Origin of the sequence: Bradyrhizobium sp. sBnM-33 (genome assembly GCF_032917945.1) — a bacterium.
Lineage (GTDB): Bacteria > Pseudomonadota > Alphaproteobacteria > Rhizobiales > Xanthobacteraceae > Bradyrhizobium.
The window spans coordinates 7,591,930-7,818,407 of sequence record NZ_CP136624.1 but is presented as its reverse complement, the minus strand read 5'-3'; the positions used below and the strand labels follow the sequence as shown (position 1 = coordinate 7,818,407).

Sequence of the window (226,478 nt, the reverse complement as noted above, 5' to 3'; positions counted from 1 at the left end):
ATGACGAGGGACGCCAGCGCGAAGATTTCGCGGCGCTCGAATGGTGCATGGCGAGCGGCTTGAAGACCATCGAGAACCGCTTTGCGGAAATCCTGGCCAATCTGCCGAACCGGTTTGTCGCTGTGATCCTGAAATTCCTGATCCAGCCGTTCGGTGCGCGCGTGCTCGGCCCGTCTGACCGCGTCGTGCATCAATGCGCGCAGCTCGTGCTGGAGCCGTCGGCGGCGCGGGAACGGCTCACCTCCGATCTGTCAGCAGTCGATGATGACGGCGGCATCGCGCGGCTGGAGAAGGCGTTCCGGCTGGTGGCGGCTGCGGACGACGTCGCAAAGCAGATGCGCGCCGCGCGGCTGCATGACTGGAAGGAGGCGGTGAAGAAGGGTGTCATCACCCAGGCCCAGGGCGAGAAGTTGCAGGCTGCACATGAAGCCGTTGCCAAGGTGATTGAGGTCGATGATTTCGCCCCCGAGGCGTTGTCGCCGATTTACAGGAAGGGCGCCGACGTGCATCAGTTCTTCCAGGAACTGGGTGAACAGAGGGCGGCAAGCTGATGGCGCGACCGGTCTTTATCGTCGACGGCAGCCGGACGCCGTTCCTGAAAGCGCGCTCCGGCCCGGGACCCTTCACGCCGGTTGATCTCGCCGTTCAATGCGGGCGGCCGCTGTTGGCGCGGCAACCCTTTGCGCCATCGGCGTTCGATCAGGTCATTCTCGGCTGCGTTAACGTCATCGCCGACGAGATGAATCCGGCCCGTGTCGCCGCGCTGCGGCTCGGCATGGGCGAGAAGATGGTCGCCTTTACCGTGCAGATCAATTGCGGCTCCGGCATGCAATCGATCGACACGGGTTATCGTTACATCCGCGAAGGCGTCTCCGACCTGATCCTGGCAGGCGGCGCCGAAGCGCTGAGCCATGCGCCGCTGGTGTGGCCGCAACAGGGCGTGCGCTGGTTTGCTGGTCTTGCCGGCGCCAAAGGCATCGGCGCCAAGATCATGGCGGCGCTGAAGGTAAAGCCCGGTTATTTCAAGCCGATCATAGGGCTGGAGCGCGGGCTGACCGATCCCATCACCGAACTCAATATGGGTCAGACCGCCGAAGTGGTCGGGCATCTCTTCGGCATCACCCGCGCGCAATCTGATGCCTATGCTGCTGAAAGCCACAAGCGGCTGGCAAAGGCGCAATCGCAGGGCTGGCTCACAGACGAAGTAGAGACCGCATTCGCGCGCGACGGAAAGTTCTACGATCATGACGACGGTGTGCGGCCCGACTCAACGCCGGAGTCGTTGGCAAAACTGAAGCCGGTATTCGAGCGTCCCTGGGGCAAGGTCACTGCCGGCAATTCCTCGCAGATCACCGACGGCGCGTCCTGGGTGATCCTGGCGTCCGAAGAGGCTGTGGCCAAACACGGCCTGGCGCCGAAGGCGGTCATCCTTGACAGCCATTGGTCGGCGCTCGACCCTGGCATCATGGGGCTAGGGCCGGTGCTGTCGGCGACAGAGCTTCTCAAGCGCAACGAGCTGACGCTTTCCGATATCGAGACCTGGGAACTGAACGAGGCGTTTGCGACCCAGGTGCTGGGCTGTCTCGCCGCCTGGAACGACGAAAAGTTCTGCAAGGAGATTCTCGGCCTCGACGGCGCGGCCGGCGAACTCGACCAAAGCAAGCTGAACGTCGACGGCGGCGCGATCAGCCTCGGTCATCCCGTCGGCTGCAGCGGCAACCGCATCGTGCTGCATTTGGTGAACGCGATGAAGCGATTGGGCACCAGACGCGGCATCGCCACCGAATGTATCGGCGGCGGGCAGGGCGGCGCGATGTTGATAGAAACGGTGTGAGCATGGATAGCCAGATCATGAACGTTCTCGGCGATCGCGTGCTCGAGCTCGGGCCGAAACCTGACGCTGATAGCCCGTACAAGAATTTCCGACTGACCCGCGATGGCGACGGCGTCGCCTGGCTGTTGTTCGATCGCGTAGGCACCAGCGCTAACACACTGTCCGCCGATCTGATCGAGGAATTGGACAAGGTGCTGGCAGAGCTGGAAAGCCGCCGTCCCACGGGCCTTGTCATTCGTTCCGCCAAAAAATCCGGCTTCATCGCCGGCGCCGACGTCAACGCCTTTCGCGGCGCGAGCGACGTGGCGGCAGTCGAGACAGAGATCGGTCGCGCGCATGCTGTGATCGACCGCCTCGAAGCCTTGCGCGTTCCGAGTGTGGCCGTGATTCACGGCTTCTGCCTCGGCGGCGGCTTAGAGGTGGCGCTGGCCTGCCAGATGCGAATTGCGATCGAGGACGCGCGGTTCGGCTTTCCCGAGGTGATGCTCGGCCTGCACCCCGGTCTCGGTGGCACCGTGCGCTTCACGCAGCTCGTCAATCCGATGCAGGCGATGCCGCTGATGCTGACCGGCAAGACCATCGATGCCCGCCGCGCAAAATCGCTCGGGCTGGTCGACGCCGTGTCGCAGGAGCGGCATGTCCTCAATGCGGTGAAGGACGCGGTGTCCGGCCGGTTGAAGCGCGCGAAGCCCGGGCTTCTCAACTCCGTTCTCAGCCTCGGCCCGGTCAAGGGCTTTCTCGCCTCGCGCATGCGCCGCGAGGCCGGCAAGGCGGCGCGGGAGGAGCATTATCCCGCGCCTTATGCGCTGATCGATCTCTGGGAAAAGCACGGCGGCGACCGGCGGGCGATGCTGAATGCGGAGAAAGCGTCTTTCGCCCGACTGATGGTGACGCCGACCGCGCAGAACCTGATCCGCGTGTTCTTCCTGCGCGAGCAGATGAAAAAGCTCGCGGGATCCGGCAATAGAATCGAGCATGTTCACGTCATCGGCGCCGGCGCCATGGGTGGCGACATCGCCGCCTGGTGCGCCGGCCAGGATTTGCGGGTGACGCTCGCCGACATGAAGCCGGAGCCGATCGCAGGCGCGATCAAGCGCGCCGCCGATCTCTACGGCAAGATCCTGCGCAAGCGGACTGCCGTGCGCGATGCGTTGGACCGGCTGATGCCGGACATGCAGGCCGAGGGTGTTCGCAACGCCGATCTCATCATCGAGGCAGTGCCGGAAAAACTGGAGCTGAAGCAGAAGGTCTATGCCGGGATCGAGCCGAAAATGAAGCCGGGCGCGATCCTCGCGACCAACACGTCGAGCATTCCGCTGCAGGACCTGCGCACCACGCTGCAAAAGCCCGAGCGGCTTCTCGGCCTACACTTCTTCAACCCGGTGTCGCGGCTGCAACTCGTCGAAGTCGTCAGCCATGACGGCACCGACGCGCAATTGCTGAAAGAAGCGCTCGCCTTCGTCGGCGCCATCGACCGGCTGCCGCTACCGGTGAAATCATCGCCCGGCTTCCTCGTCAACCGCGCGCTGACGCCCTACATGCTGGAAGCGATGCTGATGCTGGACGAGAAGATCGACAAGACTGTCATCGACGCCGCTGCGAAAAAGTTCGGCATGCCGATGGGTCCGATCGAACTCGCCGACCAGGTCGGCCTGGATATCTGTCTCGATGTCGGCGACATGCTGCGCTCGAAGTTCGGCGACATGCTGCCGCCGACGCCGGCCTGGCTGCGGGAAAAGGTCGCCAGAGGCGAACTCGGCCGCAAGTCGGGCAAGGGCTTTTACACCTGGAAGGAGGGCAAGGCCGACACCTCATCCGGCCTGCCCGCGACATCGGAACCATCTGGGGAAATGATCGACCGGCTGATCCTGCCGATGTCGAATGTCTGCGTCGCCTGCCTGCGCGAAGGCATCGTCGACGATGCCGACGTGGTCGACGGCGCCGTCATCTTCGGCACCGGCTACGCGCCGTTCCGCGGCGGTCCTCTGAACTATGCGCGAATCCGAGGGGTTGAGAACGTGGTCTCGACGCTGCGGGCGCTCACGGAAAAATTCGGCGGAAGATTTGCGCCGGATGCCGGCTGGGAGAATTTCAAGTGAATGAACCCCGTCTGCACGCGCCGGTCGCGACCGAGATCGAGACGCGCGGCGATCTCTGCATTCGCACGTTGGCGATGCCGGCCGACACCAACGCCAATGGCGATATCTTCGGCGGCTGGCTGCTCAGCCAGATGGATATCGGCGGCGGCGTGTTCGCTTCCAAGATCGCGAAATCGCGCACGGTGACGGTTGCGATCGAGGCCATGAATTTCCGCAAGGCCGTCTATGTCGGCGACCTCGTTTCAGTCTACGCCAATCTGGTGCGGGTCGGACGCACCTCGATCACGGTGCATCTCGAAGCCTGGGTCGTACGCCGCAGGGAGTTGCAACAGATCCTAGTGACCGATGGCAACTTCACCTACGTCTCGATCGACGATAACGGCCGCCCGCAGCCGGTTAGCCCGGACGGCGTTATCAAGACCTAGCAATTACGGGCAGGGACGCTCATAGCCGTCACGGCCGATGAAGGTGCCGCGGCGCGGGTCATAAGTCTGCGAGCGCATGCAGCGCGGTGTATCGTCGTAATACCGGGGCGGCGGCGGTGCGTATTGCGCCTGGACGCCGCAATAGCGCGGCGAAACTGCGACCCAGCCGTCAGGCTGTTCCATGTAGCAACCGCCCTGATACCAGCGATAGCCGCCGGGCCGCGGCTCGCCCTGGGCGCCGATCGCAGCACCCGTGGTCGCCCCGACGATCGCGCCAACCGCCGCACCGCGGCCGCCGCCGAGCGCGCCGCCGACGATGGCGCCCGCCGCGCCGCCGAACAGCGCCCCGCCGAGCGTGCTTTCCTGCGCCGCAGCCTCCTGGAGCGGTGCGCAAGCCGCAAGGGCAACCAGCATCGAGAGCGCGAATTTCGGCATCATGTCAGTTCTCCGGCCATTTGGACGATTCGCTTTGTTCCGGGACCAGCTTTGGCACAGCTCAGCCCCGCGGCGCAATGGTGGCAGCAGGAACAATTGCAGGTGCAACCCGTTGTAGGCCCGGAATAAATCTGAGGCTGGGCCATGTCGGATACCTACATCATCGAAGTCGGCTCGCAGCCGGCAGGGATCATCGTGCGCGCTCCCGGCGGCTATCGGTTCTTCGCCGCCTCGCATCGTTTCAACCGGCTGGAAGGACAGATATTTCGCAACGCGCGCGAGGCCGAGCGTGCAGCCTACCGTCTCGTCAGCGGGATGACGCTGGCGGCGTAACCGCCAGCGCCGGTCTTCCGGCGGTCAGAGCTTGGTGGCCGACCGCGACAGCAGCTTCCAGTCCGAACCCTGTTTCTGCCAGTTCATCAGGACGTGCAGGTTCTGCGGAACCTTTTTGCCGTCGGCCGCAAATTCCTGCTCGCCAACAAAATTGAAGCGCACGATGGCGGCCGGGCCGACGACACGGATGGTGGGGTTCTTGTATTCAAGCGAGGTCCATTTGTATTTCGCATTCTTGACGCCCGCCAGCAGGGCCGCCTTATCGTCGACAGCTCCGCTGGAGTGGCTGTAGCTGAGTTCTTCCGCGCAGAGCGGGGCGATCCCTTCGGCATCGCCGACCGCCTGCGCTGCACGGAAGGCTTCGACATTCTTCGCGATGGCATCCTCGTCCGCGCCGGCAAAAGCGGGGACCACGCCCATGAGACCCAGTGCGAGTACAGGCAAAGCGAGCTGACGGCGATCGATGTTCATGGTTTCCTCCATTCGTTTTTAGTTGTGATAGTAGTGTTGCAGCCACAAATTGCTTTGTCGAGCGGTCGCGCATGACGTGGCTCGCATGGCTTCGGGGCCCTAACCAGGTTCGTTGTTTCGCTCTGCCAAACGCCTCCGCAGCCTATCTACCTCGTTGACCGCGACCCCAATCAGCCGCACCATAACGGCAACTTTGTGCCCCAAGTCCATATCGCGAGGGAGCCAGCCGTGGCCGGACTGTCCCACCGTCAGACTGAAATCCTCAACATCGCCCGCGCGTTTGGTCGGGTGATGGTGGAAGACCTCGCCAAGCGGTTCGAGGTTTCGGCGCAGACCATCCGCAAGGATCTCAATGACCTCTGCGATCAGCGCTCGCTGACCCGCATCCATGGCGGCGCCATCATCGCCTCCGGCGTGGAAAACCTCGCCTACGAGGCGCGGCGCTTCGTGGCGGCGGAGGAGAAGCGGGCGATCGGCATCGCCGCGGCGTCGCGGATTCCGAACGGCTGCTCGCTGTTCATCAACATCGGTACCACGACCGAAGAAGTCGCGAGCGCGCTGACCTCGCATGAAGATTTGCTGGTCATCACCAACAATCTCAATGTCGCGATGCTGTTGTACCGGCATCCGCGCATCGAGGTGATCGTGGCTGGAGGAGCCGTGCGCCGCGCCGACGGCGCCGTGATCGGCTCGACCGCGATCAGCCTGATCGGCCAGTTCAAGGTCGATTACGCCATCATCGGGGCGTCGGCGATCGACGAGGAGGGCGCATTGCTCGACTTCGATTATCGGGAAGTGCAGGCCGCGCAAGCGATCATCGCCAATGCGCGCAGCGTCATGCTGGTCGCGGATTCCACAAAACTCCGCCGCAGCGCACCGGTGCGCATCGCCCATCTCAGCCAGATCCAGACATTTGTGACTGACGCGCCGTTGCCGGCGGGTCTTGCTAGCATCTGCAGCCACCGCGGCATCGAGGTGGTCGAGGCGATGGAAAAGCCGGCGGCGGATATCGACGAGCCTGCTACCGAGCCTACCGCGGCCACGACCGCAACGCCTATCCGCTTGCGCTAGTTTCTGGCCACGGCGCGGCGTCGCCGCTGTTTTTCGCGATTGCCGCACCCGTTCATGCTGCACCATTGCCGGCGCTGACTCTTGCTCGTGTCGAGGTAGTAGACATCGCAATCAGCGGCAGCGCATTTTCGGATTCTCGTGCACTCCTCGTCGACCAGTAGAGATTCGATCGCCAGCGCGCAGGCATGCAGCGGAATTTCGGGTGTCCACGGCGAACACCAGCGGTATCTGACCAACCCGCCGGACCGCGAAGCGACCAGCGTCCGGGCTGCGTGGGCGGCCTTGATCGCGGCAGAGAGGGCGTCCAGGTCTGGCTGCCGCCCCGGCCGTCCAGAGACTTTCGCTTCCAGGATATCGTGAAGGTGCTCGCGAAGTCTGCGCGCGCCTTTCACGATGCGACCAAGCGCCGGACCACGCCGCAGCCGCTTAGCAATCGGTGGCTCGATAAGTCCAGCCAATTCAGCGAACCGTACCAGGTCATGGTAAGTCGCAAGATTTTCGATCGGTTCGTCAGAGGGCCGCTCATCCAGCGTATTCACGAAGTCGAGGGCTGGATGTCCACCACTCCATTCAAAACCATCGCCGCGGTTGTTCATCTCGTCCTTGTTCGGTGGTTCGCTTTGGCGTAACGGTTAAAATGCTACATTCAGGTTATCATTCCTGCGACCTTAATGGAAGTAGATCATGTTCGAGTTGGCCGCCGATCGGCGCGTGCCCGGGAATTACGTTCGCGGGGCTCTCTACGGGCTCGCGGCCGTAAGTATCTGGTCGGGTTGGATCGTTGTGGCTCGGCTCGGGCTAAAGACGAGTCTTACGCCGTGGGACATCGCTGCGCTTCGTTTCGTCGTGGCCGGCGTGCTCCTGCTGCCTTATGTCCTGCAGAAGGGTCTCGCGTTCGAACGCTTGGGCTTGATCGGATTGACGGCAATCGTGCTTGGCGGTGGCGCTCCCGTGCTGCTCGCCAACACAGGTCTGCTGTTCGCCCCTGCAGCCCATGCCGGCGCCCTGTTTCCCGGAGTGATGCCGCTGGCGGTCGCGGTTCTGGCTGCGGCCTTCCTGCACGAGGCGTTCACGGGCGCGAAAAAGATCGGTTTTGCGCTGATCATGATGGGCATCGTCGGCATCGCATGGGGCACGGCCGGGGCGATAGATCCGAGGCAGACGACGGGACACGCGCTGTTCCTCGCGTCCGCGTTTGCCTGGGCCTGCTACACGGTGGCAATGCGGCGGGCGCGGCTTGATGGATTGCATGCTGCAGGCATCGCCGCAGTCGGCGCCTTGATGCTCTATGTCCCCGTCTACTTTCTTGCGGAGGGCACAAGCCTTGGCAGGGTGTCTTTGGGTGACGTTGCTCTTCAGGCATTTGTCCAAGGTGTTCTGACGGCGATTGTTTCACTGGTTTTTTATGGACGCGCTGTCAGTCTGCTGGGCGCCTCAAGCGGGGCCGCCTTTGCCTCACTATCCCCAGTCATGACGGCGGTGATGGCTATTCCGATTCTCGGGGAATGGCCGGTGACGTTGGACTGGATTGCTATCGTCTCGATCTCGGCCGGTGTTTACGTCGTGAGCGGCGGGCCGCTGCCGCGACGGGCCTACTCGGCTTCTGCGCGGGCCAAATGATTTCGGTATGCTCCTCGTTTTCGTCTTGCTTTCATTGTCATGCTGGTCGCAGATTCTACAAATCTCCGCCGCAATGCGTCGCTGCGTATCGCTCAGCTTACCAGATCCAGACCTGTGTGACTGACGCGCCGTTGCCGGCGGGTCTGGCCAGCATCTGCAGCCACCGCGGCATCGAGGTGGTCGAGGCGATGGAAAAGCCGGCCGCGGACATCGACGAGCCCAGCGGCGAAACGGCTGCGACGGTGGTGCGGCTGAAGTAGCTCGCGATCATCCCTGCGAGCCGAGCAGCGATCTCGTTTTCAGGAACTCCCGACACTTGGCGAGGCCAGGCCAAACGACAAGAGAAGCCTGCGCATGGGGTGAGAATGCCTGGTGCAAATTCAGCACCTCCGCATGCATTCCCGGGTAAGGGCCCGGTCCCGGACGCAGAATCGCATCCAGCGCGCCGCTTAACAGGCTCGCTACATCATCGGTCGAGGTTATCAGAACATACTCCGGCGCCTGTTCTGTGTTCGCCAGTTTCGCCAACAGACCATGCGGGTCGGCCGTCAAGTTCGGAGAGACACCAAGCCGTAACGCCTTTGTCGGCAATTTGCGCGCGACGGCATCCGCAGCCGCAGACATTCGTTCGAAGGCATCGCTGATGGTGGGCAGCATTGCCTCCCCATGGCCGGTGAGGGTGAGGCCGCGCGGCATGCGCTGAAACAGCGGAACTCCCAAGATCTGCTCCAGATGCTTGATCTGCTGGCTGACGGCGCCCGGTGTTACCGAAAGCTCCTGCGCAGCCAGTTTGAAGCTGAGATGGCGGCCGGCAGCCTCGAAGGCTCGCAGTCCGTTGAGTGGAGGCAATCTGTAGCTCACTAGGATCCATCCATAGGCGTTAGGCGCGCGCAGATTAGAAAATCTAACTCAACTGTCTAGGAAAAATGGTTTGTGCGCGACGGGTGCAGCGGTGCACGAGGTGATGTTTCGAGGACAGGAGAAACCAAATGCACATCCGCCGCATCAATGCCGAAACAGTAACCGTTCCGACGACGGGCTACAGCCAGGCGCTTGAGGTCAGCGGTCACACGCGTCTGCTTTTTGTAAGTGGCCAGATCCCGCTCGGCATCGATGGCACTGTGCCTGAGGGGTTTGAAGCGCAGTGCAGGCTCGCCTGGCGAAATGTCGAGGCTCAGCTCAAGGCAGCCGGCATGACCCTCGACAATCTGGTCATGCACCGAACCTACCTTGCCGACCGGCGGTACGCCCTTCTCAATCGCTCCGTGCGAAACGAGGTGCTTGGTGGACGGGAAACAGCGCTGACGGTGGTTATCGCTGGAATCTTCGACGAAGCGTGGCTTCTCGAAGTCGAGGCCATGGCCGCGGGCTGATGCCGAGACCAATGCGCCGCGGTCTGCCGCCGGTGGCGCGGACCTGTGCGGTCAAGTCTGGCCTTACTCTCAAGTAGGAGACCCGGTTCCCCGCTTTCAGCTTGCTTTCGTTTTTCTTTGTGATTAACTCCCATACGAAAGCAAAATCGCCGAAATGAAGAGGCGATTGCCGGGGGAAGCGTTTCGTTGGATCGGATATTCGACCTCGCCATTATCGGAGGCGGCATCAATGGCTGCGGCATCGCGCGCGATGCCGCGGGCCGGGGCAATTCCGTTTTCCTTTGTGAAATGAACGACTTGGCCAGTGGAACGTCGTCCTGGTCGACCAAGCTCGTGCACGGGGGCTTACGCTATCTCGAATATTACGAGTTCCGCCTGGTCCGCGAGGCGCTGATCGAGCGCGAAATCCTCTGGCAGATCGCGCCCCACATTATCAGACCTTTGCGTTTCGTTTTGCCGCACCACGCCGGCTTGCGGCCGGCTTGGCTGCTCAGGTTAGGGTTGTTCTTGTACGACCATATCGGTGGCCGGCATCTGCTGCCGCCGACGCGCTCGGTCAATCTCCTCCATGACGAGGTAGGCAAACCCTTGATCGCCAACCGCTACCGAAAAGGCTTCGAATATTCCGACTGCTTCGTCGATGACGCGCGCCTGGTCGTGCTCACGGCGCGGGACGCGGCCGATCGCGGCGCCGAAATTCACACCCGCTCGCGCGCGGTCGAGATACGGCAGGTGGACGGCATCTGGCACGTGACCGTCGAGAAGGCCATCAGCGGCGGGCGCACTACCATCCAGGCGCGCGCGCTGGTCAATGCCGGCGGCCCCTGGGTCGAGCAGGTGCTGTCGTCGGGCTCAGGCGTCAACGCGCGGGCAAAGGTGCGGCTGGTGCAAGGCTCCCACATCGTGGTGCGCAAGCTCTATGAGCACGACCGTGCCTACATGTTCCAGAATGCCGACGGCCGCATCATCTTCGTCATCCCCTACCAGGACGATTTCACGCTGATCGGCACCACCGATCGCGATTACGATGGCGACCCCGCCAAGGTGAAGGCCTCGCCGGAGGAGATCCAGTATCTCTGCGCCTCCGCCAGCGAGTACCTGAAAAAAACTGTGCTGCCTGCGGATGTGGTCTGGACCTATTCCGGCGTTCGCCCGCTCTATGACGATGGCGCCAGCGAAGCGAAAGCGGCGACCCGCGACTACGTGTTCGAACTCGATACGCCCGGCGGCGCGCCGCTGCTCTCGATCTATGGCGGCAAGATCACGACCTACCGGCGGCTCGCCGAAGAAGCGCTGGAACGGCTTGCGTCCTATCTGCACAGCGCAAAGGAAAAGGAAGGCTGGACCGGCAAGTCGCCGCTGCCCGGTGGCGACATCGACGTTTCGGCGCTCGGCGCGCTGGCCGCGGAACTGACGCAAAAATATCCGTTCCTCACCCCGGCGCATGCCAACCGGCTGGCGCATGCCTACGGCACGCGCGCGACAAAGTTGCTCGGCAACGCGAAATCTTTTGCCGATCTCGGCCAGGCGTTCGGCGCTACGTTGACGGAAAGCGAGGTCAGGTACCTGATTGCGAACGAATGGGCCCGCACCGCCGAAGACGTCGTGTGGCGCAGGTCCAAGCTCGGATTACGGTTGTCGGCAGACGAAATTGCCGTGCTCGACGAATGGATCAAAGCCAACAGCGGCTCCGGTGAACGTCCCTTGCGTGAGGCGGGAGGGCGGTCATGAGCGTCACACTCGAGCATGTCACGCGGACCGTGGACGGCATCCCGACTATCCGCGATGTTTCGCTGACGCTCGAGCGGGGCACGCTGAGCGTGCTGCTGGGACCGACGCTGTCCGGCAAGACCTCGATCATGCGGCTGCTCGCCGGTCTCGACAAGCCCACGACCGGCCGCGTGCTGGTCGACGGCAAGGACGTCACCGGCGCCGACGTGCGGCAGCGCTCGGTTGCGATGGTCTATCAGCAATTCATCAATTATCCCTCGCTGACGGTTTATGAGAACATCGCCTCGCCGCTACGCGTGCAGGGCAGGCCGCGGGAGGAGATCGACCACCGCGTGCAGGACGCCGCGAAACTGCTGCGGCTCGAGCCCTATCTGAAGCGCACGCCGCTGCAGCTTTCCGGCGGCCAGCAGCAGCGCACCGCGATCGCGCGTGCGCTGGTCAAGGGCGCCGACCTCGTGCTGCTCGATGAGCCACTCGCCAATCTCGATTACAAGCTGCGCGAGGAGCTGCGCACCGAACTGCCGCGTATCTTCGAGGCGTCGGGCGCGATCTTCGTTTACGCCACCACCGAGCCCTCGGAGGCGCTGCTGCTCGGCGGCAACACGGTGTGCATGTGGGAGGGCCAGGTGCTTCAGGCCGGCAATACATCGCAAGTCTATCGCCGTCCCGACACGCTGCGCGTCGCACAGGTATTCTCAGATCCGCCGCTCAACATCGTCGGTCTTGAGAAGAAAAATGGGTCGGTGCAATATGCCGGCGGCATCCAGGCGCCGGCCACTGGGCTCTATGCGCAGCTTTCCGACGGCCCCTATCGCGTCGGCTTCCGTGCCCACCAGCTCGAAGTGGCGAACGGCATCGCTGGCCGCCACGCCTTCCACGCCACCGTCACCGTGACCGAGATCACCGGCTCGGAAAGTTTCGTGCATCTCAGCCGCGACGCTTCCAACTGGGTTGCCGTGTTGCCGGGCGTGCATGAATACGAGCCCGGCCAGACGCTCGATGCCGTGCTCGATCCCGACAACGTCTTCGTGTTCGACGCCGCCGACCGCCTGGTCGCAGCGCCAGCCGTCGCGTTTTCAGGCGAAGCGCGTGGTGGTTCGCTTGAAAACGCGTCAATAAAGAAAAGCATGTGAGGGAGATGCGATATGGCCCGCATTGACCTCGTCGATCTCGCGCATTCCTACGGCGGCAATGACGCTGCGCCCGAATCCTTTGCGTTGAAGCCGGTGACCATGACCTGGCGGCAGGGCGGGGCTTACGCGCTGCTCGGCCCCTCCGGCTGCGGCAAGACCACGCTGCTCAACCTGATCTCCGGCATCGTCACGCCGTCGCGCGGAAAAATCCTGTTCGACGGCGCCGATATCACGCCGCTGTCAACCCAGAAGCGCAATATCGCGCAGGTGTTCCAGTTTCCGGTGATCTACGACACGATGACGGTTGGGCAGAACCTCGCATTCCCGCTCAGGAATCGCGGCGTGCTGAAGGCCGAGGTCGAGGCGCGGGTGAGGCAGATCGCCGATCTCCTCGATCTGACGTTCTATCTTGACCGCAAGGCGACGCGCCTGACCGCGGACGCCAAGCAGAAGATTTCGCTCGGTCGCGGCCTCGTCCGCTCCGACGTCGCCGCCGTGTTGTTCGACGAGCCGCTGACGGTGATCGACCCCGAGCTGAAATGGCAGTTGCGCTCGAAGTTGAAGGCGCTGCACCGCGAGCTCGATCTCACGATGATCTACGTTACGCACGACCAGACCGAGGCGCTGACCTTTGCCGACACGGTGGTGGTTATGCATGACGGCCGCGTGGTGCAGAGCGGCACGCCGGCCGAATTGTTCGACAAGCCCGCGCATACGTTCGTGGGTTACTTCATCGGCTCGCCCGGCATGAACATCGTGCCGGCTGTCGTGAGTGGGCATGAGGCGCGCATCGACGGTCACATCATCGGCCTGCACCGCAATTACGGCGTGCTGCCAGCGGATGCGAAGATCGAGATCGGCGTGCGGCCGGAGTTCGTCAATATCGCAGCTCCCGCATCCGGCCTTTTATCGGCCACGATCGAACGGATCGACGATCTCGGTCGCGCCCGCTTCGCCCGCGTTCGTATCGGCGATGCCAAGTTTGCCGCGCGCGTGCCGCCCGGATTCTCCGTTCCCGACAACATGGTCGGGCTGGTGTTCGATCCCGCGCATGTTCACGTCTATGCCGACAGCCGTCTGGTCGAGGGGGTTGCCTGATGGACAAGATCGTCAACCAAAAAGCCTGGTTTCTGGTGCTGCCGGTATTCGCGGTGGTCGCGTTCTCCGCGATTCTGCCGCTGATGACGGTGGTGAACTATTCGATGCAGGACACGTTCGGCAACAACCAGTTCTTCTGGAACGGCGTCGGCTGGTTCAAGGAGCTGCTCGATCCCTCGACCGATCTCGGCGGCCGCTTCCTGGCCTCGCTCGGCCGCAATTTGTTGTTCTCGGCCATCATCCTCGCGATCGAGGTGCCGCTCGGTATCGTGGTGGCGCTGTCGATGCCGCGCGAGGGCTGGACGGTTGCCGTCTGTCTCGTCATCCTGGCGCTGCCGCTGCTTATTCCGTGGAACGTGGTCGGAACGATCTGGCAGATTTTCGGCCGGCCCGATATCGGCCTGCTCGGCTATACGCTCAACAGCCTCGGCTTCGACTACAACTACGTCTCCAACGAGTTCGACGCCTGGGCCACCGTCATCGTGATGGACGTGTGGCACTGGACCAGCCTCGTGGCCCTGCTGTGCTACGCCGGACTGAAGTCGATCCCGGACGCGTACTACCAGGCGGCTCAGATCGACGGCGCCTCGCGCTGGGCGGTATTCAAGGCGATCCAATTGCCGAAGATGAACCGCGTGCTGCTGATCGCCGTGCTGCTGCGCTTCATGGACAGTTTTATGATCTATACCGAGCCGTTCGTGGTGACCGGCGGCGGACCCGGCAACTCGACCACCTTCGTTTCGATCGAACTGGTCAAGATCGCGCTCGGGCAATTCGACCTCGGCAAGGCTGCCGCTCTCTCGCTCGTCTACAATTTGATCATCCTGATCGTGTGCTGGGTGTTCTACACCGTCATGACCAACGCCGGGGCCGAACGCCCCGCCAAGAAGGGAGGTGCCTGATGCATTCGATTCCCGGCCGCCGCCTCATCATCTCGCTGTTTTTGATTTTCCTGCTGTTGCCGATCTACTGGCTCGTCAACATGAGCTTCAAGACCAATGCCGAGATCGTAACCACGATGACGCTGTGGCCGCACCAGCCGACGCTGGAAAACTACAAGCGCATCTTCACCGACGAGAGCTGGTATTCCGGCTACATCAACTCACTGACCTATGTGCTGATCAACACCGTGATCTCGATCGCGGTGGCGTTGCCGGCCGCCTATGGCTTCTCGCGCTATCGTTTCCTCGGCGACAAACATTTGTTCTTCTGGCTGTTGTCGAATCGCATGGCGCCGGCCGCTGTATTCGCGCTGCCGTTCTTCAACCTCTATTCGGCACTCAACCTGTTCGATACGCCGTGGGCGGTCGCGTTGGCGCATTGCATCTTCAATGTGCCGCTTGCGGTCTGGATCCTCGAAGGCTTCGTCTCGGGCGTGCCGCGTGAGATCGACGAGACCGCATTCCTCGACGGCTATTCGTTCCCGCGCTTCTTCGTCAAAATCCTGGTGCCGCTGATCGCTAGCGGCATCGGCGTCGCCGCGTTCTTCTGCTTCATGTTCTCCTGGGTCGAATTGCTGCTGGCCCGCACATTGACCTCAGTCAATGCCAAGCCGATCTCTGCCATCATGACACGCACCGTCTCGGCCGCCGGCATGGACTGGGGCCTCTTGGCTGCCGCCGGCGTGCTCACCATTATCCCCGGTGCGCTGGTGATCTGGTTCGTCCGAAACTACATCGCGCGCGGTTTCGCGCTGGGCAGGGTGTAGCCATGGAGAACATCGCATGGATGGCCTGGACACTGCCGACCGCGATCTTCTTCGTCATGCTGGCGCTGGCGCTCGGCGTAATGACATGGCTTGGAATCGCGTATCCCGAAGCCGAGCGCGTCGGCATCCTGCGCATTCCGACCACGCGCGGCGACCGGCTGTTCATTTCGCTGGTGCTTGCCGCCGTCATTCATTTGCTGTGGATCGCCTTCGTCGGCACCGATCCGGTCGCCACTCTGCCGATCGGAGAGGGCGTTGAGATTTCGAGCCTGTGGCTCGCAACCCTGATTTCGCTCGTCTCGGCCGTTGCGATCTTTCGCACGGTCTGAAACGGCGGAAAAAGACAGATCCGGGATCAACCCGGGCCTGAATATGTGTTTATCGCTGCAACCGGAGGATCCAACATGCGACGCTTGAGAGGAAGAAACGGTCCCTTGACCAAGGAGAGCTTTCTGACAATGACCAGCGCGGCTGCGCTGATCGCCGCATCCGTGACCATTGCCGCACCTGTGCGTGCCGATGACGCCGTCAATCAAAGGTGGATCGACAGCGAATTCCAGCCCTCGACACTGTCGAAGGAGGAGCAGATGAAAGAGCTGCAGTGGTTCGTCAAGGCCGCCGAGCCCTTCAAGGGCATGGAAATCAACGTCGTGTCGGAAACGATCACGACGCACGAATATGAATCGCGGACGCTGGCGAAAGCTTTCACCGAGATCACCGGCATCAAGGTCAAGCACGACCTGATCCAGGAAGGCGATGTCGTCGAAAAGCTGCAGACCCAGATGCAGTCCGGCAAAAACGTCTATGACGGCTGGATCAACGATTCGGACCTGATCGGCACCCACGTCCGCTACGGCCAAACCGTGATCCTGTCGGACTACATGACCGGCGAGGGCAAGGACGTCACCAATCCGCAGCTCGACGTCAACGACTTCATCGGCAAATCCTTCACCACGGGTCCGGACGGCAAGCTCTATCAGTTGCCCGACCAGCAGTTCGCGAACCTCTATTGGTTCCGTTACGACTGGTTCTCCAATCCGGAATACAAAGCCAAGTTCAAGGCGAAGTATGGCTACGAGCTCGGCGTTCCCGTGAACTGGTCCGCCTATGAAGACATCGCCGAGTTCTTCACCAACGACATCAAGGAGATCAACGGCGTCAAGGTCTATGGCCACATGGACTACGGCAAGAAGGATCCCTCGCTCGGCTGGCGGTTCACCGACGCCTGGCTGTCGATGGCCGGCAACGGCGACAAGGGCATCCCGAACGGCCTGCCGGTCGACGAATGGGGCATCCGCATGGAAGGCTGCCGTCCGGTCGGCTCGTCGGTCGAGCGCGGCGGCGACACCAACGGTCCGGCTGCGGTCTATTCGATCACCAAGTATCTCGACTGGATGAAGAAGTATGCCCCGCCGCAGGCGCAAGGCATGACCTTCTCCGAAGCAGGTCCGGTGCCGGCGCAGGGCAACATCGCCCAGCAGATCTTCTGGTACACCGCCTTCACCGCCGACATGGTGAAGCCCGGTATCCCGGTCGTGAACGCGGACGGCACGCCGAAGTGGCGCATGGCGCCGTCGCCGCACGGGTCGTACTGGAAAGACGGCATGAAGCTCGGCTACCAGGACGCCGGCTCGGCGACGCTGCTGAAGTCGACCCCACCCGATCGCCGCAAGGCGGCCTGGCTCTATCTGCAGTTCATCAACTCCAAGACGGTCAGCTTGAAGAAGAGCCATGTCGGCCTCACGTTTGTGCGTGAATCCGACATCTGGGACAAGTCGTTCACCGAGCGCGCGCCGAAGCTCGGCGGCCTGATCGAGTTCTACCGCTCGCCCGCCCGCGTGCAGTGGACGCCCACCGGCAACAACGTGCCTGACTATCCGAAGCTTGCGCAATTGTGGTGGCAGAACATCGGCGATGCGTCGTCCGGTGCAAAGACGCCGCAAGCTGCGATGGATGCGCTGGCCGCAGCCCAGGACTCGGTGCTCGAACGTCTCGAAAAGAGTGGCGTGCAGAAAGAGTGCGGGCCGAAGCTGAACAAGAAAGAGACCGCCGAGTTCTGGTTCGCCAAGGCCGAGAAAGACAAGACCATCGCGCCGCAGCGCAAGCTGGCGAACGAGAAGCCGAAGGGCGAGACGGTCGACTACGACGCGCTGATCAAGTCGTGGCCGGCTACGCCGCCGAAGCGGGCCGAGGCGAAGTGACATCGTAGATGTCATGGCCGGGCTTGACCTGGGCATCCACGAACAAAACCAAAGGCCGGGAGCGATCCCGGCCTTTTTCTTTTGTCATTGCGAGCCAACGGGTCGGCGCGAAGCGCCGCCCGATGACAGGCTCCGCGAAGCAATCCATCTCGCCGCTTGCTGAAGCATGGATTGCTTCGTCGCTTCGCTCCTCGCAATGACGGAGAGAAAGCTTAGCAGCCTCACTCCGCCGCTTGCGCCGCCGCCAGCGTCGGATAATCCGTATATCCCTTCGCGCCGCCGCCATAGAACGTCGCCTTGTCCCATTCATTCAAGGGCGCGCCCTTCTTCAATCGCTCGACCAGATCGGGGTTCGAGATGAATGGCTTGCCGAACGCGATCAGGTCGGCGGCGCCGGCCTCGAGCACTTTTGTCGCGAGGTCGAAGTCGTAGCCGTTGTTGGCGACATAGGCTCCGCCAAAGCGCTTACGCAAGGACGCGTAATCGAACGGCGCGATATCGCGCGGCCCGCCGGTGGCGCCTTCGATGACGTGAATGTAGCTCAGCTTCAGCGCGTCGAGTCCATCCACGATGTGATCGAACAGCGGCTGTGGATTGGAATCGGACACATCGTTGGCGGGCGTCACCGGTGAAATGCGGATGCCGGTGCGCTCGGGGCCGGCAATCGCGGCCACCGCCTGCGACACTTCCAGCATCAGCTTTGCGCGGTTCTCGATCGATCCGCCGTAGGCATCGGTGCGCTTGTTGGTGCCGTCTTTTGCAAATTGATCGAGCAGGTAACCGTTGGCGCCGTGGATCTCGACGCCGTCAAAACCGGCGGCCAGCGCGTTCTCGGTGCCGCGCTTGAAGTCGTCGATGATCCCTGGAATTTCCGACAGCTCCAGCGCACGCGGTTCGGATATCTCGGTGAAGGTGCCGCCCACAAACGTCTTGCCCTTGGCGCGGATCGCCGACGGCGCCACCGGCTTGCCGCCGCCGGGCTGCAGCGTGGTGTGCGAGATACGGCCGACATGCCAGATCTGGATGAAGATGCGCCCGCCTTTTTCATGCACGCGATCGGTGACCTTGCGCCAGCCCTCGACCTGCTCTTTCGAATAGATGCCCGGCGTATCCTGATAGCCCTGACCCTGCTGCGAAACCTGGCTGGCTTCGGTGATGAGCAATCCGGCGGAGGCGCGCTGGCCATAATAGTCGATCGCAAGCGGGCTCGGCACCATGCCCGGAGGCACCGCGCGGTTGCGGGTCAGCGGCGCCATCACAAGGCGGTTGGGCAGCGCAATCGGGCCAAGCTTGAGGGGCTCGAACAGTTTGGTCTGGCTCATGTCGGGGATGTCCGGATCAATCATGATAGGGAAGAGTTGGGCATTGCCGCCAATTCTCGCAATCCCCGAGCCATTCGGCTTGCGTAGACGAGCTGCGCGCGGTCCCGGCCGCACGGCCGGCGTCGCGCAACAGCGAATGCGCGCCGGCGTAGGATGATTCATTCGAAATCGGCAGCGGCGCAGCATAGGCGATCTGCCGGCCGGTGCCCTGGCGGCCGAACGGCACTGCCGGCGCGCGATCGAGCCGCGACAAGCTAATGCGCGGCAAATCCCATGCGCCTGTTCTCCAATTCCGCGATCGGCCCCGCGGAATCGACCTGCAGCAGCTCGAACGTCAGGCATTCGCAACCGATCGAGCGAAGCACCTGGCTGGCGGCCTTCTGGACGCTGTTGCCAAAGCTCTGGTGGTCCATCTGAATTTCGAGGCGCGGCTTTCGGCTGCACACCGCCTTCACGACCGACTGCAGGCGTATGCAGACCTCGTCCCGGTAATTCTGCGTGCTTTCGAAAGCGGCCCGGGGGTCGACGATCTGGATGCGCGCGACATAGACGAGGTTGACCGCAAAGCGGTCCGCGGAGACTGCGCCTTGCGTGAACCGTAACACCTCGGGCCGCAAATCGATCCGCGCCAGTTGGCGGCTGCCGGCGCGGATGCGGTGCCGGCCGGGTGTCAGGGCTCTTTCAAAACGCCCGTTCCGGTAGAGCAGCACGGTTTCGAACTGCTGGACGCAGACCGCATCGAAGCCGAGCAGCGCCATGACCCCTTTTCTGAACAGCGTCGAAATCCAGGTCCATGCGCCGGCGATTAGTGCGATTACAATCAAAGAAAAAACGATAGAGCCCAGAAGTTCACCCACTTTTATCCTTCCCTGCCGTGTTTTTATCTCGTTGGCGATACCGCGATATCCGTTCTTCTCTTGGCTTTCGCTGCGTCGAAAATAAGTCATTGCTATCTGAAGTAGAATGAAAAATCGACAAAGCCGGACTCTTTCCCCGTCATTTGGATTTCCGATCGGCGCATTATGACGACGGATCGTTGGTCTTGCCCCGTCGTCCCTGAATCCTCCGCTGTCATCGCCGGGTCGACCAGTACGCCGCGCCTATCCACGTCATTGCGAGCGAAGCGCAGCAATCCATGCTTCCGTTTTGCCGCGAGATGGATTGCTTCGCTGCGCTCGCAATGACGGGGAGATAGCGACGCCCACCACTGTCATCCCCGCGAAGGCGGGGATCCAGTACGCCGCGGCTTCTCGGTTCAATCGCTGGCGTCTCTGGAATACTGGATCGTCCGCCGGAGCCTGTCATCGGGCGCGCATTCGCGCGACCCGTTGGCGGACGATGACAAGCGAATGTGAGGCGGCATTCTCGCGACACACTGTGCCCGAGCTTTGCTACCAACCTCCCACCCTCTCCAATCAGAGGGCGCAGGGAAGACCGGGTGCTTGCTGCACCCGCGGTCTCGTGTGCAGGTGAGCATAGGAAGCGCGCACACGAGCATACAGGTACAGCGGGAGCATCCCGGCCTTCCCTGCGCAATGGCTTTACGGCTACTTCGAGCTCTTCCCGGAGAACGGCTTTCTTGCCTCCGTCGCCCCTGAGAAGTTTGCTTCTCAAGAGCTTAACGCCAGCACCGCGGCGCCCGAACCACACGACTTCGCCGTACGCTTTGTGCGCCTACGTCTTGCGCCTTCCGCGTCCATCGCATCTCACCGCGCGTTCGTGACGATGGCCGACGCCCCTCATTCGCCGTGAGACGGGCGGAGTTATGCCGATGATTTGCTCTCGAAGTTAAGCGGAATATTTTTGCGAGAGGGACTGGACAGGTTTTTGCTGATTTGCCCGTCGTGCCAGTTTGTCGCACGCGCGCAAGCGAGATTGCGCTTGCGCGCGAAACAAATCAGTCCGCAGCCCAATACAAGGGTGGGCAAAGGCGCAAAGCGCCGTGCCCACCAATTCAGCCGTGCTCATGACGGTGCGCCCGCTTCCGCCTTCGCTCTTCGAGCTGCGGCGAGACAGGTCCGCTTTGCTGACGCTACGCTCTGTTCGACCTAGCTGTGCGCGGGAATGTCGGCCCCATCAGTCGCATACTGCCGGATCTTGTTGCGCATCGTGCGCACCGAAAGTCCGAGCACGCGCGCGGCATGAGTGCGATTGCCGTGGCAGCGCGCCAGCGTCTGCAGCACGAGCTCGCGCTCGATCGCCTCGACGGTGGAGCCGATCAGCATCGGCACGATCTGGTGGGGTGAAAGGGCCGGAGAATCCGGCAGCGGAATCTCGCTCGCGCGGTCGCACGCCGCGCCAATGTACACGTCACCAAGGTACTCCCGGGGCATCAACACCTCCCGACTCAACGCTAGCTCCGAAACGCGGAGCTGAAGCATCAGGAATCAACGGCCCCCTGCCGTAGAGAAGGGTGGACGCGTATGGTTAATGAAAGGTTAATGGGGGACTGAAAGGTTTTGATGACGCTTTGTTACATCCTGAAGTAAACGCTCAACAGCAGGCAGATAGGCGCGTCGGCGCGGCCTCGTGGTTTCTCGTTTCTCTAACGCAGGGACGTCGACAGCCACCGCTCTTCGTTGTTGGTGGGATCCGTAGCGGGCATGTATCGAGGTTTCGCTTATGTGCGGGGAACGACGCAGCCAGCTCAGGGCCGTAGCCCGCATGAGCGTAGCGATATGCGGGATGGTTTGAACTCCGGATGTCGCCTCATCCGGGCTACGCATGCTAACGTGTCGGCTCCTTGGTCCGTTCTTCGGTTGCGGTCGATTGTGCAGGCTTGGTCGAGCGAACCATCAGAAATGTTCCAGACCACCCAGTGCCTGGCAGCCGCCAGCGCCCATCGATTTCCGTGGCGTCAGCATTGACCACGCCTTCATAAGTGACCTTGTCATAGCCGTAGCCGGGCGGCTCGTAACGCTTGACGAATGAAACCGCGCTGCCGGATCGATGACCCGCAATCGAAGCGTTGTGGATGCTCAACGGGCAACCGGGCGTGATGCAGGGTTCGGTCACGTTTCCTCCGAGCGCGCCACCAGTCTCGATAAGCGTCGCCAGAAACGTGACCATTCCAACGCGCGGCTGAACATAGGTGCCGTCCCAGACACCGGTCAGATTGTTGGTCATTGCGGTCTAGGTGAGTGCGCAGCCTCACAACACCCGATTGCTCTCCTTCACTTTCTCCGCATCCAGGTAGAGATCGCTTCCCATCTCCTTGAACTTGGCGCTCATCGCAGCCATGCCATCCTCGATCGTACCACTCACCGACATCCCCACACCCGCCGGATCGTTCAGCGTTGCCGCATAATCCCGCACGTCCTGGGTAATCTTCATCGAACAGAACTTCGGCCCGCACATCGAGCAGAAGTGCGCGACCTTGTGGGCTTCCTTCGGCAGCGTCTCGTCGTGGAAGCTTTTTGCGGTGTCCGGATCGAGGCCGAGGTTGAACTGGTCGGTCCAGCGGAAGTCGAAGCGGGCGCGGGAGAGCGCGTCGTCGCGGAGCTGGGCGGCCGGGTGGCCCTTGGCCAAGTCAGAGGCGTGGGCGGCGATCTTGTAGGTGATGACGCCGGTCTTCACGTCGTTGCGGTCGGGCAGGCCGAGATGCTCCTTCGGCGTGACGTAGCAGAGCATGGCGCAGCCGAACCAGCCGATCATGGCCGCGCCAATGCCTGAGGTGATGTGGTCGTAGCCCGGCGCGATGTCGGTGGTCAGCGGCCCCAGCGTGTAGAACGGAGCTTCGCCGCATTCCTTGAGCTGCTTGTCCATGTTGATCTTGATCTTGTGCATCGGCACATGGCCGGGGCCTTCGATCATCACCTGGCAGCCCTTGTCCCATGCGATCTTGGTCAGTTCGCCGAGCGTCTCCAGCTCCGCAAATTGTGCGCGGTCGTTGGCATCGGCGATCGAGCCGGGGCGCAGGCCGTCGCCGAGCGAGAACGAGACGTCATACTTGCGCATGAGGTCGCAGATCTCGTCGAAATGCGTATAGAGGAAGCTCTCCTTGTGATGCGCCAGGCACCATTTGGCCATGATCGAGCCGCCGCGCGAGACGATGCCGGTGACGCGGTTGGCGGTTAAGTGGATGTAGGGCAGGCGCACGCCGGCGTGGATGGTGAAATAATCGACGCCCTGTTCGCATTGCTCGATCAGCGTGTCCTTGTAGAGCTCCCAGGTCAGCTTGACGGGATCGCCTTCGCACTTCTCCAGCGCCTGGTAGATCGGCACGGTGCCGATCGGCACCGGCGAGTTGCGCAAGATCCATTCCCGCGTGGTGTGGATGTTGCGGCCCGTCGAGAGGTCCATCACCGTGTCGGCGCCCCAGCGGATCGCCCACACCATCTTGTCGACTTCCTCTTCGACCGATGAGGTGACGGCGGAGTTGCCGATATTGGCGTTGATCTTGGTCAGGAAATTTCGGCCGATGATCATCGGCTCGAGTTCGGCGTGGTTGATGTTGCAGGGGATGATGGCGCGTCCGCGCGCGATCTCGGAGCGGACGAATTCCGGGGTGATGAAGGCGGGGACCTCAGCGCCAAAGCTTTCGCCATCGGCCAATGCCGCTTCCGCGCGCTCGAGCTGTGCTTTCCGGCCGAGGTTTTCGCGCTCGGCGACGTAGATCATCTCTTTCGTGATGATGCCGGCGCGGGCGAATTCGAGCTGCGTGATCTTGTGGCCGTCGAGGCCGCGGATCGGCTTGTGATGCGCCGTGAAGGCCTTTGCGGCATGCGAGGCGCCGACATTGCCGTTGTCCTCCGGCTTGATCTCGCGGCCCTCATATTCCTCGACGCCGCCGCGCTCCTTGACCCAGGCGAGGCGGTTTCGGGGGAGACCGGCGTTGACGTCGATAGTGACGGACGGATCGGTGTAGGGGCCGGAGGTGTCGTAGACGGGGAGGTTCGGCTCGCCCGCGGCTTCGGAGAGGATGATTTCGCGCAAGGGCACGCGCAGGTCGGGCGCGGCATCGGGTGTGGCGAAGATTTTTCGCGACGAGGGAAGGGGGCCGGTGGTGACGGCGGGCAGGGTGGTGTCGGGGTTGGAGCGAATGTTCATCTCGTATCCTCCTTTATCTTGTTGTCATTCCGGACGGCCGCACGGCGGATCCATCCGGTAGCGAAACTTGTGGCGCGAGCCCCACCCGTCGCGCGCTGACGCGCGCCACCCTCCCCCGCAAGCGGGAGAGGGTAACAAGGGCGCGCTGCGCTCCTTCCTGCGTAGACGGGACGGGTTGACCAAGCGCTCGCTGCGCCCCCTCTCCCGCTTGCGAGGGAGGGTCGGGGGTGGGGGTGCCTCCGCGAGCGCTGATGTCTCCTTCGCGATCGCGAGTTTCCTCCGTCATTGCGAGGAGCGAAGCGACGAAGCAATCCATTGTCACCGATTGCGCAGTGCCAATGGATTGCTTCGCTTCGCTCGCAATGACGGCTGTGGTTGCTTCGCAAATCCATCACGCTGTCTCCGCGCCCTGGCCCAGCCATTGCCGCACCCGCGCGTCGGGATCGGCGCTCTGGGTGACGTCGCTGACGACGGCGATGGAGTCGGCGCCGGCGGCGTAGATCTCGGCTGATTGTTCGAACTTGATGCCGCCGATCGCGACCAGCGGGATATTGCCGATGCGCTTTTTCCATTCGGTGATCTTTGGAATGCCCTGCGGCGCAAAACGCATCGATTTCAGCGTGGTCGGGAAGATCGGACCGAGCGCGATGTAGTCGGGCCTGGCGGCGAGCGCAGTCGCCAGTTCTTCGTCGTCATGGGTGGAGATGCCGAGCGTCAATCCGGCTTTGCGGATTTCGTTGAGATCGGCGCCGACGAGGTCTTCCTGGCCGAGATGCAGGTGTTTTGCACCGGCGACGATCGCCGCGCGCCAGTAATCGTTGACGACGAGCTTGGCATCGGTGCCCTTGATGACTTCAAGGGCGTCGGTCACGATCTGCAGCGCCTCGGCGTCGTCGAGATCCTTGGCGCGCAGCTGGATGGTGCCGGCGCCGAGCAGCGCCAGCCGCGCCACCCAGGCGACGCTGTCGACCACGGGGTAGAATCGATCAGGATACGGCATGCCAGAACGGGGTCCCAATCACAGGGGTGGAGGGAGAGGCGAAGTCGCGGGCTTCCATCAAGCCGGCTTCATAGGCGGTGCGGCCGGCTTCGACGCCGAGGCGGAAGGCGTTGGCCATCGCGACGGGATCGGCGGCTTTTGCCACCGCGGTGTTGAGCAGCACGGCGTCGTAGCCGAGCTCGAGGGCGTGGGCAGCATGCGAGGGGGCGCCGAGGCCGGCGTCGACCACCAGCGTGATATCGGGCAGGCGCTCGCGCATCAGCTTTAGCGCATCGCGGTTGGTGATGCCTTTTGCACTTCCGATCGGCGCGGCCCAGGGCATCACCACCTTGCACCCCGTTTCGACCAGCCGCATCGCCACCGAAAGATCTTCGGTGCAATAGGGGAACACTTCAAAGCCGTCCTTGATCAGGATGGCGGCGGCTTCAACCAGGCCGACCACGTCGGGCTGCAGCGTGTCGTTGTCGGCGATCACTTCGAGCTTGATCCAGGGCGTACCGAACAGTTCACGCGCCAGCTTTGCGGTGGTCACCGCCTCGCGCACGCTGCGGCAGCCGGCGGTGTTCGGCAGCACCGTGACGTCGAGTTCGCGGATCAGCGACCAGAACGCATCGCCGGTCTTGCCGCCGGCGGCCTCGCGCCGCAGCGACACGGTCACGATGTTGGCGCCAGAGGCGCGGATCGCGTCCTGCATGATCGCCGGCGAGGGATAGAGCGCCGTGCCGATCAGGAGGCGGGAGGAGAAGGTTTTGCCGTAGAAGTTCAGCATGTTCACGGTGTTTCCTCAAATGATCCTGTCATCCCCGCGAAGGCGGGGATCCAGTACGCCGGGACGGCTGTGATCAACCCGACAGGCCGCGGCGTACTGGGTCGCCCGGTCAAGCCAGGCGATGACAGCGGAGTGCGAGGCGCGCTTCGCAGGGACGACGGGCGGAGAGTGCGCGCGTTCATCCTCCTCACCCTCCCTGCCGCGGGGTGATGATCTCGATTTCGTCGCCAGCTTTCAGTGCGGTCTCGGCCCAGCGGCTTTTCGGCAGCACGTCGTAATTCACGGCGATCGCGAAATGCGTGCCTTCGTATTCGAGCTCGGAGAGCAGCGCGTCGACGCGCTTCGAGGCGATCTCACGCTGTTCGCCGTTGATGGTCACACGCATCGCATCACCTCATTGTCGATCGCGCCGCGCTGCACGTAGGCGAGCGTCAGCTCGGCCAGCGCGGGCGCCACCAGAAAACCGTGGCGGTAAAGGCCGTTGACCGCGATCTTGCTCTTGCTGATCGTGATCCGCGGCAGATTGTTTGGGAAGGCGGGACGCAAGCCAGAGCCGAACTCGACGATGCGCGCCTCGGCGAAAGCCGGATGCACGGCATAGGCCGCACCTAACAGCTCCAGCGCCGAGCGCACGCTGACGCCGGTGTCCTCGGCCTCGATCGTGGTCGCGCCTAGCATGAATTTGTTGTCGCCGCGCGGGATGACATAGAGCGGCCAGCGCGGATGGATCAGCCGCACCGGGCGCGAGAACTCGACCTCCGATGTCTCGATGATGATCATCTCGCCCTTGACGCCGCGCAACTCCCGCTGCTCGTCGCGGGCCGACAGCCCGCGGCAGTCGATCACGATGCCGTCGAGATTTTCCGCACTGACGTCGCAATCGAACTTGATCGTGCCGCCGGCGGCTTCGATGCGCGCATGCAGCTCCGGCAGCACGCGCCGCGGCTCGACATGGCCTTCGCCTGCATAGAACAGGCCGTCGCGAAAGCGGCCGTCCAGCGAGGGTTCGAGCCGGCCGACGCCGCTTGCGTCGAGCCTGATATGGCCGGTGGTGAGTTTGGCAAACCGCTCGAAATCGGCGCGGTCGCGCGGATGCGCCACCACCAGCGAACCGTTGAACGGGGTGTTGGGAAAGAGCTCGCGCCACAAATCGAGCGAGCGGGTGCCGAGCCGGCCGATCACAGGCTCGGAGGTCTCAGCCTCGCACCAGGGGGCTAGCATGCCGCCGGCCCAGTGACTGGTGGAAAGCGTCATATCGGCGTCACTGCGCTCGTACAACGTGACGGCATGGCCGGCCTGTGCGAACAATAGCGCCTGCCACGCGCCGGCAATGCCCGCGCCGATGATGGAAACGGGAGAATCCCCCCGCAGATCTGACTTCTGGTACATCCCTGTCCCTTCGCCGGCATGACCCGGATCAGGTTCAAAGGGTCACCGCGGTCCCAGGACTCCACCTTTTGAGGTGACTGCCCAAGCTTGCGGTATCTCAGCTCCTCGTCGGAGCACCCCTCGGAACAGGACTAATGTAGGCGGTTGGGCGGAGGTGTCAACGCGGCTTTGCGGGAACTTGCAATGCTGCCCTGCCCCGGACGCAGCGCAGCGCGTTAGCGGTGCGCTGCTGAGCCGGGGCCCAGACGGCCAGCATGGGTCCCGGTTCTGCGGAGCAGCGCAGAATCGGACGATGCTTCGCATCGCCTAGGCTGCACCGCGCCCGGGACACGAGTTTCGCTGTTTGGACTTAGCTATTTGGCGGTCTGCAGCGCGTTCGCCTCGGCCGGCGTTCTCGTTGTCGCAACCGGCGCGGCGACGATTTTCGGCGTCGCACCGCTCGCCAGCACCGGCGCGATCTGCAGCGGCTTCTCCGGCCGCTGGCGCTTTGCGGCGTAATAATAGCCGCTCGCATAGTAACGCACGGCGCGGCCATGATCGCCATTGGCAGCGCGATAGGCGCCGGCGAGATATTTGATGCCCCAGGCGAGATTGGTGTCGGGATTGCGCAGGCCCGCGGCGTCGCCGGTGTAGCCGAGGCCGCGTGCGGTCGGGAGCTTGATCTGCATCAACCCGATGGTGCCGCCGCGTCCGACCAGGTTCGGATGATACTTGCTCTCGCGCACGATGACCCGGTGCACCAGCGCTTCCGGCACGTTGTTGGCGGCGGCATGGGAGGCGACCATGCTTTCATAGTGCGCGCGGCTCTGCGCCATTGCTGAGGGCGAGCCCATGAGCGTGGCTACGGCGGCGAGCCAGATGAACTTTGATAGATTTTTCATAAAACAATCTCGGCGGGCACATTAACGATTTTCGCGTTCTCGATTATTGTGGCCGCCCGGCCAAGATGTGGCGGAAAACGGACGACATCGCGGCGAGATGTTTGCGGCTCATGCACGTGTTGGCTCATGCACGTGTGAACGAACGCTTCCAGCGTGACGCTAACGTTGTGCGTGCAATGCATCGCGTTGAGCGACGCGAATCTGCGTCACGCGGACGCGCACGAATGTCGTGCAAATGATGCAGTCAAGGTGTAAAGAGAATTCCGCGATAAAAACCACTTCATTTCATTCCGACAGCAAACCTGTCTCATTCAACGACATAAGCAATTTGACATAAGCAAGCAGCGAGACGTCGCACGACGTCCGAAGTCTAAGGGAGATGCGCCATGGCTCGACTCGATTCCGGCTACTTGCCCCGCGGAAATCCCTGCGCCCAATGCGGCAAGCCGATTCCGAGACCCGACTGGGTCGAAAGCAGCCCGGGTCGCACCTCCTTCCTCTGGTTCTGCCGCGCCTGCGACTATCGCTTCGAGGCGATCGCGATTTACGAGGAAACGGATCCCGACGCGCTCGCGGCCTGACAGCGCACGCTTCATTCGACGGTACGATATCGGCATCGCCAGACAGGCGCTGCCCAAGCCTCGTGCGTTTCGCCATTTCCGAATAGGGCAGGCCGGCTGCCGTAGAGCGGAACCAGCCGGACGCAGCCACGTTGATTCCTCACTCATACGTGGAGGGTCCGATGGCAAGTGAGGTGATGGCCAAGCCACATCCGCTGATCGCGAGCGACCGCGTCGAGGGGACCGCGGTGCGCCGGCCGAACGGGGACATGATCGGCCATATCGAACGGCTGATGATCGACAAGATCACTGGTAAAGTATCGTATGCAATCCTGAGTTTCGGCGGGTTTCTGGGCGTCGGAGCCAACCTGATTCCGCTGCCCTGGGGACGGCTTAGCTACAACACGAAATTCGAAGCCTACGAACTCGACATCGACGATGAAGAGTTGAGGCGCGCGCCGTCATTCCGTGCGGACAAGGATTTCGACTGGGGCGATCGCGCAAAAGAAGCCGAGCTGCATCGCTATTACGGCATGCCGCCTTACTGGGGCGGCTTCTGATGCAGCGTCGAATCGACGTGTTTCATACGAAAACGGGTGGAACTCTTGTTGAAGTGCCGGGTTTTCTCAAAGCGTTTCTGAACTGAGGAGAACCAATATGTTAACGAAAACTGCCGTTGCCGGCCTCGCGGCGTCCGCGTTGCTGGCGAGTGTCGCGTTTGCGCAAAATCCTCCGGCAACGACTGACACCGCAAAGACCGCCGCGCCAGCGGCTGCATCCGATACCTCGTCGTTCAAGGGTACCTGGCGGGCTTCGAAGCTGGTCGGCCTGAACGTGTACAACGATAGCAACGAAAGCCTCGGATCGATCAACGATCTCCTGACCGACAAGAGCGGCGATATCAAAGGCGTGGTGATTGGCGTCGGTGGCTTCCTCGGCGTCGGCGAGCATCTGGTTGCGGTGCCCATCGACAAGGTGAAGTTCGTCGATGAACCGATTGCCTATACGGGCACCGCTGGTGCGCCCGCGACAGGCGGCGCACGGCCTACGACAGGCACAGGCGGCACAGGAACGACGACGGGTGCTGCGACAGCGCCTGCCGCGCCGAAGAAGAATCCGTGGTACCCGGATCACGCCGTGTTCAGCGCGACGAAGGATCAGCTCAAGGCGATGCCGGAGTTCAAGTACTCGACCGAATAAGGCCGCGGTCCCAACACCAGGCTTCCTCAAAATGGCCGGACGGCGTGATGCCGCCCGGCCATTTGTGTGTATGGAGCGCGCAGATGGGTAAACGCCGGTCATGGTGCAGCGCATCCTATCAGCGCGCGCTCCCCGATGTTAGTTTGTGTGTCCCGGCAGGAGCACCTGCCTCCTGCCTTGCACAGACTCTTGCATCAACGGGAGGACGACATGGCTGATAGCGTCTACAAGGTCATCGAGTTGATCGGCACCAGCACGGAATCCTGGGAGAAGGCCGCTGCAAGCGCGGTCAGCCGCGCTGGAGAGTCGCTGCGCGATCTGCGTGTCGCCGAGGTCGTGAAGTTGGATCTGCAACTGGACGCCAGTGGCAAGGTCGAAGCCTACCGCGCCAAGCTGAACCTCTCGTTCAAGTTCGAGGGGTCGTAGCAGCCGGCATGATGCGTAGGGTGGGCAAAGCCACCGGGTCGCGCGAATGCGCGCCCGATGACAGGCTCCGCGTGCCCACCATCCATGAACGGATCGCAACGTGAATGGTGGGCACGCTATCGCTTTGCCCACCCTACGGACCTACACTTCTGTCAGACCTCATCCTGAGGAGCCGCGCAAGCGGCGTCTCGAAGGATGAATGGCACTAGCCGGGCCTCGTGGTTCGAGACGGCGCTGCGCGCCTCCTCACCATGAGGGTTAACAGTTGCTGCAATCTGCTCGTTGCATCACAACGCCGGCAGCGCGCTGACGTAGACATTGATCGAGCCTTCCGCTTCTGCGATCACGCGCAGCGTTTTGGAATCGAACGCGATGCCGGCGAGCCGCAGCTTGCTGATCTCGGCCGAGACCCGCACGCCGTTCTCGTTCTTCTGAAGATCGGCGATCGCTGCTGCAATCTTCTTCTGCGCATTGCCGGCGAACGGCTTGAGGTCGACAACAGCCTTCTCCGCCAGCGTCTTCTGCAGATGCGGGATGGCCGCGCGCGCAGCAGTGCCCAACAGCCCGAAGGCAGCCTCCGACTCGACGGCGAGCTCGATGTCGGTCAGCCGCAGCGTCTGCTCTGCCTGATCGAGCACCGGCTTGCCCCAGATATGCACATTGGCCTCGCCGCCGAGGCCCAGGAAGCTCTTCTTTTCCCTGGCGCTGACCAGAAGCGAGATCAGCAAGCCGTTGCTGGAAGCGGCCACGCTGGCGCGCTTGACGGTGACGTCGACCGCGCCCGAACCGTCTTCAGGAAAAGTCTTCCCGGCGAACTGCGCCTCCACGATCTTGTTGATCTCGGTAAACGGCATGTCGATCGGCACGCCGATCGCGACCCGTCCCGGCGTGGGCGGCACCATGGCGATCGTGGCGGGGAACGGGCAGGACGGCTTGGTTTCGCTCGGTGTGACCTTGGTTTCCGCCTCGATGCCCAGCGTCAGCGTCAGGTTCGAAGCATCGACACGCGGCTGCGCGGCAATCGCCCGGGTGGGACGCAATTCCAGCCACAGCGCCGGCATCGTCGAACCGGCTGTCGTGCCCTGCAGCGGAATCGAACGGCAGGCCCTGGCCCACTGCATCCGCGCATTCCGTTCGAAGGTCGGATCGTTGCGCATGCGCGCCTGCACCAGCGCGATCTGCTCGGCGACGTTCTGGTCAATCAATGGCTTCACCTGCGCGGGCACGTTGACGCGCGCGCCGGCCACGCTGAGGCTGGTGTCGCCGAGATTGACCTGCGCTGCGAGATTAGGCTCGATGCGCCAGTTCGCGGCGATCTGTGGTCGCGCCGATATGACAACGTTGCCCTTGATCTCGGCGCTGGCGTTGAGGTTCTTGATGTTCACGCTGCCGATCTGCTTGGCGACGTTGCCGCCGAGCAGGCCTCCGAGCGCTTCGCCGACCGCACCCGTCGCCTTGGCCGACAGCGAGCCGGTTACGCTCAGTGTGCCCGTCAACGGCGTCGCCAGCGACAGCACATCCTGCGCGCCGGTAGCTACGATCGGCCCGCGCGAGGCAGTCCAGCCGATGTCGGCATTCTGCAGGATCTGCGAAATTGGATTATCGGCTTTGCCGGCAAAATTGCGCGGCGCGCCGCGATCGGCGGCATCGCGGATCGCCGAGAGCGCAACCGCAATCGGCGCCATCACCGTGGATGCGCGCGCCGCCGGCGGCAGCGGCGGCAATTCGGCGAGCGTGGGCGCGCTGTTCGTGGCGCGAGGCGCGACGAAGTCCATCACCTTCAGGCTGACGGCAAACGAGATGACGATGACCGCAAGCGCGATTGCAATCGTCTTGACCCGCATCGGCAGACGCATCGTCCCCCGGACCCCAATGAATCGCCCCACAACGTTTTACAGGGGTGGCGAGGGGGACGCCACTGCACATTGCCGCGACCTTAGGTCAACGCAAAACGGCCCTGGCAAGCGCCGGGCCGCTTCTCGCATTAAGAAATGCTTAATATCTCAACGGATGGTCCGGCCGAGATCGGCGCGGCGATCCGTCATCGGCAGCACGATCACCTTGGTTCCGACGCTGACCCGGGAATACAGATCAATGACGTCTTCGTTGGTGAGGCGGAGGCAGCCTGAGGAAACACGGGTGCCGATCGTCTCCGGCGCGTTGGTACCGTGGATGCGATAGATGGTGCCGCCGAGATACATCGCGCGGGCGCCGAGCGGATTACCCGGGCCGCCGGTCATGTGGCGCGGCAAATAGGGCTGGCGGGCGATCATTTGCGGGGGCGGGGTCCACGCCGGCCATTCGGCCTTGCGGGTGATGGTCTGGGTGCCCGACCAGGTGAAGCCGTCGCGGCCGATGCCGATGCCGTAGCGCATTGCCTGGCCGTTGCCGAGCACGAGGTAGAGATAGGTGTTGGGCGTGTCGATGATGATCGTGCCCGGCGCCTCGCGGGTATAGTAGTTCACGACCTGGCGGCGCAGGCGTGCCGGCAACTCGAAGCGCTCTTCCTCCTGGGGCGCAGCCGCAACCGGCGGCGGGGCCGCTTCGATCTGCGGCAGGAAAAACGGAAACAGCGGCAGCGGGGCCGCGGCGGCGGGTGCGGAAAATGCGGTTGCGCCGATCGCCAGCGCGCCGAAAGCGGCGGCCGCGAAGCGGCTCAGTATCGATAAATTGGACATGGTCGTCCCCCTGTTGGTCGCACCAGTTCGGCGCGTCGTTGGGGAAACCTGTACCGATGAACCGTTTCAGGACATTTGCACGAAATCGCCAAAATGGTTTCGTCGCGTTAGGGAATTGTTTCGTTAAGGTTTCGTTGATGGGCGGTGGGTGTGCCGCGCGCAATCTGCTCGCGTAGGCCGAGCTTCAATGGGTTCAAATAGGAACCCTTTGGGTCTGGCGCCGTTGGAGTTACGGTCTAGAGATAAGCGAGACCGCCATGACGAGACCAACGCTTTTAGTTGGCGCCGTTGCGTTGTTACTCCTGTCCGTTCCTGCCAATCCGGCGTCGGCGCAGCACGTAATTACTAATCCGGGCTGGTGCGCCCAGTTTTATCCGAACGCAAACTGCCAGAACTATGGGCCGGGTAATCCCTACACGAGCTATGGCTGGCGACGAGCGGGACATCGTCACTATTGGGGCCATCGTCATCATCGCCGCCACTGGCGCTGACGCCAACCAGCGGGAAGAACGCCCGGCGCGGGTAAATCCAATCGAAGGAAGGAAAGACTGGCTGGAATCAGCTCTAACCGGCGCGCATCCGCGGCGCGTCGGCCGCGCCGGCGCCAGCGAGCACCGCGCGGCGGTCGGCGACGGCGTGGTGGAATTGTTCGAGCGCGAGAGCAATCACCGACAGGTCGCCTTCTTCGACGGTGCCGTCGTCATAGCAATCGAACGCCTCACGCAACATGCCGTCGGCCGCAGCCTGCATCTCGGCCAGCTCTTCCGCCGTTTCGGCCTTCCTCGCCCTGGAAATCAACTCAAGCAGATGATCGCGATGGGCGATGTATTGCTCGTGCTCGTCCCTGTTCCAGTAATGCTTGAACCAGGCGCCGGCCGAGCCCAGGCCCGACAGGATCAGGATCGCGAACCAGATGTAGTCGGTGTATTTTTCGAGGAACGTTCGCTCGTTGCCGTCGATATAGGCCGCCGCTCCCGCATGCGCCGGCAGTGCGGCATCCTTCTCAGTGTCGGGCTTCTCGATCTGCGAGGCGGTCGGCAATTCACGTGCGAGCTGCTGGCGGTTGGTGAAGAGCTGGCGGGCGAAGGCGGCGACCGCCGTGTCAGACAATGACTTCGGCGCGATGATCAGGTGATTGACGGCCACGGTGTCGACCTTGTCTTCCGGTCGTTGCGGCGACGAGCCGAAGATGCTGGCGGGAATTTCTTCGGATTCATAGATCGGGTTTTTCTTCGCAATGGCGTCGGCGACATCGATCGGCAGGAATTTCGGCTCGCCGCGCGCGGCCGCCGTTGCAGCGATCGCGTCCACGGTGATCTTGCTCTTGAGCGGGCCGACCGCCATGAAGGCGTCGATCGACTGATCTTTCGCCATTTCGCCGATCTGATTCGTGGCGAACTGGCTGATCGTGACCTTGTCGGGATTGATGCCGGACTCCTTCAGGATCCCGCGCAGAAGCGTGACATTGGCCTGCGTCCGCCCGATCACGCCGACGCGGTGGCCGGCCAGATCATCAATGCCCTTGATCTTCGGCGTAGGCTGCTTCTTCGAGCCCCTGGCGGGAAGGCCGGAAGGCGCCCACAGTACCACGACATTCTTGCGCAGGATGGCAACCGACTCGGCATTCGCCGGCAGGTTCAGATCGCCGCGCGCCACCGCGAGATCGGCCTTACCGTCGGTGAACAACGCAATGCTCTCCGCCGTTCCTTCCGTCGTGATCGGCGCCAGCCGTACCGAGCTGCCCTCGCGCGCAAAGGTCTGCGCCATCAACTGGACCAGTTTCTGGTCGTCGCTGCCGGCAGGGCCGACCGCAATCCGCAGCGTCGTCGGTCGCAACACGTAATACAGCGTGCCCGCGGCGACGCCGAACGCGAGCAGGCCGGCGGCAAGGATCAGAAGCGCATAGCTCTTCCGCTTTCGCCGGCGGCGGGATCGCGTAGGATTGTCGTTATGGTTTGTCATCTCGCTGTCACGTTACACGAAAATGCGTGGAGGGGACCTAAAAACATCCTTACATATCGATGACGTCATACGCTTGAAATATCCATGGCTGAACGTCGGATTTGAGAATCATTAACCTCGGGTCCGGACATGAAGATATTGATTGCGACCGATGCGTGGCATCCGCAGGTGAACGGTGTCGTCCGCACGCTGACGTCGCTGGCGCGCAGCGCCTCGGCGCTCGATGCAGATATCAGCTTCCTGACCCCGGACGGATTTCCTTCCCTCGGCGTGCCGACCTATCCTGGCTTGCGCGTCGCGCTGCCAAACCGGCGCGAGATCGCGCGACGAATCGAAGAGGCGGCGCCCGACGCCATCCACATCGCAACCGAGGGGCCGATCGGCTGGATGGTGCGCGCCTATTGCTGCCGCCGCAAGCTTTCGTTCACCACGTCCTACACGACGCGCTTTCCCGAATATATCGCCGTCCGCACCGGACTGCCGGCCGCCGTCGGCTATGCGGTGCTGCGGCACTTTCATGCCGCGTCGTCCACGGTCATGGTCGCAACCGATTCTCTTCGTCAGGAACTTTCCGCGCGGAGTTTCCGCAAACTCGGCTTCTGGACGCGCGGCGTCGATACCGAACTATTTAACCCGCATACGCCTGCGACGCTTGATCTGCCGCGGCCGATCTTCATGACAATGGGCCGCGTCGCCGTGGAAAAGAACCTCGATGCCTTTCTGTCGCTCGACCTGCCGGGATCGAAAGTTGTGGTCGGCGACGGACCGCAGAAGGCGCAGCTCGCGCAAAAATACCCTGACGCAATTTTCCTCGGCGAGAAGAAGGGCGCGGAGTTGACCGCGCATCTCGCCGCTGCCGACGTCTTCGTGTTTCCGAGCCTTACCGATACGTTCGGCGTCGTGCAGCTCGAGGCATTGGCCTGCGGCACGCCGGTCGCGGCATTCCCGGTCACCGGCCCGAAGGACGTCATTGCCGATCATCCGATCGGCGCGCTCGACACCGATCTGCGCAGCGCGTGCTTGCGCGCGCTGACGATGTCGCGCGAGGCCTGCCGAAACTTTGCGCTGGCGCGCTCCTGGGACAACAGCGCGCGGCAGTTCATCGGCAATCTGACCGCGCTGCAGCCGAGTCGCGCGCTGCGGCCGGTGCGCCGGGCGCCCGCCGCGAGCGCCGTGCAGGGCTGAACCGAAAAGTTCGACTATCAACTCAAGTCATACGCGTGAGACGAAAAGGCAAACCAACCATGGCAGACATTATCAAGCTTGACGGCACCAGGCCGCTCGATTTCGACCGCGAAATGGTCGAGCAGGCCTACGATCGCTGGGCGCCGGTCTATGACCTCGTATTCGGCGGCGTGTTCAGCAAGGGCCGCAGGGCGGCGATTGCCGCTACCAACAAGATCGGCGGCCGCGTACTGGAGGTCGGCGTCGGCACCGGCATTTCGCTGCCGCTATACGCGCCGCATCTGCGCATCTTCGGCACCGATATTTCCGAAGCAATGCTGCAGAAGGCGAAGAAGCGCGTCAATGAGCTCGGCCTGAAGAACGTCGAGGGCCTTGCTGTCATGGACGCCGAGAATCTCGAATTCCCGGACAATTCCTTCGACGTGGTGATGGCGCAGTATGTCGTCACCGCCGTGCCGAATCCCGAAAAGGCGCTCGACGAATTCGCCCGCGTGCTGCGGCCTGGCGGCGAGCTCATCATCCTCACCCGCGTCAGCGCCGATGCCGGGATGCGCCGCTTCATCGAGCAGCGGCTGCAGCCGGTGGTTCGTCCGCTCGGCTTCCGTACCGCCGAGTTCGCCTGGTCGCGCTATGCGCAATGGCTGGCGGGCGCGCGCGGCATGGAGCTGGCGGAGCGCCGCCTGGTGCCGCCGCTCGGCCATTTCTCGCTGGTGCGCTTTCGGAAAATCGACGTCGCCGCGGCTGCCTGACGCGTCCTGATCGCTGTTGCGTCATCGCGCCACTGCGAACAGTCACATGTCATTATCATGATGTCACATGCCGGACATCGAATCTCAGTAGACCCGATCCCATCGCAATTTGGGGGAGAACATGATCAAGAACTTTCTGCAGGAACTGCGAACCCAGCGCTGGGATGACCATCGCTACTACCACCACAGCCGCATCAACCAGTCGCTGCACTTCGTCAGCGCGGCGAGCTTCCTGTTCGCTTACGCGATGCTGTTCTTCGATCCGGTGGTGTCGGCGCTGGTCGGCTGGCTGGTGTCGATGACGACGCGGCAGGCCGGTCATTTCTTCTTCGAGCCGAAGGGCTATGACCACGTCAACCAGGCCACCCACGAGCACAAGGAAGAGATCAAGGTCGGCTATAATCTGCAGCGTAAAGTCGTGCTGATGACGATCTGGGCGCTGTCGCCGCTGGTCTTGTATCTCGACCCGACCTTGTTCGGCCTGTTCACGCCCTGGACGTCGTCGGCGGACTTCATGCGGCAGGTCGCCAAGATCTGGCTTGCGGTTGGCATCGGCGGGCTGTTGTTCCGCACCGTGCACCTGTTCTTCATCCGCGACGTCGAGACCGGCTTGGTCTGGATGACCAAGATCCTCACTGACCCCTTCAGCGACCTGAAGCTGTACTACAAGGCGCCGCTGGCTCTCATGAAGGGCGAGCTGATCGATCCGGGTCTGGAGAAGCACGTCAAGCACGCGTGATTGTCGGGCTCGAATCTAGCAAAGCGTCATGGCCGGGCTTGTCCCGGCCATCCACGTCTTGAACGTCAGACGAACTAAGACAGCAGTTGTGAAGCCGTCATTGCGAGCGAAGCGAAGCAATCCACCTCTCCGCACGGGGATAGATGGATTGCTTCGTCGCTGTCGCTCCTCGCAATGACGGGGAGACGTTCGAAGATGACGGAGGTAGCGCGACTATGCCGCTAATGGTCGGCTTTACCCAACCGCTTGCGGATCATCTCTTTCAGAATCCGCCGCTTGATCGTCTTGTTGGTCAGCGAAACGTCATGCCACCACCAGCCATCGCGCTTCATCTTCTCGGCCGCCGCGACAAACCGGTCGGTCACTTCGGTGAAATCCGCATCCGTGTAGTTGAGACTGAAGATCAGCCGGCCGGTGCCGACCCAGCTCAGCGCCAGCCCTTCGGCGCGCAGGTAATATTGCAGCATCCAGTTGTAGCGGGAGGGCTCGGTATATTGCACCATCCAGATCGAGGAGAGATTGCTGACGCGGACGGGCAGATCCTGCGCGGCCAGCCGCTCGTTCAACGCTTTGGCGCGTCCGTTCCAGGTCTCGTCGAGCCCTTGGTAGACGGCGTTGAAATTTGGGCTGGCGAGGCGGCTGAGGAACTCATCCATCGCCGTCATCACGTAGGGATGCGAATTGAAGGTGCCGCGGGCAAAGCAGACGTCGGCGGGGCGATCATCGCGGAAGCGCCGCATCAAGTCCTTGCGGCCGCAGACCACGCCGACCGGCAAGCCGCCGGCGAGGCTCTTGCCGTAAGTCACCATGTCGGCGCGGACGCCGAAGTATTCCTGCGCGCCGCCGGCAGCGAGGCGGAAGCCGACGAAGACTTCGTCGAAGATCAAGACGATGCCGCGTTGGGTGCAAACCTCGCGCAATTTCTTCAGCCAGTCAGTATAGGCCGCACGGTCGAATGTGCCTTTTCGCGAGCTGTCGACCAGCGCGGAATCGCCGGGCGCGTTGGCGTTCGGATGCAGCGCCTGCAGCGGATTGACCAGCACGCAGGCGATGTCCTTGCGCGTTCGCAGCACATGCAGGGTGCGCTCCGACATGTCGGCCAGCGTGTAGGTCTCGTGCGGCGATACCGGATTGCCGACGCCGGGCTGTACGTCGCCCCACCAGCCGTGATAGGCGCCGGCGAAACGAACGAGGTGCGTGCGCCTGGTGTGATAGCGCGCCAGCCGCACTGCCTGCATGACGGCTTCGGTGCCGGACATGTGGAACGAAACTTCGTCGAGGCCGGAAGTCTCGCACAGCCGGCGCACATTGTCGGTGATGACGGGATGATAGGGGCCGAGCACGGGGCCCAGTGCGCGGGCGCGCTTTTCGGCTTCCGTGATGCACTCCTTGTAAAAATCGTTGCCGAAAATGTTGACGCCGTAGGAGCCGGTCAGGTCGTAGAAGATGTTGCCGTCGACATCGGTGACGGTGACGCCGGCGGAAGACTGCATGAAGGCGCCGGTGCCGAGATTTTCGCGCACCAGCCGGCTGTACTGGAACGGCACGCGGTAGGTTTCCGTGAACTGCAGGTCGGAGATGTGCGTCGCGGCCCCGGCTGTCATCTGCCGACCCTTGGCGTAGCGCTCCTCGTAGAGGCAGGCGAGTCGGAAGAAGGCGTCCTGCCGCTGCATGGCGACATCGCTGGGCGCGCCGTCGGAAGCGAAGAAATCGTCGATGTCGAATTCGTAATGCGGCACCAGCCGCGCGACCATTTTGGACATTTTGGAATGTCCAGTCAGCGAGCGGTGTTTTGCGCGCGACAGCGCCAGCCGCGCCTGCAATTTGGGGAACACTGCCGCGGCACTAGCGACCGCAGCGGCGGACAGGGAAAGAATCGGAAGGGACGAATCCATGCCTGAAGCGCTAGCCAATCCTGCTGACAGATTGATGACAGTCCGGCGCCTGATCGCCCGGTTCACCCAGCAGGAAGATCTCAATTTCCTTTTGACCAACCGCATCCCGCGGGCGGCGCTGACGCGCTTCATGGGCTGGTTCAGCAAGCTCGAGAACCCGCTCGTGCGCGATTTTTCGATTGGCTGCTGGCGGCTGTTTTCCGATCTCGATTTGTCGGAGGCGAAGAAAGCCGACTTCAAGAGCCTGCACGATTGTTTCACGCGCGAGCTGCGCCCGGGGCTGCGGCCGGCGGATCCCGATCCATCGGTCGTGGCCAGTCCTTCCGATGGCATCATCGGCGCGTTCGGCAAGATCGCCGATACCGAGCTATTCCAGATCAAAGGCGCGCCTTATTCGCTGCTGGATTTGCTCGGCGATCCCGCGCTGGTGGAGAGCCACCGCAACGGCCGCTTCCTGACGCTCAGGCTGACGTCCAGCATGTATCACCGTTTTCATGCGCCGTATGATTGCCGGATCGAGAAGGTGACCTTCATCCATGGCGACGTCTGGAACGTCAATCCGATTGCGCTGAAGCGGGTCGAGCGTTTGTTCTGCAAGAACGAGCGGGCGGTACTGCAGGCACGCCTGCCGTCCGGCGAGGCACTGACGCTGGTGCCGGTCGCGGCCATTCTGGTCGCCAGCATCCGGCTGCATTTCCTGGATCGCACGCTCAATGCGCAGAGCAGGGGATCGACGGTGTTTCCTTGCGATGCGAAGGTACGCAAGGGCGACGAACTCGGCTGGTTCGAGCACGGCTCGACCATCATTGTGCTTGCGCCGGAGGATTTCGAATTTTGCGACAACGTCGCGGAAGGCGTGCGCATCCGCGCCGGCGAACGACTGTTGCGAAAGCCGCAGGTTTAATCTCGATTCTCGGGGGTATTGTCTCTATATGCTCGCGGTCGCAGTCGCGAAAACGCGGGAAGAGATAGATGGCGAGAGCGCCTGTCATGGCGGCAGGAGGCATTGTGCTGCGGCAGGCGGAGCCGCCGCTGGTCGCTGTGGTGCGCCTGCGCAAGCGCAATGAATGGGTCTTGCCGAAGGGCAAACTTGACGACGGCGAGACGCCGCGCGCCGCCGCCGAGCGCGAGGTGATGGAAGAAACCGGGCACGACGTTGCCGTGCACGAATTCCTGGGCACGCTAGCTTATGAATCTCGCGGCGGCGCCAAGGTGGTGCATTACTGGCGCATGGAGGCGGGTGATCTGCCCACGCGCGAACCGATGCGCGACGTGAAGGCGGTGGACTGGCTGCCGCTCGCCGAAGCCGTCGAACGGCTGTCGCGCGACTACGAGCGCGCGTTCCTGGAGAATGTCGGGCCGATCGCGCTGGCGGCGGCGAATGGTGGGGAAGGCGTGGCGTTGCCGGTAGCGGTGCAGCCTGTTGAAGTGCCCAAGGCTGGGCGCGTAGGCTTTCTTCAAAACCTGCTTCGACTATTCCGCTAACTCTTGTCCCGGGCGCGATGCAGCGCACTAGCGCTGCTTCGCAGAACCGGCACCCAAGCCTCGGCAGATAGTGGACCCCGGCTCTGCGGTGCACCACTTTGTGTCGCACCGCGTCCGGGAATGACGAGCGTGGTTAACGATTGGTATCAGCTCACGCGCTTCCAGGTCTGGCCGCCGCAGAACATGCCGCCGAAGGCGCAGCCCTGGACGCGCAGTGAACCGGTGCCCTTCAGCGCGATCGTCGAGTCGTAGTTGCGGCCGCTGTCGGGATCATGGATCCGGCCGATCCATTTGCTGCCCTGCGGCTTCATGTTGATCAGGATCCTTTCCCCGGTGTTGACGGAATAGCCGCACAGGTTGGCGCCGCATTGCTCGATGCGCACATTGCCCTTGTTCTCTTCCGTCGCCCAGACGCCGATCGGCGAATTCGGATCGGCAGCGGGCGCTGCGGCTGCGGCCGTCACCGGCTGCGGTGCAGGTGCAGCGGCGACCGGGGCGGGCGGCGGAGGCGGAGCGGGCGGTGCGACTTCGGTTTGTGCCGGTGTTGCGGCCGCGACGGTAGTTTGAGCGGGTGCAGGCGTTGCGGTTGTTGCCGTGGGAGCCGCAGGCTGCGGCGCGGCGACCTGGACCGGGGCGGAAGCGGGAGCAGACGGTTTCGCCGGTGCGGTGTCGGCGACGTCGTCGTCCTTGCTCTTGGAGCCCAGCCCTTTGAGGTCGATATTGCCGAGCGTGCCGTTATAGCCGGGCGCGGTGATCTTGATGCAGGAGATGGCGTTGCAGTTGCGCGGCGATTCGACACGAATGCGCTCGCCGTTGATCTGGAGGGTAATGCCGCCCGCATGTGCCGAGGTGGTGGCCATCAACAATGCGGCGAGGATGTACAGCTTCTTCATGAGAGCCTCCTGAGCGGCCTGTGAGCGGGTGGCGGCGAATGTGGGCAGACCCTACGCGGGCGCGGGGATGCGCTCTGTGATGCAGGTCACGAAGCGCTAGAGCCTTTTCGGTTCTGATTGAATCAGAACCGGGCTCTAGATTCTTGTTTTGCCGCGTTTTCTTGACGCGAACCGGTGTCCACTTCGCTTGAAAACGCTCTAGGCAGCGCCGAAGTGGCTCGGTGATTCAAATCACATCCAGCCGAAGTTCCCCGCGACTAATTTTCTGCGATCACCCGCGGGAGGCTTCGATGAAACAGCTTTGTTTTCTCGCCGTGCTGATGCTGCTTGGTTCTTCGGCCCATGCCGGCATTTCATTCAAGATCACCGGCCATCGGGTGCACATCGAATCCTCCAGGCATTGCCGTTCGACGTCCTGTGCCTCGACGTCGGTCTCCAGAAGCCTCAACTGGCGCCACAAACGCGACCGCCATGACGATGATCGCGATGGAGCCATGTTGGCGAAGCCTGCACCACAGACGGTTTCGCCGCCCGCGCCGCCAGCGCCGCCGCCCAAGACCATCACCGCCGCGCCGCCGCCGGCCCTCTACACCCCGGCGGCATCGATGACGCAAATCGTCACGGCGCCACCGTCTCCGCCAGCTCCGGCGCCTGCGCCCCCGCCGGCCCAGCAGGTCTCGATTCCACTGCCGCCACCGCCACCGCCCGCGAAACCGGTCGAAACTGTGCAGCCTGCGCGACAGGTTGAACGCGTCTCGCATCAGGCCGAGGAAGAGCCATCGGATTCGCCGATCGGCGACTGGCAGACCGAAGGCAAGGGAAGGGTGCGGATCGCAAAATGCGGCAACGCGCTGTGCGGCTATGCGCTCACTTCATCGTCGAACGAGAAGGGTGAGGCGATTCTGATCAACATGAAGCTGAAGACGGAAAGGCAGTGGGCCGGCGGCGTCTACAGCCAGGACAGCGGCGCGACGTATTATGGCACGATATCGATGAAGGGGATCAACACGCTTCGCGTCGAGGCCTGCGTGCTTCTCCGCTTCTATTGCTCTGGCAACAATTGGAGCCGTATCACGCGCCGCGCCGACAGCCTAGTGATGATGTCCGCCGAGCCGCGCTCATGAATGGCTCGCGAAAACGCCCGGTGACGTGGCCACCGGGCGTTTAGGTCCATTGTCTGGACGCGGAAGTCTAGAACACGCCAAGCACAATCGCGCCGACGAAGGCTAATGCAACATACGCGGTTACAATGCCAAGTCTGCTAACGAGAGGACTTACGAAATCCATTGGGAAGGCTCCCTGGGTTCACGTCGTGCCCGCACATAACACTTGAGGTTAGCAAAGCGTTCCCGGCCCCAAAAGTCAGCGTTGCTGCCCATCCACGCGCTCTCCACAGGCGGCAGCCCCGGCAACATGGTAAAAAAATCGTAAAATCAACATGTTGAAGAGTCTTTAAATAAATTAGTTGAACGTGCGGGCGATGACGCGCGGAGTTCGTTTGTATCTCGTCGGCTCCTTCGTCCTCGTCTCGCTAGCGGGTTGTGGCCGCGGATTTTTTCAGTCCGCCGAGCGCGAACCGTGGCGTACCGAGGCTGAAGTTGCTTGCCTGAAGTCCGGCGCGGTCAAGGAGAGCCCGGAATTGGTCCGGATCGATCCGATCTCCGGTCCCGGCGTGTGCGGCGCGGAATATCCGCTGAAAGTGGCGGCGCTCGGCGAAAACATCGCCTCTTTCGGCTTTGCCGACGAAAGCCTGCGGCCGCCCGGCAATATCGGCAATCAGCCGCGCTGGCCGATCGCGCGCGCCCCGGCGGCGGCTCCGCCCGAAGGGAACTATTCTGGGAACTCTTCAGGAAACTATCCTGGGAGCCATTCAGGAAACTATCCGAATCCGGCGCCGCGCCAGCCGAACTATGCCGCGCCGTCGAACGGTCCGATCTCGCTCTCCGCGCCGGGTGTCGCCTCGCAGCACGATGACATCGATCTGCCGTCCGAAGGCGCGCCGACATCGCACGGCGGCGGTTATGCGGCGCCACCATCCTATCCGCCGCGCGATCGTTATACCGCGCCGTCTTCTGCGCCCTATTCGCCGCCATCCTATTCGCCATCGCCGGCCGCGCCGCGGCTCGGTCCCGCGCAAGGCAATTCCGTCAGCGCCTTCGGGCAGGTCTCGATGAAACCTGCCGCGACGCTGGCATGTCCGATCGTCTCCGCGCTCGACCGCTGGCTCGCCGATTCCGTGCAGCCGGCGGCGATGCGCTGGTTCGGCGTGCGCGTCGTCGAGATCAAGCAGATCTCCGCCTATTCCTGCCGCGGCATGAATGGCAATCCGCACGCGCATATTTCCGAGCACGCCTTCGGCAACGCGCTCGACATCGCAGCCTTCACGCTCGCCGACGGCAGGCGCATCACGGTCAGGAGCGGTTGGCGCGGCGTGCCGGAAGAGCAGGGCTTTCTGCGCGATGTGCACGCAGCCGCCTGCCAGCAGTTCAACACCGTGCTGGCGCCGGGCTCCAACTCCCATCATGAGGATCACATCCACGTCGACCTGATGCGCCGCCCGTCCCGCCGCACCATCTGTCAGCCCGCCGCGGTACCGGGCGAGCAGGTCGCCGCGCGTGCCGGGCAGCGCAACAACCCGTATGCCTCACGCGATCCTTATTCGACGGGATCGCTCGGAGCCAAGAAATCGATATCGCGCTGGTTCAGGGGCAACAGCAAGGTCAACGAGGAAGACGAGTTCGAGGATCATTGAACTCGGCGCGTGCAGACGGAAGCGGCTAGACGATACGAATATCAGTCAGTCGAAAATCGTTTCCCTTGCAAAGCAAGGGAACGTTCATTTCCTTTGCCAAGGCGTATGAGAAGCAGTCTCCGTAGTTCAATGCTGCAGCATGGCCGGTGCCTTTTCCGAATCGTACGTGGGCTGATCGGGCCACACGCGCTATTTCCTGCGTTACCGACTCGATCCGGATTCCCGCCGCTTCAATGAAGTCATCCAGCCATCGCTCCGCTTTGTCCGGAGCGACCTTCTTCAACCCGCGCAGGACGATCGAAGTCTCGACGACGTTGGCGGTCGACATGATTGGATCATCGTCGGTGGCGATGAGCTGGGCATAGTGCGCAGCATCATCTTCCTGGCGGAAAATCGCAACGATTGCCGAACTATCGATTACGATCACGTTGGCAGGCCGTTTTCGTCGTATCCAAGAATCTCTTCAGGACTTCGTCCGTTGTCGGGTAAGGCTGCATATCGGCTGCCTATCTTCATCAGCCTTGCAGCGACATTGTCGGTGTTGCGTCGTCGGCGCTCGCGAGCCAGACGTTCGCGCAGCGCCACGGTTACCGCCGATGTCAGGTTCTCGCCAGTGAGCTGGGCCAATTCGGTTGCCAACTTATGTGCTTCATCATTCTTGATATTCAGGTGCATAGCCGTCTCATATCCATGGTAGAAATATATGGAATATCTACCATCAACGCAAGAGCGTGAAATCTACCGCGCCAGCCGCTCCAGCAAGTCCTGCACGACGCCCGTTAAGAGATCGAGCTTATAGCCCGTCATTGGCAGCGGCTTTGCACCGGAACTCGCCTGCTGCGCAGCCTCGGCAATGGCGGATGCGAATGCTGCCTTCCCCTGCAACGCCGCTTCCGCAGCCGCCAGCCGCAGCGGCACCGGGGCGATGCCGCCAGAGGCGAGGCGGATGAACTGGAACGTGCCGTCCTTCACCAGGGCGCGGGCGCAGACTTCGACCAGCGGCCATTCGGCACGGGTGCGGCTGATCGCGCGCTTGTAGAGCGCACGCTCGTCTTGCAGCGGTGAGGGAAGTGTGACGCTCTTGATGATCTCGCCCGGCTGCAGCGCGTTGTCGGCTGCACCGTTGGAGCCGTCGCCGAGGAGATCGCCTATCGTCAGCGAACTCCTGCGGTCGGTCGTTACTTTCGCGTCGTAGGCCAGCAGCGCTGCCGCCATCGTCGAGGGATGCGGTGCCACGCAGGGGCCGAGGTCGAACGCGACGTGGTAGAGATGATTGCCGGACCGCGCGGGGCAATCTGGTCCGCCCTTCTTCAGACAGGCGATGTGCGGATTTCGATAATACCAGCAGCGCGAACGTTGCGCGAGATTGCCGCCGAGGGTCGCGAGATGACGGACCTGCGGCGTCGCCAAGCCTTGCGCAGAAGCGGCGATGCCCGGATAGGCCGCCGCGAGGCGTGCATCGGCAGCGATGGCGGCAATGGTGGTGAAGGCGCCGAGGCGCAGAGAGCCATCAGTGCCCCAATGCATCCCGATCATGTCGGGTGCGGCTGATATATCGATCAGCGGCCCCGATGAGACGCCGCTGCGGCGCCGCTCGGAGAGGTCGGTGCCGGCGGCGCGGAATTCGGCTGCTTGTGTGGCGGTCATGGCTGTCAGTGTCATGCGGCGGCCCTCCCTTTGAGCGCGGCGACGAGACGGTCGGGGCGGATCGGCAGTTCGGTCAGCCGAACGCCGGTCGCGTGGTGAATGGCGTTGGCGATCGCGGGCGAGGTCGGCACGGTTGCGACCTCGCCGATGCCGACGCTGCCGCCGAGCACGTGATCGAATCCGCGCTGGTCGAAATGCACGTCGATCACAGGCGTGTCGGCGATTCCGGGAATGCGGTAGTCCTCCATGCCGCAGCTGAGCACGTCGCCGGTGCGGGAATCAACTTCGCGTGCTTCATAGAGCGCGTAGCCGATGCCTTGAATGACCGCGCCGGTGGCCTGGCTTCGCGCCAGCGCCGGCGCCACGATCCTGCCGACCGCGATGCCGGTGTGCACGTTGATGACACGCACGTGGCCGAGCCAGGTATCGATCTCGACTTCGACAACTTGCACCGAGCTCGGCACGCCGGCACCGATCGCAAGATTGGAAAAGCGCCGCATCATCCAGCCGAAAATCATGCCCATGAAGCCGGCCTGCTTGAGCGGCGACTGGACACCCGGCGCCGTCTGCCTGGAGTCTTCCGGCCGCACACCTGATACGGCGAGGTCGGGCGATGCTGCGAGCATTTCGCGCCATGGCGCGTTGGAGCCGGGGACTGGTTGCCGCTTTGCGTTCTGCTGGATCGCGGCTTTCAACTTCCCGATGGCGAGCAGCATCGGTGGGATCACCGACGCCGTCACCCGACTGCCGCCCGAGCCCGGTCCTTCCGGCAGTTTTGAATCACCGATCCTGACCTCGACCTCGTGCGGCTCAAGTCCGAATTCGCGCGCGAGCGTACTGGCGATCACGGTGCGGGTGCCGGTGCCGATATCCTGCGTCGCCGTGCTCGCGACCAGCCGTCCGCCTTTCACGGCGACCTCGACCTTGGAGCCGGGCTGCCACAGATAGAACCAGTAGCCGGTGGCGACGCCGACGCCGCGGCGATAACGGCCGCTATGCGCGGCGACCGGTTTCCGGTTGCGCCAGACCTCGAGGCTCGAAGCCCAATCGTAGAGCCGCTGGCGGTTGGGATCAGGGTCCCAGCGCTTGCGTAGCGCAATCGGATCGATGTTCATCCGCAGCGCCGCTTCGTCGATCGCCTGCTCCAGCGCAAATGCCATTGGCGGGCCGCCGGGGCCGCGGAAGGGGGCACCGGCCGGCAAATTGCTGATGACGTCGAAATCGGCCAGCTCCTTGCCTTCTGCGGGATAGATCAGGCGGGCAAGTGCCGCGATGGTTGAATTGGTCGCAGCTCCTGTATCAGCATAAGCGGTCAGCGAAAGCGCTTTCAGTTCGCCTTGCTCGGACGGCAGCAGCGCGATCTTCATCTCCGCCGCCGGCCGATAGCCCGTCACCGACAGCTCCTCGTGCCGATCGTAGGCGACGCGCACTGGCGCCTTGGCTTCGCGCGCCAGTTCGATTGCGGTGGTCGTTTCCACGCCAAGGGCTGCCTTCGAACCAAAACCGCCGCCGACATGATCGGCAATCACGCGCACCTTGTCGTGGTCGAGCTTGTAGCGCTTCGCGATCAGCTCCATCAGATGGAACACGGCTTGCGTCGAGACATGCACGGTGAGCCGATCGCCGTCAAAACGGGCGACCGCCGCATGCGGCTCGAGACAGGCATGCTGTTGCGTGCCGGTGCGGAAGGTGCCCTCCACCAGCAGCGGATTGTTCGCCGCGCGCGCGCCGTCGATCCAGCTTCGCACCTTCTTCGGCTTCTTGGAGAACACCGCCGAGGGTCCGCGGATATTGCCTTTCCAGGAAGCCGGCGAACCGCCGCCTTCGGAGACGTCACCGGCCTTCTTGCGCGCGGATTTTTCGAACACCACGGGCGCATCGGTCCTGCGCGCTTCATCGAGCCCGATCACCGACGGCAGCCGTTCGCTCACGAGCTTGATGGTGGCGATGGCGGCGAGCGCCGTCTTGCGATCCCTGGCCGCAACCGCCGCGATCGGTTCGCCGACATAGCGGACGATGCGGTCGTCGCCGAGTAGCGAGATCGCAGCGCGCACGCCCGGCATGGCGCGCGCGGCGGTGAGATCGAGCTCACCGATGCGCGCATGCGCGAACGGCGAGCGCAGGATCACGCCTTCGAGCTGGCCTTCATGATTGATATCGACGGTATACTTCGCCGACCCCGTCACCTTGTCGCGCGCTTCCATGCGCGGCGGAGCGAACTCCTCGCCGTCGAAGCGGCCGGCGCAGGCATCCGCCACGGCACGGAAGATTCCGTCATAGGCGCCGCAGCGGCAGAGATGCCCCGACAGCGCCGCCCCGATTTCCTCGCGCGACGGCACCGCCGTTCCCTTGGCTGCGCGCCAGGAATCGTGAAACGCCGCGGTCTCGACGATGAAGCCCGGCGTGCAGAAGCCGCATTGCAGAGCGTCGTGCGCCATGAAGGCTTTCTGCACCGGGTGAAGTCGCGCGGCGCCGATGCCTTCGACTGTGGTCACGTTCCTGTCCGCGGCTGCGCGCGCCGGCATCAGGCAGCTCACGGCGGGCTCGCCGTCGACCAGCACGGTGCAGGCGCCGCAGACGCCGGCCCCGCAGACGAGCTTGGTGCCGGTGAGGTCGAGCGCGTCGCGCACGACGTCGACCAGCAGCGCATCGGGATCGTCGGGGAGGGGAGCGAGCTTGCCGTTGATCGTCATGGTGCTCATCTGCGATCTCCAGGTTTGCGAGCGGATGCCTTGTCGGATTTCTTGGCCGGCTTCTTGGCCGGGTTCGGCTTGGCCGCGCGCGGCTGCTTCACCGGGTCGATAGCCCCTGCGATCAGCGTGCGCAGCATGATTTCCAGATCCTTCAGGAAGGCATCGGCCGGCTGCATCGCGGGATAGGCGGATTTGGTGCCGTTGACCGCCATCTCGACGCATCGCGCAAGCTCGCGCGGCGTCATGCCACTGTTGAGAACAAGGCTCTGCTTCCGGCAAACGCGCGTGATCGTCGCGGCAAGCTGATCCGCATAGGCGGTGGCATATTTCTGATAGAGGTCGCGCGCCTGCAGGAGATGTTCGGAGAACAGTTCCTCCACATGCGGCGAGCCGTCGAGCGAAGCGGCCAGTTGTCCGAGCTTGGCGGAGACGGACGCAACGAGAATATCGGCGAGGCTGCCGCCTTGCTTCTCGGCAGCGCCGGCCGCGGCGATTTCGGCGGCGAGCGCCTCCTCATGCAGCCGTTCAATGACGGCGCGAAACAGCGCTTCCTTGGATTTGAAATGATGATAGAGCGCCTGCCGCGTCAGCCCGGCCGCCTCCGCCGCCTGCTCGATCGACGAGCGTCGAAAACCGTGCCGGCGAAACACCAGCATTGCGGCATCGAGAATGCGCGTGCGCGGGCTCATTTGACGATTTTGACAAAACGGAAAGAAATGTCAAGTCGAGGCGGCCGCAGAGCCGGGGCCCACTACCTGCCGCGCGATGATCAGTCCCGGTTCTGCGATGCATTGCTGGCGCGTTGCATCGCGCCCGGGACAGGCGCGACAGGTTCTCAAAGCAGTCGCCCCGATCGAATCCGTCCGAGAAGCAGTTCGTATTGCTTCATGGACGTGTCATCGAGCGCCTCCTGCCTGTTGCTTGGCAGGTCATCATACCCAATTGGGCTGTCGAACTGGCTCATCGTGAAATCGACGCGCCGCCCGTCGATCTGATTGTAGAAGTGCCAGGCGCCGTTGACGTCGGTTTTCAGAATTTCGCCGCCCAGTTGGGCTTGCACCACCAGCGCCGTCACCGAGCATTGCCCCGCCGCGGGATTGTCGGGCTGCCATTGGCTGCTCGTCTCCGCCGACCAGGCGTCGCGCAGTTTGTGATAGAGACCGATCAGGGATGGGCAGCCCGTCGTCATCAATACCCCGCGCGTGTGGTGTTGGTGTTCCCGCCGTTCTAGCAGGTCGCCCGCCGGCCGCTCTATGGTGCGAGGGTTGACCGGTCGCAGCTTACACGAACTTGATCTCGATCACGTCGCCCTTTCTCCAGGCGACCTTGCAGGCCCGGTCGAATTTCAATTGAAACTGCGGCCTGACGAATTGCGGATCCTCTAACCTCAGCCGAGCGCCGCCTTCCGAGATGTCGAGGACGGTGCACTGACGCGCCGCGAAGCCGCCGTCGACCGTCATCCATGCGGGTTGGTTGGTTCGCCGGCGCGAGGGGCGAGGTTTTCTACCGAATATCGACATGGCGAGTACCTCCACAAGGCCAACGCGTCGGCAGGACAGTCGTTGCAGATAGGAAGAATTTGAAACGAACTGATGGCGCAATCGCGATCTCGGCCACGCACAGGCGCGCCAACGAGACCGCTGTACCAACGGGGTTTTCGCTTTCGGCCTTAGCGCATATGGTTGCGTCCAAGCGGGCTGCATCCGAAGTCTCGCGCTGGAGAGCCGCATCATGAAAATCAGGAGCGTTCGGGCCCACCTCCTTGAGGCGAAGCTCTCGCAGCCCTTTGCCTACTCCCGCGCCTGGTACGACACGCGCACTGCCATGGTGGTCGAGGTCGAGACCGAGGACGGCCTGACCGGCTGGGGCGAGTGCTACGGTCCGGCGCGGATCACCGCAGCGGCAGTCGGGAGCGTGGCGCCCCTGCTTGTCGGCGAGGACCCGTTGCGGACGGATTTTCTATGGCAAAAGGTCTATTCCGCGCTGCGCGATCACGGGCAGAAAGGCGTCGTCATCGAGGCCCTGAGCGGCATCGACATCGCGCTCTGGGACATCAAGGGAAAACGTTTCGGCGTTCCCGTCCATCAATTGCTCGGCGGTGCCAGCCGCAGCCAGGTGCAGGCCTATGCGACGGGACTCTATCGGCGCAAATCCGGCGATCCGTTGCACTATCTACCGGATGAGGCGGCGGGCTACGTCGCCGACGGGTTCAAGGCGGTGAAGCTGAAAGTCGGCTTCGGCGTGGAAGAAGATGCCACCGTGACGGGCGCGGTGCGCGAGGCGATCGGCCCCGGCATAGCGGTGATGGTCGATGCCAACCACGCCTACGATGCGACGGCGGCGATCCGTCTGGGCAGGATGATCGAGGGTTACGACATTGGATGGTTCGAGGAGCCGGTGCCGCCGGAGGACATTGCGGGGTACCGCGAGGTGAAAGCGGCGATTTCGATTCCGCTCGCGGGCGGCGAATGCGAATTCACGCGGTTCGGCTTTCGCGATGTGCTGGTTTCACGCGCGATGGACATCATCCAGCCCGATACCTGTGCGGCGGGCGGCCTTTCCGAATGCAAGAAAATCGCCGACATGGCGGAGGCGTTCGGCGTCAGGTACAACCCGCATGTCTGGGGTACCGGGATTGCGATCGCCGCATCGCTGCAACTCCTTGCCGTGCTGCCGTCGCACACCCCGCGCTCGCTCGCGCCACTCGAGCCGATCCTGGAGTTCGACCGGACCGAGCATCCAATTCGCCAGGCGATCCTCACCCAGCCGATCGAACACACAGGCGGTCTCGTGGCCGTGCCCGACGGGCCTGGGCTCGGCATCGAGATCAACCGGGATGCATTGACGCGGTTTGCAGTGAGATGAGTGCAGTTCCCTCCTTCAATGGGCACACGGCACACCGCGCGGGGAGCCCCGGCGCCTGACGCGTTCGCGAACGAATGCGTCAGCCGGGGTGCAGGAAAAGTGCGAGCAGGAGAATAATCGGCAGCGGAATTCCGACCAGCCAAAGAAGCGCGCTCTTTACAGACATCATCCCCCAAGCGGAGACAACCGTCCAGCGGAACTTTGGTTCCTAGGCCACGGCCTTCTTGTTGACGCCCTTGCGAAGCGCGACCGTGTTGAGCTTGGTGTTGGCGGCCTTCTCTTCGTTGAGATTGGTCGTCAGGAAGCGAACGACGTCGTCATGGCCGAGTTCCTCGGCCCATGCGATCAGCGTGCCGTACCGTGCGATCTCGTAATGCTCGACCGCCTGCGCGCCTGCCACGATGGCGGCGTCAAGCACGGCGTTGTCGTCGATTTCCGCCGTGATCGTGTCGGCCTCCTTGATCAGGCCATCGATCGCCGGACAATCTGCCGCCTTGGGTTCCTTACCGAGCTTCTGAAACACCTTCTCAAGGCGTTCGATCTGGGTGTTGGTTTCTTCGAGGTGCGATTTGAGGCCGGCCGACAGGTCACGGTTGGTGGCTTTCTCGATCATCTTCGGCAACGCCTTGGTGATCTGGCGCTCGGCATAATAGATGTCCTGCAGGCCATGCACGAACATATCTTCCATGGTTTTGATGTCTTTCGTGAAAAGTCCCATTTGAACCTCCTTAGGTTGATGGGATTCCTGACGCGGGACGACATCATTTTGTTCCTGATCCCTTGGCCGGTTCCCTGCCAACTGCTGCTGCGCCACAGCATGATGGGGCGGCTCACTCGTTGTTTCATGCGATGGCGGCAACAACGACGCGTCTGCGTATTCGCGCAAAAGGGCGCGGGTTTGAGCAGTTAGGACGCAGTAGAATTAGCGCGTGACCAAGAAAGGTGGAGCAGGAACCTACACCGGCTTCGGCCGATATGTCCGCAGAAACATCCGCGTTGCGCTGTCAACCACCCGCGCGATGCGCTCTGCCGATGGCGCCGGCTCGGCCTGAAACACGAACGGCAGAAACAGCGTCGCCTGGCACATCTGCAGGAACAGCGCGGCGGCGAGGCCGCAATCGTCGATCGCAAGATCATTCGACCGGACATGCGCCTGCAGATACTCGGCCAGGCGGTTGATCGTCTTTGCCAGCACGTTCTCGTAGAACTGGCGTCCGACCTCCGGCATCCGTTCGGCGATTGCCATTACCGTGCGGATCGACGAACCGCCGCCCGGCCGGCAGATCGAACCGATATAGGTTCGGCCGAATTCGCGTAGCGTGGCTTCGACATCCCGCTTGGGATCGAGATTGTATGCGATCTTGCTTTTTTCGAACGCTTCGTCCTCGACAATGGCCTCGAACAGCCGGCTCTTGTCGGCGAAGTAAACGTAAAGCGTGCCTTTGGAGACGCCGGCCGACCGCGCGATCTCGCTCATGCTGGCGCCATCAAAGCCCAGATCCATGAACACCTTTCGCGCACCGTCCAAAATCTGGCGGCGCTTCGAACTGTCCTCCTCGCCTAAGGGATGAATCGTGTTTGCTCTGGATGCAACCATTGGTTTATCTTCTCGCGCAAGAATTCAACCCTCGATACAGAGGGAAGTCATTTCTCGCTTTATGGTCGGTATAATGGCAATCTACATTGACCGAACCGTTCGGTCAATGTATTTTGAGTTAAAGGCACCAATGCGGCCGGTTTCCGTGGCCTCATGCATCGCGACATTGGGAATGGGGAGGCCGGGTAATGGCCGGAGCGAGAGACCAGGTCGCACGCGTCGTTCGCGCCGGGCCGGAAACGGCCGGCGACGAAGCTGCGCAGGAGGCAGCGGATCAACTGCGCACCCAGGTCGCGGAGGAAACCCGGCGTCGCCCCGCCGAAACCCCCGGCGCTGTGGAGATCGAAAAGCCCGATGGGCCTGTCGCCAACGCTGCCGATACCGCCGCGGCGAAACCGGGCAAGCGCAAATTCGTGATGATGGGCGTGCTCGGCTTGCTGGCGCTCGCCGCCATCGGCTACGGCGTCTATTTCGTTTTCGTCGGACGGTTCTATGTCTCGACCGACAACGCCTATGTGCGCGCCAACAATACTACGCTTGGCGCCCGGGTCTCGGGTCATGTCGCGGCAATCCTGCCCGCCGACAATTCGATCGTTCGCACTGGCGATGTGATCTTCAGGATCGATGACGGTGACTACCGTATTGCTGTCGAAGCCGCGCGCAGCAAGATCGCGACCCAGCAGGCGACGATCGATCGCATCGGCCGTCAGGTCACGGCGCTGGAAAGCGCTGTCGAGCAGACCAGGGCGCAGCTCGCTTCCTCGGAGGCGGCGATGAAGCGCGCCGGCCTCGACTTCGATCGCCAGCAGTCGCTGAGCACCAAGGGCTTTGCCTCGCGCGCCGCCTTCGAGGTCTCCGAAGCCGCGCGCGACCAGAGCCTTGCTGCGGTGAAGTCGGCGCAGGCGGCTTATGACGCCGCGCGCGACAATGTCGAGGTGACCAAAGCTCAGCAGGCCGAGGCCCGCGCGCAGCTTGTGGAATTGCAAACCCAGCTAGCCAAGGCGGAACGCGACCTTGGATTCACTTCGGTGCGTGCGCCGGTCGATGGCACGTTTTCCAACCGTCTCGTCAATACCGGCGACTTCATCCAGGCCGGGCAGCGGCTCGCCAATCTGGTGCCGCTTAATGACGTCTTCATCGACGCCAATTTCAAGGAAACCCAGCTCAAGCGCATCCGTCCCGGCCAGCCCGTGAAGATCTCGGTCGACGCCTACGGCCATCGCAAATTCGCCGGCGTTGTCGACAGCATTTCGCCCGCGGCGGGCTCGGTGTTCACCTTGCTGCCGCCGGACAACGCCACCGGCAATTTCACCAAGGTCGTGCAGCGGCTGCCGGTTCGCATTCGCGTGCCGAAGGACGTGGCGAAGCAGCATTTTCTGCGCGCCGGCATGTCGGTCTATGCGACCGTCGACACCCGCGAGGGCGCGGCCGACGCCGACAGCGAGGCCGACCTCGATGCGCCTGCCATGGTTCAACCGCAGTGATTTCTTTAGTGCCCGGGGCGAAAGCCCCGCGCCGGTTCCGAGCTGATCATGGCTGACGCCACCACCGCATCGCCCTCGATGATGAAGGCCGCGACCGACGCGTCCGAGCGCATTCCGCCGCGACGGATGTTTGCGTTTCTGATCATGGTGTTCGGGATGTTCATGTCGATCCTGGATATCCAAGTCGTCTCGGCGTCGCTGGCGGAGATCCAGGCCGGACTTTCGGCAAGCTCAAGCGAAGTGTCGTGGGTGCAGACCTCGTACCTAATCGCCGAGGTGATCGCGATTCCGCTGTCCGGATTCCTGTCGCGCGCGCTCGGCACCCGCCTGCTGTTTGCGATCTCCGCCGCCGGCTTCACCATCGCGAGCTTCTTCTGCGGCTTTGCCTCGACCATCGAGCAGATGATCATCTGGCGCGCGATCCAGGGGTTTCTCGGCGCCGGCATGATCCCCACCGTGTTCGCATCCGCCTACACGGTCTTTCCGCGTTCGAAATTCCACATCGTCGGCCCGATCATCGGGCTGGTCGCGACGCTGGCGCCGACCATCGGGCCGACAGTCGGCGGCTACATTACCGGCATGATGTCCTGGCACTGGCTGTTCTTCATCAACATCGTTCCCGGCATCGGTATCACCGTCGGTGTGCTCGCGCTGGTCGATTTCGACAAGCCGGACTTCGCGCTGCTGGAACATTTCGACTGGTGGGGACTGTTGTTTATGGCGAGCTTTCTCGGCACGCTCGAATACGTGCTGGAAGAGGGCCCGCAATCGCAATGGCTGGAAGACACCTCGGTGGCGATCTGTGCAGCGATCTGTGCGGTTTCGGCGATTGCCTTTTTCTGGCGCGTGCTCAGCGTCAAGGAGCCGATCGTCGACATCAGGACCTTCAGCGACCGCAATTTCGCGATAGGCTGCCTGATCTCATTCTGCGTCGGCATCGGTCTTTACGGCCTGACCTACCTGTATCCGCGCTATCTGGCCGAAGTGCGCGGCTACAGCGCGCTGATGATCGGCGAGACCATGTTCATCTCGGGCCTTGCCATGTTCCTCACCGCGCCGATCGTCGGGCGGCTGATGGTGAAGTACGACGTGCGCTACCTGATCGCGATCGGCCTCGTCCTGTTCGCGCTCGGCTCCTACCAGATGACCTGGATCACCAAGGATTATGATTTCTACGAATTGCTGATTCCGCAGATCCTGCGCGGGGTCGGCATGATGCTGGTGATAGTGCCGACCAACACCACCGCGCTCGGAACGCTGGCGCCCGAGCGCGTGAAGAACGCCTCCGGCCTGTTCAACCTGACGCGCAACCTCGGCGGTGCGGTGGGGCTCGCCGTCATCAACCAGGCGCTGAACGAGCGTACCGACCTGCACATCTCACGCCTGCATGACAGCGTTACCTGGGGCAACGCCACCGCGGTCGAGACACTCAACATGCTCACCCAGCGCATGCAGGGCATGGGCGATGCCGCGCTGATGGCGATGAAACAATTGTCGCAGATCGTGCACCGCCAGGCGGTGGTCATGGGTTATGGCGACGTCTTCTTCATGCTGGCCGTGTTCTATCTCGTCCTGAGCCTGCTGGTGATGGTTCTGAAAAAGCCGTCCGCGGCGGTGCTTGGCGGCGACGCGCATTAAAAGCGATGTGACAACGCTGTTCACGTCCTTGTCATGTTGCAAATCACCCGCGATGCATTTATAAGGTGCGCATTGTCGCTCGAACCGGGGAGATTTGCATGATATCGATGTATTCGCAGATCGCGCCCTCGTGTCCGATGCTCGTGCTGGTTTTTCGGTCGCGTCGCTGAGCGCGATCTCCGCCGGCCCTGATCGGGCCTCACGCCCGATCTTTCCAAACTTCCCAACGACTTAACGACAGTTTTCAACGACGCATGCGTTCGGCCCGAGGCGGCCCACGCGTCAAACCCAGATGGAGCCGGCATGCGCCTTTCGCGCAGCCGGATGATGCCATGACCGTTCCAAGAGACAAACGTCCCGCGGCGATACGCGTGGTGATCCCGTTCGTGTTCCGCCACTGGCTGCAGCAGCCCGGCCGCGCCGCCGTCGTGACCGGCGGCCTGCTGGGAGCAACCGCGGCCGACCTGTTCATGCCGATCTTCTCCGGCCGGCTGGTCGATGCGCTGACGCTGGGCACTTCCGACCCGGGCGCGCGACAGGCTGCGTTCACAGCCTTCGGCGGGATCGTCGCGCTCGGACTCATATCGATGGTCCTGCGCCTGGCCGGGCTGCAGGCCATCGTGCCGTTCACGCTGAAGACCATGTCCGACGTATCGCGCGACGCTTTCGCGCGCGTACAGCGCTTTTCGACCGACTGGCACGCCAACTCGTTTGCCGGCTCCACCGTACGCAAGATCACGCGCGGGATGTGGGCGCTCGATCTGCTCAACGATACCATCTTGATGGCGCTGCTGCCGTCGCTACTGGTGCTGGTCGGCTCGATGATCCTGCTCGGGCTGCACTGGCCGGTGCTCGGCGCGGTCATCGCGGTCGGCACCGTGATCTATGTCTCGATGACGATGGCGTTCTCGGTGAACTACATCGCACCCGCCGCGCGCGTCTCCAACGCCTGGGACACCAAAGTCGGCGGCACGCTGGCGGATGCCTTGACCTGCAACGCGGTGGTAAAGTCCTTCGGCGCGGAAGCGCGCGAGGATGCGCGGCTGGCCGGTGTCGTCGGACGCTGGCGCACGCGCGTGCGGCGGACCTGGTACCGTTACAACTACACTTCGACGGCGCAACTCGCGGTGTTGTTGTGCTTCCGCGGATCGGTGATCGGCGGGGCGATCCTGTTGTGGATCGCCGGCCGCGCCACGCCGGGCGACGTCACCTACGTGCTGACCAGTTACTACATCATTCATGCCTATCTGCGTGACGTCGGCATGCACATCAACAACCTGCAGCGTTCGGTCAACGACATGGAGGAGCTGGTCGCGATCCATGACGAGCCGATCGGCATCGCCGATGCGCCGGATGCAAAGCCGATCGACATCCAGGGCGGCCGCATTGTGTTCGACGACGTGACGTTCCATTACGGCGGCCACCGCGCGCCGCTGTATGACGGATTGTCGGTCGAGATCCGCGCCGGCGAGCGGGTCGGCCTGGTCGGCCGCTCCGGTTCCGGCAAAACCACTTTCGTCAAACTGGTGCAGCGGCTCTACGATATCAGCGGCGGAAAGGTCCTGATCGACGGTCAGGATATCGCGAAAGCCACGCAGCAATCGCTGCGCAGCCAGATCGCGATCGTGCAGCAGGAGCCGATCCTGTTTCACCGCACGCTGGCCGAGAACATCGCCTATGGCCGGCCGGGCGCCAGCATGGCGGCGATCGAGCAGGCGGCGCGGCTCGCCAATGCGCACGATTTCATCCTGCGGCTGCCGAAAGGCTACGGCACGCTGGTCGGCGAGCGCGGCGTCAAGCTGTCGGGCGGCGAGCGGCAGCGCGTCGCGCTGGCGCGCGCGTTCCTGGCGGACGCACCGGTGCTGATCCTGGACGAGGCAACCTCGAGCCTTGATTCGGAGTCAGAGGGCCTGATCCAGCAGGCCATGGAGCGGCTGATGAAAGGGCGGACCTCGATCGTAATCGCGCACCGGCTGTCGACGGTGCGCAGCCTCGACCGCATCCTGGTTTTCGACCGCGGCGAGATCGTCGAGCAGGGAACGCACGCGGCGCTGACCGCCAGGCCCGGCGGCATCTATCGCGGGCTGTTCGAGCTGCAGGCCACCGAGTTCAGCCGCATTTCGGCGGCGGAGTGAGAGCCGTATTGTTGCGAACCCGATCGATGTCGGAATATGTTTTCCGGCATCGAGAGGGCTTGCACGATGCGCTGGTTTCGAAAGGATCGGCCGCCGGAGGTCTGGGAAATCGACGTTCAGCCCGCAGGCGATATCGAGGCGGCGCAAAGGATTCGCGAGATTTGCGTCTCGGCCGAGGCCATCGCGGAAAAGATGGCAGCCGGCGGCCGCCATGCCGAGAAAGACCAGGCCATTGACGCCACGCGATATCAGGCAGCGATCAAATGCGCGCTCGAAGTCGCCATGAAGATCTCCGACGACGCCATGCGTGACGTCTCGGTGAGCCAGATCATCAGGTTATGCGTGAAGGTCGATCATCTGAAAACCGCGCGCGTGCTACTTAGGGCCATCAATTCGGAAAAGACCAGGGCGGAACTGATGGCGGATCATCCGGTGCTGAACGATCAGGACGCCGCCAATTGAGACGGCTCGCGATTTTGCTGCGGCGGCGAGGGAGCCGTTCTGGCCCGGGTGCGCGTCGAAATGGCGACCGTCACTACGACGGCGGCAGCGAACAGCAGGATCTGCAGCGTGATGGTCTCGTCGTTGAAGAAGGCGGCCAGCGCAAAGGTGACGAAGGGTTGCAGCAACTGGATCTGCGAGACCCGCGCGATGCCGCCCATCGCCAGCCCTGCATTCCACGCGAAGAACCCGATCCATTGCGAGAACAGCGCGACGTAAAGCAGCCCGAGCCAGGGTTTCAGGGCGATGTGGGTGATATCGGCGGGCATGGTCAGCACGGCTGCCGGAATCGACAGCGGCAGCGCAATAACCAGGATCCAGCTTATGACCTCCCAGCCCGGCATTTGCGAGGTGAGCCGGCCGGAGAATGCGTAGCCGATCGCGGCGACGGCGACCGATGCGAACAGGAATAAATCACCGGCGACCAGCGCGCCGCCGCCTTGCCGCAATGCGAATGCGATCACCAACGCGGCGCCGGCCACGGAAGCAATCCAGAACAGCGGCCGCGGCCGCTCATGAGTAATGGCAACGGCGACGAGCGCGGTGGCGATCGGCAGTACGCCCAGCACCACGCCGCCATGCGAGGCGTCGACCCTCTGCATGCCCATCGACATCAACAGTGGAAACAGGATCGCGACGCAAAGCATGGCGATCACGAGTTGCAGCCATAGCGCGCGGGGCGGCAGCGGCCGGCGCAACACGAGAAGGAGCGCCAGCGAGCAAAGCCCTGCGATAGCGGTGCGCAGCGCGGTCAGTGCAATCGGATCAATTTCCGCGACTGCGATCCGCGTCGCCGGCAGCGTGCCGCCGAAGATCACCATGCCGATGAAGCCCAGCAACAGGCCGAGGCGCTCGCGCGAAGCAGGGGAGCTCATGACGCGATTGGTTAGCCGCTTTGCCGGTCAGCGTACAGCAATCTACTCGGAGCACATGGCGGCTATGCGCCGTTCAGCTCGGAGCAATGCTGCTCCACACCAATCCAACTCCCGACAGAAATAGCAGAGCCAGCACGACGTCGTAGAAGTTTCGGTCATTCAGGGCTTGATAGGTGCGCATGCCAAGACGGGCGCCGATCAGCGTGCCGGGCAGCGCCAGCATCGCCAGCCAGAACACATCCCATTTAACGAAGCCGCTGGCGATCTGCAGGATGAGCGCGGCGCCGAGCACGCTGCCGTTGAAGATCTGGAAGAGGCCGCGGCGCTGGTCCTTGGTCCAGCCGCGGATGCTGGCCCACAGGGTCGGCAGCGGGCCCGACAGGCCGGCGAGGCCGCCGAGGATGCCGCCGGCAAATCCGACGGCTGCGTCTGCCGGCCGGCCGCCGAAGCGGAAGGCCATCGGCTTGCGGATGAAATAGAGTGCGGTAGGAAATACCAGCAGCATCATGCCGACGCTGAGCTTGAAGTTTTGCGGGTCGGCGCGCGCGACCAGCAGCGCCCCGATCGGCATGCCGGCAAGACCGCCGGCCACGAACGGCCACGCCAGCTTGAAGTCGAGAACTTTCCACATCGATGGCAGCGTCGAGATCTGCGAACTCACCGAGCAGATCAGGACCAGCGGCACCGCAATGGCCGGCGGCAAGATGTAAAGCCAGATCCCCAGCGCCATCAGCGCCGTGCCGAAACCGGAAAGTCCGGAGACAAAGCCGCCCGCGAGCGCGCCGGCGAGCAGGATGGCGTAGGTGGCGAAGTCCACTCTTAATATTCCCTCCGTCATTCCGGGGCGCGAAGCGAACTATGGTGCGCAATTGCGCACCTGAGAATCTCGAGATTCCGGGTTCGCATCTTCGATGCGCCCCGGAATGACGTTGAATGTTGCGGTGACGTTTACACGACGCGATGGACAGGTACTATCGCAATCCAAGTCTTCAACAATAACTTGGTGGGAAACGGGCCGATGGGCGCAACTTCGAAAACCCTCCTCGTCTGTCACGGCGCGTGGTCCGCGGGTTGGGCCTGGAAGAAAATGCATCCGCTGATGCAGGCCGCCGGGCATCGCCTGATCACGCCGACCTACACCGGTCTCGGCGAGCGCGCGCATCTGGCGCATCCGGGGATCGATCTCAATTCGCATATCGAAGACGTTTTGCACGTCATCGAGTATGAAGACCTGCGCGAATTCGTGCTGATCGGCCACAGCTATGGCGGCATGGTCGCGACCGGCGTCGCCGACCGCGCCCGCGACAAGGTCAAGCAGCTCATCTATATCGACGCCTTCGTGCCGCAGGACGGGCAGTCGCTGCTCGATCTGAACGAAGCGGGGCGGGCGCGGATGGAGGAGTTGGCCAAGACCGGCGATGGCTGGCGCGTGCCGCCAAACCCGACGCCGCCGGATACATCGCCTGCGGACGTCGAATGGCTCAGCGCGCGCCGCGTCAACATGCCGATCAAGTGTTTCGAGACCAGGCTCAAGCTGCAGGGCGGCGCGCTGACCCTGCCGCGCAGCTATATCTACGCCACCCGCATCACGCCGGCCGACACTTTTGGGCCGTTCGCCAGGATGACAAAGGGTGATCCCGCCTGGAGCTATTACGAGATCGACGCCAGCCATTCGCCGAATGTCACCGCGCCGGAAGCGCTGATGGCGCTGCTGCAGAAGATCGTTGCGTAGTCCGAAGCCCGGGTGGAGCGCAGCGCAACCCGGGCTCTCCGCGCCATGGGCTCGATAGTCCCGGATTGCGCGGAGCCTGTCATCGGGCGCGCGTTCGCGCGACCCGTTGGCTCCATCCGGGCTATGGGATGTAGTCTCCAACGGATTGACTCTCCGCCACGCGCCCAACAAGCTGGCAATCCGGTGGTCGAAACCGATCGCGGAGGGCAGGCTATGGCGTCCAGAACGACTTCTGTCATCGAGACATGGTCGACCGCCTTGGTCGAGCCGGAACGGCGCCTGGACTATTGGATCGGCGCCGTCTGCGAATGTTTTCTCGAAATGGATATCACGACGCCGGTGCGGTCGGGCTTCGACTGCTCCGTTCAGCGCGGGCAACTCGACACGATCGGCATCAACCGCGTCGAGGGCTCGGCGCAGCACGTCTACCGCAGGAAAGGCAGCCTCGCGCGCAGTGCATCGAACTACTATTACCTGCTGTGCAAGACTGACAATGACTGGACCGCCATGCAGGACGGCCACGCGTCGCGCCTGCAGCCCGGTGATCTCGTGCTGCTGGATTCCCGGCGCTGCTACGAGTTCAACTTTCCGGTAACTTCAAACACGCTGTCACTGGAACTGCCGATCGCGTGGGTCGAATCCTGGGTCACCGATCCGGAGCGGCGCGTCGGGCAGCGTATTGACGGGCGCGCCGGTTGGGGCGCGGCGCTCAGCACATTCGCGCGCCAGTTGATGCCGCAACTGGCGATCGAGCGGCCGCTGCCTGCGCAGGTTTTGACCGATCAGCTCGGAGCGCTTCTGGCGCTTGGGTTCGGAAGCGAGATTCCGGCCGCGCCCTCCGAGCAGCGCGATGCGGCGAAGCTGTTGGACCAGATCGGTCGGGCCATCCGGCTGCGCTACGCCGAACCGGGATTGACGGCTGCGACCATCGCCGCACATCTGCGTGTCTCGGAACGAACCCTGCATCGCTGTCTCAACAAGGCAGGCCTGACGTTCAGCGGGCTGCTCAACGATTGCCGCATGGCGGCGGCGCGCCGGATGCTGAGCGAGCCGCGGTTCGATCGCATCGGCGTCGGCGGGATCGGGCTGCGGGTCGGTTTTTCCGATCCATCTCACTTCATCCGCCAATGCCGGAGATACCTCGGCATGACGCCGGGCGCCTTCCGGCAGCTGCGCTAAAGGCCTGGCACAATCCGGCGATGGCGGTGGCCGAATCCGGCCATCCGGGAATAATCGTCCCCATCAATGTCTGACTTTCAGAAAATCAGGGGGAGACGGAATGTCAGACATCTATGTTCTTGTTCACGGCGCGTGGCACACCGGCGCCGAAATGGAAGCGGTGGCCGGACATCTTCGCAAAAGCGGCCACGTCGTGCATTGCCCGACAGTCGCCGGCAACAACAAGGATGACGATCGCGAGAAAACAGGACTCGAGCAGGCGATCTCGTCCGTCGTCGCTTACATCGAGGCGAACAATCTCCGCGACATCAGGCTGGTCGGCCACTCCTACGGCGGGATGGTGATCTCGGGCGTCGCCGACTGTCTGACTGACAGGATCAAGCGCCTCGTCTACGTCAACGCCTTTGTCCCGCTGGATGGGCAGTGCCTCAACGACATGGTGCCGCCGCACTATGTCGGCCTGTTCGATGCCGTGGCCGCTGCCAACAACAACGCCGTGATGCTGCCGTTCGAAATCTGGCGCGATGCCTTCATCAACGACGCCGATCTCGAACTGGCGAAATCCGCCTACGCCAAACTCAATCTGCATCCGTATAAGACGTTCACCGACAAGATCGCGCTGGCGCGTCCCCTGGCAGAGCTGCCGGTTGGCAAGTCCTATGTCAATTGCAGGCAGGACATCGCCCTGCCGCACGGCCTGCCATGGCATCCGCGCTTGTCGGAGCGGCTCGGCCTTTTCCGGCTGATCGAATGCGACGGCAGTCATGAGATGTTCTTCAGCAACCCGGCGCGGCTGGCACAGGCGATCGGGGAGGCGGGGCGCGATTGAGATGCGTAGCCCGGATGGAGCCAACGGGTCGCGCGAATGCGCGCCCCGTTGGCTCCATCCGGGCTACAGTTCTGAATGAAACCGAAAATGGCGAGGGGTCCGGCGCGTTACGCCGAACCCCTCATTCTCAAGACATCAGCCAGCCTGTAAGCCGGGTTCTGTAGGGCACCATTCTTTCGAATGGTACGTGACGGCCATTCCTCTGGGACCATGTTCGCACATGGCCTCGAGCAACCTACCCGGACGGCGAGCCTGACATCGCTCTGCGGCGTTATCGCTTTCGCGAACAGCCCCGCGTTGCCGTCCCTATTCGGTTTTGCTCCCGGTGGGGTTTGCCATGCCGTTTCCGTTGCCGGAAACGCGGTGCGCTCTTACCGCACCTTTTCACCCTTACCCTCCGAAGCCCGAAGGCGAAGGAGGGCGGTTCGTTCTCTGTGGCACTTTCCCTGGGGTTGCCCCCGCCGGGCGTTATCCGGCACCGTATGTCGATGGAGCCCGGACTTTCCTCCCCCGCAGCCTTTCGACCGTAGCGGGAGCGGCCGTCCGGCCGACTGATGCCCTACGAATGGGGGCTCGGGGGCGCGCCGTCAAGGGATGGCGATGGTTAATCCGGTTCCGTCAGCGTGATTTTGACATGCGCGACACCGCGGCATTTGATGCCAGTCGGTTCGATTTCTGGATGCGCGCGATGAACATTCCTGCCGGCCTTGGCGAAGCTCTGCTGCACAGCGCTTCTGACGCCATCATTGCGACCGATCGCGATGGGCGCATCACGTTCTGGAATCCCGGCGCGGAGCGGATATTCGGCTTCACGGCTGCGGAAGCCACTGGCCAGTCGCTCGACCTGATCATCCCTGAAAATTTGCGAGCGCGGCACTGGGCGGGCTTTAGGCACACCGTGGAGACGGGAACTAGCCGCTACGGGCACGGCGATCTGTTGTCGGTGCCCGGCCTGACCTAGGACGGCCGGCGGATCTCGGTCGAGTTCACCATCGTGTTGCTGCGAGACGCGTCGCAGGAGGTCGCGGGCACCGTGGCCGTCATGCGTGACGTGACGAAGCGGTTCGAGGAAGTCAGGGAGCTGAAGCGTAGGCTTGCGGAGGCCGGCGGGAAGTCTTGAATATGAAGTTCCGCTTTCCGGGAGGGCCGCCCTGCCGCCTAAAAATTAATTTCCGTGACGATGTCGTTTTGCGGGAAGCCCATTCGACTGGGTGTCGGCGATCCAGCCGGTCAGAAGGAGTTTAAAAAATGCAGTATCTGTTGTTGATCTATCGAAACGAAGCCGAGCAGGCAAAGATGGACGCTTCCGAGCTCCAGAAGATGACGGCGGAATACCGCGCATTCACCCAATCCATCATCCAGAGCGGCAACTTCAAGGCCGGCGACGCTCTGCAAATGACGGCGACCGCCACGACAGTGCGCGTTCGCGACGGCAAGATGTTGACGACGGACGGTCCGTTTGCGGAGACCCGCGAGCAGCTCGGCGGCTATTATCTGGTCGAGGCCAAGGATCTCAATGAGGCGTTGGGCATTGCCGCCAGAATTCCCACCGCCAAGGTTGGTTCGATCGAGGTCAGGCCGATCATGGTTTATGATTGACGGCGAAGCCGTCATTCCGGGGCGATGCGCACCATAGTTCGCTTCGCACCCCGGAATGACGGAGCAAACATCGCAATCGCATGACACCACGCGAGATCGAAAAAACATTCCGCGACGAGACGGGGCGGGCGCTTGCCACGCTGATCCGTCTCGTCCGCGATTTCGATCTGGCCGAGGATGCCTTGCAGGATGCGTTCGCGGTAGCACTGGAACGCTGGCCGGCCGCGGGCCTGCCGTCAAATCCGCGCGCCTGGCTGATCAATGTCGGCCGCAACAAGGCGGTCGATCGTATCAGACGCAACATTGCATTTCGCGGCAAGCAGCAGGAGCTGGCGCACCAACTGCTGCTGAATGCGTCCGAACCATGCGAGGACGCCGACAGCGCGCTTGACGATGACATGCTGCGGCTGATTTTCACGTGCTGTCACCCCTCCTTTGCCGCCGAGGTGCAGGTCGCGCTGACGCTGCGCACCGTATGCGGGCTCACGACCGCGCAGGTCGCGCGTGCCTTTCTCGCCAGCGAAGACGCGATGGCGCAACGCCTGCTGCGGGCCAAGCAAAAAATCCGTCTTGCCGGCATTCCCTATGAGGTGCCGGAGCGCGAAGAACTGGAGCCGCGGCTGCGCGGCGTCCTCGCGGTGGTCTATCTCGTCTTCACCGAGGGATACGCGGCCACTTCAGGGCAAGGCCTGATGCGGCCGGATCTCGCGCGTGAAGCGATTCGGCTGGCGCGGCTGCTCGATGCGTTGATGCCCGGACGCGGCGAGATCAAGGGTTTGCTCGCCCTGATGCTGCTGCATGATGCGCGGCGCGCCGGCCGCGAGACCGCAGGCGGCGACATCGTGCTGCTGGAAGAACAGGACCGCAAATTATGGGATCGTGCACAGATCTCGGAAGGATTGCATCTCGTGGAAGAGGCGCTGCGGATGTCGGGGCGGCCGCAATCCTATGCCGTGCAGGCGGCGATCGCGGCGCTGCATGCCCGTGCGCCCAGTTACGAAGACACCGATTGGCGGCAGATCGCCGGGCTCTACGAAGTGCTGCTTCGGATCAGCCCGTCGCCGGTTATCGAACTCAACCACGCCGCTGCGGTGTCGATGGTCGATGGGCCGGCGCGGGCGCTCGATCTGGTTGATGCGCTGGAGGCGCGCGGTGAACTGAAGAGTTATGAGCTGCTGCCGGCCGTCCGCGCTGATTTGTTGCGCCGGCTTGGGCGGCAGGACGCGGCGCGGGAGGCGTATCAGGAGGCGACGGCTACGACGCAGTTGGAGCCGCTGCGAAGGCTGTATGCGCGAAGAATTGCGGAGATGGATTCCTAGCCGTCATGCCCGGGCTTGTCCCGGGCATCCACGTCTTCCCTTATGTTGAGACGTGGATGGCCGGGACAAGCCCGGCCATGACGGCAGGACAACGGCCGAGATTGAAATTACTTGGCTGCAGCCACCGTCGTCGCCTCCGCCGGCAGGCTGGCTAACAGCGCGTGCAGCGTGCTCATGGTCGAGTGATCGGCGATGCCGTCGACGCGCGCGGGGCGGAAGTGGCGCTGGAACGCGGTGACCACTTCCATGGTCGGACCGTCGAACTTGCCGTGGGTCGGGATCTTGTAGCCGTATTTGGCCAGTGCCGCCTGCATGTTGGCGACGTCGTCTGAGATGCTGCCGAGCTTGAGCGTTTCGCCGCGCACGATCGGCGCCGGCTGCACCCAATGACCGACGCCGGAATTCGCCAGCAAGTGCCACGGGAATTTTTCGCCCGGGTCCTTCTTGCGCGCCGGCGCAACATCGGAATGCGCGAGCACGCGATGCGCGGATATCTTGCGGCGGAGGATGATGCCGCGGCACAGCGCGATCACGGCGGCGATCTGGCGCGACGGGAAATCCGGATAGCCCCAGTCGTGGCCGCGATTGATGATCTCGACGCCGATCGAGCAGGAATTGATGTCTTCCTCGCCGGCCCAAAAGGATACGCCAGCGTGCCAGGCGCGCTTGGCTTCCGGCACGCACTGCACGATGCGGCCGTCCTCCAGCACGATGTAATGGGCTGAAACGTCGGTGCCGGGGGTGCAGAGCTGGGCGATCGCACCTTCCACATCCGGCATGCCGGTGTAGTGCAGCAAGATCATGTCGGCGACGCGGCCGTTGTTGCGGTCGCCATGGTTCGGCGACGGGATGACGTCGGATGCGATCGAGGAATCCGGGGTAAAGGTCTGCATGTCGGCGTTGGCCCTGGGAACGGGGAGGGCGCGTTGACGCCTCGAATCAATACCAGCAGAGGTGAACGAACCAGAAGCCATTTTTTAAACCCAAACGGGGCAGCAGAGCGGCAACATCGTGTTCAGGGCGGCAATATCGTTTACTATTCATTTACTGCGTTCCCGCGCAATGCGGCGGCCGAGTTCCACCCTGCAATTTTGATCGGGTGTGTGCGGGGCGCATCACCGGCTTCAGTGTCTAGAAAGCGCGCAAAACCCTTAGCCGACCATCAACGCTTTCTTAACGCTAAGTGCCGTTACTAAGTGGTGAAGAGCCGAACCGGTTGGGGACGGCCGAGGCCCTCTTTTACGCTCGAAAATGCCATGGCAACCCAGCAAATTCCGTCTGGAAATGAGGGGTCGCGGGGCCGGGCGAGAGGCGGCAATCCTGCCTGTTCCCGGCCACTTGGCCGGAAAAGCCCGGCAAAGCGCAGAGATTTGAGGCGCAATGGGCCCGTTCGCATCCAGTTTTCGTATCACAGACTGGAAAACGCCAGAGGACGGCGCATGAGCCCTGCTGCGCCGCGCCACATCTCGGTGCTCGGCCGCGAGGCGGTCGAGATGCTCAATCCCAGGAACGGCGGCATCTATGTCGACGCCACCTTCGGCGCTGGCGGCTACAGCCGCGCCATTCTCGATGTTCCGGGAACGCAGGTCATCGGCATCGACCGCGACCGATCGGCTGTTGCCGGCGGATTCGATCTGGTCGAGCAGTCCCACGGCCGGCTGACCTTGGTCGAGGACCGATTCTCCAACCTGGCGGAAATCTGCGCGGCGCAAGGCGCAGCCGCGGTGGACGGCGTCGTGATGGACGTCGGCGTTTCATCGATGCAGCTTGATCAAGCCGAGCGCGGTTTCTCGTTCCGGCTCGGCGGCCCGCTCGACATGCGGATGGGGCACGGCGGACCGACGGCGGCCGACGTGGTAGCGAAGGCCTCCGAGAGCGATCTCGCCAACATCATCTATATTTTTGGCGAAGAGCGCCATTCCCGCGGCGTAGCGCGCGCCATCGTGGCGGCGCGGAAAGAGGCGCCTCTTACGACCACCCAACAACTGGCCGATATCGTCGGCAGGGTGGTTCGCTCAAAGCCCAACGAGATTCACCCGGCGACGCGGACGTTCCAGGCCTTGCGGATCTTCGTCAACGCTGAACTCGACGAGCTGCATCTCGCGCTGGCGGCGGCCGAGCGCGTGCTGAAGCCCGGCGGGCGGCTGGTGGTCGTCTCGTTCCATTCGCTGGAAGATCGCATCGTCAAGGATTTCCTCAACGCGCGCGGCAAGGCTGGCGGCGGTTCGCGGCATTTGCCTGAGATCGCACAGGCCGCACCGAGTTTTCAGATTCTGACGAAGCGTCCGATTACCGCCGGTGAAGCCGAGCTTGCCGCCAATCCGCGCGCGCGTTCGGCAAAACTGCGCGCTGCCGAGCGCACCGCGGCGCCGGCGCATGCAGCAGGCCGTCTGCCGGCGTGGCCTACGCTTGCCGACGTGATGAGGGGAGGCTGATCGTGCGGATCATCCACTTCCTCGTCATCGGTGTGCTGGTGTTCGCGGCGGCCTATGTCTACCGGATCAAGATGGAATCGACCGCGCGCGTCGAGCGTGTGCTCCGGCTGAACGCCGAGATACGCGAGCAGCGCGATGCGATTGCGGCGCTGCGCGCGGAATGGGCCAAGCTCGATGCGCCGCTGCGGCTGCAGGGACTTGCCGAGCGTCATCTCAGCCTGAAGCCGCTGGTCGCCACGCAATATGACCAACTGAAGAATTTGCCGGAACGGCCGCCGGCCTTTGCGCGGCCGGGCGCTCCCGATCCGATCGGCGCGATGATCAACACCATCGAGGCTGCCGCCGAGGCTCCGCCCACAACCGGCTCCGTGCCCGCACCGGGAGATCAGCAATGACCGGACGGGCGCTGACGAATACGGCGCGAAAGCCCGCGGAACCGTGGCGGCGGCGGCTGATCCGCAGCCTGCTCTACGGGCGTAACGTCGACCGTGCCGCCAAGGCGCGTGCGCGCGTGGGACTTGCGATCCTGCTGTTCGCAGCGATCTATGCCGTGCTCGCCGGACGTCTGGTGATGTTCGCGGTCGGCGCCGACAGCCACGGCGGCCGCCGCACCGCCTCGCAGGACGCGATTGCAACCGCGCGGCCCGACATCGTCGACCGCAACGGCGAGGTGCTGGCGACCGACGTCAAAGCGCCGAGCCTGTTCGGCGAGCCCAGGCGCATCATCGACAAGGACGAGGCGATCGAACTTTTGACCGCAGCGCTGCCGGACCTCGACACGGCGGAGGCGCGCACGCGCCTATCATCGCGCAAGGGCTTTGTCTGGCTGAAGCGCGAGATCACACCAAAACAGCAGCACGACATCCACAAGCTCGGCATTCCTGGCATCGGTTTCCTGCGTGAGAACAAGCGCGTCTACCCGACCGGCGCCGCGGTCGCGCATCTGATCGGCCTCGTCAACATCGATAACGCGGGCATCGCCGGGATGGAGAAGTGGCTGGACAATAATGGCCTGGCCGACCTGCACCGCGCCGGCTTCGCCACCGATCGGCTGCAGAAGCCGGTCGAACTGTCGATCGACCTGCGCGTCGAGCACGCGCTGCGGGACGAGCTGCTGAAGGCGAAAGAGAAGTACAAGGCCAAGGCGGCCTCCGGCCTCGTCTCCAACGTCCGGACCGGCGAAATCGTGGCCCTGGTGTCGCTGCCGGATTTCGATCCGAACAATCCGAAAGAGGCGCACGACCCCGAGCGCATCAACCGCCTGACCACTGGCGTGTTCGAAATGGGCTCGACCTTCAAGGCGCTGACGCTGGCGATGGCGCTGGATTCCGGCAAGGCCAACCTCAACACGCTCTATGACGGGCGCGGGACGCTGAAGTTCGGCAAGTTCACCATTCACGACACCCATCCGGTCGGCCGCGCGATCACGCTGTCGGAAGTGTTCACCTTCTCGTCCAATGTCGGCGCGGCCAAGATTGCGCTGGCGCAAGGCGTGGAAGCGCACAAAGCATTCCTGAAAAAGCTCGGCCAGATGGACCGGCTGCGCACCGAACTGCCGGAAAGCGCTTCGCCAATCGTGCCGAAGCGCTGGACCGAGCTCAACACCATCACGGCTTCCTTCGGCCATGGCATCGCGGTGGCGCCGCTGCAGGCGGTGATGGGCATCAACGCCTGCATCAATGGCGGTCTCCTGATTCCCCCGACCTTCCTCAAGCGGTCGGAAGAGGAGGCGCGGGCCATCGCCAAGAAGGTGCTGCGAACCGAAACTTCCGACAAGATGCGCTATCTGATGCGGCTGAATGCCGAGATCGGAACCGCCAAGAAGGCCGACGTGAAGGGCTATTATATCGGCGGCAAGACTGGCACCTCGGAAAAGGTGGTCAACGGCCGCTATTCCAAGAAACAGGTGCTCAACTCCTTCACCGCCATCATCCCGGCCGACAATCCGCAATACCAGTTACTGGTCATGCTGGATGAGCCGAAGGCGCTGCCGGAAACCCATGGCTTCATCACCTCGGGCTGGAACGCGGTGCCGACCGGCGGCAAGGTGATTGCCCGCATCGGTCCGCTGCTGGGCATTGAGCCGCGCTTCGACCTGCCGCCGTCCGACCGCCTTATTCTTGCGGCATCGAAGACAACCCAGTAAGGCGTACTGTCAGGCGCGCCAGACTGCGCCGGGCCGGACTGGAACAAGATGAAACTTCGCGATCTCTTCAGCGACGACGCTGCGATCGAGCCGCAGGCGGAAGCTGTCGATGTGAAAGGCCTTAGCGCCGACAGTCGCGCGGTGAAGCCCGGTGATTTGTTCTTTGCGCTCGCGGGGACCAAAACCGATGGCGCGCGCTTCATCGATTCCGCGGTCAAGGCGGGCGCAGTTGCGGTCGCCGGCGAGCGTACTTCTTCGGACGCCCGCGTTCCCTTTGTCGTCACGGCAAATCCCCGCCGTGCGCTGGCGCTGGCAGCGGCAAAGTTCTATCCGCGTCAGCCCGCCACCATCGCGGCAGTGACCGGGACCAGCGGCAAGACTTCGGTTGCCGCGTTCACGCGCCAGATCTGGGAGCGGCTCGGCCATGCTTCCGCGAGCATCGGCACCATCGGCCTGGTGTCGCAAAAGCGCACGATCTATGGATCGCTGACGACGCCGGATCCGATTGCGCTGCACCGGCAACTCGACGAGATCGCGGGCGACGGCGTGACGCATCTGGCTTTCGAGGCCTCCTCGCACGGGCTCGACCAGTTCCGGCTCGACGGTGTCCGCATCGCCGCCGGCGGCTTCACCAATCTTTCGCGCGACCATCTGGATTACCATCCTGACGAGGCGCATTACCTCGCGGCCAAGCTGCGACTGTTCCGCGATCTGATTGCGCCTGATGGCGCAGCCGTGATTTCGGCCGATCATGATTGTTCGCAGCAAGTGATCGAGGTGGCAGAGGCGCGGGCCTTGCGGGTCATTACCGTCGGCAGCAATGCGGATGGCGCCGGCGAAGGCATCCGCCTTGTTGGCGTCACCGTCGAAGGGTTTGCGCAAGACCTCGCACTCGAACATCGCGGGCGCAATTACACGATCAAGCTGCCGCTGGTCGGCGAATTCCAGATCGAGAACGCGGTGGTTGCCGCGGGGCTCGCGATCGGCACCGGCAGCGAGCCGGCGGCTGTGTTCGACGCGCTTGAACATCTCGAAGGCGCCAAGGGCCGGCTGGAGCGGGTCGGTGAACATAACGGTGCGCCGATCTTCGTCGATTACGCTCACAAGCCGGATGCGCTGGCCAAGGCACTGCAGGCGCTGCGGCCTTACGCGAAACGCAAGCTCGTCGTCATCTTCGGCGCCGGCGGCGACCGGGACGCCGGCAAGCGCCCGATCATGGGCGCGATTGCGGCCGAGAATGCCGATCAGGTCATCGTCACCGACGACAATCCGCGCAGCGAAAATCCGGCTACGATCCGCGCCGCCATTCTGGCCGCGGCAAAGGGCGCAACTGAAATCGGCGATCGCACGGAGGCGATCCGGGCAGGGATCGCGGCGCTGCAGCAAGGCGACGTGCTCCTGATCGCCGGCAAAGGCCACGAGACCGGCCAGATTGTCGGCGACAAGGTCTTGCCGTTCAGCGATCACGAGGCGGTGGCGGCCGCGCTCGCAACGAGGATGGCATGAGCGCGAGACCATTGTGGACGGTTGCCGGGGTTGCGCGCGCGCTGGAACTGTCAGGCGATTATCCGGATACGCCGATCGATTTCGTCACGCAGGACAGCCGGCTGGTGAAGCCCGGAAGCCTGTTCGTGGCGTTGAGCGGCACGCCGAGCGGCGGCTTCATCTCCAGTTTTGCCAGCGCCCGCGACGGCTGGGAATTCGCCGACAAGGCTGAGGCGGCCGGCGCGGTGGCGATGATTGTTCCGCACGCCATCGACGGCGTCCGTGTTCCGCAGTTGATCGTCAAGGACACCCTGATCGATGGGCTGTGGGCGCTGGCGCGCGCGGCGCGGGCGCTGTTTGCCGGCCCGGTGATCGGCCTGACCGGCAGCGCCGGCAAGACCAGCACCAAGGAATTCCTTGCCGCCTATCCTGCCGCCTACGCGAGCCCGAGCAGTTTTAACAATTTCTGGGGCGTGCCGCTGACGCTCTGTAATGCCAGCCCGAGAGCGAGCGTGTGGGTCGTCGAGATGGGCATGAACCAGGCCGGCGAGATCGCGCGGCTCAGCGAGTTGACGAAACCAACGGTCGCGCTGGTGGTGAACGTGCAGCCGGTGCATCTGGAAAAGCTCGGCAGCCTAGAGGCGATCCGGCGCGAGAAGGTGAGCATCGCGCAGGGCTTGCCGAAAGATGGCGTGCTGGTGTTGCCTGAGGATGTCCTGGCGCCGGAATGGAACGGCAAGATCGTCCGCTTCGGCGAAGCGTCCGAAGTGCGGGCGTTGTCGCATACGCCGGAAGGCGAGAGCTGGAACGTTGCCGCGCAGGTGAACGGCAGCCGGATCGAATTCGGCCTGACGCCCGGCGCGCCGCATCGTTTGCAGAACGCGTTGGCCGCGCTGGCGTCGATCCATGCCGCGCGGCTCGATCCGGCGGCGCTGGCGAAGGAACTCGGCGATGTCGGCATCATGACCGGCCGCGGCGTGGAGCAGACGGCCCACGGCATCACCGTGATCGACGACAGTTTCAACGGCAACCCGGCCAGCATGGTGGCCGCGCTCGGCAGCCTGAAGGCGCGGCCGGTGACATCAGGCCGGCGCATCGCCATTCTCGGCGACATGCTGGAATTGGGCGCTGAGGCGCCCGCCTATCACGAGAAACTCGCGAAAGACCTGCCGGGCCTCGACGGCATCTACTGCGTCGGCCGCTTGATGCGCCATCTATACGATCTCGTACCTGCAGAGCGGGCGCTCGGCTGGCACGAAGACCCGGCGACGCTCGATCCCCAACAAATCGCCGCATTGCTGCGGGACGGGGACGTGGTGGTGGTCAAGGGCAGCAAAAAGATGTTCTGGGTGAACAAGTTCGTGCCCAGGCTGCTGGCCGCCTTGCAGGCAAAGGCGTAAACTGGCCGCACCCGGTGGGCCCGTTGCTTTCCGCGAGAGGCGATTCGTCAATACCCCATGCATGACCAAGATTTGCTTGGTTTGAGGATGAAAACGATTATCAAGGCGTTCCCGGAACGAACGCATTCCCGGAGCGCTTCCCGCCAAGGCGGCGCAACCAAGCCGCGTGATAGGGCTACTTGAATGTTTTACTGGCTGATCGAGCTTTCCAATACTGTTCCCGGTTTTGGCATCTTCCGCGGCTTCTTCAACGTGTTTCGCTACATCACCTTCCGCACCGGCGGGGCGATGGTGACGGGCGCGTTGTTCGTGTTCCTGTTCGGGCCCTGGATTATCGATCATCTGCGGCTTCGGCAGGGCAAGGGCCAACCGATCCGCACCGACGGCCCGCAATCGCATCTGATCTCCAAGAAGGGCACGCCGACGATGGGCGGGCTGATGATCCTGTCAGGCGTCGTGGTGGCGACGCTGCTGTGGGCCAATCCGCGCAACCCCTATGTCTGGATCGTGCTCGCGGTGACGCTCGGCTTCGGCTTCGTCGGATTTTACGACGACTATCTGAAGGTGACCAAACAGAGCCACAGCGGCTTCGCCGGCAAGCTGCGGCTTTTGATCGAAGCGGTGATTGCGCTCGCGGCCTGCTACGCGCTGGTGCGGCTCGGCCGCGATGCGACATCGACATCGCTCGCGGTGCCCTTCCTGAAGGATGTCGTGATCAATTTCGGTTGGTTCTTCGTGATCTTCGGCGCCTTCGTCATCGTCGGCGCCGGCAACGCGGTGAACCTGACCGACGGCCTCGACGGGCTTGCGATCGTGCCCGTCATGATCGCCGCTGCAAGTTTCGGTATGATTTCGTACCTGACCGGCAACGCGGTGTTCTCCGATTATCTGCAGATCCGCTACGTTGCCGGCACCGGCGAGCTCGCGGTGCTGTGCGGCGCGGTGCTCGGCGCCGGCCTCGGCTTCCTCTGGTTCAACGCGCCGCCGGCCTCGATCTTCATGGGCGATACCGGCTCGCTCGCGCTCGGCGGCATGCTCGGCGCCACTGCCGTCGCGGTGAAGCACGAGATCGTACTCGCCGTGATCGGCGGACTATTCGTGCTCGAAGCCGTCTCGGTGATCGTGCAGGTCACCTCGTTCAAGCTGACCGGAAAACGCGTGTTCCGGATGGCGCCGCTGCACCACCATTTCGAGCAGAAGGGCTGGACCGAGCCGCAGATCGTGATCCGGTTCTGGATCATCTCGGTGATGCTGGCGCTCGCCGGCCTGTCGACGCTGAAGCTGCGGTGATAATCGTGCAGTTCCGCAATGGTCATTCCGGGGCGATGCGTCAGCATCGAACCCGGAATCTCGAGATTCCGGATTGCCGCTTCGCGGCCTCCGGAATGACTGCCCAATCATGATCCCCGTCACCTCCTTTGCAGGTAAAACGGTCGCCGTCTTCGGCCTCGGCGGTTCCGGCCTTGCGAGTTGCCACGCGCTGAAGGCCGGCGGCGCCGAAGTGGTCGCAGGCGACGACAGCGCCGACAATGTCGCCAAGGCGGCGCAAGCCGGTTTCACCACCGCCGATCTGCGCACAGTATCGTGGTCGAATTTCTCGGCCCTGATCCTCACGCCCGGCGCGCCGCTGACGCATCCGGCGCCGCATTGGTCGGTGCTGATGGCACGCCAGGCCGGCATCGAGCTGATCGGCGACATCGAGCTGTTTTGCAGGGAGCGCCGCCGTCACGCGCCGGACGCGCCGTTCGTCGCCATCACCGGCACCAACGGCAAGTCGACCACGACCGCGCTGATCGCGCATCTGATGAAGGTTGCCGGTTACGACACCCAGATGGGCGGCAATATCGGTACCGCGATCCTGTCGCTGGAGCCGCCGCGGATGGGCCGCGTGCATGTGGTGGAAATGTCGTCGTACCAGATCGACCTCGCGCCCTCGCTCGATCCCTCCGTCGGCATTCTGCTCAATGTCAGCGAAGATCATATCGATCGCCACGGCACGCTGGAAAACTATGCAGCCGTGAAGGCGCGCCTAGTCGCCGGCGTACAACCGCAGGGCACGAGCATTGTCGGTGTCGATGACATCTGGTGCCGCAACATCGCCGATCGTCTCGACCAGGCGGGAAAACGCGTGGTGCGGATCTCCGTGAAGAATCCTTTGCCCGACGGTATCTATGTCGAGCGCGAAACCATCGTGCAGGCGTCCGGCGGCGCGCGCAACGAGATCGCAAGGCTGGGCGGCATCGGCTCGCTGCGCGGGTTGCACAATGCGCAGAATGCGGCGTGCGCGGCGGCCTGTGCGATGGCGATGGGCATCTCCACGGATACGCTGCAAAACGGCCTGCGCAGCTTTCCCGGGCTGGCGCATCGGATGGAGCAGGTTGGCCGCCGCGGCAATGTGCTGTTCGTCAACGACTCCAAGGGCACCAACGCGGACGCCGCCGCGCATGCGCTATCGTCGTTCACCGACATCTTCTGGATCGCCGGCGGCAAGCCGAAGCAGGGCGGCATCACGGGTCTCACTGAATACTTTCCGCGGATTCGAAAGGCCTATCTGATCGGCGAAGCCGCGCAGGAATTTGCCGGCACACTCGGCGAGCGCGTGCCGCACGAGATTTCGGAAACGCTCGATGTGGCGGTTGCCAATGCCGCACGCGACGCGGAGGCATCGGGGCTCGTCGAGCCCGTGGTGCTGCTGTCGCCGGCCTGCGCCTCGTTCGACCAGTACCGCAATTTCGAAATCCGCGGCGCCAAGTTTCGCGATCTGGTGATGATGATGCCCGGTGTGAAGCCGGTGGTGTGATCGTAGGATGGGTGGAGCGCAGCGATACCCATCGCCGCAGCGCCGGATTGATGGGTTTCGCTTCGCTCTACCCATCCTACATTCTGCTCATTCGAGGGCGTCGCAAATGGCTACTCATGCTCGGGCAGGTACCCGCGTCCGTGTTGGGGCTGCAGTCCTTTCGGCGACCTTTGTGTTTCATTCCATTGCAGATGCGGCTTCGTCGCTATCCGCCGGCGTGACTCTCAGCGAGTCGTCGATTTCGTGGAGTACGGTCAAATACGCGACCTCCGCGGAGAACGGATTCGTTAGCGGCTCGCTCGACAAGAAGACCATCGTCGATCGCACCTTCAAGACCTATGTGCTCGAGAATCGTTATCTGAAGGTAACGCTCCTGCCCGAATTTGGCGGACGCATTCTTTCCATCATTTACAAGCCGACCGGCCATGAACAACTTTATCGCACCGAAGTGGGCGTGCCTTACGGGATGAAGGCCGGCGTCTTCTATTACGACTGGCTGATGGTGTATGGCGGCATCTTCCCTACATTCCCGGATCCCGAGCACGGCAAGACATGGCTGAAGCCGTGGGATTTCAAGGTAGTGAAGGAGAGTGCCGGCGAAGTGACCGTGTCGATGTCGCTTAAAGATGATTTCGCGTATTCCGCTGCACCGACGCAATTCCTCAAGGGTGCGACGGGTATCGAAGCGACTTACTATGTCACGCTGAAAGCCGATCGCGCAGCGCTGGATACGCGCGTGGTGCTGAAGAATCCGAACGCCCAGGCGGTCGACTACGAATACTGGACGTGCACGACGCTCGCACCAGGATCGGAGCAGAAGAATCCCAAGACAACCGGCGGCGCAGAAATCGTCGCGCCGATCGAGGCCTACAGCACGCCGGCCTGGTCGGCCAACCTGTCCGAAGGCGATGAGAGCTTAGGTCTCGGCAGGAGCCGTTTCGAAAAATTGCGCTACTTCAAGAACTGGCCGACGATGGGTATCGCGTACGCGGCGCCCGACATGCAGGGCGGGAACTTCTGGGGTGTGATCAACCACGACAATGAAGAGGGGATCATCCGCATCGCCGATAATCGGGTCACGCGGGGCCTGAAGATGTGGACGTGGGGATTTCCGTCGTTCGCGAACGAAACTGACGCACGCAAAGAGCCGAGCGAAGCGCGGCCTTACGTCGAATTGTGGGCGGGTGTATCGGATCAGTTTTTCCACCGCGCAAAGCTTCCGCCGCGGGGCGAAGTGTCTGTTACGGAGACCTACAGCCCGACCGTCGGCATGAGCAACGTGACGCATGCGAATGAGAACATCCTGATCAATTTCTCGGCCGCCGCTTCGGGCGTGAATCTTCAGTTCTTCAGTATCGAACCGGCCACGCCGTTGCGCGTCACGTTGAAACGCGGCGATGCGATATTGTTCAACGACAGCGTGAAGGCCGACCCGAAAAACGGAAATCGCATTTCCGCGACCATTCCGTTCGGCGGCAGCGGCGATCAGGTCCGGCTGACGATCACGACCGTGGAAGGTAAAGAGCTGATCGCGTCCGAGACGAGAATAAAATGATGGGTTGTCGCTTCGCTCCGGGGCACGAGTGCGCCGCTTCGTTCAATCATCTGCAATTCATTAACCCCCCATAAACCATCCTGCCTCACCAATGGGCATTACCTCTGCCATTTGGGGACGCCCATGCTCGCCCGTGATGAACGCACCCCGTTTTCGGACTGGTGGTGGACCGTGGATAAGCTGCTGCTGCTCGCGATCGGCGCGCTGATGCTGGGCGGCGTCATCCTGTCGCTGGCGGCGAGCCCGCCGGTGGCGACGCGGATCGGGCTCGATCCCTTCCACTTCTTCAGCCGGCACATGCTGTTCCTGCTGCCATCCCTCCTGGTGCTGATCGGGGTATCTTTCCTGCCGCCCAGGCAGATCCGCCGTCTTGCGCTATTGGTGTTCGTGGTGAGTGTTCTTTTGATCGTCGCGACGCTCGTCTTCGGTGCGGAGGTGAAGGGGTCGCGGCGCTGGATCACGCTGCTTGGCGTCAACATCCAGGCCTCCGAATCCGCCAAGCCCGCCTTCGTCGTGATGGCGGCGTGGCTGTTTGCGGAATCGACCAAGCGGCCGGAAATGCCGGCGACCTCGATGGCGATGGCGCTGCTGTTGACGCTGGTGGCGCTTCTGGTGATGGAGCCGGATTTCGGCCAGACCATGCTGATCCTGATGGTCTGGGGCGCGCTGTTCTTCATCGCGGGGATGCGGATGATCTGGGTGGCCGGCCTTGCCGGCGTCGCCATGGCCGGATTGTTCAGCGCCTATCTGCTGGTCCCGCACGTGGCGGGCCGCATCAAGCGTTTCATAAATCCGGCCTCCGGCGACACCTTTCAGGTCGACATGGCGATGGAAGCCTTCTGGAACGGCGGATGGTTCGGGCTGGGGCCCGGCGAAGGCATCGCCAAGCGCAGCCTGCCGGACAGTCATACCGACTTCGTGTTCGCGGTGGCGGCGGAAGAATTCGGCATCATCCTGTGCCTGGCGCTGGTTGCGCTGTTCGCCTTCGTCGTGATCCGCACGCTAACGCGGGCGTACGCGAGCGAGGACATGTTTTCGCGCTTTGCGGCGTCGGGACTTGCGATTCTGTTCGGCATGCAGGCTGCAATCAACATGGCGGTCAATCTGCAACTGATCCCCGCCAAGGGCATGACGCTGCCCTTCATTTCCTATGGCGGTTCGTCGATCATTTCGCTGGCCTATGGCGTCGGCATGATGCTGGCTCTGACGCGGCAGCGCCCGCGCACCGAGGTGGAATCGATGAACGCGGCCGGCGTGGCACGGGGTTACGCCTGAGGGCGTGACTAGCGCCGCGGCGTCGGCTATTTGAAGCCATGGACAACACGCCTCTCATTCTGCTGGCCGCCGGCGGCACCGGCGGCCATTTGTTTCCCGCTGAAGCGCTCGGAGTTGAGCTCATCAAGCGCGGCCTGCGCGTGCGGCTTGCGACCGATGCCCGCGCGCTGCGCTACAGTGGGCTGTTCACCCGCGACAATATCGACGTAGTGCCGAGCGAGACCGTTCGCGGGCGCAATCCGTTGTCGCTGGCGCGTACCATTATGATGCTCGGCTATGGAACGGGCATAGCGCTCAACCTGGTGCGGCGGCTGAAGCCCGCGGCCGTGGTCGGCTTCGGCGGCTATCCGACGCTGCCGCCCTTAATCGCGGCACGGCTGCTCGGCGTGCCCGGCGTCATTCACGATGCCAATGCGGTGCTCGGCCGCGCCAATCGTTTTCTTTCCAAGCGCGTCAACGCAATCGCGACCTCGCTGCCCGGCGTGCTCGATCGCGATCCTTCGCTCGCGGAAAAAACCACGACGGTGGGCACGCCGATGCGGCCCGCGATTCTTGCCGCCGCCGCGCAGCCGTTTGCATCGCCCGAACCGAACGGGCCGCTGCGCTTGCTGGTGGTCGGTGGCAGCCAGGGCGCGCGGGTGATGAGCGACATCGTGCCATCAGCCGTCGAACGGCTGGAACCGGTGCTGTGGAGCCGCATCGCCCTGACGCAGCAGGTGCGCGAGGAAGACATGGCGCGGGTGCGGGCGATCTATGACCGGCTCAAGATCAAGGCCGAGCTCGCGCCGTTCTTTACCGACCTGCCGGCGCGGCTGGCGTCCAGCCACCTCGTGGTCTCGCGCTCCGGCGCCGGCACCGTGGCGGAACTTGCGGCGATCGGCCGGCCCTCGATTTTGGTGCCGCTGCCCGGCGCGATCGACCAGGACCAGTTCGCCAACGCCGGCGTGCTGGCCAGGGTGGAGGGCGCTTTACGGATTCCGCAGGGAGAATTCACGCCCGATCGGCTGGCCGCTGAAATCTCTGCGTTTGCGGCCGATCCCGCACGGCTGACCGCGATGGCGGCCGCCGCCCGCCAGGTCGGCCGGCTCGATGCCGCCGAACGGCTGGCCGATCTGGTGATGAAAACGGCCGGAATCTAGGCAATTGCCCGAAAAATTGCCCCTTGTCATGCCCCGCGAAAGCGGGGCATCCAGTACTCCGCGGCGCCTGATTTGAGCTTCGGCTTCGCGAAACACTGGATCGCCCCGCCCTTGTGCGCAATCGCACAAGGCGGGCGATGACGGCCAAGGGATGATCCATGAGACTGCCGCGCGAGATCGGACCCATTCACTTCGTCGGGATCGGCGGCATCGGCATGAGCGGCATCGCCGAGGTGCTGTGCAATCTCGGTTACACCGTGCAGGGTTCGGACGCCTCCGAAAGCGGCAATGTCGCGCGGCTGCGGGAGAAGGGCGTCAAGGTCTCGGTCGGCCACAAGACCGAGAATGTCGACGGCGCCGACGTAGTCGTGGTCTCGACCGCGATCAAGCGCGATAATCCCGAACTGATGGCGGCGCGCGCGCAGCGCATCCCGGTGGTGCGTCGTGCCGAAATGCTGGCCGAGCTGATGCGGTTGAAAAGCTGTGTCGCCATTGCCGGCACCCATGGCAAGACCACGACGACCTCGATGGTCGCAGCGTTGCTCGATGGCGGCAATCTCGACCCGACGGTGATCAATGGCGGCATCATCAACGCCTACGGCACCAACGCGCGGCTGGGGGCGGGCGATTGGATGGTGGTTGAAGCCGACGAGAGCGACGGCACGTTTCTGAAACTGCCGACCGACGTCGCCATCGTCACCAATGTCGACCCCGAGCATCTCGATCATTTCAAGACCTTCGAGGCAATCCAGGACGCGTTCCGCAATTTCGTGGAGAACGTGCCGTTCTACGGCTTTGCGGTGATGTGCATCGATCACCCGGTGGTGCAGAGCATCGTCGGCCGGATCGAGGACCGCCGCATCATCACCTATGGTGAAAACCCGCAGGCCGACGCGCGGCTGATGGAGCTGACGCCGGTCGCGGGCGGATCGAAGTTCAAGGTTGCGATCCGCAACCGCAAGACCGAGGCCTCGCACGAGATAACGGACATCGTGTTACCGATGCCGGGCCGGCACAACGCGTCGAATGCGACGGCGGCGATTGCGGTGGCACACGAACTGGGCATTTCCGACGAAGCGATCCGCAAGTCGATCGCTAGTTTCGGCGGCGTCAAGCGCCGCTTCACCAGGACCGGCGAGTGGAACGGCGTCACCGTCATCGACGATTATGGCCATCACCCCGTCGAGATCGCCGCGGTATTGAAGGCCGCGCGTGACTCCTATGGCGGCAAGATCATCGCCGTGGTGCAGCCGCACCGCTTCACCCGCCTGCAATCGCTGTTCGAGGAATTCTGTACCTGCTTCAACGATGCCGATGCAGTCATCGTCGCCGAGGTCTATCCGGCCGGCGAGGCGCCGATCGAAGGCATCGACCGCGACCATTTTGTACTCGGCCTGCGCGCGCATGGCCATCGTGAAGTGATCCCGCTGCCGAGTTCGACGGAACTGGCAAAACTCGTCCGTAGAATTGCGCAGCCCGGCGACCTCGTCGTCTGCTTAGGGGCCGGCAACATCACGCAATGGGCCTACGCGCTGCCCGCCGAATTGAAGGCGTTGGGGTGATGATGACTACTATCTTCGGGGACGTTGAAGGGAAGCTTAGCCATGACGGCCGGCGTTTGCCGCCACCCCTCTCCCTAACCCTCCCCCGCAAGGGGGGAGGGAACCCTCCCGCCAGTGCGTTCCTCACTCGCTCTATTCTTCGAACTCGCAAGCACTCTGGAGCAGCCGTTAGACAACGACAACGTGAGGTGAGCACGCTGCTCAGGCTCCCTCCCCCCTTGCGGGGGAGGGTTGGGGAGAGGGGTAAGCCCCGGGCGACGGCGTCAAACGCGACGCGATGTCGTCTCAAGTCATATCGCGAGACGGTTGGCGCGACATGACCTTTCCCGACATCACGCCCGATCTGAAAGCCGCGATGCCGGACTTGCGCGGGCGCCTCCTGGCGAACCAGTCGCTCGCCGAGTTGACCTGGTTTCGCGTCGGCGGCCCGGCGCAGGTGCTGTTCACGCCGGCGGATGAAGACGATCTCGCTTACTTCTTAAGGCTGCTTCCAAAGGAGCTGCCGGTTTATGTCGTCGGCGTCGGCTCCAATTTGATCGTGCGCGACGGCGGTATGCCGGGCGTGGTGATCCGACTGTCGCCGCGGGCGTTTGGCGAGACTTCGGCTTCAGGTGACACTGTCACTGCCGGCACGGCCGCGCTCGACAAGCGCGTGGCGGAAACGGCGGCGGCGGCCGGCATCGGCGGCGTGGAATTCTTCTTCGGGATTCCCGGCAGCATCGGTGGCGCCCTGCGGATGAATGCCGGCGCCAATGGAAGCGAGACCAAGGACGTGCTGGTCGAGGCGACCGGCATCGGCCGTGACGGTACGAAGCATGTCTTCTCCAATGCCGACATGAAGTTCGTCTACCGCAACAGCGGCGTCGATCCCTCAATCATCTTCACCTCCGCGCGGTTTCGCGGGCAGATCACGGACGCCGAAACCATTCGCGCGCGGATGAGCGAGGTGCAGACCCATCGCGAAACCGCGCAGCCGATTCGCGAAAAGACCGGTGGCTCCACCTTCAAGAATCCGCCCGGCAACAGCGCCTGGAAACTGATCGACGCCGCCGGCTGCCGCGGGCTTCGCGTCGGCGGCGCGGAGGTCTCGGAAATGCACTGCAATTTCCTCATCAACACCGGCAACGCCACCGGGCATGATATTGAAACGCTGGGCGAAATCGTGCGCGAGCGGGTTAAAGCGAATTCTGGGATAGAGCTACATTGGGAAATCAAGCGGATCGGAATTTCCGCATAGTCGTCATTCCGGGTCGGGCGCGCGCAACGCGAACCCGGAATCTCGAGGTAGCATGGGAAAGGGATTCCGGGTTCGATGCTTCGCATCGCCCCGGAATGACGGATAGGTAGAGGCTGATGCGAACGACCATTCTCTTTGGCGGCACCAATAAAGAGCGCCTGGTTTCGGTGGCGAGCGCGCAGGCGTTGCACCGCGCGTTGCCGGAAGCCGATCTCTGGTTCTGGCATGTGGCGGACACCGTTCATGAGGTCAGTTCAAAGGAGCTGCTTGAGCATTCGCGTCCCTTTGAGGATGAATTCACACCGAGCAGTCGCGGCATTGCGCTGGAAGCCGCGCTCGACAGAGCGAAAGCCGAGGACCGTGTGCTGGTGCTCGGGCTGCACGGCGGCCGTGCCGAGAATGGCGAACTGCAGGCGATGTGCGAAATGCGCGGCATTCCCTTCACCGGGTCCGGCTCGGCATCGTCGAACCTCGCCTTCGACAAGGTCGCCGCCAAACGGTTTGTGGCGATTGCCGGCGTCCCCGCGCCGGCAGGCATCGCCCTGGAAAACATCGACGCAGCGTTTGGCGAATACGGAAGGCTGATCGCAAAGCCGGCGCGGGACGGATCGAGCTACGGCCTGATCTTCGTCAACGCCAAGCAGGACCTCGTCGCGGTCCGCAACGCCGCCAAGACCGAAGACTATCTGATCGAGCCCTTCATCGCGGGTGTGGAAGCAACCTGCGGCGTGCTGGAGCAATCGGATGGCACGTTGATGTCGCTGCCGCCGATCGAGATTGTCCCGGGGGAGGGCACCTTCGACTACACGGCCAAATATCTGCTCAAATCGACTCAGGAGATCTGCCCTGGGCGCTTTTCTCCGGAAATCACTGCGCAACTGCAGGATCAGGCGTTGCGGGCGCACAAAGCGCTCTCCTGCACCGGCTATTCCCGGACGGACTTCATCGTCTCGGCGAACGGACCGGTTTACCTTGAAACCAATACCTTGCCGGGCCTGACCGCGGCCTCGCTCTACCCGAAGGCGCTCAAGGCCCAGGGGATCGAGTTCCCGGATTTCCTGCGTGACCAGATCGCCCTGGCCGAACGGCGCAGCCGGGAGCGGGCTTGACCGGCCCGGCCGGTCGTTAACGGGGAACCACCGCCCGACCACTAAAATTGTTTCAAAATCCTAACAGTTGGCCGACAAACTACTCAAAAGACGCACCAAAACGTTTCCGCAGCCCCCCGATTTTACACTTTGTTTACCAGTAAGTCCGAAGGTTAACGCTGGCGGCGCATGTGGCGCTTGGCTGCCGGGGTGTGCGCTGTTCCGACTTCAGGTCAGCACTTAAGTCCGACACGGCCGAGGCGTCATCTGAGCCAGGACTCGCAAAAAAGCTTGCGGGAACAACACTTGGACAGGCTCGTGCAATGGATGGTGCAGGACGCCTCACGCGGTCGCTGAGATCGGTGGGGCCCCAGGCTGACCTGAAAGCAGCCGCTATTGGAGCGGTCGTGCTGCTGCGCGAGCGGCTGGGCCGTCGCGCTCGCGTCCCGGCGAAGCCCACGATCGATCGCGAGCCGTCGAATCGCCTGGTCCTTCTGGTCGAACGCTATCTGCCGAACCGTACCGGCATTGCCTTGACCGTGCTGATACTGCTCGGCAGCGCCGGTCTTGGTATCGTCAAGGGCGGTCACGTCGACGAATTCACGGCGGCGCTCAGCGACGCCCGCAACACGCTGGCCAATTCGGCCGGGTTCCGCATCACGACCGTCGTCATCAACGGCCGCAAGCACTTGAGCCAGGACGAGGTGCTCGCGATCGGCGGCGTCAACGGGCGCTCCTCACTGTTGTTTCTCGATGCGGCCACCGTGCGCGACAGGCTCAAGGCCAACCCATGGATTTCAGACGCGACCATCCTGAAGCTTTATCCCGGCCAGTTGCAGGTCGACATCGTCGAGCGCACGGCGTTTGCGCTGTGGCAGCAGGACGGCCGGCTGTCCGTAATCTCCGAGGACGGCGCGGTGCTGGAGCCCTATGTGTCGCGCCGCTTCGCGACGCTGCCGCTGGTGGTGGGCAAGGGTGCCGATGTCAGGGCCCGTGATTTCCTCGCGCTGCTCGACCGCTATCCGCAGGTCCGCTCGGTAACCAAGGCCGCAATCCTGGTCGGCGAACGGCGCTGGAATTTGCGGCTGAAGGACGGCCTCGACGTTCGCCTGCCGGAGAACGACGTCGGCAACGCGCTAGCGATGTTGAGCAAGCTCGACAAGGAAGACCGGCTGTTCTCGCGCGACATCGTCGCCGTCGACATGCGCCTGCCGGACCGGCTGACGGTGCAATTGTCGGAAGACGCGGCCAAGGCCCGCGAAGAACTGTTCAAGGACAAGAAGACCAAGAAGAAGGCCGGTGATTCAGCATGACCGGCCTCGATCGCAACCAGACCCCGAAGACACGGCCCGTCGACCACAAGCGTACGGCGCTGGTGGCCTCGCTCGATGTCGGCACCAGCAAGATCGCCTGCATGATCGCGCGGCTGAAGCCGTCGCCACCGAGCGACGCGCTGCGCGGTCGCACCCATGCGGTCGAACTGATCGGCTATAGCCAGATCCAGTCGCGCGGCGTCAAGGCGGGCGCCGTGGTCGATCTCGCCGAGTGCGAGCAGGCGGTGCGGCAGGCGGTGGCGCTGGCCGAGCGCATGGCCAAGGTCCGCGTTGAATCAATATTGCTGTCGGTTTCCGGCGGCCGGTTGCAGGGGCAGCTCGTCGAGGCGGCCGCCGATATCAGAGGCGGCTCGGTCACCTCTGATGACGTCACCCGGGTGACCTCCACCGGTATGCGTCATGCCACCGGCGAAGGCCGCACCGTGCTGCACGCGCTCCCCGTTGGTTACGCGCTGGACGGCGTCAAGGGCATCCGCGACCCCCGCGGCATGGTCGCGCGGCAGTTCGGCGTCGACATGCAGGTGGTGACGGCCGATGCCACCGTCGCGCGCAACCTGATGCTGGTGGTCGAGCGCTGCCATCTCAACGTCGAGGCCATGGCGGCGAGTCCTTATGTCGCAGGCCTGTCCGTGTTGACCGACGACGAGGCCGATCTCGGCGCCGCCGTGGTCGAAATGGGGGCCGGATCGACCACGATTGCGACTTATTCCGGCGGCCGCTTCGTGCACGCGAGCGGATTTGCGCTCGGCGGCCAGCACGTCACGATGGATCTTGCACGCGGCGTCGGCGCATGCATTGCGGATGCCGAGCGAATCAAGACGTTATATGGCACCGTGCTGACCGGCGGGTCCGACGCGCGCGAGCTGATGTCTGTACCGACTGCGGGCGAGGAACACGATGCTCCGCAGATCGTCTCGCGCGCCACGATTGCCAACATCGTCCGGCATCGCGCCGAGGAGATTTTTGAAATGGTCCGTGACCGGCTCGCGGATTCCCCCTTTGCGGCAGAGCCGAGGGCGCGGGTTGTGTTGAGCGGCGGCGCTTCTCAGCTCACCGGCACCGTCGAACTCGCCACGCGCATTCTCAACCGGCCGGTCCGGATCGGCCGTCCGCTCGGTTTCGGCCGGCTGCCTAACGAGGCCAAGAGCGCTTCGTTCGCGGTTCCCACCGGCCTCCTGGTCTATCCGCAATACGCTCATCTTGAACACGTCGAACCGCGGCATACGCGGCAGCTCAAGACAGGGACAGACGGCTATTTTGGCAAGGTCGGACGATGGCTTCGCGAGGGCTTCTGATGACCGGTCCTGTGACCAAACGATTTTCACCAAATCCCGCGGCCGCCGGCCGGGGCGAACCAACGCGCGCGTCGTAAGAGAGGCAACCATGGCACTCAATCTGACCCCCCCTGACATCAGCGAGCTAAAACCGCGGATTACCGTCTTCGGCGTCGGTGGAGCAGGCGGCAATGCCGTCAACAACATGATCACTGCCGGGTTGCAGGGGGTCGATTTCGTCGTCGCCAACACCGACGCGCAGGCGCTGACCATGTCGAAGGCCCAGCGCATCGTGCAGATGGGCACCCAGGTGACGCAGGGCCTCGGCGCGGGGTCTCAACCTGATATCGGCGCGGCGGCGGCGCAGGAAGTGATCGACGAGCTGCGCGACCATCTCTCGGGCGCCAACATGGTGTTCGTCACCGCCGGCATGGGCGGCGGCACCGGCACCGGCGCCGCTCCGGTGATCGCCAAGACCGCGCGCGACATGGGCATCCTCACCGTCGGCGTCGTCACCAAGCCCTTCCATTTCGAAGGCCAGCGCCGCATGCGCACCGCCGAGTCCGGCATCGCCGAACTGCACAAGGTGGTGGACACGCTGCTGATCATCCCGAATCAGAACCTGTTCCGGGTCGCCAACGAAAAGACCACCTTCGCCGACGCCTTTGCGATGGCCGACCAGGTGCTCTATTCGGGCGTCGCCTGCATCACCGATCTGATGGTGAAGGAAGGCCTAATCAATCTCGACTTCGCCGACGTCCGTGCGGTGATGCGCGAGATGGGCAAGGCGATGATGGGCACCGGCGAGGCGACCGGCGAGAAGCGCGCGCTGACTGCGGCCGAAGCCGCGATTGCCAACCCGCTGATCGACGATTCCTCGATGAAGGGTGCGCGCGGCCTGTTGATCTCGATCACCGGTGGCAAGGACCTCACCTTGTTCGAAGTCGACGAAGCCGCGACGCGGATTCGCGAGGAAGTCGACCAGGACGCCAACATCATCGTCGGCGCCACCTTCGACGAATCGCTCGACGGCATCATCCGCGTTTCCGTGGTCGCCACCGGCATCGACCAGTCGCAGATCGCGCGCAACGCGGCCACTCCCGCCGTCGCCGCCACGTCTTCGCCGGACAACCGGCTGGCTGAACTGACCGCTCGCTTGCGCGCCGACAATGCGCGCCTGGCCGAACGCGCCCAGAAGCTCGAGCCGACGGCTGCGCCCCAGGCGGTTGCTTCGGCACCTGCCGCCGCGCCGGCGCAACGTTCGTCCAATAATGTCGAGCGTGCAGCGCTCGCCGCGATCGCCGCGGCGGTTGAGACGCCGCAACAGGCTCCGATCCAGCCGGCGTCCTATGGCGACGTCACGGTTCGCCCGATCGCGCAGAAGCCGACGCTGTTCCCGGATCACAAGGAGGCTGCCCGCCTCGAGCCGGAGGCGCCGGCGACGCCCGAAACCTTCATCCCGCAGGCGGCCGAACGTCCGCCGGCCCGTGCGCCGCGGATGCCGAAGTTCGAGGACCTGCCGATGCCCGCCCAGGCCGAGATCCGGCACGCCCGCGGCGAGCCTGAGGAGGAGCACCCGCAGAAGACGCGGCTGTCGCTGTTGCAGCGGCTCGCCAATGTCGGCCTCGGCCGCCGCGACGAAGAGACCGAGCCGCCGATCGCAGCACGTGCCTCCGGCCCGTCGATGGCGCCGCTGCCGCCGCTGCCTGAACGCAAGCCGCAGCGCACCGTCGCCCAGCAAATGGCGAATCAGGAGCCGGTATCAGAGTATGCAAAGCGCCCGGCGCCGCAGGGTCTGGACGCCCACGGCCGCCCGGTACCTGTTGCACCGGCGCCACAGGGCGACGACCATCTTGATATCCCGGCCTTCCTCCGGCGCCAGGCCAACTGAGCTTTTGTTACAATCGAGGTGATCCAAAGGGCCCCGGCTAGAACAGCCGGGGCCCTTCTCTTTGGCCGGTGCCGAGATTCGGCGGCTCGGCCAACCAACTGATTTTAAATCATTAATTATTCATCTCGTGATCAGATGTCCAAGCTCGAACAGCGTCTGGCCGTGCCGGAATTTGGTTAACCCTTGGCGCGATTGCGGCAGAGATAGGGTAACAATCCGTAAAGAAGCGTGAGTTGTGCGCTATGGGGCAATGACTATGGTCTGCCGTGACTTGGGGATGCCTAGAACGCGAATCGGCGCTAGCGCGCGGTTCCCGTCTTTGGGTTAAGTCGGGTAGTGGGCAGTTATCGATGAAATTCAGCCGGCAAACCACGCTTCGGTCGCAAGCCACCGTAACGGGCGTTGGCGTTCATTCCGGATTACCTGTCAGCCTGACGCTTGGACCTGCTCCTGTGGATGCGGGTTTTATTTTTGTCCGTACCGGCCTGGATGAGGCCGACCGCGAGGTTCCCGCAGTAGCCGCCTCCGTAACCGCCACCGATCTTGCGACCGTTCTTGGCGACCGCGAAGGTCCGCTGGTTTCCACCGCCGAACATGTCCTTGCTGCCCTGCGCGGCATGGGTGTCGACAACGCCATCATCGAAGTCGACGGTCCCGAAGTACCGATTATGGACGGCAGCGCGGCGGCTTTCGTTGCCGCCATCGATCAGGCCGGCATCGTCACCCAGTCGGCCTCCCGCCGCTTCATTCAGGTGCTGAAGCCGGTGCAGGTCGCGATCGGCGATAGTTTTGGCGAGTTGCGCCCGCATGGCAACGGATTCCGCGTCGAGGTCGAGATCGATTTCAACAACGCCATGATCGGTCGCCAGAAATATTCCATCGATCTCAGCCCCGAAAGCTTCCGTCGCGAGATTTCACGTGCCCGGACTTTTGGCTTCATGAATAACGTCGCGCGGCTCTGGAGCGCCGGTTTTGCGCGTGGCGCCTCGTTTGAGAATACGGTGGTGTTCGACGAAACCCGCCTGCTCAACACCGAAGGGCTGCGCTTTAGCGACGAATGCGCCCGCCACAAGGCGCTGGATGCGGTCGGTGATTTGACGCTGGCTGGTTTGCCGCTGCTCGGCGCCTACCGTTCGGTACGTGGCGGCCACAAGCTGAACCACGCCGTGCTGACCGCCCTGTTGGCCGATCGCAGCGCCTGGCGGGTGGTCGAGGCCGAACCGGCACGCCGTCCCCGAGCCCATGTCGAGGCCGGCGCGGGCATGGTGGGCGGCATGATCGCCCCAGCCTATGGTCCCGACGTTTCCTGACTTTGCTTGCGGATTCTGTTGATATTGGCTTTCCGACATGCCGGACTTTTCGGGCCGTACATGCGCGTTTTCCGTAGTAACCACAATTGGTAAGGACGCCGTTCAGCCGCCTTAATCCGGGCGAATTGGCTGCGTATTCGGTTGGTTGAGGACCTTTTTTCGGCTACAGAGGCCTGCGGTTGCGCCACGGGTCTTGAAGAATTGGGCACCAAACGCGCTGGGCTCGGAGAATTTGGGGCACGGGGATATTGCATCCATGACCGCGGTTCATGGACGGGCAGGCTCAGTCATCAACCGCATCAAAGGCGTCAGGTCACAGATTCCATGTCGGCACAGCGTATGACGCTCGAATCAGGCAAATCACTCGGGCGCGCCAGCCTCGCTCGCGCCGCACGGTCGCTGCGGCTGGCGGCTGGCCTGATTGCGCTCGCCATTCCCTTGAGCGGCTGCGGCACCGGTGCGCTGTGGGACAAGTTCACCGCCAAGGACGACACCTTCAACGAGGAGCCCGCGGACAAGCTCTACAATGAGGGCTTGTACTTGATGAACCAACGCAAGGATCTGAAGGCGGCATCGAAGAAGTTCGAGGAAGTCGACCGTCAGCATCCTTATTCCGACTGGGCGCGCAAATCGCTCCTGATGTCGGCCTACTCCTTTTACAATGCCGGCGATTACGATAGCTGCATCGGCGCCGCGACGCGTTACGTCACGCTGCATCCCGGCAGTCCCGACGCGGCCTACGCGCAATATCTGATCGCCGCCTCGCACTACGACCAGATCCCGGACATCTCTCGCGACCAGGGCCGCACCGAAAAGGCGATCGCGGCGCTGGAAGAGGTGATTCGCAAATACCCGACCTCGGAATACGCCAACTCCGCCAAGGCCAAGCTCGAAGGCGCGCGCGACCAGCTCGCCGGCAAGGAAATGGACGTCGGCCGCTATTACATGGAACGGCGCGACTACACCGCCGCCATCAACCGCTTTAAGACCGTGGTCACCCGCTACCAGACCACGCGGCATGTCGAGGAAGCGCTGGCACGGCTCACTGAGGCGTATATGGCGATCGGCATCGTCGGCGAGGCGCAGACGGCGGCAGCCGTACTTGGGCACAATTTTCCTGACAGCCGCTGGTACAAGGACGCTTATAATCTTGTAAAGTCGGGCGGTCTCGAGCCGAGCGAGAACAAGGGGTCCTATATTTCTAGGGCCTTCAAGAAGTTGGGTCTCGGCTAGGAATTGACTTCGCATGCTGGCGCGTCTGTCGATCCGTGACATCGTCCTGATCGAACGGCTCGATATCGAATTCTCCCGTGGCCTCGCGGTGCTGACCGGCGAAACCGGCGCGGGCAAATCCATCCTGCTCGATGCCTTCGCGCTGGCGCTCGGCGGCCGCGGTGATGCGGGCCTGGTTCGCCATGGTGCGGAGCAGGGCCAGGTGACGGCCACCTTCGACGTTCCCAAGGGCCATCCCGCGACAAAGATCCTTTCCGAGAACGGCCTCGACGATACCGGCGAAATGATTCTTCGCCGCGTGCAGCTCGCCGACGGCCGCACCCGCGCCTTTATCAACGACCAGTCGATCAGCGTGCAGACCCTGAAGGCGGTCGGCGCGGCGCTGGTCGAAATTCACGGCCAGCATGACGAGCGCGCGCTGGTCGACGCCTCGACGCATCGGCAGTTGCTCGATGCCTTTGCCGGGCTGGAGAAAGAGGTCGCCGCGCTGGAGACGCTGTGGGAGGCACGGCGCACCGCCAATCACGTACTCGATGAGCATCGCGCCAGCATGGAACGCGCCGCGCGCGAGGCGGATTATTTGCGCCACGCTGCCGACGAGCTCAAGGCGCTGAAACCGAAGGACGGCGAGGAGACCGCGCTCGCCGAACGCCGCACCACCATGATGCAGGGCGAGAAGATCGCCAGCGACCTGCGCGAGGCGCAGGAAGCGGTCGGCGGCCACAACTCGCCGGTGCCGGCGCTGGCGGCGGCCGTGCGCCGCCTCGAGCGCCGCGCCGCCAATTCGCCGGCGCTGGTCGAGCCGGCGGTGAAGGCGATCGACATCGCGATCAACGCGCTGGAAGAGGCCGACCAGCATCTCAGCGCCGCGCTGGTCGCGGCCGATTTCGATCCGGCCGAGCTGGAGCGGATCGAGGAGCGGCTGTTTGCGCTGCGCGCCGCCTCGCGCAAATATTCGACGCCGGTCGATGGGCTGGCGGCACTGGCGGCCAAATTCGTCTCCGACGTCGCATTGATCGATGCTGGTGCCGATCAGTTGAAGAAGCTGGAAGCGGCGGCTGCCGAGGCCGATCAGCGCTACGGCGCGGCGGCGGCGAAGCTATCGGCGGCCCGCAGCAAATCCGCCGAAAAACTCAATAAGGCCGTCAATGCCGAACTCGCGCCGTTAAAGCTCGAGCGCGCGAAATTCATGACGCAGATCGACACCGATGCGAAATCACCGGGGCCGCAAGGCATCGACCGCGTCGAGTTCTGGGTCCAGACCAATCCGGGGACAAAGCCGGGACCGCTGATGAAGGTCGCGTCCGGCGGCGAGCTGTCGCGGTTCCTGCTGGCGCTCAAAGTGGTGTTGTCCGATCGCGGCTCCGCGCCCACGCTGGTGTTCGACGAAATCGATACCGGCGTCGGCGGTGCGGTGGCGGATGCGATCGGCGCGCGGCTTTCGCGGCTCGCCGGCCAGGTCCAGGTGATGGCGGTGACGCACGCACCGCAGGTCGCCGCGCGCGCCAGCCAGCATCTTTTGATTTCCAAGGACGCGCTCGACAAGGGCAAGCGCGTCGCCACCCGCGTCAACGCGCTCGCCGCCGACCACCGCCGCGAAGAAATCGCCCGCATGCTGGCGGGGGCGGAGATCACGGCCGAGGCGAGGGCGGCGGCGGAACGGCTGTTGCGCGCAGCGACCGCGTAATTCTCGTGTCCCGGACGCGGTGCAGCATGAAACGCTGCTCCGCTGAGCCGGGCACCTACGCCAAGTCCACTGCGGGCCCCGGTTCAGCAGCGCACCGCTTGCGCGCTGCGCAGCATCCGGGGCACGGCCCCTGTGTCCGACTTTGCCTCCGGGCCTCCTTTCGTCGTATTCAATTCACATGTCCAAGACAGCGAAACCAAAGCCGCTCCCCGACGTCGCCAAGCTCACCAAGGCCCAAGCCAAGGTCGAGCACATGCGGTTGGCGCTGGAGCTCGAAGGGCACGACAAGCGCTATTATCAGGAAGATGCGCCCAGCATCAGCGATGCCGAATATGACGCCCTGCGGCAGCGCCTCAACGCGATCGAGAAGCGGTTTCCCGAATTCGTTACAGCGGAATCGCCGTCGCAAAAGATCGGCGCGACGCCATCGGGTCGCTTTAAGAAAGTCCGGCATGCGCTGCCGATGCTGTCGCTGGACAACGCCTTCGCCGAGCAGGACGTGCTCGACTTCGTCGGCCGCATCGGGCGCTTTCTCAAGCTCAGCGACGACAAGATCGATTTTTCCGCCGAGCCGAAGATCGACGGGCTCTCGATGTCGTTGCGTTACGAGGGCGGCGAACTCGTTACCGCTGCCACCCGTGGCGATGGTTTTACAGGCGAAGATGTCACCGCCAACATCCGCACGCTGGAAGACGTGCCGCAGAAGCTGAAGGGGCGTAACGTTCCCGATATCTGCGAGGTGCGCGGCGAGGTCTACATGACCAAGAAGGCGTTCCTTGCGCTGAACGAGCGGCAGAAGGCCGCGGGCGACACCATTTTTGCAAACCCGCGCAATTCGGCTGCAGGCTCGCTGCGTCAGAAGGACCCCTCCATCACCGCTTCGCGACCGCTCGGCTTCTTCGCCTATTCCTGGGGCCAGATGAGCGCGATGCCCGAAAAGACTCAAACCGGCATGATCCACTGGTTCGAGCGATGCGGCTTCAAGACCAATCCGCTGACAAAACTTTGCCACTCCGTCGAGCACTTGATCGCGTTCCATCACGAGATCGAGGAGCAGCGCGGCGAGCTCGACTACGACATCGACGGCGTCGTCTACAAGATCGACCGTATTGATTGGCAGGAACGGCTCGGTTTCGTCTCGCGCACGCCGCGCTGGGCGATTGCGCACAAATTCCCCGCCGAGCGCGCCATGACGGTGCTGCGCGACATCGAGATCCAGGTCGGGCGCACCGGTTCGTTCACGCCGGTCGGCAAGCTCGAGCCGGTCGGAGTCGGCGGCGTGATTGTGCAGAACGTCACGCTGCACAATGAGGACTACATCAAGGGCATCGGCAACAAGGGCGAAGTGCTGCGCGAGGGCCGCGACATCAGGCTCGGCGACACCGTCGTGATCCAGCGCGCCGGCGATGTGATCCCGCAGGTGGTGGATGTCGTCATCGACAAGCGGCCGAGAGGCGCCAAGGAATTCCATTTCCCGAAGAAGTGCCCGTGCCCGCTGCATACCGACGTGGTGCGCGAGGAGACGGCAACCGGCGAGGAAGGCTCGCGCGCCCGCTGTACCGGCGAGTTCGCCTGTCCATTCCAGAAGATCGAGCATCTGAAACTGTTCGTGTCGCGCCGGGCGTTCGATATCGACGGGCTTGGCGAGAAGCAGCTCCAGTACTTCTTCGACCGCGAATGGGTGCGGGAGCCCGCCGATATCTTCACGCTGCCGAAACGCAACGCCAAGCTGAAGCTCGAAGCAATCGATGGCTATGGCGAAACTTCAGTGCGCAACCTGTTCGCCGCGATCGAGAACCGCCGCCGCATTTCGCTGGAGCGGTTCATCTACGCCCTCGGCATGCGCCATGTCGGCGAGACCACCGCGCTGGCGCTGGCGCGCGGCTACGGTTCGTGGGACGCGTTCCACGATGCCTGCCTCAAGGTCGCCAGGGGCGACGAGGACGCTATCGCCGAGATGGATGCGCTCGACCAGATCGGCGATACCGTGATCAAGAGCGTCGCCGCCTATTTCGGCGAAAGCCACAACCGCGGCATCGTCGAGCGGATGGTCAAGGAGCTCGACGAGATCATTGACGCCGAAAAGCCCAAGAGTAATTCGGCCGTCGCCGGCAAGACCGTGGTGTTCACCGGCTCGCTGGAGAAGATGACGCGGGACGAAGCCAAGGCCACGGCCGAGCGGCTGGGCGCCAAGGCTGCGGGTTCGGTGTCGAAGAAGACGGACTACGTTGTCGCGGGGCCGGGTGCGGGGTCGAAGCTCGCTGAGGCCAAGAAGCACGGCGTGCCGGTGCTCACCGAGGACGAGTGGCTGAAGCTGATTGGGGAGTGAGACGCGCCACACACTCCGCTGTCGTCATCCGCCAACTGGTCGCGCGAATGCGCGCCCGATGACAGGCTCCAGCGGGTGACCCAGTATTCCAGAGACAGTTGTGGCAGATCGAGAGGCCGCGGCGTACTGGATCGCCCGCCTCGCGGCCGACGACAGTTGGGGGTGAGGCGCTGGCTTTGCGCCTGTACGCTCATCACATCCGCGAGTCTTCCTCCTCCGCCTTCTTCACCAGTTCCTCGCTCACCGCCACGTTTCGCCGCGGCACGAGGAAGAACATCGCCGAGGCACACGCGACGGACAGCGCTAAGATCGCCGCCGTCAGCGGCAGCGTGGTGGTGGAGTGGCCGCCGAGATAGGCGCCGAATTGCGAGACCAGCGCGCCGATGCCCTGCTGCAGGAAGCCCATCGCGCCGGAGGCGGTGCCGGCGGCTTCGGGGCGCGCGCTGATGGCGCCGGCCGCGGCGTTGTTCATCACGAAGGCGTTGGCGACCATCACGATCATCTGGGTGCCGAAGAGCCAGAGCGGCGCCTGGTTGGTCCCGGCGATGCTGAAGACAAAGTTCAGGAGGGCGCCGCCGAATTGCACGGCGAGCCCGAACCAGATCAGCTTCTCGAGCGAATGCCGCGGCGCGAAGCGGACGCAGAACACATTGCCGATCAGATATGCGAAGCCGGTTGTCGCGAACCACGCGCCATACTCGGCGGTGGTTCGGCCCATCTGCGTCACCACGATGTAAGGTCCGCCGCCGGCGAACATGAAAATGATCTGCGAGGCCAGCACCTGGCACAGCACATAGCCGATGAAGGCGCGGTCGCGAATGAGGATGCCGACATCGCCGCGAAAGCTGCTGCTCTTGCTGCGCTCGCGGCGCGTCTCGGGCAGCGCAAGCGCCATCAGCACGGCGACGCTGAGCGAACCCGCCGTGATGAAGTAGAAGATCGCGCGCCAGCCGAACGCGGTCTCCAGGAGACCGCCGACCAGCGCGCTCAGCATCTGCGCCATCATCATGACGGCGATGACGAGGCTGATCATGGAGCTGATGCGGTCGCGGCTGTAGAGATCGCGGATGATGGCGCGGCTCACCACCATGCCGGTGGCGCCGCCCAGCGCCTGCAGGAAGCGCGCGGCGATCAGTTGCGGCAGCGTCTGCGCCAGCGAGCAGCCGATGCTGGCCGCCACCATCAAGGCAAGGCCCGCGAGCAGCACCGGGCGGCGTCCGAACTTGTCCGACAGCGGCCCCATGATGAGCTGCGAGCAGGCGATGCCGACCATGTAGAGCGACACGGTCATTTGCGCGACGGAAATATCGCCACCGAACGTCGTCGCCAGCACGGGAAGCGCCGGCACCAGCATGTAGAGCGAGATCGGCGCGACGCCGGTCATGGCGACCAGCATCAGCAGCATGATTTTCGATGTCGCGACGGCATTCGCCGCCGCGTCGGGCGGCTTGCCCACGACGCCGTGCATTCAGTTCAGATCCTGTTGGTTGGATTGGACTGTAGCGCGGCGGCTGACGGCGAATACGGTTGTTTCGGCATGCGGCCATGCCGATTTCGTACAGCACACTTTAGCGGGTGACCCAGTATTCCAGAGGCGTCAGTGATGAACGGATAGGCTGCGGCGTACTGGGTCCCCCGCCTTCGCGGGGGACGACGAGCTCGGATGAGGCAACGGCGATTAAAGCGGCGACAGCGCCGCCGTGGCCTCATCCAGCCACAGCTTCGTGGCGTTGTCGTCGAGATGCGGGCGCACCGCGCGATTGATGCGCTCGTGGTAGTCGTTGAGCCACTTCAGCTCCGTCGCGCTCAGCATGTTCACGTCGATTAGGCGGCGGTCGATCGGCGCCAGCGTCAGCGTTTCGAACGCGTTCACCGGCTTTTCGGCGCCCGCGATGTCGGTGCCGATGACGAGTTCGAGGTTCTCGATCCGGATGCCGTAGGCGTCGGTCTTGTAGTAGCCAGGCTCGTTGGAGAGGATCATGCCGCGCTTCAGCGGCGTGGTGCCGAGTTTCGAGATGCGCGCCGGGCCTTCATGCACGGAGAGATAGCTGCCGACGCCGTGGCCGGTGCCGTGCTCGAAATCGAGGCCGGCCTGCCACAAAAATTGCCGGGCAAAGGAGTCGATCTGCGCGCCGGTGGTGCCGTCCGGAAACACCGCGCGTGCAATCGCGATATGCCCACGCAGCACGCGGGTGAATCGATCGCGCATTTCGTCGGTCGGATTGCCGATTGCGATGGTGCGGGTGACGTCGGTGGTGCCGTCTTCATATTGCGCGCCGGAATCGATCAGCAGCAGATCGCCGGGCGAAATTCGCCGATTGCTCTTGCGGGTGACGCGGTAATGGACGATGGCGCCGTTCGGCCCGGTGCCGGCGATGGTCGGAAACGAGACGTCCTTCAGCGCGCAAGTCTGACGGCGAAAGGTTTCCAGCGCCTCGACGGTGTCGATCTCGGTCAACGCTCCCGACGGCGCCTCGCGGTCGATCCAGGCGAGGAAGCGCGCCAGCGCCACCGCGTCGCGCTGGTGCGCGGTCCGCGTGCCCTCGATCTCGGTGATGTTCTTCACCGCCTTCAACAGGCTCACCGGATCGTTGCCGCGCACCGGTTTTCCGCCGGCGCCTGCGATCAGCCGGCTCAGCGCGTCCGCCGCGGTGGCGCTGTCGAGCGCGATCGCGGCGCCGCTACGCGCAAGCTCGGTCAGAGCAGGCACCAATGCGTCGGGCTCCCGTACTTCGGCGGATTGTTCGAGGTGGTCGCGCGTCAGGTTGGACAGCTTGCGATGATCGATGAAGATGGTGGGGCGGCCGTCCTTCGGCACCAGCGCGTAGGACAAAGGCAGCGGCGTGTGCGAGACGTCGGCGCCACGGATGTTGAAGGTCCAGGCCACCGCGTGGCTGTCCGACAGCACCAGCGCCTCCACCCCCAGCTTGTTGATCTCCAGCCGGATGCGCTTGAGTTTTTCGGCTTCGATCTCGCCGGAAAACTGCACGCCGTGAATGGCGACGCGGCCGAGCGGCGGGGCCGGGCGCTCGGTCCACACCTGGTCCAGCGGATTGCTCTCGGCCGCGATCAGCTCCGCACCCGCTTTGGTGCAGGCGGCGGCCAGACGCTCGGCTGCTGCCGAAGTGTGCAGCCACGGGTCAAAACCGAGGCGGTCGCCGGCCGCAAGATGCTTGGTCAGCCATTGCTCCGGCGGCGGATCGGCCAGCGGCTCGATTTGCCAGGCCTTGCGATCGACCTGCTTGGCGGCCTGTAGCGTATAACGGCCGTCAACGAAAACCGCAGCCTCGCGCGTCAGAACGATTGCCATGCCGGCCGAACCGGTGAAGCCGGTCAGCCAGGCCAGCCGTTCTTCGGAGGCCGGGACATATTCGTTCTGTTGCTGATCGGCGCGCGGAACCACGAATCCCGTCAGCTTCCGCCGCGCCAACTCCTCGCGGAAGCGGGCTAGCCGCGCGGTCAGTGCCACGCCGCCTTCGGGTTCTTCGAATGTCTGGAAATGAGCTTCGAACATCGCCTGGTCACTTTAGGTTAGGGTCGGGTGGAGCGGTCCGCAATCCGGAGCTATCGGCCACAATTTGGCATAATCTGTGCTCCAATATGTCCGTCCGCGCTAGTCGGACGGAGCGGTTGCGGTGTAGCCGTTCAGCTCAAAAATACCGGGGGAGAGCTCCAGGAGTGTTTCAACTCAACGAAGAGGGGATACACCATGCCTGCTTTCACGTTTGAGAAGATTTCACCGCCGGAACGTCGCGGTCCCGTGCCGCCCGTCGCCAACAAGAAGCAGCGCGGCGTCATCGTCCAGATCCTCGATCGGTTTGCGGAAGCGCGCGTCAAGCGGTCGTTGAAGCAAGAGAAGGGCGTCATCGCACGCAACCGGCACAGACCAGCCGATTAGAATTTCAGCTCACCTTGCGCAGCAACAGGCTGCTCCAGCCTTCGATGCGCAGATGCCGCACGGGAACCAGCCCTCGGGCGCGATAGGCGGCGATGACGGCGGGTGCCTGATGCGTCAGGAGCCCTGAGAGAATGACCAGCGCCGACGGCGCCAGGTGCCGCGCCATCGGCCCTGCCAATTGCCGCAGCGGATTGGCCAAAATATTCGCCAGCACCAGATCGAACGGCGCGGCCTGGGCAAATTGCGGCGCCGAGAAGCCGGTGGCGCGGACCGCCCGCACCAGATGTCCCGATACGTTCAGCCGCGCATTGTCGCGGGCAACCTGCACCGAGGGTGGATCGATATCGCTGGCCAGTATCTTTTCGTGCAGCGCTTTCGCCGCCGCAATCGCCAGCACGCCGGTGCCGGTGCCGAGATCGAGCACGCGCCGCGGCCGCCAGGCTTTCAGGACATGATCGAGCAGCAGCAGGCAGCCGCGGGTGGTGCCGTGATGGCCGGTGCCGAAGGCCAGCGCCGCCTCGATCTCGATGCCGAGCTTGTTGGAGGGTATCCTGTCGCGGTGATGCTGGCCGTGGACCACGAAGCGCCCGGCGGGCACGGGAACGAGGTCCTCGAGGCTGGCCCTGACCCAATCCTTGGCCTCGATCGTGTCGAAGCCGATGCCCGCGGCGATTTCGGCGCCGGCCGCATTGGCCACGAGTTCGCGGACCAGTCGCTGATCGGGCGGCTCGCCAAAATGCACCGTGACATCCCATCGGCCATCCGGCCGTTCGAACGCGGCGATTGCGGCCTGGCCTTCAAAAAAAACTTCGGTCAGGGCATCGACGACGCCCTTGGCTGTGTGCTCGTCGCCGACAGCAAAATGGACGCGATGTGTGGGGCCGAGGGAAGTCATTGAAGGACCTGGAGAAAGCGGGGAGGGTGCGAATAGCGAATGGGCGTTTCATTCAAATTTGAGCAAATTTCATGTCGTACTACTCGGAAAAGTTGCATGTCGGCCGTTAGGGTACCCTTAGATTCATCGCCGTAGGTTCCTGCATAGGAACTGCAGGGGGAACCTCGGTTCCATGAACACCAACCCAGGTCGGAACCAGCCAATGTCGATCATCAAGTCATTCCTTAAGGACGAATCGGGAGCCACGGCCATTGAGTATGGCCTGATCGCTGCAGGCATCGCGATTGCGATCATCACCGCCGTGAACGGTCTCGGCACCAAGCTCAGCACCAATTTCGTAGACATCAGCACCTCGCTGAAGTAACCGCCCAATTCGGGGGCATTTTCGGGACTGGGCGCGCCAAGCGCCCGGTCCCTTCTTTTTTTGCCGAATTTGGCGCACGCAATTTCCACCGCCTATCCACAGCCGAGCGGGAAAGTTGCCAACCCGTTATCGACGGAAGCATACCGAGGTCTTCCACAGCCGTTGCCGCGGGTTATCAACAAGCAATCCACAGGCTTCTCCCGTGGTCGCCCACCGGGTTTACCCACATTGTCCACTGCGTTCTGCCTATCCGAACAGGGCGCGGTGATCGCCCAGGATCACCCTCGCGGCGTTGTGGCCGGGCGCGCCGGTGACGCCGCCGCCGGGATGCGCGCCCGAGCCGCAATGGTAGAGGCCCTTCAGCGGCCCGCGATAATCGGCATGGCCCAGCATCGGCCGCGCCGAGAACAATTGGTTTAGCGTCAGTGCGCCGTGAAAGATGTCGCCGCCGAGCAGGCCGAACTGCCGCTCGAGATCGAGCGGCGACAACACCTGACGGCCAATCACGCTGGCGGCAAAGCCCGGCGCAAACTTGTCGACCGTCGCGATCATGAGGTCGGCGACCTCCTCGCGGTGATCGTCCCATGACCTTCCATCCGGCAATTCCGGCGCGACGTGCTGGCAGAACAGGCTCGCGACGTGTCGGCCCTCCGGTGCGAGGGAATCGTCGAGCGTCGAGGGAATCAGCATTTCGACCACCGGCTCACGGCTCCAGCCATAGCTGCGCGCGTCCTGCCAGGCGCGATCCATGTAACCGAGGCTCGGCGCAAGGATGATGCCGGCGGTGAGATGATCTCCGGCGCCGGCCAATGCGGTGAAGGAAGGTAGCGCGTTCAGCGCGACATTCATCCGGAAAGTGCCGGAGGCGTTGCGCCAGCGTCCGATGCGTTCGCGGAATTCCGGCGTAAGCGCGCCCGACGGCACGAGCCGCGTATACAGCAATTTCGGATTGACGCCGGAGACGACATATTTCGCGCGGATGGTCTCGCCATTGTCGAGGATGACGCCTGCGGCGCGCCCGCCCTCGACGATCACCTCGCGCACGCCGGCGTCCGTTTCGATCTCGGCGCCATGCCCGCGCGCCGCGCGCGCCATGGCTTGCGTGATCGCGCCCATGCCGCCGATCGCGTGACCCCATATGCCCTTCTTGCCGTTCACCTCGCCGAATGCGTGGTGCAGCATCACATAGGCGGAGCCGGCGGCGTAGGGGCTGGCGTAATTGCCGACGATGGCGTCGAAGCCGAACAACGCCTTCACCAGGTCGCTCTCGAAACGCTCGTCCAGCATCTCGCCGGCCGAGCGCGTGAACAGGTCGAGCAGACTGCGCTGCTGCTCGAGCGAAAGCTTGCGCAGGATGCCGGCCGTGCCGACTGCGTTGAAGGCCTCGCGGATCGCGCCAATCCCAAAACCCTCGACGAGGTTCGGCGGCGCGCGCAGCACGAATTGTCGGAGCACGTCTGCGATGGCTTCGAGTTCGCGCGAGAAGGCGTCGATAGTGACGGCATCACGCTCGCTGAGCTTTGCCACCGATTGCCGGGTGCGGCCCTCGCCGGTCAGGAGATAGCTGCCGTCGGGGGCGGGCAGAAAATTCTGTGCGCGGCGCTCGACGACGCGCAGGCCGTGTTCGGCGAGCTTCAGGTCGGCGATGATCTGCGGATTGAGCAGGCTGACGGTATACGCGGCCACCGAATTGCGGAAACCAGGATGGAATTCCTCGGTCACCGCGGCGCCACCGACCGCCTTGCGGCGCTCGACCACTTTCACGCGCAAGCCGGCCATCGCGAGATAGGCCGCGCAAGTGAGGCCGTTATGCCCCGCACCGATGATGACGATTTCGGTTTCGTTCATGTCCGCTTCAAGAAGGTTTGATTATGTGGGCTCGTCATTCCGGATTGTAAGGACAAGACCCGGAATCTCGAGGTTCCCAGAGGCGCCAGGGCGCCCCATAGTTCGATGCTTCGCATCACCCCGGAACGACATCTTATCCCGCATTGCCCGTCATGTTGCCATATGCTCCTATCTGCGCTTCCGGCACAACCTGCCGGAATGCTCGCCGCCGGCTCCCGCCGGGTTCAAGCCGGAGCTTTCATGATTTCTGAGCCGTCTGCCTCGCGAAACCGGCTGGTGCTGGTCGTCTATACCGCTGCGATCTTCGTCAGTGCGTTATTACTGTTTTCAGTGCAACCCCTGTTCACCAAGATGGTGCTGCCGCGGCTCGGCGGCTCGCCGGCGGTTTGGTCGGTGGCGATGGTGTTCTTCCAATCGCTGCTGCTCGGCGGCTATGCCTATGCGCATTTTCTGATGCAGGCGCGCAGTCGCACGATGCCCGTGGCGATTCATCTCGTGCTGCTCGCAGTTGCGATGCTGACGCTGCCGCTGTCGATCGCAAGCGGGTGGGGCGATCCGCCGAATTCAGGCTATGCGCTCTGGCTGCTCGGCCTGTTTGCGGTGTCGATCGGGCTGCCGTTCTTCGCGCTCGCGGCCAACAACCCGCTGCTGCAGGCCTGGTTCGTCCGCACCGGCCACCCCAACGGTCCCGATCCGTACTTCCTCTATGCTTCCTCGAATGTCGGCAGTTTCCTGGCGCTGTTGTCCTATCCGGTGCTGCTGGAGCCGATGTTCACGCTGCGCATGCAGAACCTGATCTGGACCGGCGGCTATGGCCTCTTGATCGTGCTGATCGCGACCTGCGGCGTGTTGTCGCTGCGCTCGCCAGCCAGTGCGGCTGAATTGAATATGCCTGCCGACGATACCGACGCGCTCGCGCCGTCGTGGATGCTGCGCGCGCGCTGGATATTCCTCGCGGCCGTGCCGTCGGGGCTGCTGATTGCAGTCACTGCCCATATTTCCACCGACGTCGCCGCGGCGCCCTTGCTGTGGGTGCTGCCGTTGTCGCTCTATCTCTTGACCTGGGTGCTCGTATTCCAGTCGCGCCCGCTGCTGCCGCACAAATGGATGTTGCTGGCGCAGCCGCTGGCGATCGCCGGCGTCGTGGTGCTGCTGGCGTTCGGCGGCGAACAGAATCTGCTGCTGACGCTCGGCGGGCACCAGTTCTGCTTCTTCGTGATTGCGATGGCTTGCCACGGCGAACTGGCGCGCACGCGCCCGGCGGCGAAATATCTCACCGGCTTCTATGTTGCGCTGTCGTTCGGCGGCATGGTCGGCGGCCTCTTTGCCGGCCTGATCGCGCCGTTCACCTTCTCATGGGTTGCGGAGTACCCGATCCTGCTGGCGCTCGCGGCGCTATGCCGGCCGACCGGCGGCGAACGCCTGCCGCGCTGGAGCGCGTGGTACTGGCCGTTCCTTGCGGTGCTGGCGGTGGCGTTGATAGCGCCGGCCTGGTCCACCGGAAAAGTGTTCAACTGGTTCGAAGATCACCGCGTCTGGGTGATCGGCGCAGTCGGGGTGCTGGCGGCGCTGCTGGCGCTGGCGCTCAACGCCAGCCGCTGGAAGATCTTTGCGACCATTGTGGTGGCGTTGGTATTGCTGCGCGCCTATCCTTCCGACGACGGCCGGGTGGAGACCGTGCGAAGTTTCTTCGGCGTCCACAAGATCGTGGTGACGCCGAACGGGCAGTATCACGTGCTGATGCACGGCACCACGATTCACGGCGCCGAGAAATTCAAGAACGACGACGGCACGCCCGTCACCGGCCAGCCGGAGCCGATCACCTACTATCACAAGGACGGCGGCATTGGTCAGGCGATTACGGCGATCCGAGAACGCAAGGGCGCGCCACTGCGCGTGGCCGTCATCGGGCTCGGCTCCGGCACGCTGGCCTGCGCCTCGGAGCCCGGCGAGGAATGGAAATTCTTCGAGATCGACCAGACCATGGTCGATACCGCGCGCGACCCGAAATATTTTACCTATGTCCAGGTCTGCGAACCGAACATGCAGCCGGTGATCGGTGATGCGCGGCTCACCTTCGCGCGCGAGCCCGACGGCGTCTATGACCTGATTATCGTCGACGCCTATTCGTCGGATGCGATCCCGGTTCACCTGGCGACCGAAGAGGCGATGGAAATCTACAAGTCCAAACTGGCGCCGCAGGGCGCCGTGGTGATGCACGTCTCCAACCGCCATCTCGAATTGGCGAGCGTGGTCGTCGGCATCGCCGACGCCAACGACCTGAAGAGCTGGGTCTACAGCGAGGATTCCAGCCGCGACAATGAATACATCTTCTCGACCACGGTCGTGGTTTCGGCGCGCGAAGAGACCGACGTCGGCAAGCTGGCGTCGTCGGAGCAATGGGCACTGACGGAAGCCGAAGACGACCAGCGGGTCTGGACCGACGATTACTCCAACGTGCTGGGCGCGGTATGGCGGCGGCTCAGAAAGGGCGAGGAATAGGCGGGTTGCGATCGGGCAAGGCGCGCCTATGATTGAGCGTGCTCCAATGAACGGAAATCCGCGATGGCCAACTTCACTCCTGTATCGGCGGCGATCGGCGGCGTGCTGATCGGGCTCTCTGCCGTGCTGTTGATGCTCTCGACCGGCCGGATCGCCGGCATCAGCGGCGTCTTCAGCGGCCTGTTGAATTTGCGCAGCGAGGACAAGGGCTGGCGCATCGCTTTCATCGCCGGGCTCATTCTGGCGCCTATCCTCGCTGGCCTGATCGGTTACGGAATGGCGCAACCCAAGTTGCCGTCGAGCTGGGCTGTCATTGTCGTGGCGGGCCTGCTGGTCGGCTTCGGCACCCGGCTTGGCGGCGGCTGCACCTCCGGTCACGGCATTTGCGGCATAGGACGGCTATCGCCGCGCTCGATCGCCGCCACGATCGTCTTCATGGTGACGGCGGTTATCACCGTCGCGATCACCCGTCACGTACTGTGAGATCAGGCCATGTGGATCATTGCTCCCCTGATTTGCGGCCTGATCTTCGGCGCGGGCCTCCTGATATCGGGCATGGTGCAACCGACCAAAGTCCTTGGCTTCCTCGATATCTTCGGCGCGTGGGATCCGAGTCTCGCGGTGGTGATGGCTGCGGCGCTGGCTGTTTCGATACCCGGCTTCAGACTGGCTGACCGCGGTGCACGGCCTTGGTTTGCCGCGGAATATTTTCGGCCGGGCAAATCGGGAATCGATCTGCCGCTGGTCGCAGGCGCCGGAACGTTTGGAATCGGCTGGGGCCTTGTCGGGTTATGCCCGGGGCCGGCGCTGGAAAACCTGGCGACGCTGTCGCCCGGGGTCATCGTCTTTGTCGCCGCGATGGCGGCAGGGATGATTGCTCACGACGCTTGGCAACAGTCGCGGCTGACCGCGCAACGCGACCGGCAGCTTGCGAGCGCGACGGACGGTTGAGATGTGTTCGCAGATGATGCTGCGATCACAATGAATTCGCGGGCTAATCCTGATAGCTGAACAGGCGGCGCTGCTGATAATAAGGCCGCGGCTGATAGTAGCCTTGGGGCGCCGGCGCATAGCCGCGGTTGTCGTAATATTGCTGTTGCTGCTGATAGGCTTGGGTGTCGTAGACGCGGCGGCCGGGCGCGGGATAACGCGCTTCGTTGGAAGATCCGTCGGCCGGATAGATATAGCCGTCGTCGGCCCGCGCCACGGGCGCCGCACGCTGCTGCGGCGGCGTGATCACGACGGGATCGCCGGCGGCGTCGTATTGCTGCTCATATTGCGGCAGCGGCGCGCGGCGCGCGACGGCCGTGTTGGAGCGCTGCCGCGGATTGCGCGCCAGCGCGACCTGGGAGGAGCCGGTCAACGTCACCGTCGTGTTGAGCACGCCTTCCTGCTTCACCAGATCCCACAGCTTCGCGGCATTCTCGCGCGACAGCCGTACGCAGCCATGCGAGGCCGGGCTGCCGAGACGGCTCACGGAATCGGTGCCGTGGATGGCATGGCCGATCTTGGTGAAAAAGATCGAATGTGGCATCGGCGCGTCGTCGAATTCTTGGGAATAATGGTCCTCTTCCATCCGGAAGGCGCGGAAGCTGCCGTTCGGCGTCTCGTAGGAGGGAAGACCCGACGACACCGGCCAGCGGTAACGTTCGACGCCGTCGACGGCGACGGTCATCTGCTGGTTGTCCTTATCGACGGTTATGGCGACCTTGGCTTGGGCGGTGCCCGAGGCGAGCAGCGTCAGCGCGGTGACGGCAATGAGGAAGGAACGCATTTTACCTTTGGCCTCCAGGCCCCTGTATGAAGCGCCGGCTCTCCGTCCCCGGCATCCAATATGCCCGGAAACCGGCACTGGTTCCAGCGGCCTGCGTCCGTAATCGTTAACGCGTCCCACGGCGCAAACAAGGCGGCAGGACGGCGCAGAGCGGCTGCGGCGCTGACTTTTTCGCGAGTGGGGAGCCCCTGCGCCCCGTAGCCCGGATGGTAGCCCAGCGAAATCCGGGAGCGCTGCAAATGATTGAAGAGGTATCCCGGATTGCGCTTCGCTCCATCCGGGCTACAGATTCCTGTCAATTCTTCAGCCGGTACCCGGTCCTGAATATCCACCACACCAGCACCATGCAGATGGCGAGGAAGCCGAGCGTCATGCCGAGGCTCAATCCCACGCTGACGTCGGCGATCTCGTAAAAGCTCCAGCGGAAGCCCGAGATCAGGTATACGACCGGATTGAGCAGCGTGATGGTGCGCCAGCCCGACGGCAGCATGTTGACCGAGTAGAAGCTGCCGCCGAGGAAGGTCAGCGGCGTCACGATCAGCATCGGGATCATTTGCAGCTTCTCGAACCCGTCGGCCCAGATGCCGATGATGAAGCCGAACAGGCTGAAGGTCACCGCCGTCAGTACCAGGAAGGTCAGCATCCACCAGGGGTGATGGATGTGCAGCGGCACGAACAGCGCGGCGGTCGCCATGATGATCAGGCCGAGGATGATGGATTTGGTCGCGGCCGCGCCGACATAGCCGATCACGATTTCGATATAGGAAACCGGCGCCGACAATATCTCGTAGATGGTGCCGACGAATTTCGGAAAATAAATTCCGAACGAGGCGTTGGCGATGCTCTGGGTCAGCACCGACAGCATGACGAGGCCCGGCACGATGAAAGTGCCGTAGCTGACGCCCTCGACCTCGGTGATGCGCGAGCCGATCGCGGCGCCGAACACCACGAAATAAAGCGAAGTGGAAACCACCGGCGAGACGATGCTCTGCAGCAGCGTGCGCCAGGTGCGGGCCATTTCGAACAGATAGATGGCGCGGATCGCTCGGTAATTCATGGCGCCCTCACCAGGCTGACGAAGATGTCTTCCAACGAAGACTGAGTGGTATCGAGGTCCGAGATGTGGATGCCGGCATTGCGGAGGTCGCTCAGCAGGCTGGTGATCCCGGTGCGCTCGCCCTTGGTATCGTAATCATAGGTCAGCAGCCGGCCGTCGCTGGACAATTGGAGCTTGTAAGGTGCAAGGGCGGGCGGAATGGCGTCGACCTTCTGCTGCAGGTGCAGCGTCAATTGCTTCTTGCCGAGCTTCTGCATCAGCCCGGCCTTGTCCTCGACCAGGATGATCTCGCCCTTGTTGATGACGCCGATGCGGTCGGCCATCTCCTCGGCTTCCTGGATGTAATGCGTGGTCAGGATGATGGTGACGCCGGAGGCCTGCAGGCCGCGCACCACGTCCCACATGCCCTTGCGCAGTTCGACGTCGACGCCTGCGGTAGGTTCGTCGAGGAACAGAATCTGCGGCTCGTGCGAGAGCGCTTTTGCGATCATCACGCGGCGCTTCATACCGCCGGATAGCGTGATGATCTTGGAATCCTTCTTGTCCCACAGCGACAGGTCCTTCAGCACCTTTTCGATGTGTGCCGGGTTCTTCGGCTTGCCGAACAGGCCGCGGCTGAAGCTGACGGTCGCCCATACAGTTTCGAAGGAGTCGGTGTGCAGTTCCTGCGGCACCAAGCCGATCAGCGAACGCGCGGCGCGATAATCCTTGTTGATGTCATGGCCGCCGACCGTGACGTAGCCCTCGCTTAAGTTGGCGATGCCGCAGATGATGCTGATCAGCGTGGTCTTGCCCGCGCCGTTCGGCCCGAGCAGGGCGAATATCTCGCCACGCTTGATGTCCAGATTGACGTTATTCAGCGCCTTGAAGCTGGAGCCGTAGGTCTTTGAGAGATTGGAAACGGATATGATGGGAGGTTGCGCGAGCATGACGATCTGAAACAGAATATGGCCAGCGACAAGCGGCGCTTCGGCCAAGTCGAGGCGGGAGAGGGTGAGAACCGGGAGATAGGAACGCGGCGGAGGTTCCGCAATGCATCGGACGGGCGAAAAGTGTCCGCTACACCCGCTCCACGAAACTATCGACCACCTTCTTCTCGCCGGCCTTTTCGAATGCGATCGTCAGCTTGTTGCCGTCGATCTTCACCACGTTACCGTAGCCGAATTTCTGGTGAAACACGCGATCGTCGAGCGAGAATTCCGAAACGGTGCCGGTGGATTTCGCGACCAACTCGCCCTCGATCACCATCGGGCCGCGCTTGTTGCGCGAGAAGCCGCTGGACGAAAATGACGACTGGCTTTCCTCAAGCCCGCCGCGGGCCTGACCGCTTCGGCCGCCTTGGCTGCGGTTGCGGTTGGCCTGCGCGCGCTGCCAGCCCGGCGTGGTGTAGCTGGAGCCGAAGGATTCGACGTTATCAAAGCGCGACGGGCCGTAGCCGCCGGCGCCGCCCCAGCCGGAGCCGCCTTTGGACTCGGTGATTTCGACATTGGCCGACGGCAGTTCGTCGAGGAAGCGCGACGGGATCGTGGTCGACCAGGTGCCGTGAATGCGGCGATTGGTGGCGAAATAGAGTTTGGCGCGGCGGCGGGCGCGGGTCAGGCCGACATGGGCGAGGCGGCGTTCTTCCTCCAGGCCGGCGCGACCCTGTTCGTCGAGCGTGCGCTGGCTCGGAAATAGGCCTTCCTCCCAGCCGGGCAGGAACACGTTGTCGAATTCGAGCCCCTTTGCCGAATGCAGCGTCATCAGCGACACGGCTTCGTCACTGGCGTCGCCATCGCGGTCCATCACCAGCGAGATATGTTCGAGGAATCCTTGCAGGTTCTCGAACTCCTCCATCGAGCGCACGAGTTCTTTCAAGTTGTCGAGCCGGCCGGCCGCATCGGCCGAGCGATCCTTCTGCCACATCTCGGTATAGCCGCTCTCGTCCAGGACGATTTCGGCAAGTTCGGTATGTGCAGTCACCTCGCGCTGGGCGCGCCAGCGGTCGAATTGTAGGATGAGGTCGCGCAACGCGCCGCGCGCCTTCGGCTTCAATTCGTCGGTTTCGACGACGGCGCGCGCGGCTTCGAACAACGGCATGCGCCGCTTGCGGGCATGGTCGTGCAGCAACTGCACGGTGGCGTCGCCAAGCCCGCGCTTCGGGACATTCACAATGCGCTCGAAGGCGAGATCGTCGGCGGGTGAATTGATCACTCGCAGATACGCCAGCGCGTCGCGGATTTCGGCGCGCTCGTAGAACCGGGGACCGCCGATCACGCGATAGGGCAGACCGAGGGTAACAAAGCGATCTTCGAACTCGCGCATCTGGAACGAGGCCCGCACCAGGATCGCGACCTCATTGAGGTTCTCGCCGGCGCGCTGCAGCTCCTCGATCTCCTCGCCGATGGCGCGGGCTTCCTCTTCCGAATCCCAGGAGCCGGTGACGGTGACCTTCTCGCCGTCGACGTCCTCGGTGCGCAGTGTCTTGCCGAGCCGGCCTTCATTATGCGCGATCAGATGCGAGGCGGCGGCGAGGATGTGGCCGGTGGAACGGTAATTGCGCTCGAGGCGGATGACTTTTGCGCCGGGAAAATCGTGCTCGAAGCGCAGGATGTTGTCGACCTCCGCGCCGCGCCAGCCATAGATCGACTGGTCGTCGTCGCCGACGCAGCAGATGTTTTTGGGGGGAGAGGAGGGGGCGATCTTCTCCCTAGGGTCGGGGTGAGGGGCTGTCTCCGCGAGTTCAGTGCGCGGAGAGTCCCCCTCACCCGGCGCGCTCTGCGCGCCGACCTCTCCCCGCAAGCGGGGCGAGGTTAGAGCCCCCGGAATGATCGACGACAGCGGCACGCCCGGCCGCGACGGCGCCTGCGACAGCAGCCGCAGCCACAGATACTGCGCGACGTTAGTGTCCTGATATTCGTCCACCAGAATGAACTTGAAGCGGTTCTGGTATTGCCTGAGCACATCAGGGTTTTCGCGAAACAGCCGGATGTTCTCGAGAAGCAGATCGCCGAAATCGGCAGCGTTGAGGATCTTCAGCCGCTCCTGATAGCTGGCGTAGAGCTTGCCGCCCTTGCTGTTACCGAACATCGCGGCTTCGCCCGACGGCACCTGCGAAGGCGCCAGGCCGCGGTTCTTCCAGCCGTCGATCAGCCCGGCCAGCATGCGCGCGGGCCAGCGCTTGTCGTCGATGTTCTCGGCCTGCAGAAGCTGCTTGAGCAGGCGGACCTGATCGTCGACGTCGAGCACGGTGAAATTGGATTTGAGCTGCACCAGTTCGGCATGGATGCGCAGGATGCGCCCGCCGATGGAGTGGAAGGTGCCAAGCCACGGCATGCCTTCGACCGCCTGGCCGAGCATCTGGCCGAGCCGCAGCTTCATCTCGCGTGCGGCCTTGTTGGTGAAGGTCACCGAGAGGATCTCATGCGGTCGCGCGCGGCCCTGGCTCAGGATATGCGCAATGCGCGTGGTCAGCACGCGCGTCTTGCCGGTGCCGGCGCCCGCCAGCACCAGAACCGGCCCGTCCAGCGTCTCGACCGCCTCGCGTTGTTCCGGATTGAGCCCGTTCAGATATTGCGGACCGGCCGCGGCCCGCGCACGCGCGGCGATCCCGCCAGCCGCTGGCTGGTGTTCGGGGACGCCATGATGGGGCAGTTTATTCGGCTCGGTCATTTCTCGAATCGTCTCGGCCCCACGATGGCACCGCGAGGCGATAAAGGGGAGCCTTCATAGCAGGGATTAAGGGCCATATAGGGCCTGTTCGGCCGTTTTGACAGGTTTATCCCGGCGCAATTGACAGCCCTGATTTTGCTCCTTTGCGGCGATTTTGTTCCGCCGAAATCGGCAAATTTCGCGATTCCGCCGGCCGGAACCAACATTACCGACCCGGATTGGTCCCGCAGGCGATGTGCGGCGCCTCAGTCGCCGTCATCGAAGGAGCAACAGCAATAGAGGTCGTGACATGCTGAGTTGGGTCGTTACATTTCTGATCATCGCGCTGATTGCGGGTGTTCTTGGCTTCGGCGGTATCGCCGGCGCTTCCGTCGAAATCGCCAAGGCGATCTTCTTTATCGCCGTAATCCTGTTCCTGATCTCGGCCGTGGTCGGATTGGTGCGTGGACGAAGCAACGTCTAGCGGGCGGTCGCAAAGCCAAAGTTTGCTGCCGCGCGCAAGCTAGCGCGCGGCAGCCGCTGCAAGGCTGGACTGCCCGATGTGATGGGCCACCAGGTCCGCAAATGGCTGCGGATGGGTCGCGATCATGAAATGAGCCGCTCCGGCCATGGTCGCGCACACGGCATCCGGGATGTAGTGGCCCAGCATATTGTTCGCCCGAGTTACGGCCGGGTGACTGTCTTTTCCCCAAAGCACAAGCGTGGGCACCGCAACGGTCGCCAGCAACGTTGGCGTAAGGCGGAAGCCATAAGCTGATTCCCAGTCCAGCAAATTCGCCGGCGTCGTTTCGATCGCGTAGTCGCGCACGCGCTGCGGCCATGCAGCGAACGTGCCCGCACCGCCATAGAAATCGATCATCCGCGCGATCGCGTTGGTTTTGCCGCGCTTGAAGGCATCGGAATAAGTGGCGGACATCGTTCGGAAAGCTTCATAGTGGCGCATCTCTCCGGCTTCCCGCAGGATTTCCATCGCAGGCGCTTCGGCAATGGTCACGCTGAGCAGGGGAACGCGCCGCCGCAGAGCGACCGCAAGCGCGGCTAATCCGCCAAAGGAATGACCAACGAGATGCACTGGGCCGCCTGCGCGGCGGATCACCGCCTCGATGATTTCACTCTCATGCGCGATGTCTGCGTTGCCTGAAGTGCGACGCTCGGCCGTGCCGCCATAGCCCAACAGGCTTGTTGTCACGCAACGGAACCGGTTCGGCCAATGAGCCATGACCGGCCGCCAGGCGGCGCCGCTGCTGCACGATCCCGGCACCAACACCACCGTCGGGCCCGTTCCAGTTTCGTGGTAGTCGATGGATCCGCGGCTTTCACAGATCATCCGAACGACAGGCTCCCTATGAACGTACGCCGGCGGCGGCCTGCTTAGGCCGCCGCCGCACAACTGATGGGTCAGCGCTTGACGATGACGATTTCCAGATATTCGCTCGGCAGCACCATCGTGCCGTCCTCGGCGCGGTTCATCGACGCGATCAGCGTCTGGATATCGTCGGCGAGGCGGCGCTGGTTGGTTTCGTCAAGCGCGGCAAAGGCTTTCAGCGTCGGGCCGTAGTAATTCCTGAACACGTCGAGGAAGTGCATCGGCGAGCGGTAGCGGAACGTGAAGTGACGCTTCTCAGCTTTAATGGAAGCCGCAGACGTTCCGAACATCTCCGTGATGCGCGCCTGCGTGCCCCACTGCGCCGGCGATTTCGCGCCCGCGGGCGGTGGCAGGTATTTGCCGAGCGTCTTGAACAACTGCCCGATAAAACCGTCCGGTGCCCAGTTGGCGAGACCGATCTTGCCGCCGCTCTTGCAGACTCGCAGCAGTTCGGAAGCTGCGCGGTCTTGGTCCGGCGTGAACATGACGCCGAAGGTTGAGACGACGACGTCGAAAGTCGCATCGCCGAAGTCCAAGGCTTCCGCATCCGCCTCCTTGAACTGGACCGACAGGCCTTCAGCGGCAGCGCGGGCGCGGCCGCGCTCGAGCAGGCTCGGCACGTAATCGGTGGAAGTCACCTCGCACCAGCGGCGCGCCGCAGCGAGGGTGGCATTGCCGTTCCCGGCGGCGACGTCGAGCACCTTCTGACCGGCCCGGAGGTCGAGTGCCTCGCACAGCTCTTCGCCGACGATCTGGAGCGTGGTGCCGACGACGGCGTAGTCGCCCGACGACCAGGCGCCGTGTTGTTTGGTTTTCAGGGCGGAAAGATCGATCTGGCCGGTTTGCAGGGTCTGGGCAGCGGCGGTGGTTGCCATGTCATTTCTCCGTTTGAGCCGGTGAATTTGCCGACTTCAGCGTGCTGCCGGCTTAGTCCCCGGGCCCGCCGGATGCCTATCCAGTTCGCGACACGGCTATCCGGATCGTGAACCTTTCCGCCGGCCGCTAGACTCATAGCTAGGGGCATTCGGAGTTGCGCATGATTGCCGGCCAGGACGTTTCGTCGGCGACATCGCCGTTGCCGCGCGGCGTCAGGCGCGCGATGGACGCGATGCGTGCCAATGTCGGCCACAATTGGCGGCTGACAGAGCTTGCCGCCACCGCCGGCGTATCCAGCAGAACCCTGCAGCGGCAGTTCGTCAGCTTTGTCGGCAAGACCCCGCGTGCCGTGCTCCGCGAGATCGGGCTCGAATGCGCCCGCCGCGAACTGTTGCAGGGTGCCGCTGATGTCAAGATCATGGACGTGGCGCTGCGCTGCGGCTTTCCCCATTTCGGGCGGTTCTCGATCGCCTACCGCCGCCGCTATGGTGAGACGCCGTCCCAGACGCTGAAGCGGCAGGAGGTGCTCTCAGGCGCGCTCGGTGCGACGCCTCCGCTGTTCTTGCCGGCGCGGGACCGGCCGGCGGTTGCGTTGGGCCCGATCGAGGCGGCGACTGAAAATCTTTCTGTCGCGGCTGACATCGCCGACGATCTCGTCACCGCATTGACCCGGGCAGGGATCGCGGTCGCGACGCGATCAGGGTCGGCGCGCTATCTTCTAACCGGGGCAATTCGGGGATCGGGTGCGGAGGCACGCCTGACCTTCCGGCTGACCGACACCGAAACCGGCGGCCAGCTCTGGGCGCATCGCGCTGAAGGTATCCTGCGCGACGAAACCGCGATCGGAGAACATCTTGCGGTGAGGATTGCTGCGGCGCTGCAGCCATGTCTGCGCATGGCGGAGATCGATCGCGCGCTGCGAAAGCCGGCGATCTGCCTCAGCGCGCACGATTTTGCGCTGCGCGCGATGCCCGGTGTGCTTTCTCTCGATGCCGATGGCAATGCCCGCGCGCTGGAACTGCTCGAGCGTGCGATGGATCAGGATCCGAACCATCCGCTCGCCATCGCGCTGGCGGCCTGGGCCCATGTCCAGCGCGTGGTTTATCACTTCACGCATGCGCCACTGGAAGAGCGCGCCCGAAGCCTCGAACTGGCGCACAAAGCGAGAGCGCTATGCGGCGGCGCCCCCGTGCTCGCCGTACTCGGCAACGCGCTAACGCTGCTCAAGGAGTTCGATACTGCGGATCTCGTCATTCGCAAGGCACTCGCCATCGACGGCGGCTCGGCCTGGGCGTGGAGCCGCTCAGGATGGCTCGACGTCTACAAGGGCGATCCGCAATCGGCAATCGAACGATTCAAGATCGCGCTCGACCTCGCGCCCCACGATCCGCTGGCGTTCAACAGCATGGTCGGAATCGGCTGCGCGCATTTCAATGCCGGTCACTATGCCGAGGCAGCGAATTGGCAGGAGCGCGCGCTAATCGAACATCCCTCGGCAAGCTGGGTGCACCGAACCATGTGCCCAGCCTATGTGCTCGCCGGACAAGGGCCGCAGGCCCGACGCAGCCTCAGCGCATTGCGGCAGCATTATCCTGATCTCACGGTGTCAGAAGTGCAGGGCGGCATGCCGCCGCTGCCGCCAAGTCAGTGCGATCTGGTGGTTGGCGCGCTGCAAGAGGCGGGGCTGCCGGCCTGAACGCGGCGCTATTTCGAAGGCATGGCGACCTTGCGACCGATACCCACGGGGCGGGGGACTGCGGCGTGTGCGTCGACCACCGCCTGGATGCGGGCGCGGATGTCCGGCGGGAACGGGGCCACTTTCCGCTCCTTCATATCCATATGAAGGGTTATGTTTTCCGAGGTGGCCGAAAGCCAGCCTTCGGTCGCGTGCCGCAGTTCCTCGAACGTATGCAGGCGTTTTTCGTCCGCGGCTAACAGATATACGGAAATCTGGACGGGATCGCCGAGGTGGATCTCGCGCAAATAACGAACATGGGCTTCGGCGGTGAAGGTGGAGCCGTGGCGCTCCTTCATGTAGGTGGGCCCGATCCCGAGCTGCAGCCACAACTGATCGATCGCGCGATCCATCATCACGTTGTAGTAGGCCATGTTGAGGTGGCCGTTGTAGTCGATCCATTGCGGTTCGATCTGCATGACAGAGGAACGGAACGGGACTGAAGGCAGCGGCATATCCGTCAAATCATCCTTGTCGGCAGCACCGGTCGTCATCATCCATCTCTTTGTTTTTTCGGTCTCTTGACCCCCCATATATCCTTTGCCACGGTCCTCTGAAAGCCGGGAGGAATTAGCGTGACGATGACGATATCGAACGATGTGAAGCGGCCGGAGCCGCAGGCGCTGGCAAGCGCGGTCGAGGCGCTGGCGGCGCGGTTCGGCAACCGGCTGATCACCTCGCAGGCGGTGCGCGAGCAGCACGCCCATACCACCACTTGGCTGCCGACCCAGCCGCCGGACGCGGTGGTGATGGCGCAGGAAACCGCCGACATCCAGGACGTGGTGAGGATCTGCGCTAAGCACCGCGTGCCCGTGATCGCCTTTGGAACTGGCACCTCGCTGGAAGGCCAGGTCAACGCGCCGGCCGGCGGCGTCTGCATTGATCTGCGCGACATGAACCGGATTCTCGAAGTTCATGCCGAGGATCTGGATTGCGTGATCCAGCCCGGCGTCACCCGCAAGGCGCTGAACGAGCATCTGCGCGACCAGGGATTGTTTTTTCCGATCGATCCCGGCGCCGACGCCTCGCTCGGCGGCATGACCGCGACGCGCGCCTCCGGCACCAATGCGGTGCGTTACGGCACCATGCGTGAAAATGTGCTGGCGCTGAAAGTGGTGCGCGGCGACGGCGAGATCATCACGACCGGGACGCGGGCAAAAAAATCCGCGGCCGGCTACGATCTCACGCATCTGTTCGTCGGCGCCGAGGGCACCCTCGGCATCATCTCCGAGCTCACCATCAAGCTGCGCGGTATCCCCGAGACGATCGCGGCCGCGGCCTGCTCGTTCGAGACCGTGCGCGGCGCCTGCCAGGCTACGATCCTGGCCATCCAGACCGGCATCCCCCTGGCGCGGATCGAATTGCTCAACGCCGAACAGGTGCGCGCCTGCAACGCCTATTCCAAGCTGACCCTGCCGGAGACGCCGTTGCTGCTGCTGGAATTCCACGGCAGCGAAGTCGAGGTGGCCGAGCAATCGCGAAATTTCAGCGAGATTGCCAAGGAATGCGGCGGCGGCGATTTCACCTGGACCACCAAGCCGGAGGACCGCACAAAACTCTGGCAGGCGCGGCATGACGCTTATTGGTCGGTCAAGGCGCTGCGGCCCGGCGCGGGCGTGGTGGCGACCGACGTCTGCGTGCCGATCTCAAGGCTGGCCGATTGCGTCACCGAGACCGAGGAGGACCTGAAACGGCTCAACCTGCTGTCGCCAATCGTCGGCCATGTCGGCGACGGCAACTTCCACTGCTCGCTGGTTTGCGACGTCGACAACACCGAGGAAATGGCGCGCGGCGAGGAGTTCATGCATCGCCTGGTCGAACGCGCGCAGTCGATGGGCGGCACCTGCACCGGCGAGCACGGCATCGGGCAGGGCAAGCAGAAATACCTCAAGGCCGAGCTCGGCCCCGAGGCGATCGACGCCATGCGCGCGCTGAAGCAGGCGCTCGATCCACAGAACATCTTCAATCCCGGCAAGATCGTGCCGGCAAACTAGGGTGTGGCCTTATTAACGCGGAGCGGACGTCAGCGGCGACGCACCTTCATCGAAAGGATGTTCTTTCCGCTTCCTTGACAACCCAGTCGACAAACAGTGCGACACGCCTGTCATTCGCCAGGGCGGCAGGCCAGCGGACGATGTGCGCCTTGCTGGACGTCATATCCCAGTTTGACGACACAACGCGGCAAAGCCGCTTTTCCGCGAGTGCATCATGAACAAGCAAAGACCTGGCTAGAACGACGCCGCTGCCCTGCAAGGCGGCAGCGATTGCCGTACCGAGATTATCGAAGCGAAGCCCGGCCTGAACGGGAGCCGTGACGCCCAGCCGTTCGAACCACACCGGCCACGACCATTCCGCGCCGTCGTTCCGGCCAGCGAGGCCCTTGTGCAGTACTGGTAAAGTGCCGAGCACGTGCGGCTCCCGCAATTGCCGCCCACGCGGCAGCAGAGACGGGATCGCAACCGGGAAAACCATCTCGTCGAACAGCAGGCGCTGGGTCGACGTGGCGCGCGCGCCAACTTTGGGAAGCCATCGGATCTGCACGTCGAGATCGAGAGCGCGCGCTTGAACATCGCTTTCGATGATGCAGAGTTCGATCGCAATATCGGGATATGCGGACGCAAACGCCGTCAGACGCCGCACCAGCCAGTAGTTCGCAAGGGCGGAGCCGAGTCCGATCTTGAGTGTCACCGGCCGCACTGACGCACGCGAGCGGGCGCGTAGCTCTGCCATCTCGTCAAGCATCCGCCCGAGTCCCTCGGCCAAGGTAACGCCAGCAGCGGTGGGCAACAGACCGCCCCCTGTACGATCAAGCAACCGCGCGCCCACAAAGCCCTCAAGTTTCTTCAGTCGATGGCTGATCGCGCTCTGTGTGAGCCCCAGCTCACCGGCCGCGAGCGTCATGCTGCGATGGCGCAGCGCCGCGTCGAATGCAATCAGGCCATCAAAAGGGGGAAGAGCGCGCATGCCAGCAACTATGAACGATATTCATGGCGATGTGAACAATTGGCGTTGGCAAAAAGCGGCAATCCAAGACACGAGTAGCCGTCACGCAGGTCAGAACTCGCACGATGACACAGCCAACAAGTACGTCCGACAGCGGCTCCGGTCGGCCTGCACAATCGATGATGCCGGCCCTGCTCTTGGGTATGGCGGCTTTCCTCACCAACTTTGACGTGACGGCGGTGGTCATCGCGTTGCCGACGGTCGCGCGTGAACTCGGGTTCGACGTTGCTGGATATGCCTGGGTCATGGATGCCTACAGTTTGGCCTTCACGGCCTGCTTGTTGTTTGCGGGGGCATTGGCGGATCGGTATGGGCGACGGCGCGCGATGCTCGTTGGCAACGGCATCTTTGCGCTCGCGTCTTTGGCGTGCGGGATGGCATGGGACGGACCGACGCTATTGGTCGCTCGGGCACTGCAGGGGATCGGGGCTGCATTCATCGTGACTGGGGGCTTCGCGCTGATCGCCAGTGTCTATGTGCAAGCAAGGGCGCGTACAGGCGCGTTCGCCTTACTTGGGGTCATGTCCGGCGTCGCCATGGCATTTGGTCCGACAATGGGCGGACTTGTCTCATCGTGGATCGGCTGGCGCTGGATTTTCCTCATCAACTTGCCAACCTGCGCTTTGGTCGCGTGGGGCGTACCGCGGCTGGTCGCGGAAGCGCGCGAGGCGGTGCCCCGGCCGCTCGACCTCCTGGGCGTCGTATTGTTTACCGCCGCGCTTACTGCGCTTGTCGAGGCACTGTTGCATGGCCGCACGTCGACGTCACATATGGTGGCGGGTCTCGCGTTAAGTGCAGTGTTTCTGGCTGCATTCGGCATACAGCAGAGAAGCCGCGACGTCCCGATCCTCGATCCCGGCATATTCGTTCAGCGGGCCATGATCGGAATTGCGATCCTCCTGTGCGCCGTGTCGATCGGCTACTGGGCGATCCTCGTCTACTTGCCACTCTTCTTTGCTGCTGCTTTCGACTGGTCCTCGGAAGTGGCCGGCATCGCGCTGCTGACGGCCACGCTGCCGATGCTGTTCCTGCCGCCATTGGGCGGCCGGCTTGCCGATCGTCTGGGATGGCGGCTTCACTTCGCCTTGGCACTCGCGATTTTGGCAGCCGGCGATGCCACCGTTGCGATCGCGCTGATCTCGGATGGTTCAGCGCCGCCGCTAATTCCCACGTTCTGCGGGATTGCCGCGATTGGGGTCGGCGTCGCTTTGGCTCACCCGCAACTGTCCGGCGCGGCCGTGTCGCTTGTGCCACCGGATCTTGCTGGCCTGGCATCTGCCGTGACAGTCGTCATGCGCCAGGCCGGCTTCGCGGTCGGCATCGCAGTTCTCGGCGCGGTGCTTCATAATCAGGAATCGGCGATCAGCTACGTCTGGCTGTTCTCGGCAGCGGCAATGGCATCAGCGGCGGGACTGGTCGCGGCGCTCGTCTTGCTGCCCGCACCGGCGGCCGCGTCAAAAAAGTAGGAGCGCCCGGAATGTCAGAATCTGTGCCCATCGCGTCATTTCGCGGCTGCGCAGCAACCGCGTCGCTTTAGGATCTCGCGCGCGTGGGCGCCAGCTATCGGTTCAAGGGCGACGGCCACCAGCGGGGCCGCTCATCCTTTCGAGGCTCGCGTCGCTCGCCCCTTGGGAATAAGCGCAAGTGCGCTTATTCCTGAGATGACGGTGATGGTGTAAGCACGTTGCTTTGACCTAAAGTCTTGGCGCTTCAGTTGTCCTATCGCGGTGCGGTGATCGCCTTGCGGATCGCTGCAAGCGGCGCGGTGTCGTCGAATTCGAGATCTTCGCCAGCCCGCTTCAATCCGAGGTCGCGCCACAGCGACGCGAGATCGGGCGTCACCGGCTTTTGCCCCATCTCGTTGTGAAGCCGGGTCAATACGTCGACGCCGACGGCCTTGTCGGCGGTTGCAAGAATGCGCTCGATCGGCCAGTCCTGCTCGTGGTTGCCGCCGGCGGCGAGCACGCCGCGCATCGCGTCCTGCAAGCCAACGCGATTATTTGTCGCTTTGCGGATTTCGATATCAGCTAACAGGCAAAACATGGCGCCGCCCCAATATTTCTGTCCCCAGGTGCCGGTGTTGTCGAGGCCCTGGTCGCCGGCCTGCGGCAGCCCCTTCGGCATGTCGCGCATCATCGCCTGCCAGATTTCCCGCGCAGTCAGGTCTCCAGCCTGCACGCGCGCGACCGGCTCGACGTAGACCGCCAATCCTTCCGAGAGCCACGCGTAGCGGTCGGGCATGTCGGGCAGGGCGGTATGCACCATCTCGTGCACCATCACCCAGTCGCGGCGCAGCACATCTTCGCTTGAATCGCGGCCGAGCGGAATGCGAATGGCGGCGCCGCGGTAGCCCCACGTTGTGCCGCCGCGGATGCGAGCGCCATCGACAGGCACCAGTAGCAGCCGCAGCGAGTTGACTGGAAACCGCCCGTAATAGGCGGTCACTGCCCGGGCCGACATCCTGATCCAGTCGAGCAGTTTTTCCTTCGGGAGTACGAAGTCGCCTGGTGCGAACGCGAGATGGATGGTGCCGCCGGATACTTCGAGGTCAGTCCTGGGCAGCCGGTCGAAAGCGTCGTAGGGCATCCGGTCGCGCATATATTCCGATTGCGCATCGGCGCGGAACGAAATGGCGCTTGCCAGCATCGCGGTGATGACGGCGGCGGCAACGGACCAGCGAAAGGCGCTGGCGACCGTCATCTCAGCACGGTTTGGACCGCAGCCGGCCGCTCCTCGCCCGGGCCTTGCGCAATGAACGAGGCGGCCTGTTCGTGGAGATCGTCGAGCATGGCGGCGAGCAAGGCTTCGCCCTTGGCCGACGTTGCCCGTGTCGGATCGCCATAGCTGCCGGAGCGGCTGTAATTCGGCGAGTTCGGATCCGACGGCGTCAATGCACCCGGTGTCTCATGGTTCAGGGCGGGGCTGGCTTCGGCGCGCGTCATGTCGACCAGATGCGGCGCCAGTGCCAGCATCAACGACGTTTCCAGCTCATCCGCATGGCTGCCATGGCTCTGCTCGGCCAATTGCCTGGCCACCCGCGGATAGCGCGGGCCCTCGTGGATCCACAGATGTCTGATGCGCTCGCCGTCGAGGCGCGCCAGTGCGCGATCGACCGGAGCCAGGGTGCTGATCCCCGTGTTGAGCACCAGCAGCTTTGGACATCCGCCGGCGAGAATCTGCCCCGCAATCTCGCGCACCAGCGCCTCGAAGGTCGAAATCGACAGGCTGCTGCTGCCGGCATATTCGACGAAAGCCGGGTAATGACCGTAGGTCAGCGTCGGCCAGATCAGCGCGTCGATCTTTTCCGCCATCCTGGCTGAAAGCCATTCGGCCTGGATACGGTCGGTGTTGAGGGGGAGGTGGAAGCCGTGCTGCTTGGCGGCGGCGCCGATCGGCAATACGGCCACCGCGCCATCACCGATGCGCCGCGCGACTTCGTCCCAGTGCATGCGCTCGATGAAGTGGCGATCGGTGTCTATTCCCATTCGCCGAGCGCTCCTCTTCATGAGCCGACGGAAACATCCGTCAAAAATCCTGCTGTGATCCAGCCGTGCAGATAGCCGGCGCCGCGGCCTGCCGCGCTGTCGGGGTCGTCATAGGTCGCGAGCATCTCGCAGAGCACGCCGAACGGAATGCCGTTCGCGGCCTCGTCCCACATCATCGCCTCTTCCACCGAGAGCTCGCGGAACATCGGCGTGACGTCCTGGCGCCAGATCAAGAGATGCGCCGGTTGCTCCAGTGCGGTCGCGTCCGGCGGCGTTTCGTCGTTCTTGAGCGCGAGCCAGATCGCGGCCGCGTTGGTCGCGAGGTCGAGCCTGGAGGCACTGGGATGCGGCTGGAATCTGAGGCCGGACCACGCTTCGGGGGCAAAGCCCGCCATGTCGTTCAGCTCGACGACCTTGCCCTCCGCGGCATCAAAGGCGTCGTTGAGCGCCTTTTCGAGCGCGGCCAGATCGGACAGCACGGGATGATCCGAGTAAGGCTTGGCCGATTTCAAGAACTCCGGCAGGTCTTGCGAGAACCAGCGCAGGTTCGGATGCTCTGATGGCCGCGCCTTGACGTAAGCGCGCCCCATCTCGTCGAACATCTCGTCGCCGAGATAAAGATGCAGCAGCTCATGGTCGTTGCGCATCGCTTCGACCAGCCGCGAGCCGTAGGCATACCGATAGACCCCGAACAGCACCTCGCGCTTCTCGCGCGGGCTGTCGAGGATTTCAGCCAGCACCGTATCGTCGCCATCGAGGATGCCGCGCTGAAACTCGGCCTGCTGTCTGGCGAAGTCGCTCATCCCGCGCGACTGTCTGTTGGCAGGATTTTCTCGGCCATCTCGCGGGTCCTGGCAACCTCGAGCAGAAGTTCGTCGAGCGGCGGGATGTTGTCGTCGCGCTCGATCATGGTCGAGACCCGGCCGAAACGTTTCAACGCCGCGGCATAGAGCTCCCAGACGTCCTCGCATACCGGGTGGTCGTGGGTGTCGATGATATGGGTGCCCATGTGGCTGTGGCCGGCGATGTGAAACTGCACCACGCGATCCGGCGGAATTCCGTTGAGGAAGGTCAAGGGATCGTAGCCGTGGTTGAAGGCGCTGACATAGACGTTGTTCACGTCGAACAAAAGCCAGCATCCGGAGCGGCGCGACAGCTCGGACAAAAATTCCCATTCCGTCATTTCGGAATTGCTGAACTGGACATAGGTCGAGACGTTCTCGAGCACGATGGCGCGGCCGAGGAAATCCTGCACCAGTTGGACCCGGCTGACGACGTGATCGAGCGCTTCCCTGGTGTAAGGGATCGGCAGCAGATCATGCAGGTTCTTGCCGTGCACGCCGGTCCAGCACAGATGGTCCGACATCCATTTCGGCTCGATGCGCCGGGCGAGATCCTTCAGGGCTTGCAGATATTCGAAATCCGGCGGAGCGGTGGAGGCGATCGACATCGACACGCCGTGCATCACCACCGGGTAGCGTTCGCATATCCGATCGAGCGTGCGCAGCGGCTGGCCACCGGGCAGCATGTAGTTTTCGCTGATGACTTCGAACCAGTCGATCGGCGGATTGCTGCTCAGGATTTCGTCGTAGTGCTGGTGGCGCAGGCCGAGACCGAAGCCGAGGAAGGGCGGCTTGGCCGATGTCACTGGGCGGTCTGCAAGCGCGGCCGCCGACGTGTCTGGCAATCTGCTTGCGACGTTCATCTCGTCTCCGCTCGAACGGACCAGCCAAACGAGGCGGCGTGTCCCATACTGTGATATCAACCTAGCATGGATGCGAGGCCCGGCCTACACCGGGCCTCGATCGGACCGCGACTTAAGACGGCATGTACTTGCCCTTGGCGGCGTCGCACTTTTCCTTGGTCATCGCAGAGAAGCCTTGCCCCTTGCAGGCGTTCTGGCCCTTGCAGGCATTGCTGGCACCCTTGCAAGCGCTCTGGCCCTTGCAGGCATTGGCGCCGACGCACTTACCTTCGCCGGCGGCATAGGCCACGGTCGACACGGTGGCGCCGGCCAGGAACAGGGTGGCTGCAGCGGCGGCGAGGGTCGCGCCGGACTTGGAAGTCATCTTCATTCGTATCCTCCAAAGGAAGTGTGAGGGTGCATCGCCCGCAAGCCGCGACAGGTCCGGCCGACAAACTGCACCCAGCGATAGCTACGTGACGGATCTGGACTAAGTTACACGGGAAGCCAAGTATTTTTCGGCCGCCTGCTCGAAACAGTGAGGGCCCGGCAGCGCCGAGCCCTCGCGGCGTCTGATCCGCCGATCAACCCTTGACGAACTTGGCGCCCATGGCGGCGCAAGCCTTCTCGGAGGTCGCCGAGAAGCCTTGCCCCTTGCAGGCATTCTGGCCCTTGCAGGCGTTGGCCGCGCCCTTGCAGGCGCTCTGGCCCTTGCAGGCATTGCCGGCCATACACTTGCCCTGGGCGGCGTTCGCAGGCGTCGATACCGTCGACACCACCGAGCCGGCGAGCAACAGGGTGGCGGCGGCAGCGGCGAGCGTCGCGCCGGATTTGGAATTCAACTTCATGACGATCTCCTCGATGATTGTGTGAAGGCGGGACGTCGCGAGCATCCGTTGACCGTTTCGATCACGGACCCTCACAACGCAAGCGATGTGACGGATGGCAATCAGGCCGCGGGCGCTTGCAGAAAACGTCAAGCCTCCGTGACCGAATGTTCATCCAAGGCCAGTTACGGGGCATCGGGCGATTTGGTTACAGAATTTGAAAAGAAAATTTTCTTTTTTGCGATTGGACATCCCGTCCATGTCTAACCCCGGCGGTTGGAGAGTATTTCGTTATGCGCCGCAATGGCCGTGCGTAAGCGCGCGCCACTCAGAAAGCGCGTCGCGTCAACAGATTAGCCGGAGTTCGCGTTTAGCTACACCGCACAAGGAAATTCGATTCGGCTATCCCCGCACAGGTTTCAGCTTGGCCATCTGCGCTACCGTTGCCCGCAGCTCCTCGGCATTGAAGGACGGAAACGAACAGATGCGATTGCTGCAGGCGAACGCCGCGGGTTCGCCAAGGTCCGGATATTCGACGTCGGGATTGGGCAGTTTGCCCTCCAGATCCAGCCACTCTAGTCGCTTGTAACGGGCCGGCAGCGCGCGGGCCAGGGCATGCAGGTTTATCGCGCGGGCGTCGTCCTTCTGTCCGACAATCGTCATGTGGGTGGGTTCAACCGCGAGCTCTTCGTCGGCGAGCAGGACGCCGGGCAGAGGACCCATCATCCCGGCCGAGGCGCTGGCGAGATAGCGCATCGCGTGCGCGGCGCTTCGCGATAGGCCTCGGTGCCGAAGTAACGGTTAAGCAGGTTCATGAACCTTGCGACCTGCACTTGATCGTCGATCAGCTTGGCGGGCTTGGCGAGCACGCCGGTTTTGGCTTCCGCTGTCTTCGAGGTCACGAAGCCGCCGGCCTCGTCACGAAAGGTCGCGATGAAATCGCCGGTCTTCGCTGCCAAGGTGAGCCAGTCGCGGTTTCCCGTGGCGGCATAGAGATCGAGGAAGGCCTGGCCCATCGAAACTGTGTCGCCGAGGAACGGGCCGCCGCGATCCTTCTCACCGTGGCGGAAGCCGCCATCCGGCAGGGCGCGGTTGTCGATCACCCATTTCGCGGCGCGTTCGGCAATCGCCAGCACCTTGGGATCATTGGTGACGTTGTAGTAGGCCGAAAGCCCCGAGATCGCCCAGCCGTTTTCGCGCGCATACAGGTTCTTGTCGATGCGCGGCATTCCCAGTTTGCGCCGCTCGCTGTCCGATAGCGCGTAGTATTTGTGCCCGTCGATCTCGTGGTTGAGATCGGCATCCTGGCTGACATAGAACGCACCCTCGGGGCTGGTGAGGAATTCCGCGAGATAGCGTTCGATGTTGCGCGCGGCGGCAAGATATTTCGGATCTTTCCATAGCGCATAGGCCTGGCTGTATTGCCGGAGATATTGCGCCTGGAATGACATGATCTTTTCGAAATGCGGATGCGTCCAGGAGTCCGCTTCGGAATACTGGTACACGCCGCCCCAGACCGGATCGATCAGCGCGATGGCCGAATCGAGCGTCTGCCGGGCGCGCTTGATGGCCGTGGCGTCGCCGGACTCGGCGCGGCTGATCGCAAGGTCCATGCTGTCGGCGTCGATGTACTTCTGGTTCTCGCCCCAGCCGCCGAGTTTTTCCTCATAAGCTTCGTCGACAGTCTTCATCAGCGCGGCGCGCTGTTGCTTGTCGAGAAAGGCCGAGGTCGACGGCTTCACCTCAAAGGCTTCACCGACCGACGGTCCCGGCGAGGGATCATCGATGATCGCCTTGAGAAGCGCCTGCATCCGTTCCGGCTCGATATAGCCCCTGAGTTTGGCGATTTCGGTGCCGTCGGGGCCGAACACGATGGTCGCCGGCCAGCCCCAGTCGCCGTAGCGGCTCGACAGGTCGGGATTGGCATCCTGATCGACCCGCACCGGCAGATATTTTGCGGCCAACAAGTCCCTGACCTCGGGATTGGCGTAGGTCGTCTTCTCCATCACGTGGCACCAGTGGCACCACACCGCCTCGAGATCGAGGATGACGAAAGGCTGTTCGGCCTGCGCACGGGCGAACAGATCGTCGCTCCACTCACTCCATTTGGGCCCGTCCGAACTAAACGACGGCGATGCCGCAAGCGCGGCGAGAGCGAAGGCGGCAATGCGGACGAATTTCATGGTAGCTCCCGGAAGCGTGGCGTTTTCTCCAGCTACGCAGGCGGCGAGATCAGGGCTCAAGCATTAGCCGATGTCACGGGATTGTGAGTGTCACGTTGAAGCTTTTGGGTGACCGCTGGCATTCAGCAGCAGCCGGTCCAGTGACGCCGCGCCGGGGCCGGCAATCGCAAGCCATATGAAGCCGGCGAAGTAGGCAGCTTCCTCAAAACCGAGCAGCGTCTCCAGTGAATCGACGTCGCCCCATTTCGCCGACTTGATGGCGACAACCATGACCACTGCCAGCATCGCGGCCGGGATTCGCGTGAACAGGCCGAGGATCAGCATCGCGCCGCCGAAGAATTCGACGCCCGCCACAAAAGGGGTGAGGATGTTGGGAAACGGAATGCCCCAGCCGATAAAGTTTTCGGTGACCTGCGCCAGATGATTGAGCTTGCCCCAGCCGGCCAGCATGAAGGTGTAACCGACGATGAGCCGCATGATCAGGGGGCCGGCCCAGGAAAAATGCGAGGCGATCTGCGCGGGCAGCAGGATGAGCAGATTGACGATGGAATACATGCGAACCCCCCTTTTAGTATTTTGGCGACGCGAAGCAGCGACCTGCGGCCACGTCGCGGCCGCGGTGGCGGCAGTCTGGTCCTGATAGGAAATTCGTTGGCGCCGGCCCGCTTGTTACGGGGGCCTAACCGAAATTTTGCAGCGCGGGAAAGGTCTCCAGCAGCCAGATGCTGATGCTGGTGACGGAGCCGGTCAGGAAGCCGATGCCGGTGATCACCATCAGGACGCCCATGGCTTGCTCGACCTTGCCGAGGTGGCGCTTCATCCGCGCAAACAGCGCGGAAAACTGCTCGATCATGAAGGCTGCCAGCAGGAACGGGATTCCGAGCCCGGCGGAATAGACCGCGAGCAGGCCGGCGCCCTTGGTCACGGTGGCCTCGGCGGCCGCAATTGACAGAATCGCCGCCAAAATGGGGCCGATGCAGGGGGTCCAGCCGAAGGCGAAGGCGAGCCCCATGGCATAGGCGCCCCACAGGCCGACCGGCTTCGGCATCGGCATCCGGCCTTCGCGCATCAACAGGCCGATCCGGGTCAGGCCGAGGAAGTGCAGGCCCATGATGATGATCACGATGCCGGCCACGATCGAGAGCTCCGCCGACCAGGCGCGGATCAGGCCGCCGATCAGCGAGGCGCTGGCGCCAAGCGCCACGAACACGGTGGAAAAGCCGAGCACGAACATCAGCGCCGATGCCATCACCGCGCGCTTGGAGGCCGGCGTCGGTCCGTCATTGGCGACATGCTCGATGGTCGCGCCGGTGAGATAGATCAGATAGGGCGGCACCAGCGGCAGCACGCAGGGAGACAGGAAGCTGACGAGACCGGCGATCAGGGCCGCCGGGATGGAAACATCGTGCATTGCATGACCTTCGAGAATTGCCGCAAGGCATAGCGCCGTCTTGGCTGGTACGGAACAGCCAATCGATAAGTTTCGTCGGCATTACGGCTCAACTTCGGTCACAGAGCCGTGTCCGGGGCGCCGAAATCGCCTCGCCGGCGAAACAGACGCTGGTATGGTCCCGTATTGCGGTAATCAGACCGTCAACGAGACCCTGCATGCGCCTCGGCATCCGCACCGCCATTTCCATCCTCGTGCTGACGTCCATCGTCGTCAGTGCCATCGGCGTGCATCTTTTGTGGTGGCGCACCGCTCATCAAGTCAGTCAGACGCTCGCCAACACCATCAACGACCAGATCGTATCCGCGGTCAGCGACGAACTGCAGTCGGTCACCTCAGAGGCGCGGTCGTCGATGATGTCGGTGCGAACCCTGCTGGCCGAAAAAGTGTTCGACCCGCGCGACGCCAGGAAACGCGAGGTCGTTTTCCGGTCGCAGTTGCTGTCGCAACCGACGATCTCCTGGGTGGCATTTGGATGGCCGGACGGCTCGTTCTTTGCCGGGCACAAGCTCGGCAACGACGTCATCGAAATGCTCGAGATCACGCCCGATCGCAATTTGCGCATCAATCGCTACGAATTCATCGGCAACGATCTTCGGCTCAAGGCGAGCTGGTTCGAAGACACTGAGTATTCCCTGACCGAGCAGGAATGGTTTCGGGTCGCCAAAGAGACCAACGACGAACACTGGTCGACGCTGACGACGCATCCGCGCGGGGAGCGGCTGGCGGCGGCCTTTTCGGCCCCCATCGAAATCGATCAGAAACCGGCCGGCGTCGTTGCGATCATCATCGAGCTGACCCGCGTCTCGAATTTCCTGTCGCAGCTCACGGTTGGCAAGTCGGCGGGCGCCTTCATTCTCGAGCGGGACGGCAAGGTGGTGGCCTCGCCCGATCCTGATGCCAGCGAACTGGTGGCGCTGAAGACCGATCATCCGCTGTTTCCGGTCGCGGTCGAGGCGATCCGAAACGCCGGCAACGCCTACGAACCCGGCGAGGGGCAGCCGTTCAATACGACGGTAACGCGCGACGGCAAGGCCTATCAGGCCGTGATCACGCCGATTTCGTTTCCGGGCTGGTCGCTGGTGACGGTGGTGCCGGAATCGGAATTTCTCGGACCGGTCCAGATGACGATCCGAAACCTGCTGATCGGGCTTGCGGTCTTGATCGTTTTCGCCGGCCTGCTGTCGGCGTGGCTCGCCCAACGCCTGATCGCCGCACCCTTGATCAAGGTGGTCAACGAGATCAGGCATGTCGAGCGTTTTGACCTCGACAAGGTGCAGCGGCATCCGTCGCGGCTGACCGAGATCGGAAACCTGTCGGGCGCGATCGGCGACATGGCGCAGGGGCTGGCCGCGTTCCGCAAATACATCCCCGCTGACCTCGTCAAGCGGCTGATCAGCGACGGCAACGGCGCGCGGCTTGGCGGCGCGGTGCGGCCGATGAGCGTGATGTTCATCGATCTCGCCGGCTTCACCGGCATGTCGGAGCGGCTCGGCGATCGCATCATCCCGCTGCTGTCGCGCTACTTCGATTGCGTCTCGGCGCAGATTCAGAACCAGAGCGGCACCATCGACAAATTCATCGGCGACGCCGTGATGGCGTTCTGGGGCGCACCGTCGCCGAACCCCGATCATGCCGTCGACTGCTGCCGGGCGGCCTTGGCGTGCCGGCGCGCGGTGGAGGAGACAGGCCTCGTAGACGACCACGGCCAGCCGGTCAGGATCCGCATCGGCATCAATTCCGGCGACATGCTGGTCGGCAATATCGGATCGGAAGTGCGGCTGAACTACACTGTGATCGGCGATGCCGTGAATATTGCGAGCCGGCTGGAAAGCACCAACAAGATGTACGGCTCGACGATCATCATCGGCCCCGAAACGCGCCGGCTCGCCGGGAAAAGCATCGTGGTTCGCGAACTCGACCGGTTGGCGGTCTATGGCCGCGCGGGCGGTTTGCAGATCTATGAATTGCTCGGCATGGCCGACGATATCGGCGCACCTGCCTGGGTGGCTTCGTACGAGGCCGGCCTTGCCGCCTGGCGTGCGCGGGATTTCTCGGCTGCGATCGGCGCGTTCGAGAAAGTGCTGGAAATCCGCGAGCACGATGCAGCGTCGACGACGATGATCGCGCGCTGCAGGCAGCAGCTCGAACATCCGGCCGGCGAAGATTGGGACGGAACGACGGTGGCGCAGACCAAGTAGTCCAACGCGGCTTTGCCGTCTTGCCTGCGGGGGCGGTTTGGCCATAGATGTGCCGGCGTTGACGCTGCATTGGTCGGCGATCGATAGGGAAGCCGTTCAGCGTTGAAAGTCCTGTTGACCCATACGCCGCAGTCTCGCGCCCAGTACTACGGCGACCGTAGTCTTGCCGGGCTCCAGGCCGCAGCGCAGGTAATGCTGCATGAAGCAAACGACGCGCTCGATGCGGCTGCCCTGATCGAGGCCGCGCGCGATGTCGATATCATCGTGGCCGACCGGCTCACCGCGGGCCCGGGCGAGATATTTTTGAAACTGCCAAAGCTGCGCGCTTTCGTTCGCTGCGCCGTCGACATCCGCAACGTCGACGTCGAAGCCGCTTCGGCCGCCGGCGTTCTGGTCACACGGGCTGGACCTGGCTTCATTCAATCGGTTGCCGAGCTCGCGCTCGGCTTCATGGTCGATCTGTCGCGCGGGGTTTCACGCGCGACCGCCGACTACCATGCCGGCCGCAAGCCGGAAGTCATCATGGGCCGGCAACTGGCCGGCAGCCACCTTGGCATCATCGGCTATGGCAGCATCGGCCGTCACTTGGCTGGTATCGCCAAGGTGTTGGCCATGGAGGTCCTCGTCGCCGATCCCTTTGCGACGGTGAGCGATGCCGCGATCCGGCATGTGCCGCTCGACGAACTGCTTGATCGTTCCGACTATGTCGTCTGCCTCGCGGTCGCCAACGAGCAAACCGAAAATCTGATCGGGCAGGCGGCACTGGCGCGCATGCAGCCGCACGCCTTCTTCATCAATCTGTCGCGCGGCAATCTCGTCGACGAGGCGGCGCTGTCGGCGGCGCTCCGCGAGAACCGCATCGCCGGCGCCGCGATGGATGTCGGCCGTGCGCTCGACCAGATGCCGACGCCTGAGCTGGCAAAACTGCCCAACGTCATCGCCACCCCGCATATCGGCGGCCTGACGCCGCCGGCGATCGAGAGCCAGTCGCTGGAGACTGTGCGGCAGGTGGAGAAGATTATCGCGGGTGAAATTCCGGTCGGCGCGGTCAATGCCGATCATTGGAAGCGCCGTCCTTGACCTCCGAAACCGCGGGTGCCAGCGTGATGTTGTCAGGATGATCCGCAACAACGCGGCTCGAAATGGTAACGCGGTGATGCGTCTCCCCTTCTTCTACGGCTGGCTGATCGTTGTGGTGACGTTCGTCACCATGGCGATCGGCGTCAATGCGCGGACGGCGTTCTCGCTGTTCTTTCCGCCGATCATCGGCGAGTTCGGATGGGACCGTGGCGTCACCGCCGGCGCGTTTTCGTTCGGCTTCGTGGTTTCCGGCGGCGTCAGCCCGCTGATCGGGCGCATGATGGATCGCCTCGGGCCGCGTGCGGTGATGGAGCTCGGCGTTGCGCTGATGGGCGGCGGGTTGTTGCTGGCGCCGCTGACGACGCAGCCCTGGCATCTCTATCTCACCATCGGCGTGCTGGTCGGCGCGGGCAGCGTATGCCTCGGCTATTCCGGCCAGTCGCTGTTTCTGCCGAACTGGTTCATTCGCCGCCGCGGGCTCGCCATGGGGCTCGCCTTTGCCGGCGTCGGCATCGGCTCGGTGACCTTGCTGCCATGGGTGCAGCACATGATCGAGCAGACCGGCTGGCGCACCGCCTGCACCGCGATGGGCATTCTGGTGCTCGCCGTGCTCGCGCCGATCAATCTTCTGCTGAGAAAACGGCCCGAGGACATTGGCCTGCTGCCGGATGGCGATGCGGCGCCGTCGGCGACATCGGCCGCGCCTCGCTCGAACATCGTTGATCCCGTGTGGGCCGCCACCGACTGGACGCTGCGCCGCGCGCTGCGTACCGCGCGATTCTGGTGGATTTCGCTCGGCTATTTCTGTGGCCTGTATGTCTGGTACGCGGTGCAGGTGCACCAGACCAAATACCTGCTCGACATCGGCTTCAGCGCCAACGTCGCAGTATGGGCGCTCGGTGTCGTCAGCCTGCTCGGCATACCGGGCCAGATCTGGCTCGGGCATCTTTCCGATCGGATCGGCCGCGAATGGATCTGGGCGATCAGTTGCGCCGGGTTTGCAATCTGCTTTGCGGCGCTGATCGCCTTAAAGTTCGCGCCGGTACTGCCTTTGGTCTATCTCATGATCTTCACGCAAGGCGCGCTCGGCTATGGGCTGACGTCGATCATGGGCGCGGTGGTGCTGGAGATCTTTCAGGGCAAGCAATACGGCAGCATCTTCGGCACCATCATGCTGGCCGCATTGGCCGGAGGCGCTGCAGGCCCATGGGCGACCGGGCTGCTCTACGATGTTTCAGGCAGCTACACGTCGGCTTTTGCGCTCGGCATTGCCGTCAGCATCCTGTCGGCAGTGGCGATCTGGCAGGCCTCGCCGGGCAAGGTGAGGGCGGTCGCGGGACAAATGCACAAGGCGCCATTCAAGCATGATACGGCGTAGCCTTGCTGCGTCATTGGCTCCTCATGGTGAGGAGCGCCAGCGGGTCCGCGCGTAGCGCGGCCCGATGACAGGCTCCGCGCGTCTCCGGACGATGCTTCGCATCGCCGCGAGAACCATGAGGCCCCGTCTGTGGCCTACATCCTTCGAGACGCCCGCTCTGCGGGCTCCTCAGGATGAGGAACTCATCGCGGGCGTGGTTCGATATCGAACGTTTTCCGCAGCACTTCTGCGCCGTCCCTCATGACGTGATACGTCGCGGTGTAGCGGCCGGCCGGCCACGCTGCCTCGGCGCGCTTCTTTCCGGCGGTGATGAGAAACTGCGCCTTGTCCCGGTCGAGCGCGGGAAAGTTGTTGGCGGCGACGGAAGCGCCGCCCGGGCCTTGCACCGCGAGGGATTGCTGGTCGCCAGCCTGCAAGCCGATGGCTCTCACGTAAGCAACCAGCGCATCCGAACCCGACGTGACGGAATCCCTGCCGATTTCTCCGGACTCGACCAATTCCATCGTTGGGGCGATGCCGGCAAAGCCGTAATCGATGATTTCGCGGGGTCGGTATTGCATCTGTTCGCCAAGCGAAGCCGCCCAGATCGAACGGCCGCCGCCGCAGGAATTCTCGGCCGCACCATAGGCGAAGGGGTCCACGATCTTTCCGCGATGCCTTACCGTGAAATGAAGGTGAAAGAATTCGGTGTCGCCGGATAGTCCGACCAGGCCGATCGGCTGCCCCGTCGTCACTTGATCGCCGACCTTGATCCGAACGCTGCCTTTGGCCATGTGGCAATATTGCGTGCGCCAGCCGCCCTCATGTTCGATGACCGCGCCGTTGCCGCACTCCTTCCCGGCGATGGCGGCCTTGCCGGCGGTCCTGACCGAGACGTCTTCCATGTCGTTTCGCGTCCCGACGACGCGTCCCGGCGCCGCGGCGAGCACTTCTATTCCCTGTCGCTGTATTTCCAGGTTCGCAATCCTGATATCGGTGCCGTCGTGACCGTCATAGCTGCGTCCGCCGCAGCGATAGTCGCGTGCCTTGTCCGACGCATCGTGATCGACATAGTTTTGAAAGAAGCAGGTCAGGCCCGGTTGGCATTTGACGGGCAGCGCGAGCGAGATGACTTCCTCGGCCCGGGCGCCGAGCGCGGTGGCAAAACACAGCGAAATCAGGACCAGGTATTTCAGGCGCGGCCATCCGAGTGCAGCGAAGCGACGCATAGATTGGCGCGCAGAAATGTGTCGAATATCCGGTGTCGCGTTCGCGAGCCTTCGCGCAGGGTGGCGATTGCAACGCGTCGCGCGAGGTCGACATTTTCGTCTCATGCCGATGAAATTCCCATCGCCCGCTGCAGGTCGCCAATGGCGCGAAAAAAGCTGTCGGGCGGCGTGGTCTCGGGATCGATCAGGCGGTGCAGGCGAAAGCCGTCCTCCAGCGCCAGCACGAGCGCACCGGCCCATGTCGGATTGAGAATAGTCGTTCTGCCGCTGTTCCTGGCCGTGGTCTCGATAATGTCGGTGACCAGCTTTCGCCGGGCGCGCAGCCGCTTGGCGAGTTCAGGCCGGCGCCTTTCGGCGCGCGCCACGAACAGGATCATTTCCATGTGCAGCAGGGGAGAGCGGCCGAGCGGATCCTGCTGGCTGCGGTCCATGGTCTTCAACGCATCGATGAAGTCGGCGAGGTTCTTGTGCCGCTCGAGCAGATCGCGGATGCGCCCGATCGATTGCTCAACGTGATCCTCGAGCATGGCGATGATCAGCTCGTCCTTGCTCTTGAAGTTCGAATAAAATGCCCCGCGCGTGAAGCCGGCCGCCGCCGCAATCGCCTCGATGCTGGCGCCGCCAATCCCCTGTTCCTCGAACACGCGCGCCGCCGCCTCGAACAGCTTTTCGCGGGTGTCGTCCCTTGTGGGTCGCGTTCGCACTCTTGACATCTGTCCAGTTTAGGCGAGAATGCAGCTCAATACAATAATGTATCGAATTTCGACCGATCGGCCGCGGGGAAACGCGCTGAATGGCGCACAGCCAGCAGAGGTCACTATGAACGAGCATGTTCAGACTGCCAGTAGCGCGCCGTTGTTCAATCCGCTGGCCCCCGAATTCATTCGCAACCCCTATCCGCATTACGAGCGGATGCGCACCACCGATCCCGTGCATCTGACGCCGCTTGGCATGTATGTCGCAAGCCGCCATGCCGAGGTCAGCCTGGTCATGCGCGACAAGCGGTTCGGCAAGGACTATGTCGAGCGCACCGTCCGCCGCTACGGCCCCAAGATCATGGACGAGCCGGTGTTCCGCAGCATGAGCCATTGGATGCTGCAGCAGGATCCGCCGGACCACACCCGCTTGCGCGGCCTGGTGGTGAAGGCCTTTACCGCGCGCCGGGTCGAGGACATGCGCCCGCGCATCCAGCAGGTCGTCGATGAGACGCTCGACCGCGTCATCCCGCAGGGCAAGATGGACCTGATCGAGGATTTCGCGTTCCGCCTGCCGGTCACCATCATCTGCGACATGCTCGGGATCCCCGAGGACCATCGCGAGGCGTTTTATACCGGTTCACGCGACGGCGGACGCCTGCTCGATCCGGTGCCGCTGTCGCCGGAGGAGATCAAGCAGGGCAACGCCAGCAACGCGCTGGCGGCGATGTATTTCCAGCAACTGTTCGATCTCAGGCGCAAAAACCCGGGTGACGACCTGGTCACCCAACTGGTGCAAGCCGAGGAAGACGGCAGCAAGCTCACCAACGAGGAACTGACCGCCAACATCATCCTGCTGTTCGGCGCCGGCCACGAGACCACCGTCAACCTGATCGGAAACGGCTTGCTGGCACTGCATCGCAATCCAGAACAGCTCGCGCTGCTCAAGGCCAGGCCCGAACTCATCACCAACGCCATCGAGGAGTTCCTGCGCTATGATTCCTCGGTGCAGTTGACCGGACGGGTGGCGCTGGAGGATATCGACGATCTCGGCGGAAAACGTATTCCGAAGGGCGAGACCGTGCTGTGCCTGCTCGGCTCGGCCAATCACGACCCGGCGATCTATCCTGATAACCCGGAGCGGCTGGATATCACCCGGCCCAACGTGAAGCCGCTATCGTTCGGCGGCGGCATCCACTTCTGCCTCGGGGCCCAGTTGGCGCGGATCGAGGCCGAGATCGCGATCTCGACCCTGCTGCGCCGGCTACCGGACCTGCGGCTCGATGACGCCGTCAATGCGGAATGGCGGCCAACCTTCGTGCTGCGCGGCCTGAAGCGCCTGCCGGCGAGCTGGTAAGGCTCTGGCAACTCCCCTGGCGGCGGTTTTGAGCCCCACATTCAGTGGACAGAACCTGGCTGGCTTCTGTCAGGGCTCCTGTCAGTATGCCGCTGTGACTTCGCCATACTTCACTCTATATTCCGGGCAGCTCCGGGGCAGGGTCCGGCATGGCGCGCGGCCTGCGCCGGGGCGGTTCAAGGGGAGGCACCGTGCAGACGACGCTGCTCGGCCTGGCAATCGCTTTCATCGTTGCGCTGATTGCCGCGCTGGTCGGGCCGTATTTTATCGACTGGAACCAGTTCCGGCCGCAATTCGAGGCTGAGGCGAGCCGGATCATCGGCGCGCCGGTCCGCGTCGGCGGCAAGCTCGACGCGCGCCTATTGCCGGCGCCGTCGCTGCAACTGCACTCGGTCACGGTCGGCGGCGCCAATGATCTCGGCAAGGTTCGCGCCGACAAGCTCGACGTGGAATTCAGCCTGGGCTCGCTGATGCGCGGCGAGGTGCGCGCCACCGAATTGACGATCAACCGCATGTCGCTCGATCTCGGCCTCGATTCCAGAGGACGGATCGACTGGCCGGCATCGACGGGCGCGTTCAATCTGGGTTCACTGGCGATCGATCGGCTCAATCTGACCGGCCGCATTGCCCTGCATGACGCGGTCAGCCGCTCTACGCTCGAACTGAACGACATCGCTTTCAGCGGCGACGTGCGTTCGCTGGCCGGTTCGATCCGCGGCGACGGCAATTTCATGCTGTCGGGCACGCGCTATCCGTTTCGCGTCTCGTCGGGGCAGGGTCCTGACGGCAACGGTACCCGCGTTCATCTCAATATCGATCCAGGCCAGCGTGCGCTCGCGGCCGATCTCGATGGTGTCTTGAGCTTCGATGCCCGCGCGCCACGCTTCGAAGGTGCAGTGACCCTGGCGGCTCCCGCTCAAAAAGCCAAAGGCGATGAACCGCCGTGGCGCATCGCTGCCAAGGTCAAGGCCGATTATTCGGCGGCGCGGCTCGAACAGGTCGAAGTGACCTATGGCGCCGAGGAGCGCGCCCTGAAACTTGCAGGCAGCGGCGACATTCGTTTCGGTGCGACGCCGCTGTTGCGCGCGGCGCTGTCGGCACGTCAGCTCGATGCCGACAGGTTCGTTGCCAAGGAAAATGGCAAAGATAATTCGACTGAGCCGGCACGCGCGCTGCCGACGCTGCAGTCGCTCAGCTCCGTCATTCCGCATCTGCCGATCCCGACACAAATCGAACTCGCCTCCGAGCAGGTCATACTCGGCGGGCGCCCATTGCAGGACATCGCTGCCGAGCTCGAAGGCGATGCCAAATCCTGGCGCGTCCACCGGCTGGAGTTCCGCGCGCCCGGCGCGACCAGGGTTTCGCTCAGCGAGGCCGGCGCGAAGAGCGCTGCACCGGACCGATTCAAAGCCGCGCTCAGCGTCGAATCCTCCGATCCCGACGCGCTTTTGACCTGGCTGCAGGGCCGCGGCGACATCGCTTATCGCAGCCAGAAGCCGCTTCGCCTGCGCGGCGACATGACCGTGGCGCCCGAAGGCTTTGCCATCGACACCATGAAGGCCGATATCGATGGCGGCACCGTGGAGGGGCGGGTGGCGGTGTCGCGCCGGCAGGCGGATCGCGGCTCCCGGATCGATGCCGAACTGAAAGCGGCGCGTCTTGATCTCGATGCCGCCACGGCCTTTGCGCGATCGCTGATGGGGCCGCAAGGCGAGTGGCCGGACGAGGGAAAGCTTTCGCTCGATATCGGCCGCGCCAATTCCGCCGGCCAGGAGCTATCTCCGCTGCTCGCCAGGCTGGCTTACTCGCCGGCGAAGATATCGCTTGAGCAGTTGAAGGTCGGCGAGCTTGAAAACGTGACGCTGGACGGCGCGGGCAATTTCGACCGCGTCAACGCGACCGGATGGTTCGCGCTCAATTCGAGCGCCGCCTCGCTCGGCCGGCTGACCAGCCTGATCGTTCCCTTTTCACCGCCGCTGGCCGCGCGGCTCAATGCGATGGGGACGAGCCCGGGTCCAGCGCGCCTGAAGCTGGCGGTCGACCTCACCCAAAATGCCGGGCCGTCCGATCGCGTCCAGGCACGCGCCACCGCCGAACTCGACTCGCCGCTGCTCAAGGGCACCACCACGATCACCGCTAGACCTTCCGTCGCGGCGATCCAGGGCATCGATCTGGCCGCGCTCCAGCGCAGCGAGGTCTGGATCGATTCGAAATTGTCGTCTGAGCAAGGTCGCACCTTGCTGGCGTTGCTCGGCTTCGATCGCGCCATCACGGCGGGCGATGGCCCCGCGCAATTCGAGAGCACCGCGACGGGTGCGTGGGGTGCGCCGTTGCGGCTCAAGGCAAAGATCTCGGGAACGGGACTCGATGCCGAAGCGGAAGGTTCCGCTGAACCATGGGCGCCGGAGGCAAGCGCAGTTCTCGGCCTGAAAGTTCGCAGCGCCGATTTCGGACCGCTGCTCGATCTCAAACCGGCGAATACGCTGGCACAGAACATCGGCCTGTCGTCGCGCGTGCAACTCACCGGCAACCGGCTGACCTTCGACGATCTCGACAGCAGCGTCGGCGGCTCGCGCCTGCGCGGCCGAGTCGCGGTGACGCTCGGCGAGCAAAAGGAGATCGAGGGCGAAATCGGCGCCGAGCAGCTCGCGTTGGCGCCGGCCCTTGCCCTGGCGCTCGGCGCGGCCGGACACGATGCCGCCGAGCCGCTCGGCCCCGGGCTGGCGAAAGGCTGGCGCGGCAGGATCGCGTTCCAGGCGTTGCGTGGCCTGCTTCCGGGCGGAAGCGAATTGCAGCCGGTGAGCGGGACGGTCAAGAGCGACGGCCAGTCGCTGACCTTCGATACCATCAAAGGCAAGATCGGCGGCGGAGATGTCACGGCCACGATCGATGCAAGGCCGGGCGCGCACGGAATTGCCTTGAACGCGAGCGTCCAGCTTTCCGGCGTTGACGGCACCGCGCTGCGCTATCGCAATCTTGCGATGCCTGCCGGCCGCGCGTCGATGCAGATGACGCTGACGACCCAGGGCCGCAGCGCCTCGGCGCTGGCGGGCGCGCTTTCTGGCAGCGGAACGCTGACGCTGGAAGCGGCCAGGATCTCAGGCCTCGATCCGCGCGCTTTCGAAGTGGCGGTCCGCGCCAATGACAGCGGGCAGGCCAAGGACGACGTTCGATTGAAGCAGATCGTTGAATCCACCTTGCCGGCCGGCGCACTTGCGGTGCCTTTGGCGCAAATCCCGTTCACCATCAGGGACGGCCGGCTTCGCGTCGGCGCGACGACGCTCGACGGCAATGGCGTGCGGGCCACCGTCTCCGGCGGATACGATATCGCCGCCGATCAGGCCGATATCCGGGCCGCCCTTTCGCTGACGATGACGACCGGGCGTCCGGAGATTCAACTGCTTGCCGTGGGCACGCCCGATGCGCTGAGCCGCAGCGTCGACGTTGCCCCGTTGTCGTCGTGGCTGGCGGTGCGTGCGATCGATCACGAAACGCGAAGGCTCGATGCCATCGAGCGCGGCGAGCCGCCGCCGCCGTCGCCGCCGCCAATCGTGCTGCCTATGGAGGGCCAGTTGCCGATTCCGGAGGCGGTGCCGAGCGCGCCAGTCGCGCCCAAGGGTCGCGACCCACGGCGACCTCCGGCGAAGAAGATGACGGCGCCGCGTCCGCCGGTCGTCAACGCGCCGCCGGCGCCTGTCGCAGGCCAGCCGCAGGTTGCGCCGCTACCGCCGCCGATCGACGTCAGGCCCGCGCCCGGCGCCGCCAGGCCGAAGCCGCGTCCGCCGCTTGCGCTGACGCCGCAGCTCGCCAATCCGCCGCCGGGCTCGAACTAGAGTGTGAATTCCTTAGCGCGTAGCCGTAGGCAGCGAGCCGTTTTTGGCGCAAAGCAGACATCAAATGGCAGGCAGCGCCCGCAGACTCGGTCGAAAAATGACCCGGAACGGACTTCGCTTCGATGCATCGTTGAGGAGTGCGGTCGATCACATCGTCGGCATACGCCGATACATCCTACAAGCGTTCAACGCTCGTGAACGGCAAGAGGAAAGGATGGACGCAGCGCACGATTTGTCAATATTGACTTCGTGCGCTTCGCCGCATCGGTGTACGAGATCAGAGTCCTGGATGCTTCGATAGGAAGTCGAGAACGGCAGCGCTGAAGGCTGCCGGATCACGACCCGGCCCGTCATGGTTGACATTCGGAAGAACGACCAACTGGGCACCCGGCACGCACTTGCCTATCGCCTCAGCGATCAGCGTATAGAAGGCTTGCGTCTTCTCCCCGCGCATGACCAGCGTCGGCCGGGCGAAACTTTTCAGCATGTCACAGGTGATAACCGGCGGTGGCGGAGCTGCAAACACCAGCGGCAGGGTCCTCGCATTGTCCAGCACGCGAGTCTGCCGGTCCTGCGGGAAGCGGTCGAACTCGCCGGGCGGGAGTTGGAACACAGCCTCCTGTAGCACCTTGGCAGCCTGAACAGCGTCACCTGCCTTCGCCGCTGCGATAACCGGGGCGAGCATTTTGGCGCGGTCCTCGCGCGCCGCTTTCCCTTCCGCGCTGTCTGTCGGCAGCATCGAAGCGACACTCGCCTCATACAGAATGAGGCTGCGGACCAATGAGGGATTCTTCACTGCTGCGGTCGTGGCAACCTGGCCGCCGTAGGACCAGCCGACGAGATGAACAGGTCCCGCATTGAGCGTCGCGATGAACTTGGCAAGATCGTCCGCCAGGGTCGCGACGCTCAAGTTTTTCCCATCGTCGGGCCACGGCCCCGTCCCGAAATATCGCTGCGTGTAGGCGATGAAGTGATACTTCTTGGCGATGCTCTCCCTGACCGGCTCCCAAGAGCGAAGGTCGGTGGGTACCCCATGAACGAAGACCACGGGTTCCCCAGAGCCTTGCTCTACATATGGCAGCCGAACGCCATTGATCTCGACCTCCTTGGCCAATGGGGCAGACGTTGCGCTGGACGGGATCACAAGGCTCAGCAGCAAAGAGGTAAGGACCGATAAGCGGACCATGGCTTTCTCCCAATTTTGCTGGCTTCTTTCCCCGGCTGTTCGTCTTGATTCTTTTTCGTCGGGGATGCGCAACCGTCACCCCCAATCTCGCCCGTACTATGGCCGCGGCGTCGCGTCGAACGGTGCCTGAAGGTCCGTTGTTGGCACAAACCACCGGTTTGAGGGAGGGCAGAGCACGTCCGCTCTGCCCTGGTATTTCAGACATCAACTTGTTCCGCTATTGCGAGGGCGTCATCAACCTCGCTGCCAAGATACCGGACCGTGCTTTCGATCTTCGTATGCCCGAGCAAGAGTTGGACCGCTCTCAGGTTGCCTGTCCGCCGATAGATCAAGGTAGCTTTTGTGCGTCGTAATGAGTGTGTGCCAAACAGCCTCGGGTCCAGCCCAACGCTTCCGATCCATTCCGATACGAGCCGCGCATATTGGCGCGTTGTCATGCTGCGGTCGGAACCGCGACGACCCGTGAATAAGAACTCCCCGGTCCTCTTGTTGGCGGCCTTTAGATAGTCATCGACCGCCTGACGGGTTTGCTCACTTAATTCAAATCTAACAGGCCGCCCGGTTTTCTTTTGCCGGACAATAGCGCGATCCGCCGTGTAGCCACTCGCAGCAACATCCTCGACCCGGATGGCGACCACGTCGCAGCCGCGAAGCTTGCTGTCGATTGCCAGATTGAACAAGGCGAGGTCACGAGTGCGGGCTTCGATCTGGAGCTTCGTCCGGATCGACCACACGTGTTTAGGGCGCAGCGGTGGCTTTGCGCCAGTCAGCTTTCCCCTATTCCACGGCACTCGCTTGGGCGCGGGGGGTGTATTCACTTGATGCTGCGTAGCCATACTCCTCGGCTGAGTTACAGAGCACGAGAAGCATGCGTCAGCGCGTTAGGCATAGGAATCGGGTGGGTTTTCGGGCCAAAGCGGACTTCCCCTGCGGCCTGGGGGCAAACACCCTGTAGCGATTGATGCTGTGGACGGCGCCCACTCTGCGGCATCGAAGTGCCATAGGGTGGTTGCGTTGAAGTAAACCACTTTGAGGAGAGCCGTCCATGGGCGAGGTTAGCACGATCGGTCTCGATATTGCGAAGTCAGTCTTCCAGGTTCACGGCGCAGATGTTGATGGCGCGGTTGTGATCCGCAAACGTGTGAGCCGCGCCAAGGTGCTGGAGTTCTTCTCGACTTTGCCGGCTTGCGTTGTTGGCATTGAAGCTTGCCCAAGTGCCCATTATTGGAGCCGTGAGCTCCGGGCGCTCGGCCATACGGTGCGGCTGATGCCCCCCAGTTATGTGAAGGCCTATCTCAAGCGCAGTAAGAACGACGCTAATGATGCTGCGGCGATCTGCGAGGCAGTGACACGTCCGTCGATGCGTTTTGTACCGACCAAAAGCGAGCAGCAACAATCAGGCCTGATGCTGCATCGCAGCCGACAGCTACTGGTCCGTCAACGAACGATGCTGTCGAACGCGATCCGTGGTCACCTGGCCGAGCTCGGCATTATCTCGGCAAAGGGGCGCAACGGCACAGCCGAGCTGTTCAAGATCATTGCTGACGAGAAGGATGGTCGGATACCCGCGGCCGCACGGTTCAGCCTCGATGTTCTTGCCGGCCAACACGCCGCGATCACAGCAGAGATCGGAGCTATCGAGAAGCGCATCCATGCCTGGCATCGTTCGAGCGAAGAAAGTCGCCGGCTCGAGCAGATCCCAGGCGTTGGTCCCATCGTCGCCACCGCCCTGGTCTCAGAAGTCGGTGACTGGAAAGAGTTCTCGTCCGGACGAAGCCTGGCGGCCTGGATCGGGCTTGTTCCCAAGCAGCATTCGACCGGCGGCAAGGAACGTCTGGGCAGAATTTCAAAGCAGGGAAATCGGTATTTGCGATGGCTGCTCGTCACGGGCGCCATGGCCGTTATCCGATATGCGCGGCAGCATGGCACGCGGCGCCTCTGGCTGGCGCATATTATGGAGCGCCGGCCGATCAAGGTCGCCGCCGTGGCGCTTGCCAATAAGATCGCGCGCATGGCCTGGGCCATGATGGTACGCGGAGAGCAGTTCAAAGAGCCAAGATTGCTGCCAGCAGCATAGACAACAGGAGTTTCAACGATTGGCGAGGGCATGACGACGTAATGCAGATACGGTTGTTCCGGGGATTGGGAGAGCCCGTTTGGGTCAACGCACTTTCAAGTGCATGCGAACGATTGGGACCCGATCCGCGCAGAGCATTAGGGCCAGCGGCCACACCTGCCGCATTAAAAGGCCGGACACGTGACCGCACCCGACCAATGCTGCAAAACGTCAGAAAGTTCTTGCCAGGGCGCCGTCCACACGTGACCGATTGTGTTGAAAAAGTCTTCGGTTGCGCTGGTTGATGTTCGCTGATTCAGTCGTTGCGAGAGGACTGAATCATGATGGGACATCAGCGAGTTGAGCAGGTCGCGTTGTTCTATGAGTTTTCGCTCGAGCGGCACGTTCCGGCCGATCATTTGTTGCGATCGATCGACAGGTTCGTGGACCTCGATGGGTTAAGGCGAGAGCTATCCCCCTTCTACAGCACGATCGGGCGGCCCTCGATCGCGCCCGAGCTGATGATCCGGATGCTGTTGGTCGGTTACTGCTTCGGCATCCGCTCGGAGCGGCGCCTGTGCGAAGAGGTTCACCTCAACCTGGCATACCGCTGGTTCTGCCGCCTTGGGCTCGATGGTGACGTGCCCGATCATTCGACCTTCTCAAAGAACCGACATGGCCGCTTCCGCGATAGTGATCTGCTGCGACGGCTGTTCGAAGACGTCTTGCGCCGCTGCATCGACGAGGGTCTGGTTGGCGGAGAAGGCTTTGCGGTCGATGCTAGCCTGATCAAGGCCGATGCTAACCGGCAGAACGGCGTCGAGGGCGAAAAGGGGTTGCCGCCAAAAGCCGCAAGCCGTGCCGTCGACGAGTATCTAGCTGTCCTGGACGATGCGGCGTTTGGGGCCGCGACCGAGATCGTCCCCAAGTTCATCTCACCGGCTGATCCTGCCGCGCGCTGGACCGGTGCCCATGGCGGACAGGCTTTCTTTGCCTACTCCACGAACTATCTGATCGATGTGGAAAATGCGATCATTGTCGACGTTGAGCCGACCACAGCGATCCGGCAGGCAGAAGTTCTCGCTGCCAAGCGCATGATCGAGCGGACCGCAAAGAACTTCGGTCTTCACCCGTCCAGGCTTCTCGGTGACAGCGCCTATGGTTCAGCCGACATGCTGGGCTGGCTGGTCGATGAGCACGGCATCGAGCCGCATGTGACCGTGTTCGACAAATCAGCGCGCAAGGATGGGACCTTCACACGGGAGGACTTCAACTACGATCCAGTCAGCGACGTCTATATCTGTCCTGGCGGCAAGACGCTGACCACAACAGGGACGCGTGTGAATGATGGCGAGACGTTGCTTTATCGAGCGAGCAAGGCTGACTGTGACGCCTGCGCCTTGAGGCCACACTGCTGCCCGAACACGCCTGCTCGAAAGGTGCCTCGCTCGATCCATGAGAGAGCCCGCGACATGGCGCGGGCGATTGCTAAATCCTGGGAAGGTCGAGCATCGCGACGGCTACGTAAGAAGGTCGAAATGTTGTTCGCTCACCTCAAGCGCATTCTCAAGCTCGACCGACTGCGATTACGTGGACCAAACGGGGCTCGCGACGAGTTCCTCCTTGCAGCAACCGCCCAGAACCTCCGGAAACTAGCCAAGCTGGTCCCAATGCCGCAGCCAAATCCGGCCTGAGAAGCGGTCGGCTGTGCCGCATTTGCGGCTCGCCTCGCTCGCGGGCCGACTTCTTCAACGGAATCGACCCATTGCAGACGCGCGCGGCCTATTGCTGCGATCTACTTTCAAGCAGCCGGTCGCGGACCTCCTCCGATACAAAGCGCTCCGCCCGCTGCCATGCCTCGTCATTGTCACCGCGGAACTGGAAGTACTTTCTGAACACGACGCGCTGGGCTGTCGTATCGACGGCAGCAATCCGCACCACCTGCACCAGCGTGCTTAGCTTGTGAACGATGCCGATGATCAGGATCTGCGTGCCGGCCTGTGACGCCGCGCGCAGCCGATCGCGCAACGCCGGTCCGTCGGTCGGACAATTTGGTGCGCAGGAGGAGGGCACGAGCTCAAAGCGCCGGTCTGCCGTGACGTCGTCCCGCAGCGCGGTCATGAAAGCCCGCAATCGCTTTTCATGCACGGCCGTCTGATCGGTGGGCTCGTTCGACGTGTCGATATAATTGAAATCGTCGACGGAGACGGCCAAGGCGTGGCCGGCGGTCACGGCGGATGCATCTGAGATGAGGCTGGATCCGAGGAACAGACCGGTGAACAGGCCGGCTGTGGTAAGAGCATGCAACAGGGAGGCGTGGCGCATGGCGATGGCTCGATCTCCGTGGCTGAATTGCGGTGCGACTATAACCCTTTCCAAGCATCAATTGCTGCATTCCCTACCGCTATCCGGCACCGTCGTTCAGACCAAGTCGCACCAATGTCTAAAGCGGATTTGACCAGAACATTAGAGGTCGCCAGCGGAAAGTCAGCTTACAAGTTAGTCATTCAAGGCTGTTTGAAGTGCTCGCATTGCAAGCGCCGACCAAATACGAGCTGGTCGTCAACCTCAAGACCGCTAGAATGCTCGGCCGATCTTCCCGCGGCGCGGCTCGCCCGCGCAGACGAGGTGATCGACTAAAAGACGCAGTTTGCTGCAACGCATGAGTCCGCTTATGGCCCTTCGCGTCATTTCGCTGCCGTGCGGAAACCGCGTCGCTTTAAGGGCAGAGCAGACATTGCTTCTGTACGTCACGCCACCGGTTTTATGAGTACACGGCCTAGCCGAGCACGATCTCCCTGCTGATCCCGATGGCCCGCAAAAATGCCTCGTCGTGGCTGACTACAATCAGCGCGCCGTCGAATCCTTTCAGCGCACCTTCCAGTTCCTCGATCGAGGCAAGATCGAGATGATTGGTCGGCTCATCCAGCAGCAATAGGAGGGGCGGCTGCGGCCGCGCGAAGACGCAGGCCAGGCCCACGCGCAGCCGCTCGCCGCCGCTCAGCGTCGCCGCGATCTGCAGCGCCGCCTTGTTACGGAACGCAAACCGCGCCAGGGCGGCGTGCGCTGCGTTGGCCGAGAGTTCCGGATTGAGGCGCCGCAGATTGTCGAGAATGCTTAGCTCGGCATCGAGCAGGCCGACATGCTGATCAAGCACGGCAATACGGTCGGTGAAAAGGCCGATGTCGCCGCTCGCAGGTTTCAGCTCACCGGTGAGCAGGCGGAACAAGGTGGTCTTGCCAGAACCGTTAGTGCCGCGGATGGCGATCCGCTCGGGTCCGCGAACCCCAAACGACAACGGTCCGAACAGATGACGCTCCCCAAAAGCCATCACCACGTCCTTGAAGGCGACGAGTTCGCGGCCGCCGGGCAGATGGGTGCGGGGTAGATCAATCGAAAGCGGCGTCAGAATCTCGACGTGCGCCTTGGCCAGTTCCAGCACCTCGGTGCGCTCGCCGAGCAGGCGGCTGGCGAGCCCGCTTTCACGCCCGGCGCTGTTCTCGGCGCGCTCTTTCTCGCGGTCCATGAACATCTTGTCCTCGATGCCCTTGGCGCGCCAGGCGCGGCCGGCCTTGTCGCGGCGCGCCTTCTTTTCCCGCGCCTTCTGCACTGCGCGTTCGGTATTGCGCAGGGCGTCCGAGGCGCGGTCGAGCTCATCGGTGGCTCGGGCCCGCGCCGCCTCACGCGCCTTGGCAAATTCCGGCCACGCCCCGCCGAACAGGGTGACGCCGACCGGTGTCAGTTCGATGATGCGGTCAACGCGTTCGAGCAGCGTGCGGTCGTGGCTGGCGACGAGGACGCCGCCCCGCCAGCGTTCGAGCATCTGCGCCACGACCTGCCTTCCGTCAGCATCGAGATTGTTGGTCGGCTCGTCCAATAGCAGCACATCCGGTGCCTCGATCAAAAGGCGCGCCAGCGCCACCCGCGTTCGCTCGCCACCGCTCAAGGAGACGATCGGGCGATCCAGCGGCAGCGACGGCAGTCCAGCTTCGACCAGCGCCGCCTGTATTCGCGCTTCCAGCGTCCAATCCGCCTCGGTCGCGTCATCAAGCGATCCCTGAATCGATCCTTGGCCGCGTTCGAGCCGGCGCAGGCGGGCGAGACCGGTTGTGACGCCGAGCGCCTCGCCGGCCGTCAGCCGTTCATCGGTCAGTTGCGCGAGCATGCCAATCGAGCCGATGCGTTGCAGCGATCCGCCGGCAGGTTCGATCTCGCCCGCAATCAGGCGCAGCAATGAGGATTTGCCGCAGCCGTTGCGGCCGACAAGGCCGGTGCGCTCACGCCCGATGGCGAGCGTCAATCCGTCGAACAGCGGGCGTCCGTCAGGCGTGGCGAGGCAAATGGAATCCAGAACGAGAAAGGCAGGCATGGAGAGCTTCCGAAAATGGACTGAGGTCGCGAGGCGTCGTCAGCTTTGCGATGTCCATTTCTCTCTCCAGGGGTTCTCTACGTTTCTTCAGCCGGTTTTCGCCGGGTTCCGTCGGCCGCTTTTGCGGGGACTGCAACGACCGTCAATTAGATACGCATTGCCTTCATTCGTCCAGCCAGGCAAGGCCCCAACGGTTTTGCGCGGGGCCTGATGGAATACTTCATTCGCGGCGGGGTCTCTACCTCCGGCTGGACCATGGATGCGCTCACGCAGGAAACCGGAGGTTCGCATGATGAAGTCGGCAATCAAGTTCGCTACGCTGGCGCTGTTTTCTATGGCTGTGATCGCGTCGCCGCCATCCGTTCCGGCCTATGCTGCGGGAGGCGGCGGTGACCCGTCTTCGGCGAACCCGCCGCCGGACACCAGATCCGCTCCCAAATCGACTTCGAAGTCCAAAAAGAAGCCCCCCAAACAGTCGAGCGTCGACGATGATGCATTCCGGAAGGGGTACCGTGCCGCACATGCGACGATCTACGAGCGCAACGACTTTGCTGGGGCCATCGAGCAGCTAAAGGCGCTCGGCCGTGACGACAATGCTGATGTCGCCAATCTGATCGGCTATTCCTATCGCAAGCTTGGCGACTACAGGCTGTCGCAGGTTTGGTACGAGCGCGCGTTGAAGGCGAATCCGAACCACGTGCTGACCTGGCAGTATTACGGCCTGTGGCAGGTCGAGCAGGGCAATCGTGATCAGGCGTCGTATCATCTGACGCGGATCGCGGCGATTTGCGGCACGGCTTGTGAGGAGTATCAATCGCTGGCCGCGGCGCTCGAAAAGCCGCCCGGCACCGGACTCGTTTATTGAGCTTATGAGGTAACAGGGCGGGTGCGTTGCGACGCGCTCGCCTGATCGAGGCTTACGCCTGCGGCCGGGGCGCGTCCGGCGCGGCGGCCGGCATGGCGCGGGTACGGAAATAGTCGAGCACGAAGAGGCGGATTGCCGAGGACAGGTTGCCCTGCTGGCGATTGCTGTCGATCTCGCCGACCAGTTCGGACAGCGTCATGTTCCGCAGGCCCGAGATTTCCTTCATCCCGTTCCAGAAGGCTTCTTCGAGGCTGACGCTGGTCTTGTGACCGGCAACGACGATCGAGCGTTTGACGACGGGCGACTTCATGATGCGTCTCCGTCCTCGAGCTTGTGCTGGTCCAGAAGATCGCCGGCGCGATCCTTGCGACGTTCATCGAGCGCGCGTTCGGTCTTGGTCCGGCCAAACCGTGCGCGGTTGGCATCGGCTTGCCTTGCCGATTGTTCCCGTTCGGTACGCTTCTTGAATCGCTTCAAATTGATCACGTCTCCCATGCTCGCCTCCATCATCCGGCGACTCGAAGACATGATGATTCATGGGGCGGAAAAACGTCGCGTCGTGCGCAAGCAAATTGGATGGTCATTCGGAATCCCTGTCTGCCGGCTCTGATAGCATCAAAAATACATTTCGCTCTGCGAAAACCGAATAATTCCTGCTCCTACCATGCGTCAACACAACGGCGATAGATGATCCACCTCATTCTTCAGGTATCATCCATAATTTATATCTCTCATCCGTAGTTTCCCGGGGGCGATGCGGCGATCAGCCCGGGTGTGTCATTTTGTCCGGCTGCACCAGACGTTCGAATTCCGCGGCGTCCACAAACCCGAGGCGCACAGCCTCTTCCTTCAAGGTCGTTCCGCGCGCGTGTGCCGATTTGGCGACCTTCGCCGCGTTGTCGTATCCGATCTTTGGAGCCAGTGCAGTGACCAGCATCAGCGAGCGCTCCATCAATTCGCGGATTCGCTTTTCGTCCGCACGGATGCCCACCACGCAATGTTCGGTGAACGAGCGCGCCGCGTCCGACAGCAGTTGAATGGAATGCATCATACAATATGCTAATACGGGTTTGTAAACATTCAATTCGAAATGCCCCTGGCTGCCGGCGACGGTGACGGCGGTCTGGTTGCCGAACACCTGACAGCAGACCATGGTCATCGCTTCGCACTGAGTCGGGTTGACCTTGCCGGGCATGATCGACGAGCCCGGTTCGTTTTCCGGCAGGATCAATTCTCCGAGACCGGAACGCGGGCCCGAACCCAACAGGCGAATGTCATTGGCGATCTTGAACAGGCCGGTCGCCGCCGAATTGATCGCGCCATGCACCAGCACATAAGCGTCGTTGGAAGCCAGCGCCTCGAACTTGTTGGGTGCGCTGGTGAAGGGCAGTTTTGTAATCTTCGCGACATGCCTGGCGAACAGCTTTGCAAATTTCGGCTTCGAGTTGAGACCGGTTCCGACCGCGGTGCCGCCTTGCGCCAGCGGGAACAGTTCCTTCACCGCGGTTTGCAGCCTTGCGATCCCGCTCTCGACTTGCGCGGCATAGCCCGAAAACTCCTGCCCCAGCGTCAAGGGCGTTGCGTCCTGGGTGTGGGTTCTCCCGATCTTGACGATCCTGGCGAACGCCTTTTCCTTCTTGCGCAATTCGCGATGCGACTCGTCGAGCGCCGGAATCAGGTCGGCGATGATGTGTCCGGCGGCAGCGATATGCATCGCCGTCGGAAATGAATCGTTCGACGACTGACTCATATTGACGTGGTCGTTAGGATGGATCGGTTCTTTGGCGCCGAGCTCGCCGCCCAGCATCTGGTTGGCGCGATTGGCGATCACCTCGTTGAGGTTCATGTTGGTTTGGGTGCCCGAGCCGGTCTGCCAGACGACCAGCGGGAAGTGATCGTCGAGCTTGCCTTCGATCACCTCGCGTGCGGCGCGGATGATGGCGCCGGCTCTGCGTGCATCGAGCAGTCCGAGTTCCCGGTTGGTTTGGGCGGCGGCGAGCTTGACGATACCAAGCGCATGAACGACCGCGATCGGCATACGGTCATGGCCGATTTTGAAATTCTGTCGCGAGCGCTCGGTTTGCGCGCCCCAATAGCGGTCGGCGGGAACGTCGATCGGACCGAAGCTGTCGGTCTCGCTGCGGGTCGATTTGTTTCCGGATGTTTTTGCTCGAGCCATACGTAATGTCCGTTGCGCCGCGAAAGGGCGGAACGCGTACACTACAGCGTCGTGGATTTTCTCGCGCTTAGATTATTTCTTGCGGAAACGATCCAGTCGCACCACTTCAGCGCCTTCGCTCGTCTTCGCCGGCTCGTCCTTGATTTCCGCAGCGGGCTCCGCCGCGGTGACGGGCAGGGCGGACGGCGCGGAAACTGCCGGCAGCTTCGCCGCCGGCGCCTCTGCCGCCGTTTCCGACGGCTCGAATTGCAGGCCGAACTGTACCGACGGATCGAGGAAGCTCTTGATCGCCGCGAACGGCACCACCAGACGCTCGGGGATACCGCCGAACGACAGGCCGACCTCGAAACGATCCTCCGTCACCACCAGATCCCAGAACTGATGCTGCAGGATGATCGTCATCTCTTCCGGATATTGCGCCAACAGCCGCGGCGACAGCTTCACGCCGTCGGCGGTGGACAGGAAGGTAATGAAGAAATGATGCTCGCCGGGTAGGCCGTGTTCGGCCGCGTCAGCCAGCACGCGGCGCAACACTCCGCGCAGCGCGTCGCGCGCCAGCACGTCATAACGGATGTGATCGGTCGCCATGGTCGTCCTGTCAGGTTTTATGGCCGCCGGTCTCCCGACTCGCCCCTTTGCCCCCATGCTACCCCGGCGGGAGCCGCAGGTCAGCAGGCGCGACGGATCGAATTTGCACCAACGGCTCCGTCGGCCGGAAATGAAAAGAATTAAGTGGAGGCTTCTGTTGCCAGGTGCCTCCGAACCCCGCCTAGCGGAGCTTAACCCGCTAGGACTTTAGATCGGTCTTTCAAACTGCGTTACGCAGCCTGAGCAACCGGAGCATAGTTGTCGTTTGCAACTATTGCGTAGCCCGATAACGGCGGAACAATACCGGGAAAAAACTCGTCCTTTACGCCCTCGTCGATCCTGGTTCGCCCCCGCCGAAACCCACCACGGCAGGGTGGGCTTGGGTGGAGGCGCCGGGTACTGCCCCCGGGTCCGAATGGTTTATTGCGACGGTCATTTATTTCCATAGCCGGCGAACCGGCACTCCCAATATAGGGTGCAGGTTCGGAGAAAGACAGGGCCAAAGGCGCCGAACGGGAGGGGAACATGGCACCTCACTTTCGGTTTGCTGTCGCCCAGTTGCGGTTTCGCCACGGATTCGACGATTTCAAAATGCGCCGTTCACACGCTTGCATAAATTATGCGCAGTTCGCCGCCATCCCAGCGTTCGCCCCCGGGGCCGAACGTGTGGTTCGTAACGTGACTAGCAGTTCGCTCGCGTGTGCTGCAGCGCGCCAGCCGCAAAAGTTGCGATCTGCCCTTTACAGGGTCTGAAGGCGGCTTCTCCATTTACCGTCGGCGCTGCAGTGGTTTGGGTTTTGCTGGCGTTGTCTGAGGAAAGTCGCTAGGCAGTTTCCGGGACAAGTATCCAGGTTATCCAAGCAAACGGGCGAGAAGCCTGTCTTGGGGAGGAGAGATATCCATGAATGCTACGCCGGGCCATGCGCCGGTCAAATCCATCATGCCGAAATGGGTTCGCAACCCGCAGGAGTTTGTCGGCGGAATTGCCTTGATGGCGATTGCCGTGTTCGCCCTCTGGGCGTCGAGCGACCTGCAGGGCATGCGCGGATTTTCGTTCGGCGCCGGCACCGCGCCGCGGATGTTCGGATTTTTGCTGCTGGGACTAGGCGCCCTCATCACCGTCGTCGGCGTTGTCACCGAAGGTCCCCACCTTGCGAAATATCATTGGCGGGGACCGTTCTTCGTGACGATCGCGATTTTGACGTTTGCCTTCACGATCCGGCCCATGGGAATGATCTTTGCCGCCATGGCCGCCTTCTTGATCGCGGCATGCGGGTCGCCGGAAACCCGGTGGAAGGAGACGCTGATCGTTGCCGTCTGCCTGACGGCGTTTTGCGCCCTGTTGTTTCCATATGCGCTCGGCCTGCCTTTGCAGCTTCTGCCGACTTTCATGATCCGGTGAGGGCGTGATGGGAGATATTTTCTCAAATCTTGGACTCGGCTTCGGCGTCGTTTTCCAGTTCGTGCAGTGGACACCCGCCTTCCTTGGCGGAATTTCCATTCCGATCCCGGTCAATATTCTGCTGTGCCTGATCGGCGCACTGGTCGGTACGCTCGTTGGCGTGCTGCCCGGCATTGGCACTATCGCTACTGTGGCCATGCTGCTGCCGATCACCTTTGGCCTGCCCCCGGTAGGCGCACTGATCATGCTGGCAGGCATCTATTACGGTGCGCAATATGGCGGCTCGACCACGTCGATCCTGGTCAATATTCCAGGTGAGGCCGGCTCGGTGGTCACTGCGCTTGACGGCTTCCAGATGGCGAAGAGAGGCCGCGCCGGCCCGGCGCTCGCGATCGCCGCGATCGGATCGTTCTTCGCCGGCTGTGTCGCGACGGTGTTGATTGCCCTGCTAGGTGCGCCGCTCACCAGGGTGGCGCTGGCGTTCGGACCTGCCGAATACTTCTCGCTGATGGTGCTCGGCCTGATCTTCGCGGTTGTGCTCGCGAAAGGCTCGGTGCTGAAGGCGATCGCGATGATCGTGCTCGGCCTGCTGCTTTCCATGGTCGGGTCCGACATCGAGACCGGCGCGTCTCGCATGGCCTTCAACATTCCCGAACTGGCTGACGGCCTTGGTTTTGCCACGCTGGCGATGGGATTGTTCGGCTTTGCCGAAATCATTCGCAATCTCGACGCCGGTGGCGAAACCGATCGCAAGCTGGTTCAGGAGAAGGTTTCGGGACTGATGCCGACGCGGAGGGATCTCAAGGAGACGGCCCCTGCGATCCTGCGCGGCACCGTGCTCGGATCGATTCTCGGCATTCTGCCGGGCGGCGGCGCCGTGATCGCATCGTTCGCAGCATACACGCTCGAGAAGAAAGTCTCGAAAGATCCCTCGAAGTTCGGTCATGGCGAAATCCGGGGCGTCGCAGCACCCGAGAGTGCCAACAATGCCGCAGCCCAGACTTCGTTCATTCCATTGCTGACGCTTGGTATTCCGCCGAACGCGGTGATGGCGCTGATGGTCGGCGCGATGACGATTCACGGCATCGTGCCCGGTCCCCAAGTGATGCAGAAACAACCGGACCTGGTGTGGGGCATGATTGCCTCGATGTGGGTCGGCAACCTGATGCTGCTGATCATCAACCTGCCGATGGTCGGGATATGGGTGCGGCTGTTGCGCGTGCCGTACCGGTTGATGTTCCCATCGATCGTGGTTTTCTGCTGTATCGGCATCTACTCCGTGAACAACGCGCCAACCGACGTCATGATCGCTGGTGCGTTCGGTTTGGTCGGCTACTGGCTGATCAAGCACGATTTCGAGCCGGCGCCGTTGCTGCTCGGGATGGTGCTCGGACCGCTGATGGAAGAAAACCTGCGCCGCGCACTCCTGATTTCGCGCGGTGACTGGTCAGTCTTCCTGACGCGACCATTGTCGGCGGTACTGATGGCGATTGCAGCGGCGTTGCTTGTCCTTGCGGTGCTGCCGTCGCTGCGCAAGAAGCGCGATGAGGTGTTTGTGGAATCGGAGAACTGACCTGCGTCGGTGCGCCGCAGCCCGAAGTCTGGTCGACTTCGGGCTAATTTTCTATGCCATGGAAAATGCCGGCCGGCGGGCTCGGCATTGCAACGGATCCCGGGAGATCAAAATGATTAGGTACGGTCGTCGCTCGCTTGCGGGCGGTTTTCTGGCAGTGCTTGCGGGACTGGGCTTGTCGTCTTCGCAGGCCCAAGCTCAGACTTATCCCACGCGCAACATCACCATGATCGTGCCGTTTGCGGCGGGCGGACCGACGGACGTCATCGCGCGCATCGTCACCGGCCATATGGCGCAGACGCTCGGTCAAACCATCATCATCGAAAACGTGGTCGGCGCCGGCGGCACCACCGCCACCACCCGCGCCGCGCGCGCCGCCAATGACGGCTATACGCTGATCACTGGGCATATGGGCACGCATGCGGCTTCTGTGCCGCTCTATCCCAAGCTCGCCTATCACCCGGAAAAGGACTTCGAGCCGGTCGGACTGCTCGCCGGCACGCCGATCTTGATCCTGGCACGGAAGGATTTTGCGCCAAAGGATCTCAAGGAATTCATCGCCTACGTCAAAGCGAATGAGACCAAGGTCAACGCGGCGCATGCCGGCGTCGGCTCGGTCTCGAACGTATCGTGCGAACTGCTGAACTCGGTAATCGGCGTCAAGCCGATCGGCGTTCCCTTCAACGGCACCGGTCCGGCGATGAACGCGCTGGTGGCCGGGCAGGTCGACTACATGTGCGATCAGATCGTCAATGCCGTGCCGCAGATCAACGGCGGCACCATCAAGGCCTATGCCGTGGCGACGCCGGAGCGTAATCCCTCGCTGCCAAATGTTCCCACCACCGCCGAGGCTGGCCTGCCGGCCTTCCAGGCCCAGGCGTGGAACGCAATCTTCGCGCCCAAGGGAACGCCCCCGGAAATCATCGCCAAATTGAACGCAGCGATGGTCAAGGCCCTCGACGACGAGGGCGTACGCAAGCGCCTGCTCGAACTCGGCAGCGTGATCCCCCCTGCCGCCGATCGCACCCCTGCTGCGCTGGGGGCGCTGGTGAAGAATGAGATCACCAAGTGGACGGCGGTGGTTAAGCCGCTCAATTAACATAGCGTTTACAAGCGAAGTGCCGGGCGGTCCGCGCAAAGAAAACGCTACCCAAACAAGACCGTGCGAGGGGCGGGACCCAGGTTCCGCCCCTTGTCGTCTGTGCGGGGGATGATCATTTTTCCGGGTATAATCGGTGCGCGCAGCCGAATCGGCGTGTTGATCGGCTGTCCCGGCCGCTAAATTCGCCGCTCCGAGAAGGCCTGAAGCACCAGCCATGAACCAGTACCACGATCTGCTCGAACGGATCCTCTCAGACGGCGCGGAAAAGCATGACCGCACCGGCACCGGCACGCTGTCGATCTTCGGTCACCAGATGCGCTTCAACCTGTCGGCCGGCTTTCCGATGCTGACCACCAAGCGCCTGCCGCTGAAGGCGATCGTGCATGAATTGCTGTGGTTTCTCGCCGGCGACACCAACATCAAATATCTCAAGGACCACGGCGTTTCGATCTGGGATGAATGGGCCGACGCCAACGGCGATCTCGGCCCGGTCTACGGGTCGCAATGGCGCTCGTGGCCGGCGCCGGACGGGCGCAGCATCGACCAGATTTCCAATGTCATCGACATGATCAAGCGTAACCCGGATTCACGGCGGCTGATCGTGACCGCCTGGAATCCGGCCGACGTCGACAAGATGGCGCTGCCGCCCTGTCACTGCCTGTTTCAGTTCTATGTCGCGAACGGCAAGCTATCCTGCCAGCTCTATCAGCGCTCGGCCGACGTGTTCCTCGGCGTGCCCTTTAACATCGCGTCCTATTCATTGCTGACGATGATGGTGGCGCAGGTGACGGGACTAAAGCCCGGTGACTTCGTGCACTCGCTGGGTGACGCGCATCTCTACTCCAACCACCTCGAGCAGGCGCGGCTGCAACTGACGCGGCCGACGCGGCCGTTGCCGGTCATGAAGATCAATCCTGACGTGAAGGATATCTTCGCGTTCCGCTACGAGGATTTCGCGCTCGAAGGCTACGATCCGCACCCGCACATCAAGGCCGAAGTCGCTGTATGACCAGCGGTGTGAGCATCTGATGTCGCTGACGATCCGCCGCGCGCGCCCGGGCGAAGCGGGACTTGTCCTGTCCTTCGTTCGCGAACTCGCCGAATACGAAAAGCTGCTGCACGAAGTGGAAGCGACCGAAGCCGGTATCGATGCGGCGCTGTTCGGCGCCAATCCGCGCCTGTTCTGCGAGATTGCCGAGTGGGACGGAGAGCCGGCCGGCTTCGCGGTCTGGTTCGTGAATTTTTCAACCTTCAGCGGTCGCTCCGGCATCTATCTGGAAGATCTGTTCGTCCGCCCGGCGCTGCGCGGTAAGGGAATCGGCAAGGCGCTGCTGGTGCATCTCGCGAGGGAATGCGTGGCGAACGGCTGGTCGCGCTTACAGTGGGCGGTGCTCGACTGGAATACGCCGTCTATTGAATTCTATAAGTCGCTCGGTGCGGTCTTGATGGACGAGTGGACGGTGTGCCGGGTCGGCGGTCCGGCGCTCGCGGCGCTGGCGGAAGGGACGCGGTAATGGAAATCGTTCTCATCGTCGCTGTCGCCGAGAACGGCGTGATCGGAGCCGGGGGCGCCATTCCGTGGCGGCTGAAATCGGACATGGCGCGCTTCAAGGCGCTGACCTCGGGCAAACCTGTCGTTATGGGCCGCAAGACCTTCGTCTCGATCGGCCGGCCGCTTCCCGGACGGACAAATATCGTCATCACCCGCGACGCTGGTTTTCGCGCCGATGGCGTGGTGGTTACCCATTCGTTCAGCAACGCGAAGGCGATCGCCACCGGCGATGCACTGCGACGTTTCGCCACTGAGATCGCGGTGATCGGCGGCGCCGAAATCTACGCGCAATGGATGGACGGCGCCGATCGCCTGGAGATTACCGAGGTGCACGTCCGGCCCGACGGCGACACGCACTTCCCGGCGGTCGATTTAGCCGTCTGGGAAGAGGTGGCGCGCGTGCGGAATCCGGCCGGTCCGGACGACAGTGCCGATTTCTCCTATGTGACATTTCGTCGGCGCCAACAGGATTAACCTCGCTAACCAATGTTTACATTGACAATTATGGCGTCAGGCATAGCTGCTTCGTGGAGGAAGCTTGCGTTGTAAGGGACCTAGCGGTCCCCTATAAAGCCGGGCGGATATGCGAGGCTTAAGGCCTACCGCCGAGCAGGCGGGCCCGTTCCCCCGCAGAGGAGAGTTTACAATGCCGTGGAAGAATCAAGGTGGGGGCCCATGGGGCCAGGGTCCCAAGGGACCATGGGGCGGCGGTCCGCAGTCTACCGGGCCGAGGCCACCTGACCTCGAGGACCTTCTGCGACGCGGCCAGGACAAGCTGCAGCAGCTTCTGCCGGGCGGCCATTTCAGCGGCATGGGTATCGCACTGGTGCTGGCCGGCGCGCTGGTGATCTGGGGATTGTCCGGATTCTTCCGCGTGCAGTCGGAAGAGCTCGGCGTCGTGCTGCGCTTCGGCAAGCATGTACGCACCGTCGAGCCCGGGCTGAACTATCATCTGCCCTATCCGATCGAAACCGTGCTGCTGCCGAAGGCGTTGCGCGTCTCCACCATTTCGATCGGCATGAGCCTGATCGACGATCCGGCGCGGCGCGGCCGCACCATGCGCGACGTGCCTGAAGAAAGCCTGATGCTGACCGGCGACGAAAACATCGTCGATGTCGACTTCACGGTGCTGTGGCGGATCAAGCCGAACGGCGTCGGCAATTTCCTCTTCAACATCCAGAATCCCGAAGGCACGGTGAAGGCGGTGGCCGAAAGCGCGATGCGTGAGGTGATCGGGCGTTCGCAGATTCAGCCGATCCTCACCGGTGCCCGCAACTTGACCGAGCAGGGCGTTCACGAACTGATGCAGAAGACGCTGGATACCTATGGTTCCGGCGTTCAGATCACGCAGGTGCAGATGCAGAAGGTCGACCCACCTGCGCAGGTGATCGACGCGTTCCGTGACGTGCAGGCCGCGCGCGCCGACTTCGAGCGGCAGCAGAACGAGGCGCAGACCTACGCCAACCGCGTCATTCCCGACGCCCGCGGACGCGCCGCGCAGATCCTGCAGGTCGCCGAAGGTTACAAGGAACAGGCAGTCGCCGAGGCCGTGGGCCAGAGCGCGCGCTTCCAGAAGGTCTACGACGAGTACAAGAAGGCACCGGACGTGACGCGCCAGCGAATTTACCTGGAGACGATGGAGCGGATTCTCGGCGGCTCCGAGAAACTGGTCTATGACGGCGGCAACTCCGCACAGAGCATCGTGCCGTATCTGCCGCTCAGTGAGTTGACGCCGCGCCGTCCGCCGCCGACGGCTGGCCAGCAGCAGCAGGGAGGCTCGCGATGAGGTCTCCGGTTACAGGTATTGTCAGCCTGATCCTGCTGTTCGCGGTAGTGATCGTGGGCTACAGCTCGGTATTCACGGTGTCGCAGACCGAGCAGGCGCTCGTGGTCCGGCTCGGTCGGCCCGTTGACGTCGTGTCCGAGCCGGGCCTGAACTTCAAGGCGCCGTTTATCGACACCGTTATCAGCATCGACAAGCGCATCCTCGATCTGGAAAATCCGTCCCAGGAAGTTATCGCTTCCGACCAGAAGCGGCTCGTGGTCGACGCCTTCGCCCGTTACCGGATCAAGAACCCGCTGCGCTTCTATCAGAGCATCGGCTCGATCCAGGCGGCCAACATCCAGCTCACCACGCTGCTGAACGCGGCGCTGCGCCGCGTGCTGGGCGAGGTTCCCTTCATCAACGTAGTGCGCGACGAACGCGACACCCTGATGCAGCGCATCCGCGAGCAACTCGACCGGGAAGCCGATCAGTACGGCATTGAGTTGGTTGACGTGCGTATCCGCCGTGCCGATCTGCCGGAGGCCAATAGCCAGGCGGTCTATCAGCGCATGCAGACCGAGCGGCAGCGCGAGGCGGCAGAGTTCCGCGCCCAAGGCGGACAGAAGGCGCAGGAGATCCGCTCGAGGGCCGACCGCGAGGCAACCGTGATCATTGCGGAGGCCAACTCGACCGCCGAGCAGACGCGCGGCGCGGGTGACGCCGAGCGCAACCGGCTGTTCGCCGAGGCCTATGGCCGGGATCCGGATTTCTTCGCCTTCTATCGTTCGATGTCGGCCTACGAGACCGGGCTCCGCTCCAACGACACCCGTTTCCTGCTGCGGCCCGATTCCGAGTTCTTCCGCTTCTTCGCCAATCCGTCGGGGCGTCCGCCGGCGGCCGCCGCGGCCGCGGCGGCACCGAAGCCTTAAAGGGCCGGCCCGCACAACACGCAGTTTACGGCGAAGCGGGGGGCCGCTTCGCCGGCAAAAAAGCAAAAGGCGCTTGAATAGCGGGGGGATGCCATCCGATGAGGTCAATTGCGTTCGCCGACTTCCTCATCGGTGTGGGCATCCTGTTTGTGCTCGAAGGCCTGATGTTCGCAGCCAGCCCGGCCTGGATGCGCCGGGCGATGAAAAGCGCATTGGCGACGCCGGATAATATCCTGCGGATCGTCGGCATCGTTTCTGCGGTCGTCGGCCTGCTTCTGATCTGGTTCGTGCGGCGGTAGGTTTCACCGTCATTCCGGGATGGTCCGAAGGGCCAGACCTCAGGTGCGCAATTGCGCACCGGGGAATCCCGAGGTTCCACAATGTGCAATGCACATTGGGGTTCGCTTCGCGCCCTCAGCGACAAGCGCTGCCCGCTTGCGCGGGGAACGACGGCGTCCCAAACCTCCACGAATCGAAGTGATATCAACGAAATCGTGAGCCGCCAGCGGCCGATTTTTCGCCGGAATGTCGGGCGCAGATGCTTGCGCCTCGGACCCGTTCGGGCGCACTGTGGGCCCAAATTTGAGCATTTGGAGACGAGCCGACATGACCGGTGCCAGACCCACCTTGAAAAGCCGCCTGCGCCTGATGGGGATTGCGATCTCGCTCGGTGCCGCCAGTATGCTGGCTACAGTGCCGGCCAGCGCGCGCGGCCCGGATGGGATCGCCGACATTGCCGAGAAGGTGATCGATTCCGTTGTCAATATCTCGACCTCGCAGAGCGTGGAGGTCAAGGGCGCCGGCAGGGATGCGATGCCGCAATTGCCGCCGGGCTCGCCGTTCGAGGAATTTTTTGACGACTTCTTCAAGAACCGGCGCGGCGGCTTGCCCAAGGGCGGCGACAAGGGCGGCGATATGCAGCCGCCGCGCAAGACCAATTCGCTCGGCTCCGGTTTCATCATCGATGCCGCCGGCGTCGTCGTCACCAACAATCACGTCATCGCGGATGCCGACGAGATCAACGTGATCATGAACGACGGCACCAAGATCAAGGCCGAACTGGTCGGCGTCGACAAGAAGACCGATATTGCGGTCTTGAAGTTCAAGCCGGTGAAGCCGGTGACCGCGGTGAGATTCGGCGATTCCGACAAGCTGCGGCTCGGCGAATGGGTGATTGCGATCGGCAATCCGTTCAGCCTCGGCGGCTCGGTTACGGCCGGCATCGTGTCGGCGCGCAACCGCGACATCAGCCAGGGGCCGTACGACAGCTATATTCAGACCGATGCCTCCATCAACCGCGGCAATTCCGGCGGGCCGCTGTTCAACCTCGAAGGCGAAGTGATCGGCGTCAACACGCTGATCATCTCGCCGACCGGCGGTTCGATCGGCCTCGGCTTCGCGGTACCGTCGAAGACGGTGGCCGCCGTAGTTGATCAGCTTCGGCAGTTCGGCGAACTGCGCCGCGGCTGGCTTGGCGTGCGGATCCAGCAGGTCACCGAGGAGATCGCCGAAAGCCTCAACATCAAGCCCGCTCGCGGCGCGCTGGTCGCCGGCATCGACGAGAAGGGACCGGCCAAGCCTGCCGGCATCGAGCCCGGCGATGTCGTCGTCAAGTTCGACGGCAAGGACGTCAAGGACCCGAAGGATCTCTCCCGGGTCGTCGCCGATACCGCCGTCGGCAAGGAAGTCGACGTCGTCATCATCCGCAAGGGTAACGAGGAAACCCGCAAGGTTACGCTCGGTCGCCTCGAGGATACTGAAAAGGTGCAGCAGGCCGCCGCCAAGACCAAGGAAGATCCTGTCGAGAAGCCGGTGACGCAAAAGGCGCTCGGCCTCGATCTGGCCGCGCTGAGCAAGGACCTGCGGACGAAGTACAAGATCAAGGAGAGCGTGAAAGGCGTCATCATCACCGGTGTCGACGGCTCCTCCGACGCCGCCGAAAAGCGGCTTTCCGCCGGCGACGTCATCGTCGAGGTGGCGCAGGAAGCGGTCGCCAGCGCCGCCGACATCAAGAAGCGCGTCGATCAGCTCAAGAAGGACGGCAAGAAATCGGTGCTGCTGCTGGTGTCGAATGGCGAGGGCGAATTGCGGTTCGTGGCGCTCGGCGTGCAGTGATCACTCGTCATACTCCGCGAAAGCGGAGTATCCAGAACGCCGCAGCCTTTCGGTTCTATCGCTGACGTCTCTGGAATACTGGATCACCCGCTTTCGCGGGTAACGACAGTTGAGAGATTATCCCCCCACGAATTCCTCGCGTCGGTAACCCTGCGCATACAACAGCCCGGTGAGGTCGCCGTAGTCGATCCGCGCGGCGGCAGCGGCGGCTACCGCCGGCTTGGCGTGATAGGCGACCCCTAATCCCGCCGCCTGGATCATGCCGAGATCGTTGGCGCCGTCGCCGGCCACCAGCGTGTCGATCTCGTCGAGATCGAAGGATTCGCGAAGCTCGATGAGCGTGGCCAGCTTGGCGGCGCGGCCGAGGATCGGCTCGGCAACCTCGCCGCTGAATTTGCCGTCCCGTACCTTCAATTCGTTGGCGCGGTTTTCCTGGAAGCCGATCTTGGCCGCGACCGCATGGGTGAACAGGGTGAACCCGCCGGAGATCAGGCAGGTCCAGGCGCCGTTGGCGCGCATGGTGGAAACCAGTTCGCGGCCTCCCGGCGTCGGCGTGATGCGCTTTGCCAGGACCTCATCGACCACGCTGACCGGCAGGTCCTTCAGCAGCGCGACACGCTCGCGCAGCGCCGGCTCGAATTCGATCTCGCCGCGCATCGCGCGCTCGGTGATGCCTGCGACATGGGCCTTCAGCCCGGCAAAGTCGGCCAGCTCGTCGATGCATTCCTGGCCGATCATGGTGGAATCCATGTCGGCGAGAAAAAGCTTCTTGCGCCTGAACGCCGCAGGCTGCACCACAATGTCGATCGGCAGGTCGCCGCGCGCCTGTTGCAGGCGGGCTTCGATGGCCTTGATCTCGTCCGGGCTCTTGACCTGGCTGTCAAAGGGAATGTCGACGGCCACTTCGTCGAACAGCCATTGTGCCGTTCCCGGCGAGGGGAGAACGGCCAGCGCGCCGTCGACGATGGTGGTGTCGAGCGCGGGGTTGGCCGGATTGCAGATGAGGGTGGCGACCAGGGACATGCAGGCTTATCAGCTAGATTTGAGCAAGGCCGTGCTTATCGCAGGGCCGACCGCCAGCGGCAAGTCGGCCCTGGCGCTCGAATTGGCGCAAAAGACCGGTGGCTTCGTCATCAACACCGATTCGATGCAGGTCTATCGCGATCTCCGCATCATCACGGCGCGGCCGACGCCGGAGGAGGAAGCGCGCGTGCCGCACCGGCTCTACGGCCATGTCGATGCCTCAGTCAATTTCTCGGCCGGAGCGTGGGTGGAGGATGCAGCAAGAGCGTTGGCGGCGGCGCGCGGCCAAAAGCGCCTGCCGATCTTCGTCGGCGGCTCCGGCCTGTACTTCAAGGCGTTGACGCGCGGCCTGTCCGCGGTGCCGCCGATCCCGGCCGAGGTGCGCGACGCCGTTCGGGCGCGGCTGGAACGCGACGGCGTCGAAGCGCTGCACGCCGAGCTGGCGCGGCGTGATCCCGTCTCCGCCGAACGCCTGAAGCCGCGCGACCGCACACGCGTTGCCCGAGCGCTGGAGGTCGTCGAAGCCACCGGACGCGCACTGCCGGACTGGCATCGCGAGGGCCTGCCGCCGCTGCTGCCTCGGAGCGAATTCTCTGCGCTGTTCCTCGCGCCCGAGCGTGAAGAACTTTATGCGCGGATTGATGCGCGATTCGGCGCGATGCTGGCCGCGGGTGCGCTGGATGAGGTCGCAGCGCTCGCCGCGCGAAAGCTCGATCCCCTGCTGCCGGCGATGAAAGCCCATGGCGTGCCGGCGCTGATCCGGCACCTCAGGGGTGAAATCACGCGCGAGGAGGCCGCCGAAATCGGCCGCGCCGATACCCGCCATTATGCCAAGCGGCAGTTCACGTGGTTTAGGCATCAGTTGCCGGAGTTCGAGTGGGTAAAGCCAGAGGTGGCGAGGGGGTGGGTGGAAGCCCGCTCCTCGTAGCTCGAATGGAGCGAAGCGCAATCCGGGATTCTCTCCGCAGCGGCGACCGTGGCCCGGGTTACGCTTCCGCTCCACCCGGGCTAGGGCCTCCCGCATGGCTGCACGCATAAAATTCCCCCTCGCCGAATGCCCGGAACACCGCTACACTGCCCAAATCGCGCCGAAAGCGTGCTTCCCTTGACTTCCGGGGTACGGCAGCTATAACCGCGCAACCTTTGGGAAGTCCGAGCCGCAAAATGCGTAATATTATTACCAAACTCCTTATCGTCGTCGTACCCAGGCACACCGCCGGGGATGGCTAGCGGCCATCCAAATTCAGGCGGTGTGCATGGGGCCTCTCGGGCCCTTTTTTATTTCCCAAAACAGACAACCGAAAGAAGCCGCGCCGACAAGCGCATCCGGAGCAGACCATGACCGACAAGAGCAACGACCCCAATCAGATGACCGGCGCCGCGATGATCGTGCGCGCGCTCATCGATCATGGCGTCCAGCACATCTTCGGCTATCCCGGCGGCGCGGTGCTTCCGATCTACGACGAAATTTTCCAGCAGAGCGACGTCGAGCACATCCTGGTGCGGCACGAGCAGGGCGCCGGCCATGCGGCCGAGGGCTACGCGCGCTCGACCGGCAAGCCGGGCGTGGTGCTGGTGACGTCAGGCCCAGGCGCCACCAACATGGTGACGCCGCTGACGGACGCGCTGATGGATTCGATCCCGCTGGTGTGCATCACCGGCCAGGTCCCCACCCATCTGATCGGCAACGACGCGTTCCAGGAATGCGACACTGTCGGCATCACCCGTCCCTGCACCAAGCACAACTGGCTGGTGCGCGACGTCAACGATCTGGCCAAGGTGCTGCACGAGGCGTTCTATGTCGCGACCACGGGCCGTCCCGGACCCGTCGTGGTCGACGTGCCCAAGGACGTGCAGTTTGCGGTCGGCACCTATCATCCGCCGCGCAAGTCCGACGTGCATGTGTCCTATACCCCGCGAGTGAAAGGCGATGCGGCACAGATCCGAAAAGCGGTGGCGCTATTGGCTGCCGCAAAGCGCCCGGTGATCTATTCCGGCGGCGGCGTCATCAATTCCGGACCCGAGGCGTCGAAGCTGTTGCGCGAGCTCGTCGAGGTCACAGGCTTTCCGATCACCTCGACCCTGATGGGGCTCGGCGCTTACCCGGCGACCGGCAAAAACTGGCTCGGCATGCTCGGCATGCACGGCACCTACGAGGCCAACATGACGATGCATGGTTGCGACGTCATGCTGTGCGTCGGCGCGCGCTTCGACGACCGCATCACAGGCCGCACCGACGCGTTCTCGCCGGGCTCGAAGAAGATCCACATTGATATCGATCCGTCCTCGATCAACAAGAACATCCGCGTCGACGTGCCGATCATCGGCGACGCCGGCAATGTGCTCGGCGACCTGCTGCAGGTGTTCAAGGCGGAGGCTAAGAAGCCCGACATCAAGAGCTGGTGGCAGGAGATCGCCACCTGGCGTGCGCGCAATTCGCTCGCCTACAAGAAGAGCAACGACGTCATCCTGCCGCAATACGCCATTCAGAAGCTGTTCGAGGCGACGCGCGGCCATGACACCTACATCACGACCGAAGTCGGCCAGCATCAGATGTGGGCGGCGCAGTTCTTCGGTTTTGAGGAGCCGCATCGCTGGATGACGTCGGGCGGTCTCGGCACCATGGGCTACGGCCTGCCGGCAGCGCTCGGCGTGCAGGTCGCGCACCCTGACAGCCTCGTGATCGACATTGCCGGCGACGCCTCGGTGCAGATGACGATGCAGGAGATGTCGACGGCGGTTCAGTTTGAACTGCCGATCAAGATCTTCATCCTGAACAACCAGTACATGGGCATGGTGCGGCAGTGGCAGCAGCTCCTGCATGGCAACCGGCTGTCGCATTCCTATTCGGAAGCGCTGCCGGATTTCGTCAAGCTCGCGGACGCCTTCGGATGCGTCGGCATCCAGGCGATCAAGCCTGGCGATCTCGACGGCGCGCTCAAGGAGATGATCAAGGTCAAGCGTCCGGTGCTGTTCGATTGCCGCGTCGCCGCGCTGGAAAACTGCTTCCCGATGATTCCGTCCGGCAAGGCGCACAACGAAATGCTGCTGCCGGTGGAAGCGACTGACGAAGCCACCGCCGCGGCGTTTGCCGGCGGCAAGGCGCTGGTGTGAGTGTGAGGATGCGAGACAGAAATTCCATTGTCATCGCCCGGCTTGACCGGGCGATCCAGTACGCCGAGGCGTCTCGGTTGTGCTTGGGCGTCTCTGGAATACTGGATCCCCGCCTTCGCGGGGATGACGAGCAAGCGAGAGGATCGGGAAGTCAAAATGTTTAACCTCGCCGAGCTCGAACGTGCGCACGAAATCGTGGGGCAGGCGGTGCCGCCGACGCCGGCGCACGCGTGGCCGCTCCTTGCCGAGCGGCTAGGGACGCGCGTTGTGGTCAAACACGAGAACCACACGCCGATCGGCGCGTTCAAGGTGCGCGGTGGGCTGGTCTATCTCGACCGGCTGAAGCGGGAGCGGCCGAACACGCCGGGGATCATTTCCGCTACCCGTGGCAATCACGGCCAGAGCCTTGCGTTCGCGGCTTCCCGTCACCGCGTGCCGGCCGTGATTTACGTGCCGAAGGGCAATTCGGTGGAGAAGAACCGCGCCATGCGGGCGTTCGGCGCCGAGCTGGTCGAGCATGGCGAGGATTTTCAGGCGGCCGCCGAAGAAGCCCAGCGCCGTGCCCAGTTCGCCGGCCTTCATATGGTGCCCTCGTTCCATCCGGATCTGGTGCTCGGCGTCGCTACCTACGCGCTCGAACTGTTCCGGACAGCGCCCGACCTCGACATTCTCTATGTGCCGATCGGGCAGGGCTCGGGCATCTCCGGCTGCATCATGGCGCGCGAACTGCTCGGGCTGAAAACCGAAATAGTCGGCGTGCAGTCGACCGAAGCACCGTCCTACGCGCTCTCGTTTGCCGCCGGCATGGTGGTGACCACCGAAACCAGCAACACGCTGGCGGACGGCATGGCGACGCGCATTCCCGATCCGAACGCATTCGCCACCATCCGCAAGGGCGCCGCGCGCATCGTGCAGGTCACGGACGACGAGGTCGCAGCTGCCGTCCGCGCCTATTGGACCGACACGCATAACCTCGCCGAAGGCGCCGGCGCTGCCCCGCTGGCCGCGGCGCTGCAGGAAAAGCAGAAGCTCGCCGGCAAGCGCGTCGGCCTGATCCTGTCAGGCGGCAATATCGATTTTGATTTGTTCCGCAAATGGGTCGGGACGGAGGTTGCCGCCACTGGTGAAAGGGCAATGGCGTAATGCCACGAACACCAGCCAAGTGTTTGATGTCATCGTCCGGCTTGACCGGACGATCCAGTGCGCCGCGGCCTTGCGGTCAATCGCAGGCGCCGGCGATTACTGGATGCCTGCCTTCGCGGGCTGACAATGGAGAATGACAAGGGGACGACAATGAACCAGCCCGCATCCGCCTACTTCCTGGAAGATCGCCACGACCCCAACGAGACCCACACGCTGTCGGTGCTGGTGCAGAACGAGCCCGGCGTGCTCGCGCGCGTGATCGGCCTTTTTTCGGGGCGCGGTTACAACATCGACAGTCTCACCGTCTCCGAGACCGAGAGCCACAAGCATCTCTCGCGCATCACCATCGTCACGACAGGCACGCCGACGGTGATCGAGCAGATCAAGCATCAACTCGACCGCATGATCCCGGTCTACCGCGTCGTCGACATGACCATCACCGGCCGCTCAATTGAGCGGGAACTCGCCATGGTGAAGGTGCGTGGCCGCGGCGACAGCCGGGTCGAGGCGCTGCGGTTGGCGGACGCGTTCCGCGCGCGCGTGATCGACGCAACGACCGAGAGTTTTGTGTTCGAGATCACAGGCAATTCATCGAAGATCAGTCAATTTATCGACCTGATGCGCCCGCTCGGCCTTGTCGAGGTGTCGCGCACTGGCGTTGCCGCGATCGGGCGCGGGCCTGAGGGGATGTGAACATGCTGGCGCGTGACTGGTATTACACTCAAAGGCGGCGACTCGGGCTCGATTCGGCGGTCGCCTCGATCTACGACCGGCATGACGACAGCGACGAGCGCGCACGGGCCGCGCTCACCATGCTTGGCGTGCAGCGAGGCTGGCGCGTGGCCGATATCGGTTGCGGCAACGGTGTACTGGCCTGCGAAGCGGCGTTGATGGGGGCCGAGGTCGACGCAATAGATATTTCGCCGGCGATGCTGGCGCTCGCCAACATCCAGGCCCGCGACCGCAAGGTAGCGATCCGCACTCAGCCGGCCGGCCTGCTGAGCTTTGCCTACCAGCCGAACTCCTACGATTTGATCGTCAGCGAATTCACGCTGCATCACCTGCCCGATTTCTGGAAGGCGGTGGCACTGGCAAGGATCTATGCCGCCCTGAAGCCCGGCGCGAATTTCTACCTGCGCGACATCGTGTTCGTCAGCATGCCCGACGGCGTCGAGCGCGATGTCGACCAATGGGCCGATTTCACCATCAAGAATCACGATTTCCAGCGCGAAGGCGTGGTCACCCATATGCGCGACGAGTACTCGACCTTCGGTTGGGTGATCGAGCGCATGCTGACCGATATCGGCTTCACGCTGGAATCGGCCGATTATCACGCGCCGCTGCACGGAACCTATCTCCTGCGCAAACCAAAGCCGGATCAACAGAGCTAGAAAAAATGAAACCGGCCGATGTTTGCATCGCCGTGCTGGTGGCGGTGATCTGGGGCCTTGCTTTCGTGGCCAGCCGGATCGCGCTCGACGAGTTTTCGCCGGAATTAATGACGACGCTGCGCTTTTCCATCGCGGCCTTGCCCTGCCTGTTCGTGGCGCGGCCCAAGGTTTCCTGGACGGTGCTGGTCGCGATCAGCTTCACCCTGTTCCTCGGCCAGTTTCTAGCGCAAGCCTTCGCCATTGCGTTTGGCGTTCCCGTCGGTCTCTCCAGCGTGATCGTGCAGAGCCAGGCGCTGTTCACCATCGGCTTTGCCGCACTGTTGTTTCGCGAGCGGCCGAGCGCGGGGCAGACCGTCGGCATTGCTGTCGCCACCGCAGGCCTGCTCATGATCTGCGGCACCGTCGGTTACGATTTCAGCGTCGGCGCCTTTGCGATATTGATGATCTCACCGCTCAGCTTCGCGGCCGGCAATCTGCTGCTGCGGCGCGCACAGAGCGTGCCGATGTTCGACCTGTTCGCGTGGCTGTGTCTGGTCGCGGCAGTTCCGCTGTTTGCGTTGACGCTGGTGAGCAACGGCCCGCAGCCGACCTGGTATGCGCTGACCCATATGTCGCTGACGAGCCTGTTGTGCATGATCGGTCTCGGCGGTGTCTCCACCAGCATTGCCTACTGGCTATGGGGCCGGCTGCTGCGGGATTACCCGGCGGCGCAGGTGGTGCCGTTTGCGCTTTTGGTGCCGTTCGTCGGTTCCGCTGCATCGAGCGTCGTGTTCGACGAAACTTTTGGGCCGCTACGACTTGCCGGCATGGTCACCGTGGTGGGCGGCATCGCCGTCATGCTGCTGTCCAAAACTACCAAGGCTTCAGAAAAACAAGTTCTGCCAAAGATCGCGTGAGGCCCCCCGATGTCGCATTCGCTTCTGATCGCCTTCGTGATGTTCGCCACCGTGATGTTCTTCACGCCGGGGCCGAACAACATCATGCTGCTGTCGTCGGGGCTCACTTATGGCTTCCGCCCGACCATTCCCCACATCCTCGGTATCACGGTCGGCTTCGCCTTCATGGTCGGCGCGGTTGGCCTCGGACTCGGCACCATCTTCATCGCCTATCCGGTGCTGCAGACCATTCTGAAATATGCCGGCGCGGCCTACCTGATCTATCTGGCCTGGGCGATAGCGATGTCCGAACCGCCGTCCGCGGAGGAGGACAAAAGCCGCGGCCGCCCGATGACGTTCTGGGGCGCGGCCATGTTCCAGTGGGTCAACGCCAAGGGCTGGGTCATGGTGATCGGCACCATCACCGCCTATGCGGCGATCGCGGCCTACCCCTGGAACATCGCGATCCAGGTCGGCCTCAGCCTGATCCTCGGCATCCTGTCCTGCACCGCTTGGGCCCTGTTCGGCACCGCGCTGCGGCCGATCCTGACCTCCCGCCGGGCGATCAGGGCCTTCAATATCGTGATGGCAGTGCTGCTATTGGCTTCACTCTATCCGGTCTTCATGGACGCATGATGCCGCAGCGGGCCATGCATAAACGGATTTCCCCTTCGAAGGAAAATGCTCTAGACAACGCCGGAAATTCGCGGGCGACCGGCGGTCCTATTCCCCCAAATGCCTGATTAACCGGCCCTTTTTGGCCATCGATTGAGGAAACGACCATGCGTGTTTATTACGATCGCGACGCCGACCTGAACCTGATCAAGGGCAAAAAGGTCGTCATCGTCGGCTATGGCAGCCAAGGCCACGCCCATGCACTGAACCTGAAGGACTCCGGCGTCAAGGAAGTGGCGATTGCGCTGCGCAAGGGCTCGGCCTCGGCCAAGAAGGCTGAAGCCGCCGGCTTCAAGGTGATGGAAGTCGCCGAAGCCGCCAAATGGGCCGACCTCGTCATGATGCTGACCCCGGACGAACTGCAGGGCGACATCTACCGCGAGCACCTGCACGACAACATGAAGAAGGGTGCGGCGCTGGTATTCGCGCACGGCCTCAACGTCCACTTCAATCTGCTCGATCCCCGCGCCGACCTCGACGTGCTGATGATCGCCCCGAAGGGTCCCGGTCACACCGTCCGCTCGGAGTATCAGCGCGGCGGCGGCGTGCCGTGCCTGATCGCAATCGCCAAGGACGTCTCCGGCAACGCCCATGACCTGGGCTTGAGCTATGCCTCCGCGATCGGCGGCGGCCGCGCCGGCATCATCGAGACCACATTCAAGGAAGAGTGCGAGACCGACCTGTTCGGCGAGCAGGTGGTGCTGTGCGGCGGCCTGGTCGAACTGATCAAGGGCGGCTACGAGACCTTGGTCGAAGCCGGCTACGCGCCCGAGATGGCCTATTTCGAGTGCCTGCACGAAGTGAAGCTGATCGTCGACCTGATCTATGAAGGCGGCATCGCCAACATGAACTACTCGATCTCCAACACCGCCGAGTATGGCGAATATGTTACCGGTCCGCGGATCGTCACCGACGAGACCAAGAGGGAGATGAAGCGGGTGCTCAATGACATCCAGTCCGGCAAGTTCGCCCGCGACTGGATGCTCGAGAACAAGGTCAACCAGACCTCGTTCAAGGCGACCCGCGCCAAGCTCGCCGAGCACCCGATCGAGGAAGTCGGCGCCAAGCTCCGCGACATGATGCCGTGGATCAAGAAGGGCGCGCTGGTCGACAAGACGAAGAATTGACGGTCTCATTCCCCGGATGCAGCGCAGCACGCAAGTGATGCGCTGCTGGTCCGGGCTCCATCTCGCGAAGCGGTCCCGGCTCTGCGGCGCATCGCTGGCGCGCTGCACCGCGTCCGGGACACGAGACATCGGCGGCCGGTTCGATGCAATACCTCCATACCAAATCTTAAGCCTTGCTCGGCATTCTCCGGCGAGATCGCAACCCGCGATCTCGCCGGTTGCTTGAAGAACTGCTGGCTCATCCCCATTCTTCAACGCGCCGCACGACGCGCGCCAGCCGTGCTTCAAACAAAGAACTGACGCTTCATGCACATTCTTGGGTGCGAAGCAGCTCAACAACTACATTAGCGACAGAAAAGTTAGCGTTTACCGAGTCAAAGCTCGGTTGCTTAATGTGCATTCTCGTCCATCAAACGAGACCTGCATTCGCTAGACAGTCGGACAACATCGACCTCGGCCATTCCGAACACCTCATGTGTCGGATCAGCTAGCCGGGTGACCTCGTATCACCTCACCAGCAATACGCGTTTCATCGTCGGAACGTGCCCCAGTCTCCAACCTAGCGTGGCTTTTATTTGGCCGGGAAATCGACTCCGCGAAGCGTCACGACCGCCACCGCGCACGGCGTCTCCGTTCCGTCGGCGAGCGACGCCACATCGACATGCGCGACGCCGATCGTGCCTCCAACCTGAATTGCGCGGGCGCGAGCGATCAGCTTCTCGCCCTTCGCCGGCGCGAGAAAGCTGACCTGCAGGTTGATGGTCACCGCGAACCGGCCGCGCGGCATCGCTGTGGTGACCGCCCCGCCGCCGGCATGGTCCGCCAGCCCGGCGATGATGCCGCCATGAAAGAAGCCGTTTGCCTGTAAGAGACCGTCGCTTTTCGCAAGCGACATCACGACATGGCCGGATTCCGCGTGCTCGACCCTGGTGCCGACGGCCTTGGTATAGCCGGGCGCATAGGTGACCCGTTCGACCAGTTCGCGGATTGCATCGTGCGCCATCGGTCCCTCCGGCTAATTGACCCAGCATTATGCTCGGACCAGCGAGAGGCTTAGGCAATCGCGATTGCTCCGATATCGAGCTATAGCTATCTTCGATGGATGGACTTCAAGCAGATCAGGTATTTCGTCGCCGTCGCCGAAGCGGGCAGCTTCAGCGCCGGCGCGCGCCGGGCCTTTGTCACCCAGCCGACGCTGTCGGCCGCGATAGCTTCCCTTGAGGCCGAGCTGGGATTCGCACTGCTGGAGCGTCATGCGCGCGGCGCGAGGCTCACGCCGAGGGGCGAAGAGGTGCTGGAGACTTCGCGATCGATTTTGCGCCAGGCTGAACGGCTCAAGGCGGCGTCCGGCGGCAGGCCTTCGGGCAGGCCGCTGCGGCTTGGAATTCTGCCGACGATTGCTCCGGCATTCGTGGCGCAATGCCTCGAGCGGTTGCGGGCGATCGAGCCGGGGCGGTCATGGCGCACCGAGGACGCGCCCCTCCCCAAGCTGCAACAGCGGCTTGCCAACGGCCGTTATGACGTCATCCTGACTGCGCTGGGGTCGGCCGCACGCGGCCACCGGCAATTGGAATTGGAAGCAGATCGGCAGGCGCTGGCCGTTTCCGCACGCTCATTCCCTCGCGGGCCAGTCTCTCCGGAGATATTGGCAGGCCAGCCGCTGATCGTGCGCGTGCACTGCGAGCAGTTGCAGTCGGCATCGCGGATTCTTGACGCGTGGAAGGTACGGCCGAAGGTCGTCGCCGAGACGGATAGCGATGCGCGGGCGCTCGCGATGGTAGCGGCCGGCCTCGGGTTCTGTCTGATGCCGGACAGCTTTGAACATCCCGAAGTCCGAATGCTCCGCCCCGAAGGCGTCGAGCTGACGAGGCGGCTCGGTTTTGAATGGGTCAAAGGCGGCGCCGACGGTTGGCTGGATCGCGCGCTGGATGGGCTGTGATCTGACCTCGTGCCGCCCGGGCGGATACGGATCATCCGCCTTGAAGCGAAATCTCCGAGTGATGCGCCTTCCTAATCCGCCATGACCACGGCGCGGATTCAGGTCGCCCGGATGATCGGTTCCTTCTCGATCTTGTTATGCAACTGCCAGAAGCGCACGGTGCGCTGGGCCGTCTCCATCGAGAGCTTGCGGTAGTCGCGCTGCGCGATCTCCAGGGTCTGCTCGTTAATCGGATGCGCCGGGCGATTGCGTAGGATCGACTCGACCGTTGGCCAGTTCAGCCGCGCCGAGCGGCAGGGGATCAGGATCAGGTCGGCGCGCGGACCTTCCATCAGCCTGGCCGTCATCTCGACCGGCATGTCGTTGAGGACCGCAAGCGCGACGGTCACTTCGTCGAACTTGTTCGACTCCGCGAATTTGTACACCGCCGCATCGTCGAGTTCGTTCAGCCCTTTCATCAGCTTCACCAGCTCCTCGGCGACGCCGAAGCTCCGGCTCGGCGGCGGGGCCTCGCGGGCGACCTCGTTCAGGACCCGTTTGATCTCTTCCTGGAGCGCGGGCGGCGCGATGGCCAGAAGCCGCGCGCGAACGGTCTCCTTGGCGCGGCGCAGCAGGTCGCCTATGAACTTGGCCGGAAAATCGGCGCGAAGGCCGAGGATTTCGACCAGTTCGTCGTCGGCGCCGGCGCGCGCGACGATAGTGGAATAGCCCTGGTCGGAAAATTTCGCTCCGGCATTGTTGGCGAGCTTGCGGATCACCTGGCCTTCGCCGCGGTCGACAATGACGTCGGTGACGGCCGCGGGCAGTTCGGCCCGGCCGGAAATGGCGAGCAGGTGATCCTGCCCCTTTGCGCTGGCGATCTCGACCAGCACCTCGGTGCCGAGCCGGCTGGAATGGGTCAGCACATTGCCGGCGACCTCGATCTCGTCGTCCCAGGCGAGATGCTGGATCACCTCGAACGGGGCGTAGTCGAGCGGCGCCAGCCGCTTGGAAAGTTCGGCCTTCGCCCGCGTCTCGACGCGCGCGATCAGGAGGCAGAGCACGTCGTCGAAGACCTTGACCTGGTCGTCGCTGAGGCGTTCTCCGTCATGGAGGAAAAGATCGGTGACCTGCCGCAGGGTTTCCACCCGCTTGGCGGATGAACCGCCTCTGACGGCATCTTCGAGTTCGGCAATGATCGAGTGCGCCGGCTGTTGCACCATTGTGGGCAGCCTGTCTGTTGTTGGAGGGTTCGCGCCCACAATGGCCGGCCGAGCCTTACGCTCACGTTAAAAGAGACGCCCGGTAGAAACGCAGAACCGCTGCATCCAAAACGGGCAACCCTTTCGCCGCAGTCGCTGCGGATATGCCGGCGTGGGAGCAAGCCGCGCATTGCAAATTCTGCGTTCTGAATTGCTTTACCAATGCGATCGGAACGTATGCCGCAATTTCGCGCGATAAATCGCCGATGTCGAACGGATCGGCCATCTGTCGCGGCTTCCGGTATTCCGGTCCGGCTGCTATCCTCACCAAACCGTTCCCGGGAAAGTTCGAATCGCAGTCTGCCGAACAAGACGCCGTCAAGGCTGGCTGCACCCGCGGAGTAAGCCCACGGAGCCGGCGCTTAAGCATTCCTTCACGACGAACTTCATTAAACCTCTTACAAGGGCTTAGCTCATGAGATCTGTTGTCATCACCGGCGCGTCCACCGGCATCGGCTGGGCCAGTGCGAAGCTCCTGCTCGACCGCGGCTTCCGCGTGTTCGGCAGCGTGCGCAAGCAGGCTGATGCCGACCGCCTCAAAGCTGAATTCGGGGCGAACTTCTCGCCACTGATCTTCGATGTCACGGATGAAGCCGCGGTGCTGGCGGCTGCGCGCGAGGTCCGAGGCGCCCTCAGCGGCGAAACGCTCGCCGGTCTCGTCAACAATGCCGGGATTGCGGTTTCGGGCCCGGTGCTCGAACTCGCCGCCGACGAATTCCGCCGCCAGATGGAAGTCAATTTCATCGGGCCTGTTATCGCGACCCAGGCGTTCGGGCCGCTGCTCGGCTCCGATCCGGCCCTGAAGGGGCCGAAGGGGCGGATCGTGATGATCTCCTCGGTCGCGGGCAAGAGCGGCAGCCCGATGACCTCAGCCTATGCCGCCTCGAAGCATGCGATCGAGGGACTGTCCGAGAGCCTGCGACGCGAACTGATGCTGTTCGGGATCGACGTCATCATCATTGCGCCGGGCGCGGTCAAGACACCGATCTGGAGCAAGGCCGAGGAAGTCGATATCTCCGCCTACAAGAACTCGCCGTACTTTCCGGCGCTGGAGAAAATCCGCGCCTACATGCTGAGCCTTGGCGCGACCGGATTGCCGCCCGAGCAGATCGCCGAGAAAGTTTTCGAGGCATTGACACGGCCCAATCCCAAGGTGCGCTACACGATTGCGCCGGATCCGATGCGGCAATTCATGGCGGCGGTGTTGCCCAAGCGCACCCTCGACCGGATAATCGCCAAGCGCCTCGGGCTGACGCCGCAGGGATGAGCGTGATGGTGAGAATGACAATCGGCCTCGTGGCCGTCCTTGCGCTTGTGCCGGCCGCCCATGCCGGCGAGCAGGACGGACCTGAACAGTCCTGCGACGGCAGCACATACCAGATGGTCGAATGCCTCAAGGAAAAGACCGCGCAATGGGACAAGCGCTTGAACTTTGCCTATCAGAAAGCGCTGGAAGGCACGGCTAACGCGCAGCGCGATCAGCTCCGCGCCGCGCAGCGGCTGTGGATCCAGTATCGCGACGCCAACTGCCTCTATTACGGAATGGGCGAGGGCACCATCGCGCGGCTCGAGGCCGGCGAATGCATGCGCAGCATGACGGAAGCGCGTGCCAAAGAGCTGGAAGGTATCGGCCAGCAGTGACGACCGGAAAGACCAAATCGGAATTGACTGAGATTGCCGACCACGCGCTTCGCAGCCAGCCGGGATGCGAGACGGCGGCCGTGCCTGCCGTGCGCGGGCTTCCCAATATCCGTGAGGGGCGGAATTGGGAAATTCCCCACGTGGTTCTCGGCGACAGCCTGATCAGCGACGTTGATCGGGCCGTCATTACTGTGCACCGCCGCCTAGGGCGGCAATACCACCTGCTGGCCAGCGAGTAGATCATCCCGCTCGCGCTGGCGCCTGCGCGCGTGGCGCCATAGCGATCATCCGCAGCGCGAATACGGCAATCAGCGGAATCAGGAACAGCGCGTAGAGGGGCATGTCGGGAATCCGCTTGCCGAACGACACCATGAACTGGAACAGTAGGTAGTAGCCGCCCACGAGGTGCAGCCGGCGCCAGGCGCGTGGGCCGATTGCCGCGGCCGTGCGGTCGAACGAGGTCGCGGCCATCGCGACGATGAAGGCATAGCCGATGCCGCCGAAGATGTAGGACGCGATCGAGGTCGCCGCCGCATAGCCTATCGGGTCCATCAGGGCGAAGCAGGCAATCGCAACCGCGTGGATGGCATGCGAGGCCGCAAAGCTGACGCCGAGATAGCGGCGGTTGCGGCGCAGCCATCGAGTCGAGGCGTTCGGCCATAACAGCGCCAGCGCGGCGGCTGCGAAAGCGAGGCAGAACAGTACCAGCGAGGTGCGCGCGGTGAAGCGGATCACCATGCGCACGCCGTCGACTTCGAATCCCCGCATGCCGGCGATCCAGATGCTCAAGGCCAGCAGGGCTAGCGAGAGCAGGGCGAACAGCCGCCAGCCTTCGAACCATTTTTGATGTGTCGGCATGTTCGTCCCCTTGCCGTCATTGCGAGGAGCGAAGCGACGAAGCAATCCAGTCTTTCCTGACGTGGTGAGATGGATTGCTTCGCTTCGCTCGCAATGACGCGGATGGTAGATGTAATCATCAGTTACATGGCGTGTGCGGATCACGTCAATCCGTGTAATCAGTGCTTACATTCACAAGCCGGTGATGCTAGGAGAGGGCATGCGCCGAGCCGCCAAACCGTCCGCCACGAAATCCGCCGGCAAGCCGCGCCGCCGTGTCGCCCGTCCGCCCGCGCCAAAACCCTATCACCACGGTGACCTCCGGCGCGTCCTGATCGACGCCGCGCTGCAACTGGTCGGCGAGGGCGGGGCGGAGGCGGTCAGCGTCCGGGAGGCCGCCCGCCGGGCCGGCGTGTCGCCGGGGGCGCCGTTCCGGCATTTTCCGAGCCGCGACGCCCTGATCCAGGCGGTGGCGGAAGAGGCACAGCGGCGGTTTCGTGCCGAGGTCGAGGCGGCGCTTGCCGCGGCGCCGGCCGGCGATCCGCTCGGCCGCTTTCGCTGCCTCGGGCTCGCGTACCTGCGCTGGGCGATGCGCAACCCGACCCATTTCGAAATTATTTCCAGCCGCCGCCTGTTCAACCACGACCAGGCGGCCGCCATCTCCGGCGACAATGCCGAACTGATCGCGCTGACCGAGCAAACGTTGGCCGAAGCCTTTGCGGCGGGCCAACTCCGCAGCGCTGACCTCAAGCAGGTTCAGATCGCCGGCCGGGCGCTGGTCTATGGTTTTGCCCGGATGAATATCGACGGCCATTTTCCGCGCTGGGGCGTGGCCGGCCCCGAAGCCGAGCGGACCGCCGAGGCGATCCTCGATCTTTTCATCGAGGGGATTGCGAAGCGGCCATAACATGACCCGTCATTCCGGGATGGTCCGAAGGACCAGACCCGGAATCTCAAGATTCTCAGGTGCGCAATTGCGCACCATAGTTCGTTTCGCGCCCCGGAATGACAGCGCCAAATTTACGCTGTCGCGTCCTCCCGAGGGCAAATTCATTGCCTGTTCATGACGATTCCACTACGTTTTTGTGACACGGCTCAGGTTCCGGATGGGTCGTGCGTCTCCTGGTCGTCGCCAGCCAAGGCTTTGTATTGCGCCGGGTCATGTTGCGTTTCCTCCCATGGCGCCCGCGCCAAACCCTGGGCCCTCCGCCACCACCCTTGCTGCCGGCCTTGCCGCCATCGGCTTCTGGCGGCTTTCGGCCGTTGCTGCACCGCACGTGGCGGCGCTGGCGCTCCTGCTGCACACCGAAACCGATTTCGGCGGCCGCATGGGCTTTGCCCTGGCCTGGGGCATCCTAAACTTCTTCTTTATCGCGCTGTTGCGGCGCCCGGCGTTGTCGGGCGCGCTGTCGCTCACGCTGGTCGTGCTCCTGGTGCTGCTGTCGCGGCTCAAGCACGACGTCGTGCAGATGACCGCGAACTTCGTCGACCTGATGGTGATCGACCGCGATACCGCAACGTATTTGTTCACGATCTTTCCGAACTTGCGCTGGAGCGTGGTCGGCGCATCCCTCGTCATCCTGCCGTTGATGTACGCGCTGTGGTGGCTCGATCCGTTTCGCATTCGCCGCCTACCGGCCACTGCCGGCCTGCTAGCCTGTCTCGCAAGCCTGGCCGGTTATTCCGTCGTCTGGCCCGATGAAGCCTGGCGCGGCTATTACGACGACGGCTATCTCTCCAAATTCGCCCGTTCGGGCGTGACGGCGGTTTCCGATTTCGTCAATTACGGTTTCATGGAATCAGAGGCCGCGACCGCCGAGCGGCTGAAGGTGCCGCTGGTCGATTCCTGTCATGTGGCCGGTCGCCGCCCGCACATCATCATGATCCATGACGAGTCGAGCTTCGACATCCGCCAGGCCGCCGGCGTCAAGGTGCCGCCGGGCTATGGCAGCCATTTCAAATCCTTTGACGGCCGCGAGCGCAAGTTCATGGCCGAGAGCAGCGGCGGCGCAAGCTGGATGGCCGAGTACAACGTGCTCGCCGGCCTGTCGTCGCGGTCGTTCGGCCGCTTCTCCTATTTCGTCACTCGCATCGCCTCGGGCCGGGTCGAGCGCGGATTGCCGCTGGCGCTGCGCCGCTGCGGCTACAACACCATCTCGCTCTATCCGGCCTACGGCGCCTTCATGGGCGCGCGCGGCTTCCAGACCTCCACCGGCATCCAGCATTTCTATGACGCACGCGCGCTCGGTGCCAAGGGCATCGAGCCCGACAGCTTCTTCTACGACAAGGCCGTGAATCTGATCGCCGAGCAGCCGGCCAACACGCCACTGTTCACCTTCGTCTATCTCGCCGCCAACCATTTCCCCTGGGAAACCAAATTCCGCCCAGACCTGCTGCCGTCCTGGCGCGCGCCCGGCAACGAGCCCGTGGTCGACGAATATCTGCGCCGCCAAACATTGAGCGCCGGTGACTATGCGGTGTTCATCGCCAGCCTGAAAAAGAAGTTCCCGGCACAGCCGTTTCTGATTGTGCGCTACGGCGACCATCAGCCGGAATTTTCCTCGAACCTCCTGGATCCTGGCCTGGATGAAGCCAGGGTCGCCCGCAAGTTCGATACCCACGACCCGCGCTACTTCACCACCTACTACGCGATCGACGCCGTCAACTTCGAGCCGGTGAAGAGTTCCGCGATCATGGACACGATCGACGCGCCCTATCTGCCGCTGGTGATCCAGGAAGCCGCCGGCATTCCGCTCGACCCCTCGTTCAAGGAGCAAAAGAACATCATGCTCCGCTGCAAGGGTGTATTCTATGCCTGCAAGGATGGCGCTGAGGCGCGCAGGTTCAACCGGTTATTGATCGACGCAGGTTTCATCAAAGGGCTCTGAGGACGCCGACATGTCAGCCGTTGCGGGACCTGAAATGAGCGAAAGCATCCGCGCAGGATCGCGCGGCGCCGCGTTCTTTGCTCTCGTCGGCCTGATCGTTGCCGTCCATCTGGCGGGGCTGGCGGTCCTGCTGACCACCGAATACGGGCCGTTTGCGATCACGCTGTCCGTGCTGGCGTGGATCCTGGTGAACTGCTTCCTGCTGGCCGTGCTGCAGCGGCCGGGCGTCTGCGCAGTGCTGGCGCTGGCCTTCATCGTGATCCTGATCGCGCTGTCGCACTTCAAGTTCGGAATTCTGCAGTTAACGCTGACATTCCTCGACTTCCTGATCATCGACCGCGACACGTTTTCATTTCTGCTCTCGGTGTTCCCGCGATTGCAGATGCAGTTGATCGCGGCAGGTCTCGTTGCGGTTCCGTTGCTGTGGCTGATCTGGCGTTTCGATCCGTTCCGCGTGCGCCGCCGCTTTGCCTTGACGGGGCTGGCTGCGACGACAGCATTGATCTCGGCGATGTCGGTAGTCTGGCCCGAGCAGGCCTGGGAGCCCTTCCAGGGCGTCAATCACATTTCCAGCCTAGCGCGCTCGGGCGTGGTGGCGGTGTCGCGGCTGGCTTCGACGGGATGGATCGAGGTCGATCCGCCGACGAATGGCCCGCTCAGCCTCGCGCGGGACGCCCACGCCGCCGGTCTGCCCATGTTGCCGCCTGCCGAGACCTGCGACGCCACGGCAAAGCGACCGCACATCATCATGCTGCTCGACGAGTCGAGCTTCGACATCTCGGCCGCGCCTGGCATCAAGGTGCCGCAAGGGTACTCCGATTACTTCAAGTCCATCGACGGCAAGCAACGGACCATGATCGCTGAGGCAACCGGCGGCCCGACGTGGTACACCGAATTCAATGTCCTGACCGGCATGTCGGCGCGGTCGTTCGGCGATCTGAAGTTTTATGTCACAAGGATCACCGCGAACCGTGTTGCGCGCGGGTTACCGCAAGCGCTTAAGCGTTGCGGATACAAGACCTTCTCGCTCTATCCGACCTATGGCAACTTCCTCGGCGCGCGCGCATTCCAGAAGGGTGCTGGCGTCGGCCACTTCATCGACATGGCGGATATGGGCGTCGCCCAGGATATGCAGCCCGACAAGTTCTACTTCGATCAGGCCTCGAAGGTGTTTGCGCGGGAGCAGCCGCAGCACACGCCGGTCTTCATGTTCGTCTACCTCACGGCCAACCATTTTCCCTGGACCGACGTCTATCGGCCCGATCTGACACCGCCGGACTGGACGCCACCGGGAAACACGCCGGAGACCGACGAATATATTCGTCGCCAGGTCATGACGCAGAACGACTACCGCGAATTCATCGCTGCCCTTAAGCGCGACTATCCGGATCAGTCGTTTCTGGTGTTGCGTTTCGGCGATCACCAGCCCGCCATCTCGCAAAAGCTGCTTGAGCCCGGCATCGATCAGAAATTGCTGGCGAAACGCTTGATGGCAGCCGATCCGCGCTACTTCTCTACCTACTACGCGATTGACGGCATCAACTATCGGCCGGGTGACCTCTCGTCGGCGCTTGATACGCTCGATGCGGCCTACATCCCGCTCGTAATCCAGGAAGCCGCCGGCATCCCGCTAGATCCGTCGTTCGAGGAGCAGAAGAAGATCATGCTTCGCTGCAACGGCGTGTTCTATGCCTGCCGAAAGGGCGCGGAAGCGAGACGATTTAACCGCCTCCTGATCGACGCCGGGATGATCAAGGGGCTTTGAATTCCGCTCTATCCACGTCATTGCGAGCCAACGGGTCGCGCGAATGCGCGCCCGATGACAGGCTCCGCGAAGCAATCCATCGCGCCGCAAGCGGAGGCATGGATTGCTTCGTCGCTTCGCTCCTCGCAATGACGAGCAGAGGCCGCGGCACACAACAACCTCCTATCTCTTCCCCACCTTCTCCCACAGCCACTGTGCTACCGCGTCCGGCGAGCTCGCCGCATCGTTGCCTGCGGCGCGCAAATTAGCCTCGCGCATGGTAGCGATGTCGATCTTGCCGAGCAGCGGCGTCAGCGCCTTGCGCAAGGCCTCGTCATTGGCGCGCTTTGGCGCCAGCAGCACGATCGCGTCATAGGGCGGGATGGCGCGCCTGGGATCGCCGAGCGTCACCAGATCGTATTTCGCGATCAGCCCGTCGCTGGTGTAGCCGGCGATGACGTCGACTTCGCCGGAGGCGACCGCCGCATACATGAAGTCCGGCTGCATCTGCCGCTGCCCGCGGAACGACAGGCCGTAGGCCCTGCGTAGCGCGGTCCATTCGGGGCGCGAGAAGAATTCATAGTCACCGGCGATCGACATGTTCGCCGCGCGCGAGGCGAGGTCGGCGATGGTGCGGATGCCCAATTGCTCGGCGCGTTTGCGCGGCATCACCAGCGCATAGGCATTCTCGAAGCCGAGTTCGCCTGACAGCGTGATGTTCTGTCGCGCCAGCATGGCCTTCAGCTCGGCTACCAGGTCCTGGCGCGGCTTGATGTCGGTGCGGTGAAACTGGTTGGCCCACAGCGTGCCGGAATAGTCGATGTAGACGTCGATATCATCAGAAGCCAGCGCCTCGAAGATCACGTTGGAGCCGAGACCCTCGCGCGTCGTCGCCGAGAGGCCAGCCGCCTTCAGCCGCTGTGCCATCAGTGCCGACAGCACATATTGCTCGGTAAAGGTCTTGGCGCCGACGACATAATTCGCCTGCGAGCGCATCATCGTCGGTACCAGCGTGGCAACGACCAAAGCCGCGATACCGGCACCGCCGAGCGCCGCACGAAGGCGGCTGCGGTGGCGCAAGCCGCCTTCGATCAGCGCCAGCAACTGATCGACCGCAAGCGCCAGCACGGCGGCGGCAACGCAGCCGAACAGCACGAACACCCAATTCTGGGTCTGCAGCCCCGCAAAGATGTAATTGCCGAGGCTAGTCTGGCCGATCGGCGTCGACAGCGTCGCGGTGCCGATCACCCAGACGGCCGAAGTGCGGATGCCCGCCATCATCACCGGCAGCGCCAGCGGCAATTCCACCGTGAACAGCGATTGCCGTGGCGTCATACCGACGCCCTGCGCCGCTTCCAGGATCGCTGCATCGACACCCTGCAGCCCGGTGATGGTGTTGCGCAGCACCGGCAGCATCGAATAGAGCGCCAGCGCCAGCACCGCGGGCAAAAATCCGAAGGCGGAAAAGCCAAAGCCAAACCACGACAGCGACAGCGCCGCCAGCGCCAGGAGCAGCGGATAGAACAGCGCCAGCAATGCCAGCCCCGGCACCGTCTGCACGATGCTGGCGAGGCCGAGCAGCGCGCCGCGCAGCACCGGCCGATGGCGTGAGATGATCGCGAGCGGCAGGCTGACCAGCAAACCCAGCGCCAGCGCGGCGACGCTGACGCGGACGTGATTGCCGAGATAGTCGGGCAGGTGGCCCAGCGCCTCACCCCAGCGTGGATCGGCGAAGAGGCTCATGCCATCCCCTCGCGAGGCAGCAATGCGCTCAGCCGCTCGGCCTGCCGGCGCGGCGTGCGCAGGAGTTCGCCAACGTAAACGTCGTCGCTCTCCGAAAGTTCTGATGGCGTGCCCTGCGCCAGCAACTGCCCGCCGCGCATCACGACGATGCGGTCAGCGAGCAGGATCGCTTCCGTCATGTCGTGAGTGATCATGACCGTGGTCAGGCCGAGCTTGCGGTGCAGCTCGCGATAATCGTCACCGAGCGCGTCGCGGGTTAAGGGGTCCAGCGCGCCGAACGGCTCGTCCATCAACAAGATGCGCGGCCGTGCGGCGAGCGCCCGTGCCACGCCGACGCGCTGGCGCTGGCCGCCGGAGAGCTCGTGCGGCAGGCGGTCGCGGTATTGCGCCCGGTCGAGCCTGACAAGGTCGAGCAGCTCATCCACCCGCGCGGAAATCTCGGCGGCCGGTGCTCCCGTCAACTTCGGCGTAATGCCGATATTGCCGGCGACGGTCAGATGCGGAAACAGTCCGCCGCTCTGGAAGACATAGCCGATCCGCCGCCGCAGCAGGATCGGATCGACCTGGCGCACGTCCTCGCCTTCCACCGTGATCGAGCCGGAGTCCGCCTCGATCAGCCGGTTGGCGAGCCGCAACAACGTGGTCTTGCCCGAGCCCGAGCCGCCGACGATGGCGAGGAATTCACCTTCGGCGACTTCGAGCGAGACGTCGTCGACGGCCACCACGCGGCCGCCGTCAAAAGTCTTACCGACATGGGCATAGGCGATCAGTGGCGTGGTCGGCATTCGATGCGGTCCCAACCCTTGGCTCTTCCCAACGGATATAGTGATAGCTGATAAATGGCCGGTCGCGAATGCTGGACCTCGACTGTCGCCCGCCTGGCTGTGAAGCAACAAGGTTCGAAATTGTCCACGGCTTGCCCCGTGGATCACCCCGACTTCAGATAGCTAACTGACAGGATTCTGGGCAATACGGAGTCAGTCAGCGCGAGAACGCATTCTTCAACTGCACCAGGAATGTCACCAGCCACGCGCACGCATACATGCCCGCGAGGCCAAGCGCCGTTCTGCGATCAATCAAGGACAGGCCTGTCCACCACCATATCCGGTAAAGCCATAGTCCTGCCGTGCCTATACCAAGCAAGCAGACCAGCATCTTGAGAAAGGAGGAGTTCGCGACACCCAAGGCGCCAAACAAAAGCGTTGCCGGAACGAGAAACATGGTGCAGGCGGATATCAAAGTCTCGTTCATGGCTCCTCAAGATACATCTACGAATCGCAGGCTATGTATGCAGTTTGCAGCAACCTGTACCCTTCTGGAAGGGACGCCGAGGCAACTGATATTTGGCTTGCGCCGCTGACGTTCGACGACCGCGTTGCAGGGCCACGTTGAACTTATCCTTCGTACCCGCTAAGGCATCCCTCCAAACCTTGGGGAGAAGACATGGCGGATGCTGCACAGCCGACGGCAGTCGCGCTTGGCGATGCGACGGTGGCGTTTCGTGTCGCCGGCGACCGCGTCTATACGGCCGTGGAGAAAGCCAATCTGTCCGTTGCGCACGGCGAGTTCGTCGCCATCGTCGGCCCGACGGGCTGCGGCAAATCGACGTTGCTCAACGTCGCGGCTGGGCTGTTGAAACCGGCGTCGGGGTCAGTGAAGATATTCGACCGGCCGCTGACCGGCCTGAACCGCGACGCCGGCTATCTATTTCAGGCCGATGCGCTGTTCCCCTGGAAGACCGCGCTCGACAACGTCGCCATCGGGCTCGAGATCAAGGGCGCGCCGCGCGAACAGGCGCTGCAGCGCGCGCAGGGCTGGCTGACGTCGGTGGGGCTCGGCGCCTTCGCCAACCGCTACCCGCACATGCTGTCCGGCGGCCAGCGCAAGCGCGTCGGCCTTGCGCAGGTCCTGATCCGCGATCCCAAGATTTTGCTGATGGATGAGCCGTTCGGCCCGCTCGACGCCCAGACAAGGCAGATCATGGGCAATCTCTTGCTCGAACTATGGAACGCCGACCGCAAGGCGGTGCTGTTCGTTACCCACGATCTCGAAGAGGCGATCGCGCTGGCCGACCGCGTCGTGATCATGTCGGCTGGGCCTTCCGCGCGCATCATCGGCGACTGGCGCGTAAAACTGCCGCGCCCGCGCGACATTTCGGAAGTCCGCATGGAAAAGGATTTTCACGAATTGCACCGGGAAATCTGGAGCGTGCTGAAGGACGAAGTGATGAAGGGTTACGCGCAATCCACCCAAGTGGCAGGAGTTGGCTGATGTCCCGTTCGACGCTGCTTCTGTTGCAATTGCTGGTCGCCGTTGTCGCGCTGGCGATATGGCAGTTCCTCACCACCGTGCCGGTGTTCGGAAAAATCCTGCTGCCGCCGTTTTTCTTTTCCAACCCGATCGATGTCGGCAGCCAGATCGTCAAATGGTTCTCGTCAGGCGTGATCTGGAAGCATCTCTTCATCACGCTGTGGGAATCGATCCTCGCCTTCGTGATCGGCTCGATCAGTGGCGTGATGGTCGGCTTCTGGTTCGCGCGCCAGCCGCGGGTTGCCGCGGTGTTCGATCCCTATGTGAAGATGATCAACGCGCTGCCGCGCGTGGTGCTGGCGCCGATCTTCACGCTGTGGCTTGGGCTCGGCATCTGGTCCAAGGTCGCGCTCGGCGTCACGCTGGTGTTCTTTATCGTGTTCTTCAACGTCTATCAGGGCGTCAAGGAAGTTTCCAACACCGTGCTCGACAATGGCCGCATGCTCGGCATGAACGAGCGGCAATTGATGCGGCACGTCTACTGGCCCTCGGCGCTGTCCTGGATGTTCTCCTCGCTGCACACGTCGGTCGGTTTTGCCGTGGTCGGCGCCGTGGTCGGCGAATATCTGGGCTCGGCCGCGGGCCTCGGCTATCTGATCCAGCAAGCCGAAGGCGTGTTCGACGTCGCAGGTGTCTTCGCCGGCATGTTCGTGCTGTCGGCCTTCGTCATATTGATCGACATGGGCGTGACGCTGGTCGAGCGCCGGCTTCTGGTATGGCGGCCGGCCGCGGCGGAGGGCAGGGGGTAGACCAACCGCTCTCTCCATCGTCATTGCGAGGAGCCCTTGCGACGAAGCAATCCACACTTCCTTACGCGGAGAAATGGATTGCTTCGCGGAGCCTGTCATCGGGCGCGCATTCGCGCGACCCGTTGGCTCGCAATGACGAATGCTGCCGGAAAGGCGCCTTCTCAAGGCGCTCCCGTTGCTCTATCTTGCCGCCCAACGAATGGAGGAAAACATGAAGAAACTGTTCGGCCGGCTGGCCGCCACGCTGCTGACGCTGGCGCTGACCTCGGGTCTTGCCGCAGCGCAAAGCAAGGTCACCATCGCAATCGGGGGCGGCTCATGCCTGTGCTATCTGCCGACGGTGCTCGCCAAGCAGCTCGGCGAATACGAAAAGGCGGGGCTTGCCGTCGAACTGGTCGACCTCAAGGGCGGCTCGGACGCGCTGAAGGCCGTGCTCGGTGGCAGCGCCGACGTGGTGTCGGGCTATTTCGACCATTGCGTCAATCTGGCCGCCAAGAAGCAGGAGTTGCAGTCCTTCGTGATCTACGACCGCTATCCCGGCCTGGTGCTCGTGGTATCGCCCAAGCACACCAATGACATCAAATCGATCAAGGATCTGGCCGGCAAGAAGGTCGGCGTCAGCGCGCCGGGCTCTTCGACCGACTTCTTCCTGAAATATCTGTTGAAGAAGAACGGCCTCGATCCGACCAGCGCCGCGGTGATCGGCGTCGGCCTCGGCGCCACCGCGGTCGCCGCGATGCAGCAGGGCCAGATCGAGGCGGCCGTGATGCTCGATCCCTCCGTCACCGTTTTGCAGGGCAGCCATCCCGATTTGAAGATACTGGCCGACACCCGCAGCGAGAAGGACACGCTCGCCGTGTTCGGCGGGGAATATCCGGGCGGCGCGCTCTATACAACCACGGCGTGGATCAAGTCGCACGAGAAGGAAGTGCAGGCGCTGACCACGGCGATCGTCAACACACTCGCGTGGATTCACTCGCATTCGCCGGAAGAGATCATGGCAAAGATGCCCGACGAAATCGTCGGCAAGAACAAGGAGCTTTATCTGGCAGCGCTAAAGAATACGATTCCGATGTATTCGCTGACGGGCAAGATGGATCCCAAGGGCGCGGATGCGGTGCTCGCGGTGTTCAGCGAGGGTTCGCCAGAGATCGCCAAGGCCAATATCGACGTGACCAAGACTTACACCAACAAATATGTCGAGCAGGTCAAGAAGACCACCGGCACGAGCGCCAAGTAAGTTTGGAAACAGTCGTTTGGCGTTATTGAGCGAAGTGAAGCGATGAGTGGCACGAGGCCTCCGGCCATTCATCGCGTCAGCACGCTCGATCTCACGGTCGAAACGTGGGCCTGGCCATTCGCGGAAGCGCGGCGCGCGGACGTCGATGCGCATTTTGCCGAAAGGCAGCGCGAAAGGCCGCAACTGTGGAACGGCCGCGTCCTGCTCGGGCGCAACCCGGTATTTGCCGGCGACCGTTTCAGCGCCAGCTATTTCGAAACCGACTTCGCCAGTTTTCTGGCTTGGCGCGACTGGGGCTTTCCCGATGCTTCCGTGTTCAACGGTTTCGGCATGGGCGCGCTGCTCTGCGCCGACGGCGCCTTCGTGCTCGGCGAAATGGGCCCGCACACGGCCAATGCCGGGCGCATCTATTTTCCGTCAGGCACGCCCGACCTCGACGACATCAGGGACGGCGCGGTCGATATTTCCGGCAGCGTCACGCGCGAACTTGAGGAAGAGACCGGGCTGGCACCCGGCGAATACGAGAGCGAGCCGGATTGGTACTGCATCTACACGGCGCCGACCGTTGCGATGATCCGCCTGCTGCGCGTCAACATGCGTGGCGACGCGCTGCGGGAGCGGATCGAGCGCAATCTCGCCTCGCAACATCAGCCGGAATTGTCCGCCATTCATCTCGTGCGCAGCGCGCGCGATCTCAATTCAGCAATGCCGCGTTTTGTCACGGCATTCATCGAGGCGCAGCTCGCTTCCCGGCCCTGACCAAGTAATGCGCTTGACATCTGGTCGCGCTACCAATGTGATAGGTGCCAACCAAAGCAAGAAAAAGACGCAGTGCACAAAAAATAATCCAGGGAGGATTCCATGCCGGGGCGCAAAGCTGCACGCCTTCTCGTCGGGCTGTCTGCCGCAATCGCGGTGCTGGGGATGGCGGTTTCCGCCGAGGCTCAGGAAAAGAAAATCAAGATCGGCGTCATCTACGACCTGACCGGGCCGCTCGCCGGCGGCGGTTCGGAGCTGCAATATATCGGCGCCAAGATCATGCTCGACCAGTACGCCAAGACCGGCGTCGAGGGCTACAAGATCGAAGCTGTTTACGCCGACGCCCAGAGCAAGCCTGATGTCGCAATCAACGAGGCGGTTCGGCTGATCGAGCAGGAAAAGGTCAACATGCTGCTCGGCTTCTTCTCCTCGGCGCAATGCGTGCCGATAGCCGCGCGCGTCGAGCAGCTCAAGAACTTCATGTGGATCACCACCTGCATCTCATCCGCGGTGCTGGCCGACAAGAACTTCAAATACGTGTTCCGGCCGCAGGCCTCCGGCGACCAGTTCGGCATGATGACGATGGATTTCATCGCGCAGAATTCCAAGGAAAAGCTCGGCAAGGATCCGAAGGATCTGCGCGTTGCTATCATCCACGAGGACGGTGCCTATGGCGTCGACGTGTCGAAGGGCAACGAGGCCGGCGCCAAGAAGGCCGGCTTCAACATCGTGCTGAAGGAAGGCTATTCGGCTACCGCGCCCGATCTCTCCGCGCTGGTCACCAAGCTGAAGCGCGCGCGGCCCGACGTGGTCTTCCACACCGGCTATAACCCGGACATCACCTTGTTTGGCCGCCAGGCGCGCGAGCAGGGCCTGAAATTCGCGGCCCTCGTCGGCCACGGCGCGGGCTATGGCGTCTACGAGAAGCTGAAGGAAGGTCTGGGCGCCGACGTCAATTACGTCTTTAACACCGATCCGATCTCGATCTGGCTCGCCAACCAGAAATCGATGGATCCGAAGCTGCCGCCGGTCATCAAGATGGTCGGCGAGGAGTTCGACAAGGCGAAGCCCGGCGTTGCGATCCGCTCCGCACATGTCGGCATGGCGGCGTCCAACACCTACCTGTTCCTGACCGAGGTGCTGCCGCGCGCCATCAAGAAATATGGCGGCGTCGATCCCGACGCGTTGCGCAAGGCCGCGCTGGAGACCGATATTCCCGAAGGCGGCACCATGCTGGGCTTCGGCGTCAAGTTCCACGGCGAGGGCACCCAGATGGCCGGACAGAACGAACGCTCGTTCCCCGTTGTCATCCAGTATGTTGACGATAAGTCGTATGTGGTGTGGCCGAAGAGCCAGGCGCAACGCGAGGCCGTGCTGCCGCTGCCGAAGGGAACGACTTTCAGCAACCAGTAAGAGCCGGGCAACGGCTAAGCGGAGGTTTCCAGCGTGCTGACGGTAGAAGGGTTGGTGAAGCGCTTCGGCGGCTTCACCGCTGTTAACAACGTGTCGTTCAGGGTCGAGCAGGGCGAGATTCTCGGCCTGATCGGCCCGAACGGCTCCGGCAAGAGCACGATCTTCAACATGCTGTCGGGCACGCTGATCCCGACGGCGGGATCGATTCTGTTCAATGGAACGGAGATCGCGGGCAAGGCGCCGCACCGCATCATCAACAGCGGCATCGGCCGGACCTTCCAGATCCCGCGGCCATTTCACCGGCTCACGATATTCGAGAATGTGGCGCTCGCAGGCTACTACGGCCAGGGCAGCCACAGTCGCGCCAGGGCGGACGAGGCCGCCGAACGCGCGCTGGCCATGGTCGGCCTGCCGACGAACCGCCACGCCGGCGTCGATGGCTTAGGTGCCGCCGGCCTGAAAAAACTCGAACTCGCAAAAGCGCTCGCCACCGGGCCGAAGCTCCTGCTCGCCGACGAAAGCCTTGGCGGGCTCGACGAGCACGAGATGGACCAGGCCGCCGACATGCTGCGCAAGATCCGCGACGAGCTCGGCATCACCATCATCTGGGTCGAGCACATCATGGGCGTGTTAATGCGGGTGGTCGACCGCGTGATGGTGCTCGATCACGGCGAGAAGATTTCGGAAGGCCTGCCGAGCGCGGTGGCGAGCGATCCGCGCGTGATCGAGGTCTATCTCGGCACGGACGCGGATTCGAGCCAGGCCGCGGCGGCGGAAGCGCGCCGGCGGGCAGGGGTGTAAGTATGCTCGAACTCAGATCGCTCGACGCGGGCTACGGCAGCTTCCAGGCATTATTCGGCACCAACCTCAACGTCAGAGCGGGCGAGGCCGTCGGCGTGATCGGCCCGAACGGCGCCGGCAAGACCACCTTGATGCGCGTGATCTCGGGCCTGATCCGACCGACCAAGGGCACCATTACGATGGAAGGCCGCGACGTGCTGGCGACGCCGGCGCATCGCATCGTCGATCTCGGCATTGCGCATGTGCCGGAGAACCGCCGGCTGTTTCCGCGGCTCACCGTCGACGACAATCTGAAGATGGGCGCCTACATGCCCGGCGCGCGCGCCAAATATGCCGAGCGGCTGGAATTCGTGTTCGATCTGTTCCCGCGGATGAAGGAACGGCGCAGCCAGATGGCCGGCACGCTGTCGGGCGGCGAGCAGCAGATGTGCGCGATCGGCCGCGCGCTGATGTCGGACCCGAAATTACTCCTGCTCGACGAGCCCTCGGCGGGTCTTGCGCCGGTCGTGGTGCAGCAGGTGTTCGAACTCGTGAAGCGAATTCGCTCTGGCGGGCTGACGGTCCTGATCGTCGAGCAAAACGTGCAGCAGGTGCTGAAGGTGGTCGACCGCGCGTATTTGCTGGAAGCCGGTACCATCCGCGCATCCGGCACGTCGGAGGAGATGATGAAGACCGACACCATCAAGCAGGCATATCTGGGAGTTTAGGGCAGGGCATGACGAGATTGAGCCGAGTGGCGACCGCGAAGGAACTGCGCTCCCTCTCCCGGTTGCGGGGGAGGGTTGGGGTGGGGGTGTTTCCGCGAGTCGCACCGCTCGTGTGGAGAGAGTTTCCCCCACCCGGATCGCATCTTCGATGCGATCCGACCTCCCCCGCAAGCGGGAGAGGTGAGGCGAAGCCGGGATAGGGTGACAAACAATGCAGGCATTCCTCGACACCTTCGATATTTTTCTGCTGGAAGCCATCGTCAACGGCATCCTGCTCGGCGGCGTGCTGGCGCTGCTTGCGCTCGGGCTCAATCTGATCTTCGGCGTCATCGACGTCACCTGGATCTGCTACGCCGAACTGGTCATGATCGGCATGTACGGCATGTACTACATGGTCCAGGTGTTCGGGCTGCCTTACTGGGCGGCAGCGCCGTTCGCGATCCTGCTGGTTGCAGCGCTCGGCGCGCTCCTGCACTACCTTGTCATCGAGCCGCTGTTGACCGCGCCGCCGATCAACCAGTTGCTCGCCACCGGGGGCGTGCTGTTCATCCTGCAGAGCTTTGCCACCGTCGCCTTCGGCATCGACTTCCGCAACCTCGGCATCCGCCTGCCGGTGCTGGCGATCGGCGACATGCATTTCAGCTATTCGCGGCTGCTCGCCTTCGTCGCCGCCTTGCTCGGCATGCTCGCGGTCTACTTCTTCATGACGCGCACCTATACCGGCACCGCAATCCGCGCGATCTCGCAGGACCGCCAGATCATGTCGCTAATGGGCGTCGATACCAAGCGGATCTATCTCATCACCTCGGCGCTGGGCGGCGCGCTCGCAGGTCTCGCCGCCTGCCTGCTGGTGCTGCAATATGATGTGCATCCCTTTGTCGGGCTGTCGTTCGGGCCGATCACCTTCCTGATCTGCGTGCTCGGCGGGTTAGGGAATTTCGTAGGCGGCTTCATCGCGGCGTTCGTGTTCGCCGAGATCATCTCGCTGGGCGGGCTGTTCGCCGACCTCGAATGGGGCTACGTGCTGGCCTTCGCCTTCTTTATCGTCATGATGTTCATCCGGCCCGCGGGCCTTTTGGCGAGGCGCTCGTGAATTCCCGTCATGCCGCCTGGGGCGTCGGCCTCGCAGCGCTGATCGCACTGCCCTTCGTTTATCGCGATCCCTATCATCTGCACATTCTGGTGCTGATCCTGATCTGGTCTTTCGCCTATACCGCGTGGTCGATCATGGGCCGCTTCGGGCTGGTGTCGCTCGGCCATGGCGGCTTCATGGGCGTCGGCGCTTACATCACTGCGCTGCTGTGGAACCATCTCGGCGTCTCGCCATGGATCGGCATCCCCATCAGCATGGTGGCGGCGGGCGTGCTGGCGCTGATCGTCGCCTATCCCTGTTTCCGCTTCCGCATCACCGGGCATTATTTCGTACTGGTGACGCTGGCGTTATCGGGCATCGTGCTGCAGGTCATCACCGCAACGCGCGACTACACCGGTGGTTCGCTCGGCTACACGCCCGACCGCGCCCGCAGCGGTCAGGGGTTGCTGGCGTTGCAGTTCGACGACAAAACGACGTGGTATCTGATCGCGCTGTTCGTATGGGTGGTCGGATTGCTGATCTGGCGCTGGGTCGACCGCAGCATGAGCCGCTACGCCATGGAGGCGATCTCGGAAGATGAGGACGCCGCCGCCGCGGCCGGCGTCAACGTCACCGCCGAAAAGCTCAAGATCACGCTGATCTCGGCGCTGATGACGGCGCTCGCCGGTGCGATCTACTGCCAGTACCAGATGTTCATCTCGCCCGATACCGTCAGCGGCATTGCGGTGTCGCTGCAGATGGTGTTTGCCGTTATCGTCGGCGGGCTCTATGTCTCGCTCGGGCCAACCATCGGCGCCATCATCACCATCATGCTTGCGGAAATCCTGCGCATCGGGTTCGGCACCAAGGCGGTGGGCTGGGACAATCTGGTCTATGGCCTCCTGCTCGTCATCTTCATCATATTCCTTCCCAAGGGCATTCTTGGTAGCGTCCTCGACCGACTGAAGACGCGACTCAAGAAGGCGTGAAGGATTTGGATGAAATCCTCTCTCTCCGTCATGGCCGGGCTTGTCCCGGCCATCCACGTCTTTGCGGGCCGCAGTGAAATCGTGGATGCCGGGCAGCCCGGGCATGACGACGGGGAGATAGATGAACAAGAAGTCGCAACAACCTCTGGCCGATGAACTGAAGCCCTATGTCGCCCCGTTCCGCTACGACGGCGCGGGCGAGTTTCACCTCAAGTCGCACAAGACGAATGAGAAGGGCGGCCTCGACAAGGAGAGTGCGACGAAGATCATCGAGGCCAACCGCAAGCGACTGAACGAGTTCCAGGAAAAGCTCTACGCCCAGGACCGCTGGTCGATGCTGCTGATCTTCCAGGGCATGGACGCCGCCGGCAAGGATTCGGCGATCAAGAGCGTGTTCGAGGGCGTCAATCCACAGGGCTGCGAGGTCACCTCGTTCAAGCAGCCGTCACCCAAGGAGCTCGACCACGATTTTCTCTGGCGCAGCACGATCGCGCTGCCGGAGCGCGGCCACATCGGCATCTTCAACCGTTCCTATTATGAGGAATGCCTGGTGGTGCGGGTGCATCCGGAAATTCTCGCCAAGCAGAAGATTCCACAGCGGCTGGTGACCAAGGACATCTGGAAGGAGCGGTTCGAAGACATCTCGGCGATGGAACGCTACCTCGCGCGCAACGGCACCGTGATCCTGAAATTCTTTCTCAACGTCTCCAAGGAGGAGCAGCGCGAGCGCTTTCTCGCGCGGCTGGAGGAGCCCGCCAAGAACTGGAAGTTCTCGCTTGCCGATATCGATGAGCGCAAGCTGTGGGCGAAGTATCAGGCCGCCTACCAGGACGTGATCCGCCACACAGCGACGCGGGCGGCACCATGGATCGTGGTCCCCGCCGACCACAAATGGTTCGCCCGCGTCGTGATCGGCTCGACCATCGTCGCAGCTCTCGAGAAGCTCGATCTACATTTTCCAAAGGTCGACAAGGCCGACCGCAGCGAATTCGCCAAAGTGCGCGAAGCGTTGTTGGCGGAGGAGGGTGGTGCGGCGAAAAAGTAGGATAGGTAGAGCGAACAAGACCCATCGCTTTCCGCCACCGGGGGATGGATTTGCTCCACTCGTCCCATTCCACGTGAGGTAAGCACACTGGTCAGGCTCCCTTCCCAGCAAGGGGGGAGGGAACCCTGCCGTCGGTGCGTCCCTCACAGCAGTCGATGCGACGGGCTCGCTGCGTTCTACCGGATTGACCCCCCGTGGCTTTGCCCACCTACCGATTCCGTTACGCGTCACTCCGCCGTTTCTCCGAAAATCATCTGCCAGCCCTTTCGCGTGTCCATGTACTCGCGAACCTCTTTGATGCGGTCGCCTGCGACAACAAAGACAAAGCAGTAGTCGTTGTCATACGACCGACCTTCCGGAAGGGTCGCCCGCATCCGCTCTTCAATGATCACCGTGTTGCCATCGGCATGGACGGCGCGGAACGAGATCTCGATTGCGGAGAACAGGCGGTGCATCTCGGAGGCGATGAAGCGCGCGATCTGGTCGGGGCCGATCATGTGATCGGTATGCGCGAGTGCCACCGCCGTCGCATTGCGGCGAGGGGCGATCCATTCGGCGTCCGGCGTGAACAGGGATGCGATCAGGCCGGCGTCTCGCGTTGCGAATGTTTTCCACGCGTTGAGGACGATGTCCTTGGCTGTCGGGTTATTCATTTTTTGCCTTTCGGGAGAGTGAATCCGTTGCCGCCGATCTAGGACACGCCGGCCCTGACTGCTGGCCGGAATCGGACCTCATCATCCGCGCCCGCTTTCATCGGCCGCGCGGTGAGCTAGAATTCGAGAATGTTGAGTTTCGATATCTGCAATGCTGCGCGGCTGCGGCGCGACGCGCGCTATGACGGCCGCTTCTTCACGGCGGTTCGGACCACGCGGATCTATTGCCGTCCGGTTTGCCCGGTGAAGCATCCGTTGACGCGCAACGTCACCTATTACCCGACGGCAGCCGCCGCCGAGGCGGCAGGATACCGGCCGTGCCTGCGCTGCCGCCCGGAGACCGCGCCGTTCTGCCCGGCCTGGAACGGCACCCGCTCGACCGTTGCGCGGGCGCTGAAACTGATCGATGGCGGCGCGCTGGAGCGCGGATCGGTCGCCGGACTAGCCGAGAAGCTCGGGATCACCTCGCGCCATCTCGCCCGCCTGTTCGAACGCCATGTCGGGGCAAGCCCGCAGCAGGTCGCGAACACCCGCCGCATCCAGCGCGCCAAACGGCTGCTCGACACTACCGACGACGCGATGACGGAAATCGCCTTCCGCGCAGGCTTCGGCAGCGTCCGACGCTTCAACGCCGCATTCTCCGAACTCTATGGTCGCTCACCATCGAGCTTGCGCGCGACGTCGCGTGGGCAGAGGAGGTGAGGGAGCATTTCGCGCGAGCCATCCTGCGTTAGGTAAGCACACTGGTCAGGCTCCCTCCCCCCCTTGCGGCTAGCTGATTCACACATCTTTGAGGGTCTCCCAGGCGGAAGCCACGCCCAAGAAGTATTGGAGGCCATGCCTCATGGTGATGGGGCCGGGTTTGGTGCGAGGGTATCCATCCCATCCGCCGAGGCGAGCAATGATCCATGAGGCCCAAGCCAAGGTTTGCGGGCGATGTGGATTGCTTTGGAGTTTGGTTCTGCCTTCGTACTTGGTGGCCAGTGCGGCGAGCAGCTTGATCTGCTCTTTGTTGAACGCGTTGCTGGCAGGTTCGGCGCTGCGTCCGTCGCGAGCCTGAACCAGTTGCAGGATCACGACGGCAGCCTTGGCGGCGATCGCGGTGAGCTTGAGCAGCCGATCGGCGGTTTCGATCCGGCTGTCTTCGAGTTGCAGCCCCTGCGTTTTGATCAGGCGGAACAGCTGCTCGATAATCCAACGCTTTTTGTACCAGTTGACGATCTGCCAGGCAGACGCGACATCGTTCACGTCATGGGTCGTCAGCAGGTACCAGTGCAGCGGCTCGACGCCCGCTGGCGGATCGACTTCAACGACCTCGACCAAAGCGAGTTCGACTGTCCGCGGTAAGTCGGCAGACGCGTTCTGCGGCCTTCTGAGGGTGACCCGACCGAACCGCAGCACCAGCTTGGCCTGTCGGGCGGGCCGATCGGCACGCGCCACAACGTCGATGGTGGCAGTGTCGACGACGGGCCAACTGCTGGCGGTGGCATACATGCTTGCACCGTCGGCCAGCACGCGATCATGCATGCTCCGCGTCAACAGATGGAAGTTTGAGGCCGATACGCTCGCCCATTTGGCATAGATGTCGCCCTCGCGATCGTCGATCACCGTGACCATCGTGGCCGCAGAGAGCACCTGCTTGGCTCGATGGGCCGTGCTGATCCAACGTTCCGACTCCTTCTGCTCCAGTGGCCGCTGATCGTGCGGCACCGTAACCCGGCCCTGGCGCGTCCAAATCTTCCCGCCTACCAGCCCCAGACAGGCGTCACTGGCGGCATCCACGGCGGCCATCGCATGCAACAGCAAGCCGTGGCTGTTCCCTTTGCCGATCTCACCCAGCCCGCGCCGACGCTCGGGTTGGGTCCTAAAGTTGATCTCGCTTGTATCCTGGATCGCCAGCACGTGCCGGCCGGCCGCCGCAACCGCCGTCTGTTCGCCCCAGCCTGCGAGCAGTGCTTCCAAGCTCACGTTCTCATTGGCGAGAAATCGGCCGTATCGGACTATCTTGGCCCGATCACCATCCGCCGCTCGACGCAAGCACGAGCTGGCGCGCGTGACCATCCCTTCGAGCAGAGCCGCCCCCCTTTATCGAGACGGCCATCCCCGAACCGACCAAGCCTGAATTGTTCGTTCAACATCTTGGCACCTCAATGGAATCGAAGTGCCAGATACAGAATCACAGCAGACCGTCGCTGCGGAAGGCCAAATCAAGACATCGAGTCATTCCGTCGCAGCCGGCAATGTGTGCATCTGCTAGCCCCTTGCGGGGGAGGGTTGGGGAGAGGGGTAAGTCCCGGGCGGGACGATCAATGAGCGCACTGGCTTCTCAATCTCGGTCGTTCATTGTGGCACTCACTCTGAGAGAGCACGTCGCGTGGCACCCCTCTCCCTAACCCTCCCCCGCAAGGGGGAGCCCTCCCGTCGGTTCGTCCCTCACAGCAGTCGATGCGACGGCTTCGCTGCGTTCTACCGGATTGTCGTTCCCCGCGAAGGCGGGGAATCCAGTACGCTGCGGCCTTTCGGCTCTAGCGGCCTCTGGAATACTGGGTCGTCCGGTCTAGCCGGACGACGACAAGCATGGTTAGGTCACGTCTCCTGACCCTCTTTTGGCATTGCGGCCGGCCGTAATTCTCGTCTAGAACAGCCCCGGAACGCTCCCGGCAACGAACCGTCAATGGTTTTCGCCGAGATTTGAGCGTCCAAAAGGGTCTGGCAATGCTGATTCGCAGCCAAATGTTGGGAGTTCGGGGTGGAGCGGCCAAGGCTGCCCCTGCGCGTCCGGCTGCATCCGCGCCCGCCCTGCTTCTTGGCGGGCTTCTGCTTCTTATCGGCCCCTGAGGGCCGTCTGGGCGTTTGCGCCTGGGCACTCAGGGGTTTTGAGCGAGATCACCAGACCCTTCAGCGCCCATGAGAGACGGCGCTACGACCCAAAAGGAATTCAGCATATGACCACCGCGAACAAGTCCGAGAAGGACCGTGTCATCATTTTCGACACCACGTTGCGCGACGGCGAGCAGTGCCCGGGCGCGACCATGACATTCGAGGAAAAACTCGAGGTCGCCGAAATGCTCGACGACATGGGTGTCGACGTCATCGAGGCAGGTTTCCCGATCACATCGGAAGGCGACTTCCAGGCCGTCAGCGAGATTGCCCGCCGCTCCAAGAACGCCGTGATCGCCGGCTTGTCACGCGCGCATCCGAAGGACATCGACCGTTGTGCCGAGGCGGTGAAGTTCGCAAAGCGCGGCCGCGTCCACACCGTGATCGCGACCTCGCCGTTGCATATGCGGGTGAAATTGAACATGACGCCGGAGCAGGTGGTCGAGCTCTCGATCGCCAACGTCACCCGCGCCCGCAACCAGATCGACGATGTCGAATGGTCGGCCGAGGACGGCACCCGCAGCGAGATGGATTTCCTCTGCCGCATCGTCGAAGCCGTCATCAAGGCTGGCGCCACCACGGTGAACATTCCCGATACCGTCGGCTACACCGTGCCGGAGGAGTACACCCACTTCATGCGCACGCTGATCGAGCGGGTGCCGAACTCCGACAAGGCGATCTTCTCCGTCCACTGCCATAACGACCTCGGCATGGCGGTGGCAAACTCGCTGGCTGGCATCGCCGGCGGCGCGCGCCAGGTCGAATGCACCGTCAACGGCATCGGCGAACGGGCGGGCAACGCCGCGCTCGAAGAGATCGTGATGGCGATCAACGTGCGCAACGACAAGTTTCCGTGGTGGAACAAGATCGACACCACGCAATTGACGCGCGCCTCGAAGCTGGTGTCGGCGGCGACCTCGTTCCCGGTGCAGTACAACAAGGCGGTCGTCGGCCGTAATGCGTTCGCGCACGAAAGCGGTATCCATCAGGACGGCGTGCTGAAGGACGCGTCCACCTACGAGATCATGCGGCCCGAGATGGTTGGCCTGAAGCAGTCGTCGCTGGTGCTCGGCAAGCATTCCGGACGTCATGCGTTTGTCCACAAGCTGGAAGAGATGGGCTACAAGCTCGGCGCCAACCAGCTCGAAGATGCCTTCAACCGCATGAAGGCGCTGGCCGACCGCAAGAAGGACATTTACGACGAGGACATCGAGGCGCTGGTCGATGAGGAAATGGCGGCCTCGCATGATCGCATCAAGCTGACCTCGCTGACGGTCATCGCCGGCACCCATGGCCCGCAGCGCGCCACCATGAAGCTCGACGTCGAAGGCCAGACCAGGATCGAGGAGGCCGAAGGCAACGGCCCGGTCGATGCGGTGTTCAACTGCATCAAGGCGCTGGTGCCGCATGAAGCAAAGCTGGAGCTGTACCAGGTCCACGCCGTCACCGAAGGCACCGACGCGCAGGCCGAAGTCTCGGTGCGGCTCTCGCACGAAGGCCGTTCGATGACGGCACGCGCCGCCGATCCGGATACATTGGTCGCTTCCGCAAAAGCCTATCTCGGCGCGCTCAACAAAATCGTCATGAAGCGCCAGCGCGACATGCCGGCCGCGGTGGCGAGCTGATCGCATCACACCTCCGTCATTCCGGGACGGTCCAAAAGACCGCCCCGGAACTATAGGCCCGAAGCCGAGCCGGCGTCTTTCGGAGCCCCTGCAGCCGGCAAAGTTACTTTGGAGCACACGCTCGATCTGGTAGAGTCCACACCAGCCAGGAGAAAGGCCGTGGACGAGCTGGAGCGCTGGCTGGTGCCGCTTGGCCTGGTGCAACTCGCACCCGTGTTGCGGACGAACGATGTCGATCTCAAGATCCTGCCTGAGCTGAGTGAGGCGGACCTGGAGAAGCTCGGTCTCTCGCTTGGCCAGCGCAAGAAGCTATTGAAAGCGGCCGCTTGCCTACCAAAGCCCTCAGCATCCGGAGACTCGAGCGCCGCGCCGACACCAAGCTCGAGCGCCGTCTCTTCGGCCGAACGGCGGCAGCTCACCGTGATGATCTGCGACCTCGTCGGCTCGACCGCACTATCGGCTGGTCTTGACCCCGAGGACCTGCGTGAGGTGATTGGCGCCTATCACCGCTGCGTCGCTGAGACGGTCGCCCGCTTCGACGGTTTCGTCGCGAAGTACATGGGCGACGGCGTACTGCTTTATTTCGGTTACCCGCAGGCGCATGAGGACGATGCCGAGCGAGCGGTGCGCGCCGGTTTGGCGCTCATCGACGCCGTCGACCAACTGCAAACATCCGAGCGTCTTCGGGTCCGCATCGGCATCGGGACGGGGCTGGTCGTGGTCGGCGATCTCATTGGCTCGGGCGAGGCACTGGAACGCGCCGTGGTGGGTGAGACGCCCAACCTCGCGGCGCGCCTGCAAGCACTTGGCGAGCCGAACACCATTGTGGTCGGTCCCATGACGCGCCATCTCCTGGGCGATCTTTTCGAGTACCGCGATCTCGGAACGGTCGCGATGAAGGGCTTTCCGCAACCCATCCAAGCCTATCAGGTGCTCCGATCGAGTGCCGTCGAGAGCCGGTTTGAAGCCTTCCATTCGGCCGGCCTGACCCCGCTGGTCGGCCGCGAGGAAGAGCTCGAACTGCTGCTGCGCCGGTGGCAGCGCGCGACCTCTGGGGAGGGGCAGGTGGTGCTGCTCTCAGCGGAGCCCGGGGTCGGGAAATCGCGACTGGTGGCGGCCCTCCAGGAGAAGCTGCAAGCCGAACCGTACTCGCGCCTGCGCTGCTTCTGCTCGCCGCACCACCAGGGCAGCGCGCTTTATCCCGTCATCAAGCAACTGGAGCGGGCGGCCGGGTTCACCAGGGACGACCCACCGGCGGTCAGGCTCGACAAAATCGAGGCGCTATTAACGGCCTCAGCGACCGCTGCCGAATACATGCCGCTATTGGCCGAGCTGCTATCATTGCCCTCCGACCGCTATCGCGCGGTATCGCTCAGTCCGCCTGCGAAGAAGGAGCGCACGCTTCAGGCGCTGCTCCGGCAAGTGGAGGACCTGTCTCGGCGCAATCCCGTGCTGTGGGTCTTCGAAGATGTGCACTGGATCGACCCGACCTCGCTCGAGCTCCTGCAAGTAGCGGTCGATCGCGTGCAGCAACTGCCGGTATTGCTACTCCTCACCTTCCGACCGGAGTTCTCGCCACCGTGGATCGGCCAGCCGCACGTCACGATGCTGGCGCTCGGTCGCTTGAACCGGCGTGACACCGCAGCCCTCGTACAGCGGGTGGTTGGCGACAGAGTACTGCCCAGCGCGGTCGTCCACGAGATCATCGACCGCACGGACGGCGTGCCGCTGTTCGTGGAGGAACTGACCAAGGCTGTGCTGGAAGCGGGAGCCGAAGGGGACGCCAAGGCCGTGCTTTCGCGAACCTCACCGGGTGCACTCGCCGTCCCGGCTACCCTGCATGCCTCGCTCCTGGCCCGTCTCGACCGTCTCAGTCCGGAAGCCAAAGAAATCGCCCAGAGCGGCGCCGCCATTGGCCGGGAGTTCACCGACGATCTGATACGGACCGTGTCGCCGCTGCCGGAGGCGCCCTTGCAGTCGGCCCTTGAACAGCTCGCCGCATCACAACTGATTTTCCGTCGTGGCTCATCGGCTTACAGCTTCAAGCATGCCCTCGTTCAGGATACCGCCTATGGCACGTTGCTGCGCGGCAAGCGGCAAGCGCTGCACGCGCGCATCGCCCGGGCGCTCGAGGGGAACTTCCCGGACATTACGGCTACCCAGCCAGAGGTGCTGGCGCACCACTTCACCGAGGCTGACCTTACGGAAGACGCTCTTACCTACTGGCGCAAGGCTGGCCAGCGCGCGGCCGAGCGCTCGGCACACGCGGAGGCGATCGGCCATCTCCGCAAGGGGCTGATGCTCATTGATCGGGTCGCCGAGCCTTCAGAACGCGCCCGCCGCGAACTCGACCTGCAGCTCGTGCTTGCGCCGGTGCTGATCAGCACCAAGAGCTGGTCGGCACCGGAGGTGGAGCAAGTCTACCTGCGTGCCCGTGACCTATGCCGGCGAGCCGGCGATGTGGCGCAGCTCTTCGCCGTGAGCTTTGGGTTGTGGCTCGTTTACCAGCAACGCTGCGAATTTAAGACGGCTCGCGATCTGCTGGACGAGCTGTTCGCACTCGCGCGGCAGAGCACAGATCCGGCGCTCCTCCTGCAGGCGCATCATGCCGCATGGACAACCCTACTCAATCTCCCGGATCTGACCACGTGTAGGGCGCATCTCGAGGCGGGATTGGCGCTCTATCGGCCGGACGCGTACCGTGCCCATAAATTCCTCTATGGCAGCCACGACGCGGCTGTGTGCAACCGATACACCGAGGCTGCCGCGCTGTGGCCGCTCGGCTTCCCCGAGCAGGCGCTTGCCGCTGCGCGCGAAGCGGTGGGCATGGCGCGGGAGCTTTCGCATCCCTTTAGCCTTGTTCTCGCCCTGGTGTTTGCGGCGATGATCTACCAGCATCGGCGGGAAGCTGAGCCGGCCCGCGAGCAAGCGGAGGCCGCAATGGCGGTGTGCGCCGAGCATGGCATCGCACCGCATCTGGCGGCGGCGGGAAGCATCTTGCGGGGCTGGGCGATCGCGGTACGCGGACAGACAGTGGAAGGGATCGCGGAGGTTCGCGACGGCCTCGCGGCCATCCAGCCGACGGGCGTGCGCATCCGTCGGCCCTTTTATCTCGCGCTGCTGGCTGAAGCTTCGGCGCGGGCCGGAGAAATCGAGCAAGGATTGACTGCACTGGCCGAAGCTGCGGCCGCTGTCGAGGAGACGGGCGAGCGGCGATGGGAGGCGGAAATCTATCGCTTGATTGGGGAACTGACGGTGGCGAGGCGAGGCAGCGACGGGAGCGAAGCGGAAGCGCGCTTTCGGCGTGCAATTGAGGTGGCCGGTCGCCAGAGTGCGAAAGCTCTGGAGCTGCGCGCCGCCACCAGCTTGGCTCGGGTCTGGCGTGATCAGGGCAAGCCGCAGCAGGCCCATGATCTGCTCGCGCCAGTCTATGGCTGGTTCACAGAAGGTTTCGACACGCCCGATCTGCGGGAGGCCAGGGCGCTGCTTGATGCGCTCCGGTGACGCTTCTGTGGTGTCCATCCATCAGGGCCGTTCGATGACCGCCCGCGCCGCCGGCATCCTGAAGGCTCGTTCTTCTGACCCGATGCCTGGCCTGGATACCCCCGCCCATCCGGCGACGACAGATAAGAATTTTCCGCCAGGCCGGTAACCTTTGCCGCGGTTGCCTCGAACCTCCAGTCGTGAACCCAGCGAATCCAGGCCGCTGCAGCGTACACGTAACATCTGGGCCTCCGAAACGAAACTCATCCAGATCAACAAGGAGAATACCATGCTGACCCGCCGATTCATTCTTGGGGCCGTGCTTGCTGCCGGAACGCTCGCTGCTTCGCCGGCGTTCGCAGGTGGCGCGCATGCGTTCGATGCCAAGGCCTTCGCCGCGGCCCAGAAAGCCGGCAAGCCAATTCTGATAGCGGTCTATGCCCCCTGGTGTCCGACCTGCAAGGCACAGGCGCCGATCCTGAGCGATCTAAGGGCTGATCCAAAGTTCAAGGATCTCGTCTATTTCGTCATCGATTTCGACAGCCAGAAAGACCTGCTCAATCGGTTCGGCGTCCGTGCGCAATCGACGCTGATTGTCTTCAAGGGCGACAAGGAAGCGGCCCGCTCGGTAGGCGATACCAAGCGGGATTCGATCTTCGCCATGGTCGGAAAAGCCGTCTGACTTCGTCGTCGAGCGTGCCGGCAAAGGTGACTTGGGCCAAAGGTGACTTGGAGCAAAGGTGATCTGGAGATGGGGAAGCGTCGATGACGATCGGCAGTGCGGTTGTGGCGTTCCTTGCGGGGATCCTCTCGATCCTTTCACCTTGCGTGCTCCCGATACTTCCAATCGTGCTCGCTACCGCGGCATCGAGCCATCGTCTGGGACCTTTGGCGCTTGCTGTCGGGTTGTGCCTCTCGTTTGTCGGCATCGGATTATTTCTGGCGACGGCCGGTCACTCGATCGGATTGGATGCCGACCGGCTGCGCTACGTGGCGGCGACGCTGATCATGCTTGTTGGCATCGTGCTCGTCGCTCCGCGGCTACAGGCGCAGATCGCGGTTGCAGCGGGCCCGATCGGAAATTGGGCCGACAGCAGGTTGGCCACGAGCCGCCCAAATGGCGTTGCTGGACAGTTTTGGATCGGGGTGCTCCTGGGAGCGGTATGGAGTCCATGCGTGGGGCCGACACTTGGCGCAGCGTCCTTGCTGGCCGCTCAAGGCAAGGATCTTGGTCAGGTAGCGCTGACAATGTTTGCGTTTGGCATCGGCGCGGCGCTGCCGTTGTTGGGGCTGGGATGGCTCTCCCGGGAAACGATGGCGCGCTGGCGTGGCCGATTGTTAGCCGCGGGCAGCGTAATGAAGGTTGTGCTCGGCCTTTTGCTTCTCGTCGTCGGCATGCTCGTCATTTCGGGGGCGGACAAGGCGCTTGAAGCCTTCCTGGTCGAAGTTTCTCCGGAATGGCTGACCGATTTGACCACGCGGTTCTAGAAGTTGTGTCGGAAGGATGGTGGCAGTTACCTGAAAGTCGAAATCCGGTTAAGGGAGAAGTCCGATGAAGTTCATTGTCGCATTCTTGATGCTCCTGTTTGTGACGCCCGCGTCCGCGGACTCCGGTATCATTACGAAGTCGAGCAACTACTCGGTGAACGATACGATTTCCCGTTTTGCGGCGGCGGTCAAATCAAGGGAGGGCGCAGGGTTCATTGTGTTCACCGAAATCGACCACGCCGCTGCGGGAAAGAAGTTCGGCATCGATATGCGCCCGCGCACGGTGCTCATCTTCGGTAATCCCAAGCTCGGCACTCCGGTAATGGCAAAGACGCCATTGCTGGCGATCGACAATCCTCCGAAGGCTCTTGTTTGGGAGGATGACCAGGGCAAGGTATGGCTGTCGTATAATTCAGCCGACTATCTGTATAAAACAATCTACCCGCGGCATGGACTGGAGACTCCACCCAACTACGCGGCGTTTGCGAAGGTCTTGAGCGACATAACCGACGAGGCGACGAAGTAGAAGGCGGCTCCGACGACGCGTGGACGGATTACGTAATCTGCGCCAGTGCATGGTGCATAAAGCAAGCGGGAGAGCCATCGCGGAAGGCCGGGATGCTCCCGCTGTACCTGCACGGCGTGTGCGTGCTCTCTGGGCTCTTCGCAACGTCTGCACCTCGGCTGCGGCCATTCTGCCGCGAACTGATTTGCCGTGCGCCCAAGCGAAATTTCAATGCGCGGCTGCGACCAATTGGCACGACGGGCAAATCACCAAAACTCTGTCCAGCCCTTCGCGCAAAAATATTCCGCTTAACTTCGAGAGCAAATCATCTGCATAACTCCGCCCGTCTCACTCATTGAGGGGCGGCTCGCGATCGTCACGAACGTGCGGTGAGATGCGATGGACGCGAGAGGTGCGCTAGACGTGCGCGCCCGACGCGTACGGCGAAGTCGTGTGGTTCTGGCGCCGCGGTGCTGGCGTTAAGTCCTTTGGAAGCGAAGCTTCTCTGGGGCGACGGTGGCAAGAAAGCCGTTCACCGGGAAGAGCACGAAGTAAGCCGTAAAGCCATTGCGCAGGGAAGGCCGGGATGCTCCGCTGTACCTGTATGCTCGTGTGCGTTTTTGTTTGCGCAAATTGCACGCGAGACCGCGGGTGCAGCGCGCACCCGGTCTTCCCTGCGCCCTCTGAAAAAGAGGGCGGGAAATGAAGAGCAAACCTCGGACGCGATTGCGTCGCGAGATCGCGAACCCACATTCACCTGTCGTCGTCCGCGAAGGCGGACGATCCAGTATTCCAGAGACGCCAGTGATTAAACCGAGAAGCCGCGGCGTACTGGATCCCCGCCTTCGCGGGGATGACAGTGGTGGGTGTCGCTATCTCCGCCCGTCATTGCGAGCCAACGGGTCGCGCGAATGCGCGCCCGATGACAAGCTCCGCGAAGCAATCCATCGCCTCCGCGGGAGTATGACGTCGCCTTTTTGCATTGCAGCAAATCCCGGCAAGCGAGGTCCCTGCTAACGGCAATGGCAATTCGGCCAGCTTGTCTGTATTGGTGCAACTGGCATGCAAGCTTCGGTACCCGCGCTGGCGTGCGCCGAAGAAATAACGGGAGGATACATGCGCAAACTGATTTTGGCCGCGGCATCGATCGCGGCATTGACACTGATCGGACCAGCCGCGGCGCAGTCGCCGATCGTGATCAAGTTCAGCCACGTGGTGGCGACCAACACGCCGAAGGGGCTGGCGGCGGAGAAGTTCAAGGAACTGGCGGAGAAATATACCAACGGCAAGGTAAAGGTCGAAGTCTATCCGAACTCGCAGCTCTACAAGGACAAGGAAGAGCTGGAAGCGCTGCAGCTCGGCGCGGTGCAGATGCTGGCGCCGTCGAACGCCAAGTTTGGCCCGATCGGGGTCAAGGAATTCGAGGTGTTCGATCTGCCCTACATTCTCCCCGACCTTGCCACGGTTCGTAAGGTCACCGACGGACCGCTGGGTACCAGGCTGCTCAAGCTGCTCGAGCCGAAGGGCATGATCGGTCTCGCCTACTGGGACAACGGCTTCAAGCAGATGAGCGCCAATAAGAAGCTCATTTCGCCGGCCGACTATCGGGGCCTGAAATTCCGCATCCAGTCCTCGAAGGTTCTGGAAGCCCAGTTCCGTAACCTGGGCGTGGTCCCGCAGGTGATGGCGTTCTCGGAGGTCTACCAGGCGCTGCAGACGGGCGTCGTCGATGGGCAGGAGAACACCTGGTCGAACATCTATACCCAGAAGATGCACGAGGTGCAGAAGTACATCACCAACACCAATCACGGCTATATCGGCTACGTCGTCGTCACCAACAAGAAATTCTGGGACGGCCTGCCGGCTGACATCCGCGCCCAGTGCGAGAAGGCGATGAAGGAAGCCACCGCCTACGGCAACGGTCAGTCGCAGAAGGAAAACGACGACGCGCTCGCCGAGATCGTCAAGACCGGCAAGAGCGAGATCATAAAGCTGACGCCGGAGCAGGACTCGGCCATGCGCAAGGCGATGGAGCCGGTCTACAAAGACGTCGCGGGCCGTGTCGGTCAAGGGCTGATCGACGAGTTCATGAAGGAAGCCAAGGGCGCGACCAACTGAGACGACGTTGTCGGGCTTCCGTGCCAAGGCACGGAAGCCCCTTATATATCGGGGACTCGGCAACACACGGCCGCGAAGGAATGTGGAAGGTGAGGCGTCGTAAACGCCTGACCTGAAGGGGGGACATTGATGCTGCTTCGCATCCTCGACCGGCTTGAGGAGATATTGATCGCGACGCTGATGGCGCTCGCGACCCTCATCATCTTCGTCGCCGTCTGCCACCGCTATCTGCTCGGCGTGCCCTTCCTCTTTCCGATTCTGTTCCCGATCAACCTGTCCTGGGCGCAGGAACTCTGCATCTACATGTTCGTGTGGGTCGCCAAGTTCGGCGCCGCCTATGGGGTCCGCACCGGCATCCATGTCGGCGTCGACGTCGTGGTCAACCAGATCAAGTCGCCCTGGAAGAACGCGATCGTGCTGTTCGGGTTGCTTTGCGGGGCCTTCTTCACCGCCGTCATCGGCACCATGGGCGCGCATTTCGTCTACGGGCTTTACCACACCGACCAGGTATCGCCGGACCTCGAGATTCCGAGCTGGTTCGTCTATCTCTGCATTCCGCTCGGCTCCTACCTGATGTGCTTCCGCTTCCTGCAGGTCGCGTATCGCTACTTCTTCACGGGCGAACTTCCGCACCATGACCACGCCCACGTCGAGGGTGTCGACGTCGATGCGCCCGGTGCCGGCGTCGCGGAGGTGACGCGATGACCTCCTTGATCATCTTCGGACTGCTGATACTGCTGATGCTGACCGGCATGCCGATCTCGATCGCGCTCGGTCTCACGGTGCTCACGTTCATTTATGTGATGACGAACGTGCCGACCGAGTCGGTGGCGCTAAAACTGTTCACCGGCATCGACAATTTCGAGATCATGGCGATCCCGTTCTTCATTCTCGCCGGCAACTTCCTGACCCATGGCGGCGTCGCCAGACGCATGATCAATTTCGCGACCACCATGGTCGGGCACTGGTATGGCGGCCTGGGCCTCGCCGGCGTCATGGCCTGTGCGCTGTTCGCCGCCGTGTCCGGATCCTCGCCCGCGACGGTGATCGCGATCGGCGCGATTATGATGCCGGCGATGGTCAAGCAGGGTTTTCCGAAACGCTTTGGCGCCGGCGTCATCACGACATCAGGCGCGCTCGGTATTTTGATCCCGCCATCGATCGTGATGGTGATCTATTGCGTGGCGACCGGCGGCAGCATTGCGCTCGATCCCGCCGGCCAGCGGGTATCGTCGGCATCCGTGGGCCAGATGTTCATGGCCGGCGTCATCCCCGGCGTGATGCTGGCGACGCTGCTTGGATTGACCACCTTCTACCGCGCCTGGAGGAACGATTATCCGAGGTTGCCGCGCGCGAGCTGGGGCGAGCGCTTCGCGGCGTTCCGCAAATGCATGTGGGGATTACTGCTGATCGTGATCGTGCTCGGCGGCATCTATGCCGGCATTTTCACGCCGACGGAGGCGGCCGCGATCAGCGCGGTCTATGCCTTCGTGATTGCGGTGTTCGTTTATCGCGACATGTCGCTGAAGGACGTGCCGAAGGTGCTGCTCGGCTCGGCCAATATGAGCGCGATGATCCTCTACATCATTACTAATGCGGTGCTGTTCTCGTTCCTGATGGCGAACGAAAACATTCCGCAGCACATCGCAGCCTGGATCACCTCGGTCGGCGTTGACTGGATCATCTTCCTGCTCGTCGTCAACGTGCTGCTGCTGCTCGCCGGCAACTTCATGGAGCCGTCCTCGATCGTGCTGATCATGGCGCCGATCCTGTTTCCGGTGGCAGTCAAGCTCGGCATTCATCCGGTGCATTTGGGCATCCTGATGGTCGTCAACATGGAAGTCGGCATGTGCCATCCGCCGGTCGGGCTCAATCTCTACGTCGCCTCGGGCATCGCCAAGATGGGCATCACCGAACTGACCATCGCAGTGTGGCCATGGCTTTTGACCATGCTGATCTTCCTCGGCATCGTTACCTACGTGCCGGAGCTCTCGCTGTGGCTGCCGCGCGCGCTCGGGATGCTCTAGCAATATCGCATTGCGGGGGATCAAACGGGGTCACATTACACGTTGGTAAGGGCAGCCTCCCTTGCCAATCCTTAAGTTGAACGCCGACTGACGCAGGCTCATCTTCATGCAACCTTTCAAGGAGGTTCGCATGAGGAAATTCACCATCGCCGCCGTCGCGGTCCTTGCCATCGCCGGCTCGACCGCCGTCTATGCCCAGCACCGCCATTGGGGCTACGGCCATATGCGGATGAGCCCGGAGGACAGGGCGGCCTATACCGACGCACGGATCGCGGCCGTCCATGCCGGTCTTAAATTGACGGCCGAGCAGGAAAAGCTGTGGCCGCCGGTCGAGGCCGCGGTCCGGGAGTTCGCCAAGCTCAGGATCGATCGCGCCAATGCGCGAATGAACGCGCAGCGGGACGATTCCAGCCAGAAGCCGGACGATCCGGTGACACGGTTGCGCGACCGGGCCGAGACCATGGCGGCCTCGGCAGCCGCAATGAAGAAGATCGCCGACGCGGCCGACCCGCTCTACAAGACGCTGGATGACAGCCAGAAGCGCCGGCTCGCCGTCCTGACCCGCATGGACCGGTTCGGGGGCAGGGAAGGCTGGCGGCACCGCGAGCACCGGGGCATGGACCGCGACTTCGATCGCCATCGCGACTATGACCGGAACAGATATGACCGGGACGGCGGCCCGGACCGGGGCGGCCCCGAGCGCCTCTGACGCGCCCCTGATTGGCGCCCAGTCCGAACATGGGCGGAAGCCGCTGAAATCCAGCGGCTTTTCGCCGTTCCGGCTCTCAGCCAAAGCCCGGGAAAACTCTGCCCAGCTTGCTGGACATCCCGGGATCGCTTTGGTAAACGACGCCCTCTCGCGAAGGCTTGCCGGACTTAAAGCATCCGGGCGCATAGCTCAGTTGGTAGAGCAGCTGACTCTTAATCAGCGGGTCCCAGGTTCGAGCCCTGGTGCGCCCACCAAGCCTCGCAGGGACTTAGCGGCAATGCGTATCAGAACGGGCCTTTCGGTTTGACGTCCGGTTTGAGAAATTTGTTCGTCTTCCGTACGCTTGCTTAAGGAGTGGCGGGATGGCTGCGCGTTACCACAGCGGCTAGTTCGTTCCCCGGCGGCGTGGAGCATTCTCACAGGCAGAAGCCTTGGCGACAGAGGACGCCTTCACCTGGAATCGATCCACATCCCAATTTCATTTCTATTCCTACCCGTAAACTTCGCTCAGCTTCTTGATCGCTGACTCCGCGAGCTCGAGGCGGCCACCCAGGTAGTGCGCGTCCAGAATCTCCTGTACCGTTTTCATCGAATGGCCGGTGATAGAGGCGATCTCCGGCACGGAGCAGTTCGACAGGGCGAGGCGCGTAACAGCAGTGCCGCGCAGATCGTGGAAGTGCAGGTCCTTCAGCGAGGTTTTCCTGAACGCCTTATCCCAGCTTGTCCTGAAACCATCCTCCGTCCATGGCCGGCCGAACGAGTTGACCAAAATGGTCACGGCCGAGCGCTTCTCCTTCATCGCAGCATCAAGCGCCGCCTTCAGCGGCGGTCCCACCGGGATGGTTACACGGCGCCGGGCCTTACGGCCGCGCCCCTTCGACTGACGCATCCGGATGTATGTACCATCGTAGTCCTTCCAGGTCAGCCGCAGCAGGTCTCCCTGGCGCTGGCCTGTCCATACCGCGAGCAGGAGAGCGGCCTGCAGCTCGACGGACGCGATACCGCAGAAGGCGCGGATGTCGTCTGCAGTCCACACTATCTCCGAGCGATCGGATTCATAAAGCCGGCCACCGCGCTCGCAGACGTTCACCGCGATCTTGCCACGGTCCTTCGCAACCGACAGCACGCGCGCAATTGTGGTCCAGATGTAGTCCGCCTTGCGCGGCGTGTCGGAAAATGAATCACGAAACTCTTTGAAGTCACCCCGCACACGCTTGTCTTCGAGAGCCCCGATTGGCAACGAACCGAACTTGGCCTCGATGAGTTTGAGGTAGCCATCATAGGCGCGCTTACTCTTCTCACCGAGGTCCTTGTACTCGCTGCAGTCCTTAGTCGATGAGCGAGCGGAACGTCTCGGCGCTCTTCTTCTTGTAGGATGCAACAGCTTCATTGTAGAGGCGCATGAACTCGGGCGTGCCGGGCTCCGCGTCGATGCGTGGGCCGCCCTTCCAAGCGTACCAATAGGTTTTCGACGTTCCGTCAGCGAGCTTTTTGATTGACCAGTTGATTCCCTTCAGCCGCACTCGCATTTTGGGATGCCTTCCACGCGTCGTATGGTGATAGCCGCGGTTGCATTGTAGGCTGGAGACCGGATAGCCGGTCAAGGGCTGCATCGATGGCTTTTCTATCCCACTTGTGCGTTCCGGGGATCGGGCCCGGCATGATTCCGCGTCGAATCCAGTCGTTGAACCCCGACAACGTTTCGCAGCCGGCATAGGCCGCAGCCTGTTCTTTCGACATGCCACGGGGCTCAGCCATTCAGCACTCCCACTGCCGCCACTGGGTCTGGTTTCGGCGGCATAGCTGTTGATCAAGTCCGAGAAAGCTGCCGAGAAAAGAGTAGCGGGCTGGCCGTCGCGCATTCGGTTAGTTTGGAGTGGATATCGGACAGGTCCATGCGCGCGCGAACCATTTCAGAATTGCTTATGACATCTCGCGGAACTGAGTTATCTGGTGCGGTGATCCAAAGCCGCGTTCGGCGTTTCGCCCGTTTCACTTGTGTCCCAGCGGGACTCGAACCTGCAACCAGTTCGTTATGAGCGGCGGGATAACGATCGGCTTCGTTGATGTTGCTGTCTTTTTGTCTCAATCCGGTCGCGTTCGTTGCGCTTCGGTTGCATCGTTTCTGGTGCGAAACTGGTGCGGTCACGCCTGCTCGTGCAGACGAGTCGGGATTGACATCTATAGGTCTCTATCGCCGAACTCTTTCAGGATGATCATCGAGCGGATCGACTTGGCCCTCTCAAGGCTGAAACAGGGGTTCGATTCCCCTAGGGAGCACCAGCAAACTCAGGCACTTAGGTAGCCATCAGCCACGTTCGTTGAATAATGGTTGAATAAGACGCTGGTGAACAGCGGCGAACGCTTGGGGAATTTGCTGCCGACATTAGCAGACTAGCCTCGGCGCGATGCCTCACTGTGGCTGGCGCATTCGCGAAAAATTTCCTCGTCACCCTTTGGTGTCCGGAAATATTCAAAGCGCCGCTGACGTGCGCTGTCGTACGCGAGCGCCCTCGGATGTTCGCATTGACGTTGCTCGTCGCACAATCAACTCTTGCCCCGTCGAGCTTTGCGCGAATAGGAGGGCCACGTGAGATACAATCGACGAGAGAAAACTGGCGGACAACAGTCACAAGCCAGTCTATCCGCTCCGAAAGCCGCAGAACCGAGCACGATGCCATTCGCCCAGCGGCTCACCTGCACGATTGACGATGCATGCGAAGTGACCGGCTTGGGACGCGCGAAGCTCTACGAGTTGATAGGAGCTGGGCGTATCGTCACGACAACGATCGGACGTCGGCGACTAGTAGTGGTGCACTCACTTCTGGCGCTCATTGACACCAACATGTCGAACTAAAGGACGTCCGACTTAACGGAGCACACTTTCAACGCGCTTTTCCTCAGGCACTCATTTTGATGACACGACCGTGCTTCCTTAGCCGGTCGAACTCGTCCGCCCACCACCGCATCATCCGCACGGCGCTCCTGCCAGAATTCGGCGGCATGGGTCTAGGCGCCACGGATCTCATTCGCCTCCTGATGCGCAAGTCGACGTTCGATCGCATCCGCTTGTCACTTGCCGCTTTCGTTCGGGAGGTTGACGCGGTGGATCGCACGCCAGAATGGTCAATTCGATCTGGTCGTATCCGAGACGCGCAGCGCTGCGTTAGGGGTGCTGTGACTGATTGGGCGATGCCAGGATCTCACCGACGGGAAGAGATATCTTGATCCGCCAGTGATTTTCTGGAGCTCGCGAAGAATGGCGAGAGCTTGAGACGCCAGCGGCGCCGGTGTGGCCGTCTCATCTTCATCGTTTTGGCCGGTATGCGCCATTCCCCGTCAGCCAGGCCGAACTTGGTCCATTCCGCCTGTCGCAACTCGACAGGTCGCACAATGACCAGCGGAGCCAGCTTCAGCGCATACCCTCGTCAGCGTCCTGGCCGGCACCGAACTTTGCGATTAAGCAATTGATATTTCAAAGATATGGAATATAGAAACCAACACGGCTACCAACATTGGTGCTCCCCAGGACCTTCCCTGAACGAAAGGGGCCAACCGAATCGCTCGCCAACCCATACAATTGACCGCCCGCGGCGTAAGACCTTTTCGCGCGATCAGACCGCCTCGATCGTCGCGATGTAGCCCCGAGCAAGCGCTACTGGTTCTCTTGAATTCTTGACATTGGGCACAAGCCTTGCTGGCCGATTTTAGCGCGAACGTCGGTCCACGTAGTTGAACGCTATGTTGCTAGGAACCTCGACTTCCGCTCAGATGCAGACATTTCCAGCAGACACGCCCGACAAAGAGCAGGCATTTGAGCAAGACTGAGCACGCCGTCTTCTATGCATGGCAAAGTGATTCTCCTGCCAGCACCAATCGAAATGCTATCCGTCAGGCATTAGTTGCAGCCGCCGCCCGGATTGAGCGCGAACAGCCGGAGCTCACGCTGAAACTCGACGAGGCGACCCGCGACATGATGGGCGCGGACAATGTGCCGCGTTCGATACTGGAGAAAATCGAGGCCGCGGACATCTTTGTTGGTGACGTGACGACCGTCACACCGCTGGCACCGGACGAGATCAAGGCGCGGCCCTGTCCCAACCCCAACGTGACGTTCGAGGTCGGCTATGCCGCAGCGCATCTCGGCTGGAAGCGAATGATCCTGCTGACGAACCTGTCGATTGCCAAATACGAGGACCTACCGTTCGATTTCGATCGCCAGCGGATCTCGCAATACCGGGTCAAGGAGGCGAACGACAAGAAGGGCATCGAGCGACTGACCGATCTGCTCGTCATGGCGCTCAAGGCAATACTGGACGGCAATCCGGCCCGCCCCGCTGAACTCAGGATGATGGACCCGGCTCAGGTTCGCCGCGAGCGTGACCTGCGCGCTGCACGGTGGGCCCTCTCGCAGTTTGCCATTCCGGCGTTGCAAGGCCACATCGAACGGCTGCCCCACTCCATCCTCAACCGCGACCTGTTTTACTATGAGAGCTTTCACGGCGTAGTCAGCAACTCGCTATTTCACATCAATGATCCTGCGCTCGACGCCGCCGTTCGTGGGCTCGACGCCGCGTGGAACGAAGCGACGTCCTACGGACGGAACTACACTGACACCCGCACTGGGATGAACGTCTTCTCAAGTCCTGGCGATGTGCTGGTGACCGAGGAGCAAGAGGCCGATTGGGAGGCGATTCTTGTCGCGCGCGCCGAGATGCATCGGCGGTTGGAAGCCTTGCTGGCGATCATTCGCACGAACTACGTCGAGATCGATCTTCACGAGACGATAAGGAGGCGTTCGAAGAGTGGCGAAAATCCCAGGAGGGGGTCAAGAAGCTATTGGCGGATGAGTGACTTCGGTTCGGTTTTCGTAAACCACACCGGCAGCACGGACGCTAGGGACGGCGCTGCGTCCTAGCCCGTCCGTCAGAGGATCGTCACTCGGATGGGCCGAAACCATCTCGCGTGGGTTCGGTGAGCGCAGCGAGTAGAGCCATCGGACGGCAGCTCGCCCTTACATCGGGGCTGTGAGTTGGCCGTCTTGCCCAGCTAGCCGCGCTGCGAGCTCGCCTATAGCCATCAGACGGCACTGCTCAACCACAGCATCGAGCACCCTGTCGATTCTACTGGTGTCGTATCCACTCGTCGGCAAGTTCTCGACGGTCAGTTTCAAGAAGGCTTTGACATAGCTTTCCTTATGGTCAAGCGCGCCCTGGTAGCTGTCGGTCTCCCTCTTGTAATTGCTCCAAACCACCCGTGGCGGGGGAAAGTTGCCCACGCGATGGTCGAGATAGCATTCGATCGCCGCGGCGCGCCCGTTGATATCCGCAACGTGATCGCCTTCGGGCCCCTTGGCCGGAAACGATCGGAACGCCTCGAGCGACGTGAGAACCATCGCCCGCATGTTGGAGGGAAGCGCCAGTGCACCTTGCTTGTTGAACGCTTCGGTCCCTTCAGCGTCATTGTCAAACGCGAAAACAATCTGATTTTGCACGTCGATCTTCGCGAGGCCTTCAGCAAACTTGAGGAGGTTGCCTGTGCCCGGGAATGGATGGCGCTCGCTGACATCGATAAATCGGAAAAAGTCCGTGATTTCGGGGCGCAGGAGGGTAAACGCGTGCTGCAGGATGTGCGCATCGGAACTGCCTTCGGTGGCGATGAGGAAGGTTTCAGTGCGGCGCGCGAGAGGCGTGAATTCATCTGGGCCAGCCCACCCCCGCTTCGAGAAGCGGACCATACTGCCAAACGACATCGGCCTCGAGGTTGGCAGAATTACCGGCGAGAACTTGCAACATCAGGTAAGGATGAAGAATGGTGATGCAGCTGCCGAAATAGGCGCGTTCGGACCAGGTCGCAGGGTCATGGTCCACGCTGGGGATACGGCTTATTGTTGTTTCGTCGTCGACGAAGCGTCCTTGCGGTCTCGAACGACTCTCCCATTCGTCGAGATGACGAACGGTATCGTTCAGCGCGGAGATAGGATACCGATTGGCGAAGGCGCAGAACTCATCGAACGAGAGCGGTTCTACGCCGGGTGGCTCATCCAGCTCGGTTATTGCTTCGCGAGTGTCCACGTATTGGGTGGCCAGATCGTCGTAGGCTACCCGCGCTTGTTCCATCGTATAGCCGAGCAACGCGAGCCTTGGCAGGACGTCCTTGAGTTCGCGTACGAAGGCCATCTCCATCGGCGTGGGGTCGTCGCCCGTTTCGCTGAAATGATCATAGTTGATCTGGTCGCTATGAACCGCGCGCCGATCCCGTTCCTGGAAAAGTGACCCGTGGTCCACGCCTCGGTGGTTCTTGGCCCAGTCCAGGGACAGCCCGCCAAATTCGAGATGGATTTCAGTACCCACGCGATCTCCTGTTGCGAGAACTTGATAAGCGCGCACCGGCGCGGCCAAGGCAGTCGTCAACTTCGCTCACCTCGTGATGATCCCAGCGGCAACTTTGTGGACAATTGAACGGAAGCGTATTGCGGCCGATCCCGGCTTCCGCGAAGTAAGCTCTACCCCGCCCAGAGTACGTCAGTAAAAGCCGGTTTATCTTGTTGTTAGTAAGACTTGGGGACGAAGCAATATCGCAATCCCTTGCTTGACTGCCCAGGAAACGAGCACTCATTCTGGACGCATGAATTATGACTTTTCAAGTCTGTCCCACAGCGAGTTTGAGGATCTGGCCCGCGACCTCGTCGGGCGCGAGATAGACCTGCCATTCGAAGCCTTTCCCGAGGGCCCGGACGACGGGATGGACGGACACCATGCGCGTGCCGACGGATCGATCGTAATGCAGGCGAAGCATTACCGCGGCTCCGGCTTCGCGGCCTTGAAGTCGAAGATGACGAAGGAGCGGCAATCGATCGACCGGCTGGCGCCGACGCGCTACATCCTCGTAACGTCCGCGCCACTCACGCCAAAGAACAAGACCGCGTTGGCCGAGATCATCGGCCCATCGCTGCAAACGCCGGGCGACATTTTCGGACCCGGAGACCTCAACGCCCTGTTGCGCAAATATCCAGAGATCGAGAAAGCCCATCAAAAGCTTTGGGCGCAGAACACGTCGGTTCTGCAAACCGTTGTCACGGAAGCTGTCGGGAGGGCCCTTGCGAAACCAGGACTGATCCCGACCGTCCTCGCCAATCTTATGCCGCCGGCGGCAGTCGCGGGCGACGCCGCAGCCGCTGACAAAGCGATGCGAGACACGATCTTTCTGATCAAGGCGTCGCCGATCGACGACGAATTTTCGCTTTGGCTCGCGCCCAAGCTTGAGGCCGAGGGGTACCGCGTGTTCGCCGACATCCTGACGCTTCAGCCCGGCGACCGATGGCGCCGGCAAATCAATGAGGCGCTGCAATACCGGGCAGTGAAAGTTCTGCTCATCTGCCGCGATGCCACGCTCTCCAACGCGCATGTTCAGGATGATCTCGACATCGCGCTAGAGATGGCCAAAGAGCTCGGCGATTCCCGGTTCATCATTCCGCTGCGGCTCGAACCGGGAAAGAAGGTCAAGGGCGTCGGGGATGCGGTGACCGTCGATTTTGTGCGCGGCTGGGGGGAAGGTGTCGGCTTACTGCTTGACGCGCTGCAGCGGCAGAAGGTGCCGCGTCCCGCCGGCGAACCGGTGATCGATCCGAACTGGGAGATCTTCCGGCGGCGCGGCGCGATCCCGCTTATCGACGAAGCCGAGCGATTGACCGCGAACTGGTTGCGTGCCGCGGAAGCGCCCGACGTCATCCGATTCTTCGAGAGCACCGGTGCGATCGAGGACCGATTGCTCGATCGCGCGCTCGAGGATTTCCCCTATCCCTGCGCGAAGCAGGGCTCCGGGATCATTACCTTCGCGGATCAATCTGAAGTCGACGCCGCGTTCGCGTTCGCTGGCCGCTTCAAGCTGAAGCACGAGATACCGTTGCTGGAATTCGTCGACGACGGCTTTTCTCCGATCGGGATCGAGCGCCAGGTCGCGTCCAATCTGGTCATTGCGATGATCAAGAAAGCCTGGCTGTCATTCTGCCGGGAGCGGGGCTTTGTCGAATATCACTATTCCAGCGCTGTCGGCTTCCATGCTTCGGCTGCACAGGCAGCGCTCGGACAACGCATCCCGTGGGGCAAGCAAGGCGACCGGCGGTCCTCAATGCTTCGCAATGTCGCGAAGGGACATGTCTGGCAGTTCGGCGTCACCGCGATGCCCTACTTCTGGCCATTCTGGCATCTGAAGCTCAAGTCGAGAGTCCTGTTCGCGGTCGATAATGAAACGCCGGTGGGTCTCAGCATTGACGATCCCAGGAAGCTTCATCGCCTGCGCCGAAGCATTTGCAAGGGTTGGCGCAACAAGCAGTGGCATGGGCGCATGCTCGCGCACGCTGATTCCAGCTGGTCGTGACGCACCCCTAAAACTTGCGGAGGCCCTGAAAAGTGGTCAGCACGTCGGGCTGCTGGTCGGCCAGTATCTGACCAACGGTGTCGAGGTTACTTTCTTTGGCCGCAAGAACAAGGCCAATCCGATGCTGGCCCGGCTGCTGCGGCAGATCGAGTGCTCGATTCATGGCGTGCGCATCATCCGCCTGCCCGGACACCGCTTTCGTGCCGAACTGTCTGAAGAAGTGAAGCCGGCCCGCGACGCCGCCGGGCAAATCGACATTCAGGGAACGATGCAGGCGGTCACGTCGGTGATCGAGGGCTGGATCCGCGAATATCCCGATCAGTGGCTGTGGCTACACCGTCGCTGGCGGTAGCGTCTGCTTAACCCCCGTGGCCCTCACCGGAGGCATACCGTCCAGCTCGGCAATCCGGCGGTCAATCTCACTGATCACGCGCTTCGAGAACGGCCCGAGGTGCAGGTACAGCGCCATCAGCATCACAATGTAGCGCAGCGCGCGTGGATTGGTCTTGGCGACCTCGACGAAGGTCTTCCAGAACGGCTCGCAAACCTCCGGCAGGGCACGCATGATCTTGTGCACGCTGTCGATGCCGCCAAGCCTCTTGCGCATGTCGCCATCCGGCAGGTCGCGGCGCCGATCGGACCGGTCGAGCATGACGGCAAGCCGCGACAGCCGTCCTGCATATGCCGTCGGGCTGAACACGTGTCCGAGCACGGCCTTGTAATCCGCAAGGATGTCACGAAGCGGACGCTTGGTGTCGAAATTGCAGCCCAGCGTGCATTGGTCGCCCGCCTGCTCGACCTTCATGAGGTCATGGCCGTTGTGCAGGCGGCCTTCCTTGGCTAGCCGCCGCGTCAGCTGTGTACCAGGCAGCGCATAGAGCAGTCCAACCATGCAGACTGGAACGTTCGCCTCCTCGATGAAGTCGATCATCGCCTGCCCCATCGAGACTTTCTCGCTATCGAACCCAACGATGAAACCCGCGGTGACGAACATGCCGTAGCCGTAGATCTTATGAATGCACTCGGCGATGTTGCGCCTGGTGTTCTGCTTCTTCTTCATCTGCACGAGCGTCTCTGGATCCGGGCTCTCGATGCCGACGAAAATCCCGAAGAAGTTCGCGTCCTTCATTGCCTGCAACAGCTCGCTGTCGTCCGCGATATTGATCGAGGCTTCGGTCGAGAACTCGAACGGATAGTCGCGCTCTTCCAGCCAGGCTTTGAGCCGCGGTAATAGTGTGCGAAGGTTTTTCTTGTTGCCGATGAAATTGTCGTCGACGAAATCGACATGCCCGCGATAACCGTGATCGTAGAGTGCTTGCAGCTCGGCGAGAATCTGATCGTTGGTCTTGGTGCGCGGCACGCGACCATACAGCTCGATAATATCGCAGAACTCGCAGGTGAACGGGCAGCCACGCGAATATTGCACGCCGATGAAGAGATAGTGATCGAACTCGATCAGATCGTAGCGGGGCATCGGGCTTAGCGTGACGTCGATCTTGAATTTCTCGGCGATGAACACGCCCTTGCGCTCGCCGCTTTCCCAGGCGGCGATGAATTGCTCGATGATTTGCTCGGCCTCGCCGATCACCTGGAAGTCCGCGTCCGCGTAAAGATGCGGGCTGGAGGACACGTCAGGTCCACCGACGCATACTGGCTTGCCGTGCAGGTGGGCGAGATCGATCAGGTACATGAAATCAGGCTGCTGGTTGAGCATGCCGCCGATCATCACGAGATCGGCCCAGTCGAGGTCCGCGTCCGTCAAAGGCTCGGTGTTACGGTTGACGAGACGGATGTCCCAATCCTTCGGCAGCATGGCAGCGACGGTGATCAGGCCGAGTGGCGCCGCCGGATACTTCGCGCCGACCAGTTCGCAAGCTTCCGTATAGTTCCAGAACGAGTCCGGGACGAACTTCGGATAGATCATTAGGACGCGGCAGGGAATCGTCATGTTGCTCCGGCCTGGACCTTGAGGGTCACAATGCCACGCAGCTTGTTGGTGCTCAAGGGTTCGATTCGCTCGTGGATATAGGCGTTAAATGCTGAAATATGGTGGAAGTGTGCATCTGACGTTCCGTTCGCGCACCTAACAGTTCGACGGCCGATTGTCAGACGATCTTTCGCATAAACCTACTACGTCGCTTATTGGCACTTTTCGGACCTAACAGGCCCGGCTGATGATGTCTGTTCTTGAGGGTAAAGCGGACTGCCGAGTTGCACGCTCGGACTTCCGAATTTGACCCAAACCAGACGTCGAAGGGTTCCTTCCACGCGTCCGCGCTAATTTCAGAAGCTCCGCCACTGGCTATAAACAGGTATGCGTTCGAACTCGTCGAGGTGAACTTTTTTCCCGCCAGTCAGATGGAAGTCACCGTGAGAGAAAAAGCTGATCGGATCGTCTTTGTCACTGGTTCCCACGCTCAATCTGAGTTCGCTTGGGCAGTCCTTGGGAGTGTCGATGTTCAGCGCGAATGGAATGGGCAGCGTGGTTATCGTATTCGGAACCATGAAGGTCTGAAAGTCCTGCATGCTCTCTCGTGCATTCGCTCCGTCGCCCCGCACAATCTCCGAGAGTGTCAAACGCAGAAATTTGCGAGGAGAAGCGAGGGGGCGGTCTGGCGATTGCACCAGTTCTCCGCGCAGCGTCTTCTTGCATGCGCTTGACGCGCTGGTCGATATCACTACCGCAAGCGATATCACAACAGCCGCTATCGCCGATGCGAAGGTCGTCATGTTACCCATGGCAAGTACCTCGAAATCGACATCAGGTTACCATGGATGCCCGCACCGGGCTTGGTTAGATTTGAGCAGCTCGGGTCAATCTGCGGTCCCGAAATTGGTTTGTATGCCGTCCTGCCACTCGGGGCCGGACTTCCGTTCCTGGCACTTTTCGGAAGTAGTGGTCCCGAAGCGTGATGTCCGCAGTTGGAGGAAGACCGGAAGTAGTCGGCCGACGACCAAGAAGACGCGATTGACCCGCAGCGGACATCGACGCGTACAGCCAACTCTAGATTGCCGCAGTTAATGGTGTGTTATTTAAGTTCCTGTCTGATCCCTCGTGATTTTTCCTTGGGCCGTACTCAGGAGAGAGGCTGGGATGAACCGGCTTGGCATCGTGGCGCTGACAATTGTTGGCGTTATTGCCGTCTACAAACTCTCCCATCCGACTGACATCTGCCGATACCGGATGACCGTCAACGTCGAGGTGGATGGTCAGATGCGCTCCAGCTCAAGCGTCATCGAGTTCAGCGTCACCAAGCAGATGAGATTTTTACCGGATGTTAATCCGATCAGATTTGATGCTGAGGGAGAGGCAGTATTTGTCGATTTGGGCGGACAGCGCAGCCTAGTCGCGCTCTTGCGGTCGGGAGAGTATGCTCAGGAGGGCAGCTTCCCTCTTGGCGTTGTGCCCGCACATTTTAAGCTCAATTTTGCTCGCCAAGTGGCTTCATTGGCGTCCTTGCGCGGCAAATGGGAGTTGGCTGACAAGGATCTTCCGACACTCGTTACCTTCTCCGATGCAAACAATTCCGCTACCTTGAGGGTCATTCGCCCCGACCAACTCGAGCAGGTCTTCGGCCCCAACGTCCGCTGGCGCGGTGTTGTCATTGAGATGACAACTGACGCCGTAACTCATGGTCTTGAAGCGCGTCTGCCGTTTCTCGTCTCGCAAAGGAGCGCTTTGCGCAGCGCGAACCAGAACCCGCACAGGTTCATCCCCAGCTACGACGCGTTCCTCAGAAGCTCACGATGAATGACAGTCACCACGTCTGCTGTTGGCACTTTTCGGAAGTGATGGTCCAGAAGCGTGATGTCCGCAGTTGGGGGAAGACCGGAAGTAGTCGGCCGACGACCAAGATGACGCGATTGACCCTTATCGGACTCTGCACTTGCGCACGCCGCCGCTCCCGTCCAACGTTGCAGCAACACTACCTTAACCACCGGTTGATCTACTGAAGCAATTCAATCATCTGACTGTGCGGGTATGAAACGAACAGTAATCGTCGGTGCACTGATCTTCATTGGGGCATTTCTGTTTTACAACGTGGCGTACCCCAGCCTGACGTTGCGTTACCGGCTGACTCTTGAGGCAGAGGTAGTTGGTCAACCCAAAATAGGCTCGGGCGTGATTGAGGTCACCTACAGCAAGCAGCCGGAATTTGCGAGCGGACGCGACCGAGTTTCAAGCCATCGGGGTCAAGCGGTTGTTCTCGATTTGGGCGAGCGTGGGACACTCTTTGCGCTGTTAACGGCGGGTTCGGACAGTCGCTCGATCCCCGAGTCAATAGTGTTGCGTGCGTTCGATTTTCCCGGAGGAGCATTCCCGGGACCAACGGTAGAAGCTGGCTTTAGCCAGACTAGGAAATTATCCGGAAAGCGCGAGTTACCATTGACGAGCCTGCCATTGCTGGTCCGCTTTCGCGATATCAATGATCCTATGACTGTAGAAGAAGTTGATCCAAATGACATCGCAAGCAGCTTTGGTGCCGGAACCAAATTGGTGCGCGCCTCGATTGAAGTCGTGCCTGGGGGAATCTGGCCACTCAATTCTTTCGGTATCACTGGTGTGCCAATAACTGGTCACATAGGAGCGAAGTTGAATTGGCTCGCCAAATTTTACGACCGCCGATTGGATGGTCAACGATTCGGAACGGCATCCTCGTTGCTGCCGCTGGCGAACTCTCTTTCTTCTGGCGCATTTAGTGCGGGAATCTAATCGAGGCGATCTAATTAACAACTTTGCATGGCACGCGAAAACGACTTCAGTTCCGTTCTTGGCACGAAACGGACCAGAGCGGTCACCGTTACCGATGCCTGCTCTCGGGGGGAGAACGGACATGCCGCGTCGGCGTCGGCACTGCGCTTTTGACCCACATGTATGGTCCGGCCGTGCGGTGCAAGAAGATTTCGATGATCCGGTAGATGCGGTCTTGCATCAATGTATCCGGCCTCTGCTTGGAGCGCAGTGCTCCGGGCCATCATGGATATCAGCGCGCATGTGATCTGGTTAGCGGACAGGCCTCGACCGGGCCATTTGGGTCACCAGTGTTCGCATGCGCCGGGAAGACCGATTCTCCATCGTCGTCTCATCTTCTCGCAGACCTCGGCGGGTAAGGGTGTTGTTACGTCATCGATAGCTCCTCACTTCGCGCTGTTCCTTTGTTTGTGCCTGGCGGTCGTTCCTTCGTCCCGGCCTGCGCGCGCAGACGCGCCGCGCGCAAGGGGTCGTCAAGGCCGGCCGTCGTGCTTTCCTGACGTCTTGCTCTCTGCTGCCAGGCTGCGCCTTGACGGCCCCGCGCACGGCGCGAGGGTCAAGCAGGTTGGGACGCTGTCTCCTCCGTCTTGACGCTCGCGAAGGCGCGTCCCTTGTTGAGGACCGCCCAGGCAATTCGGGCGAGTTTGTTAGCGAGCGCAATCGCCAGCACGTTGTGATGCAATCGTTTCTTGGCGGCTCGGATCCAAGAGTTGAGGCCATAGCGCTCCCAACACCTGATCTTGACCAGCACAACCCAAGCGGCTTGCACGAACAGCGCGCGCAGGTAGCGATTGCCGCGCCTTGATATACTGCCGAGGATCGTGCGGTCGCCGGTCGATGTCTGCTTCGGCACAAGTCCAAGCCAGGCGCCGAAGTCGCGGCCTTTCGAGAACACGTCTCCAGCGCCGATCGCGGCCACCATTGCGCTCGAGATGATCGGGCCAATACCAGGCACCGTCATCAGTCGCCGGCAGGCCTCATCTTGATGGGCTAGTGTTTCGATCTCGCTAGATAGCCTCTCGATACGCTGATCCAGCCGGCGCCAGTCTTCCACCAGGCCCTCGATGATGAGCGACATGCGAGGCGAGAGGACATCGATGCGTGTCGCCAAGATGCCCGGCAACTCGAACCGCAGGGAATGCAGGCCTTGCCGCACGGCGATGCCCCGCTCCAGCAGGAACGCACGGATCTGATTGATGACGCCGGTACGCTGACCGACCAATCGATAGCGGACGCGGTGCAGTGCCTGAAGGGCGAGCTGTTCGGCGGTCTTGGTCGCGACGAACTTCATCGTCGGGCGTTGGACAGCCTCGGCGATGGCTTCCGCATCTCGGAAGTCATTCTTCTGTCCCTTCGAATACGGGCGCACGTACTTCGCCGGCATCAGGCGGGCGTCGTGGCCAAGCATCTGGAGTTTGCGGCTGAGATGATGGGCGCCTACGCAGGCCTCCATACCGATCAAGCACGGCGGCAGGTTGGCGAGCCGCGTTTCCACCTGGCCGCGTGACCACTTCTGCCGCAGCACGATGGCACCGCGGTGATCATGACCCACCATGTGGAGCGAGTTTTTGCCAATATCGATGCCGATCACGGCGATCGCTGCGTTGATTTTCTGAGACATGGCGTGCTCCTTGTCTTGAGCGCCCCTTGCCAGCTTCTCGTGCTGGCAGGGCCGGAGCACGGCCGGACCATCCCATTAGCAGACCTCGCCACTCAACCGAACGATGCGGGGCTGTACTTGTCTTACCGGGCAGGCTTCTCCGCATTCCCATCCAGCATGCGCCAACCTATTAGCTAATTTCGACGCGGAACCTGAGATGCTTTTAGCTCGACGGCATCAACATTGCGCAAGGGGTAAGGGGAAGCGCATGCATGGCTCGCGACATCGGCCTATTTGCCCTAGTGCGATGCGACCGGAATCCGCGAGCGGCTTCCGCCCATACGGGTGTCGGTCGCTCTCGCAGAGAGAGCAGTTGCCGTGTACAGGTAGGTGCGCGGCGGCGTGCGCTGTAAGCTCGCGAATCCGCGAACGACAAGAAAAAGGAGACGGCATGAGCCCCAAGCCCACCGGCCACGTTCGTGGCAACGACCTGATCCTCACGCGCACGTTCCTCGCACCCATCGATGACGTCTGGACGAGCGTGACGAAGTCCGAGAACACCGCGCTCTGGTTCGGCAGTTGGGAAGGCGACGCCGGCCCGGGCAAGATCGTGCGGCTGCAACTGGTCCATGAGAAGGGCCAGCCGTGGACGAACGTGACGATCGAAGAATGCGAGGCGCCGCGCCGCCTAGTCGTCACGATGAAGGATGACTACGGCGAGTGGCGCATCGAGCTGACGTTGACGCAGACGGACGACACGACCGAGCTGCGCTTCGTGCAGCACCTGAGCGACCGGAAACTCGCGGGCGACGTAGGCCCTGGCTGGGAGTACTACCTCGACATGCTGGTCGCCGCGCGTGAAGGCAAGGCGCTGCCGTCATTCGAAGATTACTACCCGTCGCAGAAGGCACACTACCTGGAAGGCGGATAGACGATCGGCACGTCGCAGGCTGGACAAAGGCGTGTATGTGGAGGCGCTGGCCAGCGTGTAGTTGACTCGGTTGCGTGGACACCTTTTCCGTTGAGGGAGGAGTTCCCATGCCTCGGCGTCGATCGTCGTATCAGGCGGAGTTTCGCAGTCAGATGGTTAATCTGGTCCAATCCGGTCGGACATCCATCTGGCCGCCACCGTCATCGCATCACCATGAATCCCAACAGGCCTTAGTTGCCGACGTCCCATGACACTCGAACTTCAACCGAGCGGAAAGCCTCCACGCACGCCCAGAGTAACTGGAGTGCGAGCGGCCCGACCCGCTCAAGTCGCCGGTAGTTGCGGGCATCGTGAAGCGTTTCGGATGTCGGGCTGCTTTAGTGCCTGTGCCGTGCTACGGCAAACGTGAGCGTGGCCTGTAGCACTGGCCCGGCGTCGTCCCGTACCTCAATTGCCATGTAGTGCCCTATGCTTTGGCTGGCACTCCCGCGCACGGCATCCTGAGCTATGTCTGCTAGGGATCGTGCGGCCTCTTCCTGCACCGCTTGAACACTTGCGAATACAATTCCTTCTTCATCGACAGCAATTTCGCCGTCCTCGCGGATGTCGAAAAAATATCGCTAAGGGGCGAGCGTAACAATCCGGTCGACGCGAGTTCTGTCGCCCGTTCGCTCGCTCGTTTAGTGAGCCACCAGTAAAAGCCGAAAACGGCCAGCGCGATGATCCAGGACATCTCCGGCTTTTCTCATGAAACCTCGTGGATAATCTTGTTGAGAATGTTCAAATTGAATGGATCATTTTAACGCAACCGCCCGCAGCCTAACTCAATCGTCAACTCCGTCACTTCGCCTATTGGCACGAAACAGACTCGCCCGCGCATTTCGCCGATGTCCGTAGTTGATGGCAGAGCGGACGAAGCGCGTCCGGCGCCGGAGGTCAGTTGATGACCCGTAGCAGACTTGCGGCCGATTCCTCCAAACTTTGGGCGCGTCTCAGCTCCTTCCCGCGACGGTCTGCTCTAGCTTGTTTATTCGCGCGAGCATAGCATCGGCACATAGCTGCTCCGCTATGCGTTTGGCCCGGGCCAAATG

208 protein-coding genes, 2 tRNA genes, 2 other RNA genes, 3 pseudogenes and 1 riboswitch (2 of these 216 only partly in view) are annotated in these 226,478 nt (G+C 62.8%); of the genes and pseudogenes, 130 read left to right on the top strand and 85 right to left on the bottom strand.

Annotated features, from left to right (window positions below; genetic code table 11):
- The 4 genes from RX328_RS36625 to RX328_RS36610 all read left to right on the top strand — a co-directional run.
- Positions 1-551: the end of an acyl-CoA dehydrogenase gene (locus RX328_RS36625; RefSeq protein WP_213249096.1), read on the top strand. The gene continues 1,717 nt to the left of window position 1, outside the view; the window shows 551 of its 2,268 coding nt (coding positions 1,718-2,268); its start codon lies beyond the left edge, outside the window; its stop codon occupies positions 549-551.
- Positions 551-1,834: an acetyl-CoA C-acetyltransferase gene (locus tag RX328_RS36620; protein ID WP_213249094.1), complete on the top strand. Its 1,284-nt coding sequence runs from the start codon at positions 551-553 to the stop codon at positions 1,832-1,834. The genes RX328_RS36625 and RX328_RS36620 overlap by 1 nt, the downstream gene beginning before the upstream one ends.
- Before the next feature lie 2 nt (positions 1,835-1,836).
- Positions 1,837-3,933: a 3-hydroxyacyl-CoA dehydrogenase NAD-binding domain-containing protein gene (locus tag RX328_RS36615; protein WP_213249092.1), complete on the top strand. Its 2,097-nt coding sequence runs from the start codon at positions 1,837-1,839 to the stop codon at positions 3,931-3,933.
- Positions 3,934-4,007: 74 nt separating this feature from the next.
- A complete protein-coding gene (locus RX328_RS36610; RefSeq protein WP_249726197.1) occupies positions 4,008-4,358 on the top strand; it encodes an acyl-CoA thioesterase in 351 nt (116 codons plus the stop codon).
- Positions 4,359-4,496: 138 nt separating this feature from the next.
- Here the strand turns inward: RX328_RS36610 and RX328_RS36605 are convergent.
- Positions 4,497-4,796: pseudogene (locus tag RX328_RS36605) on the bottom strand (glycine zipper domain-containing protein); the annotation flags it as partial.
- Positions 4,797-4,937: 141 nt separating this feature from the next.
- Here RX328_RS36605 and RX328_RS36600 point away from each other — a divergent pair.
- On the top strand, positions 4,938-5,126 hold the full coding sequence (locus RX328_RS36600) for a hypothetical protein (protein WP_057844059.1): 189 nt from the start codon (positions 4,938-4,940) through the stop codon (positions 5,124-5,126).
- A gap of 24 nt (positions 5,127-5,150) precedes the next feature.
- On the opposite strand, the gene RX328_RS36595 is transcribed toward RX328_RS36600, so the two are convergent.
- A complete protein-coding gene (locus RX328_RS36595; RefSeq protein WP_213249088.1) occupies positions 5,151-5,597 on the bottom strand; it encodes a nuclear transport factor 2 family protein in 447 nt (148 codons plus the stop codon).
- A gap of 228 nt (positions 5,598-5,825) precedes the next feature.
- Between RX328_RS36595 and RX328_RS36590 the strand changes: the two genes are divergently transcribed.
- On the top strand, positions 5,826-6,668 hold the full coding sequence (locus RX328_RS36590; RefSeq protein WP_213249086.1) for a DeoR/GlpR family DNA-binding transcription regulator: 843 nt from the start codon (positions 5,826-5,828) through the stop codon (positions 6,666-6,668).
- Here the strand turns inward: RX328_RS36590 and RX328_RS36585 are convergent.
- Positions 6,665-7,264 carry a CGNR zinc finger domain-containing protein gene (locus tag RX328_RS36585; RefSeq protein ID WP_213249084.1) on the bottom strand — a complete coding sequence of 200 codons (600 nt, stop codon included), beginning with the start codon at positions 7,262-7,264 and terminating at the stop codon, positions 6,665-6,667. The two genes, RX328_RS36590 and RX328_RS36585, sit on opposite strands and share 4 nt — an antisense overlap.
- Positions 7,265-7,352: 88 nt before the next feature.
- Between RX328_RS36585 and RX328_RS36580 the strand changes: the two genes are divergently transcribed.
- Positions 7,353-8,288, top strand: a complete 936-nt coding sequence (locus RX328_RS36580; protein WP_213249082.1) for a DMT family transporter — start codon at positions 7,353-7,355, stop codon at positions 8,286-8,288.
- Between the two features lie 116 nt (positions 8,289-8,404).
- Positions 8,405-8,548: a hypothetical protein gene (locus RX328_RS43975; RefSeq protein ID WP_409410752.1), complete on the top strand. Its 144-nt coding sequence runs from the start codon at positions 8,405-8,407 to the stop codon at positions 8,546-8,548.
- A gap of 7 nt (positions 8,549-8,555) precedes the next feature.
- Here RX328_RS43975 and RX328_RS36570 read toward each other — a convergent pair whose 3' ends face one another.
- Positions 8,556-9,149: a LysR family transcriptional regulator gene (locus RX328_RS36570; RefSeq protein ID WP_213249080.1), complete on the bottom strand. Its 594-nt coding sequence runs from the start codon at positions 9,147-9,149 to the stop codon at positions 8,556-8,558.
- A 128-nt stretch (positions 9,150-9,277) separates the two neighbouring features.
- Between RX328_RS36570 and RX328_RS36565 the strand changes: the two genes are divergently transcribed.
- The 8 genes from RX328_RS36565 (at position 9,278) to RX328_RS36530 (ending at position 17,532) form a co-directional block, all read left to right on the top strand.
- Positions 9,278-9,661: a RidA family protein gene (locus RX328_RS36565; RefSeq protein ID WP_213249078.1), complete on the top strand. Its 384-nt coding sequence runs from the start codon at positions 9,278-9,280 to the stop codon at positions 9,659-9,661.
- Between the two features lie 186 nt (positions 9,662-9,847).
- Entirely contained in the window at positions 9,848-11,392 is a 1,545-nt protein-coding gene (gene glpD, locus RX328_RS36560) for a glycerol-3-phosphate dehydrogenase (protein ID WP_213249076.1), read from the top strand.
- Positions 11,389-12,525, top strand: a complete 1,137-nt coding sequence (locus RX328_RS36555; RefSeq protein ID WP_213249074.1) for an ABC transporter ATP-binding protein — start codon at positions 11,389-11,391, stop codon at positions 12,523-12,525. Before glpD ends, RX328_RS36555 begins: the two co-directional genes overlap by 4 nt.
- A gap of 12 nt (positions 12,526-12,537) precedes the next feature.
- A complete protein-coding gene (locus RX328_RS36550; RefSeq protein WP_213249072.1) occupies positions 12,538-13,623 on the top strand; it encodes an ABC transporter ATP-binding protein in 1,086 nt (361 codons plus the stop codon).
- Entirely contained in the window at positions 13,623-14,525 is a 903-nt protein-coding gene (locus tag RX328_RS36545; protein ID WP_213249070.1) for a carbohydrate ABC transporter permease, read from the top strand. Before RX328_RS36550 ends, RX328_RS36545 begins: the two co-directional genes overlap by 1 nt.
- On the top strand, positions 14,525-15,331 hold the full coding sequence (locus RX328_RS36540) for a carbohydrate ABC transporter permease (RefSeq protein ID WP_213249068.1): 807 nt from the start codon (positions 14,525-14,527) through the stop codon (positions 15,329-15,331). Before RX328_RS36545 ends, RX328_RS36540 begins: the two co-directional genes overlap by 1 nt.
- Before the next feature lie 2 nt (positions 15,332-15,333).
- Positions 15,334-15,660 (top strand): DUF2160 domain-containing protein, encoded by a 327-nt coding sequence (locus RX328_RS36535; RefSeq protein WP_213249066.1) that lies wholly within the window; start codon positions 15,334-15,336, stop codon positions 15,658-15,660.
- 129 nt (positions 15,661-15,789) lie between these two features.
- The gene (locus RX328_RS36530; RefSeq protein WP_213249064.1) at positions 15,790-17,532 is read left to right on the top strand and encodes an ABC transporter substrate-binding protein; all 1,743 of its coding nucleotides are present in this window, start codon (positions 15,790-15,792) and stop codon (positions 17,530-17,532) included.
- A 221-nt stretch (positions 17,533-17,753) separates the two neighbouring features.
- Here the strand turns inward: RX328_RS36530 and RX328_RS36525 are convergent, their stop codons facing one another.
- The 11 genes from RX328_RS36525 to RX328_RS36475 all read right to left on the bottom strand — a co-directional run bounded on the left by RX328_RS36525 (position 17,754) and on the right by RX328_RS36475 (position 27,942).
- Positions 17,754-18,854 carry an alkene reductase gene (locus RX328_RS36525; RefSeq protein WP_213249062.1) on the bottom strand — a complete coding sequence of 367 codons (1,101 nt, stop codon included), beginning with the start codon at positions 18,852-18,854 and terminating at the stop codon, positions 17,754-17,756.
- A 16-nt stretch (positions 18,855-18,870) separates the two neighbouring features.
- The gene (locus RX328_RS36520; RefSeq protein WP_213249060.1) at positions 18,871-19,122 is read right to left on the bottom strand and encodes a hypothetical protein; all 252 of its coding nucleotides are present in this window, start codon (positions 19,120-19,122) and stop codon (positions 18,871-18,873) included.
- Positions 19,109-19,612 carry an SPFH domain-containing protein gene (locus tag RX328_RS36515; RefSeq protein WP_213249058.1) on the bottom strand — a complete coding sequence of 168 codons (504 nt, stop codon included), beginning with the start codon at positions 19,610-19,612 and terminating at the stop codon, positions 19,109-19,111. Before RX328_RS36515 ends, RX328_RS36520 begins: the two co-directional genes overlap by 14 nt.
- 1,290 nt (positions 19,613-20,902) lie before the next feature.
- Complete coding sequence (locus RX328_RS36510; RefSeq protein ID WP_213249056.1) at positions 20,903-21,187, bottom strand: helix-turn-helix domain-containing protein; 285 nt, start codon at positions 21,185-21,187, stop codon at positions 20,903-20,905.
- A 394-nt stretch (positions 21,188-21,581) separates the two neighbouring features.
- Positions 21,582-21,980 (bottom strand): hypothetical protein, encoded by a 399-nt coding sequence (locus tag RX328_RS36505; protein ID WP_213249054.1) that lies wholly within the window; start codon positions 21,978-21,980, stop codon positions 21,582-21,584.
- A gap of 24 nt (positions 21,981-22,004) precedes the next feature.
- Entirely contained in the window at positions 22,005-23,903 is a 1,899-nt protein-coding gene (gene thiC / locus RX328_RS36500) for a phosphomethylpyrimidine synthase ThiC (RefSeq protein ID WP_213249052.1), read from the bottom strand.
- 391 nt (positions 23,904-24,294) lie between these two features.
- The gene (locus RX328_RS36495; RefSeq protein WP_213249050.1) at positions 24,295-24,903 is read right to left on the bottom strand and encodes a thiamine phosphate synthase; all 609 of its coding nucleotides are present in this window, start codon (positions 24,901-24,903) and stop codon (positions 24,295-24,297) included.
- Positions 24,890-25,672 carry a thiazole synthase gene (locus tag RX328_RS36490; RefSeq protein ID WP_213249277.1) on the bottom strand — a complete coding sequence of 261 codons (783 nt, stop codon included), beginning with the start codon at positions 25,670-25,672 and terminating at the stop codon, positions 24,890-24,892. Before RX328_RS36490 ends, RX328_RS36495 begins: the two co-directional genes overlap by 14 nt.
- Positions 25,673-25,859: 187 nt before the next feature.
- A complete protein-coding gene (gene thiS / locus RX328_RS36485) occupies positions 25,860-26,057 on the bottom strand; it encodes a sulfur carrier protein ThiS (protein WP_213249048.1) in 198 nt (65 codons plus the stop codon).
- Positions 26,048-27,061, bottom strand: a complete 1,014-nt coding sequence (locus RX328_RS36480) for an FAD-dependent oxidoreductase (protein ID WP_213249046.1) — start codon at positions 27,059-27,061, stop codon at positions 26,048-26,050. The genes thiS and RX328_RS36480 overlap by 10 nt, the downstream gene beginning before the upstream one ends.
- Positions 27,049-27,192, bottom strand: a riboswitch (TPP riboswitch). (Overlaps the previous gene by 13 nt.)
- A gap of 222 nt (positions 27,193-27,414) precedes the next feature.
- Positions 27,415-27,942 carry a transglycosylase SLT domain-containing protein gene (locus tag RX328_RS36475; RefSeq protein ID WP_213249044.1) on the bottom strand — a complete coding sequence of 176 codons (528 nt, stop codon included), beginning with the start codon at positions 27,940-27,942 and terminating at the stop codon, positions 27,415-27,417.
- A gap of 386 nt (positions 27,943-28,328) precedes the next feature.
- Between RX328_RS36475 and RX328_RS36470 the strand changes: the two genes are divergently transcribed.
- The 4 genes from RX328_RS36470 to RX328_RS36455 all read left to right on the top strand — a co-directional run bounded on the left by RX328_RS36470 (position 28,329) and on the right by RX328_RS36455 (position 30,128).
- The gene (locus RX328_RS36470) at positions 28,329-28,523 is read left to right on the top strand and encodes a hypothetical protein (RefSeq protein ID WP_213249043.1); all 195 of its coding nucleotides are present in this window, start codon (positions 28,329-28,331) and stop codon (positions 28,521-28,523) included.
- Positions 28,524-28,684: 161 nt separating this feature from the next.
- On the top strand, positions 28,685-29,062 hold the full coding sequence (locus tag RX328_RS36465) for a PRC-barrel domain-containing protein (RefSeq protein WP_213249041.1): 378 nt from the start codon (positions 28,685-28,687) through the stop codon (positions 29,060-29,062).
- Positions 29,063-29,159: 97 nt separating this feature from the next.
- Entirely contained in the window at positions 29,160-29,702 is a 543-nt protein-coding gene (locus tag RX328_RS36460) for a PRC-barrel domain-containing protein (protein WP_213249039.1), read from the top strand.
- A 210-nt stretch (positions 29,703-29,912) separates the two neighbouring features.
- The gene (locus RX328_RS36455) at positions 29,913-30,128 is read left to right on the top strand and encodes a dodecin family protein (protein ID WP_213249037.1); all 216 of its coding nucleotides are present in this window, start codon (positions 29,913-29,915) and stop codon (positions 30,126-30,128) included.
- A 287-nt stretch (positions 30,129-30,415) separates the two neighbouring features.
- Here RX328_RS36455 and RX328_RS36450 read toward each other — a convergent pair whose 3' ends face one another.
- The 3 genes from RX328_RS36450 to RX328_RS36440 all read right to left on the bottom strand — a co-directional run bounded on the left by RX328_RS36450 (position 30,416) and on the right by RX328_RS36440 (position 34,768).
- Entirely contained in the window at positions 30,416-31,984 is a 1,569-nt protein-coding gene (locus tag RX328_RS36450; RefSeq protein ID WP_213249035.1) for a DUF4403 family protein, read from the bottom strand.
- 147 nt (positions 31,985-32,131) lie between these two features.
- On the bottom strand, positions 32,132-32,806 hold the full coding sequence (locus tag RX328_RS36445) for a L,D-transpeptidase (RefSeq protein ID WP_213249033.1): 675 nt from the start codon (positions 32,804-32,806) through the stop codon (positions 32,132-32,134).
- A gap of 564 nt (positions 32,807-33,370) precedes the next feature.
- Complete coding sequence (locus tag RX328_RS36440; protein ID WP_213249032.1) at positions 33,371-34,768, bottom strand: TAXI family TRAP transporter solute-binding subunit; 1,398 nt, start codon at positions 34,766-34,768, stop codon at positions 33,371-33,373.
- Between the two features lie 129 nt (positions 34,769-34,897).
- On the opposite strand from RX328_RS36440, the gene RX328_RS36435 reads away from it, so the two are divergent.
- The 3 genes from RX328_RS36435 (at position 34,898) to RX328_RS36425 (ending at position 37,441) form a co-directional block, all read left to right on the top strand.
- Positions 34,898-35,953 (top strand): glycosyltransferase family 4 protein, encoded by a 1,056-nt coding sequence (locus tag RX328_RS36435; RefSeq protein WP_213249019.1) that lies wholly within the window; start codon positions 34,898-34,900, stop codon positions 35,951-35,953.
- Positions 35,954-36,012: 59 nt separating this feature from the next.
- The gene (locus RX328_RS36430; protein WP_213249017.1) at positions 36,013-36,702 is read left to right on the top strand and encodes a class I SAM-dependent methyltransferase; all 690 of its coding nucleotides are present in this window, start codon (positions 36,013-36,015) and stop codon (positions 36,700-36,702) included.
- 121 nt (positions 36,703-36,823) lie between these two features.
- Positions 36,824-37,441: a hypothetical protein gene (locus tag RX328_RS36425; protein WP_213249015.1), complete on the top strand. Its 618-nt coding sequence runs from the start codon at positions 36,824-36,826 to the stop codon at positions 37,439-37,441.
- 221 nt (positions 37,442-37,662) lie between these two features.
- Here RX328_RS36425 and RX328_RS36420 read toward each other — a convergent pair whose 3' ends face one another.
- Entirely contained in the window at positions 37,663-39,336 is a 1,674-nt protein-coding gene (locus RX328_RS36420; protein ID WP_213249013.1) for an aminotransferase class III-fold pyridoxal phosphate-dependent enzyme, read from the bottom strand.
- A 34-nt stretch (positions 39,337-39,370) separates the two neighbouring features.
- Between RX328_RS36420 and asd the strand changes: the two genes are divergently transcribed.
- Both asd and RX328_RS36410 read left to right on the top strand, forming a co-directional pair.
- Positions 39,371-40,240, top strand: a complete 870-nt coding sequence (gene asd, locus RX328_RS36415) for an archaetidylserine decarboxylase (protein WP_213249275.1) — start codon at positions 39,371-39,373, stop codon at positions 40,238-40,240.
- Between the two features lie 68 nt (positions 40,241-40,308).
- Positions 40,309-40,821, top strand: a complete 513-nt coding sequence (locus tag RX328_RS36410) for an NUDIX hydrolase (protein ID WP_213249011.1) — start codon at positions 40,309-40,311, stop codon at positions 40,819-40,821.
- A 146-nt stretch (positions 40,822-40,967) separates the two neighbouring features.
- Here RX328_RS36410 and RX328_RS36405 read toward each other — a convergent pair whose 3' ends face one another.
- Positions 40,968-41,714 carry a DUF2147 domain-containing protein gene (locus RX328_RS36405; RefSeq protein WP_213249009.1) on the bottom strand — a complete coding sequence of 249 codons (747 nt, stop codon included), beginning with the start codon at positions 41,712-41,714 and terminating at the stop codon, positions 40,968-40,970.
- Positions 41,715-42,004: 290 nt separating this feature from the next.
- Between RX328_RS36405 and RX328_RS36400 the strand changes: the two genes are divergently transcribed.
- Both RX328_RS36400 and RX328_RS36395 read left to right on the top strand, forming a co-directional pair.
- Positions 42,005-42,838: a DUF2147 domain-containing protein gene (locus tag RX328_RS36400; protein WP_213249007.1), complete on the top strand. Its 834-nt coding sequence runs from the start codon at positions 42,005-42,007 to the stop codon at positions 42,836-42,838.
- A 356-nt stretch (positions 42,839-43,194) separates the two neighbouring features.
- Positions 43,195-44,466: an extensin family protein gene (locus RX328_RS36395; RefSeq protein ID WP_213249005.1), complete on the top strand. Its 1,272-nt coding sequence runs from the start codon at positions 43,195-43,197 to the stop codon at positions 44,464-44,466.
- 25 nt (positions 44,467-44,491) lie between these two features.
- Here the strand turns inward: RX328_RS36395 and RX328_RS36390 are convergent, their stop codons facing one another.
- From RX328_RS36390 to RX328_RS36360, 7 genes are all read right to left on the bottom strand, one after another.
- Entirely contained in the window at positions 44,492-44,893 is a 402-nt protein-coding gene (locus RX328_RS36390) for a type II toxin-antitoxin system VapC family toxin (RefSeq protein WP_213249003.1), read from the bottom strand.
- Positions 44,890-45,141 (bottom strand): type II toxin-antitoxin system VapB family antitoxin, encoded by a 252-nt coding sequence (locus tag RX328_RS36385; RefSeq protein ID WP_213249001.1) that lies wholly within the window; start codon positions 45,139-45,141, stop codon positions 44,890-44,892. Before RX328_RS36385 ends, RX328_RS36390 begins: the two co-directional genes overlap by 4 nt.
- Positions 45,142-45,204: 63 nt before the next feature.
- The gene (locus tag RX328_RS36380; RefSeq protein ID WP_213248999.1) at positions 45,205-46,128 is read right to left on the bottom strand and encodes an FAD binding domain-containing protein; all 924 of its coding nucleotides are present in this window, start codon (positions 46,126-46,128) and stop codon (positions 45,205-45,207) included.
- On the bottom strand, positions 46,125-48,815 hold the full coding sequence (locus tag RX328_RS36375) for a molybdopterin-dependent oxidoreductase (protein WP_213248997.1): 2,691 nt from the start codon (positions 48,813-48,815) through the stop codon (positions 46,125-46,127). The genes RX328_RS36380 and RX328_RS36375 overlap by 4 nt, the downstream gene beginning before the upstream one ends.
- Positions 48,812-49,495 carry a TetR/AcrR family transcriptional regulator gene (locus RX328_RS36370; protein WP_213248995.1) on the bottom strand — a complete coding sequence of 228 codons (684 nt, stop codon included), beginning with the start codon at positions 49,493-49,495 and terminating at the stop codon, positions 48,812-48,814. The genes RX328_RS36375 and RX328_RS36370 overlap by 4 nt, the downstream gene beginning before the upstream one ends.
- Before the next feature lie 146 nt (positions 49,496-49,641).
- Complete coding sequence (locus RX328_RS36365) at positions 49,642-49,995, bottom strand: hypothetical protein (RefSeq protein ID WP_213248993.1); 354 nt, start codon at positions 49,993-49,995, stop codon at positions 49,642-49,644.
- Positions 49,996-50,086: 91 nt separating this feature from the next.
- Positions 50,087-50,326: a PilZ domain-containing protein gene (locus tag RX328_RS36360; protein WP_213248991.1), complete on the bottom strand. Its 240-nt coding sequence runs from the start codon at positions 50,324-50,326 to the stop codon at positions 50,087-50,089.
- A gap of 211 nt (positions 50,327-50,537) precedes the next feature.
- Here RX328_RS36360 and RX328_RS36355 point away from each other — a divergent pair, with 211 nt between their 5' ends.
- On the top strand, positions 50,538-51,671 hold the full coding sequence (locus RX328_RS36355) for a mandelate racemase/muconate lactonizing enzyme family protein (RefSeq protein ID WP_213248990.1): 1,134 nt from the start codon (positions 50,538-50,540) through the stop codon (positions 51,669-51,671).
- A gap of 208 nt (positions 51,672-51,879) precedes the next feature.
- Here RX328_RS36355 and RX328_RS36350 read toward each other — a convergent pair whose 3' ends face one another.
- Positions 51,880-52,389, bottom strand: coding sequence for a ferritin-like domain-containing protein (locus RX328_RS36350; protein ID WP_213248988.1), 510 nt, complete (start codon positions 52,387-52,389; stop codon positions 51,880-51,882).
- Between the two features lie 237 nt (positions 52,390-52,626).
- The gene (locus RX328_RS36345; protein ID WP_213248986.1) at positions 52,627-53,268 is read right to left on the bottom strand and encodes a TetR/AcrR family transcriptional regulator; all 642 of its coding nucleotides are present in this window, start codon (positions 53,266-53,268) and stop codon (positions 52,627-52,629) included.
- A gap of 188 nt (positions 53,269-53,456) precedes the next feature.
- On the opposite strand from RX328_RS36345, the gene RX328_RS36340 reads away from it, so the two are divergent.
- The 4 genes from RX328_RS36340 to RX328_RS36325 all read left to right on the top strand — a co-directional run bounded on the left by RX328_RS36340 (position 53,457) and on the right by RX328_RS36325 (position 58,987).
- Complete coding sequence (locus RX328_RS36340) at positions 53,457-54,752, top strand: HlyD family secretion protein (protein WP_213248984.1); 1,296 nt, start codon at positions 53,457-53,459, stop codon at positions 54,750-54,752.
- A gap of 48 nt (positions 54,753-54,800) precedes the next feature.
- On the top strand, positions 54,801-56,390 hold the full coding sequence (locus tag RX328_RS36335; RefSeq protein ID WP_213248982.1) for a DHA2 family efflux MFS transporter permease subunit: 1,590 nt from the start codon (positions 54,801-54,803) through the stop codon (positions 56,388-56,390).
- 332 nt (positions 56,391-56,722) lie between these two features.
- On the top strand, positions 56,723-58,525 hold the full coding sequence (locus RX328_RS36330) for an ABC transporter ATP-binding protein (protein ID WP_213248980.1): 1,803 nt from the start codon (positions 56,723-56,725) through the stop codon (positions 58,523-58,525).
- 66 nt (positions 58,526-58,591) lie between these two features.
- On the top strand, positions 58,592-58,987 hold the full coding sequence (locus RX328_RS36325) for a hypothetical protein (protein WP_213248978.1): 396 nt from the start codon (positions 58,592-58,594) through the stop codon (positions 58,985-58,987).
- Here RX328_RS36325 and RX328_RS36320 read toward each other — a convergent pair.
- Positions 58,969-59,901 carry a DMT family transporter gene (locus tag RX328_RS36320; protein WP_213248976.1) on the bottom strand — a complete coding sequence of 311 codons (933 nt, stop codon included), beginning with the start codon at positions 59,899-59,901 and terminating at the stop codon, positions 58,969-58,971. The two genes, RX328_RS36325 and RX328_RS36320, sit on opposite strands and share 19 nt — an antisense overlap.
- Before the next feature lie 73 nt (positions 59,902-59,974).
- The gene (locus RX328_RS36315) at positions 59,975-60,718 is read right to left on the bottom strand and encodes a sulfite exporter TauE/SafE family protein (RefSeq protein WP_213248975.1); all 744 of its coding nucleotides are present in this window, start codon (positions 60,716-60,718) and stop codon (positions 59,975-59,977) included.
- Positions 60,719-60,919: 201 nt separating this feature from the next.
- Here RX328_RS36315 and RX328_RS36310 point away from each other — a divergent pair, with 201 nt between their 5' ends.
- The 3 genes from RX328_RS36310 to RX328_RS36300 all read left to right on the top strand — a co-directional run bounded on the left by RX328_RS36310 (position 60,920) and on the right by RX328_RS36300 (position 63,641).
- Complete coding sequence (locus RX328_RS36310) at positions 60,920-61,633, top strand: alpha/beta fold hydrolase (RefSeq protein WP_213248974.1); 714 nt, start codon at positions 60,920-60,922, stop codon at positions 61,631-61,633.
- Positions 61,634-61,846: 213 nt separating this feature from the next.
- Positions 61,847-62,812, top strand: coding sequence for a helix-turn-helix domain-containing protein (locus RX328_RS36305; RefSeq protein WP_213248973.1), 966 nt, complete (start codon positions 61,847-61,849; stop codon positions 62,810-62,812).
- A gap of 100 nt (positions 62,813-62,912) precedes the next feature.
- The gene (locus tag RX328_RS36300; RefSeq protein WP_213248972.1) at positions 62,913-63,641 is read left to right on the top strand and encodes an alpha/beta hydrolase; all 729 of its coding nucleotides are present in this window, start codon (positions 62,913-62,915) and stop codon (positions 63,639-63,641) included.
- Between the two features lie 131 nt (positions 63,642-63,772).
- Here RX328_RS36300 and rnpB read toward each other — a convergent pair.
- Positions 63,773-64,196: RNase P RNA component class A (rnpB, locus tag RX328_RS36295), an RNA gene on the bottom strand.
- A gap of 133 nt (positions 64,197-64,329) precedes the next feature.
- On the opposite strand from rnpB, the pseudogene RX328_RS36290 reads away from it, so the two are divergent.
- From RX328_RS36290 to RX328_RS36280, 3 genes and pseudogenes are all read left to right on the top strand, one after another.
- Positions 64,330-64,761: pseudogene (locus RX328_RS36290) on the top strand (PAS domain S-box protein).
- A gap of 128 nt (positions 64,762-64,889) precedes the next feature.
- Entirely contained in the window at positions 64,890-65,240 is a 351-nt protein-coding gene (locus RX328_RS36285) for a YciI family protein (RefSeq protein ID WP_213248971.1), read from the top strand.
- An 80-nt stretch (positions 65,241-65,320) separates the two neighbouring features.
- Positions 65,321-66,559 carry an RNA polymerase sigma factor gene (locus RX328_RS36280; RefSeq protein ID WP_213248970.1) on the top strand — a complete coding sequence of 413 codons (1,239 nt, stop codon included), beginning with the start codon at positions 65,321-65,323 and terminating at the stop codon, positions 66,557-66,559.
- A 107-nt stretch (positions 66,560-66,666) separates the two neighbouring features.
- On the opposite strand, the gene RX328_RS36275 is transcribed toward RX328_RS36280, so the two are convergent.
- Positions 66,667-67,452: an N-acetylmuramoyl-L-alanine amidase gene (locus RX328_RS36275; RefSeq protein WP_249726186.1), complete on the bottom strand. Its 786-nt coding sequence runs from the start codon at positions 67,450-67,452 to the stop codon at positions 66,667-66,669.
- Positions 67,453-67,998: 546 nt separating this feature from the next.
- Between RX328_RS36275 and rsmH the strand changes: the two genes are divergently transcribed.
- The 20 genes from rsmH to ligA all read left to right on the top strand — a co-directional run bounded on the left by rsmH (position 67,999) and on the right by ligA (position 95,739).
- Positions 67,999-68,994 carry a 16S rRNA (cytosine(1402)-N(4))-methyltransferase RsmH gene (rsmH, locus tag RX328_RS36270; protein ID WP_213248966.1) on the top strand — a complete coding sequence of 332 codons (996 nt, stop codon included), beginning with the start codon at positions 67,999-68,001 and terminating at the stop codon, positions 68,992-68,994.
- A 2-nt stretch (positions 68,995-68,996) separates the two neighbouring features.
- Complete coding sequence (locus RX328_RS36265; RefSeq protein WP_057847016.1) at positions 68,997-69,389, top strand: hypothetical protein; 393 nt, start codon at positions 68,997-68,999, stop codon at positions 69,387-69,389.
- Positions 69,386-71,140, top strand: a complete 1,755-nt coding sequence (locus RX328_RS36260) for a peptidoglycan D,D-transpeptidase FtsI family protein (RefSeq protein WP_213248964.1) — start codon at positions 69,386-69,388, stop codon at positions 71,138-71,140. The genes RX328_RS36265 and RX328_RS36260 overlap by 4 nt, the downstream gene beginning before the upstream one ends.
- Before the next feature lie 48 nt (positions 71,141-71,188).
- Entirely contained in the window at positions 71,189-72,646 is a 1,458-nt protein-coding gene (locus tag RX328_RS36255; RefSeq protein ID WP_213248962.1) for a UDP-N-acetylmuramoyl-L-alanyl-D-glutamate--2,6-diaminopimelate ligase, read from the top strand.
- Positions 72,643-74,025, top strand: a complete 1,383-nt coding sequence (locus RX328_RS36250; protein ID WP_213248960.1) for a UDP-N-acetylmuramoyl-tripeptide--D-alanyl-D-alanine ligase — start codon at positions 72,643-72,645, stop codon at positions 74,023-74,025. The genes RX328_RS36255 and RX328_RS36250 overlap by 4 nt, the downstream gene beginning before the upstream one ends.
- A 183-nt stretch (positions 74,026-74,208) precedes the next feature.
- Positions 74,209-75,315 carry a phospho-N-acetylmuramoyl-pentapeptide-transferase gene (gene mraY / locus RX328_RS36245; protein WP_213248958.1) on the top strand — a complete coding sequence of 369 codons (1,107 nt, stop codon included), beginning with the start codon at positions 74,209-74,211 and terminating at the stop codon, positions 75,313-75,315.
- A gap of 109 nt (positions 75,316-75,424) precedes the next feature.
- Positions 75,425-76,825 carry a UDP-N-acetylmuramoyl-L-alanine--D-glutamate ligase gene (gene murD / locus RX328_RS36240; RefSeq protein WP_213248956.1) on the top strand — a complete coding sequence of 467 codons (1,401 nt, stop codon included), beginning with the start codon at positions 75,425-75,427 and terminating at the stop codon, positions 76,823-76,825.
- Between the two features lie 7 nt (positions 76,826-76,832).
- Positions 76,833-78,380, top strand: coding sequence for a DUF5107 domain-containing protein (locus RX328_RS36235; RefSeq protein WP_312017964.1), 1,548 nt, complete (start codon positions 76,833-76,835; stop codon positions 78,378-78,380).
- A gap of 123 nt (positions 78,381-78,503) precedes the next feature.
- Entirely contained in the window at positions 78,504-79,655 is a 1,152-nt protein-coding gene (ftsW, locus tag RX328_RS36230) for a putative lipid II flippase FtsW (protein WP_213248952.1), read from the top strand.
- 38 nt (positions 79,656-79,693) lie between these two features.
- Complete coding sequence (murG, locus tag RX328_RS36225; RefSeq protein ID WP_213248950.1) at positions 79,694-80,794, top strand: undecaprenyldiphospho-muramoylpentapeptide beta-N-acetylglucosaminyltransferase; 1,101 nt, start codon at positions 79,694-79,696, stop codon at positions 80,792-80,794.
- 158 nt (positions 80,795-80,952) lie between these two features.
- Positions 80,953-82,356: a UDP-N-acetylmuramate--L-alanine ligase gene (gene murC, locus RX328_RS36220; RefSeq protein WP_213248948.1), complete on the top strand. Its 1,404-nt coding sequence runs from the start codon at positions 80,953-80,955 to the stop codon at positions 82,354-82,356.
- Between the two features lie 316 nt (positions 82,357-82,672).
- Positions 82,673-83,593, top strand: coding sequence for a UDP-N-acetylmuramate dehydrogenase (murB, locus tag RX328_RS36215; RefSeq protein WP_213248946.1), 921 nt, complete (start codon positions 82,673-82,675; stop codon positions 83,591-83,593).
- Between the two features lie 116 nt (positions 83,594-83,709).
- Positions 83,710-84,702, top strand: a complete 993-nt coding sequence (locus tag RX328_RS36210) for a D-alanine--D-alanine ligase (protein ID WP_213248944.1) — start codon at positions 83,710-83,712, stop codon at positions 84,700-84,702.
- 302 nt (positions 84,703-85,004) lie between these two features.
- On the top strand, positions 85,005-85,994 hold the full coding sequence (locus tag RX328_RS36205; protein ID WP_213248942.1) for a cell division protein FtsQ/DivIB: 990 nt from the start codon (positions 85,005-85,007) through the stop codon (positions 85,992-85,994).
- Positions 85,991-87,310, top strand: a complete 1,320-nt coding sequence (ftsA, locus tag RX328_RS36200; protein WP_057847005.1) for a cell division protein FtsA — start codon at positions 85,991-85,993, stop codon at positions 87,308-87,310. Before RX328_RS36205 ends, ftsA begins: the two co-directional genes overlap by 4 nt.
- Positions 87,311-87,398: 88 nt before the next feature.
- Positions 87,399-89,180, top strand: a complete 1,782-nt coding sequence (ftsZ, locus tag RX328_RS36195; RefSeq protein ID WP_213248940.1) for a cell division protein FtsZ — start codon at positions 87,399-87,401, stop codon at positions 89,178-89,180.
- A gap of 350 nt (positions 89,181-89,530) precedes the next feature.
- Positions 89,531-90,490, top strand: coding sequence for a UDP-3-O-acyl-N-acetylglucosamine deacetylase (lpxC, locus tag RX328_RS36190; RefSeq protein WP_213248938.1), 960 nt, complete (start codon positions 89,531-89,533; stop codon positions 90,488-90,490).
- Positions 90,491-90,814: 324 nt separating this feature from the next.
- Entirely contained in the window at positions 90,815-91,723 is a 909-nt protein-coding gene (locus RX328_RS36185; RefSeq protein WP_213248936.1) for an outer membrane protein assembly factor BamD, read from the top strand.
- Positions 91,724-91,736: 13 nt separating this feature from the next.
- Positions 91,737-93,410, top strand: a complete 1,674-nt coding sequence (recN, locus tag RX328_RS36180) for a DNA repair protein RecN (protein WP_213248934.1) — start codon at positions 91,737-91,739, stop codon at positions 93,408-93,410.
- A gap of 178 nt (positions 93,411-93,588) precedes the next feature.
- On the top strand, positions 93,589-95,739 hold the full coding sequence (gene ligA / locus RX328_RS36175; protein ID WP_213248933.1) for an NAD-dependent DNA ligase LigA: 2,151 nt from the start codon (positions 93,589-93,591) through the stop codon (positions 95,737-95,739).
- 193 nt (positions 95,740-95,932) lie between these two features.
- Here ligA and RX328_RS36170 read toward each other — a convergent pair whose 3' ends face one another.
- Together RX328_RS36170 and RX328_RS36165 are read right to left on the bottom strand one after the other, a co-directional pair.
- Positions 95,933-97,207 (bottom strand): multidrug effflux MFS transporter, encoded by a 1,275-nt coding sequence (locus RX328_RS36170; protein ID WP_213248931.1) that lies wholly within the window; start codon positions 97,205-97,207, stop codon positions 95,933-95,935.
- Positions 97,208-97,417: 210 nt separating this feature from the next.
- Positions 97,418-99,253 carry an aminopeptidase P family protein gene (locus tag RX328_RS36165; RefSeq protein WP_213248929.1) on the bottom strand — a complete coding sequence of 612 codons (1,836 nt, stop codon included), beginning with the start codon at positions 99,251-99,253 and terminating at the stop codon, positions 97,418-97,420.
- Between the two features lie 195 nt (positions 99,254-99,448).
- Here RX328_RS36165 and RX328_RS36160 point away from each other — a divergent pair, with 195 nt between their 5' ends.
- Positions 99,449-99,637: a hypothetical protein gene (locus tag RX328_RS36160; RefSeq protein ID WP_213248927.1), complete on the top strand. Its 189-nt coding sequence runs from the start codon at positions 99,449-99,451 to the stop codon at positions 99,635-99,637.
- A 4-nt stretch (positions 99,638-99,641) separates the two neighbouring features.
- On the opposite strand, the gene RX328_RS36155 is transcribed toward RX328_RS36160, so the two are convergent.
- Positions 99,642-100,532, bottom strand: coding sequence for a 50S ribosomal protein L11 methyltransferase (locus RX328_RS36155; protein WP_213248925.1), 891 nt, complete (start codon positions 100,530-100,532; stop codon positions 99,642-99,644).
- 202 nt (positions 100,533-100,734) lie between these two features.
- On the opposite strand from RX328_RS36155, the gene RX328_RS36150 reads away from it, so the two are divergent.
- On the top strand, positions 100,735-100,896 hold the full coding sequence (locus RX328_RS36150) for a Flp family type IVb pilin (protein ID WP_213248923.1): 162 nt from the start codon (positions 100,735-100,737) through the stop codon (positions 100,894-100,896).
- A gap of 246 nt (positions 100,897-101,142) precedes the next feature.
- Here the strand turns inward: RX328_RS36150 and RX328_RS36145 are convergent, their stop codons facing one another.
- Positions 101,143-102,744 (bottom strand): phytoene desaturase family protein, encoded by a 1,602-nt coding sequence (locus RX328_RS36145; protein WP_213248921.1) that lies wholly within the window; start codon positions 102,742-102,744, stop codon positions 101,143-101,145.
- 240 nt (positions 102,745-102,984) lie between these two features.
- On the opposite strand from RX328_RS36145, the gene RX328_RS36140 reads away from it, so the two are divergent.
- The 3 genes from RX328_RS36140 (at position 102,985) to RX328_RS36130 (ending at position 106,197) form a co-directional block, all read left to right on the top strand.
- Positions 102,985-105,246, top strand: a complete 2,262-nt coding sequence (locus RX328_RS36140; protein WP_213248919.1) for a fused MFS/spermidine synthase — start codon at positions 102,985-102,987, stop codon at positions 105,244-105,246.
- A 63-nt stretch (positions 105,247-105,309) separates the two neighbouring features.
- On the top strand, positions 105,310-105,729 hold the full coding sequence (locus tag RX328_RS36135) for a YeeE/YedE family protein (RefSeq protein ID WP_213248917.1): 420 nt from the start codon (positions 105,310-105,312) through the stop codon (positions 105,727-105,729).
- Between the two features lie 9 nt (positions 105,730-105,738).
- A complete protein-coding gene (locus tag RX328_RS36130; RefSeq protein WP_213248915.1) occupies positions 105,739-106,197 on the top strand; it encodes a DUF6691 family protein in 459 nt (152 codons plus the stop codon).
- A gap of 43 nt (positions 106,198-106,240) precedes the next feature.
- Here RX328_RS36130 and RX328_RS36125 read toward each other — a convergent pair whose 3' ends face one another.
- The 4 genes from RX328_RS36125 to RX328_RS36110 all read right to left on the bottom strand — a co-directional run bounded on the left by RX328_RS36125 (position 106,241) and on the right by RX328_RS36110 (position 111,728).
- On the bottom strand, positions 106,241-107,020 hold the full coding sequence (locus RX328_RS36125) for a L,D-transpeptidase (protein ID WP_213248914.1): 780 nt from the start codon (positions 107,018-107,020) through the stop codon (positions 106,241-106,243).
- Positions 107,021-107,315: 295 nt separating this feature from the next.
- Entirely contained in the window at positions 107,316-108,077 is a 762-nt protein-coding gene (locus RX328_RS36120) for an ABC transporter permease (RefSeq protein ID WP_213248911.1), read from the bottom strand.
- Positions 108,074-109,006, bottom strand: coding sequence for an ABC transporter ATP-binding protein (locus RX328_RS36115; RefSeq protein ID WP_213248909.1), 933 nt, complete (start codon positions 109,004-109,006; stop codon positions 108,074-108,076). Before RX328_RS36115 ends, RX328_RS36120 begins: the two co-directional genes overlap by 4 nt.
- Positions 109,007-109,136: 130 nt before the next feature.
- Positions 109,137-111,728, bottom strand: coding sequence for an ATP-dependent helicase (locus tag RX328_RS36110; protein WP_213248907.1), 2,592 nt, complete (start codon positions 111,726-111,728; stop codon positions 109,137-109,139).
- A gap of 289 nt (positions 111,729-112,017) precedes the next feature.
- On the opposite strand from RX328_RS36110, the gene RX328_RS36105 reads away from it, so the two are divergent.
- Complete coding sequence (locus tag RX328_RS36105; protein WP_028350352.1) at positions 112,018-112,191, top strand: DUF1328 domain-containing protein; 174 nt, start codon at positions 112,018-112,020, stop codon at positions 112,189-112,191.
- A gap of 39 nt (positions 112,192-112,230) precedes the next feature.
- On the opposite strand, the gene RX328_RS36100 is transcribed toward RX328_RS36105, so the two are convergent.
- Both RX328_RS36100 and RX328_RS36095 read right to left on the bottom strand, forming a co-directional pair.
- Positions 112,231-113,055, bottom strand: a complete 825-nt coding sequence (locus tag RX328_RS36100) for an alpha/beta fold hydrolase (RefSeq protein ID WP_213248905.1) — start codon at positions 113,053-113,055, stop codon at positions 112,231-112,233.
- Positions 113,056-113,126: 71 nt separating this feature from the next.
- Positions 113,127-113,969 (bottom strand): class I SAM-dependent methyltransferase, encoded by an 843-nt coding sequence (locus tag RX328_RS36095; protein WP_213248904.1) that lies wholly within the window; start codon positions 113,967-113,969, stop codon positions 113,127-113,129.
- 161 nt (positions 113,970-114,130) lie between these two features.
- On the opposite strand from RX328_RS36095, the gene RX328_RS36090 reads away from it, so the two are divergent.
- Positions 114,131-115,666 carry a helix-turn-helix domain-containing protein gene (locus RX328_RS36090; RefSeq protein WP_213248902.1) on the top strand — a complete coding sequence of 512 codons (1,536 nt, stop codon included), beginning with the start codon at positions 114,131-114,133 and terminating at the stop codon, positions 115,664-115,666.
- Between the two features lie 8 nt (positions 115,667-115,674).
- Here the strand turns inward: RX328_RS36090 and RX328_RS36085 are convergent, their stop codons facing one another.
- Entirely contained in the window at positions 115,675-116,199 is a 525-nt protein-coding gene (locus tag RX328_RS36085; RefSeq protein WP_409410750.1) for a thioesterase family protein, read from the bottom strand.
- A gap of 87 nt (positions 116,200-116,286) precedes the next feature.
- Between RX328_RS36085 and RX328_RS36080 the strand changes: the two genes are divergently transcribed.
- Positions 116,287-117,699 carry an FAD-linked oxidase C-terminal domain-containing protein gene (locus RX328_RS36080; RefSeq protein WP_249726192.1) on the top strand — a complete coding sequence of 471 codons (1,413 nt, stop codon included), beginning with the start codon at positions 116,287-116,289 and terminating at the stop codon, positions 117,697-117,699.
- 46 nt (positions 117,700-117,745) lie between these two features.
- On the opposite strand, the gene RX328_RS36075 is transcribed toward RX328_RS36080, so the two are convergent.
- Complete coding sequence (locus tag RX328_RS36075) at positions 117,746-118,606, bottom strand: LysR substrate-binding domain-containing protein (RefSeq protein ID WP_249726184.1); 861 nt, start codon at positions 118,604-118,606, stop codon at positions 117,746-117,748.
- Between the two features lie 167 nt (positions 118,607-118,773).
- Between RX328_RS36075 and RX328_RS36070 the strand changes: the two genes are divergently transcribed.
- Positions 118,774-120,174, top strand: coding sequence for an MFS transporter (locus tag RX328_RS36070; RefSeq protein ID WP_213248896.1), 1,401 nt, complete (start codon positions 118,774-118,776; stop codon positions 120,172-120,174).
- A 253-nt stretch (positions 120,175-120,427) separates the two neighbouring features.
- Here RX328_RS36070 and RX328_RS36065 read toward each other — a convergent pair whose 3' ends face one another.
- The 6 genes from RX328_RS36065 to RX328_RS36040 all read right to left on the bottom strand — a co-directional run bounded on the left by RX328_RS36065 (position 120,428) and on the right by RX328_RS36040 (position 124,725).
- Entirely contained in the window at positions 120,428-121,408 is a 981-nt protein-coding gene (locus RX328_RS36065) for a hypothetical protein (protein ID WP_249726183.1), read from the bottom strand.
- Positions 121,405-122,193, bottom strand: a complete 789-nt coding sequence (locus RX328_RS36060; RefSeq protein ID WP_213248894.1) for a creatininase family protein — start codon at positions 122,191-122,193, stop codon at positions 121,405-121,407. The genes RX328_RS36065 and RX328_RS36060 overlap by 4 nt, the downstream gene beginning before the upstream one ends.
- A gap of 17 nt (positions 122,194-122,210) precedes the next feature.
- Positions 122,211-122,996, bottom strand: coding sequence for a DNA-binding domain-containing protein (locus RX328_RS36055; protein ID WP_213248892.1), 786 nt, complete (start codon positions 122,994-122,996; stop codon positions 122,211-122,213).
- Positions 122,993-123,898: a DUF692 domain-containing protein gene (locus RX328_RS36050; RefSeq protein ID WP_213248890.1), complete on the bottom strand. Its 906-nt coding sequence runs from the start codon at positions 123,896-123,898 to the stop codon at positions 122,993-122,995. Before RX328_RS36050 ends, RX328_RS36055 begins: the two co-directional genes overlap by 4 nt.
- Before the next feature lie 112 nt (positions 123,899-124,010).
- A complete protein-coding gene (locus RX328_RS36045; RefSeq protein WP_057846977.1) occupies positions 124,011-124,268 on the bottom strand; it encodes a hypothetical protein in 258 nt (85 codons plus the stop codon).
- Positions 124,269-124,461: 193 nt separating this feature from the next.
- Positions 124,462-124,725 (bottom strand): hypothetical protein, encoded by a 264-nt coding sequence (locus RX328_RS36040; protein ID WP_213248888.1) that lies wholly within the window; start codon positions 124,723-124,725, stop codon positions 124,462-124,464.
- 48 nt (positions 124,726-124,773) lie between these two features.
- Between RX328_RS36040 and RX328_RS36035 the strand changes: the two genes are divergently transcribed.
- Positions 124,774-124,971, top strand: coding sequence for a hypothetical protein (locus RX328_RS36035; protein WP_213248887.1), 198 nt, complete (start codon positions 124,774-124,776; stop codon positions 124,969-124,971).
- Positions 124,972-125,106: 135 nt separating this feature from the next.
- On the opposite strand, the gene RX328_RS36030 is transcribed toward RX328_RS36035, so the two are convergent.
- The 4 genes from RX328_RS36030 to RX328_RS36015 all read right to left on the bottom strand — a co-directional run bounded on the left by RX328_RS36030 (position 125,107) and on the right by RX328_RS36015 (position 128,298).
- Entirely contained in the window at positions 125,107-125,460 is a 354-nt protein-coding gene (locus tag RX328_RS36030) for a hypothetical protein (protein ID WP_213248885.1), read from the bottom strand.
- Positions 125,427-126,887 carry a DUF255 domain-containing protein gene (locus RX328_RS36025; RefSeq protein ID WP_213248883.1) on the bottom strand — a complete coding sequence of 487 codons (1,461 nt, stop codon included), beginning with the start codon at positions 126,885-126,887 and terminating at the stop codon, positions 125,427-125,429. Before RX328_RS36025 ends, RX328_RS36030 begins: the two co-directional genes overlap by 34 nt.
- 90 nt (positions 126,888-126,977) lie before the next feature.
- Positions 126,978-127,442, bottom strand: a complete 465-nt coding sequence (locus tag RX328_RS36020; protein WP_213248881.1) for a DoxX family protein — start codon at positions 127,440-127,442, stop codon at positions 126,978-126,980.
- Between the two features lie 124 nt (positions 127,443-127,566).
- Positions 127,567-128,298 (bottom strand): cytochrome c biogenesis CcdA family protein, encoded by a 732-nt coding sequence (locus RX328_RS36015; protein WP_213248879.1) that lies wholly within the window; start codon positions 128,296-128,298, stop codon positions 127,567-127,569.
- Positions 128,299-128,495: 197 nt separating this feature from the next.
- Between RX328_RS36015 and RX328_RS36010 the strand changes: the two genes are divergently transcribed.
- The 3 genes from RX328_RS36010 to RX328_RS36000 all read left to right on the top strand — a co-directional run bounded on the left by RX328_RS36010 (position 128,496) and on the right by RX328_RS36000 (position 132,996).
- Positions 128,496-130,538 (top strand): adenylate/guanylate cyclase domain-containing protein, encoded by a 2,043-nt coding sequence (locus tag RX328_RS36010; protein WP_213248877.1) that lies wholly within the window; start codon positions 128,496-128,498, stop codon positions 130,536-130,538.
- A gap of 102 nt (positions 130,539-130,640) precedes the next feature.
- Positions 130,641-131,618: a hydroxyacid dehydrogenase gene (locus RX328_RS36005; RefSeq protein WP_213248876.1), complete on the top strand. Its 978-nt coding sequence runs from the start codon at positions 130,641-130,643 to the stop codon at positions 131,616-131,618.
- A 76-nt stretch (positions 131,619-131,694) separates the two neighbouring features.
- Positions 131,695-132,996 (top strand): MFS transporter, encoded by a 1,302-nt coding sequence (locus tag RX328_RS36000; RefSeq protein WP_213248874.1) that lies wholly within the window; start codon positions 131,695-131,697, stop codon positions 132,994-132,996.
- A gap of 182 nt (positions 132,997-133,178) precedes the next feature.
- On the opposite strand, the gene RX328_RS35995 is transcribed toward RX328_RS36000, so the two are convergent.
- Positions 133,179-134,204 (bottom strand): M23 family metallopeptidase, encoded by a 1,026-nt coding sequence (locus tag RX328_RS35995; RefSeq protein WP_213248872.1) that lies wholly within the window; start codon positions 134,202-134,204, stop codon positions 133,179-133,181.
- Between the two features lie 101 nt (positions 134,205-134,305).
- On the bottom strand, positions 134,306-134,917 hold the full coding sequence (locus RX328_RS35990) for a TetR/AcrR family transcriptional regulator (protein ID WP_213248870.1): 612 nt from the start codon (positions 134,915-134,917) through the stop codon (positions 134,306-134,308).
- A 106-nt stretch (positions 134,918-135,023) separates the two neighbouring features.
- Between RX328_RS35990 and RX328_RS35985 the strand changes: the two genes are divergently transcribed.
- Positions 135,024-136,256 (top strand): cytochrome P450, encoded by a 1,233-nt coding sequence (locus RX328_RS35985; RefSeq protein WP_213248869.1) that lies wholly within the window; start codon positions 135,024-135,026, stop codon positions 136,254-136,256.
- Between the two features lie 191 nt (positions 136,257-136,447).
- Positions 136,448-140,089 carry an AsmA-like C-terminal region-containing protein gene (locus tag RX328_RS35980; RefSeq protein ID WP_213248868.1) on the top strand — a complete coding sequence of 1,214 codons (3,642 nt, stop codon included), beginning with the start codon at positions 136,448-136,450 and terminating at the stop codon, positions 140,087-140,089.
- A 277-nt stretch (positions 140,090-140,366) separates the two neighbouring features.
- On the opposite strand, the gene RX328_RS35975 is transcribed toward RX328_RS35980, so the two are convergent.
- Positions 140,367-141,347, bottom strand: coding sequence for an alpha/beta fold hydrolase (locus RX328_RS35975; protein ID WP_213248867.1), 981 nt, complete (start codon positions 141,345-141,347; stop codon positions 140,367-140,369).
- Positions 141,348-141,472: 125 nt separating this feature from the next.
- Entirely contained in the window at positions 141,473-142,111 is a 639-nt protein-coding gene (locus tag RX328_RS35970) for a tyrosine-type recombinase/integrase (RefSeq protein ID WP_213248866.1), read from the bottom strand.
- A 209-nt stretch (positions 142,112-142,320) separates the two neighbouring features.
- Between RX328_RS35970 and RX328_RS35965 the strand changes: the two genes are divergently transcribed.
- Positions 142,321-143,352 carry an IS110 family transposase gene (locus tag RX328_RS35965; RefSeq protein ID WP_317258574.1) on the top strand — a complete coding sequence of 344 codons (1,032 nt, stop codon included), beginning with the start codon at positions 142,321-142,323 and terminating at the stop codon, positions 143,350-143,352.
- 320 nt (positions 143,353-143,672) lie between these two features.
- Complete coding sequence (locus RX328_RS35960; RefSeq protein WP_213257637.1) at positions 143,673-145,025, top strand: transposase; 1,353 nt, start codon at positions 143,673-143,675, stop codon at positions 145,023-145,025.
- A gap of 88 nt (positions 145,026-145,113) precedes the next feature.
- Here the strand turns inward: RX328_RS35960 and RX328_RS35955 are convergent, their stop codons facing one another.
- Both RX328_RS35955 and RX328_RS35950 read right to left on the bottom strand, forming a co-directional pair.
- A complete protein-coding gene (locus tag RX328_RS35955; RefSeq protein WP_213254391.1) occupies positions 145,114-145,656 on the bottom strand; it encodes a DUF2380 domain-containing protein in 543 nt (180 codons plus the stop codon).
- A 454-nt stretch (positions 145,657-146,110) separates the two neighbouring features.
- On the bottom strand, positions 146,111-147,700 hold the full coding sequence (locus RX328_RS35950; RefSeq protein WP_213254389.1) for an ABC-F family ATP-binding cassette domain-containing protein: 1,590 nt from the start codon (positions 147,698-147,700) through the stop codon (positions 146,111-146,113).
- 289 nt (positions 147,701-147,989) lie between these two features.
- Here RX328_RS35950 and RX328_RS35945 point away from each other — a divergent pair, with 289 nt between their 5' ends.
- Positions 147,990-148,565 (top strand): tetratricopeptide repeat protein, encoded by a 576-nt coding sequence (locus RX328_RS35945; protein ID WP_213254387.1) that lies wholly within the window; start codon positions 147,990-147,992, stop codon positions 148,563-148,565.
- Between the two features lie 52 nt (positions 148,566-148,617).
- On the opposite strand, the gene RX328_RS35940 is transcribed toward RX328_RS35945, so the two are convergent.
- The 5 genes from RX328_RS35940 to ssrA form a co-directional block, all read right to left on the bottom strand.
- On the bottom strand, positions 148,618-148,875 hold the full coding sequence (locus RX328_RS35940) for a ribbon-helix-helix domain-containing protein (RefSeq protein WP_028350320.1): 258 nt from the start codon (positions 148,873-148,875) through the stop codon (positions 148,618-148,620).
- Positions 148,872-149,060: a DUF4169 family protein gene (locus tag RX328_RS35935; RefSeq protein ID WP_213254385.1), complete on the bottom strand. Its 189-nt coding sequence runs from the start codon at positions 149,058-149,060 to the stop codon at positions 148,872-148,874. The genes RX328_RS35940 and RX328_RS35935 overlap by 4 nt, the downstream gene beginning before the upstream one ends.
- Positions 149,061-149,328: 268 nt before the next feature.
- On the bottom strand, positions 149,329-150,744 hold the full coding sequence (gene fumC / locus RX328_RS35930; RefSeq protein ID WP_213254383.1) for a class II fumarate hydratase: 1,416 nt from the start codon (positions 150,742-150,744) through the stop codon (positions 149,329-149,331).
- Positions 150,745-150,816: 72 nt separating this feature from the next.
- Positions 150,817-151,332 carry an SspB family protein gene (locus RX328_RS35925; RefSeq protein ID WP_213254381.1) on the bottom strand — a complete coding sequence of 172 codons (516 nt, stop codon included), beginning with the start codon at positions 151,330-151,332 and terminating at the stop codon, positions 150,817-150,819.
- 143 nt (positions 151,333-151,475) lie between these two features.
- Positions 151,476-151,832: a transfer-messenger RNA gene (gene ssrA, locus RX328_RS35920) on the bottom strand.
- 401 nt (positions 151,833-152,233) lie between these two features.
- Here ssrA and RX328_RS35915 point away from each other — a divergent pair.
- The 10 genes from RX328_RS35915 to RX328_RS35870 all read left to right on the top strand — a co-directional run bounded on the left by RX328_RS35915 (position 152,234) and on the right by RX328_RS35870 (position 161,770).
- The gene (locus RX328_RS35915) at positions 152,234-152,734 is read left to right on the top strand and encodes a tripartite tricarboxylate transporter TctB family protein (protein WP_213254379.1); all 501 of its coding nucleotides are present in this window, start codon (positions 152,234-152,236) and stop codon (positions 152,732-152,734) included.
- A 7-nt stretch (positions 152,735-152,741) separates the two neighbouring features.
- The gene (locus tag RX328_RS35910) at positions 152,742-154,307 is read left to right on the top strand and encodes a tripartite tricarboxylate transporter permease (RefSeq protein ID WP_213254377.1); all 1,566 of its coding nucleotides are present in this window, start codon (positions 152,742-152,744) and stop codon (positions 154,305-154,307) included.
- 112 nt (positions 154,308-154,419) lie between these two features.
- On the top strand, positions 154,420-155,406 hold the full coding sequence (locus RX328_RS35905) for a tripartite tricarboxylate transporter substrate binding protein BugD (RefSeq protein WP_213254375.1): 987 nt from the start codon (positions 154,420-154,422) through the stop codon (positions 155,404-155,406).
- Positions 155,407-155,623: 217 nt separating this feature from the next.
- Positions 155,624-156,418: a thymidylate synthase gene (locus RX328_RS35900; RefSeq protein WP_213254373.1), complete on the top strand. Its 795-nt coding sequence runs from the start codon at positions 155,624-155,626 to the stop codon at positions 156,416-156,418.
- A 19-nt stretch (positions 156,419-156,437) separates the two neighbouring features.
- A complete protein-coding gene (locus RX328_RS35895) occupies positions 156,438-156,923 on the top strand; it encodes a GNAT family N-acetyltransferase (RefSeq protein WP_213254371.1) in 486 nt (161 codons plus the stop codon).
- The gene (locus RX328_RS35890; protein ID WP_213254369.1) at positions 156,923-157,435 is read left to right on the top strand and encodes a dihydrofolate reductase; all 513 of its coding nucleotides are present in this window, start codon (positions 156,923-156,925) and stop codon (positions 157,433-157,435) included. Before RX328_RS35895 ends, RX328_RS35890 begins: the two co-directional genes overlap by 1 nt.
- Before the next feature lie 172 nt (positions 157,436-157,607).
- Positions 157,608-158,747 carry an FtsH protease activity modulator HflK gene (gene hflK / locus RX328_RS35885; protein WP_213254367.1) on the top strand — a complete coding sequence of 380 codons (1,140 nt, stop codon included), beginning with the start codon at positions 157,608-157,610 and terminating at the stop codon, positions 158,745-158,747.
- Complete coding sequence (hflC, locus tag RX328_RS35880; protein ID WP_213254364.1) at positions 158,744-159,655, top strand: protease modulator HflC; 912 nt, start codon at positions 158,744-158,746, stop codon at positions 159,653-159,655. The genes hflK and hflC overlap by 4 nt, the downstream gene beginning before the upstream one ends.
- Before the next feature lie 98 nt (positions 159,656-159,753).
- Entirely contained in the window at positions 159,754-159,954 is a 201-nt protein-coding gene (locus RX328_RS35875) for a DUF2065 domain-containing protein (RefSeq protein WP_028350308.1), read from the top strand.
- A gap of 307 nt (positions 159,955-160,261) precedes the next feature.
- On the top strand, positions 160,262-161,770 hold the full coding sequence (locus RX328_RS35870) for a Do family serine endopeptidase (protein WP_213254362.1): 1,509 nt from the start codon (positions 160,262-160,264) through the stop codon (positions 161,768-161,770).
- Positions 161,771-161,887: 117 nt separating this feature from the next.
- On the opposite strand, the gene serB is transcribed toward RX328_RS35870, so the two are convergent.
- A complete protein-coding gene (gene serB, locus RX328_RS35865) occupies positions 161,888-162,793 on the bottom strand; it encodes a phosphoserine phosphatase SerB (RefSeq protein WP_213254360.1) in 906 nt (301 codons plus the stop codon).
- Here serB and miaA point away from each other — a divergent pair.
- From miaA to ilvC, 8 genes are all read left to right on the top strand, one after another.
- Positions 162,792-163,721 carry a tRNA (adenosine(37)-N6)-dimethylallyltransferase MiaA gene (gene miaA, locus RX328_RS35860; protein ID WP_213254395.1) on the top strand — a complete coding sequence of 310 codons (930 nt, stop codon included), beginning with the start codon at positions 162,792-162,794 and terminating at the stop codon, positions 163,719-163,721. The genes serB and miaA overlap by 2 nt on opposite strands.
- Before the next feature lie 410 nt (positions 163,722-164,131).
- Positions 164,132-165,907, top strand: coding sequence for an acetolactate synthase 3 large subunit (locus RX328_RS35855; protein WP_213254358.1), 1,776 nt, complete (start codon positions 164,132-164,134; stop codon positions 165,905-165,907).
- A gap of 156 nt (positions 165,908-166,063) precedes the next feature.
- Complete coding sequence (locus RX328_RS35850; RefSeq protein WP_213254356.1) at positions 166,064-167,050, top strand: threonine dehydratase; 987 nt, start codon at positions 166,064-166,066, stop codon at positions 167,048-167,050.
- Positions 167,051-167,200: 150 nt separating this feature from the next.
- A complete protein-coding gene (gene ilvN, locus RX328_RS35845) occupies positions 167,201-167,743 on the top strand; it encodes an acetolactate synthase small subunit (protein WP_213254354.1) in 543 nt (180 codons plus the stop codon).
- 2 nt (positions 167,744-167,745) lie between these two features.
- Positions 167,746-168,441, top strand: coding sequence for a class I SAM-dependent methyltransferase (locus RX328_RS35840; RefSeq protein WP_213254346.1), 696 nt, complete (start codon positions 167,746-167,748; stop codon positions 168,439-168,441).
- 5 nt (positions 168,442-168,446) lie between these two features.
- Positions 168,447-169,337 carry an EamA family transporter gene (locus tag RX328_RS35835; RefSeq protein ID WP_213254344.1) on the top strand — a complete coding sequence of 297 codons (891 nt, stop codon included), beginning with the start codon at positions 168,447-168,449 and terminating at the stop codon, positions 169,335-169,337.
- A 9-nt stretch (positions 169,338-169,346) separates the two neighbouring features.
- Complete coding sequence (locus RX328_RS35830; protein WP_213254342.1) at positions 169,347-169,952, top strand: LysE family translocator; 606 nt, start codon at positions 169,347-169,349, stop codon at positions 169,950-169,952.
- Positions 169,953-170,098: 146 nt separating this feature from the next.
- On the top strand, positions 170,099-171,118 hold the full coding sequence (gene ilvC / locus RX328_RS35825) for a ketol-acid reductoisomerase (RefSeq protein WP_213254340.1): 1,020 nt from the start codon (positions 170,099-170,101) through the stop codon (positions 171,116-171,118).
- A gap of 571 nt (positions 171,119-171,689) precedes the next feature.
- Here the strand turns inward: ilvC and RX328_RS35820 are convergent.
- Positions 171,690-172,121, bottom strand: a complete 432-nt coding sequence (locus RX328_RS35820) for a PaaI family thioesterase (protein ID WP_213254338.1) — start codon at positions 172,119-172,121, stop codon at positions 171,690-171,692.
- Positions 172,122-172,220: 99 nt separating this feature from the next.
- Here RX328_RS35820 and RX328_RS35815 point away from each other — a divergent pair, with 99 nt between their 5' ends.
- On the top strand, positions 172,221-173,057 hold the full coding sequence (locus tag RX328_RS35815) for a LysR family transcriptional regulator (RefSeq protein ID WP_213254336.1): 837 nt from the start codon (positions 172,221-172,223) through the stop codon (positions 173,055-173,057).
- A gap of 98 nt (positions 173,058-173,155) precedes the next feature.
- Here RX328_RS35815 and RX328_RS35810 read toward each other — a convergent pair whose 3' ends face one another.
- Together RX328_RS35810 and RX328_RS35805 are read right to left on the bottom strand one after the other, a co-directional pair.
- Positions 173,156-174,259 carry a DUF2336 domain-containing protein gene (locus RX328_RS35810; RefSeq protein ID WP_213254334.1) on the bottom strand — a complete coding sequence of 368 codons (1,104 nt, stop codon included), beginning with the start codon at positions 174,257-174,259 and terminating at the stop codon, positions 173,156-173,158.
- Positions 174,260-174,320: 61 nt separating this feature from the next.
- Entirely contained in the window at positions 174,321-174,524 is a 204-nt protein-coding gene (locus RX328_RS35805) for a hypothetical protein (RefSeq protein WP_213254332.1), read from the bottom strand.
- Positions 174,525-174,713: 189 nt separating this feature from the next.
- On the opposite strand from RX328_RS35805, the gene RX328_RS35800 reads away from it, so the two are divergent.
- Genes RX328_RS35800 through RX328_RS35790 form a run of 3 tightly spaced genes read left to right on the top strand, consistent with a single transcriptional unit; the run spans position 174,714 to position 176,178 of the window.
- Positions 174,714-175,565, top strand: a complete 852-nt coding sequence (locus RX328_RS35800; RefSeq protein WP_213254330.1) for an SDR family oxidoreductase — start codon at positions 174,714-174,716, stop codon at positions 175,563-175,565.
- 5 nt (positions 175,566-175,570) lie between these two features.
- A complete protein-coding gene (locus RX328_RS35795) occupies positions 175,571-175,939 on the top strand; it encodes a lysozyme inhibitor LprI family protein (RefSeq protein ID WP_249726944.1) in 369 nt (122 codons plus the stop codon).
- A complete protein-coding gene (locus RX328_RS35790) occupies positions 175,936-176,178 on the top strand; it encodes a hypothetical protein (RefSeq protein ID WP_213254328.1) in 243 nt (80 codons plus the stop codon). The genes RX328_RS35795 and RX328_RS35790 overlap by 4 nt, the downstream gene beginning before the upstream one ends.
- Position 176,179: 1 nt before the next feature.
- Here the strand turns inward: RX328_RS35790 and RX328_RS35785 are convergent, their stop codons facing one another.
- A complete protein-coding gene (locus RX328_RS35785) occupies positions 176,180-176,797 on the bottom strand; it encodes a hypothetical protein (protein WP_213254326.1) in 618 nt (205 codons plus the stop codon).
- A 199-nt stretch (positions 176,798-176,996) separates the two neighbouring features.
- Between RX328_RS35785 and RX328_RS35780 the strand changes: the two genes are divergently transcribed.
- The 3 genes from RX328_RS35780 to RX328_RS35770 all read left to right on the top strand — a co-directional run bounded on the left by RX328_RS35780 (position 176,997) and on the right by RX328_RS35770 (position 181,429).
- On the top strand, positions 176,997-177,683 hold the full coding sequence (locus RX328_RS35780) for a TetR/AcrR family transcriptional regulator (protein WP_213254324.1): 687 nt from the start codon (positions 176,997-176,999) through the stop codon (positions 177,681-177,683).
- A 271-nt stretch (positions 177,684-177,954) separates the two neighbouring features.
- The gene (locus RX328_RS35775; RefSeq protein ID WP_213254323.1) at positions 177,955-179,664 is read left to right on the top strand and encodes a sulfatase-like hydrolase/transferase; all 1,710 of its coding nucleotides are present in this window, start codon (positions 177,955-177,957) and stop codon (positions 179,662-179,664) included.
- A 10-nt stretch (positions 179,665-179,674) separates the two neighbouring features.
- Positions 179,675-181,429 (top strand): sulfatase-like hydrolase/transferase, encoded by a 1,755-nt coding sequence (locus RX328_RS35770; protein ID WP_213254321.1) that lies wholly within the window; start codon positions 179,675-179,677, stop codon positions 181,427-181,429.
- A gap of 162 nt (positions 181,430-181,591) precedes the next feature.
- On the opposite strand, the gene RX328_RS35765 is transcribed toward RX328_RS35770, so the two are convergent.
- The 3 genes from RX328_RS35765 to RX328_RS35755 all read right to left on the bottom strand — a co-directional run bounded on the left by RX328_RS35765 (position 181,592) and on the right by RX328_RS35755 (position 184,402).
- Positions 181,592-183,151 carry a glycine betaine ABC transporter substrate-binding protein gene (locus tag RX328_RS35765; RefSeq protein ID WP_213254319.1) on the bottom strand — a complete coding sequence of 520 codons (1,560 nt, stop codon included), beginning with the start codon at positions 183,149-183,151 and terminating at the stop codon, positions 181,592-181,594.
- Positions 183,148-183,936 carry an ATP-binding cassette domain-containing protein gene (locus tag RX328_RS35760; RefSeq protein ID WP_213254317.1) on the bottom strand — a complete coding sequence of 263 codons (789 nt, stop codon included), beginning with the start codon at positions 183,934-183,936 and terminating at the stop codon, positions 183,148-183,150. Before RX328_RS35760 ends, RX328_RS35765 begins: the two co-directional genes overlap by 4 nt.
- A 196-nt stretch (positions 183,937-184,132) precedes the next feature.
- Positions 184,133-184,402, bottom strand: coding sequence for a hypothetical protein (locus RX328_RS35755; RefSeq protein ID WP_213254315.1), 270 nt, complete (start codon positions 184,400-184,402; stop codon positions 184,133-184,135).
- Between the two features lie 192 nt (positions 184,403-184,594).
- Here RX328_RS35755 and RX328_RS35750 point away from each other — a divergent pair, with 192 nt between their 5' ends.
- From RX328_RS35750 to RX328_RS35705, 10 genes are all read left to right on the top strand, one after another.
- On the top strand, positions 184,595-185,422 hold the full coding sequence (locus tag RX328_RS35750) for an ABC transporter ATP-binding protein (RefSeq protein ID WP_213254313.1): 828 nt from the start codon (positions 184,595-184,597) through the stop codon (positions 185,420-185,422).
- A complete protein-coding gene (locus RX328_RS35745; protein ID WP_213254311.1) occupies positions 185,422-186,210 on the top strand; it encodes an ABC transporter permease in 789 nt (262 codons plus the stop codon). Before RX328_RS35750 ends, RX328_RS35745 begins: the two co-directional genes overlap by 1 nt.
- A 211-nt stretch (positions 186,211-186,421) precedes the next feature.
- Entirely contained in the window at positions 186,422-187,450 is a 1,029-nt protein-coding gene (locus RX328_RS35740) for an ABC transporter substrate-binding protein (RefSeq protein WP_213254308.1), read from the top strand.
- A gap of 42 nt (positions 187,451-187,492) precedes the next feature.
- Positions 187,493-188,209, top strand: a complete 717-nt coding sequence (locus tag RX328_RS35735; RefSeq protein ID WP_213254292.1) for an NUDIX hydrolase — start codon at positions 187,493-187,495, stop codon at positions 188,207-188,209.
- Positions 188,210-188,311: 102 nt separating this feature from the next.
- The gene (locus tag RX328_RS35730; protein WP_213254290.1) at positions 188,312-189,622 is read left to right on the top strand and encodes an ABC transporter substrate-binding protein; all 1,311 of its coding nucleotides are present in this window, start codon (positions 188,312-188,314) and stop codon (positions 189,620-189,622) included.
- 33 nt (positions 189,623-189,655) lie between these two features.
- Positions 189,656-190,423, top strand: coding sequence for an ABC transporter ATP-binding protein (locus tag RX328_RS35725; protein WP_213254288.1), 768 nt, complete (start codon positions 189,656-189,658; stop codon positions 190,421-190,423).
- A 2-nt stretch (positions 190,424-190,425) separates the two neighbouring features.
- Positions 190,426-191,130, top strand: coding sequence for an ABC transporter ATP-binding protein (locus RX328_RS35720; protein WP_213254286.1), 705 nt, complete (start codon positions 190,426-190,428; stop codon positions 191,128-191,130).
- A gap of 211 nt (positions 191,131-191,341) precedes the next feature.
- Positions 191,342-192,223, top strand: a complete 882-nt coding sequence (locus tag RX328_RS35715) for a branched-chain amino acid ABC transporter permease (protein ID WP_213254284.1) — start codon at positions 191,342-191,344, stop codon at positions 192,221-192,223.
- Positions 192,220-193,191, top strand: coding sequence for a branched-chain amino acid ABC transporter permease (locus tag RX328_RS35710; protein ID WP_312018095.1), 972 nt, complete (start codon positions 192,220-192,222; stop codon positions 193,189-193,191). Before RX328_RS35715 ends, RX328_RS35710 begins: the two co-directional genes overlap by 4 nt.
- A gap of 121 nt (positions 193,192-193,312) precedes the next feature.
- Positions 193,313-194,236: a polyphosphate kinase 2 family protein gene (locus RX328_RS35705; RefSeq protein ID WP_213254280.1), complete on the top strand. Its 924-nt coding sequence runs from the start codon at positions 193,313-193,315 to the stop codon at positions 194,234-194,236.
- 227 nt (positions 194,237-194,463) lie between these two features.
- Here the strand turns inward: RX328_RS35705 and RX328_RS35700 are convergent, their stop codons facing one another.
- The gene (locus RX328_RS35700) at positions 194,464-194,889 is read right to left on the bottom strand and encodes a nuclear transport factor 2 family protein (RefSeq protein WP_213254278.1); all 426 of its coding nucleotides are present in this window, start codon (positions 194,887-194,889) and stop codon (positions 194,464-194,466) included.
- A gap of 129 nt (positions 194,890-195,018) precedes the next feature.
- On the opposite strand from RX328_RS35700, the gene RX328_RS35695 reads away from it, so the two are divergent.
- The gene (locus RX328_RS35695) at positions 195,019-195,591 is read left to right on the top strand and encodes a bifunctional transcriptional activator/DNA repair enzyme AdaA (RefSeq protein ID WP_213254276.1); all 573 of its coding nucleotides are present in this window, start codon (positions 195,019-195,021) and stop codon (positions 195,589-195,591) included.
- Between the two features lie 78 nt (positions 195,592-195,669).
- Here RX328_RS35695 and RX328_RS35690 read toward each other — a convergent pair whose 3' ends face one another.
- Positions 195,670-196,857 (bottom strand): IS4 family transposase, encoded by a 1,188-nt coding sequence (locus RX328_RS35690; protein WP_317258526.1) that lies wholly within the window; start codon positions 196,855-196,857, stop codon positions 195,670-195,672.
- 977 nt (positions 196,858-197,834) lie between these two features.
- Here RX328_RS35690 and RX328_RS35685 point away from each other — a divergent pair.
- From RX328_RS35685 to RX328_RS35640, 10 genes are all read left to right on the top strand, one after another.
- A complete protein-coding gene (locus RX328_RS35685) occupies positions 197,835-199,394 on the top strand; it encodes a 2-isopropylmalate synthase (RefSeq protein WP_213257314.1) in 1,560 nt (519 codons plus the stop codon).
- Between the two features lie 159 nt (positions 199,395-199,553).
- Complete coding sequence (locus RX328_RS35680; protein WP_213257313.1) at positions 199,554-202,898, top strand: adenylate/guanylate cyclase domain-containing protein; 3,345 nt, start codon at positions 199,554-199,556, stop codon at positions 202,896-202,898.
- A gap of 268 nt (positions 202,899-203,166) precedes the next feature.
- Positions 203,167-203,559: a thioredoxin family protein gene (locus tag RX328_RS35675; RefSeq protein WP_213257312.1), complete on the top strand. Its 393-nt coding sequence runs from the start codon at positions 203,167-203,169 to the stop codon at positions 203,557-203,559.
- Positions 203,560-203,642: 83 nt separating this feature from the next.
- On the top strand, positions 203,643-204,365 hold the full coding sequence (locus RX328_RS35670) for a cytochrome c biogenesis CcdA family protein (protein ID WP_213257311.1): 723 nt from the start codon (positions 203,643-203,645) through the stop codon (positions 204,363-204,365).
- Positions 204,366-204,429: 64 nt separating this feature from the next.
- The gene (locus RX328_RS35665) at positions 204,430-204,891 is read left to right on the top strand and encodes a DUF302 domain-containing protein (RefSeq protein ID WP_213257310.1); all 462 of its coding nucleotides are present in this window, start codon (positions 204,430-204,432) and stop codon (positions 204,889-204,891) included.
- Positions 204,892-205,986: 1,095 nt separating this feature from the next.
- On the top strand, positions 205,987-206,988 hold the full coding sequence (locus tag RX328_RS35660; protein WP_213256812.1) for a TRAP transporter substrate-binding protein: 1,002 nt from the start codon (positions 205,987-205,989) through the stop codon (positions 206,986-206,988).
- A 129-nt stretch (positions 206,989-207,117) separates the two neighbouring features.
- Positions 207,118-207,693, top strand: coding sequence for a TRAP transporter small permease (locus RX328_RS35655; RefSeq protein ID WP_213256814.1), 576 nt, complete (start codon positions 207,118-207,120; stop codon positions 207,691-207,693).
- Positions 207,690-209,015 (top strand): TRAP transporter large permease, encoded by a 1,326-nt coding sequence (locus tag RX328_RS35650; protein ID WP_213256817.1) that lies wholly within the window; start codon positions 207,690-207,692, stop codon positions 209,013-209,015. Before RX328_RS35655 ends, RX328_RS35650 begins: the two co-directional genes overlap by 4 nt.
- A gap of 130 nt (positions 209,016-209,145) precedes the next feature.
- Complete coding sequence (locus RX328_RS35645) at positions 209,146-209,724, top strand: Spy/CpxP family protein refolding chaperone (protein WP_213256819.1); 579 nt, start codon at positions 209,146-209,148, stop codon at positions 209,722-209,724.
- 178 nt (positions 209,725-209,902) lie between these two features.
- Positions 209,903-209,978 (top strand) — tRNA-Lys (locus tag RX328_RS35640).
- Positions 209,979-210,214: 236 nt separating this feature from the next.
- On the opposite strand, the gene RX328_RS35635 is transcribed toward RX328_RS35640, so the two are convergent.
- Both RX328_RS35635 and RX328_RS35630 read right to left on the bottom strand, forming a co-directional pair.
- The gene (locus tag RX328_RS35635) at positions 210,215-210,934 is read right to left on the bottom strand and encodes a tyrosine-type recombinase/integrase (RefSeq protein ID WP_317258573.1); all 720 of its coding nucleotides are present in this window, start codon (positions 210,932-210,934) and stop codon (positions 210,215-210,217) included.
- A 118-nt stretch (positions 210,935-211,052) separates the two neighbouring features.
- Positions 211,053-211,337, bottom strand: a complete 285-nt coding sequence (locus RX328_RS35630) for a hypothetical protein (RefSeq protein WP_249727261.1) — start codon at positions 211,335-211,337, stop codon at positions 211,053-211,055.
- 605 nt (positions 211,338-211,942) lie between these two features.
- Here RX328_RS35630 and RX328_RS35625 point away from each other — a divergent pair.
- The 3 genes from RX328_RS35625 (at position 211,943) to RX328_RS35620 (ending at position 214,642) form a co-directional block, all read left to right on the top strand.
- Positions 211,943-212,007, top strand: a tRNA-Glu gene (locus RX328_RS35625).
- Between the two features lie 391 nt (positions 212,008-212,398).
- A complete protein-coding gene (locus RX328_RS43970) occupies positions 212,399-212,581 on the top strand; it encodes a helix-turn-helix domain-containing protein (RefSeq protein ID WP_409410914.1) in 183 nt (60 codons plus the stop codon).
- A 957-nt stretch (positions 212,582-213,538) separates the two neighbouring features.
- Positions 213,539-214,642, top strand: a complete 1,104-nt coding sequence (locus RX328_RS35620) for a hypothetical protein (protein WP_213256823.1) — start codon at positions 213,539-213,541, stop codon at positions 214,640-214,642.
- Between the two features lie 96 nt (positions 214,643-214,738).
- Here RX328_RS35620 and RX328_RS35615 read toward each other — a convergent pair whose 3' ends face one another.
- Both RX328_RS35615 and RX328_RS35610 read right to left on the bottom strand, forming a co-directional pair.
- Positions 214,739-215,476, bottom strand: coding sequence for a hypothetical protein (locus tag RX328_RS35615; RefSeq protein WP_249727263.1), 738 nt, complete (start codon positions 215,474-215,476; stop codon positions 214,739-214,741).
- Positions 215,421-216,077 carry a HEPN/Toprim-associated domain-containing protein gene (locus RX328_RS35610; protein ID WP_312018152.1) on the bottom strand — a complete coding sequence of 219 codons (657 nt, stop codon included), beginning with the start codon at positions 216,075-216,077 and terminating at the stop codon, positions 215,421-215,423. The genes RX328_RS35615 and RX328_RS35610 overlap by 56 nt, the downstream gene beginning before the upstream one ends.
- Before the next feature lie 274 nt (positions 216,078-216,351).
- Between RX328_RS35610 and RX328_RS35605 the strand changes: the two genes are divergently transcribed.
- Positions 216,352-218,103 (top strand): toll/interleukin-1 receptor domain-containing protein, encoded by a 1,752-nt coding sequence (locus tag RX328_RS35605; protein WP_213256825.1) that lies wholly within the window; start codon positions 216,352-216,354, stop codon positions 218,101-218,103.
- Positions 218,081-218,455: pseudogene (locus tag RX328_RS35600) on the top strand (lipid A biosynthesis lauroyl acyltransferase); the annotation flags it as partial. The gene RX328_RS35605 and the pseudogene RX328_RS35600, both read left to right, overlap by 23 nt.
- Here RX328_RS35600 and RX328_RS35595 read toward each other — a convergent pair.
- Together RX328_RS35595 and RX328_RS35590 are read right to left on the bottom strand one after the other, a co-directional pair.
- Positions 218,435-220,051: a B12-binding domain-containing radical SAM protein gene (locus RX328_RS35595; RefSeq protein WP_213256827.1), complete on the bottom strand. Its 1,617-nt coding sequence runs from the start codon at positions 220,049-220,051 to the stop codon at positions 218,435-218,437. The pseudogene RX328_RS35600 and the gene RX328_RS35595 sit on opposite strands and share 21 nt — an antisense overlap.
- A gap of 335 nt (positions 220,052-220,386) precedes the next feature.
- On the bottom strand, positions 220,387-220,842 hold the full coding sequence (locus tag RX328_RS35590; RefSeq protein WP_213256829.1) for a hypothetical protein: 456 nt from the start codon (positions 220,840-220,842) through the stop codon (positions 220,387-220,389).
- Between the two features lie 355 nt (positions 220,843-221,197).
- Here RX328_RS35590 and RX328_RS35585 point away from each other — a divergent pair, with 355 nt between their 5' ends.
- On the top strand, positions 221,198-221,854 hold the full coding sequence (locus RX328_RS35585) for a hypothetical protein (RefSeq protein WP_213256830.1): 657 nt from the start codon (positions 221,198-221,200) through the stop codon (positions 221,852-221,854).
- 231 nt (positions 221,855-222,085) lie between these two features.
- A complete protein-coding gene (locus RX328_RS35580) occupies positions 222,086-222,817 on the top strand; it encodes a hypothetical protein (protein WP_213256846.1) in 732 nt (243 codons plus the stop codon).
- A gap of 595 nt (positions 222,818-223,412) precedes the next feature.
- Here the strand turns inward: RX328_RS35580 and RX328_RS35575 are convergent.
- Entirely contained in the window at positions 223,413-224,477 is a 1,065-nt protein-coding gene (locus RX328_RS35575) for an IS110 family transposase (protein WP_317258572.1), read from the bottom strand.
- Positions 224,478-224,907: 430 nt separating this feature from the next.
- Between RX328_RS35575 and RX328_RS35570 the strand changes: the two genes are divergently transcribed.
- A complete protein-coding gene (locus RX328_RS35570; protein WP_213257171.1) occupies positions 224,908-225,387 on the top strand; it encodes an SRPBCC family protein in 480 nt (159 codons plus the stop codon).
- A gap of 377 nt (positions 225,388-225,764) precedes the next feature.
- Here RX328_RS35570 and RX328_RS43965 read toward each other — a convergent pair whose 3' ends face one another.
- Positions 225,765-225,953, bottom strand: coding sequence for a DUF6894 family protein (locus RX328_RS43965; protein WP_409410920.1), 189 nt, complete (start codon positions 225,951-225,953; stop codon positions 225,765-225,767).
- A gap of 426 nt (positions 225,954-226,379) precedes the next feature.
- Positions 226,380-226,478, bottom strand: the 3' end of a protein-coding gene (locus RX328_RS35565) for an ATP-binding protein (RefSeq protein WP_213257169.1). 3,129 nt of this gene lie beyond the right edge of the window; only the last 99 of its 3,228 coding nucleotides appear in the window; its start codon lies off the right edge, out of view — the gene reads right to left on this strand; the stop codon is at positions 226,380-226,382.

What these genes read in the sequence shown, in the direction of transcription:
- RX328_RS36620 (WP_213249094.1), top strand. Translation starts at nt 551, where the DNA reads ATGGCGCGACCGGTCTTTATCGTCGACGGCAGCCGGACGCCGTTCCTG.
- RX328_RS36615 (WP_213249092.1), top strand. Translation starts at nt 1,837, where the DNA reads ATGGATAGCCAGATCATGAACGTTCTCGGCGATCGCGTGCTCGAGCTC.
- RX328_RS36610 (WP_249726197.1), top strand. Translation starts at nt 4,008, where the DNA reads ATGCCGGCCGACACCAACGCCAATGGCGATATCTTCGGCGGCTGGCTG.
- RX328_RS36600 (WP_057844059.1), top strand. Translation starts at nt 4,938, where the DNA reads ATGTCGGATACCTACATCATCGAAGTCGGCTCGCAGCCGGCAGGGATC.
- RX328_RS36595 (WP_213249088.1), bottom strand. Translation starts at nt 5,597, where the DNA reads ATGAACATCGATCGCCGTCAGCTCGCTTTGCCTGTACTCGCACTGGGT.
- RX328_RS36585 (WP_213249084.1), bottom strand. Translation starts at nt 7,264, where the DNA reads ATGAACAACCGCGGCGATGGTTTTGAATGGAGTGGTGGACATCCAGCC.
- RX328_RS36580 (WP_213249082.1), top strand. Translation starts at nt 7,353, where the DNA reads ATGTTCGAGTTGGCCGCCGATCGGCGCGTGCCCGGGAATTACGTTCGC.
- RX328_RS36565 (WP_213249078.1), top strand. Translation starts at nt 9,278, where the DNA reads ATGCACATCCGCCGCATCAATGCCGAAACAGTAACCGTTCCGACGACG.
- RX328_RS36555 (WP_213249074.1), top strand. Translation starts at nt 11,389, where the DNA reads ATGAGCGTCACACTCGAGCATGTCACGCGGACCGTGGACGGCATCCCG.
- RX328_RS36550 (WP_213249072.1), top strand. Translation starts at nt 12,538, where the DNA reads ATGGCCCGCATTGACCTCGTCGATCTCGCGCATTCCTACGGCGGCAAT.
- RX328_RS36545 (WP_213249070.1), top strand. Translation starts at nt 13,623, where the DNA reads ATGGACAAGATCGTCAACCAAAAAGCCTGGTTTCTGGTGCTGCCGGTA.
- RX328_RS36540 (WP_213249068.1), top strand. Translation starts at nt 14,525, where the DNA reads ATGCATTCGATTCCCGGCCGCCGCCTCATCATCTCGCTGTTTTTGATT.
- RX328_RS36535 (WP_213249066.1), top strand. Translation starts at nt 15,334, where the DNA reads ATGGAGAACATCGCATGGATGGCCTGGACACTGCCGACCGCGATCTTC.
- RX328_RS36530 (WP_213249064.1), top strand. Translation starts at nt 15,790, where the DNA reads ATGACCAGCGCGGCTGCGCTGATCGCCGCATCCGTGACCATTGCCGCA.
- RX328_RS36525 (WP_213249062.1), bottom strand. Translation starts at nt 18,854, where the DNA reads ATGAGCCAGACCAAACTGTTCGAGCCCCTCAAGCTTGGCCCGATTGCG.
- RX328_RS36515 (WP_213249058.1), bottom strand. Translation starts at nt 19,612, where the DNA reads ATGGCGCTGCTCGGCTTCGATGCGGTCTGCGTCCAGCAGTTCGAAACC.
- RX328_RS36510 (WP_213249056.1), bottom strand. Translation starts at nt 21,187, where the DNA reads ATGCCCCGGGAGTACCTTGGTGACGTGTACATTGGCGCGGCGTGCGAC.
- RX328_RS36505 (WP_213249054.1), bottom strand. Translation starts at nt 21,980, where the DNA reads ATGACCAACAATCTGACCGGTGTCTGGGACGGCACCTATGTTCAGCCG.
- thiC (WP_213249052.1), bottom strand. Translation starts at nt 23,903, where the DNA reads ATGAACATTCGCTCCAACCCCGACACCACCCTGCCCGCCGTCACCACC.
- RX328_RS36495 (WP_213249050.1), bottom strand. Translation starts at nt 24,903, where the DNA reads ATGCCGTATCCTGATCGATTCTACCCCGTGGTCGACAGCGTCGCCTGG.
- RX328_RS36490 (WP_213249277.1), bottom strand. Translation starts at nt 25,672, where the DNA reads ATGCTGAACTTCTACGGCAAAACCTTCTCCTCCCGCCTCCTGATCGGC.
- thiS (WP_213249048.1), bottom strand. Translation starts at nt 26,057, where the DNA reads ATGCGTGTGACCATCAACGGCGAACAGCGTGAGATCGCCTCGAAGCGC.
- RX328_RS36480 (WP_213249046.1), bottom strand. Translation starts at nt 27,061, where the DNA reads ATGTACCAGAAGTCAGATCTGCGGGGGGATTCTCCCGTTTCCATCATC.
- RX328_RS36475 (WP_213249044.1), bottom strand. Translation starts at nt 27,942, where the DNA reads ATGAAAAATCTATCAAAGTTCATCTGGCTCGCCGCCGTAGCCACGCTC.
- RX328_RS36470 (WP_213249043.1), top strand. Translation starts at nt 28,329, where the DNA reads ATGGCTCGACTCGATTCCGGCTACTTGCCCCGCGGAAATCCCTGCGCC.
- RX328_RS36465 (WP_213249041.1), top strand. Translation starts at nt 28,685, where the DNA reads ATGGCAAGTGAGGTGATGGCCAAGCCACATCCGCTGATCGCGAGCGAC.
- RX328_RS36460 (WP_213249039.1), top strand. Translation starts at nt 29,160, where the DNA reads ATGTTAACGAAAACTGCCGTTGCCGGCCTCGCGGCGTCCGCGTTGCTG.
- RX328_RS36455 (WP_213249037.1), top strand. Translation starts at nt 29,913, where the DNA reads ATGGCTGATAGCGTCTACAAGGTCATCGAGTTGATCGGCACCAGCACG.
- RX328_RS36450 (WP_213249035.1), bottom strand. Translation starts at nt 31,984, where the DNA reads ATGCGTCTGCCGATGCGGGTCAAGACGATTGCAATCGCGCTTGCGGTC.
- RX328_RS36445 (WP_213249033.1), bottom strand. Translation starts at nt 32,806, where the DNA reads ATGTCCAATTTATCGATACTGAGCCGCTTCGCGGCCGCCGCTTTCGGC.
- RX328_RS36440 (WP_213249032.1), bottom strand. Translation starts at nt 34,768, where the DNA reads ATGACAAACCATAACGACAATCCTACGCGATCCCGCCGCCGGCGAAAG.
- RX328_RS36435 (WP_213249019.1), top strand. Translation starts at nt 34,898, where the DNA reads ATGAAGATATTGATTGCGACCGATGCGTGGCATCCGCAGGTGAACGGT.
- RX328_RS36430 (WP_213249017.1), top strand. Translation starts at nt 36,013, where the DNA reads ATGGCAGACATTATCAAGCTTGACGGCACCAGGCCGCTCGATTTCGAC.
- RX328_RS36425 (WP_213249015.1), top strand. Translation starts at nt 36,824, where the DNA reads ATGATCAAGAACTTTCTGCAGGAACTGCGAACCCAGCGCTGGGATGAC.
- RX328_RS36420 (WP_213249013.1), bottom strand. Translation starts at nt 39,336, where the DNA reads ATGGATTCGTCCCTTCCGATTCTTTCCCTGTCCGCCGCTGCGGTCGCT.
- asd (WP_213249275.1), top strand. Translation starts at nt 39,371, where the DNA reads ATGACAGTCCGGCGCCTGATCGCCCGGTTCACCCAGCAGGAAGATCTC.
- RX328_RS36410 (WP_213249011.1), top strand. Translation starts at nt 40,309, where the DNA reads ATGGCGAGAGCGCCTGTCATGGCGGCAGGAGGCATTGTGCTGCGGCAG.
- RX328_RS36405 (WP_213249009.1), bottom strand. Translation starts at nt 41,714, where the DNA reads ATGAAGAAGCTGTACATCCTCGCCGCATTGTTGATGGCCACCACCTCG.
- RX328_RS36400 (WP_213249007.1), top strand. Translation starts at nt 42,005, where the DNA reads ATGAAACAGCTTTGTTTTCTCGCCGTGCTGATGCTGCTTGGTTCTTCG.
- RX328_RS36395 (WP_213249005.1), top strand. Translation starts at nt 43,195, where the DNA reads ATGACGCGCGGAGTTCGTTTGTATCTCGTCGGCTCCTTCGTCCTCGTC.
- RX328_RS36385 (WP_213249001.1), bottom strand. Translation starts at nt 45,141, where the DNA reads ATGCACCTGAATATCAAGAATGATGAAGCACATAAGTTGGCAACCGAA.
- RX328_RS36380 (WP_213248999.1), bottom strand. Translation starts at nt 46,128, where the DNA reads ATGACACTGACAGCCATGACCGCCACACAAGCAGCCGAATTCCGCGCC.
- RX328_RS36375 (WP_213248997.1), bottom strand. Translation starts at nt 48,815, where the DNA reads ATGAGCACCATGACGATCAACGGCAAGCTCGCTCCCCTCCCCGACGAT.
- RX328_RS36370 (WP_213248995.1), bottom strand. Translation starts at nt 49,495, where the DNA reads ATGAGCCCGCGCACGCGCATTCTCGATGCCGCAATGCTGGTGTTTCGC.
- RX328_RS36365 (WP_213248993.1), bottom strand. Translation starts at nt 49,995, where the DNA reads ATGACGACGGGCTGCCCATCCCTGATCGGTCTCTATCACAAACTGCGC.
- RX328_RS36360 (WP_213248991.1), bottom strand. Translation starts at nt 50,326, where the DNA reads ATGTCGATATTCGGTAGAAAACCTCGCCCCTCGCGCCGGCGAACCAAC.
- RX328_RS36355 (WP_213248990.1), top strand. Translation starts at nt 50,538, where the DNA reads ATGAAAATCAGGAGCGTTCGGGCCCACCTCCTTGAGGCGAAGCTCTCG.
- RX328_RS36350 (WP_213248988.1), bottom strand. Translation starts at nt 52,389, where the DNA reads ATGGGACTTTTCACGAAAGACATCAAAACCATGGAAGATATGTTCGTG.
- RX328_RS36345 (WP_213248986.1), bottom strand. Translation starts at nt 53,268, where the DNA reads ATGGTTGCATCCAGAGCAAACACGATTCATCCCTTAGGCGAGGAGGAC.
- RX328_RS36340 (WP_213248984.1), top strand. Translation starts at nt 53,457, where the DNA reads ATGGCCGGAGCGAGAGACCAGGTCGCACGCGTCGTTCGCGCCGGGCCG.
- RX328_RS36335 (WP_213248982.1), top strand. Translation starts at nt 54,801, where the DNA reads ATGGCTGACGCCACCACCGCATCGCCCTCGATGATGAAGGCCGCGACC.
- RX328_RS36330 (WP_213248980.1), top strand. Translation starts at nt 56,723, where the DNA reads ATGACCGTTCCAAGAGACAAACGTCCCGCGGCGATACGCGTGGTGATC.
- RX328_RS36325 (WP_213248978.1), top strand. Translation starts at nt 58,592, where the DNA reads ATGCGCTGGTTTCGAAAGGATCGGCCGCCGGAGGTCTGGGAAATCGAC.
- RX328_RS36320 (WP_213248976.1), bottom strand. Translation starts at nt 59,901, where the DNA reads ATGAGCTCCCCTGCTTCGCGCGAGCGCCTCGGCCTGTTGCTGGGCTTC.
- RX328_RS36310 (WP_213248974.1), top strand. Translation starts at nt 60,920, where the DNA reads ATGGGCGCAACTTCGAAAACCCTCCTCGTCTGTCACGGCGCGTGGTCC.
- RX328_RS36305 (WP_213248973.1), top strand. Translation starts at nt 61,847, where the DNA reads ATGGCGTCCAGAACGACTTCTGTCATCGAGACATGGTCGACCGCCTTG.
- RX328_RS36300 (WP_213248972.1), top strand. Translation starts at nt 62,913, where the DNA reads ATGTCAGACATCTATGTTCTTGTTCACGGCGCGTGGCACACCGGCGCC.
- RX328_RS36285 (WP_213248971.1), top strand. Translation starts at nt 64,890, where the DNA reads ATGCAGTATCTGTTGTTGATCTATCGAAACGAAGCCGAGCAGGCAAAG.
- RX328_RS36280 (WP_213248970.1), top strand. Translation starts at nt 65,321, where the DNA reads ATGACACCACGCGAGATCGAAAAAACATTCCGCGACGAGACGGGGCGG.
- RX328_RS36275 (WP_249726186.1), bottom strand. Translation starts at nt 67,452, where the DNA reads ATGCAGACCTTTACCCCGGATTCCTCGATCGCATCCGACGTCATCCCG.
- rsmH (WP_213248966.1), top strand. Translation starts at nt 67,999, where the DNA reads ATGAGCCCTGCTGCGCCGCGCCACATCTCGGTGCTCGGCCGCGAGGCG.
- RX328_RS36260 (WP_213248964.1), top strand. Translation starts at nt 69,386, where the DNA reads ATGACCGGACGGGCGCTGACGAATACGGCGCGAAAGCCCGCGGAACCG.
- RX328_RS36255 (WP_213248962.1), top strand. Translation starts at nt 71,189, where the DNA reads ATGAAACTTCGCGATCTCTTCAGCGACGACGCTGCGATCGAGCCGCAG.
- RX328_RS36250 (WP_213248960.1), top strand. Translation starts at nt 72,643, where the DNA reads ATGAGCGCGAGACCATTGTGGACGGTTGCCGGGGTTGCGCGCGCGCTG.
- mraY (WP_213248958.1), top strand. Translation starts at nt 74,209, where the DNA reads ATGTTTTACTGGCTGATCGAGCTTTCCAATACTGTTCCCGGTTTTGGC.
- murD (WP_213248956.1), top strand. Translation starts at nt 75,425, where the DNA reads ATGATCCCCGTCACCTCCTTTGCAGGTAAAACGGTCGCCGTCTTCGGC.
- RX328_RS36235 (WP_312017964.1), top strand. Translation starts at nt 76,833, where the DNA reads ATGGGTGGAGCGCAGCGATACCCATCGCCGCAGCGCCGGATTGATGGG.
- ftsW (WP_213248952.1), top strand. Translation starts at nt 78,504, where the DNA reads ATGCTCGCCCGTGATGAACGCACCCCGTTTTCGGACTGGTGGTGGACC.
- murG (WP_213248950.1), top strand. Translation starts at nt 79,694, where the DNA reads ATGGACAACACGCCTCTCATTCTGCTGGCCGCCGGCGGCACCGGCGGC.
- murC (WP_213248948.1), top strand. Translation starts at nt 80,953, where the DNA reads ATGAGACTGCCGCGCGAGATCGGACCCATTCACTTCGTCGGGATCGGC.
- murB (WP_213248946.1), top strand. Translation starts at nt 82,673, where the DNA reads ATGACCTTTCCCGACATCACGCCCGATCTGAAAGCCGCGATGCCGGAC.
- RX328_RS36210 (WP_213248944.1), top strand. Translation starts at nt 83,710, where the DNA reads ATGCGAACGACCATTCTCTTTGGCGGCACCAATAAAGAGCGCCTGGTT.
- RX328_RS36205 (WP_213248942.1), top strand. Translation starts at nt 85,005, where the DNA reads ATGGATGGTGCAGGACGCCTCACGCGGTCGCTGAGATCGGTGGGGCCC.
- ftsA (WP_057847005.1), top strand. Translation starts at nt 85,991, where the DNA reads ATGACCGGCCTCGATCGCAACCAGACCCCGAAGACACGGCCCGTCGAC.
- ftsZ (WP_213248940.1), top strand. Translation starts at nt 87,399, where the DNA reads ATGGCACTCAATCTGACCCCCCCTGACATCAGCGAGCTAAAACCGCGG.
- lpxC (WP_213248938.1), top strand. Translation starts at nt 89,531, where the DNA reads ATGAAATTCAGCCGGCAAACCACGCTTCGGTCGCAAGCCACCGTAACG.
- RX328_RS36185 (WP_213248936.1), top strand. Translation starts at nt 90,815, where the DNA reads ATGTCGGCACAGCGTATGACGCTCGAATCAGGCAAATCACTCGGGCGC.
- recN (WP_213248934.1), top strand. Translation starts at nt 91,737, where the DNA reads ATGCTGGCGCGTCTGTCGATCCGTGACATCGTCCTGATCGAACGGCTC.
- ligA (WP_213248933.1), top strand. Translation starts at nt 93,589, where the DNA reads ATGTCCAAGACAGCGAAACCAAAGCCGCTCCCCGACGTCGCCAAGCTC.
- RX328_RS36170 (WP_213248931.1), bottom strand. Translation starts at nt 97,207, where the DNA reads ATGCACGGCGTCGTGGGCAAGCCGCCCGACGCGGCGGCGAATGCCGTC.
- RX328_RS36165 (WP_213248929.1), bottom strand. Translation starts at nt 99,253, where the DNA reads ATGTTCGAAGCTCATTTCCAGACATTCGAAGAACCCGAAGGCGGCGTG.
- RX328_RS36160 (WP_213248927.1), top strand. Translation starts at nt 99,449, where the DNA reads ATGCCTGCTTTCACGTTTGAGAAGATTTCACCGCCGGAACGTCGCGGT.
- RX328_RS36155 (WP_213248925.1), bottom strand. Translation starts at nt 100,532, where the DNA reads ATGACTTCCCTCGGCCCCACACATCGCGTCCATTTTGCTGTCGGCGAC.
- RX328_RS36150 (WP_213248923.1), top strand. Translation starts at nt 100,735, where the DNA reads ATGTCGATCATCAAGTCATTCCTTAAGGACGAATCGGGAGCCACGGCC.
- RX328_RS36145 (WP_213248921.1), bottom strand. Translation starts at nt 102,744, where the DNA reads ATGAACGAAACCGAAATCGTCATCATCGGTGCGGGGCATAACGGCCTC.
- RX328_RS36140 (WP_213248919.1), top strand. Translation starts at nt 102,985, where the DNA reads ATGATTTCTGAGCCGTCTGCCTCGCGAAACCGGCTGGTGCTGGTCGTC.
- RX328_RS36135 (WP_213248917.1), top strand. Translation starts at nt 105,310, where the DNA reads ATGGCCAACTTCACTCCTGTATCGGCGGCGATCGGCGGCGTGCTGATC.
- RX328_RS36130 (WP_213248915.1), top strand. Translation starts at nt 105,739, where the DNA reads ATGTGGATCATTGCTCCCCTGATTTGCGGCCTGATCTTCGGCGCGGGC.
- RX328_RS36125 (WP_213248914.1), bottom strand. Translation starts at nt 107,020, where the DNA reads ATGCGTTCCTTCCTCATTGCCGTCACCGCGCTGACGCTGCTCGCCTCG.
- RX328_RS36120 (WP_213248911.1), bottom strand. Translation starts at nt 108,077, where the DNA reads ATGAATTACCGAGCGATCCGCGCCATCTATCTGTTCGAAATGGCCCGC.
- RX328_RS36115 (WP_213248909.1), bottom strand. Translation starts at nt 109,006, where the DNA reads ATGCTCGCGCAACCTCCCATCATATCCGTTTCCAATCTCTCAAAGACC.
- RX328_RS36110 (WP_213248907.1), bottom strand. Translation starts at nt 111,728, where the DNA reads ATGACCGAGCCGAATAAACTGCCCCATCATGGCGTCCCCGAACACCAG.
- RX328_RS36105 (WP_028350352.1), top strand. Translation starts at nt 112,018, where the DNA reads ATGCTGAGTTGGGTCGTTACATTTCTGATCATCGCGCTGATTGCGGGT.
- RX328_RS36100 (WP_213248905.1), bottom strand. Translation starts at nt 113,055, where the DNA reads ATGATCTGTGAAAGCCGCGGATCCATCGACTACCACGAAACTGGAACG.
- RX328_RS36095 (WP_213248904.1), bottom strand. Translation starts at nt 113,969, where the DNA reads ATGGCAACCACCGCCGCTGCCCAGACCCTGCAAACCGGCCAGATCGAT.
- RX328_RS36090 (WP_213248902.1), top strand. Translation starts at nt 114,131, where the DNA reads ATGATTGCCGGCCAGGACGTTTCGTCGGCGACATCGCCGTTGCCGCGC.
- RX328_RS36085 (WP_409410750.1), bottom strand. Translation starts at nt 116,199, where the DNA reads ATGACGACCGGTGCTGCCGACAAGGATGATTTGACGGATATGCCGCTG.
- RX328_RS36080 (WP_249726192.1), top strand. Translation starts at nt 116,287, where the DNA reads ATGACGATATCGAACGATGTGAAGCGGCCGGAGCCGCAGGCGCTGGCA.
- RX328_RS36075 (WP_249726184.1), bottom strand. Translation starts at nt 118,606, where the DNA reads ATGACGCTCGCGGCCGGTGAGCTGGGGCTCACACAGAGCGCGATCAGC.
- RX328_RS36070 (WP_213248896.1), top strand. Translation starts at nt 118,774, where the DNA reads ATGACACAGCCAACAAGTACGTCCGACAGCGGCTCCGGTCGGCCTGCA.
- RX328_RS36065 (WP_249726183.1), bottom strand. Translation starts at nt 121,408, where the DNA reads ATGACGGTCGCCAGCGCCTTTCGCTGGTCCGTTGCCGCCGCCGTCATC.
- RX328_RS36060 (WP_213248894.1), bottom strand. Translation starts at nt 122,193, where the DNA reads ATGGGAATAGACACCGATCGCCACTTCATCGAGCGCATGCACTGGGAC.
- RX328_RS36055 (WP_213248892.1), bottom strand. Translation starts at nt 122,996, where the DNA reads ATGAGCGACTTCGCCAGACAGCAGGCCGAGTTTCAGCGCGGCATCCTC.
- RX328_RS36050 (WP_213248890.1), bottom strand. Translation starts at nt 123,898, where the DNA reads ATGAACGTCGCAAGCAGATTGCCAGACACGTCGGCGGCCGCGCTTGCA.
- RX328_RS36045 (WP_057846977.1), bottom strand. Translation starts at nt 124,268, where the DNA reads ATGAAGATGACTTCCAAGTCCGGCGCGACCCTCGCCGCCGCTGCAGCC.
- RX328_RS36040 (WP_213248888.1), bottom strand. Translation starts at nt 124,725, where the DNA reads ATGAAGTTGAATTCCAAATCCGGCGCGACGCTCGCCGCTGCCGCCGCC.
- RX328_RS36030 (WP_213248885.1), bottom strand. Translation starts at nt 125,460, where the DNA reads ATGCGCTATCTCGCCAGCGCCTCGGCCGGGATGATGGGTCCTCTGCCC.
- RX328_RS36025 (WP_213248883.1), bottom strand. Translation starts at nt 126,887, where the DNA reads ATGAAATTCGTCCGCATTGCCGCCTTCGCTCTCGCCGCGCTTGCGGCA.
- RX328_RS36020 (WP_213248881.1), bottom strand. Translation starts at nt 127,442, where the DNA reads ATGTATTCCATCGTCAATCTGCTCATCCTGCTGCCCGCGCAGATCGCC.
- RX328_RS36015 (WP_213248879.1), bottom strand. Translation starts at nt 128,298, where the DNA reads ATGCACGATGTTTCCATCCCGGCGGCCCTGATCGCCGGTCTCGTCAGC.
- RX328_RS36010 (WP_213248877.1), top strand. Translation starts at nt 128,496, where the DNA reads ATGCGCCTCGGCATCCGCACCGCCATTTCCATCCTCGTGCTGACGTCC.
- RX328_RS36000 (WP_213248874.1), top strand. Translation starts at nt 131,695, where the DNA reads ATGCGTCTCCCCTTCTTCTACGGCTGGCTGATCGTTGTGGTGACGTTC.
- RX328_RS35995 (WP_213248872.1), bottom strand. Translation starts at nt 134,204, where the DNA reads ATGCGTCGCTTCGCTGCACTCGGATGGCCGCGCCTGAAATACCTGGTC.
- RX328_RS35990 (WP_213248870.1), bottom strand. Translation starts at nt 134,917, where the DNA reads ATGTCAAGAGTGCGAACGCGACCCACAAGGGACGACACCCGCGAAAAG.
- RX328_RS35985 (WP_213248869.1), top strand. Translation starts at nt 135,024, where the DNA reads ATGAACGAGCATGTTCAGACTGCCAGTAGCGCGCCGTTGTTCAATCCG.
- RX328_RS35970 (WP_213248866.1), bottom strand. Translation starts at nt 142,111, where the DNA reads ATGGCTACGCAGCATCAAGTGAATACACCCCCCGCGCCCAAGCGAGTG.
- RX328_RS35965 (WP_317258574.1), top strand. Translation starts at nt 142,321, where the DNA reads ATGGGCGAGGTTAGCACGATCGGTCTCGATATTGCGAAGTCAGTCTTC.
- RX328_RS35960 (WP_213257637.1), top strand. Translation starts at nt 143,673, where the DNA reads ATGATGGGACATCAGCGAGTTGAGCAGGTCGCGTTGTTCTATGAGTTT.
- RX328_RS35955 (WP_213254391.1), bottom strand. Translation starts at nt 145,656, where the DNA reads ATGCGCCACGCCTCCCTGTTGCATGCTCTTACCACAGCCGGCCTGTTC.
- RX328_RS35950 (WP_213254389.1), bottom strand. Translation starts at nt 147,700, where the DNA reads ATGCCTGCCTTTCTCGTTCTGGATTCCATTTGCCTCGCCACGCCTGAC.
- RX328_RS35945 (WP_213254387.1), top strand. Translation starts at nt 147,990, where the DNA reads ATGATGAAGTCGGCAATCAAGTTCGCTACGCTGGCGCTGTTTTCTATG.
- RX328_RS35940 (WP_028350320.1), bottom strand. Translation starts at nt 148,875, where the DNA reads ATGAAGTCGCCCGTCGTCAAACGCTCGATCGTCGTTGCCGGTCACAAG.
- RX328_RS35935 (WP_213254385.1), bottom strand. Translation starts at nt 149,060, where the DNA reads ATGGGAGACGTGATCAATTTGAAGCGATTCAAGAAGCGTACCGAACGG.
- fumC (WP_213254383.1), bottom strand. Translation starts at nt 150,744, where the DNA reads ATGGCTCGAGCAAAAACATCCGGAAACAAATCGACCCGCAGCGAGACC.
- RX328_RS35925 (WP_213254381.1), bottom strand. Translation starts at nt 151,332, where the DNA reads ATGGCGACCGATCACATCCGTTATGACGTGCTGGCGCGCGACGCGCTG.
- RX328_RS35915 (WP_213254379.1), top strand. Translation starts at nt 152,234, where the DNA reads ATGAATGCTACGCCGGGCCATGCGCCGGTCAAATCCATCATGCCGAAA.
- RX328_RS35910 (WP_213254377.1), top strand. Translation starts at nt 152,742, where the DNA reads ATGGGAGATATTTTCTCAAATCTTGGACTCGGCTTCGGCGTCGTTTTC.
- RX328_RS35905 (WP_213254375.1), top strand. Translation starts at nt 154,420, where the DNA reads ATGATTAGGTACGGTCGTCGCTCGCTTGCGGGCGGTTTTCTGGCAGTG.
- RX328_RS35900 (WP_213254373.1), top strand. Translation starts at nt 155,624, where the DNA reads ATGAACCAGTACCACGATCTGCTCGAACGGATCCTCTCAGACGGCGCG.
- RX328_RS35895 (WP_213254371.1), top strand. Translation starts at nt 156,438, where the DNA reads ATGTCGCTGACGATCCGCCGCGCGCGCCCGGGCGAAGCGGGACTTGTC.
- RX328_RS35890 (WP_213254369.1), top strand. Translation starts at nt 156,923, where the DNA reads ATGGAAATCGTTCTCATCGTCGCTGTCGCCGAGAACGGCGTGATCGGA.
- hflK (WP_213254367.1), top strand. Translation starts at nt 157,608, where the DNA reads ATGCCGTGGAAGAATCAAGGTGGGGGCCCATGGGGCCAGGGTCCCAAG.
- hflC (WP_213254364.1), top strand. Translation starts at nt 158,744, where the DNA reads ATGAGGTCTCCGGTTACAGGTATTGTCAGCCTGATCCTGCTGTTCGCG.
- RX328_RS35875 (WP_028350308.1), top strand. Translation starts at nt 159,754, where the DNA reads ATGAGGTCAATTGCGTTCGCCGACTTCCTCATCGGTGTGGGCATCCTG.
- RX328_RS35870 (WP_213254362.1), top strand. Translation starts at nt 160,262, where the DNA reads ATGACCGGTGCCAGACCCACCTTGAAAAGCCGCCTGCGCCTGATGGGG.
- miaA (WP_213254395.1), top strand. Translation starts at nt 162,792, where the DNA reads ATGCAGGCTTATCAGCTAGATTTGAGCAAGGCCGTGCTTATCGCAGGG.
- serB (WP_213254360.1), bottom strand. Translation starts at nt 162,793, where the DNA reads ATGTCCCTGGTCGCCACCCTCATCTGCAATCCGGCCAACCCCGCGCTC.
- RX328_RS35855 (WP_213254358.1), top strand. Translation starts at nt 164,132, where the DNA reads ATGACCGACAAGAGCAACGACCCCAATCAGATGACCGGCGCCGCGATG.
- RX328_RS35850 (WP_213254356.1), top strand. Translation starts at nt 166,064, where the DNA reads ATGTTTAACCTCGCCGAGCTCGAACGTGCGCACGAAATCGTGGGGCAG.
- ilvN (WP_213254354.1), top strand. Translation starts at nt 167,201, where the DNA reads ATGAACCAGCCCGCATCCGCCTACTTCCTGGAAGATCGCCACGACCCC.
- RX328_RS35840 (WP_213254346.1), top strand. Translation starts at nt 167,746, where the DNA reads ATGCTGGCGCGTGACTGGTATTACACTCAAAGGCGGCGACTCGGGCTC.
- RX328_RS35835 (WP_213254344.1), top strand. Translation starts at nt 168,447, where the DNA reads ATGAAACCGGCCGATGTTTGCATCGCCGTGCTGGTGGCGGTGATCTGG.
- RX328_RS35830 (WP_213254342.1), top strand. Translation starts at nt 169,347, where the DNA reads ATGTCGCATTCGCTTCTGATCGCCTTCGTGATGTTCGCCACCGTGATG.
- ilvC (WP_213254340.1), top strand. Translation starts at nt 170,099, where the DNA reads ATGCGTGTTTATTACGATCGCGACGCCGACCTGAACCTGATCAAGGGC.
- RX328_RS35820 (WP_213254338.1), bottom strand. Translation starts at nt 172,121, where the DNA reads ATGGCGCACGATGCAATCCGCGAACTGGTCGAACGGGTCACCTATGCG.
- RX328_RS35815 (WP_213254336.1), top strand. Translation starts at nt 172,221, where the DNA reads ATGGACTTCAAGCAGATCAGGTATTTCGTCGCCGTCGCCGAAGCGGGC.
- RX328_RS35810 (WP_213254334.1), bottom strand. Translation starts at nt 174,259, where the DNA reads ATGGTGCAACAGCCGGCGCACTCGATCATTGCCGAACTCGAAGATGCC.
- RX328_RS35805 (WP_213254332.1), bottom strand. Translation starts at nt 174,524, where the DNA reads ATGGCCGATCCGTTCGACATCGGCGATTTATCGCGCGAAATTGCGGCA.
- RX328_RS35800 (WP_213254330.1), top strand. Translation starts at nt 174,714, where the DNA reads ATGAGATCTGTTGTCATCACCGGCGCGTCCACCGGCATCGGCTGGGCC.
- RX328_RS35795 (WP_249726944.1), top strand. Translation starts at nt 175,571, where the DNA reads ATGGTGAGAATGACAATCGGCCTCGTGGCCGTCCTTGCGCTTGTGCCG.
- RX328_RS35785 (WP_213254326.1), bottom strand. Translation starts at nt 176,797, where the DNA reads ATGCCGACACATCAAAAATGGTTCGAAGGCTGGCGGCTGTTCGCCCTG.
- RX328_RS35780 (WP_213254324.1), top strand. Translation starts at nt 176,997, where the DNA reads ATGCGCCGAGCCGCCAAACCGTCCGCCACGAAATCCGCCGGCAAGCCG.
- RX328_RS35775 (WP_213254323.1), top strand. Translation starts at nt 177,955, where the DNA reads ATGGCGCCCGCGCCAAACCCTGGGCCCTCCGCCACCACCCTTGCTGCC.
- RX328_RS35770 (WP_213254321.1), top strand. Translation starts at nt 179,675, where the DNA reads ATGTCAGCCGTTGCGGGACCTGAAATGAGCGAAAGCATCCGCGCAGGA.
- RX328_RS35765 (WP_213254319.1), bottom strand. Translation starts at nt 183,151, where the DNA reads ATGAGCCTCTTCGCCGATCCACGCTGGGGTGAGGCGCTGGGCCACCTG.
- RX328_RS35760 (WP_213254317.1), bottom strand. Translation starts at nt 183,936, where the DNA reads ATGCCGACCACGCCACTGATCGCCTATGCCCATGTCGGTAAGACTTTT.
- RX328_RS35755 (WP_213254315.1), bottom strand. Translation starts at nt 184,402, where the DNA reads ATGAACGAGACTTTGATATCCGCCTGCACCATGTTTCTCGTTCCGGCA.
- RX328_RS35750 (WP_213254313.1), top strand. Translation starts at nt 184,595, where the DNA reads ATGGCGGATGCTGCACAGCCGACGGCAGTCGCGCTTGGCGATGCGACG.
- RX328_RS35745 (WP_213254311.1), top strand. Translation starts at nt 185,422, where the DNA reads ATGTCCCGTTCGACGCTGCTTCTGTTGCAATTGCTGGTCGCCGTTGTC.
- RX328_RS35740 (WP_213254308.1), top strand. Translation starts at nt 186,422, where the DNA reads ATGAAGAAACTGTTCGGCCGGCTGGCCGCCACGCTGCTGACGCTGGCG.
- RX328_RS35735 (WP_213254292.1), top strand. Translation starts at nt 187,493, where the DNA reads ATGAGTGGCACGAGGCCTCCGGCCATTCATCGCGTCAGCACGCTCGAT.
- RX328_RS35730 (WP_213254290.1), top strand. Translation starts at nt 188,312, where the DNA reads ATGCCGGGGCGCAAAGCTGCACGCCTTCTCGTCGGGCTGTCTGCCGCA.
- RX328_RS35720 (WP_213254286.1), top strand. Translation starts at nt 190,426, where the DNA reads ATGCTCGAACTCAGATCGCTCGACGCGGGCTACGGCAGCTTCCAGGCA.
- RX328_RS35715 (WP_213254284.1), top strand. Translation starts at nt 191,342, where the DNA reads ATGCAGGCATTCCTCGACACCTTCGATATTTTTCTGCTGGAAGCCATC.
- RX328_RS35705 (WP_213254280.1), top strand. Translation starts at nt 193,313, where the DNA reads ATGAACAAGAAGTCGCAACAACCTCTGGCCGATGAACTGAAGCCCTAT.
- RX328_RS35700 (WP_213254278.1), bottom strand. Translation starts at nt 194,889, where the DNA reads ATGAATAACCCGACAGCCAAGGACATCGTCCTCAACGCGTGGAAAACA.
- RX328_RS35695 (WP_213254276.1), top strand. Translation starts at nt 195,019, where the DNA reads ATGTTGAGTTTCGATATCTGCAATGCTGCGCGGCTGCGGCGCGACGCG.
- RX328_RS35685 (WP_213257314.1), top strand. Translation starts at nt 197,835, where the DNA reads ATGACCACCGCGAACAAGTCCGAGAAGGACCGTGTCATCATTTTCGAC.
- RX328_RS35675 (WP_213257312.1), top strand. Translation starts at nt 203,167, where the DNA reads ATGCTGACCCGCCGATTCATTCTTGGGGCCGTGCTTGCTGCCGGAACG.
- RX328_RS35670 (WP_213257311.1), top strand. Translation starts at nt 203,643, where the DNA reads ATGACGATCGGCAGTGCGGTTGTGGCGTTCCTTGCGGGGATCCTCTCG.
- RX328_RS35665 (WP_213257310.1), top strand. Translation starts at nt 204,430, where the DNA reads ATGAAGTTCATTGTCGCATTCTTGATGCTCCTGTTTGTGACGCCCGCG.
- RX328_RS35660 (WP_213256812.1), top strand. Translation starts at nt 205,987, where the DNA reads ATGCGCAAACTGATTTTGGCCGCGGCATCGATCGCGGCATTGACACTG.
- RX328_RS35655 (WP_213256814.1), top strand. Translation starts at nt 207,118, where the DNA reads ATGCTGCTTCGCATCCTCGACCGGCTTGAGGAGATATTGATCGCGACG.
- RX328_RS35650 (WP_213256817.1), top strand. Translation starts at nt 207,690, where the DNA reads ATGACCTCCTTGATCATCTTCGGACTGCTGATACTGCTGATGCTGACC.
- RX328_RS35645 (WP_213256819.1), top strand. Translation starts at nt 209,146, where the DNA reads ATGAGGAAATTCACCATCGCCGCCGTCGCGGTCCTTGCCATCGCCGGC.
- RX328_RS35630 (WP_249727261.1), bottom strand. Translation starts at nt 211,337, where the DNA reads ATGCAGCCCTTGACCGGCTATCCGGTCTCCAGCCTACAATGCAACCGC.
- RX328_RS43970 (WP_409410914.1), top strand. Translation starts at nt 212,399, where the DNA reads ATGCCATTCGCCCAGCGGCTCACCTGCACGATTGACGATGCATGCGAA.
- RX328_RS35615 (WP_249727263.1), bottom strand. Translation starts at nt 215,476, where the DNA reads ATGTCGTTTGGCAGTATGGTCCGCTTCTCGAAGCGGGGGTGGGCTGGC.
- RX328_RS35605 (WP_213256825.1), top strand. Translation starts at nt 216,352, where the DNA reads ATGAATTATGACTTTTCAAGTCTGTCCCACAGCGAGTTTGAGGATCTG.
- RX328_RS35595 (WP_213256827.1), bottom strand. Translation starts at nt 220,051, where the DNA reads ATGACGATTCCCTGCCGCGTCCTAATGATCTATCCGAAGTTCGTCCCG.
- RX328_RS35590 (WP_213256829.1), bottom strand. Translation starts at nt 220,842, where the DNA reads ATGGGTAACATGACGACCTTCGCATCGGCGATAGCGGCTGTTGTGATA.
- RX328_RS35585 (WP_213256830.1), top strand. Translation starts at nt 221,198, where the DNA reads ATGAACCGGCTTGGCATCGTGGCGCTGACAATTGTTGGCGTTATTGCC.
- RX328_RS35580 (WP_213256846.1), top strand. Translation starts at nt 222,086, where the DNA reads ATGAAACGAACAGTAATCGTCGGTGCACTGATCTTCATTGGGGCATTT.
- RX328_RS35575 (WP_317258572.1), bottom strand. Translation starts at nt 224,477, where the DNA reads ATGTCTCAGAAAATCAACGCAGCGATCGCCGTGATCGGCATCGATATT.
- RX328_RS35570 (WP_213257171.1), top strand. Translation starts at nt 224,908, where the DNA reads ATGAGCCCCAAGCCCACCGGCCACGTTCGTGGCAACGACCTGATCCTC.